This window comes from Synechococcus sp. KORDI-100 (genome assembly GCF_000737535.1).
Classification (GTDB): Bacteria; Cyanobacteriota; Cyanobacteriia; order PCC-6307; family Cyanobiaceae; genus Parasynechococcus.
In genome coordinates this window covers 1-224,479 of sequence record NZ_CP006269.1, presented here as the reverse complement: position 1 = coordinate 224,479, position 224,479 = coordinate 1, and the positions used below count along the sequence as shown (strand labels likewise).

The 224,479-nt window shown below is 58.3% G+C and carries 229 protein-coding genes, 2 tRNA genes and 2 pseudogenes (1 of these 233 cut by a window edge); 99 read left to right on the top strand and 134 right to left on the bottom strand.

Going from position 1 to position 224,479, the window contains the following annotated elements; genetic code table 11:
* A protein-coding gene (locus KR100_RS01175) for a class I SAM-dependent methyltransferase (RefSeq protein ID WP_156097835.1) crosses the window boundary here: on the bottom strand, positions 1-606 show its 5' portion. The gene continues 21 nt to the left of window position 1, outside the view; only the first 606 of its 627 coding nucleotides appear in the window; its start codon is at positions 604-606; the stop codon falls past the left edge of the window.
* A gap of 601 nt (positions 607-1,207) precedes the next feature.
* Entirely contained in the window at positions 1,208-1,492 is a 285-nt protein-coding gene (locus tag KR100_RS16275) for a hypothetical protein (RefSeq protein ID WP_162176448.1), read from the bottom strand.
* A 78-nt stretch (positions 1,493-1,570) separates the two neighbouring features.
* On the opposite strand from KR100_RS16275, the gene KR100_RS01165 reads away from it, so the two are divergent.
* From KR100_RS01165 to KR100_RS14315, 4 genes are all read left to right on the top strand, one after another.
* Positions 1,571-3,130, top strand: a complete 1,560-nt coding sequence (locus KR100_RS01165) for a S8 family serine peptidase (protein WP_162176447.1) — start codon at positions 1,571-1,573, stop codon at positions 3,128-3,130.
* A 64-nt stretch (positions 3,131-3,194) separates the two neighbouring features.
* Positions 3,195-4,169, top strand: a complete 975-nt coding sequence (gene holA, locus KR100_RS01160) for a DNA polymerase III subunit delta (protein ID WP_038542520.1) — start codon at positions 3,195-3,197, stop codon at positions 4,167-4,169.
* A 91-nt stretch (positions 4,170-4,260) separates the two neighbouring features.
* Complete coding sequence (locus tag KR100_RS01155; RefSeq protein WP_038547577.1) at positions 4,261-6,066, top strand: aspartate kinase; 1,806 nt, start codon at positions 4,261-4,263, stop codon at positions 6,064-6,066.
* 35 nt (positions 6,067-6,101) lie between these two features.
* Positions 6,102-7,157 (top strand): hypothetical protein, encoded by a 1,056-nt coding sequence (locus KR100_RS14315; protein ID WP_051847260.1) that lies wholly within the window; start codon positions 6,102-6,104, stop codon positions 7,155-7,157.
* Here KR100_RS14315 and KR100_RS01140 read toward each other — a convergent pair.
* Genes KR100_RS01140 through KR100_RS01130 form a run of 3 tightly spaced genes read right to left on the bottom strand, consistent with a single transcriptional unit; the run spans position 7,143 to position 11,120 of the window.
* Entirely contained in the window at positions 7,143-9,140 is a 1,998-nt protein-coding gene (locus KR100_RS01140) for a ribonuclease J (protein WP_038542518.1), read from the bottom strand. The two genes, KR100_RS14315 and KR100_RS01140, sit on opposite strands and share 15 nt — an antisense overlap.
* Positions 9,141-9,192: 52 nt before the next feature.
* Positions 9,193-10,101: a 4-hydroxy-tetrahydrodipicolinate synthase gene (dapA, locus tag KR100_RS01135; protein WP_038542516.1), complete on the bottom strand. Its 909-nt coding sequence runs from the start codon at positions 10,099-10,101 to the stop codon at positions 9,193-9,195.
* Entirely contained in the window at positions 10,098-11,120 is a 1,023-nt protein-coding gene (locus KR100_RS01130; RefSeq protein WP_038542514.1) for an aspartate-semialdehyde dehydrogenase, read from the bottom strand. Before KR100_RS01130 ends, dapA begins: the two co-directional genes overlap by 4 nt.
* Before the next feature lie 168 nt (positions 11,121-11,288).
* Here KR100_RS01130 and tig point away from each other — a divergent pair, with 168 nt between their 5' ends.
* From tig to KR100_RS01105, 5 genes are all read left to right on the top strand, one after another.
* On the top strand, positions 11,289-12,725 hold the full coding sequence (gene tig / locus KR100_RS01125; protein ID WP_038542511.1) for a trigger factor: 1,437 nt from the start codon (positions 11,289-11,291) through the stop codon (positions 12,723-12,725).
* Between the two features lie 43 nt (positions 12,726-12,768).
* Positions 12,769-13,443: an ATP-dependent Clp endopeptidase proteolytic subunit ClpP gene (clpP, locus tag KR100_RS01120; RefSeq protein WP_028953295.1), complete on the top strand. Its 675-nt coding sequence runs from the start codon at positions 12,769-12,771 to the stop codon at positions 13,441-13,443.
* A 90-nt stretch (positions 13,444-13,533) separates the two neighbouring features.
* The gene (clpX, locus tag KR100_RS01115; protein WP_038542509.1) at positions 13,534-14,883 is read left to right on the top strand and encodes an ATP-dependent protease ATP-binding subunit ClpX; all 1,350 of its coding nucleotides are present in this window, start codon (positions 13,534-13,536) and stop codon (positions 14,881-14,883) included.
* A 4-nt stretch (positions 14,884-14,887) separates the two neighbouring features.
* Positions 14,888-15,526, top strand: a complete 639-nt coding sequence (locus KR100_RS01110) for a lecithin retinol acyltransferase family protein (RefSeq protein WP_038542507.1) — start codon at positions 14,888-14,890, stop codon at positions 15,524-15,526.
* A gap of 23 nt (positions 15,527-15,549) precedes the next feature.
* Positions 15,550-17,376, top strand: coding sequence for a DNA polymerase III subunit gamma/tau (locus KR100_RS01105; RefSeq protein WP_038542505.1), 1,827 nt, complete (start codon positions 15,550-15,552; stop codon positions 17,374-17,376).
* 318 nt (positions 17,377-17,694) lie between these two features.
* Here the strand turns inward: KR100_RS01105 and KR100_RS01100 are convergent, their stop codons facing one another.
* Positions 17,695-19,014 (bottom strand): glycosyltransferase family 2 protein, encoded by a 1,320-nt coding sequence (locus KR100_RS01100; RefSeq protein ID WP_038542503.1) that lies wholly within the window; start codon positions 19,012-19,014, stop codon positions 17,695-17,697.
* A gap of 23 nt (positions 19,015-19,037) precedes the next feature.
* The gene (locus KR100_RS01095; protein ID WP_204207746.1) at positions 19,038-20,600 is read right to left on the bottom strand and encodes a SpoIID/LytB domain-containing protein; all 1,563 of its coding nucleotides are present in this window, start codon (positions 20,598-20,600) and stop codon (positions 19,038-19,040) included.
* Between the two features lie 56 nt (positions 20,601-20,656).
* Between KR100_RS01095 and rpmI the strand changes: the two genes are divergently transcribed.
* From rpmI to KR100_RS01080, 3 genes are read left to right on the top strand one after another with little or no spacing between them, the layout of a single operon-like run.
* Positions 20,657-20,854: a 50S ribosomal protein L35 gene (rpmI, locus tag KR100_RS01090; RefSeq protein ID WP_038547568.1), complete on the top strand. Its 198-nt coding sequence runs from the start codon at positions 20,657-20,659 to the stop codon at positions 20,852-20,854.
* A gap of 38 nt (positions 20,855-20,892) precedes the next feature.
* Positions 20,893-21,240, top strand: a complete 348-nt coding sequence (gene rplT / locus KR100_RS01085; protein WP_038542501.1) for a 50S ribosomal protein L20 — start codon at positions 20,893-20,895, stop codon at positions 21,238-21,240.
* A 9-nt stretch (positions 21,241-21,249) separates the two neighbouring features.
* A complete protein-coding gene (locus KR100_RS01080; RefSeq protein WP_038542499.1) occupies positions 21,250-21,768 on the top strand; it encodes a tetratricopeptide repeat protein in 519 nt (172 codons plus the stop codon).
* A gap of 17 nt (positions 21,769-21,785) precedes the next feature.
* On the opposite strand, the gene KR100_RS01075 is transcribed toward KR100_RS01080, so the two are convergent.
* Positions 21,786-22,328: a hypothetical protein gene (locus tag KR100_RS01075; protein WP_038542497.1), complete on the bottom strand. Its 543-nt coding sequence runs from the start codon at positions 22,326-22,328 to the stop codon at positions 21,786-21,788.
* 88 nt (positions 22,329-22,416) lie between these two features.
* On the opposite strand from KR100_RS01075, the gene KR100_RS01070 reads away from it, so the two are divergent.
* The 4 genes from KR100_RS01070 to KR100_RS01055 all read left to right on the top strand — a co-directional run bounded on the left by KR100_RS01070 (position 22,417) and on the right by KR100_RS01055 (position 25,918).
* Positions 22,417-23,226: a thiazole synthase gene (locus tag KR100_RS01070; RefSeq protein ID WP_038542495.1), complete on the top strand. Its 810-nt coding sequence runs from the start codon at positions 22,417-22,419 to the stop codon at positions 23,224-23,226.
* A 106-nt stretch (positions 23,227-23,332) separates the two neighbouring features.
* Positions 23,333-23,506 (top strand): photosystem II assembly protein Psb34, encoded by a 174-nt coding sequence (psb34, locus tag KR100_RS01065; RefSeq protein ID WP_038542493.1) that lies wholly within the window; start codon positions 23,333-23,335, stop codon positions 23,504-23,506.
* A gap of 59 nt (positions 23,507-23,565) precedes the next feature.
* Positions 23,566-24,762 (top strand): NAD-dependent epimerase/dehydratase family protein, encoded by a 1,197-nt coding sequence (locus KR100_RS01060; RefSeq protein ID WP_038542491.1) that lies wholly within the window; start codon positions 23,566-23,568, stop codon positions 24,760-24,762.
* Between the two features lie 10 nt (positions 24,763-24,772).
* Positions 24,773-25,918 carry a glycosyltransferase family 1 protein gene (locus KR100_RS01055; protein WP_038542489.1) on the top strand — a complete coding sequence of 382 codons (1,146 nt, stop codon included), beginning with the start codon at positions 24,773-24,775 and terminating at the stop codon, positions 25,916-25,918.
* Positions 25,919-25,949: 31 nt separating this feature from the next.
* Here KR100_RS01055 and mrdA read toward each other — a convergent pair whose 3' ends face one another.
* Genes mrdA through cbiD form a run of 5 tightly spaced genes read right to left on the bottom strand, consistent with a single transcriptional unit; the run spans position 25,950 to position 31,531 of the window.
* Positions 25,950-27,755, bottom strand: a complete 1,806-nt coding sequence (gene mrdA, locus KR100_RS01050) for a penicillin-binding protein 2 (protein WP_038542487.1) — start codon at positions 27,753-27,755, stop codon at positions 25,950-25,952.
* A gap of 1 nt (position 27,756) precedes the next feature.
* Entirely contained in the window at positions 27,757-28,131 is a 375-nt protein-coding gene (locus KR100_RS01045) for a hypothetical protein (protein ID WP_038542485.1), read from the bottom strand.
* Between the two features lie 10 nt (positions 28,132-28,141).
* Entirely contained in the window at positions 28,142-28,753 is a 612-nt protein-coding gene (locus KR100_RS01040) for a hypothetical protein (protein ID WP_038542483.1), read from the bottom strand.
* A gap of 52 nt (positions 28,754-28,805) precedes the next feature.
* A complete protein-coding gene (guaA, locus tag KR100_RS01035; protein WP_038542481.1) occupies positions 28,806-30,392 on the bottom strand; it encodes a glutamine-hydrolyzing GMP synthase in 1,587 nt (528 codons plus the stop codon).
* A 32-nt stretch (positions 30,393-30,424) separates the two neighbouring features.
* The gene (gene cbiD / locus KR100_RS01030; RefSeq protein WP_038542479.1) at positions 30,425-31,531 is read right to left on the bottom strand and encodes a cobalt-precorrin-5B (C(1))-methyltransferase CbiD; all 1,107 of its coding nucleotides are present in this window, start codon (positions 31,529-31,531) and stop codon (positions 30,425-30,427) included.
* Positions 31,532-31,581: 50 nt separating this feature from the next.
* On the opposite strand from cbiD, the gene KR100_RS01025 reads away from it, so the two are divergent.
* Both KR100_RS01025 and KR100_RS01020 read left to right on the top strand, forming a co-directional pair.
* Positions 31,582-32,730 carry an alanine--glyoxylate aminotransferase family protein gene (locus KR100_RS01025; protein ID WP_038542477.1) on the top strand — a complete coding sequence of 383 codons (1,149 nt, stop codon included), beginning with the start codon at positions 31,582-31,584 and terminating at the stop codon, positions 32,728-32,730.
* Positions 32,731-32,741: 11 nt separating this feature from the next.
* A tRNA-Gly gene (locus tag KR100_RS01020) sits at positions 32,742-32,813 on the top strand.
* 343 nt (positions 32,814-33,156) lie between these two features.
* Here KR100_RS01020 and KR100_RS01010 read toward each other — a convergent pair.
* Positions 33,157-33,423 (bottom strand): hypothetical protein, encoded by a 267-nt coding sequence (locus tag KR100_RS01010; protein ID WP_038542474.1) that lies wholly within the window; start codon positions 33,421-33,423, stop codon positions 33,157-33,159.
* Positions 33,424-33,425: 2 nt separating this feature from the next.
* Positions 33,426-33,737, bottom strand: coding sequence for a hypothetical protein (locus KR100_RS01005; protein WP_038542471.1), 312 nt, complete (start codon positions 33,735-33,737; stop codon positions 33,426-33,428).
* A gap of 86 nt (positions 33,738-33,823) precedes the next feature.
* Between KR100_RS01005 and KR100_RS01000 the strand changes: the two genes are divergently transcribed.
* The 3 genes from KR100_RS01000 to KR100_RS00990 all read left to right on the top strand — a co-directional run bounded on the left by KR100_RS01000 (position 33,824) and on the right by KR100_RS00990 (position 35,186).
* Positions 33,824-34,339, top strand: a complete 516-nt coding sequence (locus tag KR100_RS01000) for an AbrB family transcriptional regulator (RefSeq protein ID WP_038542470.1) — start codon at positions 33,824-33,826, stop codon at positions 34,337-34,339.
* A gap of 60 nt (positions 34,340-34,399) precedes the next feature.
* The gene (locus KR100_RS00995; RefSeq protein ID WP_038542468.1) at positions 34,400-34,813 is read left to right on the top strand and encodes a DUF6554 family protein; all 414 of its coding nucleotides are present in this window, start codon (positions 34,400-34,402) and stop codon (positions 34,811-34,813) included.
* A 100-nt stretch (positions 34,814-34,913) separates the two neighbouring features.
* Positions 34,914-35,186, top strand: coding sequence for a hypothetical protein (locus tag KR100_RS00990; RefSeq protein WP_051847259.1), 273 nt, complete (start codon positions 34,914-34,916; stop codon positions 35,184-35,186).
* On the opposite strand, the gene KR100_RS00985 is transcribed toward KR100_RS00990, so the two are convergent.
* Entirely contained in the window at positions 35,141-36,697 is a 1,557-nt protein-coding gene (locus tag KR100_RS00985) for a DEAD/DEAH box helicase (RefSeq protein ID WP_204207800.1), read from the bottom strand. The two genes, KR100_RS00990 and KR100_RS00985, sit on opposite strands and share 46 nt — an antisense overlap.
* Before the next feature lie 209 nt (positions 36,698-36,906).
* On the opposite strand from KR100_RS00985, the gene KR100_RS00980 reads away from it, so the two are divergent.
* The gene (locus KR100_RS00980) at positions 36,907-37,320 is read left to right on the top strand and encodes an HNH endonuclease (RefSeq protein ID WP_051847258.1); all 414 of its coding nucleotides are present in this window, start codon (positions 36,907-36,909) and stop codon (positions 37,318-37,320) included.
* A 13-nt stretch (positions 37,321-37,333) separates the two neighbouring features.
* Here the strand turns inward: KR100_RS00980 and KR100_RS15485 are convergent, their stop codons facing one another.
* The gene (locus KR100_RS15485) at positions 37,334-37,480 is read right to left on the bottom strand and encodes a hypothetical protein (RefSeq protein WP_239420361.1); all 147 of its coding nucleotides are present in this window, start codon (positions 37,478-37,480) and stop codon (positions 37,334-37,336) included.
* A 32-nt stretch (positions 37,481-37,512) separates the two neighbouring features.
* Here KR100_RS15485 and KR100_RS00970 point away from each other — a divergent pair, with 32 nt between their 5' ends.
* A complete protein-coding gene (locus KR100_RS00970) occupies positions 37,513-38,448 on the top strand; it encodes an SDR family oxidoreductase (protein WP_038542464.1) in 936 nt (311 codons plus the stop codon).
* A 143-nt stretch (positions 38,449-38,591) separates the two neighbouring features.
* The gene (pdxA, locus tag KR100_RS00965) at positions 38,592-39,635 is read left to right on the top strand and encodes a 4-hydroxythreonine-4-phosphate dehydrogenase PdxA (RefSeq protein WP_038542462.1); all 1,044 of its coding nucleotides are present in this window, start codon (positions 38,592-38,594) and stop codon (positions 39,633-39,635) included.
* Here the strand turns inward: pdxA and accB are convergent.
* Both accB and efp read right to left on the bottom strand, forming a co-directional pair.
* A complete protein-coding gene (accB, locus tag KR100_RS00960; RefSeq protein WP_204207799.1) occupies positions 39,605-40,087 on the bottom strand; it encodes an acetyl-CoA carboxylase biotin carboxyl carrier protein in 483 nt (160 codons plus the stop codon). The two genes, pdxA and accB, sit on opposite strands and share 31 nt — an antisense overlap.
* Positions 40,088-40,648: an elongation factor P gene (gene efp / locus KR100_RS00955; RefSeq protein ID WP_038542459.1), complete on the bottom strand. Its 561-nt coding sequence runs from the start codon at positions 40,646-40,648 to the stop codon at positions 40,088-40,090.
* Positions 40,649-40,712: 64 nt separating this feature from the next.
* Between efp and KR100_RS00950 the strand changes: the two genes are divergently transcribed.
* Positions 40,713-41,789: a peptidylprolyl isomerase gene (locus tag KR100_RS00950; protein ID WP_038547556.1), complete on the top strand. Its 1,077-nt coding sequence runs from the start codon at positions 40,713-40,715 to the stop codon at positions 41,787-41,789.
* Positions 41,786-42,772: a thiamine-phosphate kinase gene (gene thiL / locus KR100_RS00945; RefSeq protein ID WP_038542457.1), complete on the top strand. Its 987-nt coding sequence runs from the start codon at positions 41,786-41,788 to the stop codon at positions 42,770-42,772. The genes KR100_RS00950 and thiL overlap by 4 nt, the downstream gene beginning before the upstream one ends.
* 52 nt (positions 42,773-42,824) lie before the next feature.
* On the opposite strand, the gene gap is transcribed toward thiL, so the two are convergent.
* Positions 42,825-43,850, bottom strand: a complete 1,026-nt coding sequence (gap, locus tag KR100_RS00940; protein ID WP_038542455.1) for a type I glyceraldehyde-3-phosphate dehydrogenase — start codon at positions 43,848-43,850, stop codon at positions 42,825-42,827.
* A gap of 171 nt (positions 43,851-44,021) precedes the next feature.
* Between gap and murC the strand changes: the two genes are divergently transcribed.
* The 3 genes from murC to KR100_RS00925 are packed head-to-tail and all read left to right on the top strand — an operon-like array spanning position 44,022 to position 46,732.
* Positions 44,022-45,467 carry a UDP-N-acetylmuramate--L-alanine ligase gene (gene murC, locus KR100_RS00935; protein WP_038542453.1) on the top strand — a complete coding sequence of 482 codons (1,446 nt, stop codon included), beginning with the start codon at positions 44,022-44,024 and terminating at the stop codon, positions 45,465-45,467.
* Between the two features lie 5 nt (positions 45,468-45,472).
* Positions 45,473-46,357: a UDP-N-acetylmuramate dehydrogenase gene (murB, locus tag KR100_RS00930; RefSeq protein ID WP_038542452.1), complete on the top strand. Its 885-nt coding sequence runs from the start codon at positions 45,473-45,475 to the stop codon at positions 46,355-46,357.
* Between the two features lie 33 nt (positions 46,358-46,390).
* Positions 46,391-46,732 (top strand): YbaB/EbfC family nucleoid-associated protein, encoded by a 342-nt coding sequence (locus KR100_RS00925; protein WP_038542450.1) that lies wholly within the window; start codon positions 46,391-46,393, stop codon positions 46,730-46,732.
* On the opposite strand, the gene rsgA is transcribed toward KR100_RS00925, so the two are convergent.
* Genes rsgA through grpE form a run of 4 tightly spaced genes read right to left on the bottom strand, consistent with a single transcriptional unit; the run spans position 46,707 to position 49,647 of the window.
* Positions 46,707-47,588, bottom strand: a complete 882-nt coding sequence (rsgA, locus tag KR100_RS00920) for a ribosome small subunit-dependent GTPase A (protein WP_038547552.1) — start codon at positions 47,586-47,588, stop codon at positions 46,707-46,709. The two genes, KR100_RS00925 and rsgA, sit on opposite strands and share 26 nt — an antisense overlap.
* 24 nt (positions 47,589-47,612) lie before the next feature.
* Positions 47,613-47,840, bottom strand: coding sequence for a sulfurtransferase TusA family protein (locus KR100_RS00915; RefSeq protein WP_038542448.1), 228 nt, complete (start codon positions 47,838-47,840; stop codon positions 47,613-47,615).
* Entirely contained in the window at positions 47,840-48,967 is a 1,128-nt protein-coding gene (dnaJ, locus tag KR100_RS00910; RefSeq protein WP_038542447.1) for a molecular chaperone DnaJ, read from the bottom strand. Before dnaJ ends, KR100_RS00915 begins: the two co-directional genes overlap by 1 nt.
* Entirely contained in the window at positions 48,967-49,647 is a 681-nt protein-coding gene (gene grpE, locus KR100_RS00905; RefSeq protein ID WP_038542444.1) for a nucleotide exchange factor GrpE, read from the bottom strand. Before grpE ends, dnaJ begins: the two co-directional genes overlap by 1 nt.
* A gap of 237 nt (positions 49,648-49,884) precedes the next feature.
* On the opposite strand from grpE, the gene KR100_RS00900 reads away from it, so the two are divergent.
* From KR100_RS00900 to KR100_RS00890, 3 genes are read left to right on the top strand one after another with little or no spacing between them, the layout of a single operon-like run.
* Positions 49,885-51,606, top strand: a complete 1,722-nt coding sequence (locus tag KR100_RS00900) for a GspE/PulE family protein (protein ID WP_204207798.1) — start codon at positions 49,885-49,887, stop codon at positions 51,604-51,606.
* Between the two features lie 10 nt (positions 51,607-51,616).
* A complete protein-coding gene (locus KR100_RS00895; RefSeq protein WP_038542441.1) occupies positions 51,617-52,693 on the top strand; it encodes a type IV pilus twitching motility protein PilT in 1,077 nt (358 codons plus the stop codon).
* A gap of 19 nt (positions 52,694-52,712) precedes the next feature.
* Positions 52,713-53,972 carry a type II secretion system F family protein gene (locus tag KR100_RS00890; protein ID WP_038542439.1) on the top strand — a complete coding sequence of 420 codons (1,260 nt, stop codon included), beginning with the start codon at positions 52,713-52,715 and terminating at the stop codon, positions 53,970-53,972.
* On the opposite strand, the gene KR100_RS00885 is transcribed toward KR100_RS00890, so the two are convergent.
* Together KR100_RS00885 and msrB are read right to left on the bottom strand one after the other, a co-directional pair.
* Positions 53,966-55,213 (bottom strand): NAD(P)/FAD-dependent oxidoreductase, encoded by a 1,248-nt coding sequence (locus KR100_RS00885; RefSeq protein WP_038542437.1) that lies wholly within the window; start codon positions 55,211-55,213, stop codon positions 53,966-53,968. The two genes, KR100_RS00890 and KR100_RS00885, sit on opposite strands and share 7 nt — an antisense overlap.
* On the bottom strand, positions 55,185-55,679 hold the full coding sequence (gene msrB, locus KR100_RS00880; protein ID WP_038542435.1) for a peptide-methionine (R)-S-oxide reductase MsrB: 495 nt from the start codon (positions 55,677-55,679) through the stop codon (positions 55,185-55,187). The genes KR100_RS00885 and msrB overlap by 29 nt, the downstream gene beginning before the upstream one ends.
* A 69-nt stretch (positions 55,680-55,748) precedes the next feature.
* Between msrB and dusA the strand changes: the two genes are divergently transcribed.
* Positions 55,749-56,753 (top strand): tRNA dihydrouridine(20/20a) synthase DusA, encoded by a 1,005-nt coding sequence (gene dusA / locus KR100_RS00875; RefSeq protein ID WP_038542433.1) that lies wholly within the window; start codon positions 55,749-55,751, stop codon positions 56,751-56,753.
* Between the two features lie 7 nt (positions 56,754-56,760).
* Here the strand turns inward: dusA and KR100_RS00870 are convergent, their stop codons facing one another.
* The 7 genes from KR100_RS00870 to KR100_RS00840 form a co-directional block, all read right to left on the bottom strand.
* Complete coding sequence (locus KR100_RS00870) at positions 56,761-57,336, bottom strand: RNA-binding protein (RefSeq protein ID WP_038542431.1); 576 nt, start codon at positions 57,334-57,336, stop codon at positions 56,761-56,763.
* 138 nt (positions 57,337-57,474) lie between these two features.
* Complete coding sequence (gene argH, locus KR100_RS00865) at positions 57,475-58,887, bottom strand: argininosuccinate lyase (protein WP_038547549.1); 1,413 nt, start codon at positions 58,885-58,887, stop codon at positions 57,475-57,477.
* 27 nt (positions 58,888-58,914) lie between these two features.
* Positions 58,915-60,327 carry a PP2C family protein-serine/threonine phosphatase gene (locus KR100_RS00860; protein WP_038542429.1) on the bottom strand — a complete coding sequence of 471 codons (1,413 nt, stop codon included), beginning with the start codon at positions 60,325-60,327 and terminating at the stop codon, positions 58,915-58,917.
* A gap of 50 nt (positions 60,328-60,377) precedes the next feature.
* Complete coding sequence (gene ftsY, locus KR100_RS00855; RefSeq protein ID WP_038542427.1) at positions 60,378-62,018, bottom strand: signal recognition particle-docking protein FtsY; 1,641 nt, start codon at positions 62,016-62,018, stop codon at positions 60,378-60,380.
* On the bottom strand, positions 62,018-62,653 hold the full coding sequence (gene nusB, locus KR100_RS00850) for a transcription antitermination factor NusB (protein WP_038542425.1): 636 nt from the start codon (positions 62,651-62,653) through the stop codon (positions 62,018-62,020). The genes ftsY and nusB overlap by 1 nt, the downstream gene beginning before the upstream one ends.
* 4 nt (positions 62,654-62,657) lie before the next feature.
* Positions 62,658-63,392, bottom strand: a complete 735-nt coding sequence (locus KR100_RS00845; RefSeq protein ID WP_038542423.1) for a DUF502 domain-containing protein — start codon at positions 63,390-63,392, stop codon at positions 62,658-62,660.
* Between the two features lie 63 nt (positions 63,393-63,455).
* Positions 63,456-64,118 (bottom strand): HpsJ family protein, encoded by a 663-nt coding sequence (locus KR100_RS00840; protein ID WP_038542421.1) that lies wholly within the window; start codon positions 64,116-64,118, stop codon positions 63,456-63,458.
* A gap of 36 nt (positions 64,119-64,154) precedes the next feature.
* On the opposite strand from KR100_RS00840, the gene queG reads away from it, so the two are divergent.
* Genes queG through KR100_RS00825 form a run of 3 tightly spaced genes read left to right on the top strand, consistent with a single transcriptional unit; the run spans position 64,155 to position 68,553 of the window.
* A complete protein-coding gene (gene queG, locus KR100_RS00835) occupies positions 64,155-65,120 on the top strand; it encodes a tRNA epoxyqueuosine(34) reductase QueG (protein WP_038542419.1) in 966 nt (321 codons plus the stop codon).
* A gap of 16 nt (positions 65,121-65,136) precedes the next feature.
* Positions 65,137-66,030 carry a tetratricopeptide repeat protein gene (locus KR100_RS00830; RefSeq protein WP_038542417.1) on the top strand — a complete coding sequence of 298 codons (894 nt, stop codon included), beginning with the start codon at positions 65,137-65,139 and terminating at the stop codon, positions 66,028-66,030.
* 45 nt (positions 66,031-66,075) lie between these two features.
* Positions 66,076-68,553 carry a DNA topoisomerase (ATP-hydrolyzing) subunit A gene (locus tag KR100_RS00825; protein ID WP_038542415.1) on the top strand — a complete coding sequence of 826 codons (2,478 nt, stop codon included), beginning with the start codon at positions 66,076-66,078 and terminating at the stop codon, positions 68,551-68,553.
* 3 nt (positions 68,554-68,556) lie between these two features.
* Here KR100_RS00825 and purF read toward each other — a convergent pair whose 3' ends face one another.
* From purF to KR100_RS00790, 7 genes are all read right to left on the bottom strand, one after another.
* Positions 68,557-70,056, bottom strand: coding sequence for an amidophosphoribosyltransferase (gene purF, locus KR100_RS00820; protein WP_038542413.1), 1,500 nt, complete (start codon positions 70,054-70,056; stop codon positions 68,557-68,559).
* Positions 70,043-72,358, bottom strand: coding sequence for a phosphoribosylformylglycinamidine synthase subunit PurL (gene purL / locus KR100_RS00815; protein WP_038547546.1), 2,316 nt, complete (start codon positions 72,356-72,358; stop codon positions 70,043-70,045). Before purL ends, purF begins: the two co-directional genes overlap by 14 nt.
* 51 nt (positions 72,359-72,409) lie before the next feature.
* The gene (locus tag KR100_RS00810; RefSeq protein WP_038542411.1) at positions 72,410-73,150 is read right to left on the bottom strand and encodes a hypothetical protein; all 741 of its coding nucleotides are present in this window, start codon (positions 73,148-73,150) and stop codon (positions 72,410-72,412) included.
* A 1-nt stretch (position 73,151) separates the two neighbouring features.
* Positions 73,152-74,318, bottom strand: coding sequence for a DNA polymerase III subunit beta (dnaN, locus tag KR100_RS00805; protein ID WP_038547543.1), 1,167 nt, complete (start codon positions 74,316-74,318; stop codon positions 73,152-73,154).
* 392 nt (positions 74,319-74,710) lie between these two features.
* Positions 74,711-75,769 (bottom strand): threonine synthase, encoded by a 1,059-nt coding sequence (gene thrC, locus KR100_RS00800; RefSeq protein WP_038547541.1) that lies wholly within the window; start codon positions 75,767-75,769, stop codon positions 74,711-74,713.
* A gap of 81 nt (positions 75,770-75,850) precedes the next feature.
* Entirely contained in the window at positions 75,851-76,441 is a 591-nt protein-coding gene (locus tag KR100_RS00795; protein ID WP_051847255.1) for an alpha/beta hydrolase, read from the bottom strand.
* Between the two features lie 24 nt (positions 76,442-76,465).
* Positions 76,466-78,325 (bottom strand): AarF/ABC1/UbiB kinase family protein, encoded by a 1,860-nt coding sequence (locus tag KR100_RS00790; protein ID WP_038542406.1) that lies wholly within the window; start codon positions 78,323-78,325, stop codon positions 76,466-76,468.
* 80 nt (positions 78,326-78,405) lie between these two features.
* Between KR100_RS00790 and recN the strand changes: the two genes are divergently transcribed.
* The 4 genes and pseudogenes from recN to KR100_RS00770 form a co-directional block, all read left to right on the top strand.
* Entirely contained in the window at positions 78,406-80,088 is a 1,683-nt protein-coding gene (gene recN / locus KR100_RS00785; protein WP_038542404.1) for a DNA repair protein RecN, read from the top strand.
* 45 nt (positions 80,089-80,133) lie between these two features.
* On the top strand, positions 80,134-83,106 hold the full coding sequence (uvrA, locus tag KR100_RS00780; protein WP_038542402.1) for an excinuclease ABC subunit UvrA: 2,973 nt from the start codon (positions 80,134-80,136) through the stop codon (positions 83,104-83,106).
* On the top strand, positions 83,106-84,617 hold the full coding sequence (locus KR100_RS00775; protein WP_038542400.1) for an alpha/beta fold hydrolase: 1,512 nt from the start codon (positions 83,106-83,108) through the stop codon (positions 84,615-84,617). Before uvrA ends, KR100_RS00775 begins: the two co-directional genes overlap by 1 nt.
* A gap of 210 nt (positions 84,618-84,827) precedes the next feature.
* Positions 84,828-86,234, top strand: a pseudogene (locus KR100_RS00770) (glycosyltransferase); the annotation flags it as partial.
* On the opposite strand, the gene purT reads toward KR100_RS00770, so the two are convergent.
* From purT to KR100_RS00745, 4 genes are all read right to left on the bottom strand, one after another.
* Positions 86,233-87,399 (bottom strand): formate-dependent phosphoribosylglycinamide formyltransferase, encoded by a 1,167-nt coding sequence (purT, locus tag KR100_RS00765; protein WP_038542398.1) that lies wholly within the window; start codon positions 87,397-87,399, stop codon positions 86,233-86,235. The pseudogene KR100_RS00770 and the gene purT overlap by 2 nt on opposite strands.
* A gap of 872 nt (positions 87,400-88,271) precedes the next feature.
* On the bottom strand, positions 88,272-88,520 hold the full coding sequence (locus tag KR100_RS00755; protein ID WP_038547536.1) for a hypothetical protein: 249 nt from the start codon (positions 88,518-88,520) through the stop codon (positions 88,272-88,274).
* 4 nt (positions 88,521-88,524) lie between these two features.
* Positions 88,525-89,607, bottom strand: coding sequence for a phospho-N-acetylmuramoyl-pentapeptide-transferase (gene mraY, locus KR100_RS00750; RefSeq protein ID WP_038542395.1), 1,083 nt, complete (start codon positions 89,605-89,607; stop codon positions 88,525-88,527).
* Positions 89,608-89,718: 111 nt separating this feature from the next.
* Positions 89,719-89,970, bottom strand: coding sequence for a DUF3134 domain-containing protein (locus KR100_RS00745; RefSeq protein WP_204207739.1), 252 nt, complete (start codon positions 89,968-89,970; stop codon positions 89,719-89,721).
* A gap of 69 nt (positions 89,971-90,039) precedes the next feature.
* On the opposite strand from KR100_RS00745, the gene KR100_RS00740 reads away from it, so the two are divergent.
* Together KR100_RS00740 and KR100_RS00735 are read left to right on the top strand one after the other, a co-directional pair.
* A complete protein-coding gene (locus KR100_RS00740; RefSeq protein ID WP_051847584.1) occupies positions 90,040-90,234 on the top strand; it encodes a hypothetical protein in 195 nt (64 codons plus the stop codon).
* On the top strand, positions 90,234-91,445 hold the full coding sequence (locus KR100_RS00735) for an argininosuccinate synthase (protein ID WP_038542388.1): 1,212 nt from the start codon (positions 90,234-90,236) through the stop codon (positions 91,443-91,445). Before KR100_RS00740 ends, KR100_RS00735 begins: the two co-directional genes overlap by 1 nt.
* On the opposite strand, the gene KR100_RS00730 is transcribed toward KR100_RS00735, so the two are convergent.
* The 4 genes from KR100_RS00730 to KR100_RS00715 all read right to left on the bottom strand — a co-directional run bounded on the left by KR100_RS00730 (position 91,437) and on the right by KR100_RS00715 (position 93,657).
* Positions 91,437-91,775 carry a hypothetical protein gene (locus tag KR100_RS00730; RefSeq protein ID WP_038542387.1) on the bottom strand — a complete coding sequence of 113 codons (339 nt, stop codon included), beginning with the start codon at positions 91,773-91,775 and terminating at the stop codon, positions 91,437-91,439. The genes KR100_RS00735 and KR100_RS00730 overlap by 9 nt on opposite strands.
* A 58-nt stretch (positions 91,776-91,833) precedes the next feature.
* Positions 91,834-92,208 carry a 30S ribosomal protein S6 gene (gene rpsF, locus KR100_RS00725; protein ID WP_038542385.1) on the bottom strand — a complete coding sequence of 125 codons (375 nt, stop codon included), beginning with the start codon at positions 92,206-92,208 and terminating at the stop codon, positions 91,834-91,836.
* An 80-nt stretch (positions 92,209-92,288) separates the two neighbouring features.
* A complete protein-coding gene (locus tag KR100_RS00720; protein WP_038542383.1) occupies positions 92,289-92,762 on the bottom strand; it encodes a Tic20 family protein in 474 nt (157 codons plus the stop codon).
* Between the two features lie 25 nt (positions 92,763-92,787).
* A complete protein-coding gene (locus tag KR100_RS00715) occupies positions 92,788-93,657 on the bottom strand; it encodes a shikimate dehydrogenase (protein WP_038542380.1) in 870 nt (289 codons plus the stop codon).
* Between the two features lie 116 nt (positions 93,658-93,773).
* Here KR100_RS00715 and dnaK point away from each other — a divergent pair, with 116 nt between their 5' ends.
* Positions 93,774-95,693, top strand: a complete 1,920-nt coding sequence (gene dnaK, locus KR100_RS00710) for a molecular chaperone DnaK (protein WP_038542379.1) — start codon at positions 93,774-93,776, stop codon at positions 95,691-95,693.
* A gap of 132 nt (positions 95,694-95,825) precedes the next feature.
* On the opposite strand, the gene pstS is transcribed toward dnaK, so the two are convergent.
* From pstS to psbQ, 3 genes are read right to left on the bottom strand one after another with little or no spacing between them, the layout of a single operon-like run.
* Positions 95,826-96,821, bottom strand: coding sequence for a phosphate ABC transporter substrate-binding protein PstS (gene pstS / locus KR100_RS00705; RefSeq protein ID WP_038542377.1), 996 nt, complete (start codon positions 96,819-96,821; stop codon positions 95,826-95,828).
* A gap of 60 nt (positions 96,822-96,881) precedes the next feature.
* On the bottom strand, positions 96,882-97,964 hold the full coding sequence (locus KR100_RS00700) for an FAD-dependent oxidoreductase (protein WP_051847254.1): 1,083 nt from the start codon (positions 97,962-97,964) through the stop codon (positions 96,882-96,884).
* 8 nt (positions 97,965-97,972) lie between these two features.
* A complete protein-coding gene (gene psbQ, locus KR100_RS00695; protein WP_038542374.1) occupies positions 97,973-98,422 on the bottom strand; it encodes a photosystem II protein PsbQ in 450 nt (149 codons plus the stop codon).
* A 72-nt stretch (positions 98,423-98,494) separates the two neighbouring features.
* Here psbQ and purU point away from each other — a divergent pair, with 72 nt between their 5' ends.
* Both purU and KR100_RS00685 read left to right on the top strand, forming a co-directional pair.
* Complete coding sequence (purU, locus tag KR100_RS00690) at positions 98,495-99,349, top strand: formyltetrahydrofolate deformylase (protein ID WP_038542372.1); 855 nt, start codon at positions 98,495-98,497, stop codon at positions 99,347-99,349.
* 5 nt (positions 99,350-99,354) lie between these two features.
* Positions 99,355-100,626 (top strand): O-antigen ligase, encoded by a 1,272-nt coding sequence (locus KR100_RS00685; protein ID WP_239420360.1) that lies wholly within the window; start codon positions 99,355-99,357, stop codon positions 100,624-100,626.
* Here KR100_RS00685 and KR100_RS00680 read toward each other — a convergent pair.
* The 3 genes from KR100_RS00680 to acnB are packed head-to-tail and all read right to left on the bottom strand — an operon-like array spanning position 100,544 to position 106,236.
* Positions 100,544-102,157, bottom strand: a complete 1,614-nt coding sequence (locus KR100_RS00680; protein WP_239420359.1) for a radical SAM protein — start codon at positions 102,155-102,157, stop codon at positions 100,544-100,546. The genes KR100_RS00685 and KR100_RS00680 overlap by 83 nt on opposite strands.
* A gap of 29 nt (positions 102,158-102,186) precedes the next feature.
* Complete coding sequence (locus tag KR100_RS00675; RefSeq protein WP_038542369.1) at positions 102,187-103,635, bottom strand: ClC family H(+)/Cl(-) exchange transporter; 1,449 nt, start codon at positions 103,633-103,635, stop codon at positions 102,187-102,189.
* 18 nt (positions 103,636-103,653) lie between these two features.
* The gene (gene acnB, locus KR100_RS00670) at positions 103,654-106,236 is read right to left on the bottom strand and encodes a bifunctional aconitate hydratase 2/2-methylisocitrate dehydratase (protein ID WP_038542367.1); all 2,583 of its coding nucleotides are present in this window, start codon (positions 106,234-106,236) and stop codon (positions 103,654-103,656) included.
* Positions 106,237-106,351: 115 nt separating this feature from the next.
* On the opposite strand from acnB, the gene KR100_RS00665 reads away from it, so the two are divergent.
* Positions 106,352-107,413: a 3-deoxy-7-phosphoheptulonate synthase gene (locus tag KR100_RS00665; protein ID WP_038547527.1), complete on the top strand. Its 1,062-nt coding sequence runs from the start codon at positions 106,352-106,354 to the stop codon at positions 107,411-107,413.
* On the opposite strand, the gene KR100_RS14305 is transcribed toward KR100_RS00665, so the two are convergent.
* On the bottom strand, positions 107,384-108,124 hold the full coding sequence (locus KR100_RS14305) for a hypothetical protein (protein ID WP_156097832.1): 741 nt from the start codon (positions 108,122-108,124) through the stop codon (positions 107,384-107,386). The genes KR100_RS00665 and KR100_RS14305 overlap by 30 nt on opposite strands.
* Before the next feature lie 89 nt (positions 108,125-108,213).
* On the opposite strand from KR100_RS14305, the gene KR100_RS00655 reads away from it, so the two are divergent.
* Positions 108,214-109,218: a glycosyltransferase family 2 protein gene (locus tag KR100_RS00655; RefSeq protein ID WP_162176446.1), complete on the top strand. Its 1,005-nt coding sequence runs from the start codon at positions 108,214-108,216 to the stop codon at positions 109,216-109,218.
* Here KR100_RS00655 and KR100_RS00650 read toward each other — a convergent pair.
* From KR100_RS00650 to KR100_RS00635, 4 genes are all read right to left on the bottom strand, one after another.
* Complete coding sequence (locus KR100_RS00650) at positions 109,215-109,880, bottom strand: diacylglycerol/polyprenol kinase family protein (RefSeq protein WP_051847252.1); 666 nt, start codon at positions 109,878-109,880, stop codon at positions 109,215-109,217. The two genes, KR100_RS00655 and KR100_RS00650, sit on opposite strands and share 4 nt — an antisense overlap.
* 7 nt (positions 109,881-109,887) lie before the next feature.
* Entirely contained in the window at positions 109,888-110,874 is a 987-nt protein-coding gene (locus tag KR100_RS00645) for an RpoD/SigA family RNA polymerase sigma factor (RefSeq protein ID WP_038542363.1), read from the bottom strand.
* 203 nt (positions 110,875-111,077) lie between these two features.
* Positions 111,078-113,213 (bottom strand): polyphosphate kinase 1, encoded by a 2,136-nt coding sequence (gene ppk1, locus KR100_RS00640; RefSeq protein WP_038542361.1) that lies wholly within the window; start codon positions 113,211-113,213, stop codon positions 111,078-111,080.
* 43 nt (positions 113,214-113,256) lie between these two features.
* Positions 113,257-114,552, bottom strand: coding sequence for an MFS transporter (locus KR100_RS00635; RefSeq protein ID WP_369793812.1), 1,296 nt, complete (start codon positions 114,550-114,552; stop codon positions 113,257-113,259).
* Positions 114,553-114,572: 20 nt separating this feature from the next.
* On the opposite strand from KR100_RS00635, the gene KR100_RS00630 reads away from it, so the two are divergent.
* A complete protein-coding gene (locus tag KR100_RS00630) occupies positions 114,573-115,040 on the top strand; it encodes a GNAT family N-acetyltransferase (RefSeq protein ID WP_038547515.1) in 468 nt (155 codons plus the stop codon).
* On the opposite strand, the gene KR100_RS00625 is transcribed toward KR100_RS00630, so the two are convergent.
* Positions 115,001-116,071: an anthranilate phosphoribosyltransferase family protein gene (locus tag KR100_RS00625; protein ID WP_038547512.1), complete on the bottom strand. Its 1,071-nt coding sequence runs from the start codon at positions 116,069-116,071 to the stop codon at positions 115,001-115,003. The genes KR100_RS00630 and KR100_RS00625 overlap by 40 nt on opposite strands.
* A 301-nt stretch (positions 116,072-116,372) precedes the next feature.
* Here KR100_RS00625 and KR100_RS00620 point away from each other — a divergent pair, with 301 nt between their 5' ends.
* Positions 116,373-116,756: a hypothetical protein gene (locus KR100_RS00620; RefSeq protein ID WP_162176433.1), complete on the top strand. Its 384-nt coding sequence runs from the start codon at positions 116,373-116,375 to the stop codon at positions 116,754-116,756.
* 223 nt (positions 116,757-116,979) lie between these two features.
* On the opposite strand, the gene KR100_RS00615 is transcribed toward KR100_RS00620, so the two are convergent.
* Together KR100_RS00615 and KR100_RS00610 are read right to left on the bottom strand one after the other, a co-directional pair.
* Positions 116,980-117,741 (bottom strand): hypothetical protein, encoded by a 762-nt coding sequence (locus tag KR100_RS00615; RefSeq protein ID WP_051847251.1) that lies wholly within the window; start codon positions 117,739-117,741, stop codon positions 116,980-116,982.
* Between the two features lies 1 nt (position 117,742).
* Complete coding sequence (locus tag KR100_RS00610) at positions 117,743-119,287, bottom strand: ferredoxin--nitrite reductase (RefSeq protein WP_038542357.1); 1,545 nt, start codon at positions 119,285-119,287, stop codon at positions 117,743-117,745.
* A gap of 221 nt (positions 119,288-119,508) precedes the next feature.
* Here KR100_RS00610 and KR100_RS00605 point away from each other — a divergent pair, with 221 nt between their 5' ends.
* Positions 119,509-120,171 (top strand): hypothetical protein, encoded by a 663-nt coding sequence (locus KR100_RS00605; protein ID WP_038542355.1) that lies wholly within the window; start codon positions 119,509-119,511, stop codon positions 120,169-120,171.
* Positions 120,168-120,953, top strand: a complete 786-nt coding sequence (cobA, locus tag KR100_RS00600; RefSeq protein WP_038542353.1) for a uroporphyrinogen-III C-methyltransferase — start codon at positions 120,168-120,170, stop codon at positions 120,951-120,953. Before KR100_RS00605 ends, cobA begins: the two co-directional genes overlap by 4 nt.
* Here the strand turns inward: cobA and moaB are convergent, their stop codons facing one another.
* The gene (gene moaB / locus KR100_RS00595; protein WP_038542351.1) at positions 120,954-121,463 is read right to left on the bottom strand and encodes a molybdenum cofactor biosynthesis protein B; all 510 of its coding nucleotides are present in this window, start codon (positions 121,461-121,463) and stop codon (positions 120,954-120,956) included.
* Between moaB and KR100_RS00590 the strand changes: the two genes are divergently transcribed.
* Entirely contained in the window at positions 121,462-121,746 is a 285-nt protein-coding gene (locus KR100_RS00590; RefSeq protein ID WP_051847250.1) for a MoaD/ThiS family protein, read from the top strand. The genes moaB and KR100_RS00590 overlap by 2 nt on opposite strands.
* The gene (locus KR100_RS00585; RefSeq protein ID WP_239420358.1) at positions 121,709-122,182 is read left to right on the top strand and encodes a molybdenum cofactor biosynthesis protein MoaE; all 474 of its coding nucleotides are present in this window, start codon (positions 121,709-121,711) and stop codon (positions 122,180-122,182) included. The genes KR100_RS00590 and KR100_RS00585 overlap by 38 nt, the downstream gene beginning before the upstream one ends.
* Here the strand turns inward: KR100_RS00585 and KR100_RS00580 are convergent.
* The gene (locus tag KR100_RS00580) at positions 122,146-123,021 is read right to left on the bottom strand and encodes an NAD-dependent epimerase/dehydratase family protein (protein ID WP_038542349.1); all 876 of its coding nucleotides are present in this window, start codon (positions 123,019-123,021) and stop codon (positions 122,146-122,148) included. The two genes, KR100_RS00585 and KR100_RS00580, sit on opposite strands and share 37 nt — an antisense overlap.
* Positions 123,022-123,080: 59 nt before the next feature.
* Here KR100_RS00580 and KR100_RS00575 point away from each other — a divergent pair, with 59 nt between their 5' ends.
* Positions 123,081-123,878 (top strand): DUF3598 family protein, encoded by a 798-nt coding sequence (locus tag KR100_RS00575; RefSeq protein ID WP_038542347.1) that lies wholly within the window; start codon positions 123,081-123,083, stop codon positions 123,876-123,878.
* 9 nt (positions 123,879-123,887) lie between these two features.
* Here the strand turns inward: KR100_RS00575 and glp are convergent, their stop codons facing one another.
* The 4 genes from glp to KR100_RS16440 are packed head-to-tail and all read right to left on the bottom strand — an operon-like array spanning position 123,888 to position 126,162.
* Positions 123,888-125,153, bottom strand: coding sequence for a gephyrin-like molybdotransferase Glp (glp, locus tag KR100_RS00570; RefSeq protein ID WP_038542345.1), 1,266 nt, complete (start codon positions 125,151-125,153; stop codon positions 123,888-123,890).
* The gene (moaC, locus tag KR100_RS00565) at positions 125,134-125,610 is read right to left on the bottom strand and encodes a cyclic pyranopterin monophosphate synthase MoaC (protein WP_038542343.1); all 477 of its coding nucleotides are present in this window, start codon (positions 125,608-125,610) and stop codon (positions 125,134-125,136) included. Before moaC ends, glp begins: the two co-directional genes overlap by 20 nt.
* Positions 125,611-125,635: 25 nt before the next feature.
* The gene (locus KR100_RS00560) at positions 125,636-125,968 is read right to left on the bottom strand and encodes a hypothetical protein (RefSeq protein WP_038542341.1); all 333 of its coding nucleotides are present in this window, start codon (positions 125,966-125,968) and stop codon (positions 125,636-125,638) included.
* A gap of 23 nt (positions 125,969-125,991) precedes the next feature.
* Positions 125,992-126,162: a hypothetical protein gene (locus tag KR100_RS16440; RefSeq protein ID WP_204207738.1), complete on the bottom strand. Its 171-nt coding sequence runs from the start codon at positions 126,160-126,162 to the stop codon at positions 125,992-125,994.
* A gap of 83 nt (positions 126,163-126,245) precedes the next feature.
* Between KR100_RS16440 and KR100_RS00555 the strand changes: the two genes are divergently transcribed.
* Positions 126,246-126,710 carry a nitrate reductase associated protein gene (locus tag KR100_RS00555; RefSeq protein WP_038542339.1) on the top strand — a complete coding sequence of 155 codons (465 nt, stop codon included), beginning with the start codon at positions 126,246-126,248 and terminating at the stop codon, positions 126,708-126,710.
* Here KR100_RS00555 and KR100_RS00550 read toward each other — a convergent pair.
* Positions 126,703-128,919, bottom strand: coding sequence for a molybdopterin oxidoreductase family protein (locus tag KR100_RS00550; RefSeq protein ID WP_038542337.1), 2,217 nt, complete (start codon positions 128,917-128,919; stop codon positions 126,703-126,705). The two genes, KR100_RS00555 and KR100_RS00550, sit on opposite strands and share 8 nt — an antisense overlap.
* Before the next feature lie 69 nt (positions 128,920-128,988).
* Positions 128,989-130,551 carry an MFS transporter gene (locus tag KR100_RS00545; protein WP_038542336.1) on the bottom strand — a complete coding sequence of 521 codons (1,563 nt, stop codon included), beginning with the start codon at positions 130,549-130,551 and terminating at the stop codon, positions 128,989-128,991.
* A gap of 189 nt (positions 130,552-130,740) precedes the next feature.
* Here KR100_RS00545 and KR100_RS00540 point away from each other — a divergent pair, with 189 nt between their 5' ends.
* Together KR100_RS00540 and KR100_RS00535 are read left to right on the top strand one after the other, a co-directional pair.
* A complete protein-coding gene (locus tag KR100_RS00540) occupies positions 130,741-131,397 on the top strand; it encodes a molybdenum cofactor guanylyltransferase (protein WP_255347487.1) in 657 nt (218 codons plus the stop codon).
* On the top strand, positions 131,384-132,427 hold the full coding sequence (locus KR100_RS00535) for a GTP 3',8-cyclase MoaA (RefSeq protein ID WP_038542334.1): 1,044 nt from the start codon (positions 131,384-131,386) through the stop codon (positions 132,425-132,427). Before KR100_RS00540 ends, KR100_RS00535 begins: the two co-directional genes overlap by 14 nt.
* A gap of 4 nt (positions 132,428-132,431) precedes the next feature.
* Here the strand turns inward: KR100_RS00535 and KR100_RS00530 are convergent, their stop codons facing one another.
* Both KR100_RS00530 and KR100_RS00525 read right to left on the bottom strand, forming a co-directional pair.
* Positions 132,432-133,529 (bottom strand): hypothetical protein, encoded by a 1,098-nt coding sequence (locus KR100_RS00530; protein WP_038542332.1) that lies wholly within the window; start codon positions 133,527-133,529, stop codon positions 132,432-132,434.
* Positions 133,530-133,533: 4 nt separating this feature from the next.
* Complete coding sequence (locus tag KR100_RS00525) at positions 133,534-134,268, bottom strand: carbonic anhydrase (RefSeq protein ID WP_081858824.1); 735 nt, start codon at positions 134,266-134,268, stop codon at positions 133,534-133,536.
* A 110-nt stretch (positions 134,269-134,378) separates the two neighbouring features.
* On the opposite strand from KR100_RS00525, the gene KR100_RS00520 reads away from it, so the two are divergent.
* Positions 134,379-134,861 carry a hypothetical protein gene (locus KR100_RS00520; RefSeq protein ID WP_038542330.1) on the top strand — a complete coding sequence of 161 codons (483 nt, stop codon included), beginning with the start codon at positions 134,379-134,381 and terminating at the stop codon, positions 134,859-134,861.
* Here KR100_RS00520 and KR100_RS00515 read toward each other — a convergent pair.
* The 3 genes from KR100_RS00515 to KR100_RS00505 are packed head-to-tail and all read right to left on the bottom strand — an operon-like array spanning position 134,849 to position 138,164.
* Positions 134,849-135,748 (bottom strand): transglutaminase family protein, encoded by a 900-nt coding sequence (locus tag KR100_RS00515; RefSeq protein ID WP_038542328.1) that lies wholly within the window; start codon positions 135,746-135,748, stop codon positions 134,849-134,851. The genes KR100_RS00520 and KR100_RS00515 overlap by 13 nt on opposite strands.
* Complete coding sequence (locus tag KR100_RS00510; protein ID WP_038542326.1) at positions 135,733-136,716, bottom strand: alpha-E domain-containing protein; 984 nt, start codon at positions 136,714-136,716, stop codon at positions 135,733-135,735. The genes KR100_RS00515 and KR100_RS00510 overlap by 16 nt, the downstream gene beginning before the upstream one ends.
* Complete coding sequence (locus tag KR100_RS00505; RefSeq protein ID WP_038542324.1) at positions 136,710-138,164, bottom strand: circularly permuted type 2 ATP-grasp protein; 1,455 nt, start codon at positions 138,162-138,164, stop codon at positions 136,710-136,712. The genes KR100_RS00510 and KR100_RS00505 overlap by 7 nt, the downstream gene beginning before the upstream one ends.
* Positions 138,165-138,336: 172 nt before the next feature.
* Between KR100_RS00505 and KR100_RS00500 the strand changes: the two genes are divergently transcribed.
* The gene (locus tag KR100_RS00500) at positions 138,337-139,917 is read left to right on the top strand and encodes an alpha/beta hydrolase (RefSeq protein WP_081858823.1); all 1,581 of its coding nucleotides are present in this window, start codon (positions 138,337-138,339) and stop codon (positions 139,915-139,917) included.
* A 2-nt stretch (positions 139,918-139,919) separates the two neighbouring features.
* On the opposite strand, the gene ureC is transcribed toward KR100_RS00500, so the two are convergent.
* The 4 genes from ureC to KR100_RS00480 are packed head-to-tail and all read right to left on the bottom strand — an operon-like array spanning position 139,920 to position 143,221.
* On the bottom strand, positions 139,920-141,629 hold the full coding sequence (ureC, locus tag KR100_RS00495; RefSeq protein ID WP_038542320.1) for an urease subunit alpha: 1,710 nt from the start codon (positions 141,627-141,629) through the stop codon (positions 139,920-139,922).
* A 3-nt stretch (positions 141,630-141,632) separates the two neighbouring features.
* Positions 141,633-141,953: an urease subunit beta gene (locus KR100_RS00490; RefSeq protein WP_038542319.1), complete on the bottom strand. Its 321-nt coding sequence runs from the start codon at positions 141,951-141,953 to the stop codon at positions 141,633-141,635.
* An 11-nt stretch (positions 141,954-141,964) separates the two neighbouring features.
* Positions 141,965-142,267 carry an urease subunit gamma gene (locus tag KR100_RS00485; RefSeq protein ID WP_038542317.1) on the bottom strand — a complete coding sequence of 101 codons (303 nt, stop codon included), beginning with the start codon at positions 142,265-142,267 and terminating at the stop codon, positions 141,965-141,967.
* An 18-nt stretch (positions 142,268-142,285) separates the two neighbouring features.
* A complete protein-coding gene (locus KR100_RS00480) occupies positions 142,286-143,221 on the bottom strand; it encodes an urease accessory protein UreD (protein WP_038542315.1) in 936 nt (311 codons plus the stop codon).
* 68 nt (positions 143,222-143,289) lie between these two features.
* Here KR100_RS00480 and ureE point away from each other — a divergent pair, with 68 nt between their 5' ends.
* The 8 genes from ureE (at position 143,290) to urtE (ending at position 150,486) form a co-directional block, all read left to right on the top strand.
* Entirely contained in the window at positions 143,290-143,787 is a 498-nt protein-coding gene (gene ureE / locus KR100_RS00475; RefSeq protein ID WP_369793811.1) for an urease accessory protein UreE, read from the top strand.
* Positions 143,787-144,458, top strand: coding sequence for an urease accessory protein UreF (locus KR100_RS00470; RefSeq protein ID WP_038542312.1), 672 nt, complete (start codon positions 143,787-143,789; stop codon positions 144,456-144,458). The genes ureE and KR100_RS00470 overlap by 1 nt, the downstream gene beginning before the upstream one ends.
* On the top strand, positions 144,458-145,069 hold the full coding sequence (ureG, locus tag KR100_RS00465; protein ID WP_038542310.1) for an urease accessory protein UreG: 612 nt from the start codon (positions 144,458-144,460) through the stop codon (positions 145,067-145,069). Before KR100_RS00470 ends, ureG begins: the two co-directional genes overlap by 1 nt.
* A 107-nt stretch (positions 145,070-145,176) precedes the next feature.
* A complete protein-coding gene (gene urtA / locus KR100_RS00460) occupies positions 145,177-146,520 on the top strand; it encodes an urea ABC transporter substrate-binding protein (RefSeq protein ID WP_038542308.1) in 1,344 nt (447 codons plus the stop codon).
* Positions 146,521-146,624: 104 nt separating this feature from the next.
* The gene (gene urtB / locus KR100_RS00455) at positions 146,625-147,782 is read left to right on the top strand and encodes an urea ABC transporter permease subunit UrtB (RefSeq protein WP_038542306.1); all 1,158 of its coding nucleotides are present in this window, start codon (positions 146,625-146,627) and stop codon (positions 147,780-147,782) included.
* A 21-nt stretch (positions 147,783-147,803) separates the two neighbouring features.
* Positions 147,804-148,916: an urea ABC transporter permease subunit UrtC gene (urtC, locus tag KR100_RS00450; RefSeq protein WP_038542304.1), complete on the top strand. Its 1,113-nt coding sequence runs from the start codon at positions 147,804-147,806 to the stop codon at positions 148,914-148,916.
* Positions 148,917-148,965: 49 nt separating this feature from the next.
* Positions 148,966-149,709 (top strand): urea ABC transporter ATP-binding protein UrtD, encoded by a 744-nt coding sequence (urtD, locus tag KR100_RS00445; RefSeq protein ID WP_038542300.1) that lies wholly within the window; start codon positions 148,966-148,968, stop codon positions 149,707-149,709.
* 30 nt (positions 149,710-149,739) lie between these two features.
* On the top strand, positions 149,740-150,486 hold the full coding sequence (gene urtE / locus KR100_RS00440) for an urea ABC transporter ATP-binding subunit UrtE (protein WP_038542298.1): 747 nt from the start codon (positions 149,740-149,742) through the stop codon (positions 150,484-150,486).
* A gap of 54 nt (positions 150,487-150,540) precedes the next feature.
* On the opposite strand, the gene KR100_RS14600 is transcribed toward urtE, so the two are convergent.
* The 4 genes from KR100_RS14600 to KR100_RS00420 form a co-directional block, all read right to left on the bottom strand.
* Positions 150,541-150,819 (bottom strand): FmdB family zinc ribbon protein, encoded by a 279-nt coding sequence (locus KR100_RS14600; RefSeq protein WP_038542294.1) that lies wholly within the window; start codon positions 150,817-150,819, stop codon positions 150,541-150,543.
* A 75-nt stretch (positions 150,820-150,894) separates the two neighbouring features.
* Positions 150,895-152,100 (bottom strand): formamidase, encoded by a 1,206-nt coding sequence (fmdA, locus tag KR100_RS00430; RefSeq protein ID WP_038547495.1) that lies wholly within the window; start codon positions 152,098-152,100, stop codon positions 150,895-150,897.
* Positions 152,101-152,309: 209 nt separating this feature from the next.
* A complete protein-coding gene (locus KR100_RS00425) occupies positions 152,310-153,356 on the bottom strand; it encodes a formamidase (RefSeq protein WP_038542291.1) in 1,047 nt (348 codons plus the stop codon).
* Positions 153,357-153,473: 117 nt separating this feature from the next.
* Positions 153,474-153,965: a hypothetical protein gene (locus KR100_RS00420; protein WP_156097830.1), complete on the bottom strand. Its 492-nt coding sequence runs from the start codon at positions 153,963-153,965 to the stop codon at positions 153,474-153,476.
* A 227-nt stretch (positions 153,966-154,192) separates the two neighbouring features.
* Here KR100_RS00420 and KR100_RS00415 point away from each other — a divergent pair, with 227 nt between their 5' ends.
* Positions 154,193-154,480 (top strand): hypothetical protein, encoded by a 288-nt coding sequence (locus KR100_RS00415; RefSeq protein WP_156097829.1) that lies wholly within the window; start codon positions 154,193-154,195, stop codon positions 154,478-154,480.
* A gap of 461 nt (positions 154,481-154,941) precedes the next feature.
* On the opposite strand, the gene KR100_RS00410 is transcribed toward KR100_RS00415, so the two are convergent.
* Complete coding sequence (locus KR100_RS00410) at positions 154,942-155,142, bottom strand: DUF1830 domain-containing protein (protein ID WP_369793810.1); 201 nt, start codon at positions 155,140-155,142, stop codon at positions 154,942-154,944.
* 174 nt (positions 155,143-155,316) lie between these two features.
* Positions 155,317-155,487 (bottom strand): hypothetical protein, encoded by a 171-nt coding sequence (locus tag KR100_RS16435; protein ID WP_204207736.1) that lies wholly within the window; start codon positions 155,485-155,487, stop codon positions 155,317-155,319.
* A 239-nt stretch (positions 155,488-155,726) separates the two neighbouring features.
* On the opposite strand from KR100_RS16435, the gene KR100_RS16870 reads away from it, so the two are divergent.
* Complete coding sequence (locus KR100_RS16870) at positions 155,727-155,858, top strand: hypothetical protein (RefSeq protein ID WP_255347486.1); 132 nt, start codon at positions 155,727-155,729, stop codon at positions 155,856-155,858.
* Positions 155,859-155,868: 10 nt separating this feature from the next.
* On the opposite strand, the gene KR100_RS00395 is transcribed toward KR100_RS16870, so the two are convergent.
* The gene (locus KR100_RS00395; protein WP_038542276.1) at positions 155,869-157,146 is read right to left on the bottom strand and encodes a glycosyl transferase; all 1,278 of its coding nucleotides are present in this window, start codon (positions 157,144-157,146) and stop codon (positions 155,869-155,871) included.
* Between the two features lie 72 nt (positions 157,147-157,218).
* On the opposite strand from KR100_RS00395, the gene KR100_RS00390 reads away from it, so the two are divergent.
* Complete coding sequence (locus KR100_RS00390; RefSeq protein WP_038542274.1) at positions 157,219-158,952, top strand: alpha-amylase family glycosyl hydrolase; 1,734 nt, start codon at positions 157,219-157,221, stop codon at positions 158,950-158,952.
* Entirely contained in the window at positions 158,934-159,737 is an 804-nt protein-coding gene (locus KR100_RS00385; protein WP_051847248.1) for an HAD-IIB family hydrolase, read from the top strand. The genes KR100_RS00390 and KR100_RS00385 overlap by 19 nt, the downstream gene beginning before the upstream one ends.
* A 10-nt stretch (positions 159,738-159,747) precedes the next feature.
* Here KR100_RS00385 and KR100_RS00380 read toward each other — a convergent pair whose 3' ends face one another.
* The 10 genes from KR100_RS00380 to gcvT form a co-directional block, all read right to left on the bottom strand.
* Complete coding sequence (locus KR100_RS00380; protein WP_038542270.1) at positions 159,748-160,560, bottom strand: aminotransferase class IV; 813 nt, start codon at positions 160,558-160,560, stop codon at positions 159,748-159,750.
* On the bottom strand, positions 160,557-161,876 hold the full coding sequence (locus tag KR100_RS00375) for an anthranilate synthase component I family protein (RefSeq protein WP_369793809.1): 1,320 nt from the start codon (positions 161,874-161,876) through the stop codon (positions 160,557-160,559). Before KR100_RS00375 ends, KR100_RS00380 begins: the two co-directional genes overlap by 4 nt.
* On the bottom strand, positions 161,867-162,535 hold the full coding sequence (queC, locus tag KR100_RS00370; protein ID WP_038542267.1) for a 7-cyano-7-deazaguanine synthase QueC: 669 nt from the start codon (positions 162,533-162,535) through the stop codon (positions 161,867-161,869). Before queC ends, KR100_RS00375 begins: the two co-directional genes overlap by 10 nt.
* A 396-nt stretch (positions 162,536-162,931) precedes the next feature.
* On the bottom strand, positions 162,932-163,792 hold the full coding sequence (locus tag KR100_RS00365) for an NAD(P)-dependent oxidoreductase (protein ID WP_038542264.1): 861 nt from the start codon (positions 163,790-163,792) through the stop codon (positions 162,932-162,934).
* Positions 163,793-163,820: 28 nt separating this feature from the next.
* Complete coding sequence (locus KR100_RS00360) at positions 163,821-164,435, bottom strand: 7-carboxy-7-deazaguanine synthase QueE (RefSeq protein ID WP_038542261.1); 615 nt, start codon at positions 164,433-164,435, stop codon at positions 163,821-163,823.
* Positions 164,432-166,066, bottom strand: coding sequence for a CTP synthase (locus tag KR100_RS00355; RefSeq protein ID WP_038542258.1), 1,635 nt, complete (start codon positions 166,064-166,066; stop codon positions 164,432-164,434). The genes KR100_RS00360 and KR100_RS00355 overlap by 4 nt, the downstream gene beginning before the upstream one ends.
* A gap of 117 nt (positions 166,067-166,183) precedes the next feature.
* Complete coding sequence (locus KR100_RS00350) at positions 166,184-167,314, bottom strand: RpoD/SigA family RNA polymerase sigma factor (protein ID WP_038542254.1); 1,131 nt, start codon at positions 167,312-167,314, stop codon at positions 166,184-166,186.
* Between the two features lie 104 nt (positions 167,315-167,418).
* Positions 167,419-169,251 (bottom strand): aspartate--tRNA ligase, encoded by a 1,833-nt coding sequence (gene aspS, locus KR100_RS00345; RefSeq protein WP_038542251.1) that lies wholly within the window; start codon positions 169,249-169,251, stop codon positions 167,419-167,421.
* A 72-nt stretch (positions 169,252-169,323) separates the two neighbouring features.
* Positions 169,324-170,274 carry an AEC family transporter gene (locus tag KR100_RS00340; RefSeq protein WP_038542248.1) on the bottom strand — a complete coding sequence of 317 codons (951 nt, stop codon included), beginning with the start codon at positions 170,272-170,274 and terminating at the stop codon, positions 169,324-169,326.
* A 50-nt stretch (positions 170,275-170,324) separates the two neighbouring features.
* Positions 170,325-171,431, bottom strand: a complete 1,107-nt coding sequence (gene gcvT / locus KR100_RS00335) for a glycine cleavage system aminomethyltransferase GcvT (protein ID WP_038542245.1) — start codon at positions 171,429-171,431, stop codon at positions 170,325-170,327.
* A gap of 128 nt (positions 171,432-171,559) precedes the next feature.
* Here gcvT and KR100_RS00330 point away from each other — a divergent pair, with 128 nt between their 5' ends.
* Entirely contained in the window at positions 171,560-171,778 is a 219-nt protein-coding gene (locus KR100_RS00330; RefSeq protein ID WP_038542242.1) for a hypothetical protein, read from the top strand.
* 115 nt (positions 171,779-171,893) lie between these two features.
* Complete coding sequence (locus KR100_RS00325; protein ID WP_038542240.1) at positions 171,894-172,292, top strand: cyclic nucleotide-binding domain-containing protein; 399 nt, start codon at positions 171,894-171,896, stop codon at positions 172,290-172,292.
* Here the strand turns inward: KR100_RS00325 and speB are convergent.
* Together speB and speE are read right to left on the bottom strand one after the other, a co-directional pair.
* On the bottom strand, positions 172,289-173,161 hold the full coding sequence (speB, locus tag KR100_RS00320) for an agmatinase (RefSeq protein WP_038542237.1): 873 nt from the start codon (positions 173,159-173,161) through the stop codon (positions 172,289-172,291). The genes KR100_RS00325 and speB overlap by 4 nt on opposite strands.
* Positions 173,158-174,006 (bottom strand): polyamine aminopropyltransferase, encoded by an 849-nt coding sequence (gene speE / locus KR100_RS00315; RefSeq protein ID WP_038542234.1) that lies wholly within the window; start codon positions 174,004-174,006, stop codon positions 173,158-173,160. Before speE ends, speB begins: the two co-directional genes overlap by 4 nt.
* 200 nt (positions 174,007-174,206) lie before the next feature.
* Between speE and arfB the strand changes: the two genes are divergently transcribed.
* Together arfB and KR100_RS00305 are read left to right on the top strand one after the other, a co-directional pair.
* Positions 174,207-174,641, top strand: coding sequence for an alternative ribosome rescue aminoacyl-tRNA hydrolase ArfB (arfB, locus tag KR100_RS00310; protein ID WP_038547483.1), 435 nt, complete (start codon positions 174,207-174,209; stop codon positions 174,639-174,641).
* Between the two features lie 13 nt (positions 174,642-174,654).
* The gene (locus KR100_RS00305) at positions 174,655-175,392 is read left to right on the top strand and encodes a dienelactone hydrolase family protein (protein ID WP_038542231.1); all 738 of its coding nucleotides are present in this window, start codon (positions 174,655-174,657) and stop codon (positions 175,390-175,392) included.
* A 119-nt stretch (positions 175,393-175,511) separates the two neighbouring features.
* Here the strand turns inward: KR100_RS00305 and mazG are convergent, their stop codons facing one another.
* Together mazG and KR100_RS00295 are read right to left on the bottom strand one after the other, a co-directional pair.
* A complete protein-coding gene (mazG, locus tag KR100_RS00300; protein ID WP_038542228.1) occupies positions 175,512-176,315 on the bottom strand; it encodes a nucleoside triphosphate pyrophosphohydrolase in 804 nt (267 codons plus the stop codon).
* Between the two features lie 31 nt (positions 176,316-176,346).
* Positions 176,347-176,829, bottom strand: coding sequence for a metal-binding protein (locus tag KR100_RS00295; RefSeq protein WP_038542225.1), 483 nt, complete (start codon positions 176,827-176,829; stop codon positions 176,347-176,349).
* Between the two features lie 60 nt (positions 176,830-176,889).
* On the opposite strand from KR100_RS00295, the gene KR100_RS00290 reads away from it, so the two are divergent.
* Positions 176,890-176,961 (top strand) — tRNA-Val (locus tag KR100_RS00290).
* 132 nt (positions 176,962-177,093) lie between these two features.
* A complete protein-coding gene (locus KR100_RS14300; RefSeq protein ID WP_051847247.1) occupies positions 177,094-178,356 on the top strand; it encodes a hypothetical protein in 1,263 nt (420 codons plus the stop codon).
* Between the two features lie 93 nt (positions 178,357-178,449).
* On the opposite strand, the gene KR100_RS00280 is transcribed toward KR100_RS14300, so the two are convergent.
* From KR100_RS00280 to KR100_RS00235, 10 genes are all read right to left on the bottom strand, one after another.
* The gene (locus tag KR100_RS00280) at positions 178,450-179,280 is read right to left on the bottom strand and encodes a hypothetical protein (protein ID WP_038542222.1); all 831 of its coding nucleotides are present in this window, start codon (positions 179,278-179,280) and stop codon (positions 178,450-178,452) included.
* Positions 179,281-179,523: 243 nt separating this feature from the next.
* Entirely contained in the window at positions 179,524-179,823 is a 300-nt protein-coding gene (locus KR100_RS00275) for a DUF3303 domain-containing protein (RefSeq protein WP_038542219.1), read from the bottom strand.
* Positions 179,824-179,938: 115 nt separating this feature from the next.
* Positions 179,939-180,268 carry a hypothetical protein gene (locus tag KR100_RS00270; RefSeq protein WP_038542216.1) on the bottom strand — a complete coding sequence of 110 codons (330 nt, stop codon included), beginning with the start codon at positions 180,266-180,268 and terminating at the stop codon, positions 179,939-179,941.
* A gap of 34 nt (positions 180,269-180,302) precedes the next feature.
* Positions 180,303-181,730: a phage terminase large subunit gene (locus KR100_RS00265; RefSeq protein WP_038542213.1), complete on the bottom strand. Its 1,428-nt coding sequence runs from the start codon at positions 181,728-181,730 to the stop codon at positions 180,303-180,305.
* A complete protein-coding gene (locus tag KR100_RS00260) occupies positions 181,730-182,425 on the bottom strand; it encodes a hypothetical protein (protein ID WP_038542209.1) in 696 nt (231 codons plus the stop codon). Before KR100_RS00260 ends, KR100_RS00265 begins: the two co-directional genes overlap by 1 nt.
* A 286-nt stretch (positions 182,426-182,711) precedes the next feature.
* Positions 182,712-185,348 carry a hypothetical protein gene (locus tag KR100_RS00255; RefSeq protein WP_038542206.1) on the bottom strand — a complete coding sequence of 879 codons (2,637 nt, stop codon included), beginning with the start codon at positions 185,346-185,348 and terminating at the stop codon, positions 182,712-182,714.
* Positions 185,348-186,241, bottom strand: a complete 894-nt coding sequence (locus KR100_RS00250; RefSeq protein ID WP_162176445.1) for an ATP-binding domain-containing protein — start codon at positions 186,239-186,241, stop codon at positions 185,348-185,350. Before KR100_RS00250 ends, KR100_RS00255 begins: the two co-directional genes overlap by 1 nt.
* The gene (locus KR100_RS00245; RefSeq protein ID WP_071839785.1) at positions 186,241-186,927 is read right to left on the bottom strand and encodes an AAA family ATPase; all 687 of its coding nucleotides are present in this window, start codon (positions 186,925-186,927) and stop codon (positions 186,241-186,243) included. Before KR100_RS00245 ends, KR100_RS00250 begins: the two co-directional genes overlap by 1 nt.
* 110 nt (positions 186,928-187,037) lie before the next feature.
* A complete protein-coding gene (locus KR100_RS00240) occupies positions 187,038-187,238 on the bottom strand; it encodes a hypothetical protein (protein WP_038542197.1) in 201 nt (66 codons plus the stop codon).
* A gap of 151 nt (positions 187,239-187,389) precedes the next feature.
* A complete protein-coding gene (locus KR100_RS00235) occupies positions 187,390-187,695 on the bottom strand; it encodes a hypothetical protein (RefSeq protein WP_038542194.1) in 306 nt (101 codons plus the stop codon).
* Positions 187,696-187,960: 265 nt separating this feature from the next.
* Between KR100_RS00235 and KR100_RS00230 the strand changes: the two genes are divergently transcribed.
* The 3 genes from KR100_RS00230 (at position 187,961) to KR100_RS00220 (ending at position 190,275) form a co-directional block, all read left to right on the top strand.
* Positions 187,961-188,914 (top strand): DUF2116 family Zn-ribbon domain-containing protein, encoded by a 954-nt coding sequence (locus KR100_RS00230; RefSeq protein ID WP_038542191.1) that lies wholly within the window; start codon positions 187,961-187,963, stop codon positions 188,912-188,914.
* Between the two features lie 99 nt (positions 188,915-189,013).
* On the top strand, positions 189,014-189,349 hold the full coding sequence (locus KR100_RS00225) for a hypothetical protein (protein WP_156097828.1): 336 nt from the start codon (positions 189,014-189,016) through the stop codon (positions 189,347-189,349).
* A 236-nt stretch (positions 189,350-189,585) separates the two neighbouring features.
* Positions 189,586-190,275, top strand: coding sequence for a hypothetical protein (locus tag KR100_RS00220; RefSeq protein ID WP_038542185.1), 690 nt, complete (start codon positions 189,586-189,588; stop codon positions 190,273-190,275).
* A 675-nt stretch (positions 190,276-190,950) separates the two neighbouring features.
* On the opposite strand, the gene KR100_RS00210 is transcribed toward KR100_RS00220, so the two are convergent.
* On the bottom strand, positions 190,951-191,202 hold the full coding sequence (locus KR100_RS00210) for a hypothetical protein (protein ID WP_038542180.1): 252 nt from the start codon (positions 191,200-191,202) through the stop codon (positions 190,951-190,953).
* 118 nt (positions 191,203-191,320) lie between these two features.
* On the opposite strand from KR100_RS00210, the gene KR100_RS00205 reads away from it, so the two are divergent.
* Together KR100_RS00205 and KR100_RS00200 are read left to right on the top strand one after the other, a co-directional pair.
* A complete protein-coding gene (locus KR100_RS00205; RefSeq protein ID WP_038542177.1) occupies positions 191,321-191,854 on the top strand; it encodes a hypothetical protein in 534 nt (177 codons plus the stop codon).
* Between the two features lie 3 nt (positions 191,855-191,857).
* Positions 191,858-192,487 (top strand): hypothetical protein, encoded by a 630-nt coding sequence (locus tag KR100_RS00200; protein ID WP_038542175.1) that lies wholly within the window; start codon positions 191,858-191,860, stop codon positions 192,485-192,487.
* A 384-nt stretch (positions 192,488-192,871) separates the two neighbouring features.
* Here the strand turns inward: KR100_RS00200 and KR100_RS00195 are convergent.
* Positions 192,872-193,078 (bottom strand): annotated as a pseudogene (locus tag KR100_RS00195) (Nif11-like leader peptide family RiPP precursor); the annotation flags it as partial.
* A gap of 215 nt (positions 193,079-193,293) precedes the next feature.
* Between KR100_RS00195 and KR100_RS16270 the strand changes: the two are divergent.
* The gene (locus KR100_RS16270) at positions 193,294-193,494 is read left to right on the top strand and encodes a hypothetical protein (RefSeq protein WP_038542172.1); all 201 of its coding nucleotides are present in this window, start codon (positions 193,294-193,296) and stop codon (positions 193,492-193,494) included.
* 930 nt (positions 193,495-194,424) lie between these two features.
* Here KR100_RS16270 and KR100_RS00180 read toward each other — a convergent pair.
* Both KR100_RS00180 and KR100_RS00175 read right to left on the bottom strand, forming a co-directional pair.
* The gene (locus KR100_RS00180) at positions 194,425-194,601 is read right to left on the bottom strand and encodes a PCP reductase family protein (RefSeq protein WP_369793808.1); all 177 of its coding nucleotides are present in this window, start codon (positions 194,599-194,601) and stop codon (positions 194,425-194,427) included.
* Positions 194,594-194,863 carry a cupin domain-containing protein gene (locus KR100_RS00175; RefSeq protein ID WP_038542166.1) on the bottom strand — a complete coding sequence of 90 codons (270 nt, stop codon included), beginning with the start codon at positions 194,861-194,863 and terminating at the stop codon, positions 194,594-194,596. Before KR100_RS00175 ends, KR100_RS00180 begins: the two co-directional genes overlap by 8 nt.
* Before the next feature lie 339 nt (positions 194,864-195,202).
* Between KR100_RS00175 and KR100_RS15480 the strand changes: the two genes are divergently transcribed.
* The 3 genes from KR100_RS15480 (at position 195,203) to KR100_RS15475 (ending at position 196,159) form a co-directional block, all read left to right on the top strand.
* Entirely contained in the window at positions 195,203-195,388 is a 186-nt protein-coding gene (locus KR100_RS15480) for a hypothetical protein (RefSeq protein WP_156097827.1), read from the top strand.
* 52 nt (positions 195,389-195,440) lie between these two features.
* The gene (locus KR100_RS14595) at positions 195,441-195,599 is read left to right on the top strand and encodes a metallothionein (protein ID WP_071839783.1); all 159 of its coding nucleotides are present in this window, start codon (positions 195,441-195,443) and stop codon (positions 195,597-195,599) included.
* A gap of 215 nt (positions 195,600-195,814) precedes the next feature.
* Positions 195,815-196,159 carry a hypothetical protein gene (locus KR100_RS15475; RefSeq protein WP_156097826.1) on the top strand — a complete coding sequence of 115 codons (345 nt, stop codon included), beginning with the start codon at positions 195,815-195,817 and terminating at the stop codon, positions 196,157-196,159.
* Between the two features lie 214 nt (positions 196,160-196,373).
* On the opposite strand, the gene KR100_RS16865 is transcribed toward KR100_RS15475, so the two are convergent.
* Entirely contained in the window at positions 196,374-196,505 is a 132-nt protein-coding gene (locus KR100_RS16865) for a hypothetical protein (protein ID WP_255347485.1), read from the bottom strand.
* Between the two features lie 191 nt (positions 196,506-196,696).
* Between KR100_RS16865 and KR100_RS00160 the strand changes: the two genes are divergently transcribed.
* Positions 196,697-196,927, top strand: a complete 231-nt coding sequence (locus tag KR100_RS00160; protein ID WP_038542159.1) for a hypothetical protein — start codon at positions 196,697-196,699, stop codon at positions 196,925-196,927.
* A 26-nt stretch (positions 196,928-196,953) separates the two neighbouring features.
* Here the strand turns inward: KR100_RS00160 and KR100_RS00155 are convergent, their stop codons facing one another.
* The 8 genes from KR100_RS00155 to KR100_RS00115 all read right to left on the bottom strand — a co-directional run bounded on the left by KR100_RS00155 (position 196,954) and on the right by KR100_RS00115 (position 202,435).
* The gene (locus KR100_RS00155) at positions 196,954-197,154 is read right to left on the bottom strand and encodes a hypothetical protein (RefSeq protein ID WP_038542156.1); all 201 of its coding nucleotides are present in this window, start codon (positions 197,152-197,154) and stop codon (positions 196,954-196,956) included.
* 376 nt (positions 197,155-197,530) lie between these two features.
* Positions 197,531-197,767, bottom strand: coding sequence for a chlorophyll a/b-binding protein (locus KR100_RS00145; protein WP_038542150.1), 237 nt, complete (start codon positions 197,765-197,767; stop codon positions 197,531-197,533).
* Between the two features lie 47 nt (positions 197,768-197,814).
* Positions 197,815-198,012: a hypothetical protein gene (locus tag KR100_RS00140; protein WP_038542148.1), complete on the bottom strand. Its 198-nt coding sequence runs from the start codon at positions 198,010-198,012 to the stop codon at positions 197,815-197,817.
* A gap of 125 nt (positions 198,013-198,137) precedes the next feature.
* On the bottom strand, positions 198,138-198,878 hold the full coding sequence (locus tag KR100_RS00135; RefSeq protein ID WP_038542146.1) for an MBL fold metallo-hydrolase: 741 nt from the start codon (positions 198,876-198,878) through the stop codon (positions 198,138-198,140).
* Positions 198,875-199,282 carry a Fur family transcriptional regulator gene (locus KR100_RS00130; protein ID WP_038547468.1) on the bottom strand — a complete coding sequence of 136 codons (408 nt, stop codon included), beginning with the start codon at positions 199,280-199,282 and terminating at the stop codon, positions 198,875-198,877. Before KR100_RS00130 ends, KR100_RS00135 begins: the two co-directional genes overlap by 4 nt.
* Positions 199,283-199,287: 5 nt before the next feature.
* Positions 199,288-201,219, bottom strand: a complete 1,932-nt coding sequence (locus KR100_RS00125) for a 4Fe-4S binding protein (protein ID WP_051847583.1) — start codon at positions 201,217-201,219, stop codon at positions 199,288-199,290.
* Between the two features lie 37 nt (positions 201,220-201,256).
* Positions 201,257-202,171 carry an oxidoreductase gene (locus KR100_RS00120; RefSeq protein WP_038542141.1) on the bottom strand — a complete coding sequence of 305 codons (915 nt, stop codon included), beginning with the start codon at positions 202,169-202,171 and terminating at the stop codon, positions 201,257-201,259.
* Between the two features lie 6 nt (positions 202,172-202,177).
* Entirely contained in the window at positions 202,178-202,435 is a 258-nt protein-coding gene (locus KR100_RS00115) for a hypothetical protein (protein ID WP_028953122.1), read from the bottom strand.
* A gap of 54 nt (positions 202,436-202,489) precedes the next feature.
* Here KR100_RS00115 and KR100_RS00110 point away from each other — a divergent pair, with 54 nt between their 5' ends.
* A complete protein-coding gene (locus KR100_RS00110) occupies positions 202,490-202,942 on the top strand; it encodes a hypothetical protein (protein WP_038547465.1) in 453 nt (150 codons plus the stop codon).
* The gene (locus tag KR100_RS00105) at positions 202,939-203,562 is read left to right on the top strand and encodes a 2OG-Fe(II) oxygenase (protein WP_038542139.1); all 624 of its coding nucleotides are present in this window, start codon (positions 202,939-202,941) and stop codon (positions 203,560-203,562) included. The genes KR100_RS00110 and KR100_RS00105 overlap by 4 nt, the downstream gene beginning before the upstream one ends.
* Here the strand turns inward: KR100_RS00105 and KR100_RS00100 are convergent.
* On the bottom strand, positions 203,542-204,855 hold the full coding sequence (locus tag KR100_RS00100) for a mechanosensitive ion channel family protein (protein WP_038542135.1): 1,314 nt from the start codon (positions 204,853-204,855) through the stop codon (positions 203,542-203,544). The two genes, KR100_RS00105 and KR100_RS00100, sit on opposite strands and share 21 nt — an antisense overlap.
* Positions 204,852-206,108 (bottom strand): extracellular solute-binding protein, encoded by a 1,257-nt coding sequence (locus KR100_RS00095; RefSeq protein ID WP_038547462.1) that lies wholly within the window; start codon positions 206,106-206,108, stop codon positions 204,852-204,854. The genes KR100_RS00100 and KR100_RS00095 overlap by 4 nt, the downstream gene beginning before the upstream one ends.
* A gap of 87 nt (positions 206,109-206,195) precedes the next feature.
* Here KR100_RS00095 and KR100_RS00090 point away from each other — a divergent pair, with 87 nt between their 5' ends.
* Positions 206,196-208,940 carry a valine--tRNA ligase gene (locus KR100_RS00090; protein WP_038542132.1) on the top strand — a complete coding sequence of 915 codons (2,745 nt, stop codon included), beginning with the start codon at positions 206,196-206,198 and terminating at the stop codon, positions 208,938-208,940.
* A 93-nt stretch (positions 208,941-209,033) separates the two neighbouring features.
* Here the strand turns inward: KR100_RS00090 and KR100_RS00085 are convergent, their stop codons facing one another.
* From KR100_RS00085 to KR100_RS17000, 3 genes are all read right to left on the bottom strand, one after another.
* A complete protein-coding gene (locus KR100_RS00085; protein ID WP_162176442.1) occupies positions 209,034-211,532 on the bottom strand; it encodes a S8 family serine peptidase in 2,499 nt (832 codons plus the stop codon).
* A 146-nt stretch (positions 211,533-211,678) separates the two neighbouring features.
* On the bottom strand, positions 211,679-212,197 hold the full coding sequence (locus KR100_RS14295) for a mechanosensitive ion channel family protein (protein WP_051847245.1): 519 nt from the start codon (positions 212,195-212,197) through the stop codon (positions 211,679-211,681).
* Entirely contained in the window at positions 212,191-212,397 is a 207-nt protein-coding gene (locus KR100_RS17000) for a mechanosensitive ion channel domain-containing protein (RefSeq protein ID WP_162176441.1), read from the bottom strand. Before KR100_RS17000 ends, KR100_RS14295 begins: the two co-directional genes overlap by 7 nt.
* A gap of 541 nt (positions 212,398-212,938) precedes the next feature.
* Between KR100_RS17000 and KR100_RS00075 the strand changes: the two genes are divergently transcribed.
* Genes KR100_RS00075 through KR100_RS00060 form a run of 4 tightly spaced genes read left to right on the top strand, consistent with a single transcriptional unit; the run spans position 212,939 to position 216,156 of the window.
* Positions 212,939-213,913 (top strand): ATP-binding cassette domain-containing protein, encoded by a 975-nt coding sequence (locus KR100_RS00075; protein WP_038547459.1) that lies wholly within the window; start codon positions 212,939-212,941, stop codon positions 213,911-213,913.
* On the top strand, positions 213,913-214,710 hold the full coding sequence (locus KR100_RS00070) for an ABC-2 family transporter protein (RefSeq protein ID WP_038542127.1): 798 nt from the start codon (positions 213,913-213,915) through the stop codon (positions 214,708-214,710). The genes KR100_RS00075 and KR100_RS00070 overlap by 1 nt, the downstream gene beginning before the upstream one ends.
* Positions 214,710-215,498 (top strand): ABC transporter permease, encoded by a 789-nt coding sequence (locus KR100_RS00065; RefSeq protein ID WP_038542124.1) that lies wholly within the window; start codon positions 214,710-214,712, stop codon positions 215,496-215,498. The genes KR100_RS00070 and KR100_RS00065 overlap by 1 nt, the downstream gene beginning before the upstream one ends.
* A gap of 34 nt (positions 215,499-215,532) precedes the next feature.
* A complete protein-coding gene (locus KR100_RS00060; protein WP_038542122.1) occupies positions 215,533-216,156 on the top strand; it encodes a TVP38/TMEM64 family protein in 624 nt (207 codons plus the stop codon).
* Here the strand turns inward: KR100_RS00060 and KR100_RS00055 are convergent.
* Positions 216,132-216,314, bottom strand: coding sequence for a hypothetical protein (locus KR100_RS00055; protein ID WP_038542120.1), 183 nt, complete (start codon positions 216,312-216,314; stop codon positions 216,132-216,134). The genes KR100_RS00060 and KR100_RS00055 overlap by 25 nt on opposite strands.
* A 141-nt stretch (positions 216,315-216,455) precedes the next feature.
* Between KR100_RS00055 and KR100_RS00050 the strand changes: the two genes are divergently transcribed.
* Together KR100_RS00050 and KR100_RS00045 are read left to right on the top strand one after the other, a co-directional pair.
* Positions 216,456-217,175: a hypothetical protein gene (locus KR100_RS00050; protein WP_038542116.1), complete on the top strand. Its 720-nt coding sequence runs from the start codon at positions 216,456-216,458 to the stop codon at positions 217,173-217,175.
* 150 nt (positions 217,176-217,325) lie between these two features.
* Complete coding sequence (locus tag KR100_RS00045) at positions 217,326-218,264, top strand: hypothetical protein (protein ID WP_038542114.1); 939 nt, start codon at positions 217,326-217,328, stop codon at positions 218,262-218,264.
* Between the two features lie 83 nt (positions 218,265-218,347).
* Here KR100_RS00045 and ligA read toward each other — a convergent pair whose 3' ends face one another.
* Both ligA and KR100_RS00035 read right to left on the bottom strand, forming a co-directional pair.
* A complete protein-coding gene (gene ligA, locus KR100_RS00040; protein WP_038542112.1) occupies positions 218,348-220,396 on the bottom strand; it encodes an NAD-dependent DNA ligase LigA in 2,049 nt (682 codons plus the stop codon).
* Positions 220,389-220,808, bottom strand: coding sequence for a membrane protein (locus KR100_RS00035; protein ID WP_038547456.1), 420 nt, complete (start codon positions 220,806-220,808; stop codon positions 220,389-220,391). Before KR100_RS00035 ends, ligA begins: the two co-directional genes overlap by 8 nt.
* Positions 220,809-220,883: 75 nt before the next feature.
* Between KR100_RS00035 and KR100_RS00030 the strand changes: the two genes are divergently transcribed.
* The 3 genes from KR100_RS00030 (at position 220,884) to KR100_RS00020 (ending at position 222,574) form a co-directional block, all read left to right on the top strand.
* On the top strand, positions 220,884-221,432 hold the full coding sequence (locus KR100_RS00030) for a SprT family zinc-dependent metalloprotease (protein ID WP_038542109.1): 549 nt from the start codon (positions 220,884-220,886) through the stop codon (positions 221,430-221,432).
* 108 nt (positions 221,433-221,540) lie between these two features.
* Positions 221,541-222,002: a hypothetical protein gene (locus KR100_RS00025; RefSeq protein ID WP_038542106.1), complete on the top strand. Its 462-nt coding sequence runs from the start codon at positions 221,541-221,543 to the stop codon at positions 222,000-222,002.
* Positions 222,003-222,052: 50 nt separating this feature from the next.
* Positions 222,053-222,574 (top strand): DUF1269 domain-containing protein, encoded by a 522-nt coding sequence (locus tag KR100_RS00020; RefSeq protein ID WP_038542103.1) that lies wholly within the window; start codon positions 222,053-222,055, stop codon positions 222,572-222,574.
* Between the two features lie 43 nt (positions 222,575-222,617).
* On the opposite strand, the gene KR100_RS00015 is transcribed toward KR100_RS00020, so the two are convergent.
* The 3 genes from KR100_RS00015 to KR100_RS16430 form a co-directional block, all read right to left on the bottom strand.
* A complete protein-coding gene (locus KR100_RS00015; RefSeq protein ID WP_038542100.1) occupies positions 222,618-223,034 on the bottom strand; it encodes a hypothetical protein in 417 nt (138 codons plus the stop codon).
* Between the two features lie 90 nt (positions 223,035-223,124).
* On the bottom strand, positions 223,125-223,721 hold the full coding sequence (locus tag KR100_RS00010) for a chorismate lyase (RefSeq protein WP_204207796.1): 597 nt from the start codon (positions 223,719-223,721) through the stop codon (positions 223,125-223,127).
* Complete coding sequence (locus tag KR100_RS16430) at positions 223,721-224,479, bottom strand: hypothetical protein (RefSeq protein WP_038542094.1); 759 nt, start codon at positions 224,477-224,479, stop codon at positions 223,721-223,723. The genes KR100_RS00010 and KR100_RS16430 overlap by 1 nt, the downstream gene beginning before the upstream one ends.

The window sequence follows — 224,479 nt, the reverse complement described above, 5'->3', positions numbered from 1 at the left end:
AATAACGCGATCACTGGTTATACATGCTGCATGGACATCTCCAAGATATTGAAAGTTTTCCTTGATGGCATCAAGCTGATCATCGGTGTTTCTACAATCAACAATAAGGATTCCGCCTGGCTTTAAAAGCAATTGAGCTGCATCTCGATAGACGTCATAAGGGTAATGAAAACACCATGAAAATAATGACTGAATGACGTCGTATTGAGCGACTCTTTGCTTAACCCAAGTCTGAATATCAAGACCGCGAAAATCAATCAATTCATAGCGTTCTTTACGAATATGAGATTGCAAAAATAAAAAATCTAAAACGTTAAAGTCATTATATTTTTCGGCGACCTTCTGAAAACCTAGTTTGAATTCTTGATCTTCATCGCTTGCGTCAAGAATTGTGAGATTCAGATGTTTATATTTTTGAGCAAGCAAAATATCGTATCCCGCAAATCCTGCACCGATATCTAGGACCTTCAAAGTGGATTCGCTGGTTAATCCTCTCTGTAAAAATGACTTATAGATATCATCCAGTTGCTTCGCTTCATGGTCCGATTGTTCCCAATATTCTCTGGAAATAGATTCCCAGAGAACCGTTCTCTGTTTGGCTACCATCGTGAGTGATTCGATCGGGAGCCATGGACGTCCTGACGACAGTCTGTGAACAACCATAGTGGTTTCTAAAAAGGACCTGAAATATACAACATTGAAAGCCATGACTCTCAAATATTTTACAAAAAACTTTTTAGCTGATCAATTTTTATCGATATTTTTTTGAATATTAAACCTCAAAAATAAAAGTCTCTGATTAGACACTCAGATTGATCCCTCCGAGACTTCATCAGAACCCATCGATCTGTTCTGTCGTCATGACGAAGCAGAGGCGAGCGGGCCCTAAAGGGTCTGACCGAACAGGCGTCTCAGGCGTTGACGGCACTGGCAAACGCAGCTGGCCCAAGTCGCCGTTGGTCGGGAGGGTGATCCCGACAAAGGAATCGCTGTGAGCTCGATCACAGGCCATTGAGAGCAAGATCACAGTTGCAGCAGGATGAGATCACTGACGACATGAACGAAAACGGTGAGGGTTGATTCACGACCCAAGAGGTCACAACCTCCTCAGACAATCATGGCTTTTCAACTCTCGAAAAAGCTCCGCACGACGAACAAAATCAGCGCAAAACAAGACTCGTTTATCTCAAATAGCAGCGGCAAAAAATCATCCATGCTGGTGATGGACGGCAGCATCGGAACTGATCAAACAATCGATCTTGTTAGCAAGACGATCGGCCAACGCTTTAACTTTAATCAGTCTGCTGAAGCAATCCTCCAGCAGACAACTGATTTCGAAATCCAGAAGGTCCAACCGGATTGGTTTGACCTCGCCAAAAACAGCGCACTCACAGAATTCAAACCAGTCAAGATACGGAGAATACTTGACGCGTCCGGTGATGGCAGCCTTGCGGAAGTGTTTGAAAACGGCGCACTCAAAATCAATCTTCACTCATCAAGGCGCAATCCCTTTCAAACGATCCAGAGAGAACGTCATGACGACATCAACCTCCAGGGTGGCCCTGTGAAGGTGAGCATCACAGCGAAGGATCTCGAAACCGGTGACGTCATCGATCTGGGCACGCAAACGACCAATCGGAGTCAATCCTCCCTGCTAGTTGATCTCAAGGAAAAAATCAATGCTGTCTCCGGTGGCAGTCTGCGAGATCAATACGCCGTTTCTGTGACCCAATTCACCGGCAGCGGACAACAACGCAAGGTGATCGAATCATTCGAGGAAACCATCACCGTGATCAAGCCGATGCAGTTCGGCAGCAACCATCTGGGGGATGAAACCAGCAACGATTTCACCTATCAGGATTTTGGATCTGCATTTGGATCGGCACGCATCTTCCAGGGCCGTGGTGGCACCGACACGCTACACCTTGATGGTATCGACAGCAGCGATGTGTCCTTCTTCAATGGACGCCGCAGCATCGATACTCTATCCGCATCCGAGCTTGGCAGACAGAGCTTTTACGGCGGCACCGTGTTCGATTCGCTTGGTTTGAACAATGGCGATGAGCTGTATCTGCAGGGGGTGGAGCGGTTGCAGTTCGATGACGTCGCCATTGATCTCACACCCAATCAAGACGCCCGCAGCAACGATCAATGGAACACGCAGGTGATGGATGTCAATGGCGCCTGGCGTTTCAACACAGGCTCCGACGACGTGGTTCTGGTGTCCCTGGACGCTGGATTCGATGCCAACGGCACCGGGATCCCTGATATCCATGGCGATCTCGCTCATGTGACCTATCAAACCGCTGTCAACAGCCTGAACCGGCAGGAGGATCACGGCCATCAGGCGATGAGCGTCATGGCCGCCGCCCACGACGGCACTGAAGTGGCTGGTCTTGCTCCCGATGCCGGTCTCTGGGGATACAACGTGTATGCCGGTGGTGTCGAACTGCAGGACGCCATCTCGGGTGCATTCGCAAACCGCAGCCCAGGTCAGAAGCTGGTCTTCCAGGGAGGCGTGCAAGGGGAGTCCTGGTGGACCAACGGCGGCACAGAAAGCGAAATGAACGATTTGTTCAACAGCAGCGGCGACTTCAGCTTCTTCTCCATTGCCGCTGGAAATGGTGGCCCGGGGGGCAATCTCACCGATCCGAACTACCTCACCAGCGTCTCCGGTATTGCCAAAGCAAGCAGCAGCTTTGACCACATCGCCAGCGTCGGTGCCCTCCAAGCCACCAGCTGGGAGTTCGAAAGCGGCCATCGCAATGCAGGCGGCACCAGGCTGGCCCCTTACTCCAACCGCGGCTCAAACCTCACCCTTGTTGCTCCCACCAACAGCGATTCGATCCTGAACAGTGGAGGAAGCATCCGCACGTTTGGAGGCACGTCCTGCGCCAATCCCAACCTGGCGGGCGTCGCTGCACTGGTGTGGAGTGAAAACAGCGATCTCGATGGCGGTGAACTGCGCGAAATCATGATCGGCAGCGCCATGGACCTCGGAGCTGCCGGCTTCGATAACAACAACGGTTTCGGATTGGTGAACGCCGAGGGTGCCGTACGCCGCGCCCATGCTCTCGATCAAAACGCCGAACTCGCTTCCTTCTGGAGCAACCAGGACTTCCTGGCTTGATCCATCCCTTCCCTCAGCCCTGTCAGCCACGACGGGGCTTGTCCATGGCTGCCATCATCAAGCGATGCCCATCCATCTGTTCTGGGGAGATGACGCGGCAGCGCGCGATCGAGCCCTGCATGGTCTGACCGAACAGGTTGTCGATCCCAGCTGGAGCAGCATCAACCTCAGCCGACTTGATGGTGCAGAGAGCGGGCAGGCGTCTCAGGCACTGGAGGAAGCCCGCACACCTCCCTTCGGTGGCGGTGACCGCCTGGTGCTGCTGCAGCGCAGTCCCTTCTGCAATGGCTGCCCGGCAGAGCTGGCTGATCAGTTGGAGGCGGCCGTTGAGTTGATCCCCGACAACACCCATCTGGTGCTGGTCAACGCAGCCAAACCGGATGGCCGGTTACGTACCACCAAAACCCTGCAGAAACGAATCAAACAGGGGCTGGATCACGAGCAGAGTTTCGTGCTGCCTGCTGTCTGGGACGGCGCCGGTCAACGTCAACTGGTGGAACGCACGGCCATCGCCATTGGCCTGACGCTCGAGCCTGATGCCATCGATGCTCTTGTGGACGCCATCGGCAACGACAGTGCCCGCCTCGAATCGGAACTGCGCAAGCTGTCGCTGAGAGCTGACAACAACGGTCAGGTGTCCGTGAAGCTGGTGGAGGAGTTGGTGGGCGGCCTGGCCACCAACGCCTTGCAGGTGGGCGAGGCCCTGCTGGATGGCCAACCCGGTAACGCCATCGCCCGCTGGGATGCCCTGATCGAAGCGGGTGAGCCGGCCCTGCGCATCGTGGCCACTCTCACGGGGCAGATCCGCGGCTGGCTCTGGGTGAGCCTGCTCGAACAGCAAGGGGAGCGGGATGTGGCGGTGATCGCCAAAGCGGCCGGCATCGGCAACCCGAAGCGCATCTATGTGATGCGCAAGCAACTGCAGGGTCGGCCTCCAAAACGCTTCCTCTCCCTATTAGGGCGCTTGCTGGAGGTGGAGGCCCGCTTGAAGCGCGGAGCGCTGCCTGGCGATGCCTTCCGCGATGGGTTGTTGGGCTGAGCGCTCCAGGCGTGAGAACCGTTGAACCAGGAATCGTTGAACTGAGCTCAGCCAGCAGGTGAGAAAATCCAGCGTTGCTGAAGCCCGGCGCATGGCCCTGTTGGTGCAGAAATTCGGAGGCACCTCCGTTGGCAGTAGCGAGCGGATCAAGGCTGTGGCTCAGCGCATCGCCCGCAGTCGCGAAGACGGCCACGAGGTGGTGGTTGTGGTGTCTGCCATGGGGCACACCACCGATGAGCTCACGGGGCTGGCCGCCAGTCTCAACAGCGAACCGCCCCAGCGGGAAATGGACATGCTGCTGGCCTCCGGTGAACAGGTGTCGATCGCGCTGCTGGCGATGGCTCTCCATGCCGAGGGAATCAGCGCGACCTCGATGACCGGACCCCAGGTGGGAATCGTGACGGAATCCACCCATGGACGGGCCCGCATCCTCGAAATCCGAACGGACCGGGTGATGGCACGGTTGCGGGAAGGTCAGGTGGTGGTGGTCGCCGGTTTCCAGGGAACGAGCATCGGCAGCGGTGGCGTTGCCGAAATCACCACCCTGGGTCGCGGTGGCTCGGACACCTCCGCTGTTGCCCTGGCAGCAGCCCTCGGAGCTGATGCCTGCGAGATCTACACCGACGTTCCCGGCGTCCTCAGCACGGATCCCCGCAAGGTGGTGGATGCCCAGCTGATGCCCACCATCAGCTGTGACGAAATGCTCGAACTCGCCAGCCTCGGTGCATCGGTGCTGCACCCCCGGGCGGTTGAGATTGCGCGCAACTACGGCGTGCCGCTGGTGGTGCGCTCCAGCTGGAGCGATGAGCCGGGAACGCGCCTCACCAGCCGCAGCAGCCGCAGCATCGGGCGCGATGGCCTCGAACTCTGCAGCCCTGTGGATGGAATCGAGCAGATTGATGCTCAAGCTGTTCTGGCGCTGTCGCACATCCCGGACCAGCCAGGTGTGGCTGCCCGGCTGTTCGAGGCCCTCTCGGCAGCTGCCATCAACGTGGACCTGATCATCCAGTCACTCCACGAGGGCAGCAGCAACGACATCACCTTCACCGTCGCGGAAGGGGACCTTGATCAGGCACGCCAGGTGACCAGCGGCCTGCTGGATGATCTCGGCGGCGAACTGGCAGCGGAGGGGGGCATGACCAAACTCAGCATCCGCGGAGCCGGGATCATGGGGCGCCCAGGCATCGCAGCCAAGCTGTTTTCCTGCCTGTCACAGCAGGGCATCAACCTGCGGCTGATCGCCACCAGCGAAGTGAAGGTGAGCTGCGTGATCGACTCCACCGCCGGCCGCAATGCACTGCAAGCCGTGCAGGACGCCTTTGATGTGACCGACAACCAGGTGCAGCGGAATCCAGCCGTGGAGGGAGACGGTGAACCGGAGGTTCGTGGTGTGGCCCTCGATCGCGATCAGGCTCAACTCAGCGTGAGCCATGTTCCGGATCGACCGGGCACGGCCGCAGCCCTCTGCTCAGCCCTCGCTGATGCTGGCATCAGCCTCGATGCCATCGTGCAATCGGAGCGCCAGCACGGTGATGGTTCGCGAGACATCAGCTTCATCCTGCGGCGGGACGACCGCGCTCGAGCCGATGTGGTGCTGGCGCCACTGCTCGCCCAGTGGCCCGGAGCTGCTCTGGAAGAAAGCTCCGGCATCGCCCGCGTCAGCGCTGTGGGAGCAGGAATGCCTGCAACGGCAGGCACAGCCGGCCGGATGTTCCGGGCCCTAGCGGACGCCGGCATCAACATCGCCCTGATCGCCACCAGTGAAATCCGCACCAGTTGCGTTGTGTCCGAACAGGATGGTGTGGCTGCTCTCCAGGCCGTGCACGCCGGCTTTGCCCTTGGCGGCGGTCAGCGACACCAGGCAGAAGGGAGCCGATCGCCCCTCGACAAATCCTGAGGAGCGATACAACAGGTTCAAGGCACTCCAAGCTCGTGGACGGCGAATTCCAACAGCGCTATCAGGACGCCGAGCACGCCTTCTCCGAAGCGCGCTACGACGATGCCCGCGGGATCGCCACTGATCTGCTGACCGAGCTCGAGAACGCGCCTTCGGATGCAGAAACGCAAGCAGCTGTAATCGGCTGGAGGGCTTTTGTCGCCCTGCTGCTGGGCAACATCGAATTGCATGGACTTGGCCAGTCCGACACAGCAGCCCGCCACTTTCAACTGGTGCTCGACAGTCAGCCCCACGACACCCTGGCCGAACTGGCACAGCAGGGACTGGCCTGGGCAAGGCAACCAAGGGCGACAGCGATCACGCCAACACCATTACCACCAGAAACCAGGGCTGGATCGCCAGAACCGGCAACGCATCAACAGCCGTCCCCAGAGCCAGCAGCACTAACTCAAAACATCCCGACTCAAAGCCGGCCATTGCCTGATCTGCTCAGGGATCCCTTTCTGCAGGAAATCCCGACAAGCGCAGCCGATAGCACCCCCGCGGGTTCCAGCGCCATGCCCTGGCTGGAGGACTTGGCGACAACCGAAGACAGCGATCAAACGACAACGCCACAACAAGCAGCATCTGCTTCGCCAACAGAGTCGACAACTGATCTGCCGAAAGAGATCAAGAACGAGCCGGAGCCCTCACCGGAAATTGCGTCTGAAGCCTCAGATCAAGCTGAAGGCCCACCTCAGCACGATGAATCCGCTGAGCCGCAACTACCCCCATCACCTACGCCGACTCAGGCGCCATCTCCCGAACCAGAACCCACACCCACTCATTCACCGGAGCCAGAGCCAACACCAAAGCCAATGCCGGTTGCCGAACCAGAACCCACACCCACGCCTTCACCAGAGCCAGAGCCAGAGCCAGAGCCAGATCCGATGGAGGTTCTGGGGGACTACTTGATGCGCGTGAAGATCAGCGCAGTCTCCGGCAGTGACCAAAGCGAAACACCAGATCTCGAGGCGACCGAACAGGATCGCTCGGCCACCTCAATCTCCCAACAGTTGCTGAACCTATGGAAGCGCTTAAACCGCCGCTGAACGACGCCGGCGCGTCCGGCCTGCCGGCATCTCCGGCTCAGCGGAGACAGGTTTGGACTCCACCTTCTCTGCCACAGCTGTGCGGGCGGTATTAACACTGGCGGTGTTGGTTCTGGCGATGTTAGATCTGACGGGTGCCGGTGTTGGCTCCCGGCGACCCTGACCAGAGTATCCGCCACCACCATGGCGTCCGCCCCGATTTCTGGGGGCCGGTCGGTCGTCCTTCTCCTCCATGGCCTTCGATTTGTAGGCCGGCGTTCCAGCCGGAGCCGGCTGAACCAGGCAAAGAATCAAGGGCTCCACCTGCAGTTCACGCCGCATCCGGCGGCCGAGGCCCACCTCAACCTCACGCTGCACACCCATCCAGTCCACCTCCGGTGCCTTTCCACCGGTATTGCGGCAGAGCTGCTTCCAGCGGTTTTCCAAGACCCAACCGACCTCACGCTCGGTCCACATCGACATCTTGCGGGCATCAGCGGTCGTGACCACACCACGCAGGTTCACCCGCGGCGGAGCCACCATGGCCCCATCGGTGCTGATCGCAGCCAGGATCGTGACGACCCCATCCTCAGCCAACTGCTGGCGCTCCTTCAGCACCCGGGCATCAACGATGCCGTTGCGGGACTGATCGAGCAGCTCGATACCAGACTTCACCGGATTCCCCTTGCGAATGGAATCCGGGGTGAGCTCCACCACATCACCGTTGTCGATGATCAGGGTGTTGTTCTCCGGCACACCCATCGAATGACCGGTTCTGGCGTGCTGCACCAACATCCTGTGCTCACCGTGCACCGGCACGAAGAATTTGGGCTTGGTGAGCGCCAGCATCAGCTTCTGGTCCTCCTGGAAGCCATGTCCGGAGACGTGAATGCCTTCGCCTTTGCCGTAGACCACCTTCGCCCCCAGCATCATCAACTTGTCGATGGTGTTCACCACGGAGATGGTGTTACCGGGGATCGGACTGGCCGAGAAGATGATCGTGTCGGTGGTCTTCACCTTGACCTGGGGGTGCTCGCCGCGGGAAATCCGACTCAGGGCCGCCAACGGTTCCCCCTGACTACCGGTCATCAGCAGGAGCGTTTCACGATCAGGAACGTCGTTGATCTGCTTGATCGGAACAAAGAGTTCATCGGGGGCACGCATGTAGCCGAGCTCCCGGGCCTTGGCGATCACATTGAGCATCGAGCGACCGAGCAGACCCACCTTGCGGCCGTTCTTGATCGCCAGCTCCAGGATCATCGAGACGCGATGAATCGAACTGGCGAAGGTGGTGATGATCACCCGACCCTCGGCGCTTGAGATGTGGCGGTCGAGGTTGGGGAACACCGAGCGCTCAGGCGGGCAGAAGCCGGGAACCTCAGCGTTGGTGGAGTCGCTGAACAGACACAGCACACCCTGATCACCGTGATGGGCCAGGCGGGCCAGATCGAAGTTCTCGCCATCCACCGGGGTGTGGTCGAACTTGAAATCGCCGGTGAAGATGATCGTTCCCACAGGTGTGGTGATGGCCAGCGAGTAGCTGTCCGCCATCGAGTGGGTGTTTCTGATGAACTCCACCGAGAAGTGCTGGCCAACCTTCACCACATCACGGGGGCTGACGGTCTGCAGGGTGGTGCGGTCGCTGACGCCCGCCTCATCCATTTTCCCGGTGAGCATCGAAAGGGCCAGCCGCGGCCCGTAGATCACCGGAATGTTGAAGTGCTTGAGGTGGTGGGAAATCCCACCGATATGGTCCTCATGACCGTGGGTGACGATCATGCCGCGGATCCGCTTCTGGTTCTCGCGCAGGAAGCTGGTGTCCGGCAGCACCACATTCACCCCATGCATGCCGTCACTGGGGAAAGCGAGTCCGGCATCCACCAGCATCAGGTCGTCGCCGTACTCGAACACACAGGTGTTCTTACCGATTTCATGCAGACCGCCGAGGGGAATCACCCGCAGGCAGGGCTCCTGGCCTTTGGCGGATCTTGAACTGTTGGTCATGGAAGAAGCGATTAAAAGTTAGCTGTTTGCGTGAAGCCTTTGAACCGAACCGTCAGGTCTGGCGCAGGGCAGCAAGGGTGTTGGACAGGGCATCTCGCATGGCGTCAGACAGAGAGAGAAGAGGAGGACGGGGCGGACCGACTGGAAAGCCGCTGAGTTCGAGGGCAGCTTTGACCGGGATCGGATTGGTGGTGGCGAACATGGCCTTGAACAGAGGCTGCAACTGTTCGTGGTGGCCGAGTGCGACGGCACCCTGACCGTTGAAGTAAGCCTCAATCATGGCGCGGATCCGCATGCCGGCGATGTGACTGGCAACGCTCACAACACCGACGGCCCCGACGGACAGCATCGGCAGCGTCAATCCATCGTCTCCGCTGTAGATCGCCAGACGGGATCCACACAGCAACCGCAACTGGGTGACTTCCTCAGTCGTGCCACTCGCCGCTTTGAAGCTGGTGATGTTCGGGCAATCCATCAATCGAGCCACCGTGCCGGGCTGAAGACTGCACCCGGTACGTCCAGGGATGTTGTAAAGCATCACCGGAAGCTCAGGGGCGGCGGAGGCGACCGCACGGAAATGGGCTTCCAGGCCCTCCTGGGGAGGCTTGTTGTAGTAAGGCACCACCACAAGGGCACCATCAGCACCCGCTGCCGCAGCCTCCCGGGTGGCTTCAACAGCTTCAGCGGTGCTGTTGCTGCCGGATCCCGCCAGCACCTTGACGCCAGGACCGACAGCCTGTCGAACCGTCTCCAGCAGCTGCAGCTGCTCCTGCCAGCTCAACGTGGGCGATTCACCGGTGGTACCGCAGACCACCAGACCATCCGAGCCCGTCTCCACCAGGTGCTGCGCCAGACGAGCCGCAAGGGCGAGATCGACGGCACCCTCAGGATCAAATGGCGTCACCATCGCCGTGATCACGCGGCCGAAGGGTGCAGCAGAGAGCTCAGCGGGTGTGCTCATGAGGCCACAAGCAGCTCAGCGATCTGGATGGCATTCAGAGCCGCTCCCTTACGGATCTGATCACCGCACAGCCAGAGCTCCAGGGCATTGGGATCGCTGATGTCCTGACGAATGCGTCCCACAGCTACCGGATCACGGCCGGTGACATCCGTTGGCATCGGGAAGCGATTGGCGTCGAGGTCTTCAATCAGCTCGACGCCGGGTGCCTGCTGCAGCAGCTCGCGTGCTTCATCAACCGGGAAGGGCTCGTTGAATTCAATGTTGACGGCCTCAGAGTGAGCTCTCAACACCGGAACACGAACACAGGTGGCCGAAAAACGCAGATCGGGAAGCTCCATGATCTTGCGCGTTTCGTTGACCATCTTCATCTCTTCCTCGCAGTAGTGGTTGGCCTGAAGCGGTGAGTTGTGCAGAAAGAGATTGAAGGCAAGGGGATGGGGCAAGACCTCGCTCACCGGAGTGCCGCCATCGAGCACTACGCGGGACAGGGTTTTGAGCTCCTCCATCGCCCGCGCCCCTGCTCCGCTCGCGGATTGATAGGTACTCACCACCACGCGCCGCATGGGGCGACGTGCTGCCAGGGGTGCAAGAGCCAGGGTGAGCAGGATCGTGGTGCAGTTGGGGTTGGCGATCACTCCCCGATGCTCCAGCGCTGCCCTGGGATTGACTTCCGGAACCACCAGGGGAACACCAGCCTCCATCCGGAAGGCACTGGAGTTATCCACCATCACGGCACCGGCATCGGTGATCGCTTCTCGCCACTGACGGGAGACGGAACCACCGGCGGATGCCAGGACAAGATCGACGCCCTGAAAGGACTGGGCCGTGACCGCCTCAACCGTGATCGCCTGAGCGCCCCACTGCCGGGTGCTGCCAGCGGAACGGGCGGACGCCAGCAGTTTCAGCTCACCGACGGGGAACTGACGGTCCTGAAGCAGCAGCAGCAGCTCCTGACCGACAGCACCACTGGCACCGAGGACTGCAACGTTGAGGGAACGATTGGGAAGTGTCGGAAACAAGCAGGTTGTCGTTGGCTGGCTCTTAACGATTTTTGGGCTTTGCTCTTGTGTTGCCGCAACGCTGAGACGGTGACAACGAAAACTTTCCCTCGCTTCAGCTTAGACGGGAGCTAAACGCCAGGCGTTTCTTAAACTGCGCTGCTGCCCTGACATCCCCTGACGCCTGCCATGAGCGCTGCTTCCTTAAAGGTGACCACCGAAGCCCGCCCAAGCAGCCGGCTGGCCGTCACGGTGACGGTTCCAGGGGAGCGCAGCAAAGCGAGTTACGAGGACGCCATCAGAACCCTCAGCCGCACGATCAACCTGCCGGGCTTCCGCAAAGGCAAGGTGCCGCGCACGGTGGTGGTGCAGCAACTGGGGGTCGTCCGCATCAAGGCCAGTGCCCTGGAATCACTGGTGGATGGTGCCTGGCGGGAGGCCATTCAGCAGGAGTCGCTGGAACCGATCAGCCAGCCTGAGCTGAGCGGGGGATTTGATGGACTGCTCGACAGTTTTCAACCCGGCGAAGCGTTCACGGTGACCCTGGAGGCCGACGTCGCCCCGACGCCCAAGCTCAAAAGCACCAAGGGACTGAAGGCTGAATACGAACCCGTCCACTACGACGCCGCCAAGGTGGACGAGATGATCGAAGACTCCCGCAAGCAGCTGGCGACCGTTGTGCCCGTTGAGGGACGCGCCGCTGACAAAGGTGACATCGCTGTCCTGTGCTTCAAGGGCCGCTACAGCGATGACGGCACGGAGATCGAAGGCGGCAGTGCTGACTCCATGGATGTGGACCTCGAGCACGGCCGGATGATCCCCGGGTTCATCGAGGGGGTGATCGGGATGAGCATCGGTGACAAGGCAACCGTGGCCTGCCAGTTCCCGGACGACTACCCCAAAGAGGATGCCCGTGGCCGCAAGGCGGACTTCGACATTGAACTCAAGGACCTCAAAACCCGGGAACTTCCAGCGCTCGATGACGATTTCGCCAAACAGGCCGGCGAAAAGGACACGTTGAAGGAACTGCGCAGCGACCTCGAGCAACGGCTAAAGGACGACGCCGAACGACGCGAGACCAGCAACCGGCGGGATGCGCTGGTGGCAGCCCTCGTGAATCAGCTGGAGGTCGAACTCCCGGAAGCGCTGATCCAGCAGGAAAGTCGCAATCTGGTGGAGCAGACCGCCGCCCAGTTCGCCCAGCAGGGCATGGATGTGAAATCCCTGTTCACCCAGGATCTCGTCCGCAACCTGATGCAGAACGCCCGGCCGGAGGCCGAAGAACGGCTGCGCCGCAGCTTCGCCCTGACAGCACTGGCTGAACAGGAAAGCATCAACGTCGACGACAAGGCCGTGGAGGCGAAGCTCGAGGAGGTGAAAAAAGAGATCTCGGCCGACGCCAAGATCGACCCGGAGCGGCTTCGGCAGGCGGTGATGGACGACCTGATCCAGGATCAGCTGATGACCTGGCTCGAGGAGAACAGCACCGTCTCCGAAAAAACTGTCACCGAAAAAACCGTCAGCAAGAAAGCGGCTGAGAAAGACAGCAAGCCAGCGTCGAAGACAAAATCGGCAACGAAAAAAGCTCCAGCCAAGACGAAGTCCAAGCCGGACGCCGAGAGCTGAGCATCACCCATAGATTGATGCCATTCCGCAGGACACCGAGCGCGTGATCGACGCCCGCAGTCACCACCCCATCCAGAACCGCTGGCGCTCTGAGATGCCGATCTCCGCGCCAGGACCGTTGCCCACGGTGGTGGAACAATCCGGCCGCGGTGATCGCGCCTTCGACATCTACTCCCGGCTGCTGCGAGAGCGCATCATCTTTCTGGGAACCGGGGTCGACGATGCCGTCGCCGACGCCCTTGTGGCTCAGATGCTGTTTCTGGAGGCCGAAGACCCGGAAAAAGACATACAGATCTACATCAATTCACCTGGGGGCTCCGTCACAGCTGGGCTGGCCATCTACGACACGATGCAGCAGGTCGCTCCGGACGTGGTGACCATCTGCTACGGGCTGGCTGCGAGCATGGGCGCGTTCCTGCTCAGCGGAGGATGCAAGGGCAAACGCCTGGCCCTCCCGAACGCAAGGATCATGATCCACCAGCCCCTTGGCGGTGCCCAGGGACAGGCCGTGGACATTGAAATCCAAGCGAAAGAAATCCTGTTTCTGAAAGAAACCTTGAACGGCCTGATGGCGGAGCACACCGGTCAGCCTCTCGACAAAATCTCTGAAGACACTGATCGCGACTACTTCCTTTCGCCGCCAGAAGCGGTTCAATACGGCCTGATCGACCGAGTGGTGGACAGTTCCGGGGACGGAGGAATCGTTACGGAGGGCTGACAGCAGCGCTCCGGGTCACGATCCTTGGTGTTCAGGGAGGCCAGCATCGGTCGCACTCTGCAATGTCCCGTCTGAAGGTTCTGGCGTTCGATGGCCAAGTTCGATGCCCATCTGAAGTGCTCGTTCTGCGGCAAGTCCCAGGACCAGGTTCGCAAGCTGATCGCCGGTCCCGGCGTGTACATCTGCGACGAGTGCATTGATCTCTGCAACGAGATCCTCGATGAGGAACTCGTCGACAGCCAGGGCAACGCCCGACAAGGGCCTGATGCCGGCCGCAAGGCCGCTCCGGCCACACGCAAGAGCGGCAAGCCGGCGCCAACACTGGCCTCCATCCCCAAACCACAGGAGATCAAGGACTTTCTCGATCAGCAGGTGGTCGGTCAGGACGCCGCCAAGAAGGTGATGTCGGTCGCCGTCTACAACCACTACAAACGGCTGGCCTGGCAGGGAGACGGCAAGGGCGAAACCGAGCAGACCGCCACCCGTCTGCACAAGAGCAACATCCTTCTGATCGGTCCCACAGGATGCGGCAAGACCCTTCTCGCCCAAACCCTGGCCGAGATGCTGGACGTTCCCTTCGCTGTGGCGGACGCCACCACCCTCACGGAAGCTGGCTACGTCGGTGAGGACGTGGAGAACATCCTGCTGCGGCTGCTGCAGAAGGCCGACATGGATGTGGATCAGGCTCAGCGCGGCATCATCTACATCGACGAGATCGACAAGATCGCCCGCAAGAGCGAGAACCCCTCGATCACCCGAGATGTCTCGGGCGAAGGGGTGCAGCAGGCGCTGCTGAAGATGCTGGAGGGCACCGTCGCCAACGTTCCTCCTCAGGGCGGCCGCAAGCATCCCTACCAGGACTGCATCCAGATCGACACCAGCCAGATCCTGTTCATCTGCGGCGGTGCCTTCGTCGGCCTCGACGATGTGGTGCAGAAACGGATGGGACGCAACGCCATCGGCTTTGTGCCCAGCGACAGCCGCGGCCGCGGCCGCGCGAACCGCGACCTGCAGACGGCCCAGGTGCTGCGTCACCTTGAGCCAGACGACCTTGTGAAGTACGGACTGATCCCGGAATTCATCGGTCGGATGCCGGTGAGCGCAGTCTTGGAACCCCTCGATCAGCATGCTCTGGAATCCATCCTCACCGAGCCCCGCGATGCACTGGTGAAACAGTTCCGCACCCTGCTGAGCATGGACAACGTGCAGCTGGAGTTTGAGCCAACAGCGATCGAAGCCATCGCCCAGGAAGCCCACCGCCGCAAAACCGGCGCCCGCGCTCTGCGCGGAATTGTGGAAGAGCTGATGCTCGATCTGATGTACGACCTCCCCTCCCAGAAGAGTGTGAAAGCCTTCACGATCACCCAGGCCATGGTGGAGGAACACACCGGAGGAAAAGTGCTGCCGCTGCCTGGCACTGAGCAGCAAAAAACCGCCTGAAGCCTTGGCGGCGGCTGACCACCTGCAGGTGCCGCGTCAGCACGGCCTGTTCCACCATCACGGAATCGACCTGGGCGACGGCACCGTGGCCCATTACCTGGAAGGTCGCGAGATCCTGCGCAGCTCCATCGACGATTTCAGACAGGAGCAGCCGATCACGGTGATCGAGCACGACGCTGCCTCGGCCAAGGGAGTCACATTGCGGCGTGCGATGAGCCGCATCGGCGAGCAGAACTACAACTTGCTGTTCAACAACTGCGAACACTTCGCCACCTGGTGCAAAACCGGCCGCCACCGCAGTGGCCAGATCGAATCAGCCCTCGAACGGGCCCGCCACTGGAGCGGCCTGATGCCCTCAGCCCTGATGCGCGGCCTCGAACTGCTGGTGCAGCGCGGTTGGCTGGATGACCATGCCCGTGATGTCGCTCGCGAGGGCGTGGCCAAGCTGGAACGTCTGCGCCAGAAACTGCTGGGCAAGCTGGAAACCCTGCTTCAGCAAGCCCGGGACGGCTCCAACCGGAGCCTGTTGCTGACAGGGCAGAGTCTCGCCGATGAACTGGAAGCGATTGAAGACCTGAAGCAGCGGATCGATGCGCTGCTGGATCAGCCAGCGGCGCTGCCTGGATCCCGCGAAGCTGAGTAGCCTCCCAGCATCGCCTGCGGCGCATGAGTACGGCCTACCAGCCGCTGCATCACAAATACCGCCCCCAGCGCTTCGACCAGCTGGTGGGGCAAGAAGCGATTGCCGCCACCCTTGGCCATGCCCTGACCAGCAACCGGATCGCACCGGCCTATCTGTTCAGTGGTCCGCGGGGCACCGGCAAGACATCCAGCGCCAGGATCCTGGCCCGATCGCTCAACTGCCTGAACAGCGACGTGCCGACGCCGGAACCCTGTGGCCAATGCGAGTTGTGCACAACGATTGCGAGCGGAACAGCTCTGGATGTGATCGAGATCGACGCCGCCTCCAACACCGGTGTCGACAACATCCGGGAACTGATCGAACGCTCCCGCTTCGCGCCGGTGCAGGCGCGCTGGAAGGTGTACGTGGTGGACGAGTGCCACATGCTTTCAACGGCTGCCTTCAACGCCCTGTTGAAAACCCTGGAGGAGCCCCCACCACAGGTGGTGTTCGTGCTCGCCACCACGGATCCCCAGCGGGTGCTGCCCACCATCCTCAGCCGCTGTCAGCGCTTCGATTTCCGCCGCATTCCCCTCGAGGCTCTCGAACAACACCTGAGCTGGATCGCCGAACAGGAAGCCATTGAGATCCAACCTGAGGCCATTCATGTGGTGGCCCAGCGCTCCCAGGGGGGCTTGCGCGATGCCGAAAGCCTGCTGGACCAGCTCAGCCTGCTGCCGGCTCCGATCGAAGCGACCGCTGTCTGGGATCTCCTGGGGGCCGTGCCAGAGCAGGAACTGCTGGAACTGGTGAACGCGATGAGCAGTTCAGAGCCGGTGGAGCTGCTGGAGGCAGCCCGCAACCTGCTGGATCGCGGCCGCGATCCCGGCGCCGTGCTGCAGGGGCTGGCCGGCATCCTGAGAGATCTGGTGCTGATGGCGGCCGCACCGGACCGAACGGACCTCACCAGCGTCTCGCCCCAGTTCCGCGACCAGCTGCCAGATCTCGCCAGAGCCATCGGCCGCACGAAACTGCTGCACTGGCAGGCCCAACTGAGGGGAACCGAACAGCAACTGCGCCAGAGCGTTCAGCCGCGCCTCTGGCTGGAAGTGCTGCTTTTGGGCCTGCTCGCGGAACCCACCAGCACCGCAGCACCATCAACAACCGCAGCTCCCCGTCCAAGCCAAGCAATCGCCCCCCCAGCCGCCCGTCCAGCCACGACTCCGGCCGACCCCTCGCCTCCACCCCCAGTTCAGAAGGAAGCAGTTGCTCCTCCTCAAGTCGCAAAAGAGCCTGCGGCAGCCTCACCACAACTGCCCAATCTTTCAGCAAGCGAGGTCAATCTTCCCGAGCTCTGGCAGCAGATCCTGGGAAGCCTGGAATTGCCTTCAACGCGAATGCTGCTGTCCCAGCAGGGCCAGCTGGTTCGCCTGGATGCAAATCGCGCGGTGGTTCAAGTGGCCGGTAACTGGATGGGAATGGTGCAAAGCCGGACCGCCTTGCTGGAGCAGGCCATCGCCAAAGCACTGGGTGGCTCACGCCAGCTCATTCTCGAATCCCAGAGCAATGCCATGCCCCCTGCCCCTGTGGTGACGTCACCGGTTGTGACTCCGCAAGCACCACAAACCCAACAGCCCGATGCTCTGAAACCACCTTCTGCTCAGAAGGTCGTAAACCCCGCGCCAGTGCAGCCAGTTGAACAGCAATCGTCGGCGCCTGTGTCACAGCCTCAAGGTCCAGCAAAGCGTCAAGTGCCACAAGCACCACAGACGACACAGTCCGGAGCGCCAGCAACCGGGATCGAAAAGCAGGCCAAGAACCTGGCTGATTTCTTCAATGGTCAGGTTCTTGACGTGAACTTGGATGAGTAGATCAGCAAAATTCCCATCCAGATCGTCGATAACTCAGGTTGTTGATCGAGGTGATGATTGTTTTATAAAAGTTGATTAAAAATATCCATAATTAATTGAACTCTAACCAACTCTCAATAACACCTGAATCACCTGATTTTTTGAGTGCTCATGACTGTGGTGACAATTTTTACCGCACTTGAGTGAAGACACCATCAACACAAAAATCGTCGCCTTCGACTCAAACAAATTCAGTAATCTTTACACTACAGAAGAGGTTCTTGATCCATAAAAGTCTTTCAACTTGAATTAACCGATCGTCAAATCCGTGACCTTCATTCAGGCCCGGGCCGGAAGCTGTTCGCCACCGTGGCTTGTTTTGGCCCAGACCAACCGTTTGGGCAGCACGGCCATCTTCAACGTGACCCAGGGAATCACCACAAACCAGTGGCCTAGGTAGGCAATCGCCACCAGAAGATTCAAAAGGCCTGGTTGAGGGATAGCAGGGCCTTCTTGGCGACCGCGACAGCCACGCCAGTAAGCCATCCCGGAGACGCTGAAGGCGACGACCGAAAGAGGCCAGTAGGTCGGCATGCTGCGGCTCACCAGGCTGGTGCTCAGATCAGCAAAGGAGACGACAGGGAGCCCGTATTGCAGAAGAAAGAAGCAGGCCAGATCCCAGCGCTGACGCATCGTCAATTGCGCGGATGTGAGTGTGGGCCAGTAATCGAAGAAGCGCTGCAGTCCGCCCTCTGCCCAACGCTGACGTTGTCTCCAGAGAGCAGACAAGCTCGGAACAGCCTCCTCCTGCACCGGTGGATCCCAGAGGATCCCAATCAGAGCTCCCTGGCTGAGCAGGCGAAAGCTGAGATCAAGGTCATCGGTGACGGTGTCTTCATTGAAGCCGCCACTGGCCTGAAGCATCGAACGACGGATCAGCTGTCCGTTACCGCGCAATTCCGCAACGCCACCACCCTCCTGTCGTCCTTTCTGAATCACTGCATCCAGAGCCATCTCCATGGCCTGCGCGCGGGTGAGCCAGTTGCGATCCGCATCAATCACCGCTTTGCGCAGCTGAACAGCGGACCACCCTCCGTCGAGGGCGTAGGGAATCAGCCGCTCGAGCAGATCCTCCTGAAGCTGCGCATCGGCATCAAGCACAAGGAGCCATTCACCCTTGAGTTGACCCAACGCCGCATTCAGGGCACCGGACTTGCCGCCACCGGCGTCTCTTGGCCGATGGATCACCTGAAGTTGAGAGTGCTTCTGAGCCAGCGAATCGAGGAGCTGTGGGGTTCTGTCCTGGCTGCCGTCATCAATCACCCATGTGGACATCCGCCCGGTGGGGTAGCGCAAGGCGGACAGCCGCTCCACCAGTCGTGTCACGACACTCTCTTCATCACGGGCGGCCACCACGACATCCAGGGTCGGCAATGTCCGGGCGCTCGGCTCAAACGACTCGGCGTCAGCCTTGGGCAAGGTCGCCCGCATCACCGACCTCAGCCCGTAGCCGCCGAGCATCAGAGCGAGACTGATCGCAGGCCAGAGGGAACGAGCAGGATCAAACCAGTGGGGTGCTGCCCCAGCGCAACCACAGGCAAACAGAAACGCTGCCGATTTCACTCTGCGGTGATCACCAGTGGCAGCGACCGAAGCCATGCAGCAAACCAGGTCGAAGGACTCTAAGGGGCTTGAACGGGGGAGGGGAGTGGACCGTAGACAGTCCCTGGGTAGTAATGACGCAGGATCTTCTCGGTCGACCAGCCACGCCAGGCCAGGTCAATGGCTCCGGCCTGGGACAGACCGGAGCCGTGGCCGAAGCCGCCACCTCGCACCAACCAGCTTCCTCCACCCTGAGGAGAAATCACAAACAGGGTGCTGGGAAGCCGCCTCAGTGTCCGCCGAATCCGATCGAGCTTGAGGATCACGGGCGCTGCATCACCAGAGCCAGCGATCTTCAGAGCCAGAACACGACCACTCGTTCCTCGTTCCAGGACGGACACGGTGAGGGGCAAGGCCAGTCCGGCGCCCTCAGCACCGAGCGAGCGTTTGATCTCAGGCGCCGTCAAGGTGCGACTCCAGCGAAACAGGGGGTGATTGGTTCCATACGCCCCAGCTCCGCCTTGAAGCAACGCATCGACAGCTGCGCTCTGCATCAGAGGCAACGGATGGCGATTCCGCCAGGCCTCATCACCATCAGCCTCGGCCTTGAGGTAGGGGGCCGGATCCATGGCCCAGGCCTCGGGACCCGCTGCCATCACACCTCCATTACTGGCGTGATAAACGGCACTGATCGGTTCACCCTTCCAACTCAACAGTCGACCGCTTGTGGCCTTGATGGCTTGCCTGACTGCGCGGCCAGCCTGACGAGGGTCGCTGTACACCTGGCACTGGGTGTCGCTGCAGAGGTGGTATCCATCGATCCTGAAGCGATGGCTGTTGGCGAGGGCCCAGGTCCGAGCCAAAACGGTTTGGGCCTGCAGCGCTGCGGTCGGTGAACCAGCGCCGATTTCGTGGGGAACCACGCCTTCGAGATAACGCTCAATGGGCACCTGTTCCACCAGGGTCCAACTGCCGTAGGCATCAGGCTGCAGTCGAAACGGACCGCGATACAAGCCGCCTTTCCACAGCAGGCCGTTGGGAGCCTGGATCTGAATCGGTCCCGTGAGCGTGGTTCCCCCCTCGGAACTCTCCAGGACGGGTTTCACCACTGTTGTTGTGCTGCCACTCCAGTCGCGGACGCGCAGACCCTCCGGTAGCGGAGACGCCTGCGGCGCCCAGACCTCCCAGTCGCCAGGGTGTGCAACTTCAGCCGCGACACCGATCTGGCGCCAGCGCTTGGCGACCCGTTCAGCCGATTCAAAGCTGGCAAACGGCCCCGCCACACGGCGGGCCAACGGCAACGGAGTGTCTAGGGGCACGCTCCTCCAGCCGATCGAAATCGTGCCGGAGCTCCATTGCGTGCCGGCTGCGTCCTCAAGCGTCAGGGGGCCTGAGGCACTTCTGAGGGTCAACAGTGGTGATCGGCCGCCGCGACCGAGATGATCCGCAAGCGACACCCAGAGCACAGGAGATAGTCCGTTGGCTCCAGGTGGTGCTGGAACCGGCTGATGGGTTGCCGGAACTGCACGCACTGCCGCGGGTGCGGGATCGGGTGCAGCGTCGGGTTCGGCCTGCAGTTCCACGGCACGACAGCCTGTCGCCATCACAAGCAGGACGGCCAATGGCAACAGGCGGAAAATCATCGAAACAGTCGCGCTGCATCGTATTGTTGTCGTTTGTGCCCGACAGAGCAGTCGCAATGCCCAAGCTGAAGACCCGCAAAGCTGCCGCCAAGCGGTTCAAAGCAACCGGCACTGGCAAGTTCATGCGTCGGCGCGCCTTCCGCAATCACCTGCTGGATCACAAGACCCCAAAGCAGAAGCGTCACCTGGCAACCAAGGCAGTGGTGCATGAAACGGACGAACTGCGCGTCATCCGGATGCTCCCTTACGCCTGATTGTTCCGTTCATTTCCTGATCAAATCCTTCCAACGTCATGGCCCGCGTCAAGAGAGGCAACGTCGCCCGTAAGCGTCGTAACAAAATCCTGAAGCTGGCCCGTGGCTTCCGTGGAAGCAATGGAACGCTGTTCCGCACAGCCAACCAACGGGTCATGAAGGCGTTGTGCAACGCCTACCGCGACCGCCGCCGGCGCAAGCGGGATTTCCGCCGCTTGTGGATTGCCCGCATCAATGCCGCAGCACGGATCAACGGCGTCAGCTACAGCCGGCTGATGGGTGGCCTGAAAAAGGCCGATGTTCGGCTCAACCGCAAAATGCTGGCCCAACTCGCCGTCGTCGATCCAAGCAGCTTCACCAATGTGGTGAGTGCCGCCAAGGCCTGATCATTCCCCGTGAACCTGCTGCCCCAGACCTACCTTCTGGGCCTGGTTGGCCTGCTGGCCATCGTGGCCGTCGTGGTGGGTCGTCAGCTCCTCAGGGTTCGCCGTGACGAAATCAAGCTGATCGAGCTGGAGCAATCCGGTGCGTCAGCATCCCGTCAGGCCTCTGATTTGTACGAGCTGGCCTCTGTCCAGCTGCGCAAACGGCTTTATCCCCAGGCAACCACCACGTTGAAACAGGCCGCCAAGCGGCTTTCAGGCGAACCGGACGAGGCACGCGCCCTGATTGAAAATGCGTTGGGCTTTTCATTGGCTGCCCAGAAGAACTACGAAAGCGCCGTCAAGCATTACAAACTGGCGCTGAAGGCCAAAGCTGATTATCCCGTTGCTCTGAACAACCTCGGGTTTGCCCAGGAAAAGCTGCTGCAAACCGAAGAAGCGATGGCCGTCTATGAACGGACACTCGAAATTGAACCCGGCAACAACACAGCCAGCAAGCGTCTGAAAAAACTCCAGAAACGGATCGGCTGAGACCAGCCGACGTCAGCTCACCACAGTGGCTGGAGAGGCGGTTGAGCACATTCGCTGGACAATGCCAGACGTCCGCCGATGCCACCACCTGGATCATTGGTGTTGATCAAACGGGGGGATTCCCAGGCGGAGGGACTGAAAGCCTGGAGGCCAAGAAAGACCCCACCAGGCTCTGCTCCTGCGATCAAAGGACTCGCAAGGGGAATCAGATCCAGTTGATCGGACTTTGCATGGAGATTGCCCTGAACCGGGGTTGCGACATCGCCGAGATCCATGGAACCGCGAAGGTTCACCATCTGCCCCATCGGTGTGAGTGAGGTGAGCGTCAGCTTCACGTCGACTTCCGGGTTGCCGTCAAAGGGCCGGTAGGTTCCACACCAAAGACGCGGAAGGGTGTCAGCGAGAAGAACCGCACGTTTGACCGGATCGAAGCTTTCGACGTTCCCGTCATCAACTTCCGTCGGCACCGCCAGCTCAATCGGATCAAGTGGCAGTTGAGGATTGCTCATGAATGGCACCTGGCTGCCGATCGGTAGATCCATGGCAAGCAGGAAAGGCATTGAGCACACATGATGTGGCTGCACGGTAGGGCGTTTTGCTCATCCGTATCGGCACTGCCATGCCGTTCTCTCAACCTCAACACGCGTCATGGTTTCGACGTTGAACGCCCTCGATTCCCTAACCATCGCCGGACGACAGTTCAGCAGTCGTCTCTTCACAGGAACAGGCAAATATGCCGATCTGGCCACGATGCAAGCCAGCATCGAACGCTCCGGTTGCGAGATGGTGACGGTGGCCGTCCGCCGCGTTCAAGCCGTTGCCGCCGGCCATGCCGGCCTGATGGATGCTATCGACTGGTCGCGCATCTGGATGCTTCCCAACACCGCTGGATGCAGCGATGCCGACGAAGCCGTTCGCGTGGCCAGGCTGGGGCGGGAACTGGCAAAGCTGGCCGGGCAGGAGGACAACAACTTTGTGAAACTCGAGGTGATCCCTGACAGTCGGCACCTGCTGCCGGATCCGATCGGCACCCTTGAAGCAGCCGAACGACTGGTGGACGAGGGATTCGCCGTTCTGCCATACATCAATGCCGATCCGCTGCTGGCCAAGCGGTTGGAGGAGGCAGGCTGCGCCACCGTGATGCCTCTTGGTTCTCCGATCGGCTCCGGTCAGGGCTTGAACAATGCGGCCAACATCCGGCTGATCGTTGAAAACGCCAGCGTCCCTGTGGTGGTGGATGCCGGAATCGGCGTCCCCAGCGAAGCGGCAGAGGCCCTTGAGCTGGGGGCAGATGCCGTTCTGGTGAACAGTGCGATCGCCCTGGCCGGATCTCCCGCGGCGATGGCCGAAGCCATGGGACAGGCCGTCAAAGCTGGACGCCTGGCGTACTGCGCTGGACGACTGCCTCGACGCGAGGAAGCTTCGGCAAGTTCACCCAGCACCGGCTTGGTGACCTGAGGAAGGTTGCGACAGGTAAAGAGAGATGACGTCAGATGAATCTGGCGGCGTTTCATCAGTCAGTAGGCATTTGAACTCATAAGGTCCGGGCATTCGCAGTTCAAACATGCAGGTCACCACAGAAGACGGCGGACGGCTGAACGCTTTTGCCAAGGAACCCCGCATGGAAGTGATGGATGCTGAGACCTCACGTCAGCGGGGACAGAGCTCCCTGCTGATGATGGTTGGTGGTGCGGTGCTGGTGATGGCCCTTGTCGGGGTCAGTGTGGCAATCAGCTGAAAATCCCTGTAGTAGCTTGCCTCAACTGAGCGTTTTGCTCATTCCTGCAGGAGTCTGGGGTGAAAGTTCTCGTTCTCGGCGGTGACGGCTTCTGCGGCTGGCCCTGTGCGGTGAACCTGGCTGATCAGGGCCACGAGGTGTTGATCGTCGACAACCTCAGCCGTCGCAAGATCGACATTGATCTCGAGGTTGAATCCCTCACACCGATCACCAGCATCGGTGAACGCCTCAAGGCCTGGCGTGAGATCGGCGGCAAGCCGATGCGTTTCGTCCACATGGACATCGCGCACGAGTTCCAGCGGCTGCTGGATCTGCTGCTGGATGAACAACCCGACTCGGTGGTGCACTTCGCTGAACAGCGCGCCGCTCCCTATTCAATGAAGAGCAGCGCCACCAAGCGCTACACCGTCGATAACAACGTCAACGGCACCCACAATCTGCTGGCCGCCATCGTTGAAAGCGGCCTGGATATTCACGTGGTGCACCTGGGCACGATGGGGGTCTACGGCTACGGCTCCCACCGCGGCGCCACCATCCCCGAGGGCTATCTCAAGGTGGAAGTGCCCCAGCCCGATGGCAGTCGCTTTGAGGAGGAGATCCTTCACCCGGCAAGCCCTGGCAGCGTCTATCACATGACCAAGACGCTGGACCAGCTGCTCTTCCTCTACTACAACAAAAACGACAAGGTCCGCATCACCGACCTGCACCAGGGCATCGTCTGGGGCACCAACACGGAAGCCACCGATCGCGATGCCCGCCTGACCAATCGCTTTGATTACGACGGCGACTACGGCACGGTGCTGAATCGGTTCCTGATGCAGGCCGCCATCGGCTACCCCCTCACCGTGCATGGCACCGGCGGCCAGACGCGGGCATTCATTCACATCCGCGACTCGGTGCGTTGCGTGCAGCTGGCCCTGGATAACCCGCCTGAGCCCGGCGAAAGGGTCAAGATCTTCAACCAGATGACCGAAAGCCATCAGGTTGGTGAGCTGGCCAAGAAGGTGGCCGCCCTGACCGGTGCTCAGGTGAACAACCTGCCGAATCCACGCAATGAAGCCGTGGAAAACGATCTGATCGTGGACAATCGCTGCTTCATCGAACTGGGTCTCAACCCCACCACGCTGGATAACGGCCTGCTGAAGGAAGTGGTGGACATCGCCACCCGCTACGCCGACCGCTGCGATCGCAACCGCATCCTCTGCACCTCCGCCTGGACCAAAACCCAGGCCCAAGCCATCGGCAGCGCCGCCTGAGCCTGCGTCTGTGAAAATCGCCTTCTTCACTGAAACCTTCCTTCCCAAGGTGGATGGCATCGTCACGCGTCTGACGAAGACCGTGAAACACCTTGTGGATGCAGGGGATGAGGTGGTTGTGTTCTGTCCGGAAGGCGCTCCGAGCAGCTACATGGGCGCCCGGGTGATCGGCGTGCCAGCCATGCCGCTTCCGCTCTACCCCGAACTGAAGCTGGCCCTGCCCAGGCCTGCGGTTTCTGAGGCCATTGACGACTTCCAGCCAGATCTGATCCATGTGGTCAACCCCGCCGTGCTCGGCCTGGGTGGCATCTGGCTGGCCAAAACCAAGACCATTCCTCTGGTAGCGAGCTACCACACCCATCTGCCCAAATATCTGGAGCACTACGGGGTGGGCATGCTGGAACCCCTGCTCTGGGAGCTGCTCAAGGCAGCGCACAACCAGGCCGTCCTGAACCTCTGCACCTCAACGGCCATGGTTCAGGAGCTGAGCGAGAAAGGGATTCAGCACACCGCCCTGTGGCAGCGCGGCGTCGACACCGATCTGTTCAGGCCCGAACTGCGCGGCGACGAGATGAGGCGACGGCTCCTCGGTCAACACGACGATCGTGGTGCCCTTCTGCTGTATGTGGGCAGACTCTCTGCGGAAAAACAGATCGAGCGCATTCGCCCCGTGCTGGAGGCACTCCCGGATGCCCGTTTTGCCCTCGTGGGTGATGGCCCCCATCGCCAGCAACTGGAACGCCATTTCGGAGGCACGGCCACAACCTTCGTGGGTTACCTAGCTGGCGAAGAACTGGCGGGGGCCTACGCCAGCGGTGATGCGTTTCTGTTCCCCTCCAGCACAGAAACCCTCGGCCTGGTGCTGCTGGAAGCGATGGCGGCAGGATGCCCTGTCGTCGGGGCCAACCGCGGCGGGATTCCGGACATCATCACGGATGGGGTCAACGGCTGCCTGTATGAGCCTGACGGCGCTGATGGCGGAGCTGCCAGCCTGATTTCGGCAACGCGCAAACTGCTTGGCAATGACCTGGAGCGCCAGGGGTTGCGCAAGGCTGCCCGCACGGAAGCCGAACGCTGGGGCTGGGCCGGAGCGACCGAACAACTGCGTGGGTATTACCGCGAGGTTCTCGGACGACAGCTTCAGGCCACAGCCTGAACGCCACAGCCTGAACATCGCGGCCTGAAGCTCAGCGCCTGCGGCCCTTCTCCCACTCCGCCAGAACTTTTTTCGCCATCGGAAGCGCATGAACGGACCCTCCACCCGGAGTGTTCTGGGCGAAAGCGACCACCACGATCTCCCCGTTGGGATAGGGGGCATAACAACCGAACCAGGCATGATCCGGTCCACCCGTGCTGTCCTCAGCGGTGCCGGTCTTCCCGGCAGCAGGCGGAATTCCAGGGCCGTTGAGTCCTGCACCCGTCCCGCTGGAGACGACTTTGCGCAGACCCTCTCGAATGGTCTGCAAGGTGGATGGCTTGATGGAGACCTTGGTTTTGTAAGGCGGCAATCGCCAGTCCTTGTCTGACTTGGCGAAGTGCGGTGTCACCAGCCAGCCGCCGTTGGCAAACACCGCGTAGGAGCGTGCCAACTGCAATGGCGTGATCTGAACGACGGATTGTCCGATCGAGGCACTGGCCATGTCCTCGGGAATCCAGGGCATGGATCCGGGCTTTGCCCAGCCGCCGCGGCCTTCGGCCGCCCATTGCTCATCGCCGACCAGACCGATGCTCTCCTCCCAGCCGATCTCAATGCCGGTCTTCTGCATGAAGCCGAGCTGGGTCGCCGCCTTCTTCAGCTCCATGGATCCCACCCCAACGCCCACCTGATAGAAGAACGTGTTGCTGGAGAAGCGCAGGGCATCGGCATAGCCGATATGCCCGAAACCGGCACCGTTGTGATCCGGGAAACAATGGCCGCCGTAGGTGATGCAGGCCGTGGTGTGCAACTTCGTCTCCGGCGGGAATTTGCCGGACTCCATGCCCGCCATCGCCGTGACCGGCTTCCAGGTGCTGCCTGGGTCGTACGCGTTCATCGCCCTGCTGAATAGCGGCTTCTTGGGCGATTTGAAGAGAGCGTCGTATTCCTTCTGCGTGGTGATCAGCTTGGAGAAGAAGTTGGGATCGAACGTCGGTTTGCTGGCGAGCGCCAGGATGCCGCCGTCGCTGGGATCGAGAACCACGATCGCCCCGCCCGGTTTATCCGCCAGAACCTGCTCGGCCACCCGCTGCAGATCGAGATCGATCGTCAGTGTCAGGTCCTTGCCGGCCACCGATGGTCGATCACCGAGGTTTCGCTGCACCTCTCCCATGGCATTCACCTCGAGCATCTGGCCGCCCCACTGGCCCCGCAGTTGACTCTCGTAGGCCGCTTCGACCCCGATGCGTCCGATTCGATCGCGGATCTTGTAGCCCTTCTCAGCCAGGGTCTTGAACTCTTCATCGGTGACCGGCGAGGTGTAGCCAATGGCATGGGCCGCCAGGGTGCCGTTGGGGTAGTAGCGAAGAATGTCGACATCAACCTGGGCACCCTGCAGCGATGCAGACTGCTCCCGGAAACGCAGGACCTGCTCGGGCTTGAGATCGAGCGCCAGGGTGATGCGATAGCCGTCACGATCCAGGCCACGGCCGCGGCGGGCATCAAGTTGCTCAGGTTTGAGGTTGAGCAGGGATGCCAGACGATCACGCAAGGCTGGCCAGTCCTGATCGCTGACCAGACGCGGTTCGACATACAGGGTGTAGGACAGCTTGCTGGAAGCGAGAACCCGCCCCTTGCGGTCCAGCAAGCGACCACGGATCGGCGAACGGGGAACCAGGCGAATTCGGTTCTCGTCAGCGAGCTCGCGGAAGCGGTTGTGCTCCAGAAGCTGCATCCAGACCAGCCGCGCGGCCATGGCGCCGCAGAACAGAAGAATCACCAGCAGCAGCACGAGCGGTTGCTGCTGCAGGCCGGTCTGCCGCTGGATAGCACGGCCCTGAGAACCGGAGATGGACATCTCAGGAATCCGCCGGCAGCCTTCGACTCAACTCCTCGAGTCGACCCTCGATCCGCTGCAAGGCGATGATCAACTCGGATCGCTCGTCGGGAGAGGCAACGGGCTCTTCAACGGACACGGACACGGGCATCACTGGATTGCCAAGACCGGGACTGACCTGATCCAGTTGCTCTCGAACGGTGCGGGCCGCTGGCTCACCTTCCTCACGCAGATCGGCAATCGGATCAGCCGACGCACCACTGAACACTTCCGCCACCTTCGTTGGTCCCCCCTGACGAGCCCGTTCCAGCACGGCGAGGCCGACGGGGAGCACGTCCTGCATCAGGGACAGGCGCAGTTGATCGAGAGGATTGTCAGCGCTGGAGCTGTCGGCCATGGGGCCTGCGTCAACGGACCCCAGTCTGTCCTGAAGGAAGCGAGAGCGTTGGACAGGCTGACTGCCGCGCCGCCATGGACCAACCGAAGACGCCGGAGAGCACCATCAGCATCACGATCGGCACCACAGCTTTCTGGGTGGTGTCCATGCGAATCCATTCCCACCAGGCACGCCAGAAGCGACTCCGCTCGAACCGTCGGTGTTCGCGGCTTTCGTCGCGACTGCGACGCTTCAGCGCTTTGTCGACCCAACGCTCAAACGCCCGCTTCTTGGTGATCGTCATCTTGCGCTCCACCTCGAGCATCTGGCCGGAGCCCAGCTCGGGGTGGAAGGTGCTGATCAACTCAAGGCTTTTGAGAAACATCTCGATCGCCCCGTCCCTCACAGCGACCTGCCCAGCCTCAAGCTGGGTCCAGTCCAGCTCCGGGTAGAAGCGAGAACGGTTGGCCACGATCTGGTCCTCGCTCAGCTGGCCTGGCTCGCGCAGCCAGCGATCGGTGTTGCTGTCGAAGCGACGCCAGTACAGGAATGGATTGAGATAGATCGTGCGGCCGCTGAGCTGAATGCTGTCCTGCTGCAGGCGTCGCTGCAGTTGTTGATCCTGCTGTTGAGTCGCCGTCACGGAGTCCAGGCCTGTGGCCCAAGCTATCGACCACTGACAACAGGATCCAGCCCTATTCCCACTCAATCGTGCCGGGAGGCTTGCTGGTGATGTCGAGCACCACACGGTTCACCCCCTTCACCTCATTCACGATCCGGTTGGAGATGGTTTCCATCAGGTCGCAGGGGAGTCGCGACCAGTCCGCTGTCATGCCGTCTTCACTGGAGACGCAGCGCAGCACCACCGGCCAGGCATAGGTGCGCTTGTCCCCCATCACACCGACGGATCGAACCGGCAACAGCACCGCAAAGGCCTGCCAGATGTCGTGATACAGACCGGCCTCACGGATCTCCTCGCGAACAATCAGGTCGGCATCCCGCAGACAGTTGAGCTTCTCATCGGTGACCTCACCCAGGATCCGAATCGCAAGACCTGGCCCCGGGAAGGGATGGCGACGCACAATCTCCTCAGGCAACCCGAGGGCACGACCAACCCGCCGAACCTCATCCTTGAACAATCGGCGCAGCGGTTCCACCAGCTTGAACTGAAGGTCCTTGGGAAGACCCCCCACGTTGTGGTGGCTCTTGATCTTCACCGCCACCCGTTCACCGGTCTTGGGGTCAACATTGGTCCCGGCACTCTCGATCACGTCTGGATACAGCGTTCCCTGCGCCAGGTAATCGAACGGACCCAGTCGCTTGCTCTCCTCCTCGAAGACGCGGATGAATTCGGTTCCGATGATCTTGCGCTTCTGCTCAGGATCGGTGATGTCCTTCAACTTGCCAATGAAACGCTGCCGGGCATTGATGTATTCCACATGGATATTGAATTTCCGATCGAAGAAATCCATCAGAAATTCGGGCTCCCCTTTGCGCATGAAGCCCTGATCGATGAACATGCAGGTGAGCTGATCACCGATGGCCTTTTTCAGCAGAAAGGCCAGGGTGGATGAATCAACACCACCGGAGAGAGCCAGCAGAACTCTCTTGTCGCCAACCTGCTCACGGACCTGGTCGACCGCTTCATCAATGAAGGCCGAGGTCGTCCAATCCGGGTCACAGCGGCAGATGTGATAAACGAAATTCCGGATCAGAGCCATCCCGCAGATGGAATGCACCACCTCCGGGTGAAACTGCACCCCATACAACCGGCGCTTCAGATGCGCCACGGCGGCCTCCGGCGTGTTGGCCGTGTGAGCCAGCCGCACAAAGCCCTCGGGCAGAGCCTTCACCGAGTCGCCATGACTCATCCACATCGTGGAGCCGGAATCCACGTTGGTGAGCAGATCCGTGGGGTCATCCACCTCAAGCGGCGCCTTGCCGTATTCGGCCTTGCCTGTGGCCGCCTCCACCACCCCGCCCAGCTGCTGAACCATCAGCTGCATGCCGTAACAGACCCCGAGCACAGGAATGCCGAGCTCCCAGATCGCCGGATCACAGAGAGGTGCCCCTTCGGCATAAACCGAACTGGGACCCCCGCTGAGGATCAGCCCCCTGGGCGCCAGAGCCCGCAGCTCCTCAGCCGACGTGCTGTACCCCATCACAACGGAGAACACCTCGGTTTCCCGCACACGCCTGGCAATCAACTCGGAGTACTGGGATCCGAAATCCAGGATGACGATGGCCGGCTGCCGCGAACCGTCGAAAGAAGGCTGGGACATCAATGCAGAGCTGGGACGGGCTTTGAAAACCGTCAGTGCTTCAGCGTAAAGAAGCGCTTCGCCGCAACTGGGCCCCAACGCCGCAGCTGGCGACTGCGATCGAAGAGAGCGACCCCGATGCCCATGGACCAGCGCCCGTAGCGAGCGATGTAGGCCGCACTGCGCCTCTCGACAGCCTCGGCAAGCCGATCCCACAAGCGATCGGCCGCGGCCGGATCCTCAGCCTCCAGAGCGTTCAAGGCCCCATCAACGGAGGAGGCTGTCCGCAGTTGTTCCAGCTGCGGCCTCGAGAGACCAGCATCCAATCCCAGTGCCAGCAGCACCTCCTGGCGGCCATCGGCCAGATGGTGATGGGTGTGAAAAATGCCTCCGGCCAGCTTCACCAGCTTTCCGTGGTACCCCAACAGCAACAGGTCCTGCACCCCAGCCTCTGCAGCCGCAACCAGCACAGGACCCAGCCAGTTCCCCACCTTGATCAAAGGCTTGAACCCCGCCTGTCGCGCCAGATCAAGACCGTTCTCACCAATCACCAGCGTCAGTCGACCAGCGAAATCGTGATGTTCGGCCAGGTGTTTGACCTGATCCAGGACCTGTTCCAGCTGATCTGGTGCCGCACTGCGCTGAACCTCCGCCTGCAAACCGATCAAGGCCAGACCATCGACAACACCGAAGGCAGCATTGCTGGTGCGCTCGGCAAGCTCGCGCCCCCGCGGCAGCACCACCTCAAGTTCCACCCCGCGGCCTGATGGCAACAATGGCAGGAGATTGACCTTTAGCAGCTGGAGGGCAAAGGATGAGATGCAGAGCTCTCCCCCCTCCGCATAGCGCCCGATGCCCAGGCCCCCGAGCAGTTCAATCGGAGGCTCTGGCGTGTCCCGCCAACGCGCTGTCACCCAGATCTCAAGTCCTCGTGTGAGATCCAGGCCTTCCCCTGGATCGCAATGACTGATCGCCATCGCCAGCCGGCCGGCGTCCAGAAGCGCTGACGACACCACTGGCACAACCAGAGGTTCCCTCCGTTCAGGAATGGATAACGACTGATCCGGCTCAAAGTCCTGCTGCAGCAGAGCACGAACTGCAGCCTTGGCCGCAGCCGCCACCCAGACCGGCAGGGTCAGTCCTGGGACGGGGGATGGAATGGGCGAATGAAACGCTGTTTTCTAGAGTCGCCGATTGGCAGCCCAGCGTCATGCAGGACAAACTCACCCTGATGATTCCGGGGCCGACCCCGGTGCCGGAATCAGTGTTGAAAGCGATGGGTCGGCATCCCATCGGACACCGCAGCGGTGACTTTCAGGCAGTGGTTGAACGAACCACAGAGCAGCTGAAGTGGTTGCATCAAACCGACGGTGATGTGCTGGTGATCACCGGTAGCGGTACCGCCGCCATGGAAGCTGGAATCATCAACACCCTGAGCCGTGGAGACAAGGTTCTCTGCGGCGACAACGGCAAATTTGGGGAACGCTGGGTGAAGGTGGCCGAGGCGTTTGGCCTCGATGTGCAGGTGATCTCAGCGGAGTGGGGACAACCACTCAATCCGGAGGACTTCAGTGATGCCCTGAACGCGGACACCGACAAGGCGATCAAGGCCGTGATCCTGACGCACTCGGAAACATCCACCGGCGTGATCAATGATCTGCAATCGATCAGCGGCCACGTCAGAGCCCACGGCACAGCCATCACGATCGCTGACTGCGTCACCAGCCTCGGCGCCACGGATGTCCCGATGGATGCCTGGGGGGTGGATGTGGTGGCCTCGGGTTCTCAGAAGGGCTACATGCTTCCACCCGGCCTGAGTTTCGTCGCCATGGGCGAGCGAGCCTGGCAGGCCTATGAACGTTCGGATCTACCGAAGTTCTATCTCGATCTCGGGGCCTACCGAAAAACAGCTGCAAAGAACAGCAACCCATTCACACCGGCGGTGAATCTCTACTTTGCACTGGAGGTTGCCCTGGAGATGATGCAGAAGGAAGGGCTTGAGAGGATTTTCACGCGTCACTCACGCCATCGAGCTGCGACACAGGCCGGGATGAAAGCAATCGGTCTGCCGCTCTACGCAGCAGAGGGATTTGGCAGTCCTGCCATCACCGCAGTGGCCCCTGACGGCATCGATGCTGAGGTTCTGCGGCAGGAAGTGAAAAAGAGATTCGACATTCTTCTGGCTGGTGGCCAGGACCACCTCAAAGGGAAAGTGTTCCGAATCGGTCATCTTGGATTTGTCTGCGATCGGGATGTGATCACAGCTGTTTCAGCGATCGAGGCCACGCTTCAATCGCTTGGGTTACATCAAGGGACAATGGGTGCAGGTGTTGCTGCAGCAACCCAGGCTCTTGGCTAGAAGACAGGAACGCGGGTGTAATTCAGCGGTAGAATGTCAGCTTCCCAAGCTGGACGTCGCCGGTTCAAATCCGGTCACCCGCTTTGTTCTTTAGTTGAAGAATTGAAGCTCACAGTCGTGGCTTGATCAGTTGCATGACCTGGGGGCCGGACACTTGAGCACGGCGCTCCTGATCCAGGCCCTTAAGAATCAGGAGACCAGCTTCCGAAATCAGTCCATGATGAGCTTGATCCCGAGCCTGCTCGAAAAATTGATGGGCAGCCTGCTGATGTGCATCTCGTTGATCAGCAACTGCAGGGCGTTTGGCAAATGTGAGCGTCAATGAACGCGAGTTTTCTCTTTTGTATAAATTATACCGCGTTTAATTAAAAACTCCAGCTGCTCAAACTGAACGATGCACTTCTTCAAAAGAAGATTGCTGAAAATTCAGGTTCCGGGCTCCTCTGCGTTACCACCAAGCGCTGCAATCTGCGCTCTCAATTTGAGACATCGCTCAGTGTCTCCACGCATTTCAGCGAAGGCGAGAGCGAATTCAAGTTTCTCAAGTTCATGACCACGCTCCTCAAACCCAGTTGTTGAGAAGTCGTTTGCCTTGTGGATCGTGGACGAAGACTGGACGTTGCCGCAAGCAGATGAGGCAGAGATGGTGGATGCCATGGATGCCTTTCTTTTCATTTTGGCATCCAGCGCCACCCTTATGCGGCCATTTCCTCACCGTGAAAACCATGGTGCTGGTCGGAATCGTGCGTTTCAGGTCCTTCCCCATGACGAGGCGTCGCAGAAGCCTCGAGCAGATCTCTCGTCTCACGCAAAAGCTGATCGATACCGTCCAACGTGGCCAGCTCCTCATCCGGAACCCGTTGCGCATCCTGATGCTGGTGGCGCAGCTGCAACTCCAACGCTTCCTGGCGTTGCTCGAGCCTGACCAGTCGCTGGGACAAGGTCGTGATCGTCTGTGCAAGGTCTTCGGCCGTGCGTGTGATCCGGAACGAAACGGAACCAGTCATGGCCGAGCCCAAATGAGATTGGACCGATGACAGCACATGGTTAGGCCAGCCTCAAGATCAGACTGCATCAGCGAGACCTGTCATCCATGCCCCCACTGGCGACTCTGCTTCTTTATCTCCTGGCAGGAACAACGCTTGGACTGCTTGCACTTCTGAGTGGAATCCCCGCAGCTCCGCTGGCCGGAGCCCTGCTTGGAGCCGGATTGGTGAGCATGAGTGGAAAGATGGAACTCGCCCAATGGCCGAGCGGCACACGAACCGTTCTGGAAATCGGCATCGGAACCGTGATTGGAACGGGGCTGACACGGGCTTCTCTGGATCAACTCCAGGCCCTCTGGCGACCGGCACTGCTGATCACCCTCACCCTCGTGCTCACGGGCGTTGTCATCGGATTGTGGAGCAGCAGACTGCTTGGGATTGATCCTGTCGTGGCCTTGTTGGGTGCTGCCCCGGGTGGAATCAGTGGAATGAGCTTGGTGGGAGCGGAATTCGGCGTCGGCGCCGCCGTCGCCGCCCTCCACGCCGTTCGCCTGATCACGGTGCTGCTTGTGCTGCCGCTGGTTGTGAAACTGCTCACACCATTTGATCTCAATGGACCCTGATGCCCTAGACAGTCCGGATCTGACCGATACGTTGAGCCGAGTTGTGCTGTCTTCTCTGCCATGTTGCGCTCCGGTCAAACCCTGGCTGTCTGCACCCTGGGCCTGATCGGGGCCCTTGCCGGCGCTCTGCCTCAGGCTGTGGCCGCTGAAACGACAGAGATCAAGGGGGCCAAGATCTACTGCTTCATGCGTTCCAGCGGGAACGATCACAGCGTCAGCTGGAATGCGTCCTACGCCGTGATCAAACGCCAGGGGAACGGCATGTTCAAAACGTCTCCTGAGCACGCTTCTGTGATGATCACGGAAGCTGTGGTGCAGGATCCTGGGAATTTCCCCGATTGCGGTCAGTACCTCGGCGATCTCTTCGGAGCTGCAAGCCGTTCGGAGTCCACGCAGAACTACAGAAGCTTGTCTCCAAACGCCAAAGCCATCAACGGCTTCGACGATCAGGACGACGATCGTTACAGCTACTGAACTTGGACTGCTGATCGGTTGTCTGGCCTGCAGCTCCTCACCGGCACCACCGCAGAACACGCCCGACGCCACCTCCTCGGCAGCGTCAGTCAGCAGCTGCTTGGAACAGTTCAATCCTGAACGACTTGATCAGGCTCTTGAGCGCTGCAATGCAACGGTCCAAGCCCACCCCGATGCACCGGAACCGCTCAGTGAGCGGTCTCTTGTTCACAGCCTGCGGGGAGATTCCAGGAGGGCCTGCAGAGATGTGAAGGCTGCCATCGCTCTACTGAACGATCGCAAGCCGACCTCGACGGACCCCCTCCTTCAGAAAGAGCTGACGGTCCGTCAGGCCGCCTGCAAACAGGAGCGCACCATCGACGCCAGCGGCTGACGAGCCACCGCAAGGCGTCGCGGACCCAACAGGATTTCGATCTGCTCAGCCTTGCTGGCCACCAGACCATCAACCAGCTGATCGGCGGGACCAAGCTGCATCCAGTGGCAGATCAAATCCCCCGTCATGCCAAGGCGATGGCAACGATCCTCAGCCTGATCAACATCCCCCGGTGTCCAGGGACGTTCAAGCAGCACAACATGACGCGCTCGATGCAACGTGAAACCAAGTCCCCCGGTTCCATAGGTTGCAAGCAGCAGATCAGAGGCACCGCTCTGAAACCGGTCAACGGCTTGCTGTCGTTCCGCCGGGCGCTGGCGGCCAGTTAACAGCTCCCCGCCGATCTGCCGATGCAGCAACCTCAGGGGATCAACAAAACCGCTGAACAAAACAACGGCCTCACCACGCGAACGCAGCTCGTCCAGGAGCGCACGAACAGCCGGCAATTTGAACTCAGCCGAGATCCGACGCAACGACGTGAGCACGGCCAGGGATTCGGCATCGGAGCGAACCTCTCCCTTGCGAACCCTGTATCGGTAATCCTCGATCACAAGACCGACGCGATGGTCGAAACCGACTGATTCAGCCTGGGCCAGAACAATCGGAATATGCCGACGTTGTTTGGGAGGCAAACCAATCACCTGCCGCTTGCGGCGATGAAGAATCAAGGGCCGCGTCAGCTGGCGAAGCTCCTCCAGCTGACTGGCACCATCGGCCTGCCACTGGCGATGACGGCCCGGCCGCTCACGCCAGTGACCCTGACAGTACATCTCCTCAAAACGCTGCTGATCACGGGAAATGGGATGGTCGATGGCCGCCAGCAACGGAAACAGTTGCTTGGGACGGCCGTTCTTCATCGGTGTGCCGGTCAGCATCCAGATCGCGCGCAGGCGAGGGTGACGGGCCAGCCGGAGCAGTGCTTCCGTTCGTCTTGCCTGCAGGGTCTGGGCGAAGTGGGCTTCATCCACCAGCAACACCGTGCCGGCCTCAGGAAGCTCAGGAGGGAGGCGTGCCCAGCTGACGAGCTGCACAACCTGAGCCACCGCATCCGCCTCGCGTTGCCAGTGGGCATGCAACCCCACAGGGGCCACCACCAGGACCCGCAGGGACGCGCAGCGGGCCAGAGCCCTGGCTGCCAGCAGAGCCGTGAGAGTCTTGCCAAGCCCCATCTCATCAGCGAGGACGGCGCCGCGCCTTGCCAGCAGCCAGCGCGCACCGGATCGTTGGTGGGCCAGTGGCTGTCGGCCATCCTGCAGTGGATCCTCCAGATCGGCAGCGGCAATCAGCTCACGGTGCGGAGGCAGAGGCGGTAGCGGTTGATGGCTCCAGGCCATCCACTGCTTCAGGTCGTCTCGAATGTGAAAACGCTTGCCCAGGGCGGACTGCAGTGCCTGCATCGAGGCCAGTGGAAACTCCCAGCCCTTGCGTTGGCCGCGCCAGCACCCACGTGGCCTCACCCGACGCAGCTGCGCCTGCGTCACCGCATCAAAGGGACTCACCACTCGGACCATGCCTGAGGGTGAAAGCTCGAGGTAGCAACGGTGGGACGTCAATGACGAATCAAACGACCCCACAAACAAAAATCTTAAAGGCTCACAGACGTTCGACAAGTTCCTTGCAACAAAGCAATTTTTGAGAGCAAGCATGTCTGAAAATGCAGCGCTCGACACATTGACGCCATCAGCTTTCGCGGCAAACTTTGTTTAACCGAGATCCTCGGATGCATAACAGGGACGCAGTTTTTCTAGATGAACTCTGCCCCAAATTACGTGTTCGACGATGGAGACAATCATTGCATACATACACCGGAAAAAGTTGCATCTATTGCGGCAAACCTTCCGAATCTATTGATCATATTCTGCCGCGTTGTCGTGGTGGTTTAAGTGTCACCGAAAACTGCGTACCGGCCTGCCTCTCCTGCAACGGACATAAATCCGATGCAGACGTGTTCGAGTGGTATCGCAGACAGCGGTTCTACGACCCTCGCCGGGCGATGGCCATTCGAGCCTGGATGGACGGCGATCTGCGCCTCGCCCTGCGCCTGCTGCAATGGGCTGAGCCAGACCACAAGCCACGCCTGGCCAGTGACAGGGAGCGACCGGATGATTCAGGACTGAGCTTCCAGGCAGCCTGACCAGCGACCCCGCTCACCAGACACGACAGGCATCGACGGAGTGGAGTCGCTGGCAGATGGACGCCTGTTGAGCAGGCTCTTCAGGAGCCATGAAGAGGGCCGACACCAGCAGCGCACCGGCGACGATGATCGGATGGACGCGACAGAGGACTGACGACATGGCAGCCAACAGCAACTGATACATCTGTACTGATGCTTCGCGAACTTGTCAATCGCTGCCGACCCCTGCCATCGGGTTCTCGACTGCTCATCCTCGGACGGGGATACAGCGGCGGAACCCTCTCGCAGCTGTTTCAAGGCCTTGGAACTCCCGTGCTGGGAACACGGCGGCAGCCCAACCGAGGACCAGGAGATCTCTGTTTTGACAGTGACGCCGGATTGGCTCCAAACCTCGATGAGATCCCTGACATCACCCATGTGATCAGCTGCATCCCACCAACCAGGGACGGCCGCGATCCCGTGCTGGACCAGCTGCTGCCACTGCTGCGGCAACTGCCTCTGCGCTGGGCGGGCTACCTCTCCACCACTGGTGTCTACGGAGACACTGGCGGCCACTGGGTCGGCGAGTCGGACACGGCCAATCCCGGCCAGGAACGCAGCCGCCGGCGTCTGGAGTGCGAACGGGCCTGGCAGGATTCCGGACTACCCGTTCAGATCCTGAGGTTGCCGGGCATCTACGGGCCCGGACGGTCCGTCATCAACACATTGCTGCAGGGGCGCGCCCGTCTGATCAACAAGCCGGGACAGGTGTTCTGCCGTGTTCATGTCGAGGACATCGCCGGCGCGTCACTGCATCTCATGCACTGCGCCGAAGCTGGCCAGCGTCCGGACATCGTGAACATCTGCGATGACTGCCCCGCGCCGAGCAGCGACCTGCTGCGCTTCGCAGCAACGCTGCTGGAGTGCCCGCTCCCTGCCGAGGAATCCTTCAACGAGAGCCGTGAGGGAATGAGTGCGATGGCACGCTCGTTCTGGAGCGAAAATCGACGGGTGAGCAACGATTTACTGCGGCAGCAGCTTGGCTACGAGCTGCTGCACCCGGATTTCCGCAGCGGTCTTCAGGACTGCTGGCAACAGGATGTCAATCAGGTTGGGACTTCTTCGGAGTCCCGATTAGCCATTGATTGAACCCGGAGGAGCCCTCCTGATCGGTCGTTGGCAATCCGAGGTCCTGCTGCAATCGATCCAGATCAATCAGCAGCCACTGTCTGCTGACGCCCGTGGCCAATCCCACAAGCAGCAACCCTAACAGCAACAGTCTCAGCACATCGATGCCCGCCTCACCTGACGCTACCCAAAGACTGGTGATTGCCCTTGGTGATCCGGCGGGGATCGGCATGGAAGTCACTCTCAAAGCCCTGGGCTCTGATGCCCTCCCCGATCAACTCCAACCGCTGCTGGTTGGATGTCGCCGCAGCCTGATCAACATTCATCAACGGCTGCTGTCCCTCGGCTGCACGAACCTTGCTGATCCAGCTCAGCTGCAGATCGACGATCAACCCATCGAACGGCCGATCGAAGCGGGCGACGCGAGTGCGAGAAGCGGCGCTGCAGGGTTTCACTGGCTCACACGCGCTGTGGAGTGCCTCAGCGATCCCGGTGCACGGGCCCTGGTAACAGCACCGATCGCGAAACACCTTTGGCATGCGGCGGGGCATCACTACCCAGGCCAGACGGAACGGTTGACCGAACTGGCGGGACAATCCCACAGTTCGATGCTGTTCACTGCCGTTTCCCCCCACACGGGTTGGCGACTGAACACCCTGCTGGCCACCACGCATCTGCCGTTGCAGCAAGTGCCGACGTCGCTGACCCCTGAGCTCATCCGTCACAAACTGTCGGTGCTGCTGACCTTCTGCCGTCGGTTCAAGCACCGCCCCCATCTCGCCGTCGCCGGTCTCAATCCCCATGCTGGTGAATCAGGACAGCTGGGCCAGGAGGAATCCGGCTGGCTGGAGCCGCTGCTCAGGGCATGGCGTTCCGACCATCCGGAGATCCGTGTTGATGGCCCCCAACCACCGGACAGCTGCTGGCTTGGCGCTGCCCAGGCCTGGAAAAGCCCGGAAGCGTCAGCACCCGACGGAATTCTGGCCCTGTATCACGACCAGGGTCTGATCCCGGTGAAGCTGCTGGCCTTCGATGCCGCCGTGAACACAACCCTGGAGTTGCCCTTCCTGAGAACGTCTCCCGACCATGGAACGGGATTTGACATCGCTGGTCGGGGTGTCGCCCGGCCGGACAGCATGATCGCCGCCATCCAGGCAGCCTGGGATCTGACGAAGGATCAGGCAGGGCGTACCCGCATCAACACCTGACCGAATTCAACGGGTGTGCCGTTGTCCACGAGGATCTCGACCACTTCACCACTCACTTCAGCCTCCAGTTCATTCATCAGCTTCATCGCCTCAAGAATGCAAACCGTCTGACCGACGTTGATGCGATTGCCGACCTCCACAAAAGGATCCTCCCCCGGAGCAGGCGCGCGATAAAAGGTCCCGACCATGGGAGCGGTGATGTCCAGCAGATCACTGCGACTGGCGGTGGCGGCCGGGGGCGGGTTGCCCGCCGCAGCGGAATCGGCGGCCGGTGCCTGCACCGCTGCAGGCAACGGTGCAGACATCACAGGCGCCATCACGGCCTGAGCCGGCAGATTGCGCCTCACTTCCAGACGGAAGTCATCCCCTTCGAGGCGGAACTCCTGAATGTCGCTGTCAGCGAGCACCTCAAGCAGACGGTGCAATTGATCGTGATCGAGCTGCATGGGGATTCAGTTCTCTCGGCCGAGGTAAGCGTCATTCCGGGTGTCCACCTTGATCTTCTCGCCGATTGAAAGAAACAAGGGCACCATCACCTGGGCACCGGTTTCAAGAATGGCGGGTTTGGTTCCCCCTGTTGCGGTGTCGCCTTTCACACCTGGATCCGTTTCCTTGATCTCAAGAACAACGGAATTGGGCAGCTCCACCTCAAGGGGCTTGTCGTTCCAGGAGACGACATTCACCTCCATCCCTTCCTTGAGATATTTGCGGCTGTCGCCGATCTGTTCTGCACTGAGACGGGTCTCCTCGTAGGTCCCCATATCCATGAAGACGTAGTCCTCACCCTCCATATAGGTGTGCTGAAGCGAGGACTTCTCGAGCAGAGCCTGCGGAATCATCTCGCCGGCGCGGAATGTCTTCTCCACCACGTTGCCCGTCTTGACCGCCTTGAGCTTGGTGCGCACGAAGGCTGAACCCTTCCCTGGTTTGACGTGCAGAAACTCGACCACTCGCCAGACGGCACCATCGAGCTCGATCGTGGTGCCGGTGCGAAAGTCGTTGCTGGAGATCATCCCGGCGGAACGGCTCAGGGGATCATACGGCTGTGCCAAAGTCCCGTCAGCACTGGGGTTCCCCTTGACCCATCAGCATTTCAAACGTGGTCTGATCGCCTTGCTCGCCACCGTTCTGCTGGCCTTTCCACAGGCAGCGAGAGCCGGTTTGCCTCAGGGCAATGCGGTCAAGGACCCAGCGGCGATCCTGCGGGACGCCCTGCCCTTCGAGCAGGACGACATCCGCAACCTGCAACACCGCCTCGAGAGAACAAGCGACGACCTGCGCGCCAAACGCTGGAGTGCCCTCGGCAAGGCGGTGAGCCGCAGTGAAGCGTTGCTGAGCACACGTCAAAGCGCGATCCTGGCGGCCATCCCAGAGGAGCTGCGGTCGGAAGCAGAGGCCCTGTTCAGCAAGGTGGACGCTGGCCTGGAGGATCTGAAGGAACAGGTGAGCAGCTCCGACAAACCTGGCTTCATCCGGGCACGGCGAACCACACTCAGCCGAATCGGCGACATCGAAGCACTGCTGGTGCCGGCCGACTTTGAACGGTCGATCCCGAAGGAGTTCGATGCTCTGCCGCGGTTGATGGGCCGGGCCACCCTGCTGATCCGCACAACACAAGGGGATCTCACAGCCGTGGTTGACGGCTACAACGCCCCGCTCACCGCAGGAGCTTTTGTGGATTTATCCCTCAAGGGTTTCTATGACGGGCTGCCCTTCATCCGTGCCGAGGACTTCTACGTGTTGCAGAGCGGCGACCCCGAAGGACCTGCTCTGGGTTACGTCGATCCGAAGACACAACAGGAACGCAGGGTTCCCCTCGAAATTCGCGTTCCTGAGGAAGAGGACACCATCTACAACGAAACCTTCGAGGACGTCGGTCTGTTCAAGGCGACGCCGACCCTGCCTTTCGCGACGCTGGGAACACTGGGCTGGGCCCATTCCGCCAATGCCCTCGATGACGGCTCCTCCCAGTTCTTCATGTTCCTCTACGAAGCCGAGCTGACGCCGGCCGGACTGAACCTCGTGGATGGCCGCAATGCCGCCTACGGATACGTGGTGGACGGCTTCGATGTGCTCGAGGAGCTCACGACTGATGATCGAATCGAATCCATCAAGGTGATCGAGGGAGCGGACGGACTGAAAGCGCACGCATGAACGAGACCCTGGCGGATCTCGGCGAAACCGAGCTGCTGAGGCGGCTGTCTCACTTCGCCCCTGCCGGTCAACTCGACGACGACACGGCCTGCCTGGCCGAGGACCCGAGGCCGCTCCTGGTGAACACCGATGTGTTGGTGGACGGCATCCATTTCAGTGATGCCACAACCGATCCAAGCGATGTGGGCTGGCGTGCCGTGGCTGCCAATCTGTCCGACCTGGCCGCCAGCGGAGCCGAAGCCATCGAGGGCATCACAGTGGCACTGGTCGCCCCTGGGAGCACGCCATGGGACTGGGTGCAAGGGGTCTATCAAGGCATGAGCGACGCCCTTCACTGCCATGGCGGCGCGCTGTTGGGCGGGGACTGCTCCGATGGAGCACAACGACTGCTCTCGGTCAGCGCCCTGGGACGCCTGGGGTCTCTGCGACTGCATCGCGGCGATGCCAGGCCGGGCGACGCACTGCTCACCAGTGGACCGCATGGCCTCAGCCGACTGGGTCTTGCGCTGCTTCAGAACGATCCAGCTCTGAAATCACAATCGGTTCCAGAGAGCCTCAGACGTCAGGCCGTCCAGCAGCACCGGCGTCCCGTCCCTCGCTTCGATGCCTTGAAGGCGCTCCTGAGTAGCAAACCAAACGATCTGCCCTGGCGAGCCGGTGGAACGGACAGCAGCGACGGCCTGTTGGCCGCCATTGAAGGGCTGTGCAGAAGCAGTGGATGCGCAGCGGTGCTGGACCGCGATCAACTGCCCAGGCCGAAGGACTGGCCCCTGGGATCACCCTGGGATCAGTGGTGCCTGGTCGGTGGCGAGGATTTTGAACTGGTCCTGAGCCTGCCGCCGCCATGGGTGACCCCATGGCTCGAGCTCGTTCCCGGGGCTCAGCGCATCGGAACCATCTGTCGTGGTTCCTGTGGCGTGCGATGGAGTGATGACCAGTCCTTGATCGACAGCCAGGGTTTCAGGCACTACGGCATGTCCTGACACGAAAAAGCCCTCCACACAGGAGGGCTCGAGGAGGGGCAGGAGCAGAGGATCACTTCCAGTTGCGGGCAACCACTTCAGCCAGATCCACCACGCGCTGGCTGTAACCCCACTCGTTGTCGTACCAGGCAAGGATCTTCACCGCCTTGTCTCCCATGGAGTAGGTGAGGTCCGCATCAAAGATGGTGGATTCATTGGTGCCGGCGTAATCAGTGGACACCAGAGGGAGATCGCTGTACTTGATGATGCCCTTCATGCCGTTTTCGGATGCAGCCTTGATCACGGCCTTCACTTCATCGACGCTGGTGGCGCGTGAAGGACCGAAGGTGAGGTCGACAGCGGATACGTTGGGAGTCGGCACCCGCATGGCGAAGCCCGTGAGCTTGCCCTTCACCTCGGGATACACCAGGGCGACGGCCTTGGCTGCACCGGTGGTCGTCGGGACCATGTTGAGAGCAGCAGCACGGGCGCGACGGAGATCCCTGTGGCTGTTGTCCAGGATCCGCTGGTCACCCGTGTAGCTGTGAATGGTGGTCATCAGACCCCAGTCGATCCCGAAGTTCTGATCGAGAACCTTGACAATCGGCGCCAGACAGTTGGTGGTGCAGCTGGCGTTGGACAGGATGTTCCAATCCTCGTGCCGATACTGATCATCGTTGACGCCGACGACAAAGGTTCCGACACCAACGCCTTTGCCAGGGGCCGTCAGAATCACCTTGCTGGCACCAGCTTCAAGGTGCTTGCTGGCCTTCTCATCGGTGTTGAACACACCCGTGGACTCGATGACAAGATCCACGCCCCAGTCCTTCCAGGGGCAGTTCAGGGGGTTGCGATCGGCGAAGAATTTCACTTCCTTGCCATTGACCACCATCGTGTCGTCGGTGGTTTCGATCTGCACGCTGGGATCGAGTTTGCCCAGGATCGAGTCGTAGGTCAGCAGGTGAGCGCTGGTCTTCGGGTCGGATGTGGAGTTCATCCCCACGATCTCGAGACCGGTGTCGTTGCCACGGCTGATCCAACCCCGCATCACGTTGCGACCAATCCGGCCAAATCCATTGATCGCAACGCGCAGGGTCATGAGAGAAACGGGATTGCCGTCTAGGGGTTTTGGCCGCAGATCATACAGAAATAAGCAAAAATTCCTCGTCGGCGGCTTCGGGATCTTTTTGGCGGAAATGCCAAATCCGTCCCAGTGCCTCAGGACGGATCAGGACAGCTGCCTTATCTTTCGGGCGTCAGACGGGGATCCTTGTCACGTACTCTCGGTTCCCACCAACGCGTTCATTTCATTGGTGTTGGCGGCATAGGAATGTCGGCGTTGGCCGTGATCCTGGCCAAACGTAACCATTCGGTGAGCGGTTCCGACTCCCGGGAGAACACTACGGTCCAGCAACTAAGAGATCAAGGCATCAGGGTCTTTTCCGAGCAATCGACTGCAACCATCCGGACGCTCGCTGATGAAGACGGAAAGCCACCGATCGTTGTGGTCAGTACGGCCATTCCAGAGTCAAATCCTGAACTCAGAGAAGCCCGCAGAAGCGGACTGGAGATCTGGCACCGCTCCGATCTTCTGGCCGCTCTGATCGCGCTGCAACCGTCCATTGCTGTTGCCGGAAGTCACGGAAAAACGACAACCAGCACCCTGACCACGACACTGCTTCATGCAGCTGGAGAGGACCCGACCGCCATTATTGGAGGCATCGTCCCCTGTCTGGGCAGCAACGGACATTGCGGAGAAGGACGACTCCTGATTGCCGAAGCCGATGAATCCGATGGCTCGTTGGTGAAATTTCAACCGTCCCTTGGTGTGATCACCAACCTGGAGCTGGATCACACCGACCACTACAGCGGGCTCGACGATCTCATCGCAACCCTGCAACGCTTCGGCAAAGGATGCGATCGGCTCCTAGCGAATGCCGATGATCCGATCCTGCGAGAACACTTTCAAGCCGACGCCTGGTGGTCGGTCAAGCGCAGTGATGATGTCGATTACGCATCAATCCCCCATCAGCTTGATGGCGATCGCTGCCTGGCAACGTTCCATGAACATGGCGAGGCCGTTGGCGAGTTCACGTTGCCGATGCCAGGCCTTCACAACCTGAGTAATGCGACCGCCGCCTTGGCCGCCTGCCGACTGGAAGGGATTCCATTCGAGACCCTGCGACAGTGCCTTGCAGTGCTGCAGACACCCGGTCGTCGTTTTGACCATCGAGGCACCTGGAAGGGGCGCCACATCGTTGATGACTACGCCCATCACCCAAGTGAAGTGAAGGCCACCCTGGACATGGCAGGACTGATGGTGAAAAGCGGCCGTAGTCCTCTTCCATCAGCACCGCAACGTGTGGTCGCCGTCTTTCAGCCTCATCGCTACTCGCGAACCAGTGAATTTCTAGATGCGTTCGCGGAAGCGCTCCTCAACTGCGATGTCCTGCTTCTCGCCCCGATTTACTCCGCTGGAGAATCCCCCCTGGAGGGAGTCAGCAGCCATGCTCTTGCCCAGCAGGTTCGACAGCTGAAACCTGAGCTGCAACTGCAGGTTGCTGACACCTTGGATGAACTGATCGAACAGGTTCAGACCGTAAGTCTTGCTGACGATCTTGTCCTCGCCATGGGTGCAGGTGACGTCAACAGTCTCTGGCAAAGGTTGGAGCGCAGCGAACGATCCAACCCCGCCTCCACGGCGGTCACGGTCTGATCGCCATGCCGCCGCTTCAGCCCCGTTGCCAGGCTCCGCTCTCCGAATTCACAACCTGGAGAGTCGGCGGCCCGGCCGAGTGGTTGGCTGAACCCACCACCATCGATCAGGTCACGGGCTGGTTGAACTGGGCAAACGAGAAAGGGCTTCCCTGCCGTGTCATTGGAGCCGGTTCCAATCTGCTGATCCATGACAATGGACTGGCCGGCCTGACCATCTGTCTGCGTCGACTCCAGGGGGTCGAACTGGATCCGAACACCGGGGTTGTGAAGGCTCTGGCCGGAGAGCCGATCCCTTCCCTGGCACGCAAGGTTGCGCAATCCGGACTGCAGGGTTTGGCATGGGCTGTGGGAATTCCTGGAACAGTCGGCGGAGCAGCCGTGATGAATGCCGGAGCGCAGGGCGGCAGCACCGAGGAATGGCTGGATTCCGTGGAGGTCGTGTCTCTTCGAGGTGGTGAGCCGTTCGAACTCACGCGCGAACAACTTGAGTTCGACTACCGCCACAGTCGCCTGCAGCAGGAACCGCTGCTGGTGCTGTCCGCCCGATTCCAGCTGGAGCCAGGCCACGACCCTCAGCAATTGCGTCGGATCACAAGCGGAAATCTCAGCAAGAGGACCAGCACACAGCCCTACACGCAACCAAGCTGCGGCAGCGTGTTTCGCAATCCTGAACCGTTGAAGGCCGGTCGCCTGATCGAGGAACTCGGGCTGAAAGGCACGCGAATCGGTGGAGCGGAGGTGTCGACGCTGCACGCCAACTTCATTGTCAATAGCGGCGATGCAACGGCAGATGACATCGACCGACTGATCAAGCTGGTGCAGGAGCGCGTCAGGTCGCACCACCATCTGTCGCTGCATCCTGAAGTGAAACGCCTTGGCTTCACGTAAGCGGCTTAGTCTGCCGGCTCCGTCAGCAGCACCATGGCAGGGTTCGGACTCCCCAATTTCGGACAACTCACCGAAGCGTTCCGCAAAGCCCAGCAGATCCAGCAGGACGCTCAGAAACTGCAGGAGGAATTGGATGGGATGGAGATTGAAGGCAGCAGCGAGGATGGCCGTGCAAGCATCTGGCTTTCCGGCAACCAACAGCCACTGCGCGTTCGACTCGACCCTGCGCTGCTGAGCGAAGGCCAGGAGGTCTGCGAGACCGCGACACTTCAGGCCCTGCAAGCGGCCTATGAAGCCTCCACTTCAACGATGAAGGAGCGAATGGAGGAACTCACGGGTGGACTGAATCTCAACCTCCCCGGGATGGGCGGCTAATTCCAGCAAGGGCATTAAGCGTTCTGAGGTAAATGTCGTAGCGCTCCCAGCCGGTCTCAACACCACAGCCTGGCTCGCCGCGATGGAGGCAGTCGCGGAAGCGACATGGCCACTCCTGCAGCTGCTGACGCAGTTCGGGAAACATGAGGGCCAGCTCATGGGGATCATCCGGCAGGTCAGGACGATTGAAACCTGGTGTATCCGCCACCCGAACACCAGGCACAAGGTGGAACAGCTCGACATGCCGCGTGGTGTGACGCCCTCGCTGGAGCCGTCCCGACACTGCGGCGACCCGAAGACTCAGCTGCGGCATGAGGCTGTTGAGGGCACTGCTCTTGCCCACCCCGGATGGACCGCAGAACACCGAAAGAGAGGTGGTGAGCAATCGCTCTTTCAGGGAGCTGATGCCTTCACCGGTCTGACTGGAGATCAGCAGCGGTTCATAACCCCATCCCCGCAGGCGTTGCCTGTACTCCTCTCGCTGGTCGGGACCAATCAGATCGCACTTGGTGAGCAGGAGCTGGACGGACAGACCGGTGCGCTCCGCTGTGAGCAGAAAGCGACTGGCCTGATCAGGGTCAAAGCTGGGTTGGTCCACAGCCAGGGCCACCACCACCGCGGTGACATTGGCCACGGGCGGGCGGGACAACCAGCTGTTGCGGGGTTCAACGCCCGCAACGACTGCACGGGCCTGATGGGAATCAACAGCCTCAAGACGCACGCGATCACCAACGTGAACGGCAGCACCCCGGTGATTCAGTCGAGTGCGGCGTGTGCACAGCAAACGGCTGGGAATTCCCTGCGGGGCTGCATCAAGCTCAACCTCGAGATAGTTCGCCTGCAGCGCCACCACCATGCCAGCCAGGGCAGACAAGAACCCTCAGCCTCCGCAGATGACCGTAAGGCCAACCCAGGACGGTTGAACGTTGGTGGTCTCCACCTGATGGCCCTCGTCTCGCAGGCCCGGAATCACCATCTCCTCAGGTTCGCCTCGATCGAGCTGCACGTCCAGACACTCTCCGGACTGCATCGATTCAAGGGCCAGACGACAGCGGATGAAGTTCACCGGACAGGGTGTTCCGCGCAGGTCCAGGGAACGAACGGCCATCACTTCTGACCGAACAGGCGAGCAAACAGTCCGCTGTTGTGGTGATGGTGCTGTTTGCCTCGGGCGGAGTGGTGGCCGGCAAGTTGCTCGAGCAATCCCCTCTCTGCATCGGAAAGCCGCCCTGGAAGCTGAACCGTCACGGTGACTTTCTGATCGCCGCGAGCCACGGGATTCCCGAGCTTTGGAATGCCCTTGTTCGGCATGGTGAGCACCGCCCCAGGCTGCGTCCCGGATGGAAGTTCAAGTTCCGCGGATCCATCAACCGTATCGACTTCAATCGAATCACCGAGGATGGCCTGGAGGTAACTCACCTTGACTTCGGAGAGAACGTTGAGGCCATCGCGCTGCAGCCGCGGATGGGGTTTGACGGTGAGAAACACATAGAGATCACCGGAGGGACCACCCCTGGGACCGGCATTGCCTTCTCCGGAAACCCTGAGACGGGTCCCGGTGTCAACACCTGCAGGAATGTTGATGCGCAGTTTCTTGCGCACCTGGTGCACCCCCTGACCGCCACAGGCTCCACAGGGATCGGCAATCACCTGACCGGTGCCATTGCAGTTCGGACATTCCGCCACCTGGGTGAAGCTGCCAAATGGAGTGCGCGTGGCGCGGCGGACCTGACCGGCACCGCCACACGTCCCGCAGGTGGTTGGTCCGCTGCCGGGTTTCGCGCCACTGCCGCCGCAGGTTTCACAGGTCTCCAGATGGGGAATCTTGATCTCCTGCTCCTCGCCGAAGACCGCCTGCTCGAAACTGATGGTGAGGTCGTAGCGGAGATCGTCTCCCTGCTGCGGTCCACGCCGTCGTGGACGACCGCCGCCGGCAGCTCCACCGAAACCGCTGAAAAACGTTTCAAAGAGATCAGCGAATCCCCCCATGTCACCCATGTCGGGGGCACCGGCCGCACCTCCGAGGCCAGCCTCTCCGAACTGGTCGTAACGGGCCCGGGTCTGGGGATCGTTGAGCACCTCATAGGCACGACCGATTTCCTTGAAACGGTCCTCAGCGCCAGGTTCCTTGTTGATGTCCGGGTGGTACTGACGAGCCAGGCGCCGATAGGCCCGTTTCAGGGTGTCCGCATCAGCATCACGGGAAACGCCCAGGAGGTCGTAGTAATTAGCCATCAACCCTCCTGAGCCTGGGGCTGATCAGCATCCACAGAATCAGAACCCTCGGATGACGGTCCCGGTCCCATTGACACTTTCACCATGGCGTGACGCAGCACCCTGCCGTTGAGGTGATAACCCCGCTGCAGCTCCTCCATCACCACATCTTCGTGATGGTCGTGACTCTCCTCCCGCAACACGGCTTCATGGAGGGTTGGATCGAAATCCTGACCAACCACCTCCATCCGGGCGACCCCCTGTTGCTTCAGAACCTCCACCAGTTGTTTGTACAGACCCTGATAGCTGCGATGGAGGGCCAGAGCCTCTTCACCCACGGGATTCAGCTGCTGACGAGCCCGCTCAAAATTGTCGACAACCGGCAGGATCTCGCTGAGTGTGGAGCAGACCAGCTGCTGACGCAGGTCGTCCTGATCCCGACTTTGACGTTTGCGGAAGTTGTCGAAATCGGCCGCAATGCGCATGTACTGGGATTGCAGCGTCTCGTGTTCCTGGGTCAGTTTCCGCAGCTCCTGCTCAAGCTGTTCAAGGCGCTGACTGGGATCGGCAGCTGTGACATCACGAACGCCTGAGGCCTCACTGACGGAGTCGATGTTCGTCGCCTCAGCCTCAGGAGCTGCCGCAGCCTCGTTGTGTTCCACGCTCTGCTCCTGCTCAGGGGTGGGGGCTTCGCCACTCATGCTGACCGGTCAGGGTTTGGTGCCTAGACATGTTGAAGGGCAACGCTCTCCTCACACAAGCTGCGGAAGCCCGCACCTCTGCTTCAACCACCCACGGTGACCCTGTCAAGGCCTATTCCCGATGCCGTTGATGCAGCACAGCAGCGGCTTGAACTGGAGCTGCTGCTGCGTCGTCATGTTCTCTCCCCTGATGAGCTGAACAAGGGACTCTCCCTCGCGACAGGCCTGGACAACGGCATGGACCTGGATGGCTGGAAAGCGATCCCTGCCATTCCGGTGAGCCTGGATGAGCACCACCTGGCCGTCGCCGTTCCGAGTCACTGGGAGGGCCCGCAGGGGGAGGAGCTCGTTTCGCGCCTCTCCAAGCTCAATCGGGAGATTGTTCTGCAGCCGGCCTTGCAGAGCGATCTGGAAGCGGCGTGGACCAACTCCCAGTCCGCTTCAAACAGCGAAACGCAATCCGCTGCAGCCAGCGCAGCCGATGCGGCGGGCACCTCTGAAACCAATGAATCCTCCAGCCAGGACGTTGAAGAGACGGCCGCTTCCTATCTGGAGGAATTCAGCGCGGAAGGGGTTCTGGAGGAAGACCCGGAAGAGCAGGCACAGATCAACAGCAGCACCGTCGATCTCGAGGAAAGCCTGAGGGATGCCGAGGCATCACCGGTGGTGACCCTGGTGGACCGAATCCTGCTGCAGGCGATGTCGGTCAGCGCCAGCGACATTCATGTGGAACCTCAGCAGAAAGGTCTGCGACTGCGCTACCGACAGGACGGCGTGCTGCAGCAGTACATCGAGCCGCTGCCCAGTCGTCTGATTCCTGCCGTTACGTCGCGTTTCAAAATTCTGGCTGACCTCGACATCGCCGAACGACGTCAGGCCCAGGACGGTCGGATCCGCCGCAGATATCGCGAGCGCGTGATTGATTTCAGGGTCAACACCCTGCCAAGCCGCTTCGGTGAAAAAGTCTGTCTGCGACTGCTGGACAGCAGCGCGACGCAACTGGGGCTCGACAAGCTGATCAGCAACCCCGACACCTTGAGCATTGTTCGGGACCTGGGAGCCAAGCCGTTCGGAATGATCCTCGTAACAGGGCCGACCGGCTCAGGAAAATCAACGACGCTGTATTCCCTGCTGGCTGAGCGCAACGACCCCGGCATCAACATCTCCACGGTGGAGGATCCGATCGAGTACACCCTACCGGGCATCACCCAATGTCAGGTGAATCGCGAGAAGGGCTTCGACTTCGCGACGGCCCTGCGGGCCTTCATGCGGCAGGACCCCGACGTGTTGCTGGTGGGGGAAACCAGGGATCTGGAAACTGCGAAAACCGCGATCGAAGCCGCACTCACGGGGCACCTGGTCCTCAGCACCCTGCACGCCAATGACGCTCCCAGCACGATCGCCCGTCTCGATGAGATGGGTGTGGAGCCATTCATGGTGTCTGCCGCACTGATTGGCATCGTTTCCCAGCGTCTGATGAGAAGGGTCTGCACGGCCTGCCGGGTTCCCTACCACCCGGACGAACAGGAACTCGGACGTTTCGGACTGATGGCGAGCAGCGAATCCAAGGTGACCTTCTACAAAGCCCACCATCACGCCGGAAACGAAAAGGTCTGCCCGAAATGCCAGGGAAGCGGGTACAAGGGTCGCGTCGGGGTCTACGAAGTCCTCCGCATGAATGAAGAGATCGCCACCGTGGTCTCGAAGGGAGCAACCACCGACACGATTCGGCAGCTTGCCCTGGAGTCGGGCATGGTGACCCTGCTGGGCTACAGCCTTCAGTTGGTACGCGAGGGACACACCACCCTCGAGGAGGTTGGCCGGATGATCCTCACGGATTCAGGGCTGGAATCCGAGCGTAGAGCTCGCGCGCTCAGCACAATGACCTGTAGGGGGTGTGGTGCCGGTCTCCAGGAGTCCTGGTTGGAATGCCCTTACTGCCTGACTGAACGCCTGTAAGGAGACCGTCGTGGAGCTGATGATCGAAGATCTGATGGAGCAGCTTGTCGGAGGCGGCGGCAGCGATCTGCATCTCGCGGCGGGACAACCCCCTTACGGACGCTTCAGCGGAGAACTCCGACCGATGACGGAGGATCCACTCACGGAAGAGGCCTGCAACCGGCTGATCTTCTCGATGCTCAACAACGGTCAGCGCAAAACACTTGAGCAGACGTGGGAGCTGGATTGCGCCTACGGCCTGAAAGGGGTCGCCCGTTTCCGCGTGAACGTCTACCGGCAGAAGGGCAGCTATGCCGCCTGCCTGAGAGCTCTGGGCAGCAATATTCCAAGCGCCGAATTGCTGAATCTGCCCCCTGTGGTGATGGAGACCAGCAAACGACCCCGGGGACTCGTTCTGGTGACTGGACCGACCGGATCAGGCAAGACAACCACCCTGGCTGCACTGCTGGATCACATCAATCACACCCGTTCGGAACACATCCTCACCATCGAGGATCCAATCGAATTCGTCTACAAGAGCGACAAAAGCCTGGTGCACCAGCGACAGCTGAACGAAGACACCCGCAGCTTTGGAAACGCTCTGCGTGCCGCGTTGCGCGAAGACCCTGACGTGATTCTGGTGGGAGAAATGCGAGATCTCGAGACGATTCAACTGGCGATCAGCGCTGCCGAGACAGGCCACCTGGTCTTCGGCACGTTGCACACCAGTTCCGCTGCTCAGACGGTCGACCGCATGGTGGATGTGTTTCCACCCGCCCAGCAAACCCAGATTCGAGTCCAGCTCTCGGGAAGTCTTGTCGCCGTCTTCTCCCAGACACTTTGCCGACGTCACAACCCCAAACCGGGACAATTCGGCCGAGTGATGGCTCAGGAGATCCTGATCAACACCGCCGCAACGGCGAACCTGATCCGTGAAGGCAAAACAGCGCAGCTCTACTCACAGATTCAGACCGGTGGAGAACTGGGCATGCAGACCCTGGAAAAAGCCCTGGCCGATCTTGTGACGGCAGGGGACATCACTCGCTCGGAAGGGCTTGCCAAAGCCAGCAAACCCGGCGAACTGGAACGGCTGATCAGTGATGACTGAACACGCTGCGGATTAAACGATGGCCTCGTTCGTCGCCACCTACAACAGCTCCACGGGCCAGCCTCGCAACCTCACGCTGAAGGCTGCGGATCTGGTGGAAGCCAAACGCTTGCTGCGGCGGCGGGGCATCAAGGCCATTGAACTGAAAGCCGCAGATACCGGCAAAAAAGGCTCCGGCAACGACAGCAAGGAAGAACAACGGTCCCTGCTGTCGTTTGACCTTGGACGCGCCTTCGAGAAACCACCGGGGGTCAAGGAGAAGGCTGTTTTTGCGAGCAAGCTCGCAGCACTCGTCGATGCCGGGGTGCCGATCGTGCGCAGCCTGGATCTGATGGCAACACAACAGAAACTACCGATGTTCAAACGAGCGCTCACCAAAGTGAGCCTCGATGTGAACGAAGGCGTCTCAGTTGGCGCCGCCATACGCCAGTGGCCAAAGGTTTTTGATCAGCTGAGTGTGGCCATGGTGGAAGCGGGAGAAGCGGGTGGTGTACTTGACGAATCTCTCAAGCGACTGGCGAAGTTGTTGGAAGACAACGCAAAGTTGCAAAATCAAATCAAAGGCGCGCTTGGATATCCCGTCGCCGTTCTCGTGATTGCAATCCTGGTCTTTCTGGGAATGACAATCTTTTTGATTCCAACATTTGCTGGAATCTTTGAGGATCTTGGAGCAGAACTGCCAGCCTTTACACAGCTGCTTGTCGACCTAAGCAAGTTACTTCGTTCGACGACCGCTCTCTACATCGTCGGCGTGATCTTGGTCACCATATGGCTCTTCAGTCGCTACTACAGCACTTACAAGGGTCGCCGCAACGTTGATCGCCTCGTCCTCAAATTGCCCCTCTTCGGCAACCTGATCATGATGACAGCGACAGCGCAGTTCTGTCGCATCTTCAGCTCACTCACAAGAGCCGGTGTACCAATTCTGATGTCTCTGGAAATTTCCAGTCAGACAGCTGGAAACACGATCATCTCAGACGCCATCATTGCCTCTCGAACCATGGTGCAGGAGGGAGTGTTGCTGAGCACGGCACTGATTCGCCAGAAGGTTCTGCCGGACATGGCACTCAACATGCTGGCAATTGGAGAAGAAACTGGAGAAATGGACAAGATGTTGAGCAAGGTTGCCGACTTCTACGAAGATGAAGTGAGCGCCATGGTGAAAGCGCTGACCTCGATGCTGGAACCCGCCATGATTGTGGTTGTGGGAGGGATTGTCGGTTCAATTCTTCTCGCGATGTATCTGCCGATGTTCACAATCTTCGATCAGATTCAATAGTTCGCTGCAATTGCCTTACCCGCCAGCCAGCCGCCACTCCAGCAGGCCTGAAAGTTGAAACCTCCGGTCACCCCGTCCACGTCCAGCAATTCACCGGCCAGGTACAGACCCGGACAACGACGGCTTTCCATCGTGGCCAGGTTCACCTCTCCCAGATCGACACCACCGGCGGTGACAAACTCCTCCCCGAAGGGCCCACGCCCCTTGACTGACAAACGTTGCGCGCAAAGCAACTCCACCAACTGACGCTCCGCCTTCATCGGCAGATCAGCCCAACGGCGCTCTGTCTCCACCCCAGCCATGGCAAGAAAGGCTTGCCACAACCGCCTTGGCAGATGCTCGAAGGGCTTGGCTGCTGAAAGCGTTCGCCGGGCCTGCCCTTGCCGCCACTGCTGCAAGCGCTGGGTCACCCCCAACCGACCCAACCCCGCACTCCAGTCCAGCGTCAGTTCACCCTGGTAACGAGTTTGATGCAGGGCCCTGGCGGCAAAAGCTGAGAGGCGCAGCGTGGCCGGACCACTCAGACCGCGGTGGGTGATCAGTACCCGCCCGGTCTGACGAAAGCGCTGGTTGCCCAGCTTCAGATCTAGGCCCACATCATCGATGGCGATGCCGCTGCAGGCCGTCAGGGCAGGAGCCTGCAGGGTGAGACTAAACAGCGATGGCACTGGCGGCACCAGCTGGTGACCGAGGGCTTCCGCCAGTTTCCGGCCGCTGGGATGGCCCCCTGTGGCCAGCATCAGGCAACGCGAATGCAACGGATCGAGGCCGCGGCCCTCGATCAGAAAACCACCGTCGGGATGAAAACACACCTGCTGAACCATCGTCTTCGTGCGCAGCTGAACACCCGCCGCCCTTGCTGCGCCGTGCAAACACTGGATCACAGCCTCGGAGCGGTTCTGCTGTGGAAACATCCGTCCATCGGGTTCCTCCACCAACGTGAGCCCATGCTCATCAAACCAAGAGACGGCATCCCCGCAGGCGAAGCGACTGAAGGGACCACGCAGGGGTCGGCTGCCGCGGGGGTAATGGCCAGCCAGTTCACGGGGGTCCCAGCAGGCGTGGGTCACGTTGCAGCGACCGCCGCCGCTGATGCGCACTTTCTGCAATGGCTCAGGCGTTCCTTCCAACACCAGCACCTGCCGAACTCCCCGCTCAGCTGCGGTGATCGCTGCCATATATCCGGCAGGACCACCGCCAACAACGATCAGATCAAGCGGGCTGGAAGCGGAGGGCAACACCGTTGTTGCAGTAACGCTTGCCCGTCGGTCTGGGTCCGTCATTGAACACGTGGCCCTGATGGCCTCCACAGCGCCGGCAGTGATATTCCGTGCGGGGGATGATCAATTTGAAATCTACTTTCGTTGCGACGGCCTGAGACAAAGGCTGCCAGAAGCTAGGCCAACCCGTTCCGCTGTCGAACTTGGCCTGCGACGAGAACAGGGGAAGATCGCAACCAGCGCAGTGATAGATCCCATGGCGCTTCTCGTTGTTCAGCGGACTGGTGAACGGTCGCTCCGTAGCCTCCTCACGCAACACCCTGTAAGCATCCGGAGACAGTCGCTGACGCCAGGCCTCCTGACTCAGGTCCCAGTCAGGTTCAGCTGCTTTGGATGCTGCCAAAACAGGCTTGAGTCTCCAGAAAGGACCGGTCAAAGCAGCGATGAGCAGCGTTCGTCGAGAAAAAGCAGCAGCGATCTGATTCATCGATGCGAAACAACGTCATCCGTCCGGTTCTAAACGGACTGGAGAACAACCGACAGGCAGCATGGGTCGATGAACTCCGTCGAGCCCCATCAGCTGATGAGCGCCTACCGCTTCAGCGTGGCGCCGATGCTCGACTGCACGGATCGCCATTTCCGCGTGCTGATGCGCCAGATCAGTCGGCATGCGCTCCTGTACTCGGAAATGGTGGTGGCCCAGGCACTGCATCACAGCAACAGAAGGCATCGACTCCTGGATTTTGATCCCATCGAACATCCCATCGCCCTGCAGATCGGTGGCGACGATCCGGCCCTGCTCGCCGAAGCAGCGCGACTTGCAACGGACTGGGGTTATGACGAGATCAACTTGAATATTGGTTGCCCAAGCCAGAAGGTTCTGGCTGGCAACTTCGGGGCCTGTCTGATGGCGGAGCCCGATCTTGTGGCCCGCTGCGTGGAAGCGATGTGCGCAGCCACTGATCGTCCCGTCACCGTGAAGCACAGGATTGGCATCGATGATCTCGACAGTGATGCCCTGCTCACGGCCTTTGTGGATCGGGTGGCTTCAGCAGGAGCAAGCCGTTTTGCCATTCACGCCCGCAAAGCCTGGCTGGAGGGACTTGATCCCAAACAGAACAGAACCATCCCACCACTGCAGCACGAGCGCGTGACAGCGTTGAAGCACCGTCGCCCTCACCTGCTGATCGAGCTCAACGGAGGCCTCGAATCGCCAGAGGACTGTCTGAAGGCATTGCAGCACTGTGACGGCGCCATGGTGGGTCGCGCTGCTTACGCCCATCCCCTGAGATGGCAGAGCATCGACGCCGTTGTCTTCGGTGCCATGCCAAGAACGATCAAGGCGTCTGATGTGGTGAAAGGTCTTCAGTCCCACGCTGAAGTGCACCTGAGCCGCGGCGGACGTCTATGGGATCTATGCCGCCATCTCGTGCAACTGGTTGAAGGGGTTCCCGGCGCCCGGCACTGGCGGAGGGAGCTGGGTCTGAACGCCCAGCGTCGGAATGCTGGGCTTGAAGTTCTGGAAACAGCTGGCCAGCAACTCAGCGACGCCGGCCTTTAAGACCAGTTCAACCCTCAGCGCCGCCGTATCCGGAATAATCATCTCCTCCTGCGGTCGACGAGCCCCGACGCCGGCGGCTGCGTCCGTCGTCATAACCCCCATCGCCACTGCTGTCGCGGTTATCGCGAGCCCCGTAACTGCGATCCTCCCAGCCGCGGGCTCCTGAGCGTCGTTCGCCATCCTGACCGCCTCCACCGCCATATCCACCGCCACCGCCGCCGTAGCCGCCGCCACCACCTCGGTAGCCACCACCACCACCGCCATATCCACCGCCACCGCCGCCGCCATATCCACCACTGCCGCCGCCGCCGTAGCCGCCGCCTCCACGACGGGGGGCACTGCCCCGCGGCTCTGCCTTGTTGATCCGCAGAGGACGACCCATCAGCTCGGCACCCTGGAGAGCCTCAATCGCCGCCGACTCGACCGACTCATCGGACATTTCAATGAACGCAAAACCACGTTTGCGACCTGTGTCCCGCTCAAGGGGAAGGGCACAGTTCACAACTTCACCGAACTGGGCAAATAGCTCGATCACGTCCTCCTGCTCAGCGCGGAAGGGGAGATTGCCGACGAAAATGCTCACTTTTAAGTGGACTGGGTACGAAAAAAAGGACCGGAGGGACCTGGAACATCGCCATGGGTCCTGGACTTCGAAGGAGAAGCACGTACCTCTGGCAATTTCAGCGTAGACCCGTTTACGCAACCGGGTCATCCCGGTCGATCATTCGATGCCGAGACCGAGTCGAGCCGACCAGGCTGACAGCTGTTCATCCACACGCTCGAAAGCGGTGCCCCCTTCACTGAGACGAGCCGCCACAACGGCGCGAGGGACAAGGGCGTCATGCAGATCAGCCTCGAAGGCCGGGTGGAGCTGCTTCCACTCCTCAAGGCTGAGATCCCTCAACAGGCAAGAGCGCTCCAGGCAATGACGAACCACGGAACCAACCAGCTGGTAGGCCTCACGAAAGGGAACCCCCTTCGCCACGAGGTAATCAGCCACATCTGTGGCATTGGAGAAATCCTGTTCCACCGCCTGCTCCAGCCGCTTCGGCCGGAACGTCAGTCCCTCCTCAAACAGGATGGCCATCGCTTCAACACAGTCCCGCGTCGTGCGCATGGCATCGAACAACGCTTCCTTATCTTCCTGAAAATCCTTGTTGTAGGCGAGAGGAAGACCCTTGATCATCGTGAGCAGGCTCTGGAGATGACCGAACACCCGGCCGCACTTTCCTCGAACGAGTTCCGGCACATCGGGATTTTTCTTCTGGGGCATCAAGCTGCTCCCCGTGGCGCAACGATCGCTGAGCCCTACAAACCCGAACTCCTCTGACGCCCAGACAATCACCTCTTCAGCCAGCCGACTGAGATGGGCCATGACAAGGGACGCTGCAGCTGTGAACTCAACACAGAAATCGCGGTCGCTCACCGCATCGAGACTGTTCGCATAAGGAGCATCAAAACCAAGGTCCCTGGCTGTCCTGCGTCTGTCAATCGGGACGGGCGTGCCCGCCAGAGCTGCGGCACCGAGAGGGCAGATGTTCACCCGTTTGCGTACATCCCCAAGACGATCACGATCTCGCTGCAGCATCTCGATGTAGGCCAGCAGATGGTGAGCCAGGCAGAGCGGCTGGGCCCGCTGCAGGTGGGTGTAGCCGGGAATCAAGGTGCTGCGATGGCGATCCGCCTGCCGCCACAGGGCTGTCTGCAATCTGCTCAGATCAGGATCGAGTTCATCGAGACGTCGACGAAGCCAGAGACGGAGATCGGTCCCGACCTGATCATTGCGACTGCGACCGGTGTGCAGCTTTTTACCGATCGGACCCAGCAAGGCGATCAAACGGCGTTCAACAGCAAAATGGACATCCTCATCGGCCAGGCCCGGCTGAAAAACGCCACTGGCCGCTTCAGCGCGGATCATCTCCAGGCCGCCGACGATCTGCTCGGCCTCCACAGCTGTGATGACTCCACAGCCCGCCAGCATGCGGGCATGGGCGATTGATCCATCGAGATCGTCCTGCAGCAGCTCAATGTCAAAGCCGATCGATGCGTTGAAGCGCTCGATGAACGGATGAAGTCCCTGCTCGAACCGATCACTCCAGGTTCCATCTGAGCCTCCCGTAACGCCGCCAGCCATCACCCACAAGCCTGTGGCAACAGCTTGTCAGGGCGTGGATCGCAGACTCACACTCGGCAGCGTGACCGCCTCCGGCACCTTCAGCACCACCATCGAGGCATCGTCCTCCAGCTGACGATCAGAACCGACAAAGCGATCCAACCGCTCGAACAGGGTGTTGAGAATGCCCTGGGATCCTTCACCACTGCGGCAGGCACTCTCCAACGACCGGATCAAGCGGGCCTCATCGAATCGATCACCTGTGATTCCAGGAGCTTCGGTCACTCCGTCGGTGTAATAAAGCAGCACATCCCCGGGCTCCAAACGAACCTCGCCACTGCTGTAATCCGCTTCTGGCTGCAATCCGATCAGGAGTCCGGCGGCATCCAAACGACTGATGCTGCGCCGTTCAGAACGCCAGAGCAGCGGTGGGTTGTGAGCAGCATTGGCATAACGGAGCAACCGGGTGCGCGGATCGAAATCTGAATAGAACAACGTCACGAACCGATGGGACTGAGCCAGGTCCTCCTGCGCCAACTGGTTCAGGTCGTGGAGGATGCGATCCGGCGGGAGACCGCTCAGCACCTCAGCGCGCAGCATTCCGCGCAACATCGTCATCAGCAAACCGGCTGGCACCCCCTTGCCCATCACATCCCCCATCACCAGAGCCCAGCGGCCTCGCTCACGTCGTCGGCCCATCAATTCCGGACGGGTTGGAATGAAGTCGTAGTAATCGCCGCCAACCTGAAAAGCAGGCCTGCAACGGGCCGCCAGTTCAACCCCTTCAATCACCGGACAGCGGTCCGGCAGAAGCTGAGCCTGAATTTCCGCACCGATGCTCAGCTGTCGATCAACCCGTTCATGGCGACGGGCTTCCTGGAGCATCTGATCGTTTTCGATCGCGACCCCGGCCAGATCAGCCACAAGCTGGGCATGGCGGCGATGCACATCGGTCCAGACCAGTTCCCCTGCAAGATCAAAGACGTACAACCGCCCTCTAGGACGTCCTCGGGAGACAACGGAGGTGGCAAACATGCCAGCCCTCGGAAACAGACGCTGAACCAGCCGATCCATGTCGAGCAGCTGACTCTCCTCGGTGCCGAAACCAGCAGCGTGACCAGGCTCGAAACCGGCCAGTCGGCGCAGCAGCTCCTGACAGTCATCGGCGGGAACAGCCTGCAACTGATCCCGCCAGAGCCTGCCGTCGGCCTGAAACGGCACAAGCAGTGCTCCATCCACCGTGAGCAACCGAGACGCAACCACCGGAACCAATTCCAGGAAGCGATGCAGGTTGGTGAAGCTCCTCAAGGCGAAGCCGAGGGACACCAAGAGGTCTTGATTTCGCCGCTGTTCACGGCTGAGACTGTCGAACAGCTGGCGCAATGATGCCATCGCCTGCGGCGTTGGATTCGCGCTGCGCAGGGGTGTGGACGGATGTCGACGGGGTGGCTTGCTGCTCACGGCATGGCCACCGCGGGAGTCGCAAAGTAGCAACGCCTTGGCGCGAGCGCTCAGCGTCCGGCCAGAAGAGCCTCCACAAATTCAAAACTGTTGAACGGGCGCAAGTCGCGAATGCCCTCGCCAGCACCGATGAATCGAATCGGTAATCCAGCTTCCGACGACACAGCCAGCGCAACCCCACCGCGAGCCGTGCCGTCGAGTTTGGTGATCACAACGCCTGTGAGCCCTGCAGCCTTGGCGAAGGCCATGGCCTGCCTCAATCCGTTCTGTCCCTGACTGGCATCCAGGACAAGGAGGGATTCAACCTTTGACTCCGGAGCAAGCCGATCGATGATCTTGCGCACCTTCTGAAGCTCCTCCATCAGGTTGTGCTTCGTCTGCAGACGGCCAGCTGTGTCAACCAGGAGCAAGTCAGCCTGCCGAGATCGTGCAGCTCCGATGGCATCGAAGACAACAGCAGCCGGGTCGGCGTTGTCGCTGGGGTTGGACACCACCGTCACATCGCTGCGATCTCCCCAGACCTGCAATTGCTGAACCGCCGCGGCCCGAAAGGTGTCCGCGGCAGCGATGAGAGCTGAGTAGCCACTGCGGACAGCCAGATTGGCGATCTTCCCGAGGGTTGTGGTCTTACCAACGCCATTGACGCCCACCATCAGCCAGATGTTGAGACGACCGCGTTCAGGCGCCAGCAGATCAACTCCACTGCTGCGGATCGGCTCCTCGAGAAGACCACGGAGCTGTTCTTTGAGAAAACGAATGCCTTCGGCGGGATCCACCACCTCCTGATTCATCCGCTGACGCAGCGCATCCAGCACCTGGTCAGTGGCCTGGACACCGGCATCTGCACGCAGCAGCAAGGTCTCCAGGTCATCGAGAACCTCAGGGGTGAGCGGATCATCTCCAAGGTTCTCAAGCAAACCGGTGACGAAGCCCTGGCGGGTCTTTTCGAGACCACGGCGGAGCCTGCTCAGCCAGTCGATCTCCTCAAGCGAGACCTGATCCGCACGACGTCCCTGCGCTGCAAGAACCTCTGCCGACCAGGTGAACTCCTCATCAAAAGCACCGAGAGTCGGTTCGTTCGACTTGTCAACCGCTGAGGTGGAGGCTGGAGCCACCGTTGGCGTGGGCGGTGGTAACTCCGCAGCACGAGCCTCCTGTTCCTGCTGGCGCAGCTGACGCTGGGCCGCGGCCTGCTCCAGAAAGGAGAGGGCTGGCGCCGTGGGTTCCGGGGTCGGTTCCGGACCGGGCTCAGGGGTCGATTCAGGCTTCGAAGATGCTTCCGGACTCGGTTCAGGCTCTGAAGTCGGTTCTGAAGTCAGCGCAGCAGGTTCTGCAGACGCCTCAGGTGAAGCGACATCGGTCAGGGGAGGCGTGGGTTCGGGGGTCGGTTCAGGCTCCGAAGATGCTTCTGGAGCTGGTTGAGGAGAAGGCTCCTGAACAGGGGCGGACGCCGCGGCTTGCTGTTGTGCCTTGAGTCGGGCGTAGGCCTCTCGAGCCCAGACCAGGGCTTCATCCTCAGGCGAGGGACTTGGTGTGGGTGTCGGGACGGCGTCTGTTGATGTTTCGGGAGAAGGCTCAGATGCCGGTTCCGGAGATGGATCCGTTGGAGTCTCCGATTTGGGTTGTGGTGAAGGTGTGGGCTGCGGTTCCCCTGGCTGATCCGAACCGCGCTGAAACCAATCGAAAACCATCAGGCCGGAGAGATCGCTGCAGCGTCGTGGAAACGTCTGAGGACGCCATTGATCATGCGACGTCCCTGCTCATCGCTGTAGCGATTGGCAAGTTCCACCGCCTCATTGAACGCGACCGGTGCCGGTATGGACAGATCGATCAAATCGACCACAGCCAGTCGCAGGATGTCTCGGTCGATCCGCGGCAATCGGGAGAAACGCCATCCCTCCATCACCGAGTCGAGGCGCGTATCAATGCTGGATCGTTGTTCCAGAACCAGTTGCACCCGCTTCAGAGCGGAACGGCGGATCTGATCTTGATCACCCAGCAGAAGCAACCGGGGCAACTCCATGCTGGCGGAGAGACCATTGAGGACCTGTTCCGAAGCACTCAGGGATGCACGCAGATGGGACCGGGCCGTTTCGAGGGTTGATCCACCACCCTCCTCAAGTTCACTATCCAGAAGAGCCTGCTGCGCTTGCTCAAGTTCAGCGGCGCTGCCATCCAGTGATTCCCGCCAGTGCTGCATCAGGCTGTCGAGAGCTTTTTGAAGCAGGTTCTCCATCGTTGGATGCCGGTCAGCTGGTTTGCTCTGGTCAGTCACCTGGCCGAGGAGCAACAACGCCAGCTCACGGGACAACGATCTGGATTGCATCGGGTCAGGTTGTTGAGGAGACGGAGGAACGCAGCTGGGCGATCAGGCTGGAGAAGCTGCGATTCACCGGCGCCTCCCGTTCATCGGGATTGACGATGCCGGCGGAGATGATCGTGCGGAAGGCTTCCTCAACAGAAATATCGAGTTCCCTGACGGACTGCTCCGGAACCAAGGTGTACCAACCGGTCGTTGGGTTTGGTGCTGTCGGAATGAACACGCTGAGGAGGGGGTCGTTGAGATCGGATTGCAGGGAGGGACCCACCTGACCGGTGACAAAACCAACGCTGAACAGACCTTCCCGGGGATATTCCACAAGCACGACGCGTCTGAATCGACTGGTGTTGTCGCGCAGAACGGTCTCCAGCAACTGCTTGAGGGTTTTGTAAACCGACCCGGCAAGGGGAATCCGACTCAACGTGCCTTCGCCGAACTCCAGCAACCAGCGTCCGACGATGTTGCGAGCCATCAACCCGATCAGAAGGATCCCCATCAGCGGAACCGTCAGCCCCAAAGCCAGGTTGATCAGATCCTGAAGCAGAGGATTCAGGGTGATGAATGGATTGAACTGCTTGGGGATCGACGTCAGAAACGCCAGAACGAACCGACTGACGATGGTCGACAGCCAGATCGTGGTTGCCAGTGGAATCACCACCAGCAAGCCTGCGATCAGATCGTTCTTGAGATCCTGCTGAAGCCTCGCCGTCAGCGGCAGATCAGGTCTGGGAGTGGACTGGACCAAGGAGCTTCTGAGCCCTGAGTCGGAAGATTGGAACCAACCTAACCAGCACCCGGTGCCGAAAGGTCAGAGAACGGCGCAAAGGGCGAGCAGAACGAAGGCAATCGCCAGCACCACAGCACTTCCTGTCCCGCCGATCAGACGCTGGTTGTCAGCCCGACTCTGCTGGGTCTCCAGCGATTTGAGCTGCTCATCCATCTGAGTGATCTGCAGATCGATCATCTGCTCTGCAGCACGTTTTTTGTCTTCGGCTGTGGCATCCGCCGCGAGCTGACCGGCCTCAGCCAGTTGCTCCCCGATCGCCGCAACCTGTTTGTCGTCCTCACGGATGGTTCGAGCTTCTTCAAGGGCTTTGCGGCCCTGGTCGATCCGCTGTGCTGCAGGACCCTCCGATCCATCAGAGGAGAGAGACAGGGGGACAGCCGCCAACATGCCGATCGCAAGAACCGCAGACAGCACACAAACGATCCAACGCAGTGGCGTCGCCCGCTGCTCCGGGAGATCCAAGCGGGAACCGATCAGAGCGATCAGAAGCCCCATGAAGCCCATGGGCGCAATCGCCACCAGTGGTCCGATCACCTGCGGGCGTCGGGTTTCATCGCTCCAGTCAATCCCCGTGAGCACGGCGGCCATCTGAAGCAGAAGTACCACCACCATGGTGAGGCCGAGCCAGCGGAGCACCGGAGCCAAACGTCCGTTTGCCATGCGTCCCGTATCGGTTGCGGTCACGTGAAGATGCCAAAAAAGCGCCCAACTTTACGGTCGATGGCCGACGCTGAACCAAGCTCCTTGCAGAACCTGAGCGCCGCTCTGAAAGACCGTGCGCGGCGGGAGGGTTTTGAGCCGGTGGGAATCGCGAATCTGCCGGGGAGCGGTCGGCTGCAGATGCGCACCGAAGCCTTGCAACGCTGGTTGAACCAAGGCCACGCAGCGGACATGGCCTGGATGGCCGCCCCACGACGCCTGGATGCCGCGCAACTTCTCGATGGAGCCAGAAGCGTGCTGGCCGTTGGCCTCAATTACTACGTCGATCAGCAAACCCAGCCCGGACACCTCAAGATCGCCCGTTACGCCTGGGGTCGCGATTACCACCGTGTCGTTGATCAACGTCTGCGACGGATTGGACGCTGGCTGTCCGAACAATGCCCCGACGTCCGCTGGCGGGTCTGCGTCGACTCGGCGCCGCTGCTCGACAAAGCCTGGGCCGAGGAAGCAGGACTGGGATGGATTGGCAAACACAGCAATCTGATCAACAGCACCCGGGGCTCGTGGATGGTGCTGGGACATCTGCTGATCACGGAGCGGCTGCAGGCGGATGAACCGGCTCGCAGTCTCTGCGGGCGCTGCACGGCCTGCATGCAGGCCTGCCCCACCGAAGCGATCCGGGAACCGTTCGTGGTGGATGCCTCCCGCTGTCTGGCGTATCACACGATCGAAAACCGCAACCCTCAGCTGCCGCAGGAGATCGAGAATGCCCTTGGACCCTGGGTCGCAGGCTGTGACATCTGCCAGGACGTCTGTCCGTGGAATCACCGCAGCCTGCCGCAGACAACGGAGCCCGATCTGCAACCGAGACCCTGGCTGCTGCAGCTGACCCAACAGCAAGCCCTCAGCTGGGACGACGAAACTTGGGATCAACGACTGCGCAGTTCAGCGCTGAGACGGATCAAGCCCTGGATGTGGCGGAGAAATGCAAAAGCAGCACGGACGGATCAGCCCCCTACTCTTTGACAACTGTCTGGCACCCATGGCGCAACGGCGTAACAGTCAATCAGCGTTCGGACGACTGGCTGCAACGCTTCTCGGCCTCGGCCTGATGGGCTGGAGCCTGCCCGCTCAAGCCCTGGTTCCCTACGTCTACCTGCCATCCGAAGAGGAACTGAAGGGTTCATCGCTCGGCATCGGACGCACCGCAGCCCAACTGCTGCAGCTCGGGCAACCGCGGGAAGCAGCCCAACTCGCAGCCCTGGCCGTTCGGCTGCAACCCGACGATGAACGGCTCTGGTCGGTGCTGGCAGAAGCCCAGCTTCGCAGTGAACAGCTCGATGCTGCCAGCGTGTCATTGGCGAAGGCAAAAAGCCTTAATCCAGACAAAGCCGGACTGTGGTTTGCAGAAGCTGCCATCGCCCTGCGATCCGATCGTCCGGACGAAGCGATCAGCCTGCTGAATCGAGGCTTGCAACTCGACTCGAACAATTCCGGCGCCTACTTCGATCTGGGCAACGCGCGGATCATGCAGGCAGAACTGAAGATGGCCCTGCAGGCTTTTGAAAAAGCCACAGCACTCAAACCGGATTTCTGGGAAGCCCTGAACAACCAGGCCTTGGTGCTTTACCAGCTGGGCAATCGGGAGGAGGCGATCCGGCGCTGGCGCCAGGTTCTGAGCATTGAGAACAATCCTGAACCGATGCTGGCACTGGCTGCTGCGCTGTATCGAGAGGATCGCCATCGAAACGAAGCTCTCCGTCTGGCGAAGAACGCCCTGGCCAAGGAACCGAATTACGTGCTGGATCCCCACCAGGAGGAACAGTTGTGGGGAACCAGGATCCGCGCCGCCGCCGCCCAGCTCCTCGCCGATGAGGAGATGGAAGACACCGTCGAACGAGCCAGAGCGAATGCCACATGGAAAAAACGCTCCTGACCATCGGTAGGCTGAGCGCCTTCCGCAATGAATTCAGCGGACGGAATGGCTGAGGAGCGCGTCCAACCGATCGCCCTGCATCAGGAGATGCAGCGCTCCTACCTCGAGTACGCCATGAGCGTGATCGTGGGTCGGGCACTTCCGGATGCCCGCGATGGGTTGAAACCTGTTCAACGCAGGATCCTGTATGCAATGCAGGAGCTCGGACTCACACCCGATCGCCCCTACCGCAAGTGCGCCCGCGTCGTCGGTGATGTTCTGGGCAAGTACCACCCCCATGGCGATCAGGCTGTCTACGACGCACTGGTGCGGTTGGTTCAGACCTTCTCCAGCCGTCACCCTCTGCTGGATGGACACGGCAACTTCGGCTCGGTCGACGACGATCCGCCGGCCGCCATGCGATACACCGAAACGCGTCTGGCTCCAATCGCCCATCAGGCACTTCTCGAAGAAATCGGCGACGACACCGTTGATTTCGCACCGAACTTTGATGGTTCCCAACAGGAACCCACGGTGCTGCCGGCGCAGCTTCCCTTCCTGCTGCTCAACGGATGTTCAGGCATCGCCGTTGGCATGGCCACCAGCATCCCCCCTCACAATCTCGGTGAGGTGGTGGATGGGCTGATCGCCCTGATTCGCAAGCCCGCGCTCAGCGACGAGCGGCTGCTTGAGCTGATCCCGGGACCTGATTTTCCGACTGGAGGAGAGGTCCTGCTGAGCAGTGGCCTTCGGGATACCTACCTGCGCGGCCGCGGCAGCATCCCGATGCGGGGTGTGGCTCACATCGAGGAAGTGCAACCCGGCAAGGGACGCCATAAGCGCAACGCTGTGGTGATCACGGAACTCCCATACCAATTGAGCAAGGCCGGTTGGATTGAAAAACTGGCCGAACTCGTCAACGACGGAAAAATCGGCGGCATCGCAGACATCCGCGACGAAAGCGACCGCGAAGGGATGCGCGTGGTGGTGGAACTGCGCAGAGACGGAAACCCGGAAAAAGTGCTCGCAGACCTGCAACGACGCACGGCCCTGCAGAGCAACTTCGGAGCCATCCTCCTGGCTCTCGTCAATGGCCAACCCCAGCAGCTCTCCCTGCGCCAGCTGCTTCAGACGTTTCTCGATTACCGGGAACTGACCCTGATCCGACGCACCAGCTACGCGCTGCGCAAGACGGAAGACCGACTCGAAGTGGTATCTGGCCTGATCACCGCGCTGAACAACCTGCAGGACGTGATCAGCATGATCCAGGAGGCAGCCGATGCTGCGTCAGCTAGAGCCAGCCTGATGGTGCGTCTGGATCTGTCGGAACGTCAGGCTGATGCTGTGCTGGCGATGCCTTTGCGACGTCTCACCGGACTGGAGCAGGAGAGCCTTCGCAAGGAACTGGAGGATCTGCGTCAGGAACGGGAGCGCCTGAAACTGCTTCTGGAGAACAGGGATCAGCTTCTCGATGCGCTCGTGAATGAGCTGAAGGGACTGAAGAAACGCTTTGCGACAGCGAGACGCACACGGCTGGTGGAAGGGGGCGATGAATTGATGGCGGAACGGGCCGCCAGCCAGCGACCCAATACGGAACTGCTGAGGCAACAGGCCCTCGCAGCGCTGCCGGCGGATGCTCGTCTCCTGATTCAGGCCGATGGTCAGGTGAAGGTGATCTCTCCCCAGGTCCTTGGCCGTCTCCACCTCAACGAAGCGAGCCCTCTTGGTGATGAGCCTTCGCCGGCGAGACTGATCCTGCCGATCGAACCCCCTCCGCGGTTGCTGGCGATCAGCGCTGGCGGCCGCGTTGCAACCGTGCGCTGGGAATTTGCCGGTCAACAACCGGGCATGCTCGAACGTTTCCTGCCGACTGGTCTTGAGGGAGATCCTGTGATCGGAATCGAACCTCTGCCTCAGGGAGACTGCTCCGAACTCAGTCTCGGTCTGCTGAGCAGCGACGGACGATTCAAACGGCTTCCCCTCAGCGAAGTCCTGGATCTCTCCGGACGGGCCACCAGTGTGGTGAAGCTCAAGGACGGAATCAGTCTGCGCGCCGCCGTGATCTGCCGAAACGCTTCGGATCTAGCTCTTGTGAGCGACATCGGCCGGGTCATCAAACTTCCGGTTCAGGAGGACTGTTTACCGCTGATGGGACGCCTGGCTCAGGGACCCATGACGATGCGGCTGTTCCCCGGAGAGCAGTTGGCGGGTGCAGTCAGTCTGATGTCGACCCAGACAATCCTTGTGGCCACGGTTCAAGGTCGAATCAGTCGCATCGATGCTTCTCAGCTGCGACGCTGCCAGCGGGGAGACCTCGGCGAGGTTGCCGTGCAACTGGAGGGAAAGAACGACAAGGTTCAGGCCATCTGCAGCGGAGCTGGTCTGATCGGGCTGATCACCAGCCAGAAACGCCACGGGCGATTGGATGCGAACGACTATCCATGCTGCAAACCGGGTGAAACCAGTTCGACACAGCTGGTTCTTGGGTCCGGTGAAACCCTCACCCACCTGGTTCCCCTTGTGCAGGACAAGACAGTTAGCTGACCCCTATCCGGCAGCAATGCCTGCAGGTTCCAGCATCAACTTGCTGGAGAGAACCTCCTGATCCATCGGAATCGGGTAGTCGCCATCAAAACAAGCCGTGCAGAAGTGACCGGAGTCCGCTTTCGCTGCTGCCACCATTCCCTCCTTGCTGAGGTAAGCGAGTGAATCCACCTTGAGCTGTTCTTCGATCTCCTCAAGCGTCAGACGGGCGGCGATCAGCTGATCCTGCGTGTCGGTGTCGATTCCGTAGAAGCAGGGATGGGTGACCGGTGGTGAACTGATCCGCATGTGCACTTCCGTGGCTCCGGCTTCCCGCAGAGCCACCACGAGTTTGCGGCTCGTTGTTCCACGAACGATGGAGTCATCAATCACCACAATCCTCTGACCAGCGAGAACATCCGGAAGCGGGTTGAGCTTGACGCGAATTCCGGCTTCTCGCATCGCCTGTGTCGGCTGAATGAAGGTGCGACCCACGTAGCGGTTCTTGATCAACCCATCGGCATAGGGAATGCCACTGACCTGAGAAAAACCGATCGCAGCCGGTATGCCTGAATCGGGAACACCAATCACCAGATCGGCGTCGACGGCGGATTCCCTGGCGAGGGTCTGACCAATTCTCTGGCGATAGCTGTAGAGAGATTCTCCGAAAAAGCGACTGTCCGGACGCGAGAAATAAATCATCTCGAAAACGCACAGTCGATTGGGCTCCTCGCTCCAGCTCAGTCGGGTCGGCTCCTGACTGCCCTCTCGGAACAGGACCAGTTCACCGGGACGCACGTCATCGACGTAATGGGCGCCGATGATCTCCAGTCCACAGCTCTCGCTACTCACAACCCAGTGTCCTGCTTCGGGATCACCCAAGCGCCCGAACACCAACGGTCGGATGCCATGACCATCCCTGACTGCAAACAAACCCTCGGGGGTGCCGATCACCAGGCTGAAAGCACCCTTGCAGAGCTCAAGCGCAGCACGAATCGCATCTGACCAGTCCAGGCCCCGCTCAACGGCCTGTTGAACAGCGAACGCGATCAGTTCTGAATCCGTGGTGGACGTGAATTCCACCTGACCATCATCAACAGCTTTGCGAAGTTCGGCAGCGTTCACGAGGTTGCCGTTGTGAGCCAGGGCGAAGGCTCCGAGTCGGGTCATCAAAACCACGGGCTGGGCATTGCAGACGCGACTGCTGCCCGTCGTCGAATAACGGTTGTGGCCGATCGCAAGGTCGCCTGGCATGCGGGCCAGCACGTCCTGATCAAACACCTGACTCACCAGGCCCATGTCCTTGTGAAGGCGGACGTTGCCCTGGTTGAACACCGCAATGCCAGCAGATTCTTGGCCACGATGCTGCAGGGCATACAGGCCGAAATAGGCAAGGTTGGCGACGGGTTGCTCAGCGGCGAGAACGGCGAAAACGCCGCAGGCCTCCTCCATACGATCGGGACGCTCGGTCTCAAGCAGCTGCACGGGGCGCCTCGACTTCAGATCGGCATCAAGATTCTGCATCACGCTTGAGACGTCGTGGCAAAGCCTCTTCGTGAACCTGCTGCAGGTCCTGAACACGTCGCTCCAGAACCCGTTGTCCGGCAAGGTCGAATTGCAGGACGGGTTGCTCGACCACACGCCCAAGCGCAGTGACGGGAACATCCGGATGACGCTGGATCAGGCTCTGCCAAAGGTCCATTCGTTCCGACTTCACCGACACCACAACACGGGCACCCCCTTCACCAAACAGGGCTCGATCGAGGCGCATCGGCTGATCCTGGACGGACAGTTCCACACCCAGACCGGACGTGATGCAGCACTCGGCGAGCGCCACGGCCAGTCCGCCGTCGCTGCTGTCGTGAGACGACGCCAGCACTCCGGTATGGATCCCCTCGCGCAGCAGGCTCTGAACAGCTTGTTCGAGATCAAGATCCACCAGTGGGGGACGCCCGGCCAGACAGCCGGAGATCAGCTGCTGGTAGCTGCTGCCTGCCATCCCCAACCGTGGATCTCCCTGATCATCAAGAGGCACTCCGAGCAGGACAACGGCATCTCCGGACTGACGCCAGCGAAGCCCGACAATCCTGGTGATGTCCTCCACCAGACCCACCATGCCGATCACGGGCGTGGGGTGAATGGGTTGAACCGTTCCATCGTCCGCTCTGGTCTCGTTGTACAGCGAGACATTGCCGCCGGTCACAGGGGTTTCCAACACGCGACACGCCTCGGCGATACCGCGACAGGCCATCGCAAGCTGCCAGTAACCCCGCCCCGTCTCAGGAGACGGAAAATTCAGATTGTCCGTGATCGCCAATGGCTCGGCGCCCACGCAACTGAGATTGCGGGCGGCCTCGGCCACTGCAGCCATGGCGCCTCGCTCGGGATCGAGAGCAACCCAGCGGTTCGGGCAGTCGACTGTGGCCGCCACGCCACGGATCTCATCCTCCATGGAGTTCTGGGAACGCAGGCGGACAACAGCTGCGTCCCCAGCACCGGACGACATCACCGTGTTGGCCAGAACCTGCTGGTCGTACTGGCGATAGATCCAGCGTTTGCTGGCAATGGTGGGGTCGTCCAGCAAGCGCATCAGCAGATCTGAAGGATCGCGGACGTCGGGCTCCTCCTCCTCCCGCCAGCGCCAGAGTGCCTGAACATCCTCCGGAGGCTGATCCAGGAGGGCGTGTTGTTCGATCGGCGTGTCGTCCGCCAGAGCGGTGGCGGGCACCTCGGCGGCCACAACACCGTTGTGCAGCACCCTCACCAGTGGCTCCTCAAGGACCCGACCGACGACGGCGGCCTGAAGGCCCCATCGCCGGAAACGCTCCATCAATCGATCCTCACGACCAGCCTTCACCACGAACAACATGCGTTCCTGGGATTCAGACAGCAGAAACTCATACGGAGTCATTCCCTGCTCTCTGGCTGGTACCCGATCCAGATCCAACTCAATGCCGATCCCGCCCTTCGCTGCCATCTCTGAACAACTGCAGGTGAGACCTGCGGCACCCATGTCCTGAGCCGCCACCACGTCACCGGTGCCGAAAGCCTCCAGACAGGCCTCGATCAGACCTTTCTCGAGGAAAGGGTCACCAACCTGAACGGCAGGTCGATCATCCAGGGAATCAGCACTGAGTTCAGCGCTGGCAAAACTGGCTCCCCCCATGCCATCCCGTCCGGTGGTGCTGCCGACGTAGACGACGGGATTGGACAGGCCTGCAGCGCCGGAACGAACGATCTGCTCGGTCTCCATCAGCCCCAGAGCCATGGCATTGACCAAAGGATTGCCGGAATAGGACGGGTCAAAGACCACCTCGCCACCAACCGTTGGCACCCCAACGCAATTGCCGTAATGGGCGATGCCGGCCACCACCCCCTCCATCAAACTCACATTGAGCGAATCCTCTAGAGGACCGAAACGCAGGGCGTTGAGCAACGCAATCGGCCTTGCCCCCATGGTGAAGATGTCCCGCAGAATTCCTCCAACACCCGTGGCAGCGCCCTGAAACGGCTCAACCGCCGAGGGGTGGTTGTGGCTTTCAATCTTGAACGCCAGGCGGTGGCCACCACCGAGATCCACCACGCCGGCATTTTCCCCAGGCCCCACCAGAATGCGCCGTCCGGTTGTGGGAAAGCCCCGCAACAAAGGCCTGGAATTTCGATAGCAGCAGTGTTCAGACCACATCACGCCAAACATTCCCAGTTCGACGCGATTCGGAGCCCGTCCAAGACGCCGACAGATCTCATCCCAATCCCGCGGCTTCAGACCTTCCTGCCTGAGGGCTGCCACATGGTCATATCCAGGGGAATCGGAGAGGGAGACCAAGACTGAAACCACACCTTCATCCAGTGTTGCCGACAACCATGCCCCCTGGATTCAGACCCAGGGATCGTCGTCCCTATGTCGTGATGAACGAGATGCCGGCCAGGTGGTGTCATCCCAGTCGTCAAGAGGATCATGGTCCATACGGCTCTGCGTAGGTTGGCGCTTCTGCTGATCGGCCTCCTGCCATGGCGGCTCTTCCAACCAACCTTCGAGGCGATCACCAGCGCGATCACCCATCTGACGCAGTTGGTCTCTCCAGCGCTGGGTCCGCTGCAGCAAATCCTGTCTGACACTGGCTCGAGACAGGGGCAGATCCTCCAGACTGATCAGGCCGGTCAACACGACACCGGGCTGCTGATCAACGATGCGATCAGGTGTCAGACGCCACCGTGAACTGCCAGGCAGACGTGGATCACTACGGGACAGCAGGTAGTGCTGGATCACACCGGAGGAGGGCTCGAACACAAGATCCACCAGACCTCCCAGGCGTTCTCCATGTCGATCGAGCACATCGGCATCAATCAGGGTGGGCAGACGCTCTAGGGTCACCTGATTGGTCAGAGCTGGCTCTCCACGAACGAAGATCTGCTGATCCGTCAAGCCACAACACTGATCGAGACGCCACACCTCCCGAGACATGCGCAGAGCCGACGGGCGACTGACCCAGCCGAGCAGGCGATGAACCGGTGGATGCATCCAAGCTTGGACCCCGGGACCATGATCGAGGCCGAGATCACAACGCACGGTGTGATGCAGCAGATCACTGAGCAGCAGCTGATCCGGCAAATTCACATCAGGAACGGATCTGAACCGGCATCACCAGGTAGGTGAACCCATCGGCAGCCTCCTCTGGCTTCAGCACAGCAGGCGTCGTCGGCGCATTGCAATGGAGAACCACCCGGTCCACAGCCATGGCCTTCAGACCATCGAGCAGATATCTGACGTTGAAGGCAATCTGCAAGGCTTCACCGCTGAGATTGGCGGGCAGAGATTCCGAACCGCTGCCGACATCCTGAGCATCGGCACTGATTTGGACCATGCCCTTGTCCGGCTCGGTCATGAACTTGACGACATTGTTGTGCTGATCAGCCAACACAGCGATCCTTTCAAGCGCGGCGATCAGGGCCCGACGATCCAGGCCGAGGCTGCGGCTGAAACCATCAGGAATCAGCTGGCGGTAATTCGGATAGGTGCCTTCCAGGGTGCGACTGGTGACCATCTGATCAGAAGCCAGAAAAACCACCTGACCGCGATCACAGAACAGACTCACCGGCTCGCCGGAACGCCATCCCGCCATCATTCGCTCCACCTCGCGCAGGGAGCGGGCCGGCAAGGTGACGGCAAAGGCTTCCTCGTCGCTGTCAGGGTTGACGGAAGGCTCGCTCTGATCCTGAAGGACGTTGTCCACTTCCAGCACAGCCAGGCGATGGCCATCCGTGGCGGCTGCTTCGAGGGCCTGCTGACGGAATTGCAGGTGCACACCGGTGAGGAGCTGCTTTGCCTCATCACCACTGCTGGCAAACAACGTTCCCCTGAGAGCCTCCACAAGAACGGAGGCTTGAAGCTTCAACGTTCTGCCGCTTTCCACCATCGGCAATTCGGGGTAATCGTCTGCAGGCATGCCTCGCATCTGATAGCTGCCGCTGAGACTGTTGAGCTGAATCTGTTCCCCGGACTCCTCTGTGGCGAGGGTGATCGGTGAATCGCTCGACAAACGGTTGACAATCTCGCCGAGCAGACGGGCGGGAAGGGTGATGGCACCGCTGCTTTCCACCTCGGCAGCCAGTGAGGTCTGAATCCCCAGACTCAAATCAAAACCGGTCAGGCTCACGCGTCCGGTGCCAGCATCGGCGGTCAGAAGAACATTGGCCAGCACGGGATGGGTCGGGCGTGTCGCGACGGCACGGCTGACGAGCTGCAGCGCTGCATTGAGTTCCGCCTGGGAGCAGACCACTTTCATCGTGCTGGGGGCTGGAGCTGTTCGGGTGCTCCACCGTTTCACAGGGATGCGCTGAACGCAATGCCAATGCCTTCAATGGATCACGTTCGGCTGTTTTGTTCTTTGTCTTCAAAAAAGAATTAGAAGAACAACCGTTGTAGAAGGGACGGTGGAAAAGGGGAAAAGGGGCAGATCCGTCAGTCAGTGACTGAGGTCCTGGCGGCAGAGCAGCGTGGAGAATCTCAGCCTGGTTGTGCGGAAGTGTTCTGAATTCCCCTTTTCCACCAGCTGTGAAATCCTCTGTCGCTTCCAAGTGGATTGGTCCGGGTGGACTTTCCACAGCGCCGGGGCGTGGTTGTGCCCGGTTCTCCTCAGGCTGTTTGCCGACTGTCTCCGGGTTTTTTCGCTCTGATTCAAAAACCCATCACCTTGGCCACGGTCCCGAGATCCGGATCCAGATCCGTATGGAACGCTGCGTCGTTGTTTTTGATGGCGCAATCGGGGTCCTTGAGCCCGTTTCCGGTGAGAACGCACACCACAGTTGCCTCCTGGGGAACCTCGTCCTTCCGTTTCAACAGACCGGCAACGGATGCGGCGCTCGCCGGTTCGCAGAAGATGCCTTCCTGGCCTCCGAGAAGCTTGTAGGCATCAATGATCTCTCCATCGGTGACATCCAGGAATGCTCCGTTGCTGGCCTGTCGCGCGGCGAGTGCCTTCTCACGGTTCACCGGATTGCCAATGCGGATCGCTGTCGCAATCGTTTCCGGGTCGGTGATCGTCTGTCCCTTGACCAGAGGAGCTGAACCGCTGGCCTGGAATCCCATCATCCTGGGCAGTCTGCGGCTGTGACCAGCTTTTTGGTACTCCCCAAAGCCCATCCAGTAGGCCGTGATGTTGCCAGCATTCCCCATCGGAATGCAGAGCCAGTCAGGGGCTTCTCCCAGTGCGTCCACAATTTCGAAAGCTGCTGTCTTCTGGCCCTGCAGGCGGAACGGATTCACTGAATTCACCAGGGTCACCGGGTAGGTCTTCGCCGCCTCCTGAACGATGTCGAGCGCGCGGTCGAAGTTCCCTCGGATTGCCAGAACTTCAGCGCCGTAAACGAGGGCCTGTGCCAGCTTCCCCTGGGCGACGTAGCCATCAGGGATCAGCACAAAGGCCCGCATGCCGCCGCGGCGTGCATAGGCCGCGGCGGCTGCACTGGTGTTGCCCGTGCTGGCGCAGATCACCGCTTCACAGCCGGTTTCCTTGGCTTTGCTGATGGCCATCGTCATCCCCCGGTCCTTGAAGGATCCGGTGGGATTCAGACCGTCGTATTTCACAAAAACCGATACCCCTCTGCCGATCCGTTCAGCGATCGATGGCACAGGGATGAGCGGTGTCGCTCCCTCTCGCAAGGTGATGACCGGGGTGGTGCTCGTGACCGGAAGCCAGCTTCGGTAGGCCTCGATCAGGCCCGGCCAGTCCTGCATCACCGGGGTGGCTGCGAAACGGCGACGAAGGTTTTCAAACACGACTGCGACCTGTCAGGAGGGTCTGCCGGAATCTAGGCGTCAGGGTTTTGAGCCATCCTTGAGCCCGTCGAGCGGGGAGTCCGAGAAGAACTTCACCAGGCCAGCGATCGACTGAGCTTTCTCGATCACTGCGAACAGGGCCGGAAGATTCACTGCCATCACGTCATTCGGATAGGCCTTGAGGAAGGAGACGGCCGTCAGGCCACCCTCTTCAAGCTGCAGTCCATTGACCACCCCTGCGCGGATCGCCGGAACGCTGACGGAGGCCTGTGGTGTGTAGATCGGATAGATGATCTTGGCCACGCGTTTGATGATCGCGTCCCCGATGCGTGTGCTCACCAGACGGCTGGTCAGAACCAGGGGTAGATCGATCTTCTGATTGAGCAATTTGGCAACCTCCGCCGGATCCTGACCGGAGAGGCTCAGAAGATTTTTCAGAAGGCCGATCGGCTCGCCGGTCTCGGCGAGATGTTCGATCTCCTTCACCGGAATCGACCGTCGGAACGCTCCGCTGACAAGAGCGACATCCTTCGCGGCTTGAACCGGGGGGGTGCAACAGACCTGGCTGGCGATCCCAATGCCGGCCGCCAGGGCCATGGCAGTGGTCCGGTGACGTCGGCGTTGAAACATTGTTCAGAGAAAATTGGTCAAAATCTAGGGCTGAACACCTGCTGCAACCTTGACGAGACGGACAACACCGCGCTCGGCCAGACCTTGAGCAACTTTCACCCCCATGTGACGTGAGGCTGGATCATTCATCACGCGAGGCAACCGTCGCATCAGCAGATCTGGACTGAATCCCGGAAGCGACTGAAGCACCTCAATCAACTGACGAATCGGCTCGAACTGAAGCATGGGATCCGCTGATGCGATACCGGGATCCGCGATTGCAGCAGGCAGCAGGCGCTTCGGCAGTCGTCGACCGAGACGTTGCATCGTGGACCAGCCGATGGCATCCAGACGTTCCACAGTGGTTTCCACAAGCTGATCGCGAAGCAGGCCGCCATTGGCTGAGAACAGGAAATCCAGCAGCTGATCCAGGAGTGTGTTCAGGTCGAGTTGCGCTTCGCTGGCAGCCGATGACACCAGGTTTTCCAGACGGGTCCAGCGGAAGGCATCTCCGTCGAACAGCATTTCCTTGAGGCTCTGTCGCAACTGCGGGTCTGGGTCCTCCATCAGACGCCTGGCGAAATAGGGATAGGCCGCTCCCAGGATCTTGAAGTCGGGATCCACGCTGAGAGCAATTCCCTCCAGGGTCACCAGGGATCGAATGATCAGGGCGTAATAGGGAGGAACTCGGAAGGGGAATTTGTACATCACGCCGGACATGTCGTCGGTCACGGCCTTGAAATCCATTCGGTTCACACCGACGTCCAGCGCCTGGCTGAAGACCTGTTCGAAGGCCGGCACGATCGGTTCAAGGTTCACGTCCTCAGCCAGAAAACCAAGGGTGACGAAATCCTTTGAGAGTTTTCCGAAATTGCGGTTCACCAGATGAACCACCGCCTGGATCAGGCCTGTTCGCGACTCCCGCGTCACTTCGCTCATCATCCCGAAATCGAGATAGCAGAGACGACCGTCGGCGATGGCCAACAGGTTTCCAGGGTGGGGATCAGCGTGGAAGAAACCATGCTCCAGCAGTTGCTGCAGGCTGCAGTTCACGCCGACCTGAACCATGTCGTCAGGGTCGATCCCCAGCTCTCGGACGGCCTGAAGGTTGGTGAGCTTCACGCCATCGATCCACTCCATCGTCAGGACCCGTCGACTGGTGACCTCCCTGTGAATCGTTGGGACGGCAATCCTTGGGTTGTGGCGATGAAGTTGCCTGAAGCGTTCGGCATTGGCGGCTTCGTTGAGATAGTCCATCTCCTCGAACACCCGTTTGCCGAGCTCATCAATCAGGGCGACCAGATCGCTTCTGATCAGACCGATGTTGCTGTTGAGCCAGGCGGCGATGTTGCGGACGATGTACAGATCCAGCGTGATCTGCTCCCGTAGTCCGGGTCGCTGCACCTTCACAGCCACCCTCTGGCCGTTTTTGAGAACCCCCCGGTGAACCTGCCCAAGCGATGCCGCTGAAATCGGTTCGCGTTCCAGTTCCTCAAACAGGTCGTCCACCGGGGCGCCGAGGTCCTCCTCGATGCAGGCCATGGCCAGATCACTCTCGAAACCTGGTAGCTGGTCCTGGAGCTGCGCGAGCTCCTCAAGCAGGACGGGGGGCACGATGTCCGGGCGGGTTGACAGCGCCTGTCCAGCCTTGATGAAGGCCGGACCAAGGTCCACAAGCAGTTCAGCGCACTCTCTGGCTCTGGCTCGGGATCGGTCTGGGTTCTTCAGCAGTCCAAGAAGCCAGTCGAAGCCGACACCCAACAGGAAGAGGCCAATCGGCACCAGCGTTTGCCAGAGGCGTCGGATCAGGCGCTGGGGGTGCCCGGCATAGATCCGGGTGATGGCGGCGGGGTCATAGGTGAGCAACCCTGCGGCTTCGATGAAATCCCCGAGCTCCTCGTTCATCGGTGTGGGGTTCCGTGATTGCCACCCCTTCTAAACGAAGTGAACCGCCGCTACGGTCAAGTCGACCACTGCTTTGTCCTGTGCTCACCGGTCTGCAGCTGCAGAACATTGCTTTGATCGACAGCCTTGAACTGCAGTTTGAGGCTGGTTTCACGGTGCTCACCGGCGAGACAGGTGCCGGCAAATCGATTCTTCTCGATGCCCTCGATGCAGTTCTTGGTGGAGCTCAGGGCGCCGCTGGTGTCCGCCTGATTCAGAGTGGTTGTGATCGGGCCAGGATCGAAGCCTGTTTCGTCCTGACGCCAGCTGTTCAGAACTGGTTGGCGGTGGCTGGTTTCGACATCGATGACGAGGACCTTCTGCTCAGCCGCGAGTGGCGGAGCCAGGACAGCCGTTACTCAAGTCGTTGTCGTCTCAACGGCACGGCCGTGAACCGGCAGCAGCTGTTGGAGCTGCGTCCGCTGTTGATCGATCTCACGGTTCAGGGTCAGACGCAGCAGCTGTCCAGTCCTGGTCAGCAGCGTGGCTGGCTTGATCAACTCGGAGGTGCAGCGTTCGAACAGGAGTTGATTCAGGCTCGCGAAGCCTGGTCGATCTGGCATGATGCTGCGTCCGAACTTCGCCGTTTTCAGACCGAGGCCGATCAGCTGATTCAGCAGCGACAGGACCTTCAGGACCTGCTGGATCAACTTGAACAGGCTGATCTGGATGACCCTGGCGAGCAGCAGATGCTTGAGCAGGAGCAGGATCGCCTGGTTCATGGCGTGAGACTTCAGGACGGTCTGGCTGCGTTGTTTTCCCGCGTTCGGGATGGAGAGGATCAGGTCCCGTCCCTCACCGACCATCTGACCGCATCCATTCATGAGCTCCAGTCCATGGTGCAGATGGATGGATCACTGGCACCGCTTCGCGATCAGGTTCTCGATCTCGAGGTCGCTGTCGAGAGCCTGTTGCGCGCTCTTAATCAGTACGGGATGACCCTCGAGAGCGATCCGGAGCGTCTGGATCGGTTGCAGGATCGTCTCGCCACCCTCAAGCGGCTGCAGCGTCGTCATGGTCTCGATCTGCCCGGCTTGATCGAACGGCGTGATGCCTTGCGCGACCAGTTGTCCGGAACTGGCCCTGCAGCCGATCTCTCAGTCCTTCGTCAACGAGAGCTCGATGCCCGTTCGGGTCGTGATGCCATCCATCAACGACTGCACAAGGCCCGTCTTCGGACCGCTCGTCGGATGGAGTCATCGTTGATGGATCTGTTGCGTCCCATGGGCTTGCAGCATCTGCGCTTTGAGGTTCGGCTCTCCGCTGCAGAGCCTGCTGAGCATGGATCGGATCAGGTGACCTTTCTGTTTTCAGCCAATCCCGGCCAACCTCTGGCACCTCTGGCTGAGGTTGCATCCGGAGGTGAGATGTCCCGCTTTCTGCTGGCTCTCAAGACAACACTGGCGTCCGTTGATGGATCCGGAACGCTTCTGTTCGACGAAATCGACACCGGCGTCAGCGGTCGGATCAGCGACGCCATCGGTGATCTTCTGCATTCGATGGCCCGCCACCGACAGGTGTTCTGCGTGACCCATCAACCGCTCGTGGCTGCCAGGGCTGAGCACCATTTCCGCGTCAGCAAGCACGTCAGCGATGGCATGACCCGTTCGCGAGTGTCCCGACTGCGGGACACTCAGCAACGACGCCAGGAGCTGGCGGAGCTCGCAGGTGGCGACCAGGCAGATGCGTATGCAGCCAGTCTTTTGGAACGAAAAGCGGCCTGAGCTTGGAGGTTCTTCTTAAGATTCAGCGCTTTCGACCGAGGCGTCATGGGGCGAGTTGCTGCCAATTTCGCTGATCGTCCGGTTCCGATCCAGGTCAGCGGCAGTGATTCGGATGATGTGATCCGTGTACGAGGGGCGCGTCAGCACAACCTCAAGGACGTCGACGTCACCATCCCCCGCAACAGGATGGTGGTGTTCACAGGGGTCAGCGGCAGCGGCAAGAGTTCCCTGGCCTTCGACACGATCTTTGCCGAGGGACAACGCCGCTACGTCGAAAGTCTGTCGGCCTATGCCCGCCAGTTCCTCGGCCAGGTGGACAAGCCGGATGTCGATGCGATCGATGGCCTCTCCCCGGCGATTTCAATCGATCAGAAATCCACGAGTCACAACCCCCGCTCCACGGTCGGGACAGTCACCGAAATACAGGACTATCTCCGCCTTCTGTTCGGACGTGCAGGAGAGCCCCACTGCCCCAAGTGCGATCGCTCGATCAAGCCCCAGAGCATCGACGAGATGGTCGATCAGATCCTGTTGCTTCCCGAGGGAACGCGTTACCAGTTGCTCTCACCTGTGGTGCGAGGCAAGAAGGGAACCCACAGCAAATTGATCAGTGGACTGGCGGCGGAGGGTTTCGCTCGCGTGCGGATCAACGGGGATGTGCGTGAACTGTCGGACAACATCGAGCTCGATAAGAACCACATTCACAACATTGAAGTGGTTGTGGATCGTCTGGTGTCCCGTGAGGGAATCCAGGAACGACTGACCGACTCGCTGCGAACGGCCTTGAAACGCGGGGACGGTCTGGCGCTTGTGGAGGTGGTTCCCAAAACAGGCGAGGAGCTGCCGGAGGGCATTGATCGCGAGCGTCTGTATTCCGAGAACTTCGCCTGCCCGGAGCACGGCGCTGTGATGGAGGAGTTGTCTCCCCGTCTGTTTTCGTTCAACAGTCCCTACGGCGCCTGCCAGGCCTGTCATGGAATCGGACATCTGCGTCGATTTACCAAGGAACGGGTCATCCCCGATCCCTCCCAGCCTGTGTATGCCGCTGTGGCTCCCTGGAGCGACAAGGACAACAGCTATTACTTCTCCCTTCTTTATTCCGTGGGAGAGGCTTTCGGCTTTGAAATCAAAACCCCATGGAACGAGCTCACCGATGAGCAGCGGGATGTTCTTCTCCATGGCAGCCGCGAGCCGATCCTGATCCAGGCGGACAGTCGCTACAGAAAAGGCAAAGGCGGATACACCCGCCCGTTTGAGGGAATCCTGCCGATCCTCGAACGGCAGCTCAGGGATGCCAGTGGTGAGGCGATCCGCCAGAAGCTCGAGAAGTATCTCGAGCTGGTGCCCTGTGAAGCCTGCGACGGCCAGAGACTGCGACCGGAAGCACTGGCAGTGCGCGTCGGTCCCTACCGGATCACAGAACTGACGGCGGTCAGTGTGTCCGAAACCCTTGAACGGATTGAACGCCTCATGGGGGTTGGAGCGTTTGAGGGAGAGGAACCTCAGCTCAGTTCTCGACAGATGCAGATCGGAGATCTGGTTCTCAGGGAAATTCGCCTGCGCCTTCGCTTTCTCCTGGATGTCGGCCTCGACTATCTCAGTCTTGACCGTCCGGCGATGACGCTGTCAGGGGGTGAAGCTCAGAGGATCCGACTGGCGACTCAGATTGGTGCTGGTCTCACAGGGGTTCTCTACGTTCTTGATGAACCCAGCATCGGCCTGCACCAACGCGACAACGATCGCCTGCTGAGCACTCTGATGCGCCTGAGAGATCTGGGAAACACGCTTGTGGTCGTCGAGCATGACGAAGACACGATCCGGGCCGCCGATCACCTTGTCGACATCGGTCCAGGTGCTGGTGTTCATGGCGGTCACATCGTCGCGGAGGGGTCGGTGGACGATCTGCTGTCGAGTGAGGCCTCCCTCACGGGTGCCTACCTCAGTGGTCGCCGCTCGATTCCCACCCCGGCGGAACGGCGCAACACCACCACCCGCAAACTGCAGTTGATCGACTGCAATCGCAACAACCTTCGCAATCTGAGCGTCGAATTTCCGCTGGGTCGCCTCGTTGCGGTGACCGGCGTCAGCGGCAGCGGCAAGAGCACCCTCGTGAATGAGCTGCTGCATCCTGCTCTTGAAAACGGCCTGGGACTGAAAGTTCCGTTTCCGAACGGTCTTGGGGAGCTGCGCGGCCTCAAATCCGTCGACAAGGTAATCGTGATCGACCAGAGCCCGATCGGTCGTACGCCTCGATCAAACCCGGCCACCTACACCGGAGCCTTCGATCCGATCCGTCAGGTGTTTGCGGCCACTGTTGAAGCCAAGGCACGTGGGTATCAGGTTGGCCAGTTCAGCTTCAACGTCAAAGGCGGGCGCTGTGAGTCCTGTCGAGGGCAGGGCGTGAATGTGATCGAAATGAATTTTCTTCCCGATGTCTACGTCCAGTGCGACGTCTGCAAGGGCGCCCGGTTCAACCGCGAAACCCTGCAGGTGAAATACAAGGGTTACACCATTGCGGATGTGCTCCAGATGACGGTGGAGCAGGCCGCTGAGGTGTTCGATGCGATTCCTCAGGCAGCAGATCGTCTGCGCACGCTGGTGGATGTGGGCCTGGGTTACGTCAAGCTCGGTCAGCCGGCGCCGACCCTGTCAGGTGGTGAAGCCCAGAGGGTGAAGCTCGCGACGGAACTGTCGCGTCGCGCCACCGGAAAGACGCTGTATCTGATCGACGAACCCACCACCGGTCTGAGCTTCTACGACGTGCACAAGCTGATGGAGGTGATGCAGCGGTTGGTTGACAAGGGAAATTCCATCATCTGCATCGAGCACAATCTCGATGTGATTCGTTGTTCCGACTGGATCATTGATCTCGGTCCGGAAGGCGGTGATCGGGGCGGAGAGGTTCTGGCGACGGGCACACCGGAGGAGGTCGCCCAGCATCCGACCAGTCATACAGGCCGGTATCTCCGCCGCGTGTTGGAGCAGCATCCACCCGAGATTCCTTCAATCGCCGCCTGATGGTTCGTTCCCGTTCCTACTGGGCTGCCCTGTTCAGCAGCCTTTCTCTCACGTTGCTGGGTGCACCTGCTGTTGCGCTCGAGCGGTTGGTTCTGACGATGCCGTTTCTGGAAACAAGCATCACCATCAATCTCGGCGAGGTGGACAGTGCCGCGCAGCTGATCCGCTCCAGCCCTGATCTTGAGGATCTGCAGAGTGCCAGCGGAGGCCAGCTTCTCTCGCTGCTGGAAACGATTTTTTTGGCGCCTCTGCCAGCGGAAACCCGCCTCTTTCTTGAGGGCTCATCCGGTCAGCCGCTCCTGGAGCAGGCTCTGCTTGCGGCAGCCTCTTTCGTGAAGCTTGAGGGGGTCGATCTTCCTGCCGATGGCAGGACTCTCACGGACGCACTGATTCGTGCGGAGCGCAATGGACAAGCCAACGTGCTGGGATTTCTGCGGGAGATGCCGGGGCAGGAGGCCTCCGTTGATCTCTCCCAGTTGGCGACCATGGCGAATCGCCTGATGACCAACATGCAGGAGGGTGTGGCTCTGGCCAAGGCGGGTCCTGCCGCCCCAACAAGCAGGGCAGCTCAGAGCAAGCCTCGTCAGGGCTGGATCCGATCGGAGCTGACGCTGCCGGTTCCGCATCGCACCGAAGCGCTGAGGGTGCTGTCGCTCGTACCGAAAAGTACCGCTAACGGTCGTCTCGTCATCATTTCCCATGGACTCTGGGATGACCCGGAATCGTTCGAAGGCTGGGCTGAGTTACTCGCGGCCGCGGGATACACCGTCCTGATGCCGGACCATCCAGGCAGTGACTTCGCGCAGCAGCGGGCGATGCTGGCTGGCGATCGCCCACCACCGGGCCCGGAGGAACTTCGTCAGCGGCCTCGCGATGTCTCGGCACTTCTTGATGCTGTCGCGTCTGGAGAGCTGCTGTCAGACCGTTCACTGGAGACGCGATCGGTGGCCGTGATCGGCCACTCCTGGGGTGCCACCACCAGTCTGCAGCTGGCTGGTGGCGCTCCAGTGGAGAGCAAGTTGTCGTCCCGCTGCGGTGATCTTTCAGACACCGAGCGGAACATCAGCTGGGTGCTGCAATGCAGCTGGTTGTCTGGAATCTGGCAGGCGGCAATCACCGATTCCCGCGTCAAAGCTGTGGTGGCGGTCAGTCCACCGCTGCGGCTTCTGTTCGATCCCGGTAGTTCGTCCCGTCTCAGCGCCAAGGTGCTGCTCGTCAGCGGAACCAGAGACTGGGTGGTTCCTTCTGGTCCTGAGGCGATCGCTCCGATGCGAACGTCCGGTGCAGTCCGGGACGGCCATCGTCTTGTGCTGGTGGAGGGCGCGGATCACTTCGGTCTGCGCAGTTTCCGCGATGAGGAACAACCCGCCACGGTGGGGCCGTTGATTGTGGCCTGGGTTAATGAACAGTTGGATGTCAAGGGTTCTGGACAACTCGGTTCATTGCGGTACAGCACAGGCGGCTGGGGCACTCAAACGATGCCTTTAATTGACATCAGTGATCAGCTTTGATATTTCAAATCAGTTACAAATTCGGTCGCGCCAATGTTCGACTAGTCGCTTGAGGCTTTCCTTCAGATTCGTTGTCTGAACAAGGATTCTGGCGAAATTCATTCCTCGATTCCATAGATGTCTAATATTTTTTTTACATTTAAGGCCCGCTTTCGACCCTAAACAAAATTTTGAAGGCTTTTGCCTTCCGTTGTTTGGCAGGTCATGCGTATGGGCATCCGGCTGTTACACCTGAATCTGCATGGGCTTCTGCGGCCCAGGGATCTGGAACTAGGTCGAGATGCTGATACCGGGGGTCAGACGCTGTACGTGATGGATCTGGTGCGCAGCCTGGCCAAACGGCCCGAGGTTGATCAGATCGATGTTGCGACGCGTCTGGTTCAGGATCCCAACGTTGCGGAGGACTATGGCCGCTCCCAGGAGCTGATTGTCCCGGGGGCACGCATTCTGCGATTTGCCTGCGGCCCTGAGGGCTATCTCCGCAAGGAGTTGCTCTGGCCGCATCTTGAGGAGCTGGCCGATCGCCTGGTGCAGCATCTGCGCCGCCCGGGTCAAGCGGTCGATTGGTTGCATGCCCATTACGCCGATGCCGGCTTCGTCGGGGCGATGGTCAGTCGACGTCTTGGGATTCCGCTGGTTTTCACGGGTCATTCCCTTGGACGCGAGAAGCGACGACGACTGTTGGCAGCGGGGCTCGATCTGCAGCAGATCGAACAGACCTACGCGATGAGCTCGCGCATCAAGGCTGAGGAGCTGGCTCTGGCCCAGGCTGATCTGGTGATTACCAGCACGAGACAGGAAGCTGATCATCAATATGCCTGCTATGGCCATTACGACCGAGGTGCTGCCGAGATCGTTCCTCCTGGTGTGGATGCGACCCGTTTTCACGCCGGTGGATCAGCTGACGAGCGTGCAGGCGTCGAGACGTTGTTAGCTCCGTTCCTCAGAAATCCTGAAAAACCTCCACTGCTGGCGATTTCGAGAGCTGTCCGCCGCAAGAACATTCCCGCGCTTGTTGAAGCCTTTGGACGTTCAACGAAGCTTCGAGAGCATCACAATCTGGTGCTCATCCTCGGCTGTCGTGATGATCCTGAGCGGCAGGAAGCGCAGCAGCGCAAGGTGTTTCAACAGATTTTCAAGCTTGTCGACCGCTACGACCTGTATGGAACGGTGGCGTTCCCGAAACGCCATCGGCGTGATCAGGTTCCAGCGCTTTACCGCTGGGCAGCCCATCACCGCGGCATTTTTGTCAATCCGGCTCTGACGGAACCGTTCGGACTCACTCTGTTGGAGGCCGCGGCCTGCGGATTGCCAATGGTGGCCACGGATGATGGCGGGCCTCGCGATATTCACTCCCGTTGCAACAACGGCCGTCTTGTTGATGTGACCGATCCCGTCGATCTTCAGACAACCCTTGAGCAGGCTTTGTCTGATTCAGACCGCTGGACCCGATGGAGTGAGAACGGGTTGAACTCCGTCAGCCGTCACTTCAGCTGGGATGCCCATGTTGATCGCTATCTGGATCTTCTCCAGCAGCATCAACATCGTGACTCTTCTCACAACACTGCTGCTTTGCCGGCGTCCGTTGGTCGGCCCAGGCACCAGCGGTCTCTCGTCAGTTCCCGCACACCTTGATGCATGCCGCTGCACGGTCCGCTTTTGAGCGGGCGTCAGCCATCGATTCAGCGCGGGCAAGGGCCACACCCATGCGACGGCCGGGTCTGGCAGTCGGCTTGCCGAAGAGCAGAACCTGGGTGTCAGCTTCTGCAAGGGCATCACCCACGCCCTCGTAGTTCACGCATTCCAGAGTCTCTTCGGCAAGAATCACCCGACTGGCTGCAGCTTCTGCAGTCCGCAGCTGTGGGATTGGCAGATTTAAAACAGCCCGCAAATGCAGCTCGAATTCACTCAGGTTCTGGCTGATCAGCGTCACCAGGCCGGTGTCATGGGGACGCGGCGACAGTTCTGAAAAGATCACCTCCTCACCGCAGAGAAAAAATTCCACCCCAAACAGACCAACCCCACCGAGATGGTCCGTCACGGTGCGGGCCATGGTCTGAGCCTGCCGGAGTTGCTGGGCAGTCAGGTCGGCTGGTTGCCAACTGTTCTGGTAATCGCCCCGTTCCTGCTCGTGGCCGATGGGTGCGCAAAACAGGGTCTCACCACTGTGCTGACGCACGGTTAGTAGCGTGATTTCAAGATTGAACCGTAGAAATTCCTCCACGATCACGCGTGTGGAGATGCCGCGGGCACCATCCATGGCCTTTGACCAGGCTTGTGCCAGTCCCTCCGGGCCTTCGACGACGCTTTGACCTTTGCCTGACGAACTCATCACCGGTTTCACCACCACTGGCCAGCCCAGGGGTCCTGCTGCCTGGGCGAGCTGTTCAGCGCTGCTGGCGTAGGCGAAGCGAGCCGTCCGCAACCCAAGCTCTCCTGCCGCCAGATCACGGATTCGATCACGGTTCATCGTCACAGCCGTGGCGTTGGCGGTGGGAATGATCGTGATGCCCTCCTTTTCCAATTGCGTGAGGGCATTGACAGCGAGGGCCTCAATTTCAGGGATCACCACATCGGGACGGTGGCGCTGTACAACCTCCAGAAGAGCCTGGGCATCGGTCATGGGCAGGACCTCCGCCTGATCAGCGACTTGCATGGCTGGAGCACCGCCATAGCGATCACAGGCGATCACCCTGCATCCAAGTCGTTGGGCTGCGATCACAACCTCCTTACCCAGTTCTCCACTTCCCAGAAGCATCACGGTGCGAGGAAAGAGGCTCATGACCGGCTTCGGTTGCAGGTCACACCAATCAATCAGAGCACTGGTAGGACCGTTGGCAATCGATCACTGATCACCACAACGATTCATTTGAATGTTGCCGTGATCAATCCGATGAGTTATCACTGAAGAACGGCGTTCATTCCATCATGTCTGAGTAGACTGGTTCATCGGATCCCACCACAACAGAAACAACAACCTCATACATTCCAGACAGCACAACACAATATTCTTGGATATTTAGTTTCGATGCTTCAGGTGCTGCTGTGAAATTAAGAAGGGTAATACCAAGGCTTTTGTTTTCGACCCTGAAGACAGCACAGACATCATCACTTTTTCAGATCGATCCGATCGTTTTTCGGGTCCATGAACCTGGAGAAACTTGCTAAGAATTTCAATAAACACTACGACGTCAACGATCTGCCAGAGGAGTGATCTCCAGTTATCAGGAGAATGGTGAATGGCACAACCATGCGGTTACAATTAAAAATACCAAGAAAAAGAATCAAAAATATTATATAGAAGTGGTAACTTCTGCTGATTGGCCTGATTATCAGGACACCCTTCACTCAACGAACTTCTTTGTGGATTCCTGGGAGGCCGAGGCGACCCCTATGTCGTATTACGTGCCAGGAGTAACACTTTTAACAACGATCACAAGCACGAATCATGTTGCTGCTCACTTCCTCATGGATTATGGACAGATTTAACCTTTAGTTATTGTTGTTCTGGCTCCATATTTCACCAATCAGCCAGACCCCGATGAAACCTACTGAGGATATCCCGAAATAAATCAGTCCCCAGCGCAGAACTCGGTCTGGGTTGGAGGCAGCTGCCGATAGAAGATCGGCCGTGGTTGAGAGCAATTTCTCCATTTAATCGTCGAGGTCGGGCATCAATGTGAGTTGTCGCACTGGGGATTCTTCACTGACAAATCCCCATGCTTTGAAAACAGCAGCATCTGGATGCGTGATGCGTTGTTCGCTTCCTTTTCGGGACAGGACAAAACCTTCGTCGGCCATCCGCCGCATCAGGCTGGCGGATTCCTCGAAGCGTGCCGCCATGGCCTCAAGGCTGGCGCAGTCGCCGGTGAGACCCTGTTCTCTCCAGGTGAAGTACGTCATCAGGTCAGCCGATTGGTCGAAGCACAAGGCCAAGAATCACCATGCCGAGCGTGGCCAGCCAAAAGCATGGCACCACCGTGCGCTCGCTGGTGCCTCCCAATTCGAAGTGGTGATGCAACGGTGCCATTCGAAAGACACGCCGGCCTTGTCCGTCGACGTCTTTGGTGGCTTTGAACACCCAGACCTGGACAATCACTGAAAGAGATTCCGCCAGGAACACCCCTCCCATCAAAAGCAGGGGCCAGAGGCTGTCCGAGAGGAGTGCGACAGCACTGAGTGCTGCTCCCATGGCCAATGAACCGGTATCCCCCATGAAGGCACGGGCCGGATTGCGGTTGTGCATGAGGAAACCGAGCCAGGCCCCAGCCATGGCCATGCAGAAACCGGCGATGGCCGGATCGCCGGAGTGACCACGGAGCATCAGTTGGATCGCCATGCCTGCGAAGACGAGGGCACCACAGCCGCTGGCCAGACCATCGAGTCCGTCGGTGAGGTTGGTGGCGTTGCTTTCGGCCAGGAACACGAACAAGCCAAGGGGCCAGATCATTAATCCCAGCGACAGGCTGATTCCGAAGGGCAGCGAGACCTGATCACTGATCCATCCCTGCCAGGCAGCCACCGCCAGAAAGAGCACGGCTGCCAGGGCTTGCAACAGCAGCTTTCCGCGCGGAGTCAGGCCGGTGTTCGTCTGTTTCGTCAGACTTTGCCAGTCGTCGAATCCGCCGATCACCATGTAAGCCAGGGTCACGGTGGCAATCGCCAGCAGCTGCTGTCCGGCGCTGCCGCTCACACTCACGAGGCTGCCGATGATGGTTCCAACAGGGACGATGAGCAGTCCCCCCATCGTTGGGGTCCCGGCTTTGTTTCGATGGCCTTGTGGTCCCTCCTCCCGGATCACCTGACCCATTTTCAAGGCCCTCAACCGAGGGATCCCCACGGCTGCTGTGAGGAAGGCCAGCAAGGTCGCGATCAGCAGCGGCAGGCTCAGCTGCGCATTGGGGATCCACTTGTCAGACGCGAAGCTGCTGCCGATCACCAGCAGGATCAGCAGAGCTGCACTGAGCGATCCGTTCTCCCACCACGGCATGGGCCGGCTCGGTGAGGGGGAACGGGCTGAATCGTTCACAAACGACGGATCTGACGCTGGGACCTTACGTGAGCTGACCTGCCTCCACCAACCTGATGTTCAGGCAGCGAATCAGTCTTCCCACTGCTCCTCGTTCTGCTCGTCGGCGTTGTTGTAATCCTCTTTTTCGCCCATCAGAGCCGAGAGTTCCTCTTCTTCGACCGTGCTCACTTCAGGTGATCCGGATTCTTCATCAGCCACCAGTCGACCGCTGCTTTCCAGCCAGCTGAGGAGGTCAGGTTCCTCTCGCAGCGGAAGCACCGGCGCCGGATCCTTGCGCCCGTAACGGGTCAGGGAAGGGTTGATGCTGTCGAGTGCGCTCATGCCGCTGCAGGCCATCAATCCTTCAACATAGACGACGCTTGCCCTTCCCTCTTGAAGAAGGTTGTCACGATGGTCGGAACCTGGGGTTCGGCCCTGGTGGTCAGTTTCGGTCTCCGTCGCTGGGGCTCGTTGCATCCGGATCCTCTCAGCGCTCCGCTGCCGCTGGTGCTGCTGTTCGTCTCTGCTCCGGCCCTCATTCTGAGTCTCTGGCTGCTGGTCCCCGGGAAGGGAGAATCAGTCGACTGTGAACAGGAGTCCCTCTGATGGGCCGCGCCAAAAAAGTAGTGCTTGCCTATTCCGGCGGAGTGGATACCAGCGTCTGCATCCCTTATCTGATGCAGGAGTGGGGCGTGCAGGAGGTGATCACCTTTGCGGCGGATCTTGGTCAGGGCGATGAACTGGAGCCGATTCGTCAGAAGGCTCTGGATGCAGGAGCGAGTCAGTCTCTTGTGGGCGACTTGATTCAGCCGTTCATCGAGGAATTCGCCTTCCCCGCGATCCGTGCGAATGCTTTATACGAGGGTCGCTATCCCCTGTCCACGGCCCTGGCGCGTCCCTTGATTGCCCGGCGACTGGTTGAGGTGGCACAGGAGATGGGTGCGGATGCCGTTGCCCATGGCTGTACGGGCAAGGGCAACGACCAGGTCCGTTTTGACGTAGCGATCGCCGCGTTGGCACCGGACCTGAAGGTGTTAACTCCCGCCCGCGAGTGGGGCATGAGTCGGGAGGAGACGATTGCCTATGGCGAGCGTTGTGGGATTCCTGCTCCTGTGAGCAAGAAATCGCCTTATTCCATCGATCTCAACTTGCTCGGACGCAGTATCGAGGCCGGTCCGCTGGAAGATCCCATGGTGGCTCCTCCTGAAGAGGTGTTTGCCATGACCGCCTCCGTTGATCAGGCACCTGATCAACCGGAGGAGATTGACGTTCATTTTGAAGCGGGCAATCCCGTGGCCATCAATGGGCAGCCTCTGAATCCGGTTGCGATGATCCGCGAAGCCAATCGTCTCGCTGGAATCCATGGCATCGGGCGTCTCGACATGATCGAGAACCGGGTCGTTGGCATCAAATCCCGCGAGATCTACGAAACTCCAGGGCTGCTGCTCCTGATCCAGGCCCATCAGGAATTGGAGAGTCTGACGCTGGCAGCCGATGTGCTGCGCAGCAAACGCCAGCTTGAGATGCAATGGGCCGATCTCGTTTATCAGGGGCTTTGGTTTGGTCCTCTGAAGGATGCGCTGGATGGCTTCATGGATCGCACGCAGCAACACGTCAACGGCGTTGTGCGGCTTCGTCTGCAGAAGGGCAATGCGACCGTGATCGGCCGCGGCTCGTCCGAGAGCAGCCTCTACGTTCCGTCGATGGCGTCCTATGGCAGTGACGATCAGTTCGATCATCGTGCTGCAGAGGGTTTTATCTACGTCTGGGGTCTGCCGACACGTCTCTGGGCCGCCAACAAGCGCACGTCAAGCTGAGCGTTGTCGCCGGCGCAGCAGTGCTGGAATGTTCGGTATCGGTAAGCGCACCACATTGGTTGGGCCCCCGGTCACCATCGGCGGTTTGCAGGCCTGAGGATCAGCCGATTGTTCAGCAAGCAACCGGTATCGCTCGAGCAGTGGCTCAAGACGCTGCTGGAACTTCCGCTCGAACAGATCGGGCAGGTCTTCCAGCAGTGCCTCGTAGGACCTCACCTGGTCTTCAAGGTCCTCAATCCTGCTTTTCAAGCCTTCAACGTCGCAACCCTGATTGGACTCTTTCATCCAATCGGGTTGCGGTGCCTGATGGAAGGGGTCGAGGGAATCCATGAACGGACGCTATCGCCCGCCCATCCAGCACACAACCAGGTTCCGTTGAAGCGTTCGATCAGGAGGCTGAACCTGCAGCAGCTTCCTGTGGTTGCTGTGCAGGTTCGCTGCCCGGCACCACCCGTGGAGCAGGCAGAGGGCCTTCCTGTTTGACAGTGAGGTAGCGGATCACGTCCTCACTGAGCCGCATCGTTTTTTCGAGGACGCCGACGTGCTGTCCGTCGCCGTTGTGGCTCAGCTGGACGTAGATCCCTTCCTTGTGCTTGTTGATTGGGTAGGCCAGACGCCGTTTTCCGCGCATCTGGTTGTCCAGCACCTCAGCACCTGCCTCAACGAGGACATCGCGGTATTTGGTGAGGTGGCTTTCGACTTCCTCCTCCGGAATATCCGGACGAAGGATGTACATGGTCTCGTAGTAGGGATCGTGCGTCATGGACTGCTCCGACGGGGGCTTCAGGCTCACTGGGTGAGCGACGAATCCAACACCCTATCCCCTGGCTGGTCTGTCCCTTTTCAGTACAGCTGCATGCGTGTGGCCTGACTGATCCCCGGCAGGTCTGGTTCGTGTCCCTGCAGGCACTCCACCAGAGCGAACACGAGGATCGCCAGGGTGGCGATGACGACGGTGCTGGAGAGCGTTCGGATCAGCAGGCCGCTGCCCCCCAGAGGTTGCAGAAGGATCGTGAAGGCGAACCCCAGCACGACCAGGATGATGTCCGTCAGCAAGGCCTGGAGCGTGTTGAAGCGCAGGAAATAGGGCACGGAAGGGTTGCGCACCACCGCCAGAAAAAGCACGAAAAACAGCAGCAGCCCGCCAAATCCGAAGGGGACGCTGCTTTCGAGCAGAACGAGGGGAAGGGCCGGTAGCTCTAACCACGCCATCCAGGGATATTGCTGAAACAGGGGTCCGCTGAATTGGATGGCATCGCTCCAGGGCAGCAGATACATCAGTGGGGCGACCAGTCGCTGCCAGGTAGGAATCTCCACGACACCAAAAAGAGCTGTGCTGACGCTAGGCCTTCAGAACCTTCAGGGCTTCCAAACGCATCACATCGACCGGCACATCCTGGTGACCACTCCAAATCCTCAAGGAAGCGGCTCCCTGCTGCACGAGCATCTCGAGGCCGTCGATGCAGTGAAAACCCCGCTCCAGCCCCATCGCCAGCCAGGGCGTCGGTCGTGGTGTGTAGATGAGGTCATACAGCGTGATGCCCTCCGGCAGGTTGTTCCACGTCGCCAGACCAAGGGGGACGCCATCGGCGCCGTCGTGTTCAGCCATCCCGACAGGTGTGGTGTTGACCACCAGATCGCTGGCTCTGATCTCTTCCGGGAGCGATGGATCGTCAATCAGGCATCCACGAACGGGAGCTTGCTGCAAGGAGAGTTCCGAGATGAAGCTTGAGAGCGCTTCCCTGCGTCTGCCGACCACCGTCAACGATTGAAGAGCCAGGGTCTGCAACCCCGCCACGACCGCCCGTGCCGATCCTCCGTTGCCGATGACCAGTGCTCGTCGAGCCTGCCACTCCCCCCGTTCTTTTAGGGGAGCCAGGAATCCCTCGACATCCGTGTTGCTCCCACGCCACCGTCCCGAGTCGAGGGGACTCAGAGTGTTCACGGCGCCGAGACGTTTCGCCAATGGGCTGAGCTCGCTGCAGTGGCTGGCCGCATTTTGCTTGTGGGGAATGGTGACATTCAGGCCCCGACAGCCGACAGCGTGCAGTCCCTGCAGGACCGCCGCCAGATTCCCGCTCACACAGGGCAGGGGCACATAGGACCAGTTCAACCCCATCGTCTGCAGAGCAGCGTTCTGCATCACAGGCGAGAGGGAATGCCGCACCGGATCACCGAGCAGTCCCAGCAGAGCTGTTCCACCGTTGATCATTCTCGCGCCGGATCGCCCATCCAGCCTGCCTGTTCGGGAACCACACCTCGCCTGTCAAGGGCTCTGCTGATGAAGATGACGTGGTTCAGAACCGCATTTTCAGGAGGTGGGCACCGATGGGCAAGGTTGTCGGCATTGACCTTGGCACCACGAACAGCTGCGTATCCGTGATGGAGGGTGGCAAGCCCACCGTCATCGCCAACGCCGAGGGCTTCCGCACGACGCCCTCCGTGGTTGCTTACACCAAGAATCAGGACCAGTTGGTCGGACAGATCGCCAAACGTCAGGCGGTCATGAATCCCGACAACACCTTCTATTCCGTCAAGCGTTTCATCGGCCGTCGTGTTGATGAAGTCAATGAGGAATCCAAGGAAGTGAGCTACGGCGTCGAGAAGGCCGGCTCCAACGTCAAGGTGAAGTGCCCGGTTCTCGACAAGCAATTCGCCCCTGAAGAGGTGTCAGCCCAGGTGCTGCGCAAGCTGGCGGAAGATGCGGGCAAGTATCTCGGTGAGACCGTGACCCAGGCGGTGATCACCGTTCCCGCCTACTTCAACGATTCCCAGCGTCAGGCCACCAAGGACGCCGGCAAGATCGCCGGTCTTGAGGTGCTGCGCATCATCAACGAGCCCACCGCGGCGGCCCTCGCCTACGGCCTCGACAAGAAGAGCAACGAGCGCATCCTGGTCTTCGATCTGGGTGGCGGCACATTTGACGTTTCCGTTCTGGAAGTCGGTGACGGCGTGTTCGAGGTGCTCTCCACCGCAGGTGACACCCACCTCGGCGGTGACGACTTCGACAAGGTGATCGTTGACCACCTGGCCGAGACCTTCAAAGCCAATGAAGGGATTGACCTGCGTCAGGACAAGCAGGCTCTGCAGCGTCTGACCGAGGCGGCAGAGAAGGCCAAGGTTGAGCTCTCCAACGCCACCCAGAGCGAGATCAACCTGCCGTTCATCACGGCAACCCCTGAGGGTCCCAAGCACCTGGATCTCACCCTCACCCGCGCCAAGTTCGAGGAACTGGCCTCCAAGCTGATCGACCGTTGCGCCATGCCTGTGGAGCAGGCGCTCAAGGACGCCAAGCTCTCCTCCGGTGAGCTGGACGAAATCGTGATGGTGGGTGGCTCCACCCGCATCCCGGCCGTGCTGGAGCTGGTCAAGCGCATCACCGGCAAGGATCCCAATCAGACCGTCAACCCCGACGAAGTGGTTGCTGTTGGTGCCGCCATCCAGGGCGGTGTGCTGGCCGGTGAGGTCAAGGACATCCTGCTGCTGGACGTCACTCCGCTCTCCCTGGGTGTCGAAACCCTCGGCGGCGTGATGACCAAAATGATCAGCCGCAACACCACGGTGCCGACCAAGAAGTCGGAGACCTACTCAACCGCGGTGGATGGTCAGACCAACGTGGAAATTCACGTGCTCCAGGGCGAGCGCGAGATGGCCTCCGACAACAAATCGCTTGGAACCTTCCGTCTCGATGGCATTCCTCCGGCTCCCCGGGGCGTGCCTCAGATCGAGGTGACCTTCGACATCGATGCCAACGGCATCCTCAGCGTCACCGCCAAGGACAAGGGCAGCGGCAAGGAGCAGTCCATCTCGATCACCGGTGCGTCGACCCTCTCGGATTCCGAGGTCGACAAGATGGTGAAGGACGCCGAGGCCAATGCCAGCGCTGATAAGGAGAAGCGCGAGAAGATCGATCTAAAGAATCAGGCTGAAACCCTCGTCTATCAGGCTGAGAAGCAGATGGGCGAACTGGGCGACAAGGTTGATGCCGATGCGAAGGCCAAGCTTGAGGACAAGCGTCTCAAACTCAAGGAAGCCGTTGAAAAGGATGACTACGACGCGATGAAGACCCTGCTGGAGGACCTTCAGCAGGAGCTCTACACCGTCGGGGCGTCTGTGTATCAGCAAGCCGGCGCAGAAGCCGGAGGTGCTGCACCGGGTGGCGATTCCGGTAACGGTGCGGCCCCTGGCAATGGCTCGGGCCCCTCAAGCGATGACGTCATCGATGCGGAGTTCACCGAATCGAAGTGATCGCCTGGATCGGCATCTGTCGATGTCAGCTGATGAATCGGGGCCCCTTGGGCCCCTTTTTTGATGTCCCGACGGTCTGCACCCTGAAGTCAGGGTGTTGCATCAGACTAGGCAGTGACCTCAGACCAGTGATCAATCACTGATCGTTTGCATGGCAGCAAGGGATTTTTCAACGACTTCTGCCGGAAGACTCACATAACCAAGCTCGGGGGCCTGGCTTTGAGCCGTGTCGGAGAGCATGAACTCAAAGGTTTTCTTCAGGGCGGCCGTCTTGCCACCGTTGCCTGCTTTGTAGGCCAGCACCCAGGTGAAGGTGACGATCGGATAGCCCCCTTCCGGATTCGGATTGCCTCCGATCAGATCGGGGCCCAGGTCAATGGAACCCAGAGCTTCGCTGGCAGTGGCATTGGTGGGCTTCACCTGTTCATCGGATGCGTTCTGCAATGCAGCGGCCTGCAGATCACCCTTCACGTAGGCCAGTTCCAAATAGCCGATGCCTCCATCGATCTGATTCAGCTGGGCGGACACACCTTCGTTGCCTTTTGCTCCAACGCCGGTTGGCCACTTCACTGACTTGTCTGCACCAACATCCTTCTTCCACTCAGGGCTGATGGCTTCCAGATGTTTCGTGAAGTTGTAGGTGGTTCCGGAGCCATCGGAACGGTGAACCACGTTGATCGCCTTGTCGGTACAGCCGAGTTCGCTGTAGTTCTTAATCTGTCCGAGAAAAATGCCTGCCAGTTGTTTTTGGGTGAGTGATAGATCGCAGTCGAGATTGTTGTAAGCCACGGCGATCGCACCAGCGGTCATCGGGATTTGCACGACTCCGCGACTCACCTCGGCGATGGCTTCGGCCTTCATCGGCTTATCGGATGCGCCGAAATCAACGGTTCCGGCTGTGAACTGACGGACGCCGGCGCCGGAGCCCACCGACTGGTAATTGACGCTGACACCTTCGGGAGCCAACTCCTGAAACCAGCGCTGGTAGATCGCAGCTGGAAAGGATGCGCCGGCAGCGTTGAGTGCACCACTGTCCTGCTCACTGCCACCTCCACAGGAGACAAGGGTCACACTCGTCGAGACAGCAGCGATGGTCGTCAGGGCCTGATGGATCTTGAAACGACGCATACTTTTGGCTCGTGGTGAACATCAACCAAGAGACCTTATGTGAGCCATTTCTCGATGTGGTTAAGAAATGGATAACGACCCTGCTGGTTCATCAGTCAATGTTGTCTCCACCCATTCCGCGGTGGCTGGTGCCAACAACACACCATTGCGGTAGTGGCCAGACGCCAGAAGCAGACCGGGTTCAAGTTGCTCAAGCAGTGGTGCGGGCCGATCGACGGGCCGCGCCCGCAGGCCCGACCACTGTTCGATCGGGGTTGCCGTCCTGAGCCATGGCAGCGTTGAACCAAGCTGACTTCGCATCAACTCAAGGCACCTCGGTTGGGCTTGATCTCCTGGCTCCAACGTGGCTCCAAGCAGCAGACGTCCAGGTTGTTGTGGAACGAGGTTGAAGCCTTGAAGGCTGAGCACCGCCGGCCAGTCGGTCCAGTCCGCAGGCCCATCCTTGAGTTCAAGATCGATCACCTGACCAAGCACCGGTGTCATGGCTCGTTGGTGGCCCAACGGAGCGAGCAACGCCTCGCTGTTAAGAGCTGTGCAGATCACGACGGCTTCGTAGTCCCTGCAATCCTCCCGATCGGTTTCGACGCCCCAGCGCGGACAACGGTTCGTTCCGGTTCGTCTCAGGTTGAGGACCTTGCTGGGGTGTTTCCGGACCGAAACCCTGGCCATGGCGAGACGGAGGGCCCGTTGCAGGACCAATGGTTCGAGGCGCCCATCCCGTTCAGAGCACAGTCCACCGATGCAAGCCACGGGTTTATCCATTGCTGGAACCAGTTGCAGGCCAAGGCCCTGGCGACGCTCCGCCAGGGTCTGCATGCGCTTCAGGCCGTCGTCGTCATCGGCCAGCTGGATCAGGGGGCTGTCCAGCTGCAGTGCCGGTTCAAATCTCTGCATGGCCTTGATCCATTGCGGCCACAGGGCCATGCTTCGCTGGCGCAGCCGCCAGCCGCGGCCACTGTGGCGTCGGTAGACGTTCCCCATGAGCACCCCCAGAGAGGCGCTGCTCCCGTTTCGTTCCGTTGTGTTGGGGCCTGAATCGACTGCAACAGCGAGCCTGGGGTCATAGAGACACACGGAATGGCCGCAGTCGGCAAGATGCCAGGCCGTTCCGGCGCCAACGACGCCGGCACCGACGACGGCGATCGACCGTTTCAGCTCAGCGCCTCGGCGGGTATGACATCGGCGTAGGCATCGAAGCCCGCCGCCACAGCGCTGTAAGCCCGCTGCATCCGGGCTGGATCCTGAAGCCTGGATGCCTCATCCAGTTCAGCGAGCGCCGCCTTGAGGGATCGGGCCAGCTTGTCCGCCTGTTTTCGCTCTGATCGACTCAACCGCTGGTTGATGTAGAGCATCTCTCTCCCCACTTCCTGCATCGGGCCGTGGATGAGGTTGCGTGTGAATGTCCAGTTCTCGTCGCTCACCAACGTGGCCAGTTCAGGAAGACGTTCTTCGGCGCTCATGAAGGCTTCCGCCTGGCGACGGATCACGGCCATGTCTTCAGGTTTGACGGTGTCCGCATGGCTTGCTGCCGGTGCGAGGAGTCCCAGGGAAAGGGCGATGCAGAGGCAGAACGCAGCGAATCGGCGCAGGGCGTTCAGCATGGGAAATACAAGAATTCAAGGACTTTAACCAGCCCCTTCGCCACGGGAGAATCAGCTTTTCAAAGCGTTTCCGTGACGGCAGCGACCGTGATCCTGCAGCTGATCTGTGCGGATCGTCCTGGACTGGTGAGTGAGCTTGCCGGCTGGGTGGCAGCCAATGGTGGCAACATCCGCCATGCCGACCACCACACCGATGCCGGCGCCGGCGTGTTTCTCAGCCGGATCGAATGGGAGCTGGAGGGATTCGGGATCCCTCGCCAGGCTCTGCCTGCAGCGGCACAGGCACTCGCCGAGCGACTCTCTGGTCAGGCACAGCTGCATTTTTCGGATGCCTGGCCGAAGGTCGCCATTTTCGCGAGCAAGCAGAGCCATTGTCTGGTGGATCTGCTCTGGCGTGTGCAGAGCGGTGAGCTGCCGATGAAGGTGCCTCTGGTGATTGCCAATCACCCGGATCTTGAGTCTCTCTGTGCGGGGTTTGGCGTCCGTTTTGTTTGCATTCCCTCCAGCAAGGAGAACAAGCCTGAGGTGGAGAAGCGCATTCTCGGCTTGTTGGAGGACAACCAGATTGAGTTGGCGGTTTTGGCGAAATACATGCAGGTGTTGAGCGCTGATTTCCTGGCCCGATTTCCTGATGTGATCAATATCCACCATTCGTTTTTGCCTGCTTTCAAAGGGGCTCAGCCCTACCAGCGGGCCTGGGATCGCGGCGTCAAGCTCATCGGGGCCACGGCGCACTATGTGACGGAGGAGTTGGACGACGGCCCGATCATCGAGCAGACCACCGTTCCCGTCAGTCACCGCGATGAGGTGGCGGATCTGATTCGTAAGGGGCGCGATACCGAGCGCATGGCTCTGGCACGCGCGCTGCGGTTGCATCTTCAGCGGCAGGTGATCGTTTACCGCGGACGTACAGCGGTCTTCGCGTGAGAGGTGTGTTCAGCATCAAATCACCGGGTTGGCTGGCTTTTCAGTTCGGTCTGTTTCTGTTGCCGTCGAGCGCTTTGCTGGCAGGCGTTTGCCTGTTTGTCAGCTGTGTTGCCGGCAGTCGCAATCGGGCCGAGGTTCCCCTGAACGACCCCTGGATGCGTCCCTTGCTGCTGGCAGCCGTTCTGATGCTGATCGGCGCAATCCTGGCCGACGATGCGGGTCTGGCCTGGGCCGGACTCGCCAACTGGATTCCGTTTTTCTGGGGCTTCTGGGCGTTTCGTCCCTTCCTGCTTACAGCCTCGCGCCGTCAGCGGGCGGCCCGATGCCTGCTGGCGGGCACAGTGCCGGTGCTGATCACAGGCTTTGGCCAGATGCAGCTTGGCTGGACGGGGCCCTGGCAGTTGTTCGGGGGCGGAATCATCTGGTTTCTCGCTCCAGGTGGGCAGCCGGAAGGTCGCTTATCCGGTCTGTTTGATTACGCCAACATCGCCGGGGCCTGGTTGGCCGTGGTGTGGTCGTTTGCTCTGGCGGCGGTGTTGGCCCGACGCGATCCCCTTTGGTGTCGTGCTCTGGCATTCCTGCTGGCTGCGGCGATCGTCGCGGCAGTCGTGCTCACCCGTTCCAGGAACGCCATGGCGGCCCTGCCACTCGCCGTGCCTTGGGTGCTCGGACCCGCCCAGTGGTGGTGGCTGTTTCCCCTGTTTCTTCTGCTCTCGGCACCGCTGTTGCTGGCCGTGTTGCCCGGGGTGCCTGCAGCGATCCAGCAGTGGGCTGAAGCCCTCCTGCCGGCCAGCTTGCGACAGCGTCTCCTGGAGGGACAGTCCAATGACAGCCTTACCCGCCTGGCTCAATGGCGTTTCGGTCTGCAACTGATCAGCCAGCGTCCCTGGTTTGGGTGGGGAGCGGCGGCCTTCAGTGTTCTGTATCCGATCCATGCTCAGCGGAGGTGGCACGGCCACTCCCACAACCTTCCGATCGAGCTTGGTGTCAGCCATGGGTGGCCCGTCGCCGTTCTGGTGGTGGGGCTGGTGCTTGTCCTTTTGGTGATCGCCCTGCGACGGGGCATGCTCAAACGCGGCCCGATGGATCGGGCCTGGTGGGCCGCTTCTTTTGTGCTGGTTGGCATGCACGCCACTGATCTGCCGTTCTTTGACAGTCGCCTCAATCTTCTTGGTTGGATCCTTCTGGCCGGACTCAGCGGCTTTCTTCAGAGCCATGACGCTCCAGAGCCAGATCACGATGGTTCCGCAGTGTTTCCGCAGACAGCGGACCTCTGAGATGGGTCCAGGGAAGAATCCTTGATCCCTCCCAGGTGTCCTGAACCAGATCCTTCCAGGGGGATGGTTCTGGCAGTTCAGGCCCTGGCATGGGCTCCAACTCATGGTTGAGTGCAGCCCGGTAGGCCCTCTTCCAGCCACCGATGCTGTCCCGCGCCTCACCAACAGCAGCAATGACGGGGGCAAGACGACGATCTCCCCTGGACAGGAGGGACTGGATGACACTCCATCCGTAGCTTTCCGGTCGGAATTCAATTCCTTTCGGTTTGAGCTGTTTGGCCAGTCGTTTCAGTCGTTTCTCGGCTTCCGGCCGCACGCCCTGCCACTGAAACGGGGTCTGGGCTTTGGGAACGAATGTGCTCACGCCGAGGGTGAAGCGCAGTCCCTTGGTTGATCTCTTCAGGCCAAGCAACAGCTCAGCGGTCGCATCCACATCGTCGTCGGTTTCGCTGGGCAGGCCCACCATTCCGTAGAGCTTCAGACCCTTGAGTCCTCCCTGGCGGGCATGGCTTGCCGCCGCCTCGATCTCCTCGTGGCTGAGTTTCTTGTTCACCAGTTCACGCATTCGCTGGCTGCCGCTTTCGATCGCAATGGTGAGCGAACGACTGCCCCGTTTCGCCAGGATCCGACTAAGGTCCGGCGTCACCGTGGCGGCTCTCACCGAGCTCACACTGACGCGCGTGTCATCAAAGTGATCCTGATCCAGCCACTGGAGCAGTTCATTGAATTGCGGATGCTGAGTGACCGATGCCCCCAGCAGTCCCAGTCGGCGGGTGACCATCAGGCCTTGTTCCACGGCTGGAATGAGGCCGTCATCCAGGGAAGCTGTCCGGAAGGGAAGGGTCAGATAGCTGGCCAGGCAGAAACGACAGAGTTCCGGACAACTGCGCACCACTTCCACCATGTGGATGTCCGGCCAGGCAGCCTCAGGGGTGATCACCGTGGAGTGACTCAGGGTGTTCCCCCGCCAGGTTTGCTTTTCGGCGGTCGCTGGGACATCCGAGTCGATCGGATCGACGGCCACCAGCTGGCCGCTGCTGTCGTAGCGGGGGACATACAGCGCCGGGATATAGACACCAGGCACCTGGGACAACCTCCGCAGGCGTTCCTCTCGAGGTGCGGAACGGCAGCTCAGCAGCGCGGTGATGAAGGCCGGCAGCAGCTGTTCGCCGTCCCCTAGAAGGACGGCATCAAAAAACGGGGCGAGGGGTTCCGGGTTGGCCGTGAGCACCGGACCGCCTCCGAACACGATGGGATCCTCGTCATTGCGCTGGGCTGACCAGAGCGGAATCCGCTGACGGCTGAGCAAGTCCGGCAACACAGGCCCATCCAGTTCCCAGCTCAGGGAGAGCCCAAAAAGATCACAGCGGCGGTGCATGGGGTCGCCTTGATCCGTGAACAGGCGTCGAACATCCACGTCCTGACGTCGGGCCAGGGTGGCCCAGACGACCTGGTATCCCAGGCTGGTGATGCCGACCGAATAGGTGCTGGGGAAGGCCAGCACGGCGCGCAGGGCACCGGGTTCCGGCACTGCCGGATCGAACAGCAGTGTTTCCTGGTTCAGAGGTTGACTCCGTCTCGCCCGCTCTCCGGCAGTGGTGGAGGCGTGAACGGGCGCCGATGTCGCTCCAGCCTCACCTGCAGCGCCTGTTCAACCTCCAGTTCCATTCCCATCTGACGCTCGTAGATCGAGTGTGGATGAAACAGCCTGGCGACGACGAAGCTCATCAGGCAGGCCACCAGGATCGGTTTCAGGATGAGCAGATCCTTTGTGAGCGCGAAGGCCAGGAACATCGCTGAGATGGGTGTTCGTGAACAACCCGCGACGAACGCTCCCATGCCGGCGAAGACATAGGTGCTGGGAACATGACCTGTGAGCGCTTCCACCCAGCCACCACAGGCCAGACCGATGGCGCCACCAAGGGTGAGCATCGGCATGAACAATCCCCCAGGTGCCCCGGAAGCCGCGGCCAGCCCAGTGCTGAAGAACATCACCACAAATCCCCCCAGTGCCAGAGGGATCCCCGCATCCCCCTCAGCGATCAACACCTTTAATTCGGTGGTGTTGTGGAAGATCTCCGGCATGAGCGCGTAGCTGCCGCCCAGAATCAACCCGCACAGGGTCATGCGAAGAATCAGTCGGTTGCCGAACCAGCGATTGCCCTGGCGCTGCATCACAAGCACATATCGGCAGTAGAGCTCAGCCAGAAGGCCGATGACGGCCCCAAGTGCGATCAGATAGGCGAGATCGATCGGCAGAAAGTCGACCGTCGGTGTGAATTCGCGTTCCAGCTGAAAACCCAGGGTTCGATGCAGCCCACTGCTGCCGGGGTTGAGTCCCAGGAAGCCGATCACATCCGCCCAGGTATCGGCGGAGAAGGTGGTGATGATCACCAGCAGCAACACCACCGGTCTGGCCGAGTGGAGCAGCTCTTCGATGGCGTAGACAAAGCCACCGATCGGCGCACTGAAAACAGCAGCGATTCCGGCGCCACCGCCAGCGGCCACGATCACGCGCCGAAATGCCACAGGGGCCTTCAACCAGCGGGACATCTGCCAGGCCACAGAGCCTCCCATCTGGACGGCGGGGCCCTCAGGTCCCAGCGGAAAACCGCAGCCGATCGCGATGATTCCAGCGATCAGTTTGATGAGCCCCACCCGCAACCCCATGGGTACCGAGCGGTGGCGCAGAAATCCCATGATGTGGGTCACGCCAGCGCCACCTGCCGCTGGGGCGAAGTTCGTCACCAACCAGCCGGACAGCAGTCCTCCAAAGGCTCCGAGTGCCGGCAGGACCAGCCATGCGGGGAAATCATCCAGCAGGGCCAGGCGCCAATCGCGAAGGAGATTGATGCCGCCTTTGAACAGCATCCCGGTGATCGCGGCACCCAGACCCGTGAGTGCCAGCGCAAGAACGACCACCAGCCAGCGGCGCTCGAGAAGGTTTCGGATGCTTCTGCTCGAGCCGAGATGGTGGCGCCGTTGTTTGGGTTCGCTCAGTGTTGGCACAGATGAGGTGATCCGGGATCAGGCCTGAGCCAGAACGGTTGCTTCGTCATCGGCACTGACCACCCGCCCCTGGTCTTCAAAGCCGTTGATCTGATCGAAGTTCAGATAGCGGTAGAGCTCGTCGGAGAGTGGATCGATCTTCTCCGCCGCGATGCTGCGGTACTCCTCGGGGGTGGGGATGCGACCCAGCTGGGCGCAGACGGCGGCCAGTTCGGCGCTGCCCAGGTACACCTGAGCACCTTTGCCAAGGCGGTTGTTGAAGTTGCGGGTGCTCGTGGAGAACACCGTGGTGTTGTCCTCCACGCGGGCCTGATTGCCCATGCAGAGGGAGCAGCCGGGCATCTCCATGCGGGACCCGGCGGCCTCGAAGGTGGCGTAGTAGCCCTCGGCTTTCAATGTCTCCTCATCCATGCGGGTGGGGGGACAGACCCAGAGGCGCGCCGTGTTCTGACCGGCGCCCTCCAGCACCTTGGCCGCGGCACGGTAGTGGCCGATGTTGGTCATGCAGGAGCCGATGAACACCTCCTGCACCGGATCACCGGCCACCTCGCTGAGCAACTTCACGTTGTCGGGGTCATTGGGGCAGGCCACCACCGGTTCGGTGAGGTCGTCGAGGTTGATCTCCAGCATTTCCGCGTACTCAGCGTCAGCGTCGGCGCTCATCAGCTGCGGGTTCGCCAGCCAGGCCTCCATCTCCTTGATCCGGCGGGCCAGGGTGCGGGCATCGCTGTAGCCGCGGGCGATCATGTTCTTGAGCAGTGCCACGTTGCTGCGCAGGTATTCGCTCACCGTGTCTTCGGAGAGCTTGATCGTGCAGCCGGCGCAGGAGCGCTCGGCGCTGGCATCGGTGAGTTCGAAGGCCTGTTCCAGCTTCAGGTCGGGCAGACCTTCGATCTCCATGATCCGGCCGTTGAACAGGTTCTTCTTGTTGGCCTTTTCAACAGTGAGCAGTCCCCGCTGGATGGCCACCCAGGGGATGGCATTCACCACGTCCCGGAGCGTGACGCTGGGTTGCAGGGATCCGCTGAAGCGCACCAGCACCGATTCCGGCATGTCCAGCGGCATGGCGCCGATGGCGGCCGCAAAGGCCACCACACCGGACCCGCCGGGAAAGGAAATGCCGAGGGGGAAGCGGGTGTGGCTGTCGCCGCCGGTACCGACGGTGTCGGGCAGAAGCATGCGGTTCAGCCAGCTGTGGATGATGCCGTCACCGGGTCGCAGGGCCACGCCACCGCGCTGGGCGAAGAAGTCGGGCAGCTCCTTCTGGGTCTGCAGATCCACCGGCTTCGGATAGGCGGCCGTGTGGCAGAAGCTCTGCATCACCAGATCGGAGGAGAAGCCGAGGCAGGCCAGTTCCTTCATTTCATCACGCGTCATCGGGCCGGTGGTGTCCTGGGAGCCGACGGTGGTCATCAGCGGCTCGCAGCTGGTGCCGGGTTGCACTCCGGCGAGGCCGCAGGCCTTGCCCACCATCTTCTGAGCCAGGGTGAATCCCCTGCCGGTGTCCGCCGGTGCTGAGGGGCGGATGAACAGATCCGAAGGGGAGAGGCCAAGCTTGGCGCGCACCTTGTCTGTGAGAGCGCGACCGATCATCAGGGGGATGCGTCCGCCGGCCCGTACTTCATCGCCGATGGTGGTGGGCTTGAGCTCGAATCGACTCATCACAGTGCCGTCGCGTTCGATCGTGCCGGCATGGGGTCGGATGGTGATGACATCACCGGTGTTCAGTTCGGTGACATCGCATTCGAGCGGCAGAGCTCCGGAATCTTCTGCTGTGTTGAAGAAGATCGGGGCGATCTTGCCTCCAAGAATCACGCCGCCCGCCCGTTTGTTGGGCACATGGGGGATGTCATTGCCGGTATGCCAGAGCACCGAATTGATGGCGCTCTTGCGGGAGCTGCCGGTACCCACCACGTCGCCGACGTAGGCCACGGGATGGCCTTTTTCTCTCAGGGTTGCGATGGTCTTCAGGCCCTCTGGATCCCGGGTTTCAAGCATCGCCAGGGCATGGAGGGGGATGTCCGGCCTGGTGGTGGCGTGGGTGGCCGGCGAGAGATCGTCGGTGTTGGTTTCGCCCTCGACCTTGAACACCGTCACGGTGATGCTGTCGGCCAGTTCTGGCTTGCAGGTGAACCACTCGGCTGCGGCCCAGCTGTCCACGACCTGTTGGGCAAAGCGGTTGTCCGCCGTCAGATCCATCACTTCGTTGAACGCGTCGTAGACGAGCAGGGTTCGGCTGAGTCCCTCCGCAGCGCAGCCGGCCAGTGCAGCGTCGGAGTGCTTCAGCAGCTCGATCAGGGCAGCGACGTTGTATCCCCCTACCATCGTTCCCAGCAGACGCGTGGCCTCCAGCGCTGACACCAGGGGACTGTTGGCGTCTCCCTGGGCCACGGCGCTGAGCCAGGTGGCCTTCACGTAGGCGGCTTCATCCACACCCGGGGGGATCCGTTCGCTGAGGAGGTGCAGCAGGAACGCCTCTTCGCCAGCGGGAGGGTTCTGCAGCAGTTCCGTCAGTCCCTGGGTCTGCTCGGCGTTGAGCGGAAGTGCAGGTACACCCTGGGCTTCCCGGGCGGCGGCCAGCTTGCGGTAGGCGCTGAGCATGACGACGGGATATCAACGGAACAGAAAACCATTCTTCATCGGCACGGTCCTGAATGGCATGGTCTGGGTCCAGCGTGCGGGGGTGCGTAGCCTTGAGATGTCTTTCCTTTGCTCAATGGCCACCACCTCCGACCTCCATGTGGTGGAAACGCGACCGTTGGTCGCACCGGCCCTGCTTCACTGTGATCTGCCGATTGATGCCCTGGCCACGGAGACCGTTGCCGCGTCCAGACGGCGCATCCGGGCGATCCTGCGTGGCGAGGACCAGCGTCTGCTTGTGATTGTCGGCCCATGTTCCGTTCACGACGTTGATGCGGCGCGGGAGTACGCCAGGCATTTGGCACCGATTCGGGAACGGCATGCCGCTGAGTTGGAAATCGTGATGAGGGTGTATTTCGAGAAACCCCGCACAACCGTTGGCTGGAAGGGGCTGATCAATGACCCCCATCTGGATGGCTCCTACGACATCAACACCGGGCTGCGCCGCGCCCGAGGACTGCTGCTTGATCTGGCCAGGGAGGGAATGCCGGCGGCCACGGAATTGTTGGACCCAGTCGTGCCGCAGTACATCGCGGATTTGATCAGCTGGACAGCGATCGGAGCTCGCACCACGGAAAGCCAGACCCATCGAGAGATGGCGTCTGGGCTCTCCATGCCGATCGGTTACAAAAACAGTACGGATGGCAGTGCCACGATCGCGATCAATGCGATGCAGGCGGCATCCAAGCCGCACCACTTCCTGGGAATCAACCATGAAGGGCACGCATCGATCGTCAGCACCACTGGCAATCCGGATGGCCACCTGGTGTTGCGAGGCGGAAACAGGGGGACCAACTATCACCACGAAGCCGTTCAGGCGGCATCCGGTGAATTGGCGGCAGCCGGCTTACCGGATCGATTGATGGTGGATTGCAGCCACGGCAACTCCAACAAGGATTACCGGCGTCAGGCTGATGTGTTGAAAGCTGTTGCAGAGCAGGTCAGAGACGGGTCGAGGTCATTGATGGGGGTGATGCTTGAAAGTCATCTCGTGGAAGGCAATCAGACATTGACCTCTGATCTCTCACAGCTTTCTTACGGCCAGAGCATCACGGATGCGTGCATCAGCATTGAAACCACACGCCTGCTCTTGACAGAGCTGGCCGGTTCAGTCCGCGGACTTGCCGTGACGGCTTGAGATCTTTCTTTTCTTCGGGGTGGCTCCGACATAGGGCAGATCGTCACTCGTGAGTTCATAGCCGAAAGTTCTCAGGGAGCTGATGAGCTGCTTCTTGCTCTCAACACTTTCAATGTTGACTCTCAGCAGATTACTTTTGCCTGAAAAGTATCGGTTTACTTCATCCTCGTGTTGTTGCCAAGTGCGACGCCACATTTTGATCACATCACGGTTTTTGATTTTGCGACCGGGGTAAATGGTTTTCAGGCCCTTCCTGATTCGTCTCACGTACAAGCCAGATTTTTTTGATTTATGGGCCAGCTGGGACTTGATCCAGGAATCTAAATTTCGAGTATTGAATATGAAGATTGATCCAGGATATTGAAGGTCGAGAATCGGGAACAGTCGGTGCCCGTAAAAGAATTCTCCGTCGTCATGGAGATATTCCATGTCCGAGTAAACGCACGCGCTCTCGATGCCCTTCAACAAGGGCTGGGACATTCTCATGTTTTTGAGCATGGTCTCCGCGATGCGACCACCCTTCCAATGGATGGACTTGTAACCGTCGACCTTAAAAAGCTGGTGAATACTTCTTGTGGCAATTTTGTGATGTCCAATAACAAACACCTTCGGCAGGGTTGTTTTTTGCATCATTAAAAACTTTAGTGTTACAACTTTATCATGCGTTTGATTGCACCATCTTGATTGTTGATCGGCTTTGATCCCTGGCATCGATTGATGGCTTCCCTGATCATGGATCCGCTTACGCCATATGATAAGTTGTCAATAACAGTATTTTTTCAATGGCTTCAATTAAATTGGTGGCCATTGCCAAGGATGAAGCGGCCTATCTAGCGGAGTGGATTTATCATCATTTGAGCCTTGGAATCGATGAAATTGATATCTATTTGAACGGTATTACGGACAATAGTTATCGATTGATGCGTCTGATTGGTTCTAAATTCAAGAACGTCAATTTTTATAATGCAGATAGCTTGATGGCGACCAGTATTCGTGCTAAATCCTCATTTCAACAGATTATCTACCGCTTCGCTTGGTCTACAGAGCGTCGAAAAAAACACTTTTCCCATCTTGCATTTTTAGATATAGATGAATATCTTGTTTCGGCTGAGTTCGGTCAAACCATCAGCTCATTGTTGAGATCTGCTGGAGAATTTGATGTTTTATCGAATCTTTGGTATTCAGATCTTCCTTCAAAGGCCGAACCCTTTTCACGGTTTTTCTGTGAGTCTCAAATGTTGCAAAAAATGGCTATCTTAAAGTCTATTGGGCGACTAAGATCAAAAATTGGCATGCCAGTTGTTCATAATTTCAGTGGGATTAAGCGTTATCCTGCAAAGATTAAGGCCTGCATAAGTAGTGGCTTGCCAATTCAATACTCTGGTTTAGGGAAACGCGTCGGCCGAGATTATCGACTGCAATCGATCGGTCAGATGGAGCCATGGTTCATTTACCATAGGATTTTTCGCAGTCATGATGAATACTGCGCCAGTCTGATGCGTGGTCGCAAGCATCGTTCCAATGATGCTCCGATCAAGGATAATCGTTCTGGATTTATTGCATACAAAGAGTCAAATCGTACAATCGGAGATCCAATTGAGTTTAAGATTAAGAGTCGAAGAAGCAGTCGTTATCAGAGAGGTTTTGACGAGTTTGTTAATCAGTGCGATGTTGGTGATGAGATTGTTAAAGGTCAGGCTTTTGTCCGCGAACGATACAAAGAGCTTGAGAGGTTAGTCAATGCTCAGCCTGATATTTTGCAGCGTTACAGCAATGTTTTCAGGGGGACAGTTTTCGAATGTTAAGTTGCTTTCAGTGATTCGCTGACCAGGCTGATCAGGGATGCTGTTGCTAGCGGAACACTTAAATTATCAAGTCCGTAGCTACTCAGTTGTTCCAATCCCGTAACGAAAATACTAACGAACAGGATTTGCGCTACTGACAAACCTGAGCCCATTGACCATTGAACAACAGAGATAATTCCCAGCGTCGACAGCAACATGGCCGATGTTCCTGCCATGGATTTTGTTTGGCCATAGAGTTCCCACTTTGGCGATGGGATCAATCGTCCCAGCAAACTGGCTGAACCATCAGATATGGCCATGACCAAGGCACCTGAAAGCATGGCGCTCGGATAAGAATTCCAGAAAAAAATGATCAAACAACAGATGGAGAGGCAGTAAAGGATTGTTCCGTAGGTCTTGCGTTCCACATCCTCAATCAACGCCAACCAGCGTGTTCGATGGTTGATGCAAACGATGACTGTTGCAACGGCTGCTGCTGCGAGCGCCAGGTTTTTGGGAAGGCCCAGATACCAGGACAGAGGAAGAAGGAGTCCACAGCCGATGTGGATCACCTTTCGGGATAATTCCTTGGCTTCAGGCCATTGGGAACGGGTCCAAGTGGCGAAGAGCGCCAACAGCCCGACGATGAGACCGAGCGCCGCAAATTGTTCTGCGATTGTCAAGGCTGGCTCAGGCAGCCTGCTGTTGGTTGGTCATGTTTCTCAGTTTCAGGATGGCTTTGGCTTCGAGCTGTCGGACTCTTTCGCGGGAGACATTGATCTGGCGACCGATCTCGGCAAGGGTCAGTGGCTCTTCTCCATCCAATCCAAAGCGAAGTCGCAGGATTTTCTGTTCCCGTTCATTGAGTTGTGACAGCCATCCGCCCAAATGCTCCTTCTGGATGCTGCGATCCATCCCCTCCATCGGTTCATCACCGTTGGGGTCTGGAATGAGTTCGCCCAATGTGCTGCGGTCTTCTTCGCCACGGGCATGGGCGTCGAGGGAGGCGCAGGGAGCGCTCTGTGAAATCAGATCCTCTAGCTCACGGGGTTCAATGCCCATGGCACTGGCGAGTTCGAGCCGGTTGGGCTGGCGTCCGAAGCGATGGGAAAGTTCCCGGGAGATGCGACGCATCTTGGACAGTTTTTCACTGATATGAATCGGCAATCGGATGGTTCGAGCGCTGTTGTCAATCGCCCGGGTCATTCCCTGCCGGATCCACCAGTAGGCGTAAGTTGAGAACTTATATCCCATGGCTGGATCGAATTTGTCGACTGCGCGTTCAAGACCAATCGCCCCTTCCTGAACGAGATCGAGAAGCTCCAGGCCTTGATTTTGGTACTTTTTGGCAACGCTGACGACGAGTCGAAGGTTCGCGGCCATCATTCGATCCCGGGCGCGTTTACCCATGCGGATCTGATGTTTCTGACGGGCGGTCAACTCCTGTGAAGCCAACTCCTGAAGTTGTTTCATAGCCTGCACGTGATGGGCAAGCTCGATTTCTTCAGCTGCAGTCAGCAATGGGATGCGCCCAATGCTGCTGAGATAGAAGCCGATCGAATCGGTCGCGAGACGACCACCCGAACGTCCAGATGAACGCCGTACCGAAGCCGGCAGCGCAGGTTGTCTCCGGTTCGACTTCGCAGCCGAATCAGAGGACTCCAGAGGGATCCCCATCACCCTGGTCTCCTAAATGAATTTGGGCTGAATTTAGCACCGAAGAACCGTTGTAACCGTGATGAAACCGAAAACATTCAGGAGCTCATCACGCGAGCTTCGCAGTCAATTCAATGGGGCATTCGAAATCAGTCGTTGATCGAATCACCTTTGAATGATGTAGCAATCCTGACAATTCCTTTTAATTACTTCATGTCGAAAAATCAAGATATAGGACAACCTTTGGCCCACAAATCGATCAGTTGAATCTGAGAATTCCGCTCTTCGCAGTCTTCTGGATGTCTCTGTACAAAGCTGCCGTCACTCTTCATGTCCCAGGCGCCGCGGTTGTCCCGAAGGTAGAGCTCGAGAAGCTGCTCCAGTTTTTTGCGAAGCTCGGGTGATTCAACCGGTGTGACAGCTTCAATCCGACGATCCAGATTTCTCGGCATCCAGTCGGCACTGCCGATATAGGCCTCAGGGGACCCTCCATTGCCAAACCAGAAAATCCTGGAGTGCTCTAGAAATTGTCCGATGATGCTCACGACGTTGATATTTTCACTGAGGTTGTCGCGTCCTGGGTACAGGCTGCACATCCCTCGGATAATAAGATCGATTTTGACGCCGGCGTTTGAGGCTTCATACAACAAGCTGATGATCTCTGGATCGACAAGCGAATTCATCTTGGCTCGGATCTGACCTTGGCGTCCTTCACGGGCATGTTCGATCTCTCGTCTGATCAGAGATTCCATTCCCTTGCGGAGGGTCACTGGAGCGACAAGAAGTTTTCGGAAACTTTGCTGTTTGGAGAATCCTGTCAGATAGTTGAATAGTTCCACGAGGTCTTGCCCCAGCTCAGGTCGAGCCGAGAGCAGGCCAAGGTCCGTGTAGAGCTTCGAGGTTTTTGAGTTGTAATTGCCAGTGCCGATGTGTACATAGCTTTGCAATCTTTCACGTTCTTTGCGAACGACCAGCACGATTTTTGTGTGTGTTTTTAACCCTAGAACGCCATAGATTACATGGACACCAGATCGTTCAAGATGCCGAGCCCACTGGATATTGTTGTCCTCGTCAAACCGCGCTTTCAGCTCCACCAGTGCCATCACTTGTTTTCCGTTCTCTGATGCCCGGATCAAGGCATCGATGATTGGCGAATCCTTTGATGTCCGGTAAAGGGTCATTTTGATTCCCATCACCTGCGGATCATCGGCTGCCTGGTTGATGAACTCCTCAACGGATGTTGAGAAGAGTTCATAGGGATGATGCAACAGGATGTCCTGTTGTCTCATGATGGAAAAGATGCTCTCGAATTCCTCCGGTTTGATTGACCCTTCCTCAACCAGATGCTGTTGGGTTCTTGCAAGAATTGCTGGGGTTGATCCTTTATGGGCCTTTTCCTTGAGGTGAGACAAAGGCAAACCAATCAGCCCAAACAGGTCATCCAAGCCGAGGGGCCCGTCGATTCGATAAAGGTCCTCTTCTTCGACGGCCAGGCCTGTCATCAGCATGTCGACGACGTTGTCCGGCATCTCACTTGGCACCTCAAGCCGCACAACCTCTCCGCCAACCCGTCGTTTACGCAGTCCCTGTTCAAGGGCAAGCATCAGATCATCCGCCTCAAGATCCCTTAATTCCAGATCGGCGTCCCGTGTCACCCGGAAGAAATAGTGCCCCTCAATCGTCATCCCCGGGAACAACTCGCCAAGGTTGAACGCGATCAACTGCTCCAGTGGGGTTGCGGTGTGGATCGGGGTTGGCTCTGACGAACTGAGCTCTTTTGGTATCGCAACGAAACGAGGAAGGTTTTTCTGGGGCACCTTCACTCTTGCGAATTGTCGATGATCGGTTTCCGGATCCCTGATCACGGCTGCGACGTTGAGGCTCAGATTGCTGACGAATGGAAACGGGTGTGCCGGGTCAACCGCCAGCGGTGTCAAGACCGGAAACACTGACGTTCTGAAGTACTCGTCAATCCATTGGCGTTGTGCATCATTCAACTGCTCGTAATCAAGCAGTTGAACACCGTGGCTGTGCAGGTCTGACCTGAGGCTTTGGCTGTAATGCTTCTGTTGTCGCTGCAACAGGGGGATCAGCCGTTCCCTGATGGTGAGCAATTGCTCCAGAGGTGTTTTGCCGTCTTCGCTTGGGCTGGTGATGCCTGCTTCAACCTGTGATTTCAGTGAGGCCACCCTCACCATGAAAAATTCATCGAGATTGTTGCTGAAAATGGCGCTGAATTTCGCCTGATCCAGTAAAGGTGTGCGCTTGTCGAAGGCCTGAGACAACACCCGCTCGTTGAAGGAGATCCAGCTCAGCTCACGGTTGATGTAGCGATCGGGAGACAGAACCTCAGTGGGCATGATGGCTGCAAATGCGGTGGCATCGCCCTCAGAAAGGTAGCAATCACACGCGGGTGCAACTGTTTGCGACTATGGCAATCACGATGACGAGCAGGAAGGCAGCTCCTGCAAATGGGCTGGCTGGACCCAGGACGTCATAGCTCAGGCCTGCCAATGGAGGACCCAGGAAGCTTCCAAGGCTTTGAAGCGATTGCAGACTTCCTAGTGCGGCGCCTTGACCGCTGTCGCCCAGACGTCTCGAAACCAGGCTGCGCAGACTCGGGGTGACCAGTCCTGTTCCAAATGCCAGCATCCCGACGGCAACATAGACGCTGCTGATGCGGTTGGCGCTTCCGATCGCCGGGATCAAGAGACATCCCGCGATCACCAGTCCCAATCCAGCCAACGTGAGGCGCCACTCACCGAAGTGTTTCACGAGCGGTCCGATCAGAACGCCCTGAACCAGCGTGGCCACGAGTCCGACAATCAGAAATGCTGTTGTGGCGAGCTCCGGTCCCCACGCAAATGTCTGTTTGAAATAGAGAATCAAAATGGCCGTGAAGCCGTTGAAAGCCAGGAAGAACAGGAAGAAACCGGCAGAGAGGCGACCGATGCTGTCTGTGCTCATCAGGCTTCCAATCCTCGCGAAAGGGTTGAGCTCCCGCTGTTCCATGGCTGTTTCTTGCTGCATGGCTGTTTCTTGCTGGACAGCGGTTTCTTGCTGCATAGATGTCGGCCGTGCCTCCGGAGGATGGGTCTCCGGCAGCATCGTCAGCACGACGAGCAGGTTCAGCACAGCAAAGCCAGTGGCGACCCAGACCGGTAGAGCGATGTTGAAGGTCGCCAACCAGCCACCGAGGCCAGGTCCAAGAATGAAGCCAAGTCCGAACGCGACCCCGATCAGCCCGAAGGCCCGTGCCCGACGATCCGGAGGACTGATGTCGGCCAGCACTGCGCCAGCCGTGGCTGCGGTGCCGCCGCTGATGCCGTCGATGATGCGTGCAACGAAGAGAAGCAGCAGTGGAAACGGGGCCGCCTCCGGCCAGGGCAGGCTCACGGTGGTGGCGAAGATCCCAAGTCCGACAATCGATCCGCAGACGCAGATGGCAATCACCGGTCGTCGACCGTGACGATCGCTGAGTGTGCCGATCAGAGGGGTCACCAGGAACTGGGCCAGGGCATAGCTACCGGCCAGCAGTCCAAGGGTCCGACCGTCAGGAGCAAACTGCGCCAGGAGAAATGGAAGCAGCGGAAAAACGATGCTTTCGCTCAAGCGATCGTTCAGCAGGGTCAGGAAGGCGCTCAGAAGGATTGGTATCCGAAAGCGCTTCACGGCATCTGGCTGTTTGGGGACACTCACACTCCCACAAGCCCATGACCATGACCCTGCGTCCGATTCATGAGCGGGATCATGCTCTGTTGCGTGAGATCTACGCCGATGCCGTTGAGACTCAGGCACCCGGTTCCTACTCACCAGCTCAGGTGCGCGCCTGGGCTTCACTGGCCTGGCTTCCTGGTGTTCTGGATCGAACGTTTGCGGAGGGTTCCGGATGGATCAGCGGTAATGGAGATGCATTCGCGATCCGCTATCCGTCCAATCGTCTCGCCCTGTTGTATTGCCGCGGCCGGGCGTCCGGGCGTGGGCATGCCACGACCCTTCTGGATCGGCTGGAAGCTGAGGCAGCATCCGAGCCAATTGATTCTCTTACCACCGAGGCCAGTCAGCTCAGTCGACCGTTGCTTGAAAAACGGGGGTGGCGTCTGATCGCTCCTGAGCACATCACCATTGCAGGCGTTCCGTTTGAGCGTTACCAGATGGCGTTCTCACTGCGCCATGTGCACAGTTGATGCAGGATTGAGAGTGCGGCACCTCCTTCAAGCAGAGCCTCGGCTTGTTTCAGCCCTGCCTGAATGTCATCCGCCATGCCGCAGAACCAGAGATAGCTGCCGGCGTTCCAGCGCAGTGCAGTGCTGAGCGGACCTTGATTGCCCAGTGCCTGACGCGCCTGAACGGTCCAGGTGTCCAGGTCTTGCCATTCCACGTCTTTGGCATGACAACCGTGGTCTCGTGGATGAAGGATCAGACGTTCGACACGTCCTTCCTTCATCGTCGCCGTGATGCAAGCCCGTCCGATGGGAAGGTCGGTGCCACCTTCGAGGCCCTTAACGGTCACGAGATCCGTTTCGCCCGCCTGACGCAGGGCATCCCAGGCACGACTTTCGGTTGGTGGATGAACAAAACCGCTGACAAGAATGTGTGGACCCTGATGAGGAGTCCACAGCAATTCAAGGCTCGCCACCGGAGGACGTTTTCCGAGTTCTTCCCGATAACCGACCAGGCTTTCAGCGATCGGGAAGTGTTCAGGCTGGTGGATGAGTGCGAATCCGTGGCGCTTGAATCCTTCCTCTACGGATCTCAGATGCAATCCGGAGAGATCGAGGCCAAGAGCCTTGAACAATTCAATGGTTGTGACCCCGTATTTGATCGGCATCCTGTCTCCGCCCTGAAGCACCACGGGCTGAAGAGCAGCCAGGAGCACGAGCACAGTGAGTGGGTAAATCGGTGCGGTGCGTGTCCGTCCGTCGAAGGGCATCCCGAAGCAGATCGGGGCAATGGCGTTCTTCGGTGATTTCAGGACAGGGCCAAGCTCTCGATAGGTGTCGAGCATGCCTGCGAGTTCCTGGGGTTCTGGACGACGAATGCGATGAGCAATCAGGAATGCGCCGATCTGCGCAGGAGTTGCGTCCTGATGCAGCATCAGGGCCATGGCGTCAGCCGCTTCCTCACGGCTCATGCCCTGGCTCGTGTGTTCTCCACTGCCAACCTTCTGCAGGTAGGTCTTGAATCGTGTGGATTTAGCGGTTGAAGGTCTGGTCACTGGATCATCCGGAACCAACCGACAAGGCAGAATCACGATGGGACCTGCTCAAAAGAGAGTTGGTGGATTCAAGCACCATTGACACTAGATCACCCCATGAATGCGCCGTAGAGCGGTAGACAATCTTGAAATCAATAATGTTCTGCAATATAAAAATCTATTGATGAAGAGAGCAGCTTTGATTTGACGCTTCGAATTCTCAAAGAGTAGTGGTCAATGCTTTACGGTTGATTGGGTGTCGATGACGTTTTTAAAGAATTGTTGTTTGGCTGCTGGCTAGCAGGTGAAGCTCTTGTTTGAGATGTTTTTTGCTGCACTTTTAAGTTCGGCAATTTTGGCGCTTGTTCTGATGGCCAGTGAATTCATTGGTTCAGTCGTTTGTTGGTCTCTTCCAGAGGCGTGGTTTGCCGTGTCTTCAGGCGTGTCGTTATCGGCGGTGGGTTTTAGCGATCACGAGATCGGGCTTGGGAGCTCCAAGGCAAAATACGTATCAACTGATACACTATGGCTCTCCGTCCTGGCGCCCATGAACATCGTCACCCAGCGCGATGTTGCGATTCTTCAGTCACTCAGAAAGCGTTACCAGAAGGCTCTTGAGCTTGATGATCGCGATGCGACTCAGCAACTCTTTAAAGAAGCGACGTATCTTGGCATTGGTTTACAGCAATTAGTGGGTGGTTATTGATCGTGACCGCATCAGTTTTGTGATGGATGTTGCAATCAATGTGATGATTGCAAGAGTTGCTCAAGATGAATGTTGATCAAGTCCCTGACTGGTTCCTGCAGCTATTGCCGCCTTGTTTTTTTAATATCAAACTTTAATCGCTTGTCTGGCTGCGGTTAATTTGTCTGATCTAATGTTCACTGACGCAACCTGCCTGCAAGCTTGATCGAAATGGTTGTCTTGATCAGTCCTGGTGCATGGACACACACTGTTGCGATAACTGTTTCACGGCCAATTCTCTTTTGTGTCGTTCACTCAGCGTCTCGGTCAGCCGTTTGAGGCATTGTCGACTTGTTGTACTGTTCATGCAGCCCAATGCTTTGAGGGCGGACAATGACGTAGCATCGGAACCTTCAGTGCAAAGTTTGTATAATCGTTCTGAAATTTGATCTTCGTCTCTTCTTTGCAAGATGCGGATGACTTCCAGGTTGATTGAATCAATATTTCTTTGAAGAGCCATGTCGCAGTAATTCAACAGTTCTTTTGCTGATAGTCGATAGGATCGAAAGTTCAGCATCGCTAAACCTGAAAGTTGAACCTTTTGGCTGTGGTGCAAAATGCACCCAATTAATATTTGTTCTGGAATTTCGGCTCCCCAACACGCTAGTGCCTCCGCAAGATTCCCATAATCAATGTGTTCCTGTTGATCTGCCATCAGGGAGAGAAGCCACCGGAAAGCCTCTTTCTGGTGGCAAAGGCCCGCAGCATGAATGAATTCATGTTGCACACCGTGGCATTTGATTAATGTTTTTATTTGCTGCCATCCTTCACTCCCTTGATGGCCTAATTGTTCACAGATGATCAGTTTTAGTTCTCGACTGCTATCAACTGAGTAGTGCTCATAAAGCCACTCTGGAGCCATGGGCTTACGCCGTTTTGTATGAAGCTGATCCCAGATTTCTGCTTCTGACGATAGGACAGAATCATATTGATTGTTGACAGCCATTTTAGCGTTTGCTGGTTGCTCCAAATCTTTCAATTAACAGGTCTTTGATGACAGATTTCACCTCTTCGGCAGGAACTGTCTTCATGTAGATATCCCCAACACTTGGATCAGGCCCTTGAGAGCCGCCAACGGTGATCTGGAATCCCTCGCCTGTGACGCCCTCACTGTTTTTGGCTTTTTTACCTGTGAGACCAATGGCTCCCATGAAGGCCTGGCCGCATGTGTTGGGACATCCCGTCCAGTGAATCTTCACTTCTTCGGGAAGATGGAGTTCTTGGTCGAGTTCCTCGGCAATTGTTCTGGCTCGATCTTTTGTATTGACCATGGCGAAGCTGCAGTAAGCGCTGCCAGTGCATGACACTGTTCCAGAGGCCACAGTTCCGGGATCTCTTGGGAAGCGTTTCAACAGGGGATCCTTCTTCAGATTGTCAAGATGTTCCTGCTTGATATTGGCAAGAATCAAATTCTGGTCTTCGGTGAGGCGTAGTTCACCATCCCCATAGGTACTGGCTGCTGTAGCGAGATCGTGCAGGTCTTCAGCTGTTAACCGTCCAACAGGAACATGCAACCCGACGTAGTAAAGATCTTTCTGCTTTTGTTCGTGGATGCCATAATGGATTCTCGGCTGTTCATTAAAAATTGAGCCAGGGTCTGGTGTTAAAGGGCCATACATCTCTTCAATCTGTTGGCGAACGTTCTCCAGACCGATGGCTTCCATATAAAATCTGAATCGCCCTTTTGTGCGCACGTTTCGTTCGCCGTTGTCGCGCCAAACTCGGATCACACAATCAGTCATTCTGCAGATGTCTTCTTGAGGAATCCAGGCATTCAGCGGGACTGCATAGGAATTCATCTGCGGAGAAAGAATTCCTCCAATCCAAACGCCAAACCCAAGTGTTCCATTGTTTTCCACTGGATGAAAAACAATATCATTGTGGAGTAGAAAATTGTCTTTTGCTCCTGCGACGGCCGTGTTCCATTTGCGCGGCAAATTGGAAAATTCGTGATTCCCCTCCCCTTTGTTGGTTAAAAAGTCTTGAAGTTCTATTGTGAAGGGGCGTGTATCTATAATTTCTTTTGGGTCGATGCCAGCCAATGGATTTCCAGTGACGTTTCTTGGATTGTCGAATCCGGATTGAAGTGTGTGTAGACCAACGCTCTTGAGCTGTTGAATAATGTTTGGAAGGTCATTGATCAGGACTCCCCTGAGTTGTAGGTTCTGCCTGGTTGTGATATCGCAGCTTCCGCTATCTCCATAGCGCTCAACAATGGTCGCGATGACTCTTGTTTGTTGAGCGTTGAGGATCCCATTCGGTATCCGCAGCCTCATCATGAATTTGCCGGGAGTTTTGGGTCTCCAAAACATTCCGTACCATTTCAATCTGAGTTCCAAATCTGTCTTATCCATTTTTTCCCAGCCAATCTTGGCGAAATGGTCCAGTTCAGAACCAATGTCTAAACCATCTTTTTCGGCTTTTTGTTGTTCAATTTTATTCAGCTTTTTCCCTTCCAAATAAACTTTGGACGAAGGATTGTTCGATGGCATGTTGAGTGGTTCTAGCCCTGCGCTGGATTGACTGAATCTGTGCTCCGTCGCAGTGCTGAATCAGCGTTTCACGAAGGTTTGAACGCCCTTCCCATATTAGTACAACTTCTTGGCACCCTTTCATGAGGCGAGCGCCGATGAATGACAACCCGGCTCCGGAGTAGTGTTGGATGAGATCTCTGTGCTTTGGAATCGTTTCTCGATCAGTCAATTGATTGACGATGTCTCTCGCTGAGTCGCCACAGAATCCTTGGGAGCTTCTCCGTTGTGACGCGTGGTCCGGTCATGATGCGATCCGTCTCGTAGTGCATGGGCGCCCTCAGGGTCTGGTTCCGGCCTGTGTCACTGATTTTGTCGATCGTCTGCAACGTCGACGCAAGGCACCGGTTGATCTGGAAGTTCTGACGGCTGAGCACCATCCGGCTGCGTCTTCAAATTCGCTCTGGTTAATCCCTCTGCTCCTGTTCCCGGGAACCCATGTGCTGCTCGATCTTCCGGCGATTCGGCGTCGATTGATTCAGAGCTACTCCCGTGTGACCCTTCTCCCCTTCCTGGGTGCCTGGCCGGCCTGGTGGACATTGGTATCGCAGGATCTTGAGCAGGCTCGATTCGGGCCCAACACCACCCTGATTCACCATCAGCTTCGTTCTGGAGTTGCAGATCGCTTCCTCTGGTCGCTGTCACGCCGTCTTGGCTGCCCAATGACGTCGTTTGATGACTGGCCGGATTACAGGGCTCGCCATCCTGATGCCAGCCCGTTTCCATTGGTTCTGGCTCCGAACAGAATGTCTGCGGAGATGACTCCACCCTCTGTCACAGCGCCGTTGCTGGAACGCCCTTTGCTGCGTGATGGGCTGATCGATCTGTTAGCAGCACTGCCGTGAATCAGTCGTTGATCGGAACCGTTTATCTGGTGGGAGCCGGACCAGGGGATCCTGAGCTGCTGACGGTTAAGGCGCACCGCTTGCTTCAGAGCTGTGATGCCGTCGTTTACGACTCCCTGGTTCCCGAGGAGGTGCTTGATCTCGTCCCTGACCAGTGCGTCCGCCAGTTCGTCGGAAAACGTCGAGGCCACCATTCCGTGCCGCAACCGAGCACCAATGCCGTCCTCGTTGAGCTGGCCAAACGTCATCGTCATGTTGTCCGACTGAAAGGAGGAGATCCCTTCCTGTTCGGACGGGGAGGAGAAGAGGCCGCGCATCTGGCTTCCCAGGGCATTCCAGTGGAAGTGGTTCCCGGCGTTACGTCCGGAATTGCAGCTCCTGCCTACGCGGGGATTCCGGTGACCCATCGTCGGGCCGGTTCCTCGGTCACCTTCGTGACGGGTCATGAAGAGATCGATAAGCGACGTCCATCCGTCGATTGGCGAGCCCTGGCCAGTGCAAGCGACGGATTGGTGATTTACATGGGTCTCCATAACCTGCACAGAATCGCCGAAGAGCTGATGGCTGGTGGTCTCTCGTCGCAGACGCCAGCGGCGGTGATTCAACAGGGCACCGTGGAAGGTCAACGATGCTTGAAAGCACCGCTCTCGTACATTGCCTCGATGGCTGTTGATCAAGGGTTCCGTTCCCCTTCGATTGTGCTGGTCGGCGAGGTCATCAATCACGAGGTGCCGAGCTGTGCCCCACGACCCGCGGCCGTCACGATGCCGATCCCGTTCTGATCAGTTCTGTGCTGATTCCTTCAATCTGGACCGGAGTTGAGCCAGGTTGCAGGGTCGCGTCGTTTCATCCAGTTGCGCCTGAATCAGTCGATCCCAGGCTGTCGTGACGGCGTCTTCCGATCCAGGCAGGACGAACACGAAGGTGCCATTGGCCACGCCAGCCAGGCAGCGGCTCTGCAGAGTGCTGGTGCCGATCGATTCGAAGGACAGAACGCGGAACAGTTCGCCGAAACCGTCGATCGTTTTGTCGAGCAGCGGTTCAATGGCCTCTGGTGTTCCGTCGCGTCCGGTCACCCCTGTCCCTCCGCAGGTGATCACCACGTCCACCGTTGGTTCAGCGATCCAATGGCAGAGATCAGCGCGAATCCTGTAGCGGTCGTCAGGGCAGATCTTGCGTTGATGCAGCTGATGCCCAGCGTTGAGCAAGCGTTCCTGCAAACGATCTCCACTGACATCGTTGCTGAAGGTGCGACTGTCGGAGATGGTGAGAAGGGCGATGGCAAGGGCCATGGCGACTCCGCAGGTTCTTCAGACGCTAGAACCGGATCAGAGGGTTTCTTCGCGTGTGTTGAAGGTGCTGTTGTTCGCTGCCTTGCGCGATCGCGCCGGTTGGAGTGAGCGACAGGTCGACCTGTCGCCTGGATCGACAACAGCGCGCGATGTCTGGCATCAACTGCAACTCGGTTCGCTCGGATCTGTGAGCGTTGCCGTTAACCGTCAGTTGGTGGGACCAGACCATGCTCTGAAGCCTGGAGATGAGCTTGCCTTTCTCCCTCCCTTCACCGGTGGCTGAAGGAATGGCGTCCGCCGTGCACGTTGAGATCCGTCAACAGCGTTTCTCTCCTCCGGCGGAACTTGACCTGTGGCGCAGCGACGCTGCTGCTGATGCACTGTTCCTTGGACGGGTGAGAGGAACCACGATCGATGGGCGCGTCCTGCAGGCCCTTGAGGTTGAGCATTACGCCGGCCTCTGCGAGCAGTGCATCGAACAGGCAGCCAAGGCGTTGTTGTCCGTGCATCAGGCTGATCAGGCTCTCGTCCTGCATCGTGTCGGCAGGCTTTTGCCCGGCGAGGTGATCGTTCTGGTAGCCGTACGGGCTGATCGTCGCGGTGCAGCCTTAAGCTGCTGTTCCGCCTTGCTGGAGGCCCTCAAGCACGATGCTCCGTTTTGGAAACGGGAGTGGTGCGAAGGTCAGGGAACCTGGCTCACCTCCAACACGCCACGTTGACCCAGGATCGTCGGCTGTCTGAGCTCGTAACCCAGAGCCTTGAGTCTGTGATTGGAGATCCGTCGATTGCAGCCTCCTTGCTTGGTTGCACCACTCCATTGGATTGCGGCCAGTCCCTGTCTGCGTAGGACGCCATCGACGAGATCCGCCAGTCGGATCGGTTCGTCGTTCACGACATTCACAACCCCGGACCAGCCTTCTTCGATGGATCTGAGGAGCGCGCCTGCTGCGTCCGCAACGTGGATCCAGTTCGTGAAGCCTTGACCATCACCGGCACGCGTCTGACCGGCAAGCCCCTGGAAGCGCTGGTCCAGGTCGCGACCTGGACCGTGAAGTGCCGCGAGCCGCAGGATGCAGACGCGCTTCTTTGGGATTGCTGCCGCGTCCTGAAGCAACTGTTCGGCGTCGAGCAGCACGGCGCTGTGCTCATCGCGAGGCTGTGCCGGGGTCGTTTCATCGACCCAGCCGCCATCAGCGTTCCCATAGACCGAGCAACTGCTGGTGTACGAGATCTGTTTCAGCTTCGGCAGCTTTGGAAGAAGCTGCTGCAGGCAGTTCAGGCTGTCGAGGAAGGTCTGTCGGTATCCCTCCGCATCCACCTGGCGATCCCCTTTCGGTCCGAGGCAGACCACTGCCACGTCGGCGTCGATCAGCGCCTTGTAAAGCTCATCGGTCTTGCTCGCATTGCAGATCAGAACCCGCTCCGCCAGTGGCTCCAGCTCCCCCCGCCGTTCTTCACTGGTGGTCGTGAGGGTGAGCTGAGCCTGGCTGTGATGACGCCGCAGTTCGCGAGCCAGGGCCATGCCGACGTAACCGCAACCCACGATGGTCAGCCGCATCGCAATGTCTGACACAACAGAAACCCTAAAAAGGCTGGGTGAAGGCGGAGGTGACAGTCATGACTGATCAGTGGATTCTCAATCGTCGCAATTTCGAGGGGTGCTGGCAGGGCGTTGGACGATGGTTTGAACGACTGGGCGAGCAGCCGATTGATTGGACCGTTCCCACTCGCGTGATTGATCCAACCCGCTATCTGATCAGTTTCAGTGATCCGGACACAGGCTTATGGGATGGATCCGGACTGTTTTTTGCTCCCAGAGGAACAGCCCAGTATCCGATCAGTAGGTCGACCTACAACGGCGGTGGGAGTTGCTGGCAATTCGAGGGCGCCGGCGGACAGTCCAGTCGCCTTCTGGATCCGGATCAACCGCGTTTCGGCCACGAGATCAATCTTTTTCACGGGCGATCCCGCAGCATGCTGGTGCTGATCTGGACGCGGTCGGCCGATCAGTGGGTGTTGCAGGTGGCAGGGGCCGTGGGTTTCCGTTGTCAGACTGCAGCGGTCCAGGAGCCTGAGCGTCCCACAGGCGGGACAGCTGAGGCGATGTTGGAACCTTTGCGGGGTTGGCATGGCAGGGTTCAACGGCTGATGCCAGCGGTTGGTGTTGAGCTGCAACCCACCACACAGCAGGAGCTGAGGTTTGATCCGAAGCAACTCCTGATTCACCCTTGTTCAGTGGCCATGCCTGATGGCTTGGTGTTTTCAGTGCCAGAGCAGCTGCCAGAGACTGCGTTCCGTTTGGAGGTGGGCGGCTTGCTTGGTCCTCAGCTGTTCCAGCAGGTGAGCATCCTGTTTGATGCATCCGGTGAACTCTCCGCATGGGAGCGCCGAATGTTTCATCCGGATCCGACTTGACCTCAGCGCTCAGAAAACAGCTCTGCGGATGAGTTGAGCCCAAAGCTCATGGCCTGCTTCGAGTGATGACGCCTCTGCAGGGAGTTCCAGCAGCAGATCGGCGTTGTCCAGCGACCCGATTCGTGAGGATGCCTGGGAGCCCTTGATCTCAGCCAGCAGATCTCCATCGGCATTGCAGAGCAGCCTCCCTCGCGCCAGTTCAGGCCGACCCGCTCGGCGCTGCAAAGGATGTGCCAGACGCACTTTGACTCTTGGGAATCGCTCCGGTTCCGCCTGCCCTTCGAGTCGTTGCAGTGCGGGCCAGAGAAGCTGCAGTGCCGTGACGGCAGCGGCAACCGGATTCCCGGGGAGCCCGAAGAAGGGCACATTCCCCTTCAGTTGTCCGAAGGCAAAGGGCCGGCCTGGCTTCAGAAACAGCTTCCAGAAGCTGATGTCGCCGATGTCATCGACCACCGTTCGGATCCAGTCGCTGTCTCCCGCGGAGACGCCCCCTGTGCTCACCACCACGTCGCAGCGATCCGCCATGTCTTGCAAGGCGTCCTTGAGCCGAGATGGCTCATCGGCGATCACCCGACGGTCGTGAATGGTCTGGTCAAGTTTGCTGAGCACGGCTTCCAACAGGGTCCCGTTGCTTTCCCAGATGGCTCCCGGTGGTCGTTGCGCATGGCTCGGCACCAGTTCATCACCTGTGATCAGGAGTCCGATCCGAGGCGATCGATAGACAGCAAGATGGGCGACGCCGCATCCCGACAAGCGACCAAGAGCTGCGGAGGAGAGGCGCGTGCCGGCTGCAATCAGTTGGTCTCCAGGTCGACATTCCTCATCCTCGGCACGGATCCATGCCTGATCAGAGGCCGGCTTGATCAAGCGAAGCGTTTGAGTGTGATCGACTGTTTGCACCATCTCCTGGGGCAGGACCCAGCCGGCGCCTTCCGGTAACGGCGCTCCCGTGAGGATGCGGACGGCTTCACCGTGCTGGAGAGTGCCCTCAAAGGGTGCGCCAGGTGCTGAGCGCCCCTTGAGTGTCCATTGATCCTCGACGTGAGGCTGCGAGTTTTGACCGAGGGCGTAGCCATCCATGATCGAAGCCCGAAACCCCGGGACCGCCTCCGTGGCGTGGACATCCTTTCCACAGACTCGACCCAGCGCCTGGTCGAGTCGACATGGTTCCGTTGCCGGCGCTGTCATCCCATCAAGACTGAGAAGCACCTTCCGGCATGCCGTCTCCAGCGGCAGACCCTCTCGTCCGTAGGGTTCAGCGGATCCAGGTGCCATGGCGTCCGCCCTCCTTGCGCAACAAGCGAATCTCGCCAAGGGTCATGGCGGGATCGACCGACTTGAGCATGTCGTAGAGCGTCAGCAGTCCGATCGAAACCGAGGTCATTGCTTCCATCTCGACACCCGTTTTGCCGCTGGTGCGGCAGCGGCAGCTGATGACAAGTCCCGGCAGGGAGTCGCTGGGAGTAATCGTCACCTCCATGCCATCCAGTGGCAGTGGGTGACAGAGAGGGATCAGATCTGACGTTCGTTTTGCGCCCTGGATTGCAGCGACTCGCGCCACAGCCAGCACATCGCCTTTGGGCGTTTCCGCTCTGCGGATCAAGTCCAGTGTGGAGGCAGCCATGCGGATGGCACCTTCTGCAACAGCTTCTCGATGGGTGACCGGTCGGTCACCCACATCCACCATGTGGACCTCACCGCTTGGATTGAGATGACTAATGTCGTCGCCCATCAATCATCCTGAGGTGGAGACCGCTTCAGCGCTCGCCAAGGCTGGACCAGAGCGTGGCCTCGGATCCCACCACCAGTGCTGTTGCGGGAGCGGTTGCTGCTGAAGATCTTGTTCCGGTGTTCTGTGTTGGTGACAGTGTGATATCCCGTTCGCCGAGCGTGGACCACAGGGCTGCAGGGCCTGCGATCACCGGTTCGACCGTCTCCGATGCATTGCTGGACGCCGGAGCCGCTGGCAGCAATGCCGTTTGAGTGCGCACAAGCTGGACCGCCAGGGACCCAACGATGAAGGCTCCGATGAAGCCAGCAGCGATGGTGATGGGACTGCGGTCAACAACGCGGGAGAGGCTGTTTGTCATCGAAAACACACTGAAACTGAATTTCAGTATGGAAAGTAACCAAACGCTTGGGAACGTACCGGCAAGAAATCTGTATCAGATTTAACAGTGTTGGTCAGCTCCACTCCGTGCTGCGTCGCGATCGGTGTCTGTTCTGAACTGATCCAGCCATGCGCCATGCCCAACAGCATTCCGAGGGACATCGCGAAGCGCATGGACAGATCTCTTATGTGAATGAACTGTCGCGTCTCAACTGTTTCACTGTTGTCATAATTGACACCATTCGAAGCCCTGCGTCATGGCCATTTCGAAGCAGGCCAGTCATTGCTTTGAATTTGAAAAGGATTTCATCGGCAACTGGCGCTGTATTCCGCTCTGCGTTCGCCGGAAATTGGATCTGATCGGTCTCAAGTTGAAACTCAGTCATTGGCTGGAATGTTCCTCCCACGAACGTCAGGAGATTGTCGACTGGGCGGACGATCCGAGCTCTCTTGAGCGTTTGCGATCTCACCTGAAAGATCGCACCTGTGAGATGGCCGATGGCATGGCTCAGGATCTCCCTCCTGCGCAGGAAGAGCCCTGGCAGCAAACACTGTCTGTTCCGGATCGCTTGGTCCAGGCCTCGGAAGCCCGAGGGGTGGAGCTCAGCCTGCATGGCTGGTGCGCCCTTCAGGAATTGGAGCGTTTCGCCCTGTGCAAGCTGGCCCGGCCTGGTCACGACCACCACAACCTTGATGCGGCCTTCAGCGAGGTTCTTACTTGAACAGGCGTTTCAGCGCCTTCACCATGCCGTCGTTCTGTTCGATCGGTTTCACGACCGACACGGCCGGAGCCACGATCACGGCACAGGCTTTCAGTTCGGGTTGTTTCGAGATCGGACAGGCTTGTTCGTGCATCAAGGTGTTGGCCTCACAAGCCTGAATCTGGTTGAACCCCCAGTGCATCGGCAGGAACACCGACCCCCTGCGAATGGACTCCGTGACCTTGGCGCGGGCGGTGAGGTGACCCCGCCGTGAGCTGATCACTGCAAGACAGCCATCTTCAATGCTCAGTGCGGCCGCATCGTCGGGGTGGATTTCCAGGCGAGGCTCGGGGTGCATGGCATTGAGCCGCTCAACTTTCGCCGTGCGGGTCATCGTGTGCCACTGCCCCAGGTAGCGCCCCACTGTCAGAACCAACGGGTAGGTCTCGCAGGGTGGCTCTGCCAGCCCCAGCGGTCGATCGGCCCTGAATCGGGCGCGGCCGTTCGGGGTGGCGAAGTGGTGATCTTCGTACAGCCGTTTGGCAGCGGTTGTTGATGTGCTTCCCGCCGGATAGGGCCATTGCTGGGGACCGTCTTCGGCCAGGAGTTGATGGCTGAGGCCGGAGACATCACACAACCTTCCTTTGGTGAGTTGGGTGAATTCCTCATACACCTCGGCAGATGAGTCGTAGCTGAATTGGTGTTCAAATCCGAGACGTCGCCCGACTTCGGCGAACACATCCCAGTCCGGACGGCTTTCCCCATAGCGACGACGAAAGGCCGGGCAGTACGTCACACGTCGCTCTGAATTGGTCATGGCGCCTGATTTTTCGCTCCATTGCGCTGCCGGCAGCAGCAGATGGGCGTAATAAGCTGTTTCCGATGCCTGATAAGCCTCGCTGACCACAACCATGGGGCAGCGCTGAATCGCTGCCTTGACCCGGTCGAGATCCGGCAGGCTCACCAGCGGGTTGGTGGCCACGACCCACCAGAGATCGAGCTCTCCACGTTCCATCGCCTCCACCTGGTCCCAAACCGCCATCCCCGGGGCTGGAGCGATGCTCCCCGTTTGGAACCCCCAGGCCTTCTCAACATCGGCACGGTGGTCGTCATCGTTGACCACTCGATATCCAGGCAACAGGTGCGAGAGACCACCGGCCTCTCGCCCACCCATGGCATTGGGTTGGCCGGTCAGTGAGAAGGGCCCGCTCCCTTGGCGGCCGATCTGACCGGTGAGCAGATGAAGATTGATCAGGCCTCCGACGACGGCTGTCCCTTCACGACGCTGGTTGACACCCATGGACCAGAGACTCAACACGCTCTCCTGTCGGTGGAAGAGATCAGCCACCTCACGCAGATCGCGTTCCGGAATGCCGCAGAACTGTGCAGTCAGAGAGGGTGTCCAGCGGGAAACGACATTGGAGAAGTCGTCAAAGTTGTCGGTGTGATCCCAGATGAAGGCCTGATCTTGCCCGCCGTTCAGCAGCACCAGGTGGGCAAGACCATGGAGCAGGGCCAGGTCGCTTCCAGGAGCAATGGCTAAGTGGATGTCTGCCGCTTTGGCCGTATCGGTGCAGCGAGGATCCACCACCACAATCTTGACGCTGCCCGCGTTGCGTTTGCGGCGTTTCAGCAGTCTCTGGAACAGCACGGGGTGGCATTCGGCTGTGTTCGTGCCGATCAAGAACGCCACCGAGCAGTGGTCGAGGTCGTCGTAACTGCATGGGGGACCGTCCGAGCCGAGGCTGCGGCTGTACCCCGCAACAGCAGAACTCATGCAAAGGCGTGAATTCGCGTCGAAATTGTTTGTACCGATCGCCCCTTTCAGCAGTTTCTGGGCGACGTAGTAATCCTCCGTATGGAATTGTCCTGATCCATACATCGCAATTGAATTCGGTCCCTTTGTACGCAGAGAGGTCTGAATGCGTTGCGTGATCAGTTGGATCGCGGCGTCCCAACTGATCGGTGCAAAGTTCTGTGTTCGATCCTCTCGATAAAGAGGGCTCCTCAGGCGACCGAGGGCCAGGGTTTCCCCCACGGTGGCTCCCTTGATGCACACCTGCCCGAGGCTGGATGGATGCTGCCGGTCACCTCGAGCCGTCCACATGGGGTTGCCTTCTGCATCCCGCCGAACAGCTTGACCTGCCTGGGCAGGTGACAACATTTCAAGTCCGCAGCCCACGCCGCAGTAAGGGCATTGACTGCGAACACTGCGGCGTTCGTTCGTCATGGAAGGGAATCAGACGATGAACCCGGAGCTCAGGCCCCGGGTTCAACACGTTCAGAAAAGCCAGAAGCTTCAGTTGGTCGCGATGGCTGGAGTCGCAACTTCGCCTTCATGCAGTTCATCAAATGAGCCCTTCGGCTCCTTGAGGAAGAAGAAGCAGAAGAAGGCAACGATCAACCCAGCGATTCCGAGCACCTGGAAGAAGGCACTGTTGGAACTGGCTATGACCTCTGGTGAGGGATCTTTGCCACCGCCCATCCACATCGGCAACAGGCTGAAAATGGTCAGGTAGGTCACGGCACCGACGTTGCCATAGGCACCGACTAGACCGGCAACCTGACCGGTGACCCTGCGCTTCACGAGCGGGACCAGAGCGAAGGTGGCACCTTCACCGGACTGCACGAAGAAGGATGCCAGCATGGTGATCAGCACGGCAACAACGATGCCGCTCGTCCCTGAGAAGGTCCCCGGTTTGATCATGCTCATCACCAGGTAGCCGACGCCCAGGCCGGCGGTGAGAAAGCCCATGGTGTTTTTACGGCTTCCGAGTTGGTCTGAGATCAGACCGCCTGCAGGGCGTGCCACCAGATTCACGAATGCGAAGCACGACGCGAGAATTCCCGCCGTCGCCTTGGGGAGATCGAAGGTGGTTTCGAAGAAGGTCGGCAACATCGAGACCACTGCGAGTTCTGAACCGAAGTTCACGATGTAGGTGAGCTCAAGAATGGCTACCTGTCGAAATTCGTAGCGGTCTTCCTTTGGGTAAACCTTGGATCCGCTGAGCAATTCGCGGTTGGTGCGGATGATCCCCCAGGTTTGAAAAGCGAACCACACACCCACGGCTGCAAGTGCCAGGGGATACGTGGATTCGGTCAGAAAACCGACCTTTTTCAAACGCCAGCACAGCACACAGAGAATGGCCGCGAAAGGCACATTCATTCCAATCAGGCCCCAGAAATCACGAATTGAGGTGACTTCCAAGCCGGCCGTTCGTTGTGGACGCTGATAACTCTTGCCAGGGGGTGTGTCCGTGACACTGAAGAAGTAGAAGACTCCATAGGCGGCCGAAATAATTCCGGTGAGTGCGATGGCACCACGCCAGTTCAGAATTTCGCCCGATGGCAGCGTGAACCCTCCGGAAAACGACAGGAAGCCCGCTATAGCCACCATGGTCAAGGCTGAAAAGGCAGATCCGAAGTTTCCCCAGCCTCCGTAGATCCCTTCGGCCAATCCAATTTCCTTTGGAGGGAACCACTCAGCCACCATGCGGATGCCGATCACAAAGCCTGCGCCAACGATGGACAACAGCAATCGTGCGACGACGAGCTGGTTGAAATCCTGGGCTGATGCAAACAGCAGGCATGGAATCACTGAGAACACCAACAAGGTGGAGTATGTGATTCGCGGACCGAATTTGTCCAGCAGCATGCCGATCAACACGCGAGCTGGGATGGTCAGGGCCACATTGCAGATGGCCACAGTGCGGATCTGACCAATTTCCAGGTTGAGATCTGCTCGAACAGTCGTTGCCAGTGGGGCGAGATTGAACCAGACGACGAACGTCAGAAAAAAGGCGAACCAGGTGAGATGAAGAGTTCTATATCTCCCCTGGAATGACCAGAGGTCGCCAAGCATGAATAGAAGAGAGTTGAGCCCCGGGCTTCAAAAGTGCAGCACCCGTGGTTTGACAAGACGGTCCTGAAGAAATGTCCGCCCAACATGGGGTAGTTAACAACTGCGACGCCTTAAGAACCGTTGCCATTGTTACCAAACATCTCCGGCACTGTTCAGCGCAAACATTTGATTCGGTGATCCTTTTCATCAGTGCCCGTTACCAGCACCCTTTCTGTTGTGGTTGTTCGTCCCCAGCTGGCATCAAATGACATGGGTCATGGTCGTCTGTCGACCTGTCTTCTCTGCGGTGGCATGAGCCGACGCATGGGGACGGATAAGGCTCTGATTCCCCATCCACGCGGTGGGGTCTGGTTGACGGCTCTTCTGGATCAGCTGTGTGCCCTTGCTCTGCCCGTTGTCGTCGTCAGTGGTCATGAGATTCATGCCGCTCTGGTCCGTGGTCGTGACGGGGTGTCATTCCTGCAGGAACCTGTTCCCTGGAACGGCCCCTTGCAGGCCTTCGCTCAGGTTCTGTCCCCGACCTCGGATCAACCGTTGATGGTGTTGCCCGTTGACATGCCGCGTCTGACCACGACAGTTCTGCAAGGCCTGATCAAGGCTTGGTCAAGAGAGCCTGAGGTTGCGGCTGTGGCCCACGACGGAGAGCGGTTACAGCCGCTGCTCGGGATTTACCCATCGGGTCCCCCTTTCCAGTCAACGCTGACCAATCAGCTCAAGGGCGACCATTGGAGTTGGCACGCCTGGTTGGATTGCATTCCTCACCAACCCGTGGCGCTGCCTGCCGAGGCTCTTCTCAATGCCAACTGTCCCGAGGATTTGGCAGCCTTGTCTGATGAGCACTCGTAATTGGAGTCAGGACCGTCTTGGACGTCCCCTGGGCGTGTTGCGCCTCTCGCTGACAGCGCGATGCAATCTCGCCTGCACGTATTGCCGTCCTGCAGGGGATGAACCATCGAACCGGCTGAATCGTCCGGCGCAGATGGCGGTGATCCGAGCTGCCAGCAGGTTGGGGCTTCAGTCTCTGCGCTTAACGGGCGGTGAGCCCCTGCTCAGTCCCCAGCTGGAACCGTTGCTTCAAGCGATCACGCGCGGCCGTACCGATCCAAGCGATCCTCTGGCGGGTCTTCAGGAGGTCGCGCTCACCAGCAATGGTGTTCTGCTTTCCCGTGAAAGAGCCGCTGCTCTGCGTCAGGCTGGTCTTGATCGAATCACCCTGAGTCTCGACGCAGCCAATCGAGAAGGATTCGTTCGAATGGCAGGAATGCCGAGCGCCTCAGCCCATCTTTTCGAACGGGTGCTGTCTGGCCTGCATGCTGCCCTGGATGCTGGCTTTGATCCAAGCAAAGGTGAACTCAAGATCAACAGCGTGATCCAACGTCATCACAACGAGGATCAGTTGATTCCACTGGCCCGTCTGGCTCGCCGTCATGGCATCGAGTTGCGTCTGATCGAATTCATGGATGTTGGGCATCGCAACCACTGGCATCAGGATCAGGTGATCACGGCCTCGGAGATGCTCGAGGTGTTGCGTGAACATTGGCCGATGCAGCCGTTGGGTCGTGCCATCGGCAGCACAGCCAGCCGCTGGCGTTTCAGTGACGGACGAGGTCTTGTCGCCACGATTGCGTCGATCAGCGAACCCTTCTGCGGTGATTGCAACCGGCTGAGGGTCACTGCCGATGGCATCGCTTTTCCCTGTCTCTTCGCAACTCAGGGAGTGGACCTGCGTCCCTGGCTTCAGCCTGGCGTGGATGAGGATGGTTTGACCAATGCGATTCGTGAGCTGTGGATGGCTCGTGAGAATCGCTACAGCGAGGAACGAGGACGTTTCAATCAGGAACAACGGCGCCAGGAAATGGCTTATCTGGGTGGGTGAGCGGTCATGAGAGACGACGACATTCTTTTCGGAACGCTTTTCGCACGACCGACCGGTAATCGTTGGGAAGATTCATTTCTCTGAGCGCTTGCAACAGTACCGTCAGCATGAGCTGACGTTCTTGCTTGGAGCGCGGACCGTTGTAAGTGCTTTGCGCCGTTAAATCACGTTCCGGGAAGAGCGATTGCCAGTCGCAACCCCAATGATGTAATGCAAATGTTGCATTTGATTTGGCATAAAAGTTTCTTGTTTTCTGGTATTGCAACGGCGTGAACGCATAGTAGCGATCTTGTTGCCATTCATGCTCAATCGCGATATTTCGAATCGCTTGGGCTTTTCCCTTGAGATTTTTTAAGTCGATATTGTGATTGATCATGATGTTACGACAAATTTCCGATAGCCAGATTGCTTTGTTACCTGGTTGAATGTTTGATTCGCCGGCTTCAATCAAGGACCAGTGATCAGGTGGTATCTCAAGATTCAGTGCAGCCATCAGGGCTAAAAATGGATCTTTGATAGCGGCTCTTTTGCTTAATGGAATGAAGACTGTTTCGATCTCTGGGTGGTTTGTGATTGCCTCAAACTTTTCGTTGTAATTCACTCCGCGAAACCAGCTGCGGTTTTGAATGGCCTTTCTGTAGTGATTAAATGATCCTTTTTCTTGAAAGCAACGTATGCGATGGGCGAACATCGAATTAATCCAATCGGCTTGGTCGCGAAGAACAAAGATCAAGCCCAATCGAAAGCCGTGGCGTGAGGCAATATCGATTAACGGCTCAAAAAAGCTGGGTCTAACGATGCGCGTATGGAGTGTTTCGCGGCTCAGCAGGTAGTGATCAATATTCTTGGGTATGCTTTTAATTTTATGATCAAAGAAATCCCAGTTTTTGTGAATTAGATGATGGGAGTCTTCAATGTTATCTTTGGAAATAAGAACGCCTTTCTTCCTAAGTGCAGCCCTGTTTTTTCTAATATTTTTGATGATATAAGTGCTTGCTGTTTTGTGCGGGCCTGCATGGATCCAGAGTGTTTTATTGGATCGTTGTCTTGTCTTGAACCAATTCATTGAGCTCGCTTGTCCAAGGCTTGAGAATGAGGCCATTCTCTCAGATCAGGCTGACGACGCCATTGCTGATGTTGAAGTAACTGACAACAATCTGGAGTTTGTTTTCGGTGATTGCTTTGCCGATCAGGTCACTTTTTTCGGTCAATTGTTGTGCTGTATTCCAGGCATTGCTCTTCACCGAAGCTTCCAGGTCGTCCTCTGCGTTGAGACAGCTTCGGATTGGCCCCACGAGCCGTTCCAGCAGGGGGCTGAGTGGTTCGCTGCGCCGAGCAGCGTCCACCGCCCCGCAGGAACTGTGCCCCATCACCATGATCAACTGGGTTTTCAGAACTTCAACGCTGTATTCGATGGATGCAACCGCTTCATCAAACGCCGTGTTGCCGGCGCTGCGAATCACGAACAGATCGGAGGGCGCAGCATCGAAAACCCACTCCGGAGAGACGCGTGAATCAGCGCAGGTCAGGATCGTTGCCCAAGGGGCCTGACCTGTGTCCAGCACGCTTGATGGCAGGAAGCAGTGGTCAAGCCACATGCTGGCCATCACCTGGGCCCTGTCCTGTGGTGTGGAGGCTCTGTTTTTGTTTTGCCAGGCGGCCGCGAAGCGATCGTTGCCATTTTTCAGAGCCTCCAGGGGGTCATCAGGACGACACGACCGCAGTGTTTCCTCCGCTGCGACAGGCGATGCGCCCAGGTTGTCGCCAGTCAGGCCAAGGGCTGTGAGGCCGCTACCCAGCAAAAAGGAGCGTCGTCTGATGGACACGGATCGCTCGAGCATCTCTCAAACGCAGTCAGATCAGTTTCGTGTGAAAACCGTCGCAACGACGACGACTGTCCTGAGGATTGTTCCCTATGAGGGGCTCGGTTCTGGTTCTACGGGTTAAAGCGATGTTTGAACGTTTGCCCTGCAAGCGTTTCCGGGACACTCCAGCCGTCAGGTTTTTCGATGTGACGGTGGGTTCATCCAACGCCAGAGATCTCGTTGTGCACTCAGGGCCCGCCGTGAGCCCCCCCGACGATCCCAAATCCGGCGCCTGGCAGTTTTATCTTCATCCCCACCAGGAAGACAATCTGCTTGCTGCCAGCGGAGGTCGCACCTTCTATCTCGTGAATCTCGCCTGGTCCGTTCCGTTCCACATTGTTCGTCTCGATAGCGGTGGGGATATTCTTCGGATTCCTCCCGGAACTTTCCATCGCTCGATCTCTGATCCCGATGGCTCGGTGGTGCTCAACCAAGCTGTCCGAGAGCCCGGTGTTTCGTTGGTGGATGAATTCCGTGTCTACAACAGCGCTGAGATACCAGCATTGATGGCTGTCACATCCACATCAGCACCACGACCTCAGCTCTGGCCGGAGCTTCAAGCGGCGTGAACAACGTCTTTGAATGCTGAAGCTGAGTTGTCATGGTCGGTCGAGGCTTCGATCGTCCATGACAACTCACTCCTCGTTCCAGGTGGCCCACTGAAGGTGCCACTGACAGCTGCTGTCAGTGCAGGTTTTGATGATGTCGCCAACACGATGTAGCGATCGCTGATTTCACAACCTGCGCTGGGATCAAATCCCCGCCACCCAGCTCCGGGCAGATAAATTTCAGCCCAGGCATGCAGGTCGTAACTCTCGGGTGCTGGATCGGCCAGGTGATAACCGCTGACGAAACGAGCTGGCAATCCCACGGTTCTGCTGCATTCGACCATGAGCATGGCGAGATCACGGCAGGATCCCACTCTTTCCCTCAGCGTTCGACCTGCCGGCCACGCTGGGCCGATGTGCCGCTGGGTGTATTTGACACGATCCTGAATCATCTCCATCAGCTGCTGCAGGAAGGGGATGGCCTGTTGATTGCTTCCCATCAGGGCGTCCTGCGCCAATTCCACGGCCGATGGGTCGTGCTGGCCGTTCGGAAGCCAGCCTTCCAGTGCTCCTTGAAGATCGGAATTCAGGTGACCTCTTGGGTACGGAAGTGGAGGCTCCAATCCGTTGAAGCAATCCAGCAGGGGTGTCGTTAGGACGGTTTCCACCAGGCTGCTGGCATGGATCATGAGTTCATCGGTTGACCCCAAGAACCGCACCCGCTGAATGGCATCACCGCTCGCTGCCAACAGGTCGTGACTGTGGGATGGTTGCGGTGTGACGGCCAGATGATGCTCAATCAAACGCTGGTGTCCTTGACCTCTTGGACGTAGACACAGCCGGTGTTCACCAAGGCTCACCTGGGCGTTGTAGGTGTAAGTCAGGCGGTGATCTAACTGAGCGCGCATGAGGGATCCCTGGGAGCGGAGCCGAAATCCGTGACAACGAAATAGCTGTCGTGAATCAGTTGGTGGAGTTGATTGAGATCGGTTTGAAGCTGGTCAATCGCTTCATGGAGCCCATTGTTGATCAGCGAGTCGATGCGTACATAACTCCACTTCGCCAGCAGCTGACCACGTAAGCATTCCAGGTCGTCCGGAGGCCCTGATGGGGGTTGTTGTTGAATCTGCCGCAATGTGTCGTTGATCTCCTGCAAACAAAAGCGCACAGATCTTGGGAAGATCGGATCCAGCAGCAGGAAACGCGCGACGGATGCCGGTGTGATGGATTGCTGAACACGCTGCCTGTACATCTGATAAGCACCTGCAGTGCGCAGCAGTGAAATCCACTGCAGTTCGTCCAGTACACCGCCAACTTCCGTTGGCGCTGGCAGAAGCAAGAAGTATTTCACGTCGAGAATTCTGGATGTTTTGTCGGCACGCTCAATCAGGCGTCCAAGACGACTGAATAGCCAGGCCTGATCTCGACTCAGCGTGACATCTGTGATCCCAAAGAACAGTTGGCAGCCGCGTCGAATCGTCCGCAACTGTTCCTGATCAGGTTCCTGCCATAACGCTTCACCATCCTGAACACACCAGTAGAGATCATTCAATTGCTCCCACATCTCTGTGGTGATTACATCGCGGATCTGTCTTGCATTTTCTCTGGCATTATCGATACAGCTGACAATGCTATTTGAATTGTCCCGATCCAAGAGTAGGAATGTCATGACATCGCTTGGTGAACCATTGGGATAGCGTTGATCAAAAAAGCGCCGATCACCGCTGGCGTCGATCAACGGCAGCCATGGTTCGGCGCTTCCCGGTGGGCAATCCAGAGCCATTGATTCACTCACTTCAAGAAAGCGCGAAATATTTTCTGCTCTCTCGATGTAGCGATTAATCCAGTACAAAGAGTCTGCAACGCGACTCAGCACAGCGTGTTCTCCTGGCTGTCACTGACAACCCAGGTGTCTTTGCAGCCACCACCCTGGGAGGAATTCACAACCAAGGATCCGCGCTTGAGGGCAACGCGTGTTAAACCGCCGGGACTCACCCAATTGGTTTTTCCACGCAGAACATAGGGGCGTAGATCAACGTGGCAGGGATAGAGTTCACCGTCGCTCAGGGAGGGAACCGTGGATAGTTCTAACGTGGGTTGAGCGATGAAATTACGAGGATTCGCTTTGATCTTGGCGACGAAACTTTCGATTTCATCTGCTGACGCGTGTGGACCGATCAGCATGCCATAACCACCCGCTTCGGCAACTGATTTGACCACAAGATCCTTTAAATGCTCGAGCACGTAAGTCTGATCATCTGGTCTCGAACAGAGATACGTTGGGACGTTTTCAATGATTGGTTCCTGATCCAGGTAGTAGCGAATGATTGTCGGTAGATAGGCATAAATCAATTTGTCGTCGGCAACTCCTGTTCCTGGAGCATTGGCAATCGCAAGTCGTCCATGACGCATGACGTCCATCATTCCTGGCACGCCGAGCATCGAGTCACGTCGGAAGACGGTTGGATCAAGGAAGTCGTCATCGATCCTTCTGTAGATCACATCCACTGGCTCGAGTCCTCCTGTGCTGCGCATCCAGACACGACCGTTTTCACACATCAAATCTCTGCCTTCGACGAGGGTGATACCCATCTGTTGAGCGAGATAACTGTGTTCGAAATAGGCACTGTTGAAGACCCCTGGAGTGAGTAACACAACCCTGGGTGAATCACTCCATGGAGCCAGATCCTGCAACGTTCTCAGGAGATGTGAGGGGTAGTCGTCGATCGGTTGAACGGTTCGCGATCGAAACAGACTTGGAAACAGACGTTTCATCACCCGCCGGTTTTCAAGGAAGTACGCGACGCCTGACGGGCAGCGAAGATTGTCTTCCAGAACCCTCCATGTGCCTTCACCATCCCGGATCAGATCAAGCCCTGAGATGTGGCACCAGCGATTGAGTGGGAGTTGGATGCCTTTCATCTGGGGGCGCCACCCCTGAGAACTCTCGACGTCTTCGCGGGGGATGACGCCGTCGTTGAGGATGTGTTGGTCTCCGTAGACGTCGTTCAGAAACAGATCAATCGCCTCGAGGCGTTGAAACAGACCCTGTTCAAGAGTGGACCAGTCGTTTCGGTGGATCAGGCGTGGGAGGGGGTCAAACGGCAGGATTCGTTCCCCGCCCTGTCTCCCACTGCCATTCAGGCGAAAGGTGGCTCCGAGCCTGCGCAGAAGATGGCTGGCGGACGCATGGTTTCGATTCAGTTCCGAGAGTCCGAGCTGGCCAAGGGTGGAGAGCAGTGGTTCGAGATCTGCCCGAGGCTCCTGTCGCTCCCGGCAGAAGTATTCGTCATATCCCTTTGTCGGCCGGTATTGGGTGAACATCACCTGGCGGATCCTTGGTCACATCAAAAAGTGATGACCGGAAGGTTCAGGTTTCAATCGCTACTGAACAGCTGATCGGTTGATGGATCTCCAGGGGCAAGGATTCATTCCTTTGCCCCGTGACACGTCTGCTTGCCTTTTATAGGGTCTCCTCAGCAGTGCCGTTTTTGTGATGCGTTCCTTCCTTGCGGCGATTGGACTGTCCGCCCTCGCTGTTCCGGCCCTGTCCGCTGATCAGATCAGCTTTCAGTTCGGAGAGTTTGAACGTTCGATACCGATTGCTGAGCTTGCCGGTTTTGCGGCTGGTGACCCCCCTGGACCAAAGCTTCGTGAGGTTCTGCGCTTGTTGAAACCGTCGGAGCGAACCTCGCTGCGTGCCGCGTTGAACCAGTCGGCTCCTGTCAATGCCGTGATGGCGTCCAACTACCTCGGCACAGCCCTTGGTCGACGAACGGTCCAGCAACTTGCGAAGGTCATCAATCAGCCGGCGAATGTTGCGAAAAATGCACTGAGCTCCGCCTTGATTCTCGGGGCCTCATCGTCTGAGAGCCTTCGCATCGTTTCAGTGCTGGAGGCGTATCCCACAACGAACATCCCGATCAATGTCGGCGCGTTGGCATCTCTTCTGCGCACACTCAAACAGGATTACAACCTTCAGAACAAGCTCTTCGCCGGACTGTCGGGACTGGGTGGAGCCCCAACGAGCGGACCTGATCTCAAGCTGGCAGGCCTGAACGGCAGCGTCGCTTTTCAACAGTTGCCGTTCACGTTCGCAGGCCGTGTCGCCAAGAGCATCAAGTCCGCGCTGTATCTGCCGACCACTGCAACGGCTGAGAGCAAGGCGCCCCTGGTGGTTCTTGTTCCTGGTCTGAACACCGATATGAACGCTCTTCTGTACGTCGGGGACACGCTCGCCAGCCATGGCTATGCCGTGGCTGCTCTCAATCTGCCTTTCACCAGTGCGGACACGGAGACGGCGGCGATCGAGGGAACAGGGGCTATTCCTCCGGCGAATGCCTGGTATCGCCAACCCATCACGGTCAGTGAACTGATTGATCAAATTCAGGAGCGCTGGGGAAACCGGGTGGACACCAAGCGCGTCGGCGTTCTCGGTCAGTCTCTCGGTGGTTACACGGTGACGGCCCTGGCTGGGGCGACGCTCGATTGGCCCCATCTCGTGCAGGGATGCCGTCAGCTCGACGATCCGAACACGGTGGTGCTCAACCCAGCCATTGTCTGGCAGTGCACCGCCCCCAATCGGGTGGTGGAGCAGACAAGTTTTCGTGACCCACGGGTCAAAGCTGCTGTCGCAGTGAACCCGGTCACCAATCCCATCTTCAGCAGCGGTTCCATGTCACAGGTCGGAGTTCCGATGCTGATCATCGCTGGCATGAAGGATGTGTTTGCACCGCCGGTGTCTCAGCAGCTCAGCCCTTTCACAGCCATCCGTCAGCCAGGTTCGGTGCTGGCGGTCCAGAAAAACGGCACCCATCTCTCGTTTCTGGATGCCACATCCACGCTGCCGCCTGTTGTCACCGGACCTGATCAGCCACTGGCCCGGACTGAACTCAGGGGAATGGCCAAGTTGTTCTTTGATCGCCATCTGCTGGGCCGTAGTGATACATCACCTCTGGCGCCGCCTGGCAATGCCGGCTTCAGCGCCGGCAGCGACCCCTTACCGCTGCTGATGCGTTCCAGCCTGACCATGGAGCAGCTCGAGCAGCTGGAACCAGGCCTGAAAGAGGTGCCCTGAGGTCACAGCAGCAGATAGCGTTGCGCCATTGGGAGTTCTTCCGCTGGCTCACAGGTCAGCAGGGTCCCATCAGCAAACACTTCATAGGTCTGCGGGTCCACACTCACCGATGGCAGAGCTGAATTGAGCTTCAGCTCTTTCTTCCCGACGTTGCGGGTCTCCTGCACCGCTATGCAGGTGCGCTCCAGCCCCAGCTGGTGTTGGATGTCGGCATCCATCGCTGCTTTGCTCACAAAGGTGAGGCAACTTGAGGCCAGGGCCTTCCCGAAGGCGCCGAACATCGGCCTTCCGTGCACTGGACCTGGCGTTGGGATCGAGGCATTGGCATCGCCCATCTGAGCCCAGACAATGGATCCGCCCTTGAGCACCAGCTCCGGACGAATGCCGAAGAAGCCTGGTTTCCAGAGAACCAGATCCGCCAACTTGCCGGTTTCAACGGAACCCACCTGGCTGCTGATGCCATGGGCCAGGGCCGGATTGATCGTCACCTTGGCGATGTAGCGCTTGAGGCGGTGGTTGTCGTTGCGGGCGGAGTCCTCCGGCAGAGCACCGCGCTGCACCTTCATCTTGTGGGCGGTCTGGAAGGTGCGGGTGATCACCTCGCCCACGCGGCCCATGGCCTGGGAGTCGCTGGCGATGATCGAGAAGGCACCGAGGTCGTGAAGGATGTCTTCGGCGGCGATCGTTTCGCGCCGGATCCGTGATTCGGCGAAGGCCACGTCCTCGGGGATCTTCGGATCGAGGTGGTGGCACACCATCAGCATGTCGAGGTGCTCCTCGAGCGTGTTGCGGGTGTAGGGCCGGGTTGGGTTGGTGCTGCTTGGCAGCACGTTGGCCTCGCCGCAGATCTTGATGATGTCCGGTGCATGGCCGCCGCCGGCACCTTCGGTGTGGAAGGTGTGAATGGTGCGTCCCCTGATGGCGGCGATCGTGTCTTCCACGAAGCCGGCCTCATTCAAGGTGTCGGTGTGGATGCAGACCTGCACATCCATCCGATCGGCCACCGACAGGCAGGCATCGATGGTGGCGGGCGTGGTGCCCCAGTCTTCGTGCAGCTTCAGGCCGCAGGCGCCGGCGCGAACCTGTTCTTCCAGCGCTTCCGGGGTGCTGGCGTTGCCTTTGCCGAAAAAGCCCAGATTCACGGGCAGGCCTTCGGCGGCCTGAAGCATCCTCCCGATATGGAAGGCGCCTGGGGTGCAGGTGGTGGCATTGGTGCCGGTGGCCGGTCCGGTGCCGCCCCCCATCAGGGTGGTCACCCCGCTGGCCAGGGCCGTTTCGATCTGCTGCGGACAGATGAAGTGGATGTGGGTGTCGATGCCACCGGCCGTGAGGATGTGACCTTCCCCGGCGATGGCCTCAGTGCCTGGCCCCACCACGATCGTCACCCCTTCCTGGGTGTCGGGGTTGCCGGCTTTGCCGATGCCCACGATGCGGCCGTCCTTGAGGCCGACATCGGCTTTGACGATGCCCCACCAGTCGAGGATCAGGGCATTGGTGATCACCGTGTCGACGGCGCCTTCGGCCCGAGGGGTCTGGGACTGACCCATGCCGTCGCGGATCACCTTGCCGCCGCCGAACTTCACCTCATCGCCGTAGACGGTGTAGTCCCTCTCGACTTCGAGGATCAGGTCGGTGTCGGCCAGACGAACCCTGTCGCCGGTGGTGGGTCCATAGGTTTCGGCATAGGCCTGGCGGGAGATGCGGAAAGGCATGGGTCAGGCGTCGAGGGGTCCGTTGATCTGTCCGTTGAAGCCGATGGCACGCCGATCACCGGCGAAGGGGATCAGGTTCACGTCGCGGCTGTCGCCGGGTTCAAAGCGGATGGCGGTGCCGGCAGGGATGTCAAGCCGCTGTCCGCGCGCTGCAGTTCGATCGAACTGCAGCGCTGCGTTGGCTTCGAAGAAATGGAAGTGGGAACCCACCTGAACCGGACGATCGCCGCTGTTGGCGACATGGATGGTGGTGACTGGGCGACCGGCGTTGAGTTCGAGTTCGCCGGGTTCAGCGAGCAGTTCGCCGGGAATCAGGGGTGACATTCGGTACGTCCTCAGCGAATTGGGTCGTGCAGGGTGACGAGCTTGGTGCCGTCTGGAAAAACCGCCTCGATCTGAACCTCGTGCACCAGTTCGGGCACCCCCTCCATCACCTGATCCTTGTTGAGCCAGGTGCTGCCCTCCTGCATCAGCTCCGCAACGGTTCGGCCATCACGCGCACCTTCGAGGACGAGAAAGCTGAGCCAGGCCACAGCTTCAGGGTGGTTGAGCTTCAACCCCCTGCCAAGGCGGCGTTCAGCCAGCAGGGCAGCGGTCACGATCAGGAGCTTGTCCTTTTCCTGCGGACTGAGATACATGGAGAGCCTCGCTCGGTTTCAGTTTGTCCCTGCCGCAGCCGTTTGAGCGTTTGATGTGAACGTTTGTCGCCGCAATGGCTCTTCCTGCAAGGGCCAGACACGCGGAATCCTCGCTGGCTGAAGTCCCCGCAGGCTTCTGGTTCTGGACCAGATGCGGCTGAACCAGAATCGAGCATCACGGCTTGAGTGGCCGGCATAACGGGCGACCATTCCCTGTTGCAGCGCACTGCAGCGCATCACTCCCTCCAGGCCGCAGCGATCCTCACGAGTTCCCTCGAGCAGAGAGGTCATCGCCGCTGGCTCGAGATGCATCGGCGCTGCCCAAACCAGGGAGCCGAAGACCGGTGCACCGGCTAAGCCGTGCACGCTCTTGAGATTGCTGCCTCCCAGTTCCAGTCGATCCACCATCTCCCAGCGGTGGTCGACGCCGTCACTGCGCTGCAGGGCCAGGCTGGTTCTCCAGCAGCCGCGGTCGAGGGTTTCACCTGCTGCGGTGCGTCCGAGACGCACGATCTCGGCACTGAGAAATGAAGCATCCCAAGGCAGTGTCACCGTCAGCTGTTGTTCCAGCAGGGCGCCTGCGTAGAGCACGAGTTCCTGGGGCAACCACTCCAGGTCGCTGCCGGCTTTCAGTTGGCCCCTCATCCTCTGGTGAGACCAGGCTCCCTGCGGATGCAGGCGGCTGCGACCGACGGAGCCGTACACCTTCTGGGCAGCAACACTGGTGACCAGTGCTCGGCTGTTGGATTCAAGCGTCAGATCGATGTTGAGGCGATCGCCTCCCACCAGTCCGCCTGCGGTGTGGAGCAAAGGCAGTTCACAACGGCCATCTCCCCCCTGCTCAGCCCGGAGCAACTTGAACGGCGCGCTGCAGCCACCCTGGTGGACGGTTCCGTTCTCGGTGCTGAGGAACTGCAGTTTGCAGGAGCCATGCCACGGATCAGGTCCCTTCATTGCAGTGTCGCGTGGTACCCACGTTCGGCATGGGAGACCCCACGGATCAGTAGCGTTGCACACCAAAAATGGTGGTCGAGCTGGGCAGGCTCCTCGAAGCTGGATCGACTGGCATGGGCGAGACGGTGATTGTTCTGGAGCGGCGTCATGGTCAGCGCCCGGGGGCAGTGGATGGTCTGACACTGCCGCTGACGGCTGAGCAGCGCACGTCGATGCGAGGTCGTCGCACCACGCTGTGTGGCCGGGAGGTGTTGTTGCAGTTGCCCAGACAGGGCCCTCTGGTTCCGGGCGACCTTCTCTCCGATCGTCAGGATTCCAATCTTGTCCGGGTGATGGCTGCCGAGGAGCGGCTTCTGGAGGTGCGTGCGGAGTCACCTCTGAAACTGCTTCAGGCTGCCTACCACCTGGGCAATCGCCATGTGGCGCTGGACCTGCAGCCCGATCGACTGCTTCTGCTCGACGATCCTGTGCTTGCGGCGATGCTCGTGGGGCGGGGTTTGCACGTACGCCCATGCAAGCAGGCATTTCAGCCGGAGGGCGGGGCCTACGAAGGGCACCACCACTGATGACGTCCCTCGCACTGCTCCAGCTCGTCAGTCCGGCCCTGCCGGTTGGTGCCTTCAGTTATTCAGAGGGTTTGGAAGTGCTCATTCAGGCCGCCACCCTCAACGACGAGCGTCAGGTTCAGGACTGGCTCGAGGCTGAACTGCGGCAGGGAGCGCTTCGTCTCGAGGCAGCGGCGCTCAGGGGCCTGTCGGAGGCTCTGCGGCAATGGCAGGACCATGGCGACCAGCAGGCACGCCATTGGCTGATGGATCAGGACTCCTGGCTGCTGGCCAACCGAGAGTCGGCTGACGTGCGCGCGCAGCAGACCCAGATGGGTGCATCGCTGCTTCAACTGATGAGCGAGATGGGACACCCGCTGCCCCAGGCGATGCCGTTGAGCTGGCCATCAGCGTGGGCATGGGCGGCGGTTGCGCTGGATGTTTCCCTTCCCGACATGACGCAGGGTTATCTCTATGGATGGGTGGCCAATCAACTCAGCGCTGCAGTGCGGTTGCTGCCACTCGGTCCTTCGAGGGCTCAGATTGTTCAGCAACGGTTGCTGCCGCTGATCGCCGAGCAGGCTGCCTGGCTGCAGTCCCAGGACCCAAGACAGCTCTGGAGTCGTGGGGTCGGTGCATCGATGGCTCAGCTCGCCCATGCTGAGTTGTATTCGCGTCTGTTTCGAAGCTGATGAGCAGCAAGCTGAGGCTTGGAGTCGCGGGTCCTGTGGGATCTGGAAAAACGGCTCTTGTGGAAGCACTCTGCCGTCGTTTGCGGGACCAGCTTGAGCTCGCCGTTGTGACCAACGACATCTACACCCAGGAGGATGCCCTGTTTTTGACGCGATCCGGTGCTCTGGAGCCGGAGCGCATCCGCGGAGTGGAGACCGGCGGTTGCCCGCATACCGCGATCCGTGAGGACTGTTCGATCAACCGTGCCGCCGTGGCGGACCTTGAAGTCCAGTTCCCCAACTTGGATGTGGTGTTGGTGGAAAGCGGTGGAGACAATCTCGCTGCCAGCTTCAGTCCTGAGCTGGTGGATTTGTGCATCTACGTCATCGACGTGGCTGCCGGCGACAAGATTCCCCGCAAGGGAGGGCCTGGAATCACCAAATCCGATCTGCTGGTCATCAACAAGATCGATCTGGCTCCTTTTGTTGGGGCCGATCTTGGTGTGATGGAACGGGACGCCGACCGCATGAGGGGTAACAGGCCGTGGTGTTTTACCAATTTGGTGACTGGTGAGGGTTTCGAGAAAGTTTCCTCATTCTTGTTGCAACAGCTACCGAAATCGGCCGCTTGAGGGCGGCACTTCCCAAAAGGTTGCTGATGATACAAAGGCGGTCATATCTGGTTCATACCGTCACGTTTCGCCTCACGGCGGATTCACCACAGTGTGTGTTCCTTTTTATGACTTCTGCACTATCAAAGCGTTTGCTGGCAGCGTTTGCTGCGACAGCAGTTGGCGTAACCATGACCGCCTGTGGCGGAAGTGGTGGTGGCGGTGGCGGTGATACCGCCAGCGATGGCGACAGCGGTGGCGCAGCCACCGAATTTGATGGGGAGATCAAGGTTGGCATCCTCCATTCTCTGAGTGGAACGATGGCCATCTCCGAAACAACCTTGAAAGAGGTCGAAGAGCTCGCCATCAAGGAGATCAATGAGGCAGGCGGCGTCTCCGTCGACGGCAAGAGCTACAAGATCGTCTACACCTCAGAAGACGGTGCCTCCGATTGGCCCACCTTCGCTGAGAAATCTCAGAAGCTGATCGACGCTGATGAGGTCGCCGTTGTCTTTGGTGGATGGACGTCTGCCAGCCGCAAGGCCATGCTTCCTGTCTACGAAGCAAAAGACCACTTCCTCTTCTACCCGATTCAGTACGAAGGTCAGGAGTGCTCCAAGAACATCTTCTACACGGGTGCTGTCCCGAACCAGCAGGCTGAGCCCGCTGTTGATTGGCTCTTTGAGCAGTTCTCCGACAAATACGGCAAGAAGGTCTACCTCGTCGGCTCCGATTACGTCTATCCACGGACCGCGAACACTATCATCAAAGAGCAGGTGAAGAGCCTCGGTGGTGAAACCGTTGGTGAGGATTACATTCCTCTGGGCAACACGGAAGTTGCTCCGATCATCGCCAAGATCAAGAAGGAGTTCCCTGACGGTGGAATCATCATCAACACCCTGAATGGTGACTCCAACGTCGCACTGTTTAAACAGTTCAAGGCTGCGGGCATCACTCCTGATAAGTACCCGATCATGTCCTTCTCCATTGCGGAAGAGGAAATCCGTCAGATCGGACCTGAGTATGTGGGCGACACCTATGCCGCTTGGAACTACTTCATGTCCCTCGGAACTGAGGCTGCTAACACCTTCAACGCTGCTTTCCTTGCGGAATATGGCGACGACCGTGTGACCAACGACCCAATGGAGTCGGCCTACAACATGGTTTATCTGTGGAAGGCTGCAGTCGAGAAGGCTGGAACCTATGAGGATCTTGATGCCGTCAGAAATGCACTGATTGGCATCAAACTTGATGCTCCTCAGGGTCCGATTGAGATGTACCCCAATCACCACATCTCTCAGACTGTCCGCATTGGACAAGCCAAAGAGGATGGTCAGTTTGAAATCCTCTGGGACAGCAAGACCCCTGTCGCTCCGATCACGTGGAACCAGTACGTGCCTGAAACGAAGGGCTTCAAGTGCGACTGGACGCTTGATCGTCCTGATGCCGGAAAGTTCAAGATGGACTCCTGATCGTTCTGACACTGGAACGCTCAAGATGTAATTTTTACATCTGAAATATCCTCCCGAGTGGGTCACGATTATTTGTAGGCCCACTTTTTTTTCACTATGAACCGATGGAATTAATTTTCTCTCAACTCCTTGATGGCCTGAGCATCGGCTCGGTGCTCCTCCTGGCAGCAACAGGTCTTGCCATTGTTTTCGGTTTGATGGGTGTCATCAATCTGGCTCATGGCGAATTGATGATGGTTGGGGCATATGTGACATTCGTGACTCAGAACATGTTTCGTCCGTTGGGCGAAGGGGTTTTTCAGCTGTACTACCTGTTTGCATTGGTGTTTGCGTTTATCGTAACGGCGCTTGTAGGTGTTTTGCTGGAGCGTACATTGATACGCCAATTATATGGACGCCCACTGGAAACGCTTCTCGCTACCTGGGGTGTGAGTTTGGTTTTAATTCAATTTATTCGCAGCGTTTCCACCAGCATGACGATTGGAATCGTCGTGGCTGTTGTCCTTGGTTTTTTAGCATCACGCTTTTCTCCCAAATCGCTAAAGCGGGCGGCTTTTTACCCATACGTCTCCGGGATATTCTGGATTGTATCTGCAATTATTGGATTTATAACTATTTCTGCGATGTCTGGTTCAAAGGCATTGGCGAAACCATGGTTTGGACCACGGAATATTGATGTGACCGCCCCGAAATGGCTACAGGGAAGTTGGGGATCCATCGCAGGCATTGAATTGCCTGGGATCAGAATATTCATCATTATTCTTTCTGCGCTGTTACTCGCTTTTGTCGCCTGGTTTTTGACGAAGAGTGTGTGGGGACTACGTATACGATCAGTGACGCAGAACCGGCAGATGAGTAATTGCTTGGGCATTCCTACAGATAGCGTTGACAGTATTACATTTGGCATCGGTTCTGGCCTTGCAGGTGTTGCTGGAAGTGCCATCACACTGCTTGGTTCCGTCGGTCCAAATTTGGGTGCGGCTTACATCGTTTCCTGCTTTATGGTGATTGTTTTGGGAGGAGTTGGAAATTTGGTTGGAACAGTGATTGCTTCGATGATGCTGGGCATTATTCAATCAATTATTGGTTCAGGAGCCATCTTGATTGCATTCCCCAATATTCCTAATCCGGCATCTGCAGTGATTGAGTTTTTTGCGACGACCAGCATGTCTTATGTGCTGATCTTTATTTTCATCATTGCGTTCCTTCAATTCAAGCCTACAGGGATGTTCCCTCAAAAGGGACGTTCTGTTGAATCTTGATCCTTTTTCCCCTTATTCACCATGAAACTCTTCAAAAAGCTCATCCCCTGGCTACTTCTTGCTTTTGCATTTTTCGTTCTGCCAGCAATTCTTTCACAGTTTCGTTTGAATCTTTTCGGTAGATATTTTTCACTTGCAATTGTTGCGTTGGGGATTGATCTGATCTGGGGATATACAGGTCTTCTGAGTTTGGGTCAGGGAATCTTCTTTGCACTGGGCGGCTACGCGATAGGTATGCACTTGTTGCTGGTGACCCAGAACGATTTCACAACGGGTGCCAACGGTCTTCCTAAATTCTTTGAGAATTACGGAGTTGACAACCTGCCATTTTTCTGGCAACCGTTCTGGTCTTTCCCTTGGACGTTGATTGCCATCTGGCTCATACCAGCAATTGTCGCTGGTTTAGTTGGATACTTGATTTTCAGGAATCGAATCAAAGGAGTTTATTTTTCGATCATTACCCAAGCATCGTTGATGGTTTTTTACCATTTCTTTAATGGTCAGCAGAAGCTTGTTAACGGTACGAATGGATTGAAAACAAGCACTACTGAGATTTTTGGGTTGATTGTTGGTTCAGACGATGCGCAAATTATATTTTACAGAATTACCTTGGTTTTACTGCCACTTGCATATTTGCTTTGCAAGTTTCTAACCAGCGGTCGTTTCGGTGATGCTCTCATCGGTATTCGGGACGATGAAGCTCGTTTACGTTTCAGTGGCTTCAATCCTGTTCCTTTCAAGGTCATTGTTTTCTTGGTTGCTGGAGGTTTGGCAGGAATTTCCGGTGCCTTGTATACCGTGCAATCGGGAATTGTTTCTCCTCAGTATATGGCGATTTCGATGTCAATCGAAATGGTGATCTGGGTTGCTGTGGGAGGAAGAGGAACGTTGATCGGACCGATCATTGGAGCAGTCATTGTTAACTATCTTCGTAGTCTTGTCAGTGAAGCGTTGCCGGAAGCCTGGTTATTTGTTCAAGGCGCTCTGTTTATCTTTGTTGTTACCTTGATGCCTGATGGAATCTATGGCTGGTTCAAGAATGGAGGATTCCAAACCATGCTTGCAGCCTTCGGAATTGCTAAAAAATCTCCAACATATCCGAAAATCGACATGGATGAAGGCTATACCGGATGACATTACTCCTTAAACCAATTTTCTTGCCTCTTTCACTCACCTAGAAATTATGACGACTCCAATTCTCGAGCTTAGTGATGTAAGTGTCGATTTTGATGGTTTTTTTGCCCTCACTGATCTGTCCATCTCTTTACAACCCGGAGAATTACGCTCAATCATTGGTCCCAATGGAGCGGGTAAGACAACGTTTCTTGACGTGATTACTGGCAAGGTAAGACCTACCAAAGGCTCAGTGTCACTACGCGGCTCAAGCATCGTTGGATTATCCGAACAAAAAATATCCAATCTCGGTGTTGGGCGTAAATTTCAAACACCTCGTGTTTTTGAGAACTTATCTGTAGCAAGAAATCTTGAGCTGGCTGCTTCGCCGAACAAAGCCCCTTTTCAATTGATGTTTGAAAAGCTGAGCAGTACTGTCAAGGATGAGGTTCATCGCTTAATGGATTATGTGGGTTTAGCTCCATATGCAAAGTCTGATGCAGGTTCGCTTTCCCATGGCCAAAAGCAATGGTTGGCGATCTCCATGCTTGTTGCTCAATCTCCAGACATCATTTTGTTGGATGAACCAGTGGCTGGCTTGACAGATGAAGAGACGAATAAAACTGCTGAGCTCATCAAATCTCTAGCAGGAGAACATACTGTTGTTGTGATTGAGCATGATATGGAGTTTATTCGCGATCTTGGAGCACCAGTCACTGTGTTGCATCAAGGTCAGAAGCTTACAGAGGGAACGTTGGACGAAGTGAAAGCCGATCCAAAAGTGATTGAAGTGTATCTAGGCCAATCTGACTAGTTATTCCACATTCAACTTTTTCAAACGATCATGACTCAACTCCAAACCAAATCGCATCCTTCTTCAACAAAGACTATTCTCAAGTCTAGCGGGTTAAATGTATATTATGGCGAAAGTCATATCCTCAGGAATGTGGATCTGCACATACCTGAAGGAGAGATGATTTGCCTGATTGGTCGTAACGGCGTCGGTAAAACGACGTTTTTGAAAACAATTATTGGATTGCTTGAGCAACGTTCTGGATCGATTGAATATGATGGAGTGTTTTTAAGTGATCAAGCCCCTTATAAACGTGCTCGACGTGGAATTGGTTACGTTTCACAAGGACGCGACATTATTCCAAGAATCACTGTCAAAGAAAATTTGATGATCGGAATGGAATCGCTTCCAGGTGGCATGAGTAAAAATAAGCATATTGATCCAATTGTGTTTGAATTGTTTCCAATTCTTGAGCAGTTTTTGAACCGACGTGGAGGTGATCTCAGCGGCGGCCAACAGCAACAGCTTGCCATTGCCAGAGCTTTACTTGGTAAGCCAAAACTCCTTCTTCTCGATGAACCAACAGAGGGTATTCAACCTTCTATCATTCTAGATATCGAAAGAGCTGTTCAGAGAATCATCAAAGAAACAGGCATCAGCGTTTTGTTAGTGGAGCAGCATCTCCATTTTGTGAAGCAATCCAGTTTCTATTACGCAATGCAACGGGGTGGTATCGTTTCGAGTGGACCTACCTCACAGTTGTCAGATCAAGTTATTGAAGAGTTTTTGACTGTATAATTCGAATCATTTAAATCAGTTTGTTTTTAGTACCGGGGTTGTTGACTCGTTTGTTCAGCAACCCCGATTCAGCATCCATGGACGAGAGTCACCGGAACGTAACCTTGGCTTGTTGCCTGGTTCCTGAACCTTCCGGCGTACAACCTTTGGATTCTTATCCTCTGTCTTCAACCGAATAGTTGTCGATAGCATCATTGGTGGAGAGAACAGTCTTTTGCCATCACAACCACACTCAGGGCATTGCGTGTCTGAGGAGCGTTGGTCAATTGACCTCCAGACTTCATACACAGATGAACAAGTGTCAGACTTGCATTCAAATTCGTAGACAGGCATAGTGAGTGAATCAAGAAAGCTTCCACCGAAATTGATGGAAGCTTATTAGTTGATCGGGTTAATTAATTAGAAGAATTAGCAAGGGAGAATATCTTTGTCAAAGATTGAAGTGGGAAGCGCAAGTGTACAACACGCATTTGGAATATCAACGATCCCGCTAACGCGTCCTTCCACAGGCGCGCAACTGAGAAGTAAATAGGCCTGTTCTCCAGTGTATCCAAACTTCTTTAAATACTCAATCGCATTCAAGCACGCTCGACGGTATGCGATGTGCACATCCATGTAATACTGCTTGCCTTCAAACTCATCAACAGAGATACCTTCAAAAACAAGGTAATCTGTGAAGTGAGGTTCAACAGGGCTGGTTTTAAACATTGGGTTGACCATTCCGTACTTTGCCATTCCTCCTTTGATCACATCAACATGCAAATCAAGGTAGCCAGACATTTCAATAGCTCCGCAGAAGGAGATTTCGCCGTCACCTTGTGAAAAGTGAATGTCGCCCATTGAAAGTTTTCCACCCTCAACATACACAGGGAAGTAAATTCTTGTCCCCTTGGTCAGGTTTTTAATGTCACAGTTTCCACCATGTTCTCTCGGAGGAACTGTGCGTGCGGCTTCGTTTGCGATTCGATCAAAATCGCTGGCTTCAACGTTGCCAAGGATGGCACTGTTGGGATTTGGAAGTGCTGCGAGAACGGGTTCACTTCCAGAAAGTCCTGCGCCGTAGGTGCGGCGATCCGGAGCTGTGTTGACCAGTTCGGTTTCGCGTCGATTCCACTCATTGAGCAGCTCCATTGAGGGAGCGCAACCAATTAGTCCAGGGTGTGTAATGCCAGCAAATCGAACGCCTGGAATGTGTCGTGAGGATGTGTATACACCTTCTAAATCCCAGATCGCCTTTGCAGCTTTCGGGAAGTGATCAGTCAGAAAACCGCCACCATTTTCCTTGGCAAAGATTCCAGTGAATCCCCACTCGTCTCCTTGTAATGCGCCAACTTCAAGAATATCGACGACAAGAATATCTCCGGGTTGCGCACCATTCACCCAAATTGGCCCGCTGAGAACGTGAACAACCTCAAGATTCACATCAGCAATATCTTGCGGATTGTCGTCATTTTTGATCTGGCCGTCAGTCCAGTCCTTGCATTCAATCCGAAAGACGTCACCTGGATTGACAGAGGCAACGGCTGGAATATCGGGATGCCACCTGTTATGTCCTGGCATTTCCTGTTGATCCATCGGTTTCGTGAGATCAACTTTGAAAAGAGTTTCAGGCATTAATGCTGCATGCAACAATCCCATTGAATCCAGACATTCCAGATCCAATGGTTGCAGTTGATACGTGCTGACAAAAATGATTATTGTTATTTCATAACGTTGTTACTAATTTAACTGCGCAGAAAAGTTGGTAATGCTAATGCGAAATTTTATTTCTCAATGAACTAATCAGGCCCCAAGCAATCCTTGGGGCCTGACATGAGTTGAACTCAGACAGGTGCTGTTACTGGTTCAGCTGCAGGGGTTTCTGCTTTTGGCATCGGCCCAAGCTTGACCCCGTCTGGGTAGTACTTCCAGCCATCGCGAATGCGAACACTGCTATCCCATGGCAGTTTGTATTCACCATTGGCGAGATCCTCAACCCAGGTAAGGTAATTGGCTTTTTCTCCTCCAGGTTTGCCTACGTAGGCCCGGCAACCAAGATTAAAGATATTGTTCTCGAGTGCCCAGTTCTCGCGGGCTTTATCCACCAATCGGGGGAAGAGTTCTGCCGTCACAATTTCCCAGGGGTTGCGGTGCCCTTGCTGGATAACATTGCCGTCGTAATTGCAGACTGTTCCTTCGCCAAAGTAGTAGAAGACACCATCATATCCAGCCAGGTTGACTGAAATTGTGTACATCAGATTCTGCCAAGCGTTCGTTCTGTTCGTCCAGATCCATTGATCATTCACCTGTGTGGAATAACCAGAAATACGGATGTAAACGTTGGCTCCCTTGTATGCGGCTTCTCTGGCCAGCTCTGGGAACATGCCGTCGTGGCAGATGCAGACAGCCAGTTTTGAGCCTTTGGGTCCATCGCACACAGGCATTCCATAGTTGCCGGGTGACCAGGGCTCAATGGGAACCCATGGCTGCAGTTTCCTGTAGTGCAGAGCGATTTCACCGTCTGAGTTGATGATGATCGCGGAATTGAACGGCGGGAGGCTTGGATCGTCGTTCACTTCCATCAAAGAAAAGACGCCCCACACGTCGTTTTCCTTGCATGCCTGTCGGAAACGATCAATTTCGGGTGAGTCGATGCGGAGAAGCATCTCGTCGTAGGTCCAGATCGCTGTGTTGAGTCCCTGAGTGGAGTACTCAGGCATCACGATCAGATCAGCTTCTGGGTAGCCGGCCTTGGTTGTGGCAACAGCTTTGCAGATTTGATCGACCTGTGTCTGGATGTCTTCCGGTCCCTTGATCACAGGAACTGGGTACTGAATCATCGCAACAAGCAGTGATTCGTCCCAGGAACTGACGCTACCTGTACTGGCCATAGGGCAAGAATGAGAACCATTTTCATGGTGCATCACGGTTCGCCCGCCGTATGTTGCATCTGAAACTATTTCAGGCTTGTTTTTGGGAAGGGTTGCTGATTTAAGTATCAGGCGTTACTAAGTTTTCGTCGTCTCGTCTTGGAAGTCGCCCTTGCGACAGAGGTTCTCAGCAAGGCGTTTCGCCCATGGCGGCGATTCTTCTTTTCCTTGATTGACAAGGTTGCCATCGAAGTACATCAACAGTTGCCAATCGGTGTCTCCCCCAGCAACCCCTGGTTTCTCGTCGGTCTCCAGCCAGCGTCCGTAGATGTTGTCGTACTCAGGCCAGTTAGGCAGGTCGGGCATGCTGCAGACAACGTTGATTTCGATCTGTTTTCGGGTGTTGTCGGGTTCGATAACGATGACACCCCCGTCAAAGAGGCCGTTTGGTTCTCCTCCCTTGAAGGGATGGGACAGTTCGATCATCGTGTTGTCGCTTACGACAAGGACATCTCCCGGTTGTGCGTCTTGGTACTTCACTTCTTTCGGAACGGTCTTGCACCCTTGAAACGGCATCAACAGAGCGACCGCAGAGATCAGGATGCACTGTTTCAAGGGGAGGCGATTCATTGCTCTAAAGGGCAGAGACCCAGGTAGACGGAAAGATTGTTGAAGAAGGTTGTGAATCATTAAAAAATCTATCTTTTTAAGAGCTGAGTTTCAGGCCGAACCTCTTTTGCTGGTGATTCTTGGCACTATTAAATGGTAGCGAAGGCTACAGATGTTCATCACGATACAAGGTCCGGTTTCTCTGAAGAGTGGAAACGAATGGCCTTGGATTCACAGAGGCAACCACCATGTCAAACCTTCCCACCAAGGCTACGCGAACGGGACTGGCGCTGGACCCAAAGGCGGCGTCTCAGTCCTCGCAACTCATCTACCGCCGTTCTGCCTTCAAGCAACGGTCGAAAGGGGTTATCCGTTCTGCGAAGACAGCGGAGCTCCTGCAGCTCAATCATGAGGTGTTTGGTCCTGATCCGGCTCGTTCAAACCATTCGCAGCAGCCTGTGCAGCCGGGTGGCGTCATTCGTTCACGATTGACGGCTGAGTTGCTTGGCATCACTCCTGGAGGGGTGAACGTCTGAGGATTTGATTCAAGATCGACCTGTTCAGGCACACCTGTTGAATTCCAATCAAGACAGATGAGTTGCTGATGGCCTCTCGTCTCTCATTCTGAGAGTATTTGTATGCTATTGGTAAAGCTGCCATCCTGATTTTAGAAAATTCTTTGATCTGGATTTGATGTCCAAAGCAAAAAGTAGCTTTACGAGTTGATTCAAATGTAGTCTTCTTATTGACTGATCTGTTGTGAGAGGAGTTGTTGTGGCTTTTAAAGTTTCTGTGTAGCCGTAACTTTATAGAAAATGATTGGTCTGGTCAATCTGTTTTGATCTCAACCAAATGATCACAAATACCTTAAAAAGTATGTAAGCAATTTATAATTTTTATGAGATTGTTGGCTGCGATGCTGTAGGGATTGTGTAAATGAGGTCTTGATCATTATTCTCGATTGGCCGTTGTTGAAAGTCTGCTGATCGTTCCTTGTTTAAGCCACAAGGGTTTTGTCATAGGTGTCAACGGCATAATCTGCAGCGTCAGCCCGGAGATGCAGCATCTGACCCCCGAGGGACATCTGCCAGATTTCAAGCCTGGCCTCCGTTGGAGCCTCGAAGCAGAAGGTTTCCATCGGCATGACGACCTTTTCTCGGTAGAACCGGTCAGGCCCAATGCATTTCAAAATCACCATTTTGCTGGAATTGTTCTTGTACCAACATTCGAGCATTGAAAAGGGATAATCAGTGCTATGAGTATCGATTTACTTTTTTGATTATTTTGTTAGCGTCGCCACCAAAACCACTTTCCTTAATATTTCAATGTTATCGATGGATACTTTTTCAAAAGTAATGTGCCCTGCAGAACATTAAACGATGGCATCGCGATCGGCTGACTGATCCACCAGATCCCTTTCGAGATCTTTTGACAGCATGAGGAGTGCAACTCCCATCAAGGCGAGTCCCACACCGAAATCCCCTTTCGATGTGCATGCGATGGTCTGTGCCAGGCGCTGGTGTTGATCCCAGTTGTAATGCATGCCACGCACGAAGGATGACTTGTTTCTAAGCCAGGAGAATCGTCCACAACGCTTGTCTGCGTTGGTGCGAAAGATTTTGTCATCTTCAGTTTGATCTGAAACGGCTGACATGGGTCGCTTTTCGTCGCAACAGAGACGTTTCTTTTTGTAAGCAGCAGCGATAAAGGGCTCGCGTTGATGATTTTTCCGTGACCAAGGGAATCAGCATGAGCATCACTCAGCAATTTGAGCTTGAGAAGATGAACCGCGCGATTGACGCAACGGCAGATCCTCATCAACTTCAGATCATTGCCAAGCAGTTGCTGCAAGCCTGGCAATCACAGAGAGCTGCCACGGACTGGGTGATTCGTCAGCAGATGCAGGAGTTATGAGAGGTGGGGCTCAGGCTGCAGTCTCACTCGTCAGAGTTTGAGAGACGAATGCAGGGTATTGAGGTCGCTGCATCATCGTTGCTCGACTAGAGATTTTTCGATCGGACTGGCCCGCTTCAGCAAGATCTTTCTGAAGCATTGGATTACAGCTGTTCAATCGTGACCAGCTGGGTAGTTGATGGGCGATCGGGGTGTCCTGGAACCGCTTCAGTCCAGGTCTCAGCAGACTTGAAAAACTCTGGACGGCAAGTTCTTCGCGATGTCTGTCGTAAGGCAAACGGTTGATCGCCGAATCAAGGCCGAACTGCCGCACACGATCTTCGCCAACCCGTCGATACAGCACTTCAAGAGTGGGAAGTTGATCGGTTGAGACCACGCAACCTTCGTGTTCCATCAAGCTGCGGAGAACGGTACAGAAAATTTCACCGGCCATTCTCTGCAGGCCTTCCGAGGGTTTGTTGCCAAGAGTTTTGTGTTTGTGATCGAACAGTCCAAGATCAACCTGAGCGATCCGGCTGGACGCGACGTGGCGATAGACCTCGGATAACAGACCAACTTCCAGCCCCCAATCCGACGGGATGCGGAGGTTCATCGCCAAGTCGGTTGTGAAGGCGAATTCCCCGGCCAACGGGTAACGAAACGACTGCAGGTAGCGAAGGTAGGGGAGGGGGCCGAAGATCTGTTCCAAGCTGGCAAGCAATGGACCGACGAAGAGACGTGTCGCTCGTCCTTGCAATGCCTGTGTTTCGAGAGAGAGGCGGCTGTAGAACGCTTTCACATAGGCCACACCATGGGATGGATCGAGCAGAGGACGCAGCATTCGCTCGGGATAGGACGATCCGAACGTGCGGATGTCAGCGTCGAATAGTCCGACCACTTCGGCCTGACTGCAGGCCACACCGAGACCTTGCCAGACGGCCCAGCCCTTCCCTGGTGGTCCTGTCACTTCCAGTCCCAGGTCCTGAACAGACAGGAGCACGTCCCGGACGGCGGGACCGTTGGTCCAGTGAACCTGGACCGGAAAAGGCATTCCTTCGAAAAACGTCTCCGCTGCAGCAACGTCGTCCGCCGTCTCTGCGGAGAGTGCGATCACCAGGCAGCTGAGACCACTGAGTTCCTTCAGAGCGTCACGGATCAGTCCGAGAGCAGGTCGACTGAACTCGTCCATCAGGCATGGGATCAGCAGTGCCGTTCGTTTTTGAGCGAGTTCTTTCCTGAAAGCGACGGCGTCAAGATTTCCGAGGCCGTAGTCATGGACCGTGGTGATCAGACCTTGCTGAAAATCCATGCGGTGTTGAAGGCGACAACAAGACGAAGGGACCTGCTCCATACCTGTGGCATATCCAGCAGGTGAAGCTCCATGCATGACCCGCAGGCGGGAACGTTGCGGAAGCTTCTCGGAGATGTATACCCGGTTGATTCTTCCGGTGATCTCGAGGAACTGTCGTCACAATTGCTGCAATCTTTTTACCCGTCAGGGAACTGGGACACCCCAGAGGCTCGTCCATCGCTTTGGAGCGGTGGAGATGCTGTGTTGATCACCTATGCCGACACCGTGGTGGATGCGGGCCGTTCCGGTCTGCAAAGTCTTCGCAGCCTCGTGAACCGCCATCTGACGGATTTCGCTGCAGTCATCCACGTGTTGCCGTTTCTCAAATCCACCAGTGATGGCGGTTTTGCAGTGGCCAGCTACGAACAGCTGGAAGAGCGCCATGGCGATTGGAGCGATCTCTCCGCTCTGGCGGAGGGACGTCGGTTGATGGCAGATCTTGTTCTGAACCATGTCTCCGCTTCCCATCCCTGGGTTCGGCAATTTCTTCGACATGAGGATCCCGGCCAATCCTGTGTTCTTGAGGCCGGTCCGGATCCCTGTTGGAACGACGTTGTCCGGCCCCGCAGCACGGCCCTGTTCACCCAGCTCGGTCCACCGAACGGCAAACGTCAGGTGTGGACCACATTCGGTCCGGATCAGGTGGATCTGAACTGGCGAAGTCCCGATGTGCTGATTGGATTCGCCGATCTGCTGCGTCGGATGTCAAGCCACGGTGTGCGTTGGATTCGTCTTGATGCGGTCGGCTTCATCTGGAAGGAACCCAACACCACCTGTATCCACAGGCCGGAGGCCTATCGCCTTGTTCAGATTCTGCGTCTGCTGCTCCAGTCGCTTTGTCCGGATGGCGTTGTCGTCACCGAAACCAATGTTCCTGAGCAGGAGAACCTGTCCTATCTCCGTAACGGTCAGGAAGCCCATCTCGCTTACAACTTCCCTCTTCCTCCTCTCCTTCTGGAGGGTGCGATCAGCGGCCGTGCCGATCTCCTCAACGCCTGGCTCGCCCGCTGGCCGACGTTGCCGAAACAAACGGGGTTGCTCAACTTCACCGCCTGTCATGACGGCGTCGGCCTGCGGCCGTTGGAGGGGTTGATGCCCGACAAACGTCTGCTGCAGTTTCTGATCGCATGCGAGCAGCGTGGGGGATTGATCAGCCATCGCCGTCTCAGCTCCGGAGACGATGTTCCCTATGAGATCAACATCAGCTGGTGGAGTGCCATGGCCGATGGGGGGATTGATCCCTCCCATTTCCAGCTGGAGAGATTCCTTCTGACGCAGTTGCTCGTGATGGCGTTGCCTGGCGTGCCGGCTTTCTACCTTCCAGCTCTGCTGGCCAGTCCCAATGACGTGTCGAAATTCCGAAAAACAGGCCAGCGTCGTGATCTCAACCGACCCCAGTTCAAAACCGACTCGCTTGAACGTCGACTGGATGATCCTGAGAGCGACCCCACCCTGGTTCTGAAGGTTCTGCGCCATGCCATGCGCGTGCGTGCGTCGATACGAGCTCTGCATCCGGACACTCCCATGACCTTGATCAGCGGCGGTCGCTCCGATCTGGTTGTTCTGAAACGCGGCAACACGCAACAACCCCTCTATGCCGTGCACAACATGACCAGTGCACGTCTCAACCTTCCCCTCAGCACCCTGAGCGAAAAAGCCGCCCTATCGTCGTGGCACGACTCTCTCCGGGAGCGTGATCTGGAGATCGGTCAGCAGCAGCTTCAACTCGATCCCTACCAAGTGGCATGGCTCGTCAGTCAGTGATCCAGGAACGCTCGTCCTGGTGGGTCGTGACCGATCTCGACGGCACGCTGCTGGATCACCGTTACGACTGGACCCCCGCCGCTGAGGCGATTCGCTGGCTCCAACGGCAGGGGATTCCGGTGATTCCCTGCACCAGCAAGACGGCTGAGGAGGTTCGCCGGTTCCGTCAGGATGCAGACCTGTCTGATCCGTTCATCGTTGAGAACGGTGCCGCCATCCATGGGCAGCATCCCGACGGCGAGGAATGGGAGATCAGTCTCGGCCCTGGTTGGCAGGAGCTCAGACCCAAGCTCAAGCTGATGGAAGCAGAGCTTGGCGAGCCATTGCTTGCTCTCGATGAACTCAGTGATGCAGAAGGAGATCGATTGCTCGGTCTCAGCGGTGAAGCGTTGCGCATGGCTCAACGTCGCCGATGCAGCGTTCCCTTTGTGGCCCCACCCCCTTCAAGCCGTGATCGGTTGATCGCGATGGTTCAGGACTACCGACTCACGATCGTCGAAGGGAACCGCATGGCCCATCTCCTGGGTGAGGGCATCAGCAAAGGTCGTGCTCTCGAGGCCCTGAAGCAGCATCAGGGATGCAGCGATGTGCAGATTCTGGGACTCGGGGATTCGCCCAACGATCTACCACTGCTTGAGGTGGCAGACATCGCCGTTGTTGTTCCGGGGGTGAAGGGACCGCACCCGACGTTGATCGAAGGGATTGACGATGGCCGATTTCAGTTGGCTCGAGCTCCTCACGGCAGCGGTTGGGCCGAGTCGGTTCAGAGATTGCTGAGCGACTGATTGCGCTTCCTCAGAGGAGAAGATTGGTCCAGAGCTCCTGGCTCTGGATGTCCCAGTCCAGGGTGTTGCCGTTCACGGATTGAATCGCTCGGCAACCGAGACTGTTGACCAACAGGGCCTGATCCGTCGGCTTCAGGTTTGCCCCGATCCAGGCTTCCCGGCACAACCCTGTTGCCAGCGCTCTGGCGCGCATCACCCCTGGCAGGCAGCCGCTGCTGAGCGGTGGCGTCAACCAGGCACCATCTCGGCGGACCAGCAGATTGGCACTGGTGCTGCAGCAGAGTTCTCCGGTGCTGTTGAGCAGCAGAGCATCGTCTTTTCCGGCGGAACCCGCCTCGAGACGTGCCATCACGGCCTGACTGTAGGCAAAGGTCTTGCAACGGCTCATGCGGCTGTCGGCGTTGCGTCGTTCATGGCGACTGATCATTGTCGTGACAGGCCTGAAGTCTGTTTCACAGGGGTCGAGGGTGAGCCAGAAGCGTTCGGAGCCGCATCCGGGCATCGTCAGGCCGCGGCCGCCGGTTGATCCACGGCTCCAGTTCAATCGCAAAGCAGCCGGACTCTGGCCCAGGTTCGCCCTCGTGACGGCGTCGACCACCAGCGGGTCGAGGTCGCTTCGTGGCGGGGGTGGCTGCATGGCGAGGAGCTCGGCACCCGTTCGCCATCGCTCAAGGTGCAGCGAAAACAACTGTGGCCTGCTGCCGATCACCAGGATGGTTTCGAACAGTCCATCGGCCAGTCGCAGGCCGCGATCACTCACCGGAATGCCGAGTTCATCAGGGGTGCTCCACCGACCATCCATCCAGGCGACTGCTTGGCTCATCGCAGGGCGTCGAGAAGAGGTCGCAGTTTCCAGTTGAGCTCGTCGGCTTCATTGTCCGGGTCGGAGTCGGCGACGATCCCGCAGCCGGCGTGGGCCCTCAGTCGATCGCCCTTGCGCATCAGGGAACGGATCAGGATGTTGCTGTCGAATCGTCCGTCCCAGTCGACCCGGATCAAGGACCCGCAATAGGGTCCCCGGCTGACCGGCTCCAGTTCAGCGAGTCGCTGGCAGGCCCGGAGTTTCGGGGCACCCGTGATTGAGCCGCCGGGCCAGCAGGCCTGCAGCAGATCCACCCAGGACAGCCCCTCTCTCAGTTCGCCCTGCACCACGGATGTGAGGTGATGCACAGCTGAGTAGGTCTCCAGCCCCAGCAGCTGCGGGACGTGGATGGAACCGGGTCTGCAGACCCGGCCCAGATCGTTGCGCAACAGATCGACGATCATCACGTTTTCAGCCCGGTCCTTGTCACTGCAGATCAGATCCGCGGCCAGGTCGGCATCCCGCTGCAGATCCTGAGCGCGCGGTCGTGTGCCTTTGATCGGTCGTGTCTCGACGCTGCCACCGGCGTCGACCTGCAGAAACCGTTCCGGTGAGGTGGAGAGCACGGCTTCCCCCTGCGCCTCACCGTCGCCGATCAGCAGTCCTGCAAAGGGCGCAGGGCAACGCTGCCGAAGCCTCAGGAAGACATCGAGACAGGATCGTTCCGGCGGCCACAGCGTGCTGCAGCACGCTGTGAGGTTTGCTTGGAATAAGTCCCCCGCCGCGATCAGGTCTTTGATCCGCTGCACACCAGCGGTGAAGTTGGCACGATCGCTGTGCCACTGCCATTGCTCCGGAGCGATCCCGATCGCGTCCTCCTGCACCTCTGTTGCTGCATCGAACTCCGCAAGCCAGTTCGACATCCGCTCGAGACGACGGGGGTTCATCCCCTCGATCCAGAGGGCTTGCGTGCGCAGATCAAAGCGCAGAACGGGGTCGTGCCTTGCGATCCAGAGGCTTGCCATGGCATCTCCATGCCAGGGGTTGGCGGGTTCCGTCCAGGCCGCGGCTTCGTAGCTGAGCCAGCCGCACCAATGGCCGTGCCCCAGTTGCCGCAACAGTGCAAACGGATTTTGTGCGTCTGGCTGGTCGGGTCTGCCGCGGCTGCATCGTTGCTCGACAGGGTCGACCGCGAGGGTGACCCAACGACCTCTTTCGCTGCCGTCTCCATCCAGCCAAATCAGACCGGCTTCCCCCCATTCCTCTGCCAGCCGTCTGGCGACGGCAGCTGGTTGACGCCAGGCCAGCTCGCGTCGGATCGGTTCGGTCAGCTGCACAGATCCGGGCGACCGGCGTCGCGGAGGGCGGCATCGCGAATGCGACAGCTGTCGCAGACTCCGCAGGGACGGTCTCCACCGCTGTAGCAGCTCCAGGTGTCTGCGATGGGGACTCCCAGACGCAGAGCTTCTTCAACGATCCTGGTTTTGCTCCAGGTCACCAGGGGTGCCCAAAGTTCGGTTCCATGCCCCTCGCGGCCGGCTTTGCTGGCGAGACCCGCCAGGGTCTGAAAGGCCTGGAGATAGTCAGGGCGACAATCCGGGTACCCGGAGTAGTCCACCGCATTCACCCCCAGCACAAGGCGGTGAGCCGCTCTTGCCTCCGCCAGGCTTAGACCGATGGCGATGAAGACGGTGTTGCGGCCGGGGACGTACGTCACAGGGATTCCCTCGTCTTTGATGCCATCGATCGGGATGTGGACCTGGTGATCGGTCAAGGCAGATCCACCCCAGGCGGCAAGGTTCACGTGGATCCGATGGTGCTCGGCGAATCCGAGGCTGTGCGCGAGTCGGTCTGCTGCTTCCAGTTCACGGCGATGCCTCTGCCCGTAGTCGAAGGACAGGCCGATCACCCGATCGCCCGATTCGATCGCCAGCGCGGCTGCGGTGGCGGAATCGAGGCCGCCGGATAACAGGGCGATGGCGGTTCTGGGTTCCATTGCTTCATTCAAGACGTCAGAGGGGATGTGACGATTGATGATTTCTCCGGTCAGAGAAAAAGATTTGAGCCGTTTTACTCAGTTCTATGAAGCACTTTTCATGAACTTGAGTGAACTTGCCGTGCCAGGCTTTCAAAACCTTTACGGGCCTTAACAGTGCCACTTCAGATTTCCTTTAGATTTCTGATTGAGCTTTCCACCGGTGTTGCGGCGCTGCTGATGGCCAGAACGTTCAAGGAAGCCTCCCTCCTGGCTGGCACATTTTTAATCGGCCTCTCTGCTGTTGAGGTCATGCTTCATTTCATGGGCAGCTGATTCAGTCGGATTGTGGGGATTGTCGAGGAGTGTTTGATCAGTCCGGCTCATTGCCCCAGCTGATTGGCTCAAGTTGCGACGTCAGGGCCTGATTGACTGCGTCAGTTCGTGCAATGAGCAGTAATCCAGCTCATCCAGATCGTGGGCTGTGGCTTGCACCAACATTGTTGAAAGTCCGCTGAGGCCCTCAGGGTTCAATCCGGACTGCATGGCTTCCTGCAGGAACAGCATCAGATCTTTGCGAAGCAGGGCCGTGCTGAAGTTCGGGTCGCTGTAGTGCTGCTCCAGCATCCGTTTCAGTTTCTTGTCGTAGGTGGGGGCATAGAGGGCGGATGGTCGCAGGATCTCCATGAAGGTCTCGATGGGGACATCGGCCTGTTGCACGAGGCGCAGCGACAGTGAAAACGCGTGGGTCATGCTGGCGATCAGTTGATTGAGAGCCAACTTGGTGGCGGCTCCGCTCCCCACGGGTCCGACAAGCACCGGTTGAGCAGATACGTGGCTGAGCAGATGTTGTTGCTGCTTGAACACGTCAGGGTCGCTGCCGGCCATCACCAGCAATGATCCGTTCAAGGCCTCAGGTCGGCTGCCCAAGACCGGCGCCTCGAGATAGCTTCCGCCTCGGCTGTTCATAAATGTGGCGAGGTCACGGCTCTGGCTGATTCCCATCGTTCCCATCGGAATCAGACAGCGTCCCCTGAGATCATCCAGCGCATGCACGACATCGCTGGTCGCCGGGCCGTCCTTGAGGACGGTGATGACGGCATCGCATCCCTGGGCCGATTCGCTCAGTTGTTCAATTGGGATCGCCCCCGCACTGACCAGGGTGCTGATTCGCGTTGCCGTCCGGTTCCAGACCCTGAGCGTCAGTCCTTGCGCAAGCAAGCGCTGGCCGATGGCGTGTCCAAGCAGACCGGTGCCGAGGAGAGCAATTGTCGTCATCGTCCGTTGATGGGCCGTGATTTCAGTCTCAACGCACGCCCAGCCACTTGTGTGTTTGCAGACTGAGCCGCCAGCTCGGTTGATGCCTCACGTGTTCCACCGACAACTCTCTGCCCCGATCACTGTCCCAACCTGGCTGCAGAAGAAGTTTCGCCTGGTGATCGGCCTGGCTTGCCATCTCCTCAGCGAAAGCCAGATCGTCAGGACCGTGCACCACGACCTTCAGTTCATGGCAACAGCGCAGGAGGTCGATGCGAGGAGGTTGATGGCGCTTGGGTGAGAGGGTGATCCAGTCGAATTGACCACTGAGCGGATCCACCCCACTCGTTTCCAGATGCAGGGGCCTGTTGGTTCGCCTGAGGGCCGTCGTGAGAGGCCCCAGGTCGTGGTGCAGCGGTTCGCCCCCGGTGATCACGGTGAAACCGGCACCACATGTCGCTGCCGTCAGTGCAGCATCCGCCAGGTCGTCCACGCTCCTGTGTGGATGCACCCCTTCCGGCCAGGACTGCTTGGTGTCGCACCAGGGGCATCCCACGCTGCAGCCGCCGAGTCGAATGAAGAAGGCACTGCGACCACTGTGATGCCCCTCCCCTTGAAGGGAGTGGAAGGTTTCCACCACCGGCAGGGTGGTGACCGAGCTCATCGCTGGCGCTGGAGAGCCTCGCTTGGAGAGGCCGGCAGCCGTTGCTGGGCGGCTTCGATCAGGCCTCGGAAGAGGGGGTGAGGTCGTCCTGGCCGTGAGAGGAATTCAGGGTGGTACTGACAGGCTGTGAAGAAGGGATGTCCTTTCAACTCGATCAGCTCCACCAGTCGTCCGTCCGGTGAGCTGCCGCTCACGACGTAACCGGATTCGAGAAACAGATTTCGGTAGGCGTTATTGAATTCGTAGCGATGCCGGTGTCGCTCATAGACCACTTCCTCGCCGTACAACTGATGCGCCATGGTGCCGGAGGCGATGCGGCAGGGGTAGACGCCGAGTCGCATGGTTCCTCCAAGGTCCACAACATCCTGTTGCTCCGGCAGGAGGTGGATCACGGGGTGGGGTGTGCCCGCATCGAGCTCAGCGCTGGTCGCTTCCGTCAGTCCGGCCTGGTTCCGTGCCCATTCGATCACGGCCGTCTGCATGCCCAGGCAGAGGCCGAGGAATGGGACCCGCTGCTCCCGTGCCCAACGGATTGCTGCAATCTTTCCATCCACGCCACGGTTGCCGAAGCCACCCGGAACCACCACCGCATCCATCCCCTTCAGCAGTGCATCGGCTCCGTCTGTTTCGATCTGTTCAGCACAGACCCAGTGCAGATCAAGGGAGGCGTCCTGAGTCAGGCAGGCATGCCGAAGGGCCTCCACGACGGAGAGATAGGCGTCATTCAGCTGGATGTATTTGCCCACCAGCGCCACTTTCACTACCGGGCCCGGGTGGCGCAGCTTGTGCACCAGCTGAGCCCAGTCAGCCATGTCACTTTCGTGATCGGTGAGGTCGAGGACATCGAGCACTTCCCGGCAGAGGCCTTCCTGCTCCAGGGTGAGAGGGACGGCATAGATGCTGTCGGCATCGAGTGATGGGATCACGGCTCGCGTGAGAACTCCGCAGAAGCCCCCGATCTTGCGTTTCATCTCATCGCTGATCGAACGGTCACTGCGGCACACCAGAACATCGGGCTGGATGCCAATCGATCGCAGCTCCTTCACCGAGTGCTGGGTCGGTTTTGTCTTGAGTTCTCCTGACGTTCCGATGAACGGCAGGAGGGTCACGTGGACATAGGCAAGGTCGTGGCGACCGACATCACCGCGGAATTCGCGGATCGCTTCGAGAAACGGAAGTGATTCGATGTCGCCGACGGTGCCACCGATTTCCGTGATCACCACGTCGGCATTGCTGTTGGCCGCCACCCGGTGGATCCGCTCGCGAATTTCTCCCGTGATGTGCGGGATCACCTGAACAGTTCCGCCGTTGTAATCGCCCCGTCGCTCCTTGTTGATCACCGCCTGGTAGATCGAACCGGTGGTCACGCTGTTGAGGCGTGACATCGCCGTATCGGTGAAGCGTTCGTAGTGCCCGAGATCAAGATCGGTTTCAGCCCCGTCTTCGGTGACAAACACCTCGCCGTGCTGGATCGGGCTCATCGTGCCCGGATCCACGTTGAGGTACGGATCCAGCTTCAGGATCGAAACGTTGTAACCCCTCGACTTCAGCAGGCGTCCGAGGCTGGCGGCGACGATCCCCTTACCAATGCTGGACACTACCCCACCGGTAATGAAGACGAATTTGGCCATGTCGTGCCAGGCGTTTCTTCAAGCTACCTGGCGTGAGCCTGCTGCTCCATAGGTATCGGCCCCTGGTTTGGTCAGTTCGTCAGCAGGCAGGGGGCCTGATCACAGTCTGATCGCGGTTCAGGAATCCAGGCCCTGGATGTAATCGCGCACTTTGCTGCGGCGCTGGGGTTGTCGCAGTTTCAGCAGGGCTCGGGTTTCAATCTGTCGAACCCGTTCCCGCGACAGTTTCAATGCCTCTCCGATCTGAGCCAGCGTCTGGGGAGTGTCATCCTCCAGTCCGAAGCGGCGCCGCAGCACGGAGGCCTCCCGGCTGGTGAGTTCATCCAGCAGGTGTTCGAGGTCGTTGTGGAGCTCATCGTGGGTCAGGGTCTGCTCCGGCGTGGCCTTGCCGTCCTCGATCAGATCACCGAGCTGGGTGTCCTGATCCCGTCCCACCCGGGTGTCCAGTGACACGGAGCGTGGAACGCGGGCGAGGGTCTGGCGGACAGTTTCCTCACTGATGCCCAACTCACGGGCGAGATCAGCAATGGAAGCGATCCGGCCCTCATTGCTGGCGATTTCCTGTTGAACACGTTTGATCCGGTTGAGTTTTTCGGTGACATGAACCGGCAGCCGGATCGTGCGGCTCTGGGTGGCGATGGCCCGGGTGATGCCCTGGCGGATCCACCAGTACGCATAGGTGCTGAACCGGAACCCGCGGGTGGGGTCGAATTTCTCGACGGCGCGTTCGAGACCCAGCGTCCCCTCCTGAACGAGATCCAGCAGCTCCATACCGCGCTGCTGGTATTTCTTGGCAACCGCCACCACCAGGCGCAGATTGGCCTGGATCATGTGGTCCTTGGCCCGCCTCCCGTTGCGCAGAGCCGTCTTGAGCTCCTTCGGGGCCAGATCAGCCTGTCGTGCCCAGGCCTCGTAACCGGCTTCGATGCGGCTTTGCAGTTCCGGGAGGCTCAGACCCGCGGCACGGGCCCACTCCTGCTTTGTTGGCCAGTGACTGTGCTGATTCGCTTCGCGACGCTGGAGTTCCTCGAGGCGATGCAGTTCACCGATCGACTCATCTCCCGATGCCAGATCGCGCTGTTGCAGAAGAAGCGCTTCCCGCCGTTGCACCAGACGTGCCAGCGTCACCTCCTCTTCATTGGTCAGCAGGTCAACGCGACCGATGTCCTGCAGGTACATCCGCAGAAGATCGGTCGTGCCGGAGCGGCGTTCGCGGGTTTCCCCGGTCCGTCGGCCTTGACGGGGCAAGTGCGTTCCTGAGAGAAGGTGATGAACTCAGGGTTCCCTGGCTGATCGATCAGTGCCCGAAAAGCGCTGAATCCTTTCGGGATCTGTTGCACCTGCGTGATGTTTCAGACATCTGCGTCGGAAGGATCCATCCAGGTGCTGGCCACATGCAGCTCCTCCAGCTGCCTGTCGGCGACCCCCCCGGGGGCATTGGTCATAAGGCAGCGGGCCTGCTGCGTTTTCGGGAAGGCAATGGTGTCGCGGATTGATTCCTCGCCGGCCAGCAGCATCACCATGCGGTCGATACCGAAGGCCAGGCCGCCGTGGGGAGGCGCGCCCACATCGAGAGCATCCATCAGGAAGCCGAACTGCTCCTGGGCCTCCTCGAGGGGCAGGCCAACCGTCTGCAACACCTGGCGCTGCAGGGCGGAGTCGTGGATGCGCAGGGAGCCGCCACCGAGCTCGAGGCCATTGAGCACAAGGTCGTAGGCCTGGGCCCGGGCTCCCGGCAGGGTGTCGGCCCACTGCGAGGCATCGCTGCCCAGATCCTCGGTGTTGGGGGCGCAGAAGGGGTGGTGCAGGGCCTCGTAGCGGTTCTCGTCGCTGTTGAACTCGAACATCGGGAAGTCCACCACCCAGAGGAAGTTCCACTGGTCGTTGTCCCGGTCGGCCCTGACCATGCCCAGCTCTCTGGCCAGGTATTGGCGCACCCGGTCGAGGGCCTTGTTCACCGTGGCGGTGTCGCCGGCGCCGAACAGCAGCAGGGTGCCGGGTTCCGCGCCGGTGCGGCTGAGCAGCTCCTGCTTTCGCTCGTCGCTGAGGTTGTCCTTGATGGCGCCGATCGTGTCGATCTCCCCGCCGTCTCGCACCCGGATGAAGGCCAGACCACCGGCACCGGCTGCCTGGGCTTCACTGAACACATCGCCGCCGGGCTTGATCCGCACGTTGGAGAGGGCGTCATTGCCCCCTGGAACGGCGATGCACTTCACCGAGCCGCCGGATTTCACGGCGCCGCTGAACACCTTGAAGCCCATGTCCTGGACGATGTCGCTCACGTTGGTGAGCTCCATGCCGTAGCGGGTGTCGGGCCGGTCGGTGCCGTAGCGCTCCATGGCGTCGTGCCAGGTCATGCGGGGGAAGGGCCGCGGCAGCTCGATGCCTTTCACCGCCTTCCAGATGGCGCAGATCAGGGATTCGTTCAGCTCCAGGATCTCCTCCTGATCCATGAAGCTCATCTCGATGTCCAGCTGGGTGAATTCCGGCTGGCGGTCGGCCCGCAGGTCTTCGTCGCGGAAACAGCGGGCCACCTGGTAGTAGCGCTCGATGCCGCCCACCATCAGCAGCTGTTTGAACAACTGGGGGGACTGGGGCAGGGCGAACCATTCGCCGCCGCAGACCCGGCTGGGCAGCACGTAGTCGCGGGCTCCTTCCGGGGTGGAGCGGGTGAGCACCGGGGTCTCCACCTCAATGAAACCCTCGTCCTCCAGGAAGCGTCGGGCGGCCTGGATCGTCTGGGCCCGAAGCCGCAGGTTGTCGTTCATGCGCTTGCGGCGCAGATCGAGATAGCGGTGGCGCAGCCGCAGCTCTTCGCGGGTGTTCTCCTCGTCATGCACCGAGACGGGGAAGGGCAGGTTGCCCTTCACGCTGTTCAGCACCGTGATGCCGCTGGCCAGCACCTCCACGGCGCCGGTCGCGAGCTTGACGTTGAGGGATTCAGCGGGTCGTGCCCGCACCTTGCCGTTCACCTGGAGCACGGTCTCGCTGCGCAGGTGTTCCGCCACGGCGAAAGCGTCCGCCCCCAGATCCGGGTCCACGGTGATCTGAACCGTGCCGCTGCGGTCGCGCAAATCGATGAAGATAACCCCTCCATGGTCACGGCGTCGATCCACCCAGCCGCACAGCGTCACCTGTTCGTCGATGGTCTGCTCGCGCAGGTCGCCGCAACCGTTGCTGCGCATGGGATGGGGAGGGCCTAACCAGACCGGATGATCCCATGCAGCGTGTGTCCGGCGGAAGTGTTGCCTCGTCTCTCAGCTGAGCACCCAGATCCGCTGGCAGGCAGAGATGAAGACCGGGATGGAGATTACCGAAATCAGAATGGAGAGCAGGATGATCCCGTCAGACTCCTGTTCATAGGTGCTGTATTCGCTGGCCAGGATGTAGGAGTGCAGGGCTGGTGGACAGCTGAACAACACCACCAGAGCCGTGGCCGCGGCAGGGGGCAGTCGGAACAAAACCGCCGCACCAAGCGCGATGGCGGGCACGATCACCATTTTGGTTCCGCACATCAGCAGAACTTCCCGGTTGATGGAGTGCAGGCCGATGGAATTCACGGTGAGGCCGAGGGCCACCATTCCGACGGGAACGCTCGCCTCCTTGAGGAGACTGAGTGTGTGTTCAATGCTCGAGGGAATGGTGATGTGAAGGCTGAGAACAACCAGTCCGATCAATGTGCCAATCACCAGGGGATTGCCCAGCGAGCTGGCGATGTGACTGCCAACCCCTGACGAGGCATCCCCCTGCTCAGGGGTTGAAGGGTTCAGCAAGGCCACCGTGACAGGGACGAAAATCACCAGGGACAACAGGGCATTGATGGCCACCACCGCTCCCGCCTGATCTCCGGCAACGCTGAGGGAGATTGGCAATCCGATCATGATCAGGTTCATCGACGTGGTGCAGCAGGCAGCGATGGCGCCGTCCGCAACTGCGTGGCCCAGCCAGTAGCGATGAACCAGGACCGTCCCCAGATAGGTCACGGAAAAAACCAGGAGGCTGGTGACGCTGACGCCGGCATCCAGCAGTGCATCAGCGGAGCTGTTCTGGATCGCCAGGAAGAGGGCCGATGGACCTGCAAGCCAGAGAACGAAGTGGGTCAGAATTTTTTCGCTGCCCTGCTTGAAATCAAAGAAGCGACCGCCGGCGACGCCAGCCAAGGCGAGGGCGATCAGAGGAACGATCTCCTGCATCACCAGCTCAACCATGCTGCCGCTCTGGGATTGCCTGCAGTCTGGTCAGTTCCTGCTCGCTTGGATCATGCCTGCCGTTTGTAGAAGGGTCGCTTGACCACAACGGCCGATGATTCACGCCCCCGGATCGAAACCTTGAGTTCCGTCCCCAGCTTGGCCAGAGCGGCGGGAACGAAGGCCAGAGCGATCGGTTCAGCAAGGGTGGGAGACCAGCTGCCACTGGTGATCGACCCAACGGTTTCGTTGTTGTGCAGCACTGGATAGTCGTGCCGTGCGATGGCACGACCCGGCAGCTTCAGGCCGACCAGTCGCTTGTTGGGACCGCGCTCGGCAGCGCTTTCGAGGGCCTTCCGACCGATGAAATCCGCCGGCATTTCAAGGTGCACCAGCCAGCCGAGTCCGGCTTCGAAGGGAGTTGTGGTCTCGTCCATGTCCTGTCCGTAGAGATGCATCGCCGCCTCGAGCCGCAAGGTGTCGCGGGCGCCAAGTCCACAGGGAGTGACACCCTCTCTGAGCAATCGTTCCCACAGCAGACGACCATCCTGCGCACTGAGCAGCACTTCGACGCCGTCTTCGCCGGTGTAGCCGGTCCGGGCGGTGAACACGGGATGGCTGAGCCCATCCAGCGTCAGGTTTCGATGTCCGAACCGTGGCAACCCGCTGAGATCACTGCCGCTGAGCCGCTCCAACAGGGCGATGGCCTTGGGTCCTTGCAGGGCCAGCAGAACGCCGCCGTCCTTGACGTCAGTGACCGTGAGGCCGGCCGGTTCCATTCGTTCGCGGATCCAGGCTGTATCGCTGTCCGCACAGGCGGCATTGATCACCAGGACAAGAGCACCGTTCTGGCCATCAATGGCTCCCAGGTCGTAGACGATCAGATCGTCGCGGATGCCTCCGGATTCATTGAGCATGACGGTGTAACAGGCTTCGCCAGGGCCGATCCTGTGCAGATCACTGGGTACCAGCTGTTGCAGGGCGTCTTTGGGGGTCGGGCCTTCCAACCTCAGCACTCCCATATGGGAGATGTCGAAGACTCCGACGCTCTCCCGAACGGCGGAGTGCTCCTGAACCAGTCCGCTGAACTGCACAGGCATTTCCCAGCCGGCGAATGGCACCATCCGTCCGCCGCTCTCCAGACAGAGGTCATGCAGGGGAGTGCGGAGTAATGGCATCAACAACAGGGGAGGACGCGCAATCTTATGGAGGTCTTCAGCAAATGGAAGTGATTTGGCAGATCTTGGTTTAATGCGCGTCCATTTCCAAAACCGTCCTTACCCTGAGCGTCCTTCCGGGGCTTCCCTTGGCAAGCAGGCTCAGTTGTCGAACCTGTCAGCACTGTTCAGGAGAGGCTGGTCAAGCCGGATGGTGCCGGCTGAGGCAACTTGAGGTGCATGCCGAGGTGGCTGAGCTGGTGGTCTGCCACCACTGGACGCCCCGCTCTCCGCAACTTCCGTGTCTGAACGAGGCGACCGCTGTTGACTTCGATCGTCAGCTGGAGCTGGATCGTGCTCTTGCGTGAACGTCGTTGTTGGTCAATGGTCGCAATGGTTCATCAACGTTTCCCCTGTGTGTTGTGAACGACTTCACAACAGGGTTTCCCTGTTCACAATGCACCGGTAACTTCAACGTCTGCATTGCAGGCCTCAACGACCAAAGCCACTCCGCTGCAGCTGTTTCTGGATCATCCGGAAGGTGACCGGCTGACGTTTCCGACCGGTTCCCTTGTCTACAGACAAGGTGAACCGGTGCAGGCTGTCTACGTGATTCAGCGCGGATTGGTTGAACTCAGCATCGGGCCAAGGAACAGGATTCGCTACGGACTTGGCGAGTTGTTCTTCTATCGCGATTTGGTGGAGACCAGCGAGTTGCACAGCTGCGATGCAAGGGCTTTGACACCGCTTTCGTTGATTCGATTGAACCGCGCCAGTTTTCTGACCTTGATTCATAAACATCCAACCCTGGTCCTGGATTTATTGGGGCGCCAGCATGCCCGTCTGAGGGAACAGCGTATCGACGCCAGCCATTTCTATTAGATCGGAGTCGGGTCAGAGCCCAGAAGCAGGAGCAGGCTGCGGCACACCTTGGCCGCCAGCACGGAGCTGACACCACTGCTGTCGAGTTGAGGCGCGAGTTCCACCACGTCGGCTGCAACGAGACGATGGCGTTTCAGCACATCGATCACGTCGGCGAAATCCTGCCAGTGATATCCGCCGGGTTCAGGAGTGCCGGTTCCTGGCAGGACAGAGGGATCGAACCAGTCCAGGTCAACCGTCAGATAGAGCGGCCTGCCCCTCCATGGGACCAAGGCGGTTTCCAGGCTCTGCGCGTTCGCGATCAGGCGGCCAGTGCGCCGCAGTTCCTGAAATTCCTCGCGGGTGCCGCTGCGGATGGAGAGTTGCAGAAGATCACCACTGGGCAGGACGTCGAGACAGCGACGCATGGCGCAGGCATGGCTGTGACGTGCTCCCAACCAGGTCTCCCTGAGGTCGGCATGGGCATCGAGTTGCAGCAGAACAAGATCGGGATGCTTGGCAGCGACAGCCTCCACGGCACCGGAGCTGATCGAGTGCTCGCCTCCCAGTATCAGCGGTTTGAGCCCCTTGGAGAGCACGGCCTGCGTCGCCTTCAGAACCGCGTCAACCACCGGTTGTGGAGCGCCAAAGGGAATCTCCACCGCCCCGAGATCAGCGAAGGCGATGTCGTCCAGGTCTCGGTCGAGCTGCGGGCAGTAGCTCTCCAGCCCCTGGCTCACCTCGCGGATCGCTGCAGGACCGAAACGGGTGCCGGGCCTGAATGAGGTGGTGCCGTCATAGGGAACGCCAAACAACCCCACCTGGCAGTGGTCAGGATTGCGCTGGGCTCCCATGAAGATCGTTCCATCGGTATCGAAAAGGTCGTTCATCGCTGACGGTTCAGTTCTCTTTCGATGAAGGCCGGCATGGCGAGAAAGGCTCCCTCCTGCCAACGCGGACTCCACAGCTCACAGCCATCAGCAACGTGTTTCGCGCGACCGGCATGAGGCTGTCGGTAGCGGGGGCCATCGACAGCGGCGAAGGTCCAGCTCCACATGCCGCTGGGGTACATCGGAACCCAGCCGTAGAGAGGATCAGCGTGACCGAAGACCTCTCGGATCAACCGCACCATCGCCAGATGCACATCACGGAACGCCTCCGGTGATTCGCTTTGGGTGGCGAACACGCCCCCCGGCCTCAGGATGCGCCGGCAATGTTCAAAGAAGACCTGGTTGAAGAGCCCTTCGGCAGGACCTGCTGGATCGGATCCGTCGACAAGGATGACGTCGTAGCTGTCCGCTGGTGCATTGGCGACCCAGGCGATGCCGTCACCGATGGTGAGCTGCAGACGTGGATCATTCCAGGCGCCGCCCCCGATCGCGGCGAGGTGGAGCCGGCTGAGTTCCACCACACGGGCGTCAATCTCGACGAGGTCAAGTTGTTTCACATCCCCGTGGCGCAGGCATTCACGGGCCGTTCCCCCATCGCCGCCACCAATCACCAGCACGCGTTCAAGTGAGGCCGCAGAGCACAGGGCGGGATGAACCAGAGCTTCGTGGTACTGGCGTTCCTGCCCTTCCGCCGTCATCCAGCAGCCATCGAGCATCAGGCCCCTGCCATAGCGTTCACTGCTGACAACGGTGATTCGCTGAAACGGGCTGATCTCTTCAATCAGCACCTCGCCGGCCAATCCGTATCGCACGCCTCGATGTTCCTCGTCGATCCAGCCGCTCATCGCGATTCGAGCATGGATGCTTCCAGCTAACTCTCTGGTGGTTCAGGACTCTCCATGTAGTGTCTCTGCGACAACCGAACACAACAGGTAGTGGTTGCTTCCACGCTCTGGCCGCTTGCTGTCCTTCAGTTCGTTGCCAACGGGATGGACCTGAACCCGCCATTGTTAGGGGCGAGGTGATCGCGGCTCCATCGCTCGGCATGGTTCAGGATCTGATCGTTGATGAACGGATCACGATTCCCGCCAGGGACCTGCAGTGGCGCTTCAGCAGGGCCTCTGGCCCTGGGGGACAGGGTGTGAACACCACTGATTCCCGGGTTGAGCTCATGCTCGACCTCGACACGTGCTCAGGACTCGGACCCTTTCGCCTTGCTTGCCTCAAAGAGAGGCTGACCCCCCGCCTCGTTGATGGTTGTCTGCGGGTGGTGGTTGCTGAGGAACGCTCCCAGTGGCGGAACCGTCAGCTGGCCATGGATCGCCTGGCGACTCTTCTGCGTCAGGCTCTCAAACCGCTTCCGGCCCAGCGCAAAGCAACCAGACCTGGACGCGGGGCTGTCAAGCGACGTCTGGAGGCCAAGAAAAAACGCGGGGAGCTCAAGCGGCAGCGCCGTCAACGACCAAGACTCGACGAATGATGCGCCGCCTGCCATGCGGATTGAGCAGCAGACCATCGGGCTCACGGTTGACGAGAGTCTGATGCGGGTGCATGTGGCCAGGCCGACTGGGGATGGTCCTCATCCCGGGATTGTTTTTTATTCCGACATCTATCAGCTGGGTGATCCGATGCTGCGTTTGGCGAAACGCCTTGCCGGCTACGGCTTTTTGGTGGCTGCGCCAGAGATTTTTCATCGTCTTGAACCGCCAGGCACGGTGCTTCAACCGGATGCGATGGGCCGTCTCCGGGGGAACGATGACGCTCGACGTACCGCCATCACCGCTTACGACGCCGATACAGAAGCGCTGTTGCAGTGGTTGGCGACGGACCGGGATGTGGACGCCGATCAGCTTGGCGCCATGGGGTTCTGCATCCGCGGTCATCTTGCTTTTCGTGCTGCACTGCATGCGGAGGTGAAGGCGACGGCTTGCCTCTACCCAACAGGCCTTCAAAACGGACAACTGGGCCGCGGTGTTGCCGATTCACTGCAGCGGGTGGCTGAGATTCAAGGGGCTTTGTTCACGGTCTTTGGGACGGAGGACCCACATGTGCCCCCTGAAGCCCATGAACAGATCCTCCAGGCTCTATCCGGTCTGCGCCATGAAACCCATCTCTACGAAGCGAATCACACTTTCATGCGGGATGAAGGCTGGCGCTGGGATCCGGAGTTGGCCGATCGTGCCTGGGCTGCTGCTATCCGTTTTCTGAGGCATGAACTGGTTGAGGCCTGATGATCCAGATCTGGTGTCAAAAAATTGACAGGCACCACATGTGGTGTTTTTGTAATGGTGGACGCGGATTGACCACTCCTCACGGTCATTCCGCCGTCTTTTTCAACAACTCACGGTGATCAGCCTTCGGGGCCCATCGTTTTTGATCGAATGTCTGCTTTGGCTTGCTGCCAGAGCACTTCAAGTTCCTTGAGACTGCGGCCTTGAAGGTCCCCTCCGAGGGCTGATTCAACCCGGGAAAACCGGTCGAGAAAACGCCGATTTGTCCCAGCCAGGCCCTCTTCAGGATCAATGCCGCACCAACGCGCCACATTCACCAGGGTGAACAGGGCATCGCCGAGTTCCTCCTGAGCGTGCTGACTGTTTCCGCTGGCGATCGCCTCCTGAAGTTCAGCGAGCTCTTCGCTTACCTTGTCCCAGACACCACTGAGGTTCTCCCATTCAAATCCGGCTTTCGCGGCCTTCTTGGAGATGGTCATCGCACCGGCCAAAGCTGGTTGACCGCGTACTTTCTTAGCCAGGAGATCACTGAGCGGACTCGCTGAGTCAGTGCCGTTCTGAGCTTGTTCTTCGGCTTTGATCGCCTCCCAGCTGCGCGGTTCGCCGCCGAAGACATGGGGGTGGCGCCGTATCAACTTCGCGCTGATTGCATCGGCCACCTGAGCCAGGTCGAAACGCTGGTTTTCGCTGGCGATCTGAGCATGAAGCACCACCTGCAGCAGAAGATCTCCGAGTTCTTCGCAAAGGTGATCGTCATCGCCGTGGCGGATGGCGTCAGCCACTTCATGGGCTTCCTCCAGCACATAGGGCGCCAGCGAGCGGTGGGTCTGTTCCAGATCCCATGGACAACCGTCGCTTGGGTCCCTCAGGCGGGCAACCACATCAATCAGTTTCAGGAGTGCAGCGCTGCTGGACTCAGCCATGGATCAGCAGAGGACAAGCGCGCCCACCCTCTCATTGCCGGCGACTTTGGTGCCACTCAACCGGATACGGATCCCCATCGAGGATCAGGTGCAACCAAACGCTCGCCTCCAGCCCAATCAGCATGGCCAGGGTCTGTTGGGGCTGCGCCTGGAACCATCGGGTTATCCAACCCAAGCAGGTGCTCCAATCTGCACCGGGGATCACAGTCAGAAGACACCACAACCAAGCTGCCAGCAGCAACAGGCGCCCAGTCGTGCCAACCAGGGGGCCGTGGGACCAAACGGAACGATGGCGCAACGATCGGCGGTACGGCCACCACAGGAAGGCCAGGGGGCCCCAGCGATGCAAGGCATTGGAGCGCGTGTCAAGGTCGGGCGAAAGCCAAAGCCCCCCAACGAGGAAGGCGAACCCGCCGATCAGTCCGCACCAATGGCCCATCAGGAGGCCCAGCAGAAGTCCGAATGGCAGAAAGATCAGGGACGTGGCGCGATCGTGGTTGCGACCGGAGGCCATGGCAGCGCGGCGCAGAGGATTGGTTTCAGCGTGCCGTGTTCGGGCAGAATCTCCACGTCAGGGCGATTAGCTCAGCGGTAGAGCACCTGCCTTACAAGCAGGCTGTCCACAGTTCGATCCTGTGATCGCCCATCAGTCACACCAAGGCTTTTAGCCAATCCTCGCCCGCCACCAGGCGGGTTTTTTGTTGCATGTCTCCACTTTGTCTCCAGTTTTTGGCATATTGAGGTCACTGGAGATTGCAAGCAGCAACTCGCGGAAGCCATGGCAAAGGCAAAAACTTTCGATTTCGGCCCGGCCTTGAAGGCGTCGATCAAGGCCGCTGGCGTCCCTCGCGGCTGGTCGGTCAACAACCATCGGGGCTACGTTCACCTGAGGGTCCGAAAAGCCATCAATGGAAAGATGAGCTGCTGGTCGAAGAACCTCCCTGACCTCCAATGGGAGGTGGGCTGCATCGGGCCGGTGACCGAAATCGTCAGCGCTCTGCACAACGCTGTCAGCGGTGATCCACCGATCTCCCTTGATCAGGCTTGGGCTGACCTTTTTTCAATTGACGAGGAGGAACCTCAGCCAGGGGTGCCGACAGCAATCGGCGGAATCAACTGGAAGGCCATCGGCGCCGCTTACTACCGGGATCGCCAACAGAACGGCAAGCAGGTCAGCGACAAAACCATCCAGCTGGAGCGCACCTACTGCGATCAGGCCATCACGGTGCTGTTGGGCAAAAACGCACCCAGCAGTCCTTACAAGCTGATCGACACTGTCATCACCACCGGCGGTTGGACGGACAAACCCCGCGCCAGGCAGCAATGCGTTGGGGCCGTCAATCGCCTGCTCACTTATGGCGTTGCTCACGAAGGGCTGGACGCCGATTGGATCCTTCCCCAGCACCAGAAGGTCATGCTGGCGGGGAACGGCAAGGCCAAGGAACAACGCGAAATCGCGATCCTGAGCGACGTTCAGATCTTGGAACTGCTGGATTCAGTGCCTACTGACGAATGGCGCAACGCCTTGCTGGTGATGGCCGTCTACGGATTGAGGCCAGAAGAGCTGACGCACCTCATCTCCAAGGTGAACCCCACAACCCGAAAGCTCCAGCTCTGGTGCAGTTATCGGAAGGCAGCTGGGGGGCGCACCACCAAAACGGAAACCAAGCCGCGCTGGTTACAGGCGGTTCCCATAACCGGACCTGACGGGGACGTCCCTGCCAACGATCTCGCTGCAGCTCTGAACGCCAACCTGCTGCCGTTCCCGCCCTTGAAGGAACGAGGCCAAGCTGTTGCTCAGTATCTGGGTCGTCAGAAACTCTGGCGCAATTGGGCCGCGGCATTTGAAGAGCAGGGAAAGTGGCTGAGGCCATACAGCTTCAGGAACAGCTACAGCGTCAGGTCGCACCTGCGGGGTATCCCTGGAGCCTCAGTTGCGATGGCCATGGGCCACAGCGAGCTGACTCACAGCGCCTATTACGTCACGGCGACAACAGAGACAACGACTGAGGTTTACGAGCGGATTTTGGGAGCCAGCTGATATCCAGCACCCTCATGCGTTGAGGCGTGGTGGCTGGATTTGTCACGGTTGAACTGTGACGCGACAGCTGTTCCAGCCAGCGCATGAGCAGCTTCAGACCCGCCACTCAAGGGTGTTGTCCACCCAATGATCGTCGCGCCATTTCTGCAGTTGCTTGCTGTCGCTTTGCAGCCGATCAGCCTGCATCACAATCCGAGGCTTCAGCTCGTCCCGACGAGTGCGCGGTAGGGCGGCCACCATCTCCGCCAACAGCTCATCCCATCGAGTTCTGACGGCAGCTTGCATCGCCTCCCAGCGCTCAAGACGAAGGTAGGTGTCACGCTCATCAGCCTCGAAATCACGCTGGCTCAGATCACCTACACGGCGCTGGCGACGCAGCTCCAATTGCTCCTCCGCAATCTTTTCGATCTGGGTTTGGGCCTCTGACTCAAACCACTGCAGCCGTCCCAACTCCACAATCGGATCAGCCGTCAGGCAACGCCACAGTGAGGTTGCAAGCTCCTCGGCACTGGTGATGGCACTACGGGCACCGCGGCGGCGGAAGTCATAACTGCCGTCAACAGAACGGAAACGGATGCGAATGGAACCATCGCTCTGACGAGGCAGCTCGCACCACCAAGCCGAGCGCTGCTTCGCTCCAGCAGGGCGACCCGTGAATGCGGGCATGTCGTTCCAAGAGCGGAAATGCCAACGTGCCCAGCGCTCAACCAACAAAGGTGCAGACAGCTCGCCCAGCGCGATCAGGGTGCGAGTGCGTAGCCCAGTCAGGCGCTCGCCCAGCTCCACATCGACAGTGGCCCACCCAGTGTCCGTCTGCCGATGGGTGCGCCATTGCCAACGCTCATATTTTCGGCCGCGCGCCGTCTTGGAAACGCGGCGGAGGCTGCCTGGCTGACGGTGTCGGGTGGCGGTGGATCGGCCCATGACCCAATTCTAGGGCTGTTGTACCCCACGGAATTAGGTAAATCCATTCAAAAGCGCGCTGAGAGGGCTCCAGAAGACGCTCAGACAGGCGCTGATCCTGAAGCGTCCACCCATGCGCCTCAGGTTTGACGTTGCCAATCAGCCCTTCCAGGCACCATTCGGTCGTGATTCCGACTGATGAGCCTTTGGTGGAACGCCCAACGTGATCGACATCTGATCAACGGGATTTCCCGTTGAAACAGATCAGCTGCTCATGCTCTCTTCAAGCTCGACATACTCCTCATCGCTGAGACCAGGAGTGATCGTCGCGGTAACGCCGAGACCCTTTGTCCAGGGATAAGTATGTTTTTGCACTGCGGCCAGATTGTCGGCTTCCACAAGAAGCACGCCTCCACCAAGGTGAGGGTGGATCTGACGTGCCAACACCTTGAAGCCCGCGTACTCATCCATAGGCTTTCCGCCTTTGATGTAGTCGACGATCGCCTGCGTGTACTTCTCGTTGGTGGGATCTGGGGCGCACCAATGGATCATGAAGCGGGCCATCTGAAAGCGCTCAAGTTCCCTGCGACCTTCGCCTGAAACTCACTAAAGCGGTGTCGTGCTGATCACCCCAAGAGCGATGTCTCCTGTTACGGGATGAGACAGCTCTGGCCAACTCTCAGAGCGGCGCCCAGTAATCACACTCCTCACTCCCAGTCCGCCGCACTCGATCCAGCCCCGCTGCATTCCCCTGACTCCATACATGTGGCCCACCCTCAATCACCTCCACATCCCGGAGCCGTACGCCAATCAACAGCGTCAGTGACCCCCGCCGGATCGGACGCTGTGATCCCTCCAGCTCCACCGCAACACGACACCATTCGCCACGCACACTCCTCACCACACCGTCCAACCTGATCTGCAAACCCTCTAAATCCCGCACCTCAATAAGCGCAGCACTGTCCCGGCAGCTCAGCAACACACAGTCGCCTTCCCGCACAACACTCATTGGCAAATTGTCACGCCGGCGTGACTTTTCTGCATCAATAAATCCGGTGACCACGCCCTGCTCCAACTGGCCTCTGCACAAAGTTCACCGCATATCTCCACGTATCAATGCTGTGCGTGATCGCTGCTGGATCCAACAACTCTCGTTTCTTCGTATCCCGCGCCAACAGCGGCGTTAACTCCCAGAACGCCCTGCACCTCCGGCTCGCCTTCACCCACGGCTGGCTCTCATCACGATCACTCGCCCACAGCATCGTCCGCAACCTGGCCAGCCCCGCCTCCTCACTCATCCGCGCCTTGCCCGCTCGTCGAAACGGAATCCCGCCCTTCCGAAACTCATCGGCAATCGTCAGCGCATGACCCGTCCTGTTCCAACACGCATCGTCCGCAATCCACGTCAGATCCTGAGGCTCCAACCCCCACCTGCTGATCCACTCCTGCAAAATCTGCGCCTGCTGCAGGTTGCTGGCACCTAACCCCGCATTCCAATCCGGCTCTCCAGAACGGGTGCTCTTGCTCAAATAACACTCGTCAATTCCAAACAAGCTGCCCCGCGGCAACAACGGGTGATTGGTGATGAACAACGTCGCGCAGCTCGGTGCCGCAATCCCCCAGTCGAAGCTCACCAGCAGTCGGCTGCCTTGTGGAATTTGCGGCTGATCACCACCATTCAGCTCCAGCAGATTCCGCCGACGTGACATCGAATCGGCGAAGTAACTGCCGCTGATAACTCCTTCAAATGAGCCCTCCAGCCAGGCCCGCAGCAGCTCCGGGTCCCCACCCGCTGCAATCTCGATTTGACGCCGCGTCTGCTCAAAATCCAGATGTGGATTCGCCGCAATATTGCTCCCGATGTAAACCGTCGGGCTAGTCGTGTCCTCACAATGGAACCGCACCGCCACACCCGGCGCTGGAAAGCCCGCCGGCTGCACCCACCGCTGCTTGATCCAGGCATGACCCGCCTGGCCAGGGTTCGCCGTGAAAATGAATCTTGTCGGTGTTCCAGCAGGAGCCCGCAACGTGGCCCGCAGCTGATCGAGCATGTCGGGGTCGCTGTACTGCCCGCCTTCATCGGCCCAGATCGTCGTTCTCGAGCGGCCCTGTTGCCGCAGCATCGCCTGGGGGCGGGATGGATCCAGATAAGCCAGTTCAATCACACCACCGTTGGGCAGCCGCAGCGTCCAGTCCGATCTGTTGAAGCTCAGCGCCTGGCCATATGTCGCCGTCAACGTGCGGCCCAAGCTGGTGCTCAGCTCCTGCAGACCGGCATAGCTTCGCCGGACGATCAGGCAATTGAACCGCTCTTTAAGAACGGTGCTATCTCGAGCAACCACCAGCTCGCCGCCAAACGACTTGCCCGAACCACGGCCGCCGCAGGCCACTAAGTCGTGATCCAACGGCACCCGCTGCATGTCCGCTTGCATCGCGGTTGGCGTGATCGCCTGAGGAGCAGATGCGGTCATCAGGCCTGCCCTTCTGTCCCGCTTGTGGCTGGGCGCCCAGGATCGGATTCAGGCTCAGATTGCTTGTTAAGCAGCAACTCATCATTGGCATCACTGCCTTCTGAAGCAGGAATGACCGCATTGTCTCCAGTTGAGTCTCCACTTGGGGTCACATCGACCGTTTTCGTCTCCCATGCAGAAAGATCGGCCTGCGGGCTGAGGAACACCACGCTGGTGCTGATGTCTCCACCGGTGTTGCTCTTGTCGGGATCCATCAGCCCGAAGAACGAGGCCATCCTCACCAGCCCGCGAGAAGCCTCGGCCACCATCCGCGGATCGGCGTGCTTCGTTCGGCGATAACTGCGGTTGCCTTCGCCATCCAGCGATTCAACCAGAGTGCCGTTCAGAACTTGATCACGAACGGTCTGCATTGTCAGGTCGGTTAGCTCTTCAAACCAAGCTGCAACTTTCAACCTGACGCGATCTGAATCGAGCCCAAGTTTTTTTGAGATCTCTTCTCCGCGCTTGATGGAATGTTGAGCGCTTGAAAGAGTTCCAACGCCCAATTCTTCTTGAACAGCGCGATCGCTCAAACCCTGCAGGTGCAGGGCGAAAGCATTTAGATGCTGCTGAACTTTAAGAGCGTTACGTTGCCGACCTGGCAGCTCTTTAAGTTTCTCGTCGCTGATTTGACCGAGTAGTGACTGAATGCCCATGGCTCAATTATGGCGGTCAATTTGATGTCGCGAGTCAGACGCGACAGCGAGACAGGGTGGGTTGTCTCGCATTAGTTCTATGCAGGAGAGAAATAAATTTCTTGATTTCTGGCTTCTCAGATTCTTTTTTGTATATAGAAGTTTTAGAACACTCCAGATAACCCTGTCTCGCCTGGTCGTTTTGGCCTGCAGTGGATCTGGCCCTGTCTGAAAAAGCGCGGAGACATGACAATGCCCCTGCCTCGGGTGAAACAAGGGCATTGGGGGGGGGCAGGGGCAGCAGCCATCAACCAGTCTTCAGCCCCCATGTCTCAATCAGTTGATTGGCGTCGATGTCGAGTTTTGCCCTGACTCGGAACTTGCGAGAGGCAGTCTCGGCAGCAGTTTTCACCAGTGCATCGGTGGGGATGTTGACCTCTGCCGTAATGGCAGCAATGCCACCGTCTGACCTCATGGCAGACACCATTTCAAAGTCTTTGGGCCTCCCAAAGGAATGGTGGGGTTTGAGCAATCCAGGTCGGATGCTGTATCCCCAATCAACAGCGGAGAGCTTGGGGCGCTTGTTGTAGTCGAGGCCCAGGTCTGCACATTCTTGTTTGGTGGGCGACCGCCGTTGGCGATGGGTGGCGGGCATGACCTTTCTGATTTGATTGATCAGGTTGTGTTCTGTGTAGGAACGTGCCGCGAGGGAATGGCCAGTGGAGTCACACCATGCGTAAAACGCTTTGAGCAGCATGGGGCGATATTCAGTGGGGACCAACTGATCGGCAGGCACCAAGCATTCATCAATGAACAGGGAGACCGGATCGGTGCATGCCTGAAGCTCAAGGCGCTGATGCTGGAATTCCTGGTCATTGAGTGCCGCGACTGCAGCATCACGATCCATAGTGAGCGCCCAGCCGATGACTTGACCGCGGATGGTGTCGTGTTCGGCGGTAGTGCCGATTAGGTCATTTTTGAGTGATGGGTCAGGTTCACCTCTGCGGGGCAGCGTTCGCATGTAGCGAGCACGCTGGGACAGGCCCTGGGCGGAGTCCTTGCCAAGGTCGGGGACATCCACGCCAGCCATGACAAGGCGAATGTCATGAACGGGGTTGGTAGATGTCGACGACCGCATCCTTCGCGAGGTCAGACGGGTATGTGAGGCCAGTTGCAATGCCATGGACCAATCGCGATCACGGCCTGCATTGGGTTTGACCTCGGGGAAGGTGATGAGGCGTTTGCCTTGGACGAATTGCTGGATTTGGTCAGCACCGGCCAACTGGGAGGGATCTTTCATTGCCGAAGTGAATTCAGACGGCAGCAGCGATTCCGCCAGTTCCAACAGGATGCCCTTGCCGGAACGAGAGCCACCCAGGAAAAAGAACAACGACTCCCAAGGCATGGAGAGATCAAGAACCCAGCGAAGGAAAGCCCGCACCCTGTCGGTGGCATCGTTGCCGTAACAGGTGTCGATGACTCGCACGAGGGCGGCAGGGCAGGCCTGAGTCAGCTGTAGGTCAACGGCGAGGTGGTGTGTGGTGCCGTGATCTGGACTGAACGCCAGCAACTCCATGGTGCGGAGATCCAGGGTGCCGTTGGCGAAGGTGAGGAACCATTTGGATTCCTCGGGATTGCCTTGATGGCATTTTTCCGCCAGGGCGTGACAAGTGCTGGTGACATCAGAGTCATTGCCGAAGCGATATTCCTTGTGGGTGTCGCCTTCTTCGGTGAGCGTGGCTTTGTAGCAGCTTTCAACGATGGGACGCACCATGCGGCGGACATGGAAATCATCAAGGTGCCGCCAGTACCCAACGCCGGGGTCGTATTGATAAAGCACCGCATCGCCGTGGACCCGCCGGAGCAAGGGTTCTGATTGTTCGCGGACGATGTTGGAAACATGTACCGCGATGGGCTTTGCATCCCAAATGGCGTAAGGGTCTTCCGGTAGTGCTTCACCGGTGGCAACTGCCCGTTTGCGTTCCTCTTCGGCCTCTTCCCGTTGCCGCTTGACCTTATTGGCTGACCGTTGGTTGATCAGTTCATTGAGGGGTGTGGCCGGTGCTTTGACCGCAGCCCGCAGTTGATCCCGCAAGGCCAAGCGACAAGCCTTGTCGCCGGTGGCATCAGCGATGGCTTTGGCAAGGGTGGTGATCTGGGGGGTGTGATCAGGCCAACGGATGCCAAGTTCACCGGCCTCAGCAATGCAGCGTTCGAGGAACTGGATGGGATGCAATGCCCCAACGATCACCTTTTGAATTTCAACCTTGGGGTCTTGGTTGTTCTGTTGCCAGTAACGGATCCATTCCTCCATCCCCCACTTGCAGTCTTCAGGGATCTTCCCGTTTGTGTATAGATAATTCCCAAGGGGTGAACGGGGCAGGCAGGCGAGCTTGACGCCAACTGCGAGAGCACCGTCAAGCATTCCACCCAGCAGGCCGGTGAAGTGATGGAAAGGGCAATCGGCATCACCGATGTAGACATCACAGCCTGGGGGCAGCTTTGATCGCTTGAGGTGAGTTGGTGCTGTTGCAGCAGCACAATTCACGCCACCCAAATAGGTACAAGCCAGGGCATCGAACATGCCTTCGGTGATGATCCTTGTTTGGCCGTTGGGTGGAATCCAAGGCTGTGTGTTGTAGCCCTTGGGATGAACCTCAACGTCGCGAACGGCGTAAAGGTATTTCTTTGGCCGACCATCCTGCTTTGGGTCTGGCGGTGGGTTATCGAGCTTGAGGGAACGGCTGGTTTCGTTGAATTCCAGCAGCAGCCCATCACCTTCAACACCTCTGGCCGAAGGGAAAGGTTGAAGCAAGCTGTTGTGAATCTGAGTGTTGTCCACTGACCGCACCCAGCGGTTATCCCCGAACAACTGAAGGTGTTCTGTGTTGAATCCTCGCGCCCGAATTTTCTGATCGTGATGGGGGAGGAAGAACTGAGGCATCAGTCCACCTCCTGATCAGCGACGACGTGGAGGGTTTCGGCGGCACGGGTGATGCCGACATAGGCCAAGCGGTTGTGAATCGGTGCCGGATTGACGCTGAACCCGTCCACATCGGGATGGAGATAGACGTGCCGGTAGGTGCTGCCCTGGCTCTTGTGAACGGTCAGCGCCGCGGCGGGTTCCACCTGGCCGAAGGCATCCTTCCGTTGGAAGAACATGCGCCAGTACCGCTTGCGATCCCCGCGGTCCGTTGTGCTCTTCGCCAGTTGAGCAAGAGCATTGCGGCACTTCCGCCAGCGTGCTTGATCCTGTGAATCCAGCACGTTGAACTCCACGGTGCCGATGGCAGGGGCATGGGCTGCGATGGTCCAGAACGTCCACGGTGCAGCGACCTTTTCTCCTGCTTTGAACCTGCGGATGCCATGGCTGGCGATCGCCACCGGTTCCAGTTCATCGCCAGGCAGGTTGCCGCCATCGGAAACGACACTGCGGATCACCATTTCGGTGGTGCTGTGAACCAAAGGCGACCCACCGGCGGGGTCTGGAATTGCATCGTGAGAAATGATGCGTTCGCCCGGCATGAAGGGCTGGGCATGGATGCCATAGACCCGTTCCCGAACGATCCGGTTCAGGTTTTTGACGTTCGCATTCGTCCAGCAGAGGATGCGCGTGTGATCGGCATCGGCCTGAGCTTCAGGGCTGCACGCCGCTGTGATTGCCGCAGCCTTCCATCTGGCGAGGGTTGGATAGGTGACGACCTTTGAGCCACCACCTTCGGCGGGCTGGAATGGAGCCCGTCCACGGGTTAGCTGGCGGGTCGCGGTGGCCAGGCTGAGGATGGCGCCGTCATGCCGAAGGACTTCGGTAAGGCGATAGGTGCGATCTGTTGGCATCAGCGGCATTCCTCGGGGAATGCCCCGCAAAGCCGGCCATCCGACACCGGTGGGATTTGCTCGCTGTCACCCACGAAGATGACGGTCTGCCGGGGGCAGAGGGCGTCCATCAGCAGCTCGTAAAGCCGCTGTTCCAACATTGATGTCTCATCGCAAATGACGACCTGCACGCCTGCATCCAGCGCTGGCGGGTTGTTCTTGTCGGGGGCGAAGTATTCCTCGCCGCTGTCCTCATCCCGGACCTGACGGACACCAAGCAACCGGTGGACGGTTGCGACCTCTGTGACGACGCCATGAGATGCCATGGCCCGCTCAACTTGTCGTGAAGCCTTGTGAGTGGTGCCGCACATGCGGACGGCATCAGGGCCGTAGGTCTCCTGCAGCAGCTGGGTGATCTTGGCGGTGAGGAAGGTTTTGCCGACCCCAGCGAATCCCCAGATCCCAACGGTGTGAACGTCGGTGGATGCCACATCCACCATCACTTGATCGAGGATCGATTGCTGCGCTTCGGTCAGGGTGACCGGCGGTTGGGTGGCCTCTCTGGTGAAGGCATCGGCGGCCTCCTGCAGGGTCTGCTGCTGGATGTGTTCCAGCAGGGTGGCGTCATGTTGGTGCTGCCGAAGTTCGGCTGTTGACGACGATCTGGCGCCGCCAAGGGCAGAGCCCTTAGATTTAAATCGCTTCATGCTTTGTCCTTCGGGACGAATCACTTGTTCGGCGGTCGGGCATGTGAGAGGCGAGGGATCCAGCCGGTGCTTTTCCGGGCGTGGCTGGATCCCCCTGTGCCTTCAAAACATCACCAGTTCATGCATTTCTCGTAATCGAGAGCCTTCTCGTCAATCAAAGTGCGCATCACTTCTGAAATGGATCGGGCGCCGATATCAGCCCGATATTGATTGAGAAATTCTTTCGTGCCTGGGCGCGCTGAGAATGCGATTGTTTCAACCACTAGCTTCCCAGGCTTCTCTTGAGATGTCTGCAGGGTTGATGATGTCATCGGAAAACTTTTAGAGCGATTCTTTTCACGTTAACGAGGTGAAATAGATCCGGAAAAATGTGATTCCTCATCAGGGCGCCCTAGGGTGGCCTCGAACCGAAATTTACCGGAAATTTTTATCAATCAGATGCCGACCGATTAGCCCCTTCAATCATTGATCGTCCTCCATCTCGCGGCGGGCAGTTTCAGCAGCACGATCCTGCAACGATTCAAATGCCAGGCACATCGTTGCGGCCTTCCATGCGCGGAGTGTCTTCGCCAGATCCCAGCGAATCGGCGCGTACGGCGACGGCGACACGCGCACAAAATGGACTCCTGCCTGAAAAATTTTTTGAGAATCACAAACAGGATTGGAGCCGTCGCGGTAGTCCTCACGCCGGCGATGGAGTGTTTTCGGATCTGAAAATCCGAGCGCGGCAAGCACCTGACGCGTTGTTGCCGTGAAGCCGTAATCCATATTGGTTCGGATTGTGATTGACCCCGAAGCTGATTATATTGAATCTAAACAGAGAGGGCGCCCAATGCAATCTAAGCCGTGTAAATTGCCCGTATTAGCTATACCGGAACTAGCTAGTCTGGTCGCAAAATTGATATCGAAGGGGATTCCGAGCCGAGCGGGAGCCGCGGTTCCGGGCAGGCAAAATCCCTCTAGACGTGTCACAGTATGAGTGTGACAAGAGGGCGGCAACCTCCTGCCACGGAACCACAGAGATCTGACCTCGATGGCTCAAATTCAATTATCGGCAGAAGAAGCTCGTCAGCTCTGCATGGCGCTCTACAGCTGGGGCGGCATGCTCGACGAGCTGAAAGGCAAAGACCTCAAAGCTGAAGCCAGGCTCACTTGCAACGCCCAGCAGGCCTTTGCCCTGGCTCAAAAAATTGAGGCGCTGTCGTTCGACACCCGCGCTTGTGTGGTGTGCGGCACCAGCTTCGAGCTGGCCAACCCTCGAAAGCAGACCTGCAGCGATCGTTGTCGGCAGCAGCTGTCACGGAAGAAACGTGACGAGCGGGCATGGGAGGCATCAGCTCGTCGTCAGGAGCTCGAGAACAGCCGCAAGCTTGTTTTCAAAAACACGGGGGGAACACCGACAGAGGCTCAGCGTCGGAAGCAGCAGAGGGAACTAGCTGCAGAACACGCCCGTCATATGCGTGAACGTGCGGCAGTAGGTCCGAGACGGATCGGAGAGCTCCATCAAGTGTCACAGACCGACCGTGACATCCCACCATCGGAGCCAAAGCCTCCGACCCCTAGTGCGGCTCCCAAGCCTTCAGTCCAGAAGGAAACAGAAGCCCCAACACCCAGCAACGATGTCGCTGAGAATCGCAAAAAGTTAGCTAAGAGAGCCACCCCAGCCATACTTAAAAAGTTAGAAAAATCGTTCAATAGCGAAGCTTTTTCGTGGCGGGGAGCCAAGAATCAGCCTCCTTTCTATGATCCGCAAATCTATTTAATGGACACTGTAGAAGACTTTGGGATCAAGCGTCGAAAAAAATTGACAAAAGCTTTCTGGAAAGAGCTACACAAACTTGTCCCTGAAGCAGTGGACTTTGAGCCACCTGAGTGGAGTGAAAGCAGGCGTTGTCTCTACTGGGGCTTTGTACTCAGACTTGGAAACGATGAAGAAATACAAAACAACAAAGATTACAGAAATAGCCTTAAGGATTTTCCAAGTTGAATCAGCTCACCCTTGCAGGGGAGTGATCAGCAAGCAAGATCCCCCAAACGGGTGATGTGATCTGAAGGCAGCTCGGCGATGGTGAATGTGTCCGAGGGGATGACCCTCACACTCACCAACTTTCAAATGAAACTCTTCACTTCAATCGCTGCAGCAGCTGCTGTGATCGGTACATCATTTATTGCTGCTAATCCTGCTGAGGCAAGGAATGGATGGATGCATTATGGAACTCATTACGACAACTCATCAAGCTATGTGAAAGTTTTAAGCAGAAATGGGGCCTATGCAAATGTCCTTGCTAGGAATAGCAAAGGTGGTGATTTTTATATGACCTTAGATTGTTCCGGATGGAGGTGGGCATTTAAAGGGGAGAAATTCCAGGATGTTATGCCTGGATCATATGGCGAAAATTTACAAGAGTTGGTATGCCAATAATTTATTATCGGGAAGCCTGATGCCTATTGGCTGAAAGTTATACAAAACCCTCAAGGGAAAGACATGGCGGTTTGATTGTGGCCGATCGATCTCCCGACAAAACCTCACACACATACTTCCCCGCTCGCAAGGCGGGGTTTTTGATGCGCTGATCAACCGTCAACAGCGAAAGCGTCACTGTCTTCAGGATTGATCACTGGAACTCAGCTAGAAAGGCTCACTCCGCATTGATCGTCATGGCATACCACGACCATCACGGTCATGACCACGATCATGATCACGGTGAGGAGGTGCTGGAGTTCTCAGCCAAGAAACCCAGCAAGCTCAAAAGCTTTGATGCTGATGCCCTGATCCATGTCGATGGCGTCGAGGACGGATCCTTCGCGGTTGCTTCCAGCAAGAAGGAACTCAAGGCATTGATGAAGTCTGATGCGGATGTGGTCTACGACGCCAAGAAAGGCAAGCTGTATCTGAATGCCAACGGTGAGGAGAAGGGCTGGGGCAAGAAGAAGGTGGGTGGATTGATCGCCCGGTTTAAAGGCAAGCCTGAACTAAGTGCTGAGCAGTTTGAGGGGATGGAGGCATTTGATGCTGTTACGGGCGACCATGATCACGAGCACGGTCATGATCACGAGCACGGTGGTGACACCAAAGAGCAGATTGCTGCCTATCGAGAAACACTGACGGATTCAGAGCAAGCTGATCTGTTGGTTGACTTCACACTGGAGCCCAAGAAAGCACTCAAGCGTGTGATCAAGGATGGCAAGAAAGAAGGTTATGTTTTTGATCGCGACGAACTCGCAGAAGAGTTGGACGAGATGAATAAAGGCGGAGCATTTGATGATATTGAATTAGATTCTGTAGCGATGCAATCGTTGTTCTCCCAAGGTGGGCAGACAGAAGGGGGACAGATCTACCATAGCTGATGTCCTTGTGAAGACAGCTGATGTCCTTTAAGATAAACCCCTAACAACCTAACCACCCAAGGCCCTTGCAGCAGGGGGGTTTTATTTCTTTAATCTGGCCAATAATCCCCCAAATCAGCTTTCAATACTGTCTTAATTCACACTTAGCCCCGTCAGCAATGGCGGGGCTTTTGTCTTGCCAGAATGGAATAGCGAGTTCAAATCAATGCCTTCAGCCGACAGACGCCCGAGATTCAATGTTGGTAATGATTGGGATTCGAGTGTTGGTCCAATCCGTTCCAATCAGCTGAAAGATCATCACAGCCCAAGCTTCAACGCTGATCCATCGACGATTGAGTCGGATGGGCCGGGATATGTCAGCCCACTTGACGGCGCAGTTGTGATTGACGTTCCAGAGCGACCTGCAATCAAAGAGCCGTCATTTGCACCGCAGCCAGAACGCACTGAGCCGTGGACACAATCGTGGGGCACATTCGCAACCCGCAATCAGCAGCTGGCTAAGGAAGCTTGACAGCATCAATTTTGCAAAGCTTCCCGTCAACACTTTTGAAATACAGCGCTGGACTGTCACCGGTCACGATCAATAATTCTCCTAGCTGGAGTTGATCGGGATCAGGCGGTGAGGTCTGATTTCTTAGTTTGAGAATGGTCGTCATAACGGCTTAGAGCCTCAACTCAGTTGTATTTGAAGGAACGACGGCAAAGAAGGTTTTCCGGTTGCTCAAGATGGAATGTCACCCACTGATTGCGTGCGGCACTGAAGATCAAAATTCCATATCCATTCAGGAGCAGCAGATCACCTTCATCAGATGGATAGGCCTGATCACAGCGCTGCCGCAAAATGCTGCCATCAATGAGGGTGATCACACAGGTCAGCAGTCCTGTTGATAGGGCCAGATCAGCCTCAGCTGCAACTTCAGGTGTCAAGGATTGCCGCTGCTGAAGCCACTCATTGCGGCCTTGAATTGTCGTGGCAAATGATTTTGTATTTTGCAACGGAAGGCATCCGTCAGACTTGTTTAAAGGTAGCTCTCACCTGAAATTCATGGACAAAAATGTCGCCTTTGCCAAGGCTCGCGCGTTCCTTTTAGAGAAAGGTTTTGCAAATGACGTTGTGCCGCGCAGTGCAACAAAACTGGTCACGTTCTTGCAGCAATCGGTCAGTGCAAATCAACATCTTGCAGCCGTTCATCCTGAGCTTCTGGAGGCGCTTGGACTCGAAGCGATGGATCGTGATCTGCCCGATCCGTTGATCGCGCTGCAGGCCGGAGAACGTCCAACTGAGGCGATTGGCCGGCAGCTGATGGATCTCCAGATCGGCGATGACGCTCTGGTTGAGCTGGCGCCTCACCTTGAACGACAGATTCGCCTTGCCGTGGAGCGTGAACGACTCCGGATGAGGCATTCCTTTGAGGATGAGCTCAATGCCTTGAGGGGCCGGAATCAGGAAGCCAACGCTCAGCTGCGCGCTCAGATCAAGTCAGCTGGCAATCCTGTTCTGATGGCGACGGTTGAGGCTCGTAAGGCCAGAGAGCGCCGGTTGATTCGTGAGGACCGGGCTGCAAGGCAACGCGGCTGATCGATGACCGATTCCATTGCTGATGACGTGGCTGTAGGGAGAGCCATCACGGGTCCAGGTCCAAACCGGGATGCCTGCAGCCACACCCAAACCATTTCTCCCAGACGCCAGGCGTTGATGCAGCAGGTGCCGCGGTTTGTAGAGATGCTGACCACAAGAGTCCGAGGCCCGTCCGCGAGAGCCGCCAATCGCAACCAGCTCAGAGCCATCGTGTTGGACATTGCAGAGCAACGTGGTCTCGACGACGTTGAGGAATGGTTGTTCCAGCTTGAGCTGGGCAACGTCTCTGATCACCGGCTGCCTGACAGTTCCAAGGGTGAAATTGCCAAAGACCTCAGCGTTCTGATCAATGCCCTGCATAGCGAGAGGTGGGGTCAACCAATCACGGAGATATCAGCGGCAGAACTCAGATACGAGCAAGAGCAGCGACGGAAGGCCTGGAAATCTCGGCTTTCAGCGCTTGGTGAGCGAGAACGACAACAGCGCGCTGAGCTCAGGATGCGTGATGCGCTGATTGCAGAGCAACGTCGTCGATCAGCCCGCAGGACCGTTCCTGCTCCTGTTTTGACCCCACTGGAACAACGGATGGAGAAAGCGTTTGAACGTCTGCTGGATCAGGGGTTGGAGAGCTGATCAAACTGCCTTAAGCCAGGTCTTCAAAACTGGAGACACTCAGCCTCGATGTCTCCAGAAACGTCCCTTTCCGGGATACCCCAGGGCGCCCTCTGGATTCAAAAGCCCTGTCATAGCCTCAAAAACCTTTGCAATAACTGGCGTTTCGCTTGCCTTACAAGCAGGCTGTCCACAGTTCGATCCTGTGATCGCCCACTTCACTCCACGACTGATGTCTTCAGTTGTCTTACGCAGTTTCAAGGATCACTGAGGTGTCATCCCGTGAACCTTGACGTCGCTTGATTGGTCTGCTCTCTGCCCCCCTGACTCCACCGGCAGCCAAGAGAAGACCAGTCCGAGACCCCGCACCAAATCCCGGCGCTTGACAAAATCCACAATCGCAAATCACCAGGACAAACTTGAACATGCGCAGCCAGCCACGCCATCCAACTGTTCATCATTGATTTCAGTCTGAACTTTCTGCAGCTCATTAGCAGAAATGATGAATTCTGCTTCCTTTGCAATGTCCACAATGGCACCAGGGTCGCTGACCCCTTGCAGTTTTTGTTGACATGCAGGGTCTGACTGTATGGCTTCCCAGAACGCTTTGAGTTGTTCCTCTGACCTGAATGGAGGATGTCTGCAATGTTGAGAGCGATATCAGTTTTCAGGTGATGTGTTCAGTTGATGTTCCGTGAGGCACAGAGAACCTGCAACGCATGAACCTTTTCGCCCAATCGTGTATCACCGATATCAATTTCAGAAGGATATAACTTGATACGGAACCGTACACTGCCGATATCTATATTTATTAAAGTTGTTCATCAATGATGCAGGTTTCTGTTTCTCAAGGTCATGACGGTCAGGACCACGATCAGTCATGGAACGATCGAGACGATTTCCATTTTGAGGAGGCTGTTTTTGATTTGCGAAGCACAAAATGGCTTCACAATAGGCTTGAGCTGTTAGAGGATGTTGGCAGGCAGAACGATGCGATTGCGTTGGAAAATGAATTTGTCCTGGAGTAAAGCTTCTCCTATTGATGTCGCAAACATTTCTTTTCTTGTCTGCGCTGCTGATTTTTATTCTGTATTTCGCAGCATTTTGAAGTCAGGAGATCAGTCCCTCAAGGTCTGTTCTGTCCCTTGCTGATGAGGCTTGACCATCAAAACCCCTGTTTTGTATTTTTATGGTTCGAAAGCCGATATTTTGGCAATTCAATGCTCGTCTTTGTGCTTTTGATCTGACAACAGATTCGTCATTTGGATCTACTTAAGACTAGGTTTTCGAGCCAGGCTCTTACGCTCAGCACAAGTTTTCTGCCTGGCTTTGTTGATGGCTAATACCTTCGTTTGTTCTATCTTTGCTCCCTGTTTGTATGGGAAATATTCTTTTTGTTGTATGAAATTGTCGATAATTGGGCTGCTCGGAGCCATTGTCTCGGTATCAGTGTACCCCGAAACAGGTCCGCCTTTGAAGGAGTGGAAAGTCGTCATGGAGATGGCTGAACGGCAGCACCGGGCTGGAAATCATGTTTATGCCTGTCGTCATGCAACAAATCTGGCCCATTTTATAAATCAGGAAAAATTTTAATTGCAACAACGTCAGGCGCCTTCTCAGATGATGAATGATCTGACACGACTTGAAATGGACTGGAAGACGTATGTGGGGAAGTATTGTTCATATCAGTCACCAACAAATCGTTCAAATCTTCGGCCCATGATTAATCGGCTTTGAACAGACTGTTGTGGAAGAGGGTCTTACGGTTGTAACCAACTTTCGCTCTCATGGCGGATGACTTATTTAAGCCTGCTTTGGTGATCTTTGGTTCCTCAAAAGTGCTGGAAAGAGATATCTCTGTTCTTTCGGCGAGTTGACTTGGGTGTCCGGTTGTATCCATTCGGCTCAAGGTCTGATTTCGATTTCTTCAAGATCATTGGTTGTGATTGGTTTTGCTGTTATTGAGGCGCCATACGTTTTTTGGCTGCGTGATAAAAGGAGAGATCGATGTTCGTCAAGCCTTCCTCGGCAGCCATCGCCTCGATTCTTTTTTTAACAGCACCTCGTACGAAAAACGGTACATCTTTTTTGAGGGCTGTTTGTGCTTCTACCTGCCAATCCATCGGTTTAACCAAATTGATAATGCTTACGCACAGCTTGCTTCACGTGCCAGATGCAAGACATGCCTTTGGGGAATTCAACAAGGTCTCCAGCCGAAAAGTCCACGGGTTCCCCTCCTTCGGGAGTGACCGTCACGCTCCCTTCGAGAATCAGGCAAGTTTCCTTGTCCTCATAGGTCCAGGGGAATGTACTTGCTTCGCAACTCCAGATCGGCCATTGCTGGATTCCCAGCTCCTCAATCACGTTTGACGGGCAATCTTTTGTGATTTTGACCATTCCTGGATTGTCAATATGTGTTTCTAAATAAATTCTATCAGCGATTGAAATGGATGGACCGTCCTGCTGCTGTATCTGACTGCTGTCTGATGGTTTAGGAAAAAATTCTGTACATTTCATTCATGAATTTTGGTTAGTGGAAGGTTTTGTACATGTATACGGCGTCTTAAAGAGTGTTGTTCAGGAGTCTCCGATCCCAGGACAATGTATCGACTGGGATTGAAACGTGCAGTGCAGCCTTATTAACGAGACATACGTTGTGAGCACGGGTCGAGAGCATCGTTGCCGACGAGGACTGTCATCAATTGATTCGCTTAGGCGCATCATTCATGTCCTGCGTTGTCTGCCGTCGAGCCATGGTGTGTTGTGAAGGGTCACATCGACGGATGTCCCTTCATTCCGATGGCTGATCCAGGTCGTCGGGCGCTTGGGATGCATCTGACTCCCTCACTGCTGGGGAGTCAGTCCAGCGTTGGTCGTTGCATTGCCCTTGATGGTCCATCTGAATCTCCCTCGAATGGGTGAGTGCATCTGGCTGGATTCAGTTTTAGAAAGGGGTTAGATCAATGTTTTGACCATGCTGACGACGCCATTGGATTGTGCTTGTGAGCCCTGTGGCTGCCAGATTTCTTCGCAGACATCCGTGGAGAAAGATGGAAAAACCTATTGTTCTCAGGCCTGTGCTGATGGACACGCACAGCAGGATCCGTGCTGTAGCAGCTGCGAATGCTGCTGATCAGGCAACGCAACTGGCTTGGTTCAGGATTCAAACCAGATTGCGTTGACAGCACTCGGGTCAACCCAGAGGAGGAGCCTGAGTGTCTTCAGAGGTCTTCAACCATTGTCATCGACGATCCATCGACCGTCTCTGGACACGTTGTTGTCGCCCAATCTCAGGATGCGCTGAACCTGTTGTTCAACGACTGCCTTTGAGTTCATCAAGTGGACTGGATGACCTTGTCTCCGTTCATTGCCCTGTGTGGATTTCTTGAGTTCAAAGCCATTGTCCCCAGATCTTTAGGCAAGTTGGGTTCTCATACTGGGGAAAATTGGATGTTGTCACTGCGTATTAAAGGCGTCCTTGCTATTGTTTCTATTGGCTGGCTTGTGATTCCGGCGTCTGCTCAAACGAACGAGATGCTTTTCAAGGAGCGTTTGATCAGCCTGCCTGTTTATGAGCTCTTGAACAGTCGTGGTGTCACGACCCCAGAGCAACGGGCTCAAGTGATCGCAGAAGCCTGTCGAGCCGGCTTGCTCGGCCCTGAAGATTGTGTGCAGCACAGGCGATCTGAATGAACGGCAGCGTTACGGTGTCATCCATTCAAGCCACAGCAATGCCACCAGGGACACTCCGGCAATCGACATGGCCAGCCATTGATCCTTCAGAACACGGGTCATCTGCTTGCAGCCGTTGCACCAATGAACCGCAGCTTCGTTGTAAGAGCCAGTCTGGTTGATGTCTCCTGAAGGTTCTGTTGTGATCGATCAGGTGGTCATCTCTTATCAGCGATCAATGGGCATTGATCATCTCGAAGTCAAATCCCATGACTTGCGTCAGATACAGATAGCCGCCCCAGGCAAGGATGTTCAATCCAATGGCCCAGGCATAGATCGTTCCGCGAGTGCTTTTGTTTGGATCCATCAGCTGTCAGTGGTGTGTTGTTCTGAGTCTCTTTGAGATCGCTGGGGCTGTTCAGTCTGTCGTTTCAACTGCTGCAGCAAGTGTTTAAAGTATTTTGTTCATAGCGTGTTGTGATTTTGAAAAAATATCTACTTTTCAGTTTGTTTGTCTTGCCAATCATGGCTGTTGATTGTCCGGCAGAGGCGAGGACGATGAGCCGTTGGGTCGATATCAGTTGTGATCAGGGTGTCTGTGAGTCGGTCAAGCTTGTCTCTCCTGTTTTTTTTCTGCATCGATCGTCCGAAGGCGATCTCTGGACGGTTGAGGCGGATTGTGAACGGGGACGAACCAGGGCGATTTACGACGATGGCACCAAAGCTCGATGGTTGGTTGTGCCTCCCGGATCAGTCGGTGAAGCCATGCTTGAGCAGGTTTGTCGCTGAATTGTCAGGCTGAAAGGTCGCAGGAATCAGATTTGCTCAGGGGTCCAGGGATAGCGATCGAGGGCGTGATTGTTGATTTCAACGGTGTAATTGAACATCGACATCTCCTGGGCTCCGCCCAACACGCGATATTCGATCGCGGCTGAGGCCCCGGTTGTTCTCAGGGTCCTTCTCAGATAGCAGGCGTCGTCGAGGCCGATGACGTCGAGTTCGTAATGCCGTTCCATTGGCTCAACGTACGCCGCTTGTCAAAACCGTGCCGCGCTGAGGTCTGTTCTGATGCTGATCGTTCCTGATTTGAAAGGGAATGAACACATCGCCCTTGGGACTTGAATGTCCGGCTTGCGGGCGATGAAGCCAACGTTCGCCCGAGTGAGGATGAACGCATCGATGAAGGGCCGAAGGGAGCGCTGGATCGTCCTGTTCGACCCATGGTCGATTGCAGGGTCTCGACTCGAGTGTTGGAGGCGCCCTGTCACAGGCTGGCTGATGTGAATCCCCAGGTTGTCTGAACATTGGATCGGTGTTGACCCAATTTATGGGGCTTCACTGCCGTTGAATCGAGGGAAGTCTGCCTCCGTTCAACGGCTTTTATGCAGTCATTCAGAAGCAGAACGGCAAGAACTGGGTCCGACAGGCTGCATAGCCATCCACAAGTGCGCCGAGACCGATCTGATGGGCAATGCCGGCGCCTGTGAGCCCCTCGGTGATGATGCCGATGACGATTCCGAGCATGGCGGCACGTCCGTTGAATCGCTCAGCCCGTTTGAGCTGTTCGAGATGGATATCACGGGCTGCGGCGGATTGGAACCACTGATCGCTGGCTTGGTTGGACTGCATCGTAATGGCTCAATTGAAACGAAATGTAACGCAGTCTTGACGTTTCGTCACGGAGCAATTTTCAGGTACCGGCTCGTGGCGAAGCGAAGGCCGGAGGTTGGCTCGATGCAGCTCTCGTGGTTTAAGGCTGCTTCGGTGCCGCAGGCGGGGATTTTTTGCTCTTGAGCGATTTGGAGCCCGAGCAAGCCGGTGGGAAGGGCTGTCGAGCAGAACACGGCGAAGACAGCCAGGCGTTGGATCGGCATCAGAACCTTGATTGGGTTGAATCAAGCGTTGCTCCAGTGCTTCGTCGCCGTACTGATGCTGATCAACCGCACCTGTGATCTCTCTCACACCGCCGTTTGAGGGCAGCGGAATGGTTGTCACCCTGTCACCCCGGCCTGAGCTCGTATCGCTCCCCTGGCTGAGAGTCGATGCAGCGGGTCTGGGCCGGTAGCTGTTCGGCGGTCGCCGCGAAGGACCCCTGCATCTGCAACATCCGACTCAGGGCTCCTTCAAAGCGCACATCTCCTCCGGATGTGCTGGCCAGAACGGTTGTCGGCTGGAAGCGATCCACCAGCTGCGGCACCACTGTGCACCCTTTCACAAAAGCTCCAGCCATCGGCAGGCCGAGATCGACCATCGGTGTGATCACAGCGTCCAGTCGCTGCTTGGGCAGAGAAGGGTCCAGGAAACCATGGGGTTCGAGGTACAGGCTGCCGGCGCTGTGCTCCAGCAGGTAGCCGTTCTCCGTGGCCGGCACAGGGGCACCGGCGGTGGCTCGAATCGACAGTCCCCCGTGCGTGAGCGATTCTCCTGGCTGCAGGCATGAAACTGTCTGAAAGCCGAGCCGTTGCACCACCCGAGCTGCTGATGCGGACCCCACAACCGGCAGGTCTCTGGGAAGCATCGCGAGTGTCTTGGGGTGGCTGTGATCGGCAAGCCCCTGGGTGAGGAGCAGCAGATCCAGATCGTCGGGCGCTTCCCGTTCCTCGCCGAGCTCGCCGCGCAGCAGCCATGCGCCAGGTGGGAAGCTGAGATCTCCTTTCAGCCACGGGTCAACCAAGACTCGCAGTCCGTCGAAATCGAGCAACCAGCCGTTGGCTCCGAGATACGTGGCGGCCAGAGTCATGAAGGGGTTTGTTGCCGCTCTCGGCAACTGCTGCACAGACCAAAGAATTCAAGCGTGTGAAACAGCAAATCGAAGTCGCCGCGAGCATGTTGCGGCACGTCAAGGTCATGGATCGGGCACTGATCCAGAGACTGGGTCTTGCCGCAGTCGACGCAGGTGAGGTGGTGGCGATCCCGTTCCACAGGTGCGTACAACGCTTCGCCATTGGGAAGGTGGCGGCAGCGCACCAGCCCCCGTTGCTGGAGTTGGCGCAGGTTGCGGTAGACCGTTGCCAGGCCCATGGCTCCTGGTCCATCAGCCAGGTTGCGATGCAGCTGTTGACCGCTCATCTCATCATCGCTGGCCTGCAGGGCATCCAGCAGTTGTTTCTGGCGCGTATTCACCCGGAGTGAGGAATCGTTCATCACGATCAGAGGGACACCAGCCAACGACCGGCAAGACTCATCAGCAGCAGCACCATCGTGCCAGTCAACCAACGCAATCGGTTCAGATCCACAAGCCGTCGCAGCAGCACGGCCGCTCCGATCCAGCCGATTCCCATCACGACCGTCTGACAGAAAGCGATCACATGCTGGTCCGCCTGCCATTTGGGCCAACCTGCCGGAAGCACAGTGCCTGCCTCCAGCATCCCCAGCGGCAGATGTCGTGCCAGCAGCACGGCCCATAGGAGGGGCAAGCAGGCATACAACCAACGTCGAGGAAGCCAGAGTCCTATGCCAGCTGGGATGGCCAGGGCAAAGGCGGCGATGCTCAGCCTGGGCAGCAGTGGTCCTTCATGCAGCGATGTCGGGGCCAGTGGCAGCCAGCCCAGCAACCGTTGCCACTGATGCAGGCAGAACCCCCCCCCCGCCAGAACCAGAATCAGGCCTCGCTCTCCATCGGGGGCATCCATCCTGCGTTGGAGATCTGCAGCCGGTGGTCGCAGCCTCAGCTGCACCGATCGGTTCGGACAGGCCTGGGTGCAGGTCATGCAGAGCACGCAGTTGCGGTTATCGCTCATGTGGGCGGGATGGGTGCCCAGGGGACAGCCTTCGGTGGCCAGCCCCTCGCCGTCGGCAGGGCCGCCCTTGAAGCAGGCATAGCTGCTGCAGCTGCCGCTGCAGGTGCCGACTTCGGCGCGCAGTTCAAGGATTGAGAGTTTGGCGAACAGTCCTTTCATCCCTCCGACGGGACAGAGGTAACGGCACCAGAACCGTTTTTCAAAAACCGTTGAGCCGATCACCGCCCCTGCTGTGATCAGCAACAGCAGACAGCTGCTCAGCCAGGCGGTGTTCTCGAGGTTCCAGACCTCTTCCCACAGGAGAATCGCGGCGAACCCGGCGGCCAGAGCAGGAGCCCCCCAGCGATCCACATCCCCATGGGGCCAGCTCTTCTTGCGCCATGGGGTCAGCCGTTGAGCGATCTGCCCCCAGACCATGAAAGGGCAAATGGCGCACCAGAGTCGACCCACCAGCGGGTAGCTCAGCAGGATCAAAGGCCACCACCAGGCCCAGAACAGGGTCAGCACCGGATTCGCTGCGCGGTCCTGGGGGCCAAGCCAGAGCACCAGGTTCACAGCCACGAACAGCCAGCTCACCAGGCTGAACAGAAGCGCGTTCCAAAGCGTCGGTGCGCGCATCCAGTCCCGCAACCTCGGTTTCCAGCGCCACACGTCAAAACGAGCTCGCCGTGTTTTCTCCGCGGTCCAGAAGACCTCCTCAGGGAGCAGCGGAGGGAGTTCGCCCTGGCTTTGCTGACGCGCCTGACGCAGGGCGCGATCCACCATCGCTTCGAGTTCGCGCAGGTTGTTGGCGAACTCATGGTTCTGAAGCCGTCGCACCGCGCTGTCCGGCAGGTTCGGTGGCTGATTCCAGCCCAGTTCGCTGCACTTCAGACGAAGGTAATAGCGAAGCCAGTCCCCAAGATCAGAGCGGCGCACGCGCAGGGGTGGAACCCGGATCAGCGAGGTGATGCCATCAAGATCGGGTTGGCTGGCTTCGCTGGTGAACAGCATCCGGCCCTGGAACGACTGGACGTCACCCCGCGCCATCGCGATCAGTTTCTGGCGCAGGGGTGGATCGATCTGGTCGAATCCATTGATCAGGACAGTGCTGTCCCCCAAGTCAGACAGCAGCGACATGCCCTGGCCCTGAAGATCCTGGTGGCTGAAGCGCAACAACAGTTGTCGGCGCCGATCCGAGCCGTAGTGGATCAGAGCAGCCAGGTTGTCTTTGCCCAGCCCTGGTTCTCCGCTGATCAGCACCGGCCGATGCGCCGCATCGTCAGCGGTCTCGCGAATGGCGCTGCGAAGGCGCCGGGCATAGCGGCTGTTTCCGACGACACCGCGCCGGACTCGCCCCATCACATAGGGCCCAAGCTTCAGGAGCTGCTGGTTCGCTTCAGTCAATGCCGCTTCCGGCCTGGATGAGTTCTTCGCTCACGCTCCAGAGGCGCTGGCGCTGCTGGGGATCGCGCGCAGCTGGTGCCACACGGCAGCGGGTGGGATAGCCCCGCAGACCACCCAGCTGATCCGGTCCGAAGTGTTCACCACCTGCGACGGAACTCGCTGTTGCGGCATGCAATTGCGGCAGCGCCCCCATGGAGGCGCTTTGCAGCAGTGGATCAAACAGTTTCACAGCCAGATGCTCGAGCTGGTTGCTCTCGGCGGTGAGATTGCTGCGTTGCAGATTGGTCCGAGCCATTCCGGGGTGGGCGGCCAATGAACTGATTCCACTGCCGGATCGCTTCAGGCGGGCATCCAGCTCGAGGGCAAACATCACGTTGGCCAGTTTGCTCTGGCTGTAGGCGCCGAAACGGTCGTACCGTTCCTGCCAGGCCAGGTCATGCCAGCGGATGCGTCCGAAGTACTGAGCACCGGATGTCACCGTCACCACTCTGGCGTCCCGCTTCAGCAGGGGTAGAAGCGCTTGCGTGAGTGCCATGTGGCCGAGGTGATTCACCGCGAACTGGAGCTCATGACCCTGTCGACTGCGTTGGTACGGGGGCGCCATCACGCCAGCGTTGTTGATCAGGAGATCGAGCTGGCCGTAACGCTGCTGAACCGTTTCAGCTGCCGACACCACGGCATCGAGATCAGCGAGGTCGAGATCGATCAGGTCGAGTCCCGTCAGACCTTCCTCCAGAAGCTCACTGCGTGCTTTTTCGGCCTTGCTTCGCGAGCGACACGCCATCAAGACGGTCGCTCCCCTGGCGGCTAAGGCACGGACGGTCTCAAACCCCAGGCCGATGTTGGCCCCAGTGACCAAGGCGATGCGGCCTTCCTGGGAGGGGATGTCAGCAGAGGTCCAGCCCATGAAGGATCACTCTTCCGGGAAAAGCAGTTCGGCCAGTTCGTCCGCGTCGACGTCGTAGACCCGCGCAAGACTGGTTTCAATGGCGCTGGTCACTTCTCCGGGCAGGAAGCGCATCGAGTTCAGCGCATCCTCAGCAATGTCATCGTTGAGCAGCTTTTCTTCGCTGCCGAGTTTTTCGTCGTTGATCACCGCCATCACCCAGCTTTGGTAGGCGTAGACCAGATCGGAAAACTCCAGTTCCGGGTCGTTGAGGTCTAGGGCCATGGTGGATATAGCCAGTCGATCCAGTCTGACCTGTTGCAGGAGAGGATGACAGCCATGGATTCCGCTGACGCCACTGGCCTTCAGGCCACCTTGTTCAATTTCGCGATTGCTGAATTGGTGCGTCAGCACCGGGAGAGTTTCCAGCCGATCTGGACGGTCGACAGCTGGGTGAAGCTGCTGATCTGGTTGTCTCTGAATTGCGGTTGTCCCGGTGACGAGGCAGGCATGACCTCCTTCGCCGATGCACTCGGCCCGACGTTGACGGGCCGGATGCGGCGTCTGTTTTTCGAGCGTGAGCTGGAGGACTTGGATTTGAAAGTGATGGCCGATCCCGCTGAGCAGCAGGTGTTGATCCTGCCCATGGGACCCGGTGTCCCTCTGAACCGATCACTGGCCGGCAGCGTGATCAAGCGGATCGGTCTAGAGGATGACGTTGTGATGGATCAGGACCGCTGGCAGGAGCTGGATGCGGCCCTGGCGATTCCCCGGCGCGCGGGGGAGCGATGAAACTGATCGGTCGCTACCGCAATTCAGGCTTCGAGGCCGTGGCCGATGGCGTCATGGCGTTCTTTGATCGTCGTACGGATCTGCATCGGCCGGGAATCGCGTTCGGTCCCGGTGGCGGCGATCAGCCAGCGAAGCTCTCCACCGATATCAGTCTGGTTGCCATCGACCGCAGCGACCCGGATGCCTATGCCCTTGCTGAGGTGATCATTCGAGGGGTGTCTGCCGGGCTCGAGCGTTACCTCCAGGAACGCCCTCTATTTCGCTCGGTCTGTCCGGATCAGCACCTGTTCGTCATGCCGATCTTCAACCTGCAGCGTTATGCCCCCGGGGAGGGATTCCGGCAGTGGCACTGCGACTGGACGATCGGTGAGGAAGCCACCGAGCCCGTTCATCGCGTCCTGGCCTGGATTCTTTACTGCGACAGCGTTGACGAGGCCGGGACAGAATTCCACTGGCAGGATCACCACGAACCGGCAGAGCGAGGGAAGCTGCTGATTTTTCCGGCTGGTCCCTCGCACACCCATCGTGGACGGGTGAATGCCAACCTCAGCAAGACGATCGCAACCGGTTGGATCAATGGCGGCAGTCAGGAGAGTTACCTACAGCGTCTCTCCGGTTGATTCGTCATCAGCGACGTCCGCCTGAAGGCTGCGTCCGGCAGAGCCGATGCGCAGCGTCTGATTCTTTGAGGGTGGCCATTCCATTGGGTACACCTGTTGCTGTGGGAATGGAATGCCGATTCCATGCTCTTCAAAGGCCACCCAGATCATCTGGCGGAGATCACTTTCAACTGCAAATGCATCGAGGGGATTGCGGACCCAGAACAACACTTTGTAGTTGATGGAGGAGTCGGCGAATTGCGTCGTGAAAGCAGCTGGAGGCGGATATTCCAGGACGCGCTCATGGCTCTTGGCGACGTCCACCAGAACATCAATGACCTGCTGTGGCTCATGGTGGTAAGCCGCCCCCACATCCACACCGCCGCGTCTGGAGGTTTCCTCTGCGGTGAAGGATTCCGCCTCTTGTGTGAAGAAATTCTGGTTGGGTACCAGGAGTTCAGCGCCGTCGCGTCCACGGCGAAGCTGGGTGGCGCGCATGCCGAGTTTCCGAACCGTGCAGGGGTCACCATTCACCATCAGCACCTCGCCGGGGCGCACGGTTCCTTCAAAGAGAAGCCAGATGCTGCTGATGAAATTGGAAATAATTTCCTTCAGGCCAAAGCCAATACCAACGGACAACCCACCAGCAACTGCGACCAAAGCCGTTCCATTGATTCCGATGTAGTAGCTCACCCCAAAGACTCCGAGGCCAATCATTGAATATCGAAGAATGAGCTCAAGGGCTTTGCGACCTTGGATGGATATGCCGAAAAATTTTCCGCTGATCCACGCAAGCAAGGCCGCTGGACGACTCGCCAGGGTGAAGACTGCGTAGATCACCACAATGGCAGTGAACAGTTTTCCGATGGTGAGAACGACGCCAAAGATTGTGCCGATCTGAATCACTGAAAGAGCTTCCCGGCTTCCGATCATTTGAAAGAACGAGAGCAGTAAAAGCACCAGGAAAATTGGTCTGAAAATGGATTTATCCAGTTCGTCTGCGGGAAACTTCGGGACGCGTTTATTCAGAATATTTTTGATTGGTATCACGAGCCTCCAGGCAAGCCATGAGGCTGAGAGATAGCGGAGGAAGCCGCCAGGAAATCCGAAAGCCATGCTGATGACGCTGACAATCAGCAGAACGACTGGTGCCGCAAGGAGCTTGAGCTCGGGAGCGAGCTGGGTGTAACGGCGATGGATATATCGTTTTTCGAGCAGAATGACAGCCGCAAAGAGAGCGACTTGCATCAGAACAGATCCACGTTGCAGGTAGCCAAGCCAACTAATGATTTCGCGCAGAAACTCTCTGATCATTGCTTTTCCTCCTGCAATGCTGTGAGAATATTCTGGCTTGCTTCTTCAGGTGTTTCGATATCGTAAATTGTGTCGAGCAGATGATCAGAGATTGTGTCGTAGCGCTCTGGATCTCTGAACACCATCGCTTTGGTTCGGCTGGCTGCAGCTGAAACTTTGATGGCTTGCTCTTCGTATTGTGATAATGCTGATAGGCCTCCTGGTATTTTCGAAGCTACAATTCTTGCGGCATTTTTATCAACTGGAAATGATGTTTTGTTGCGCAGAGCATAGGTTTTCTGCGCCCATGGTTTGGTTATGAAGTCGATGAAGGTGAGAGCTTTTTCACGTTGTCCTGAGCTTGAGTTGCGTCCCAGTGACCAAACGGACAGTCTGGTCATGGCGCGAAGCTTTTTAGATGGCCCTTTTGGAATGCCGACAACCCCAAGTTTGTCCTTCATTGTTTCGCGCAGTTCCGGTAGATTTGTGCTCCAACATGTAATCCAGTCCAGTTCTCCGGCAATCAGGGCTCGGCGAAGTCTGTTTTGATCATTCAAAAATCGAATGTTTTGTTGATAGCTTGCCGTTTTGAGCCAGGTCAACCAAGTGCTGACTTTCTGTGCCTGTTCCTTTGTGGGTTGTTGGCCCTGCATGGCGATTTCAATCGCTTGCTCTGCTTGAAACGCTTCCGCCGTCCAGTACAGGTCTTTGAGTTGCAGAGCCAGGCCGAACGTCAGGTCATCATTGTCCTTGGGTAGGTCGATTAATGAATCTGGCGGTGTTTTAACCTTCTCTTTGTTGTAACAAGCCAACTGCACATATTGGCTGACAGGCTGACCAACAAGTTGCCCATCTTTCGCCCTTGCGAGATTAAAAATGTATGCTGGAATATTATCTCGACCTTTGGCGTCTGACCCGATCGGGTGAATCAAATTGCGGGAATATAATTCCAATGTTGTTTCACTATCGGTAATAATCAGATCCGGCCCAAATCCGCTATTGGTTTGCCTCTGGATTTCGTCGACGAAATTTCTTCGTCCATACAGCGCCGTTTGAATTCGAATCGAGCTGTCAACGCTTTGCAGCTGTTTGACAAGGCCGTCCACGAGGGCCCCCATGCGCTCGTAGTCGTCATATTCAGCGCCGGAGTCGCTGGGAATGGTCCGGGCCACTCTCAGCACCGTGGGGAAGCTGATCTCTTCGTTGTTGGAGCAAGCAGCCAGTAACCCCGAACAACAAAGCAAGGCTGCGAGGGACTGGATGAATCGCCGCATTCTTTCCCTGTGATGCATGGATTTTATGGGCGTTTTACTGGTTCACCCCTTTGCGAGCATGGCCGCGCCGATCCTGCGCCTTTATTCGTGCCTGAGCTTCCAAAGACCTACGACCCGGTTGGCACGGAAGCCCGCTGGCAGCAGGCCTGGGAGGACCAGCGAGCCTTCCATCCCGACCCGAAGGCCCCTGGTGAATCGTTTTCGGTGGTGATCCCGCCGCCGAACGTGACCGGAAGCCTGCACATGGGTCATGCCTTCAACACGGCCCTGATCGACACGATCGTGCGTTATCAGCGGCTGGCCGGAAAGAACGTGCTCTGCCTGCCAGGAACCGACCATGCCTCGATCGCGGTGCAGACGATTCTTGAGAAGCAGCTCAAGGACGAGGGCAAGACCCGCCATGACCTCGGCCGCGATGCCTTCCTGGAGCGGGCCTGGCAGTGGAAGGCCGACAGTGGTGGTCGGATCGTGGGCCAGCTGCGGCGGCTGGGTTATTCCGTTGATTGGCAGCGCCAGCGTTTCACCCTCGATGAGGGGCTCAGCGAAGCGGTGAAGGAGGCCTTCGTGCGCTTGCACGAGCAGGGACTGATCTATCGCGGTGAATATCTGGTGAACTGGTGTCCTGCCTCGGGTTCGGCGGTGAGCGATCTTGAGGTGGAGATGAAGGAGGTGGACGGTCACCTCTGGCATTTCCGCTACCCGCTCAGCAACGGCGACGGCCATCTGGAGGTAGCCACCACCCGCCCCGAAACGATGTTGGGCGACACGGCGGTGGCGGTGAATCCCACCGACGAGCGCTATGCCCATCTGGTGGGCCAGACCCTCACCCTCCCCTTCGTGGGGCGGGAGATTCCGATTGTGGCTGACGACCACGTGGAGAAGGATTTCGGCACCGGCTGCGTCAAGGTGACGCCGGCCCACGACCCCAACGATTTCGCCATCGGCCAGCGCCACGGTCTGCCCCAGATCACCGTGATGCGTAAGAACGGCACGATGAACAAGGAGGCCGGCCAGTTCGAGGGTCTGGATCGCTTCGAGGCCCGCAAGGCCGTGGTGGCTGGGCTCGAAGAGCTGGACCTGCTGGTGAAGGTGGAGGATTACCGCCACAGCGTTCCCTATTCCGACCGCGGCAAGGTGCCGGTGGAGCCATTGCTCTCGACCCAGTGGTTTGTCAAAACCGAGCCTTTGGCGGCTCGCTGCCGGGAGGCCCTCGAGAAGCAGGACCCCCGTTTGATCCCCGAGCGCTGGGAGAAGGTCTACCGCGACTGGCTCACCGACATCCGCGACTGGTGCATCAGCCGCCAGCTCTGGTGGGGCCATCGCATTCCCGCCTGGTTCGTGATCAGCGAGACCGGTGGCAAATACACCGACACCACGCCCTACGTGGTGGCCCGCAACGAAGCCGAAGCCCTGGAGAAGGCCAAAGCCGAGTACGGCCTAACGGTGGAGATCGAGCAGGACGAAGACGTGCTCGACACCTGGTTCTCCAGCGGCCTCTGGCCCTTCTCCACCCTTGGCTGGCCTGATACAGGCAGCGCGGACCTGCAGCGCTGGTACCCCACCAGCACCCTGGTGACGGGCTTCGACATCATCTTTTTCTGGGTGGCCCGGATGACGATGATGGCCGGCGCCTTCACCGGTGAGATGCCCTTCCAGGATGTCTACATCCACGGCCTGGTGAGGGATGAGCAGAACCGCAAGATGAGCAAGAGCGCCGGCAACGGCATCGATCCGCTGCTGCTGATCGAGCGTTACGGCACCGATGCCCTGCGCTTCGCCCTGGTGCGGGAAGTGGCTGGTGCCGGTCAGGACATTCGCCTTGACTACGACCGCAAGAAGGACACCTCCGCCACGGTGGAGGCATCGCGCAACTTCGCCAACAAGCTCTGGAACGCCACCCGTTTCGCCCTGATGAACCTGGGCGGCGAAACCCCGGCCCAACTCGGTGCCCCCGACCCTGCCGCCCTGCAGCTGGCGGACCGCTGGATCCTGTCCCGTCTGGCCCGGGTGAACCGGGAGACCGCCGAGCGCTACAGCAGCTATGGCCTGGGTGAGGCGGCCAAGGGCCTCTATGAGTTCGCCTGGAATGACGTTTGCGACTGGTATCTGGAGCTGAGCAAACGCCGGCTCAACCCCGGTGAGAATCCCTCAGCCGAGGCCCTCGTCGATCAGCGGGTCGCCAAGCAGGTGCTGGCCAAGGTGATCAGCCAGATGCATTTGATGCTGCATCCGCTGATGCCCCACCTCACCGAGGAGCTCTGGCACAGCGTCACCGGCGAGCCGGAGACCAGCTTTCTGGCGTTGCAGCCCTGGCCAGCGCTGGATGAAAGCGCTTTGGATGAGGCGTTGGAAGCCTCTTTCGATGAGCTGATCGGTGCCATCCGTGTGGTGCGCAACCTGCGAGCGGTGGCGGGCCTCAAGCCCTCCCAGCCGGTGCCGGTGCGCTTCGTCACCGGCCGCGGCGCGCTGGCGGCTGTGCTCACTCAGGGCACGGCCGACATCACAGCCTTGACGCGGGCGGAGTCGGTGGCGGTGATGGCGCCGGTTGAGGCCGATGCGGCTCCGGTCGCCAAGGCCCTCGCTGGAGTGAGCGGTGAGCTGCAGGTGTTGTTGCCGATCGAAGGCCTCGTCGATCTCGATGCGCTCAAGGGCCGCCTCGAGAAGGACATCGCCAAGGCGGAGAAGGAGATCAAGGGCCTGGCGGGCCGGCTTGGCAATCCCAACTTCGCTGACAAGGCCCCGCCGGAGGTGGTGGCGGAATGCCAGGCCAACCTGGCGGAGAAGCAGGCCCAGGCCGATCTGGCCCGCAAGCGCCTGGCCGACCTGAGCTGATTCGGCGATTCAGGCTGAACGCTGAACCATCACAAGAGAAAACATCAGCGCTGCAACAGCGCTGATGTTGATGATGGATGGGTGTTGATCGATTTAGAAGAGCGTTGCTTCTTCGATCATGGTTGGCGAGAGGTTGTTTGTTAGCTCGCCTTTGATTGGCATTGCGAGCTCATCTGAGGATTGCAACTGAGAGATTGGATGCAGAAGGTCCTGGAGGTTCGGGATGGGTTTCAAATAATCTTTGGGGAGTTCAAACAACTTCTTTTCTGGATCCAGGTAGGGAATGAAATTTATGATGCTTTTTGCCTTTGTGCCGAAGATGTCGAGTGATGCTTCCGAAAGGCGTGCTGTATCACCATCAGCGTTGGTGTCGAGGACTTCGACACTCCATTCTCCGCGTGAATCTTCGCCCCAGAATTGATTGGTGATGAAGGTGCGCTCGCCAAAGCTGTTTCGGCTGGTCCTGGCTGGGAATGGCCTGGCGTCACTGCCGCCGGGTGCCATCAGTACCGATCGTGTCCCGGATGGTGATTGGACGGCCAGCATGATCTCATCCTGTTCCTCCAGATCCAGTTTGATGTTGAGCTCGACCCATTCAACAGAGAGGTGGTCGTCAACCTCCCAGTTGCCTGCCTCGTTCAATGAATCAAGCCCACCCAGATTCCCTTCTTGAATGGTGAATGGGTTGGCCAAGATGCTGTTCGTGCTGATCTTGCGTTCTGGTGCGACGCGTCTCCAGCTACTGGCGAGTTCAACGGCGGCGCCGGCATTGACGATGCCGAAGCCAAAGGAATCGCTGACCCAGTGGCCGGCACCATTCTGGAACCAGCCGGTGTTATGGCCATCGTTGATATCGAACGTTGTGTTGACTCCCGGCGTGAACGTGTTACGCATCTCAATCGTGCCGGCAGCTGCAGGATTGGCTGCGTTGCCTCCTGCATTGGGGTCAATCGCATCCAGTTGTCCATCACCGTTGCTGTCAATCAGTCCGTTTTTGGTTGAAGTCTGGGCCAGGATGTGTTGAACATTGCGCCAGTCCAGGCTGGGGTTAGCCTCCAGCATCAGGGCAATGGTGCCGGTCACCATTGGTGCAGCTGCTGATGTGCCATTGAACCGGGTGTGTGTTGGGCCGTTGACGTAGCCAGCGTTGTCATTATTGAGGCCGCCATCAATTGCTGGATCGTCCGTCACATCGGCTGTCACCGTGCGTTGCTGATTGGCGTTTGCACCAGATGAATCGTCAAAACGGAAATTGGATCCATTGACTGGCGCACTGGCGAAAATGCTTGCCCCGGGGGTGCTGTATTGCTCAACTTCGCCGTTTCTCATTGTCGCTGCGACGACAATATTTTCACGCCTTGCCTTTGCACTGTTGTTGCTGTTGTCCCATCCTCGGGTAAAAGTCAGTCCAGGGTCTCGATCATTTCCCGCTGCCACAACTTGGATGGATCGTTCGGTTGCCATCTGCCAATTTGCAGCTTGTTGTGGCGTGTTGGTGCGAAATGTGCCATTGATTCCCGAAAAGCCCCAGCTGTTATTGACGACATCGGCGTAGTTGTAATAATCCTCTGAGGGCCAATCGGGTTGACGGTCTATAAATCCGAATGGCAGCCATTCGCTTTCTGGGGCAATACCAACTCCTGATTCACCATTGATCCGTCCCACGGCGATGCCGCTGACGGATGTTCCGTGCGATTGACCTCTGTTCCTCCGATCATTGACGGGCCAAAGATTGGATCCCAGGGCGTATGTGAATCCTTCTGGTTCAAACACATCGGCGATGCCGTTGTTGTTGGCATCGACTGCGTCATCGACGCCGTCGCCATCCCAGTCGACGCTGGTTGGTAGTGCGGATTGCAGGTCGCTGTGGTTGAGGTCGAAAAAGCTGTCCAGAACGCCAACACGCACGCCTTGGCCGCTGACTTGGTCCCAGGCTCCAACAGCATTGACGCCATAGCTGCCGTTGGCTGGATCGCTGGCCAGAAGCTGGAACAGTGGATCAGCGATTCCATCGCCATTGATGTCATCCGCTTGATCTCCGTCTGTCAGGTCTGGATCGAAGGCGCCTTCCGTGATCTCGTTCTGGTTGATACTCCCGTAGGTCACATGGATTTGCTCCACCTCCTGCCAGAGGTCGAGGTCGAGCGCTTTGGCGATCTTGCTGAGCCTTGCGAAGTCTGCTCTTGATCCCGCTTTGTAGCCCTTGAGTTGCAGCTCATCGAGTCCATAGCCTTGATTGTTTAAGACCGTCTTTTCTGCTTTGAGCCCAATTTTTTGAGCGTAGTGATTGAACTGGAGCAGGTTTTTCTCGTCGACGCCTGCGACCACCCATCCCTTGACATCGCTTTGTTGCTCTTTGGTTAGATTGCTCTGATCAGAGTAGAAGTCGATTGATTGGCGTACCGATTCGTTGAGTTCCTGGCGCCAGTCACTGGTTTTTGATCTGCTTGTTTTCTTGACCTGTTTTGTGGTGCTCATGGTGAGAGTCCTCGATTTGGTACTTGGTGTTTGATTTGAGTTTTTGAAGGTTTGGGGCTTATTTCCCCGCTTCCTTGTTCTCGCACCGAGTGACCGTTTCTTCCTCGATCTCAATCACGCTTTGCTGTGATCCTGCTCACGCGCTCTCGTGATTGAGATCTGCCCTTGCGTTCGATTGTCTGCCGTGCCGCAGAAAGTGTTTGTGAACAATGTGTTGTCTGATTGTTCTGGATCAGAAATCCTAATCGCTCTGGATGCCCTCAAGGTTCGCTTTTGTTTCGTGGCAGATCTTGCGCTGATTGCCTGAGGAATGCTTTTATGCCACTCAATGCATGGCTATTGCTTTTCGCGTCCAGGCGTTCGGTCCCCGTTGTGTCTATTTGTCTTTCTTGGCGAAGCGTTTTCTTGTCCGCCGGAGGCCATTCCATCGGATACACCTGCCGCTGGGGAAAGGGAATGGTGATGTCGTTCGCCTCGAATGCAGTCCAGATTTGTTGACGGAGTTCGCTGCCGACTTGGAGAGCTTCAAGAGGATTGCGTACAAAGAAATTAAGCTGGTACGTTATCGAAAAGTCGGCAAAATCGATCGTCAATGCTTCAGGCAGCGGCTTGCTCAGGACGCGTTTGTGTGATTGCGCAATCTCTTCCACTATGGGAATGATGTGCTGGGGATCGTGGTGATAAGCGGCACCAATCACGATGGATGGTCTCCTGCCGTTTTCACCTGCTGTGAACGATTCTGCTTTGGTCGAAAATAACACTTGATTTGGAATCAACATTCGGCGTCATCTCGTTGTCTGCTCAAAATGGTGGCTCTCAAGCTCAGTTGTTTGACCTTGTAAGGTTCATTCTCAATCATCAGAATTTCGCCAGGCTTGATGGATCCTTCCAGAATGAGCCAGATTCCAGTTGCAAGGTTGGCTATCGGTTCTTTCAGGCTAAGGCCAAGTCCGATTCCGATTGATACTGAGATGACCAAAAAAGTAATGCCCTGGTTCCTATAAAAGCGCAAGTGCTACCAATCCAATTGTCATGATCAAATATTGAAAAAAGGACTGAAGCGCCTTGCGACTTCGATCGTTAAACCTGAGAACAAATTGTATTAAATATGCCGTGATGGTTGCGAGTATTCGGTTCGTAGCAAGAATGAAATATAAGCCAACCATGATAAAAATGTATTGCCAATTATAAATTCAGTATTGGAAAAACTTGCTAACTTGACCAAGCTAATCGTTGAAAGACTGCTGAGTCGTCCGATAAAATAGATCAACGCTCCGATTAAGATTGCTGGCCATATCATCATGCTTGGTCAGACAGCAAGCTGTTTTTTTGACACAACTCATCAATCTGCCCCCACCCCCCCCTGTTCTTCGATGCTTTCGGTCTCGTTTTGCTTTTCAGATGCGATCACTTAACTGCTTCGATTGTTTAGGTTCCTTCCTCATGAACGACCTCATCTCCGGTCAGCAATAGGGTCAATCGCTTTTGCGCACAACAACACGTCAACCTGGCCAATGGCGCTGATACGCGTTGAAGGGCTGAGCAAGACCTATCGGGTTGCCGAGAAGCAGCCCGGTTTGGCAGGAACCCTGCGTCATTTCGTTCGGCGCCGCACGCGAGATGTGGTGGCGGTGCAGAACGTCTCCTTCCGGATCGAGCCTGGCGAGATGGTGGGTTTTCTCGGTGCCAACGGCGCTGGAAAGACCACAACATTGAAGATGCTCTGCGGCCTGATCCACCCCAGCGCTGGGGAGGTGCAGGTGGCGGGGCACCGGCCTCAGCGCCGCCAGGCGGAGTTCCTGCGTCGGATCACTCTTGTGATGGGCCAGAAGCAGCAGCTGCTCTGGGACCTGCCGCCAATGGATTCGCTGCGAGTGAATGCCGCGGTCTACGGCATCCCTGATGGCGTAGCCCGGCGGCGGATCAGCGAGCTGGCTGATCTCCTGGAGCTGGGAGAGGAGCTCACCCGGCCGGTGCGCAAGCTTTCCCTGGGCCAGCGGATGAAGGCCGAATTGCTGGCGGCTCTTTTGCATGAGCCGGAGGTGCTGTTCCTCGATGAACCGACTTTGGGGCTGGATGTGAATGCCCAGGCTCGGGTGCGTCAGTTCCTGGCGGAGTACAACCGCCGCACGGGGGCGACTGTGCTTCTCACCAGCCATTACATGGCTGACATCACGGCCCTGTGCCCCCGGGTGCTGCTGATTCATCAGGGGCGCTTGTTCCACGACGGTCCCCTTGACGCGCTCGCCGATCAATTGGCGCCGGAGCGGGAGGTGCGGCTGGAGTTGGAGTCGCCCGTTGATGCGGATGCCCTGTCCGGGCTGGGGCGTCTCGAACAGTTGGAGGGCTGCGACGTGCGGCTGCTGGTGCCCCGTGACCAGCTCACCGCCGTGGTGGCGCAGCTGCTGGATCGCTTTCCCGTGCGTGATCTGGATGTGACCGATCCGCCAATCGAGGAACTGATTGGTGGGTTGTTTCGGCAGGGGCGGGTCTGATGCGGATCCTCGGTCTGAACCGTCGGATCATTCGGGTGCTGCTGGGCACCCAGTACGCCCACATGCTCGAGTACCGCGCCGAGATTGCCCTCTGGGCCCTGTCCGGGGTGCTGCCATTCATCATGCTCAGTGTCTGGAGCGGCAGCGAGGCCCGCACTGGCCTGGGGCTCGATGGTGTTGCCCTGGATCGCTATTTCCTCAGCGCCTTCCTGGTGCGCCAGTTCTCGGTGGTGTGGGTGGTCTACGCCTTCGAGGAAGACGCCCTGCTGGGCCGGCTCTCGCCCTACCTGCTGCAACCGCTGCACCCTCTCTGGCGATACGTGGCGGCCCACCTTGGTGAACAGCTCACCCGCCTGCCCTTCGCGGCCGTGATCGCGGCGGTGTTCTTTGTGATTCAGCCCCAGGCTTTCTGGCTGCCCTCCTTCGGTGGTTTTCTGCTGGCCTGGCTGGCCACCTGGCTGGCCTTTGCCATCGCCTTCCTGTTCCAGAGCCTGATTGCGGCCCTCTGCTTCTGGAGTGAGAAGGCCAGTGCCCTGGAGCGGCTTCAGTTCATTCCGTTTGTGTTCCTCTCCGGCCTGCTGGCGCCGCTCACGGCCTTCCCGCCGGCGGTGCGGGCTGTGGCCCAGTGGACGCCGTTTCCGTATCTGATCGACTTTCCGGCTCGGGTGCTGGCCGGCCAATCGGTGGACCTGGCAGCGGGCTTCGGGGCCCAGCTGGCCTGGGTTGCTCTGTTGCTGCCGCTGGTCCTGCTGCTCTGGCGGGCCGGCGTGCGCCGCTACAGCGCCATGGGGGCCTGATGGAGCGCTATGGGCGAACCCTGCGCCGCTTCTGGAGCACCGCCGTGGCGGTGCAGCTGGAGTATCAGGCCAATGTGTTGATCGAGTTGCTGGCGGTGGCGATGAGCCTCAGCGGCAGCCTGTTTCTGCTCTCGCTGTTCTATGGCCCCGATCAGACCCTGGGGGGCTGGAGCTGGGCCCAGGCCCTGATGGTGCAGGGGCTCTACACCGTGTTTGACGGCATGGCCAGCACCTGGCTGCGCCCGAACCTTGGGGCGATCGTCACCCACGTGCGTGAGGGCACCCTGGATTTCGTGCTGCTCAAGCCGATCGACAGCCAGTTCTGGTTGTCGCTGCGCACGCTGTCGCCGGCGGGGCTGCCGGAGATCGGCCTGGGGCTGGGGCTTCTTGCCTGGGGGTGCCATCAGGCCGGCGTGGTGCTCAGCCTCTCTGGGCTGTTCACCGTGCTGGTGATGCTGCTGGCCGGTGGCCTGATCCTCTACTCGCTCTGGTTTCTGATTGCCGCCACCAGCATCTGGTTCGTCAAAACCTGGAATGCCACTGAGGTGTTGCGGGCTTTGCTGGCCTCCGGCCGCTATCCCCTCAGTGCCTACCCACCGGCCCTGCGTCTGCTGTTCACCGTTGTGCTGCCGGTGGCGTTTCTCACCACGGTTCCCGCCCAGGTGCTTCTTGGAGAGGCTGCAGCACCGATGCTGCTGGCGGGCTTGGTTCTGGCGGTGCTGTTCTTTGCGGCGGCGCGAGCCTTCTGGCTCTTCGCCCTGCGCTTCTACACCTCAGCGTCCAGTTAGTGCAATGCTCCGCTGCATGCGTGGGTGAGTTCGCTTGATCTCCTTGGTTCAGCACTGGCTCCCTGAGGTGTTGGAGTTTCTGCGTTCCCCGGTCGGAGCACTGCTGTTTGTCCCGCTCTATGCCCTCTGGGTGACCTTGCTGCTGCCGGGGGTTTGGGCGTCGATGCTGGCCGGGGTGCTCTACGGCACCTGGCTCGGCAGCGGACTGGTGTTCGTTGGGGCCTGCCTGGGGGCTGTGGTGGTCTTCCTGCTGGGGCGTTCGGTGCTGCGCGATTGGGCGCGGTTCCGCATGGAGCAGCTTCCCAAGCTTCAGGCGGTGGAGCGGGCCGTCAGCAAGGAGGGGCTGAAGCTGGTGCTGCTGACGCGCCTCTCGCCCGCCTTCCCTTTCTCCCTTCTCAACCTGGCCTATGGCCTCAGTGAGGTGAGCCTGCGGGACTACTGCATTGGCTTGATCGGGATCCTGCCCGGCACGGTGCTGTTCTGCGGGTTGGGTGCTCTGGCCGGAGATGTGGCTCGTTTCGGCGACGTTCTTGGTGGTGAGGCGGATGCCGGCACCTGGGCGCTGCGGGTGGTTGGGGTGCTTGCCACGGTGGCCGTGGTCTGGCTGGTAAGCCGGGCAGCCCGGAGGGCCCTTCAGGATGTGGAGACGTCGCTCTGATCGGGATTGGGCAGTCGCCAGTCCCGCAGAGCAGCGATCAGGATGAACCAGGCCAGACGTATGCGCGCGATTGGGCCGCGGCGCTGCTGCAGGTCAGCCAGCTTGGCCCGTCCGCAGTCGGTCTTGATCCAGCGAAAAATGGTTGAGCGATCACTCATGTCCCTAGGTATAAAAATCTGTGATGTGATGTGATGTTGTACACAATACTTGCGTGATAAACAATACTAAGCTGATTTTTAACCCAGGCTTACTTTTTGAAGTGCAAAATCTCAATGTGCCTCTAATAAAAGAGTTTCGTCATGGCAAACAAAATCGTTGATTCCAACGGTGACGCCAAGATTTCGAGCAAAGTTATAAAGGCTAAAACTCATATTCAACCTGGTGGCGCAGAAAAGATCAGCTATGATCCAGTTAACAAGCATGCCTGTTTAATCACTGGTGAGTATAACGAAAAAGGGGGGACAAGTTATTGTATAGATTATTCTAAGGGATTCAATAAAAAGCCGAAGGTGATCGGTGAAGTCTTTCTGAAATGTGATGCTACGGATATCGCGATCAGTTCCCAGGGTCTTGCGGCTGCAACTGTTGTCGAGCCGAAGACAGCTGAGTCAAAGGTGACTTTCTTTCAGCTTGTCGGCGGCAAAAATCCAGTCAAGGAAGTCGCTACTACTAAGGTTGTTGGCAACCTGGCTGACCAGTTGGTGTTTACCCCCGATGGCAACACCTTGATTGTGGCAAATGAAGGACAGCCTCTTGATTTCTACGGGATTGAAAAGAAACAATATGGTATCGGAACCAATCCGAAAGGTTCGATTGCCATCATTGATGTCGATAATAAAAATCCGTCAAAATCTGACGTCACAACACTTGAGTTCAAGTTATTTAACAAAAAGCTCGCAAAAGCTGGTGTTCGTCTCTCTGGTCCGGATAAGGGTGATTACAAGAAATTTGGCATCGTAGACCTTGAGCCTGAGTACGTTGCGACTTCAAGTGAGAAAGAAGCGATTGTTGCTCTTTAGGAAAATAATGGTATCGCGGTCGTTGATCTTGCTAAGAAGAAAATCAAGCGAGTTTTTGGCCTCGAGCCGAAAAGCTTTGATGGTATCCCCATCGATACCAACAATGAGGATGAGATTTTTGCACCGACTGAGAAACAGAATCTCTTTGGGTTGTCGCAACCTGATGGCATCAGCTCCTACGTCAATGCTGCGGGCAAGCTTCTCTATGTCTCACCCGGTGAGGGAGATGGCAGAATCCGTCCTGATGATGTGAACCTCGAAATCGAAGCCCTGATTGAAGACGGACTCACCGATGCTTTTGAAGGAGAGAAAACCTTCTCCTATGGTTCGAATGATGCCGGTGGCGCCGTTTTCTCAGATGCTGATCCTTGGCAAGAAGATGCCACTCTCTATATTTATGATCAAGCAGGATTCGGCAACAAGGGTGACTTTGATGTAGAGAATGACGACGAACTATTTGCCACCCTTAAGCATGGTGCCAACAAAGATGATGGCTTCTATTACGACGAAGTTCGCTCTAAGGATTTAGAGGAAGAGTATGGCAATGTATCCAAATTTGATTCCGCCATCTTGGCTGAGGGTCGTTTGAAGACTCTGAAGGATATGAATGATCCCAAAACTGGTGATCTCTACATGATGGGAACCAGGGATTTCTCGTTCTTCGACGCGAAAGGGGAGACCCTTTATCACACCGGCAACATGCTTGAGGAGATTGCTGCAAGTCTCAACCATTACGACGATGGACGCAGCGACGACAAAGGTACTGAGCCGGAGCACACGGTCTCCTTCAGCATGACTGACAAAAAGGGTAATAACGAACGTGACCTTGTCGCTGTTGGACTTGAGCGTGCCTTAGACCAGAGCAGCACCGCCTATGGCAGCTTGCCAGCTGGCTCCATCATTCCTGTGTTTGATGTCACTGATCTCAAAGATGTGAAGCATTTGGCGACATTCTGGTCGCCAAATTCGTGGTCGCCTGAGGGTATCTATTACGTGCAAGAAGCAGACCATAAGGGCGCGCCTCTCGTGGCGAGCGAAATGTCTGGCTCCGTTTCAACTTTCCCTGTCAGCTATAGCGATCTGTTTTGATTCGTTCATGCCAATTAGCGTGAGTCGTTTTTCTTAGTGACATCGCCCCCAGTCACGGTTTTTGCCTATGAGGCTGGGGTTTCTTACTGGCTTTGCTCAAGAAGTTGCTGGAATGCAGATTCATCGAGAATCGTGATCTTCAGGCTCTCGGCTTTGCTCAATTTGCTTCCAGCGGCCTCGCCCGCCACCAGGTAGTCGGTTTTCTTGCTGACGCTGCCGCTCACCTTGCCGCCCGCCGCTTCGATCAGCGCTTTGGCCTCGCTGCGGCTCAGGCTGGGGAGCGTGCCCGTGAGTACCAGGGTTTTGCCCCGCAGCACCCCGTCGGTGTCAGCTCCGGCCTGGCTTGCGGCCTCCTGCTCTGAGGCACTGGCTTCCAGGGAGAGGCCGACGCTGCGCAAGTCTTTGAGCAGCTGTTGGTTGGCAGGCGTGCCCAGCCATTGGCCGAGGCTGGCGCTGATTTCCGGGCCGATGCCATGCAGTTCGGAGATCTGCTCCGGGGCCTCCAGGGCCGCTGTCGCCAGGCTGTCGCTGCTGAAGAACTCAGCAGCGAGCGCTTTGGCGTTGACCTCGCCGATGTGGCGGATGCCGAGGCCGTAGAGCTGGCGATGCCAGGGCTGCTGTTTGGAGGCTTCGAGGGCCGCCACCAGGTTGGTGGCCGACTTGGCGCCCATGCGATCCAGGCTGGCGAGCAGGGCCGCATCCAGGCGGTAGAGATCGGCCAGCGAGCGCACCAGGCCGCGGTCCACCAGCTGTTCGATCAACTTGCTGCCAAGGCCATCCACATCCAGGGCGCCCTTGCTCACCCAGTGCCGCAGGCCACCCCGCAGGATCGCCGGGCAGCTGCTGTTCACACAGCGGGTGGCGGCTTCGTCGCCCTCCCTCACCAGGCTGGAGCCACATTCGGGGCAGTGCTGCGGCAGTTGCACAGGGGTGGCGTCGCTTGGCCTGAGCTCCGGCAGCACCCGCACCACTTCGGGGATGATCTCCCCGGCCTTGCGCACCACGATGGTGTCGCCCAGATGCAGATCCAGTTCAGCGATCCGATCGGCGTTGTGCAGGGTGGCGCGGCTGACGCTGGTGCCGGCTAGCGCCACCGCTTCGAATTCAGCGACGGGGGTGACAGCACCGGTTCGCCCCACCTGAGCACCAACACGCAGCAGACGGGTGGGGGCTTCTTCGGCAGGGTATTTGAGGGCGATCGCCCAGCGCGGTGCTTTCTGGGTGAAGCCGGCTTCGTCCTGCAGCAGCAGGTCGTTCAGCTTCACCACCACGCCGTCGGTGGCATAGGGGAGCTCATGGCGACCCTGCTCCCAGTGGTCGCAGAAGCGATTGATGGCGGCCAGGTCTGCACAGAGCTCCCGGTTCGGGTTCACGCGAAAGCCGGCTGTGTTGAGCCACTCCAGAGCATCCCATTGGCTGGAAGGTTGGGCGTCATCCGGCAGATGCAGGGTGTAAGCGAAGAAGTCGAGCCGGCGGGCGGCCACCACCTTCGGATCCAGTTGACGCAGGGTTCCGGCGCAGGCGTTGCGGGGATTGGCGAACAGGGCTTCGCCCCGTTGCTCCCGCTCGGCATTGATCGCCGCGAAGGTGGCATCGGGGATGAAGGCTTCGCCACGCACCTCCACCCACTCCGGTGGGTTGTTGACCTGCAGGCGAAGCGGGATGGAGCTGATCGTGCGCACGTTGGCGGTGATCTCCTCACCGCGCGCGCCGTCGCCACGGGTGGCGGCCCTTTCCAACACCCCATGGCGGTAGCTCAGGGCAAGGGCGTTGCCGTCAATTTTCAGTTCCCCCACCAGGGGCAGCCGCGTGTCGTCGGGGCGGTCAAGCACCCTGAGCAGCCGTTCGTGCCAGGCCTGCAGGTCGTCGCGGTTGAAGGCGTTGTCGAGGCTGAGCAGGCCCACACGGTGCTCAACGTTGGTGAATCCTTCCGCTGGAACCCCACCCACCCGCTGGGTGGGGCTGTCGGGTCTCTGCAGGGCTGGATCGCTGGCTTCCAGCTCCGAAAGCTCGCGGTAGAGGCGGTCGTAGACCGCGTCCTCCATCACCGGAGCATCGAGGACGTAGTAAGCGTGGGCTGCACGGTTGAGCAAATGCCGCAGTTCCGCGGCCCGCTCGTGCGGATCAGGCATTGACAGGGTTGATGCGGGCGATGCGCCAGTTGTCATCAACCTTGGTGAAGGTGAAGTCGAGGGGAAGCTCGTCGTCGTTCTCAGCCTTCAGTTTCACGGTGAGGATCACGTCGCTTTCCTGAATGCGAGGACGGCCGGATTTGAGATTGCGGTATTTGTTCAGCTTCAGTCCGGCGAGAAAGCGGATGAACTGCTGCCGATTCACGTGTTGTCGGTAGGACTTGGTGGTGAGCAGGTAAGCGGCATCGATCCGACCAGCCGCCACCTGGGTGAAGAACTGCTTGATCAGTGGATTGATGCCCCTGGCGCTCAGCACCAGCTTCACGGCTGTGATTGTCCAGTAGAGAAGCAGGGCGCCACCTCCGGCCAGCAGCGCCTTGCTGCCGATCTCGCGTACCAGACCCAGTTCCATTGCCTGCCTTGGAAGCAGCGCTGAGTCTGACTGACCGCGGCAGGATGACGGGGCAACCAACCCACTGACCGACCGCTGCCGCTTCTGCCCCTGCTGCCGCTTTTTCACCGTCTCAACCGTGAACACTTCGATGGGGTGCTTGTGCGTGCTGGACAGCCGCGTGTCGCGGTTCGATGGAGCGACGGTCGCATGAGCCGAACGGCTGGCTTTTATCGCCGTGGTCCTAGGGTCGCCGGAGCACGTGGCTGCGAGATCGTGCTGTCACGTCCGCTGCTTGAGCCTCTGCCTCGGGAGGCGACGGAAAGCACCCTCTGTCACGAGATGATTCACGCCTGGGTGGATCTCGTCCTTAGGAGCCGCGAGGGTCATGGGCCCAGGTTTCGGCAACGGATGGCCCAGATCAATGCGGATCAGAAGCGTTTTGAAGTCCGTGTTCGCCACAGCTACCCCGTCCCGTCGAAACCACCGCGCTGGTGGGCGGTTTGTCCGATCTGCCGCCATCGCACCCCTTACCTCCGACGTGTGAGGAACGCTGCCTGCCGACGTTGCTGTGATCGGTTACATGGTGGACAGTGGCATGCAAGCTGTCTGCTCGACTACGTGCCGGCTGAGCCCACGCCCTGATCCATGGATGCCTTTCTTCTGACCCTGGAGTGTGCCGGCGTTGTGATTGTTGTGATCGGGCTGCGACGGGAACACTGGTTGCGCCACCGCCGCCGGTAACGTCAGACCATGGATGACAGACGTCTTCGCGGTTCTCGCCATCGGGATGGTTTGGACCGTCGAATGGATCAATGGCTCGAGACTGGTCGTCAGCTCGTGGATGGAGTGTCGGGGCGGCGTCCTGGACAACGCAGGGCCTCATTGGATCTTGATTCCGTGGGTCGCTGGGTTGGTGAAAAGGTGGAATGGCTTCTGGAAGACGATGAGGATTGGCGTGAGCCATGGCAGGAGCAGGAGAACGGTGCCTCCGCGGTCCGCCCTGCTGCTGAAGCCCCTCCTGTCAGACGTCCATTGGATGCGATTTCCAGGCGCAGTTCGCCTCCTGACACGACAACTGAGGCTGCAGCATCTGACGCGAGCCGCGATGAAGGCTGGCCAGACGATGACAACTTTCGCGTCGAGCGCTGGAGTCGCGGCACAGATCAGACGTCACGACGGTCATTGCCCCGTTCGAGTCGTCGCCGTACCTGACGCTGATGGACCTCCGTTCCTAACTTTCGTGTGATCGCCACTTCAACTCGATGAGCAATTTGATCGTGATCGGTTTCCCCAAGGTTGAGGAAGCGGAGACCGTTCGCCAGGAACTGGTCGGAATTCAACAGGAGCATCTGATCTCCCTGGAGGATGCCGTCGTCCTGGAGCATGGCGAGGACGGTCATGTTCACCTACGCCAGGCGATCAATCTGGCGGCGGCTGGCGCCGTGAGTGGCAGTTTCTGGGGCATGCTCGTCGGCTTGATTTTTCTGAATCCCCTTGTCGGACTTGCCGTTGGAGCCGGAGCCGGCGCCGCATCAGGGGCGCTCAGTGACATCGGGATCAACGATCAGTTCCTGAAGGATCTCAGTGAGACATTGCCGAAAGGCAGCGCAGCCCTTGCTTTGCTGGTTCGGGACAGCACGCCCGACAAGGTGGTGGAGCGTCTCCGCAGCCATGCCCCCAACGCCCGGCTTGTGAAGACCAGTCTCAGCAATACCGATGAAGAGCAACTGAGGGATTTGCTGCAGAAGGCAGCTCAGCAGGCGGAAGCCCTTCGCCTCAGCTGAGCAACCCGGTCAACAGAGCAAGCGCGGTCTGCAGCGAACGGGCTCAGTGAGGGACGCGGAAGCGACAGCCGCGAGCAGCGAGTTGGTGGTTCACATCATCTGCCAACTCGCCGGGAATGTCCTCAGCCATCTGCTCAACGGTGGCATTGATCGAAGGAGATCCTTCCTCCATCGCTTCGAGAAACTGGGTCCACTGCTGCACCTGAAGGCTGCGGCTCATGGGTGAGTAGCCGCGGGCCTGCAGCTCGCGGCCGCAGATGTCTCGATTCCAGAGGGTGGCGCGCCCCTGGCTGTGCGGCCCTGATGACATGGCGGCACCCATGTCGAGAGCGATTGGCGTCGGGCGCCCACGACGGTCTCGCCAGCCGAGATGTTCCATCGTGCGGCCGCAATGAATGGCCGAGATGCCATAGATCCGACCGAGGTCGGTGAGGCTGAGCCAGGAGGCTGAGGCTGCCATGACACGGTGAATCACTGTGTTCACATCTTCCTCACTGCATACCTGATGGCAAGTTGTCAAGAGCAAATCCCAACAATCTCGTTGATTAGTTCATGAACTTCTCTGAAGCTCCTGCCTGAGGGTCGGTCCCAGCCAGGTTTCCAGCTGGGGGCTGAACACCTCCCGGATCACTGTGAGCGCTTTTCCACCCCGGAAGAACCGGTAGTGGCGACTCCAGAACGGTCCCTGCAAACCAAAGGCCTTCCGCAACCAGTCCGCATCAACCAGGGCCAGACCATCAACCTCCCGAAACAGTTCCGAGCGCCCCTGCGTGAGACTGCGCCAGATCGGCAGGTTGCGATCCTGCAGGTGCAGGTCGGCTTCGGCCTGGTTCCACCAGCTTTCCGCCCAGGCCAGGGTGATGCCTCCGCAGGTCAGCCAGACCTGGCGACGCAACAGAGGGGTCTGCAGTTCGTTGACTTCGCTTGGGGCATCCGCAGGACTGTTCTGTTCGGGTTCCATCGCGATCAGGTCCACGGCGACCGGCTCTCCGGTGAGCAGGCGCAGGTGGCGTGTCGGGCTGCCATCCCCCAGCAGCATCAGTCGCCAGGGACCTGGAAGTTGCCGCGGACCTTCTCCGGAGAGCACCGCTTTCGTCGGGGCTTGCCAGAGCTGTGGCGGTGAGGTGAAAAGGGAGGAGTCGTCGATCAGAACACGCCTCCAACGGACAGGTTGCGCCGTTCGCCATTGCGTCGGATCACGGCGCCGGTGTCGGTGATCGCTTCAAGCGTCCAGCCGCTGTTGCCGATGGGTTCACCGATGCCAGCTGAGAGGGACCCCTGGCCAACCTGAAAGATCGCCGAACTGCTGTCTCCGGGACCCTGGACGACACCGGTGAGCTGAGGTTCATTGTCGATTCGCCCAGGGTCGGGAGTCGTGAGCGATGGAGCGAAGTCGGGTTGTTGGCTGGGCAGGGGTGACTGGCGGATCGGCAGCGTCAGTGGCGCCAGGCTGATGGCGTCTGGCTGTTGGGCAGACGGCTGGTCCCTCGTTGGTGGCGGCAGGTCGCTGAGTGTCGCCTGTCGTGGTTGCTCCGCCGCCGCCATGGGTTCCTTCGCTTGCGTGATGTTCTGGCGCAGGCGCTCGACAAGCAGCAGATTTCGTTCCTGCTCAAGCTGAGACTGGGAGATCTGCCAGTTGCCAATCAGCCAGCCGCAACTCACCACACTGGCGACTGCGATCCCCGTAAGCATCGGCAGTAACCACAGGTTTGAGTCCTGGTGCTTTGCCGGCTCAGCTGGATTCGGTTTTGTTTCCTGGATCGGCGTTGGTTCCTCGACGGCGACGTCAACCGCCATCAGGTGTCGCTCTGCCGCATCGAAGGCATCCTGTTCAAACACCTTGTCCATCACCTGCTCCGCACGCAGGTTCCAGTAGGCACGTGATGTCGGGACTCTGGAAGGCAA

What these genes read in the sequence shown, in the direction of transcription:
- holA (WP_038542520.1), top strand. Translation starts at nt 3,195, where the DNA reads ATGCCCATCCATCTGTTCTGGGGAGATGACGCGGCAGCGCGCGATCGA.
- KR100_RS01155 (WP_038547577.1), top strand. Translation starts at nt 4,261, where the DNA reads ATGGCCCTGTTGGTGCAGAAATTCGGAGGCACCTCCGTTGGCAGTAGC.
- KR100_RS01140 (WP_038542518.1), bottom strand. Translation starts at nt 9,140, where the DNA reads ATGACCAACAGTTCAAGATCCGCCAAAGGCCAGGAGCCCTGCCTGCGG.
- dapA (WP_038542516.1), bottom strand. Translation starts at nt 10,101, where the DNA reads ATGAGCACACCCGCTGAGCTCTCTGCTGCACCCTTCGGCCGCGTGATC.
- tig (WP_038542511.1), top strand. Translation starts at nt 11,289, where the DNA reads ATGAGCGCTGCTTCCTTAAAGGTGACCACCGAAGCCCGCCCAAGCAGC.
- clpX (WP_038542509.1), top strand. Translation starts at nt 13,534, where the DNA reads ATGGCCAAGTTCGATGCCCATCTGAAGTGCTCGTTCTGCGGCAAGTCC.
- KR100_RS01105 (WP_038542505.1), top strand. Translation starts at nt 15,550, where the DNA reads ATGAGTACGGCCTACCAGCCGCTGCATCACAAATACCGCCCCCAGCGC.
- KR100_RS01100 (WP_038542503.1), bottom strand. Translation starts at nt 19,014, where the DNA reads ATGGCTTCGGTCGCTGCCACTGGTGATCACCGCAGAGTGAAATCGGCA.
- KR100_RS01095 (WP_204207746.1), bottom strand. Translation starts at nt 20,600, where the DNA reads ATGATTTTCCGCCTGTTGCCATTGGCCGTCCTGCTTGTGATGGCGACA.
- rpmI (WP_038547568.1), top strand. Translation starts at nt 20,657, where the DNA reads ATGCCCAAGCTGAAGACCCGCAAAGCTGCCGCCAAGCGGTTCAAAGCA.
- rplT (WP_038542501.1), top strand. Translation starts at nt 20,893, where the DNA reads ATGGCCCGCGTCAAGAGAGGCAACGTCGCCCGTAAGCGTCGTAACAAA.
- KR100_RS01075 (WP_038542497.1), bottom strand. Translation starts at nt 22,328, where the DNA reads ATGCCTTTCCTGCTTGCCATGGATCTACCGATCGGCAGCCAGGTGCCA.
- KR100_RS01070 (WP_038542495.1), top strand. Translation starts at nt 22,417, where the DNA reads ATGGTTTCGACGTTGAACGCCCTCGATTCCCTAACCATCGCCGGACGA.
- psb34 (WP_038542493.1), top strand. Translation starts at nt 23,333, where the DNA reads ATGCAGGTCACCACAGAAGACGGCGGACGGCTGAACGCTTTTGCCAAG.
- mrdA (WP_038542487.1), bottom strand. Translation starts at nt 27,755, where the DNA reads ATGTCCATCTCCGGTTCTCAGGGCCGTGCTATCCAGCGGCAGACCGGC.
- KR100_RS01045 (WP_038542485.1), bottom strand. Translation starts at nt 28,131, where the DNA reads ATGGCCGACAGCTCCAGCGCTGACAATCCTCTCGATCAACTGCGCCTG.
- guaA (WP_038542481.1), bottom strand. Translation starts at nt 30,392, where the DNA reads ATGTCCCAGCCTTCTTTCGACGGTTCGCGGCAGCCGGCCATCGTCATC.
- KR100_RS01025 (WP_038542477.1), top strand. Translation starts at nt 31,582, where the DNA reads ATGCAGGACAAACTCACCCTGATGATTCCGGGGCCGACCCCGGTGCCG.
- KR100_RS01005 (WP_038542471.1), bottom strand. Translation starts at nt 33,737, where the DNA reads ATGACTGGTTCCGTTTCGTTCCGGATCACACGCACGGCCGAAGACCTT.
- KR100_RS01000 (WP_038542470.1), top strand. Translation starts at nt 33,824, where the DNA reads ATGCCCCCACTGGCGACTCTGCTTCTTTATCTCCTGGCAGGAACAACG.
- KR100_RS00995 (WP_038542468.1), top strand. Translation starts at nt 34,400, where the DNA reads ATGTTGCGCTCCGGTCAAACCCTGGCTGTCTGCACCCTGGGCCTGATC.
- KR100_RS00985 (WP_204207800.1), bottom strand. Translation starts at nt 36,697, where the DNA reads ATGGTCCGAGTGGTGAGTCCCTTTGATGCGGTGACGCAGGCGCAGCTG.
- KR100_RS00980 (WP_051847258.1), top strand. Translation starts at nt 36,907, where the DNA reads ATGCATAACAGGGACGCAGTTTTTCTAGATGAACTCTGCCCCAAATTA.
- KR100_RS15485 (WP_239420361.1), bottom strand. Translation starts at nt 37,480, where the DNA reads ATGTCGTCAGTCCTCTGTCGCGTCCATCCGATCATCGTCGCCGGTGCG.
- KR100_RS00970 (WP_038542464.1), top strand. Translation starts at nt 37,513, where the DNA reads ATGCTTCGCGAACTTGTCAATCGCTGCCGACCCCTGCCATCGGGTTCT.
- pdxA (WP_038542462.1), top strand. Translation starts at nt 38,592, where the DNA reads ATGCCCGCCTCACCTGACGCTACCCAAAGACTGGTGATTGCCCTTGGT.
- efp (WP_038542459.1), bottom strand. Translation starts at nt 40,648, where the DNA reads ATGATCTCCAGCAACGACTTTCGCACCGGCACCACGATCGAGCTCGAT.
- thiL (WP_038542457.1), top strand. Translation starts at nt 41,786, where the DNA reads ATGAACGAGACCCTGGCGGATCTCGGCGAAACCGAGCTGCTGAGGCGG.
- gap (WP_038542455.1), bottom strand. Translation starts at nt 43,850, where the DNA reads ATGACCCTGCGCGTTGCGATCAATGGATTTGGCCGGATTGGTCGCAAC.
- murB (WP_038542452.1), top strand. Translation starts at nt 45,473, where the DNA reads ATGCCGCCGCTTCAGCCCCGTTGCCAGGCTCCGCTCTCCGAATTCACA.
- KR100_RS00925 (WP_038542450.1), top strand. Translation starts at nt 46,391, where the DNA reads ATGGCAGGGTTCGGACTCCCCAATTTCGGACAACTCACCGAAGCGTTC.
- rsgA (WP_038547552.1), bottom strand. Translation starts at nt 47,588, where the DNA reads ATGGTGGTGGCGCTGCAGGCGAACTATCTCGAGGTTGAGCTTGATGCA.
- KR100_RS00915 (WP_038542448.1), bottom strand. Translation starts at nt 47,840, where the DNA reads ATGGCCGTTCGTTCCCTGGACCTGCGCGGAACACCCTGTCCGGTGAAC.
- dnaJ (WP_038542447.1), bottom strand. Translation starts at nt 48,967, where the DNA reads ATGGCTAATTACTACGACCTCCTGGGCGTTTCCCGTGATGCTGATGCG.
- grpE (WP_038542444.1), bottom strand. Translation starts at nt 49,647, where the DNA reads ATGAGTGGCGAAGCCCCCACCCCTGAGCAGGAGCAGAGCGTGGAACAC.
- KR100_RS00900 (WP_204207798.1), top strand. Translation starts at nt 49,885, where the DNA reads ATGGACCTGGATGGCTGGAAAGCGATCCCTGCCATTCCGGTGAGCCTG.
- KR100_RS00890 (WP_038542439.1), top strand. Translation starts at nt 52,713, where the DNA reads ATGGCCTCGTTCGTCGCCACCTACAACAGCTCCACGGGCCAGCCTCGC.
- msrB (WP_038542435.1), bottom strand. Translation starts at nt 55,679, where the DNA reads ATGAATCAGATCGCTGCTGCTTTTTCTCGACGAACGCTGCTCATCGCT.
- dusA (WP_038542433.1), top strand. Translation starts at nt 55,749, where the DNA reads ATGAACTCCGTCGAGCCCCATCAGCTGATGAGCGCCTACCGCTTCAGC.
- argH (WP_038547549.1), bottom strand. Translation starts at nt 58,887, where the DNA reads ATGGCTGGCGGCGTTACGGGAGGCTCAGATGGAACCTGGAGTGATCGG.
- ftsY (WP_038542427.1), bottom strand. Translation starts at nt 62,018, where the DNA reads ATGGTTTTCGATTGGTTTCAGCGCGGTTCGGATCAGCCAGGGGAACCG.
- nusB (WP_038542425.1), bottom strand. Translation starts at nt 62,653, where the DNA reads ATGCAATCCAGATCGTTGTCCCGTGAGCTGGCGTTGTTGCTCCTCGGC.
- queG (WP_038542419.1), top strand. Translation starts at nt 64,155, where the DNA reads ATGGCCGACGCTGAACCAAGCTCCTTGCAGAACCTGAGCGCCGCTCTG.
- KR100_RS00830 (WP_038542417.1), top strand. Translation starts at nt 65,137, where the DNA reads ATGGCGCAACGGCGTAACAGTCAATCAGCGTTCGGACGACTGGCTGCA.
- KR100_RS00825 (WP_038542415.1), top strand. Translation starts at nt 66,076, where the DNA reads ATGGCTGAGGAGCGCGTCCAACCGATCGCCCTGCATCAGGAGATGCAG.
- purF (WP_038542413.1), bottom strand. Translation starts at nt 70,056, where the DNA reads ATGCAGAATCTTGATGCCGATCTGAAGTCGAGGCGCCCCGTGCAGCTG.
- dnaN (WP_038547543.1), bottom strand. Translation starts at nt 74,318, where the DNA reads ATGAAAGTGGTCTGCTCCCAGGCGGAACTCAATGCAGCGCTGCAGCTC.
- thrC (WP_038547541.1), bottom strand. Translation starts at nt 75,769, where the DNA reads ATGCAGGACTGGCCGGGCCTGATCGAGGCCTACCGAAGCTGGCTTCCG.
- KR100_RS00795 (WP_051847255.1), bottom strand. Translation starts at nt 76,441, where the DNA reads ATGTTTCAACGCCGACGTCACCGGACCACTGCCATGGCCCTGGCGGCC.
- KR100_RS00790 (WP_038542406.1), bottom strand. Translation starts at nt 78,325, where the DNA reads ATGAACGAGGAGCTCGGGGATTTCATCGAAGCCGCAGGGTTGCTCACC.
- uvrA (WP_038542402.1), top strand. Translation starts at nt 80,134, where the DNA reads ATGGGGCGAGTTGCTGCCAATTTCGCTGATCGTCCGGTTCCGATCCAG.
- KR100_RS00775 (WP_038542400.1), top strand. Translation starts at nt 83,106, where the DNA reads ATGGTTCGTTCCCGTTCCTACTGGGCTGCCCTGTTCAGCAGCCTTTCT.
- purT (WP_038542398.1), bottom strand. Translation starts at nt 87,399, where the DNA reads ATGAGCCTCTTTCCTCGCACCGTGATGCTTCTGGGAAGTGGAGAACTG.
- KR100_RS00755 (WP_038547536.1), bottom strand. Translation starts at nt 88,520, where the DNA reads ATGACGTACTTCACCTGGAGAGAACAGGGTCTCACCGGCGACTGCGCC.
- mraY (WP_038542395.1), bottom strand. Translation starts at nt 89,607, where the DNA reads ATGCCGTGGTGGGAGAACGGATCGCTCAGTGCAGCTCTGCTGATCCTG.
- KR100_RS00745 (WP_204207739.1), bottom strand. Translation starts at nt 89,970, where the DNA reads ATGAGCGCACTCGACAGCATCAACCCTTCCCTGACCCGTTACGGGCGC.
- KR100_RS00740 (WP_051847584.1), top strand. Translation starts at nt 90,040, where the DNA reads ATGGTCGGAACCTGGGGTTCGGCCCTGGTGGTCAGTTTCGGTCTCCGT.
- KR100_RS00735 (WP_038542388.1), top strand. Translation starts at nt 90,234, where the DNA reads ATGGGCCGCGCCAAAAAAGTAGTGCTTGCCTATTCCGGCGGAGTGGAT.
- KR100_RS00730 (WP_038542387.1), bottom strand. Translation starts at nt 91,775, where the DNA reads ATGGATTCCCTCGACCCCTTCCATCAGGCACCGCAACCCGATTGGATG.
- rpsF (WP_038542385.1), bottom strand. Translation starts at nt 92,208, where the DNA reads ATGACGCACGATCCCTACTACGAGACCATGTACATCCTTCGTCCGGAT.
- KR100_RS00715 (WP_038542380.1), bottom strand. Translation starts at nt 93,657, where the DNA reads ATGATCAACGGTGGAACAGCTCTGCTGGGACTGCTCGGTGATCCGGTG.
- dnaK (WP_038542379.1), top strand. Translation starts at nt 93,774, where the DNA reads ATGGGCAAGGTTGTCGGCATTGACCTTGGCACCACGAACAGCTGCGTA.
- pstS (WP_038542377.1), bottom strand. Translation starts at nt 96,821, where the DNA reads ATGCGTCGTTTCAAGATCCATCAGGCCCTGACGACCATCGCTGCTGTC.
- psbQ (WP_038542374.1), bottom strand. Translation starts at nt 98,422, where the DNA reads ATGCTGAACGCCCTGCGCCGATTCGCTGCGTTCTGCCTCTGCATCGCC.
- acnB (WP_038542367.1), bottom strand. Translation starts at nt 106,236, where the DNA reads ATGCTCAGCGCCTACCGCAAGCTGGCCGCCGCCCGGGAAGCCCAGGGT.
- KR100_RS00665 (WP_038547527.1), top strand. Translation starts at nt 106,352, where the DNA reads ATGGCCACCACCTCCGACCTCCATGTGGTGGAAACGCGACCGTTGGTC.
- KR100_RS14305 (WP_156097832.1), bottom strand. Translation starts at nt 108,124, where the DNA reads ATGCCAGGGATCAAAGCCGATCAACAATCAAGATGGTGCAATCAAACG.
- KR100_RS00645 (WP_038542363.1), bottom strand. Translation starts at nt 110,874, where the DNA reads ATGGGGATCCCTCTGGAGTCCTCTGATTCGGCTGCGAAGTCGAACCGG.
- ppk1 (WP_038542361.1), bottom strand. Translation starts at nt 113,213, where the DNA reads ATGCCCACTGAGGTTCTGTCTCCCGATCGCTACATCAACCGTGAGCTG.
- KR100_RS00630 (WP_038547515.1), top strand. Translation starts at nt 114,573, where the DNA reads ATGACCCTGCGTCCGATTCATGAGCGGGATCATGCTCTGTTGCGTGAG.
- KR100_RS00620 (WP_162176433.1), top strand. Translation starts at nt 116,373, where the DNA reads ATGTTTTTTGCTGCACTTTTAAGTTCGGCAATTTTGGCGCTTGTTCTG.
- KR100_RS00615 (WP_051847251.1), bottom strand. Translation starts at nt 117,741, where the DNA reads ATGGCTGTCAACAATCAATATGATTCTGTCCTATCGTCAGAAGCAGAA.
- KR100_RS00610 (WP_038542357.1), bottom strand. Translation starts at nt 119,287, where the DNA reads ATGCCATCGAACAATCCTTCGTCCAAAGTTTATTTGGAAGGGAAAAAG.
- KR100_RS00605 (WP_038542355.1), top strand. Translation starts at nt 119,509, where the DNA reads ATGTCTCTCGCTGAGTCGCCACAGAATCCTTGGGAGCTTCTCCGTTGT.
- KR100_RS00590 (WP_051847250.1), top strand. Translation starts at nt 121,462, where the DNA reads ATGGCGACTCCGCAGGTTCTTCAGACGCTAGAACCGGATCAGAGGGTT.
- moaB (WP_038542351.1), bottom strand. Translation starts at nt 121,463, where the DNA reads ATGGCCCTTGCCATCGCCCTTCTCACCATCTCCGACAGTCGCACCTTC.
- KR100_RS00585 (WP_239420358.1), top strand. Translation starts at nt 121,709, where the DNA reads ATGAGCTTGCCTTTCTCCCTCCCTTCACCGGTGGCTGAAGGAATGGCG.
- KR100_RS00580 (WP_038542349.1), bottom strand. Translation starts at nt 123,021, where the DNA reads ATGCGGCTGACCATCGTGGGTTGCGGTTACGTCGGCATGGCCCTGGCT.
- KR100_RS00575 (WP_038542347.1), top strand. Translation starts at nt 123,081, where the DNA reads ATGACTGATCAGTGGATTCTCAATCGTCGCAATTTCGAGGGGTGCTGG.
- glp (WP_038542345.1), bottom strand. Translation starts at nt 125,153, where the DNA reads ATGGCACCTGGATCCGCTGAACCCTACGGACGAGAGGGTCTGCCGCTG.
- moaC (WP_038542343.1), bottom strand. Translation starts at nt 125,610, where the DNA reads ATGGGCGACGACATTAGTCATCTCAATCCAAGCGGTGAGGTCCACATG.
- KR100_RS00560 (WP_038542341.1), bottom strand. Translation starts at nt 125,968, where the DNA reads ATGACAAACAGCCTCTCCCGCGTTGTTGACCGCAGTCCCATCACCATC.
- KR100_RS16440 (WP_204207738.1), bottom strand. Translation starts at nt 126,162, where the DNA reads ATGCGCTTCGCGATGTCCCTCGGAATGCTGTTGGGCATGGCGCATGGC.
- KR100_RS00555 (WP_038542339.1), top strand. Translation starts at nt 126,246, where the DNA reads ATGGCCATTTCGAAGCAGGCCAGTCATTGCTTTGAATTTGAAAAGGAT.
- KR100_RS00550 (WP_038542337.1), bottom strand. Translation starts at nt 128,919, where the DNA reads ATGACGAACGAACGCCGCAGTGTTCGCAGTCAATGCCCTTACTGCGGC.
- KR100_RS00545 (WP_038542336.1), bottom strand. Translation starts at nt 130,551, where the DNA reads ATGCTTGGCGACCTCTGGTCATTCCAGGGGAGATATAGAACTCTTCAT.
- KR100_RS00535 (WP_038542334.1), top strand. Translation starts at nt 131,384, where the DNA reads ATGAGCACTCGTAATTGGAGTCAGGACCGTCTTGGACGTCCCCTGGGC.
- KR100_RS00530 (WP_038542332.1), bottom strand. Translation starts at nt 133,529, where the DNA reads ATGGCCTCATTCTCAAGCCTTGGACAAGCGAGCTCAATGAATTGGTTC.
- KR100_RS00525 (WP_081858824.1), bottom strand. Translation starts at nt 134,268, where the DNA reads ATGCTCGAGCGATCCGTGTCCATCAGACGACGCTCCTTTTTGCTGGGT.
- KR100_RS00520 (WP_038542330.1), top strand. Translation starts at nt 134,379, where the DNA reads ATGTTTGAACGTTTGCCCTGCAAGCGTTTCCGGGACACTCCAGCCGTC.
- KR100_RS00515 (WP_038542328.1), bottom strand. Translation starts at nt 135,748, where the DNA reads ATGCGCGCTCAGTTAGATCACCGCCTGACTTACACCTACAACGCCCAG.
- KR100_RS00505 (WP_038542324.1), bottom strand. Translation starts at nt 138,164, where the DNA reads ATGTTCACCCAATACCGGCCGACAAAGGGATATGACGAATACTTCTGC.
- KR100_RS00500 (WP_081858823.1), top strand. Translation starts at nt 138,337, where the DNA reads ATGCGTTCCTTCCTTGCGGCGATTGGACTGTCCGCCCTCGCTGTTCCG.
- ureC (WP_038542320.1), bottom strand. Translation starts at nt 141,629, where the DNA reads ATGCCTTTCCGCATCTCCCGCCAGGCCTATGCCGAAACCTATGGACCC.
- KR100_RS00490 (WP_038542319.1), bottom strand. Translation starts at nt 141,953, where the DNA reads ATGTCACCCCTGATTCCCGGCGAACTGCTCGCTGAACCCGGCGAACTC.
- KR100_RS00485 (WP_038542317.1), bottom strand. Translation starts at nt 142,267, where the DNA reads ATGTATCTCAGTCCGCAGGAAAAGGACAAGCTCCTGATCGTGACCGCT.
- KR100_RS00480 (WP_038542315.1), bottom strand. Translation starts at nt 143,221, where the DNA reads ATGAAGGGACCTGATCCGTGGCATGGCTCCTGCAAACTGCAGTTCCTC.
- ureE (WP_369793811.1), top strand. Translation starts at nt 143,290, where the DNA reads ATGGTGGTCGAGCTGGGCAGGCTCCTCGAAGCTGGATCGACTGGCATG.
- KR100_RS00470 (WP_038542312.1), top strand. Translation starts at nt 143,787, where the DNA reads ATGACGTCCCTCGCACTGCTCCAGCTCGTCAGTCCGGCCCTGCCGGTT.
- ureG (WP_038542310.1), top strand. Translation starts at nt 144,458, where the DNA reads ATGAGCAGCAAGCTGAGGCTTGGAGTCGCGGGTCCTGTGGGATCTGGA.
- urtA (WP_038542308.1), top strand. Translation starts at nt 145,177, where the DNA reads ATGACTTCTGCACTATCAAAGCGTTTGCTGGCAGCGTTTGCTGCGACA.
- urtB (WP_038542306.1), top strand. Translation starts at nt 146,625, where the DNA reads ATGGAATTAATTTTCTCTCAACTCCTTGATGGCCTGAGCATCGGCTCG.
- urtC (WP_038542304.1), top strand. Translation starts at nt 147,804, where the DNA reads ATGAAACTCTTCAAAAAGCTCATCCCCTGGCTACTTCTTGCTTTTGCA.
- urtD (WP_038542300.1), top strand. Translation starts at nt 148,966, where the DNA reads ATGACGACTCCAATTCTCGAGCTTAGTGATGTAAGTGTCGATTTTGAT.
- urtE (WP_038542298.1), top strand. Translation starts at nt 149,740, where the DNA reads ATGACTCAACTCCAAACCAAATCGCATCCTTCTTCAACAAAGACTATT.
- KR100_RS14600 (WP_038542294.1), bottom strand. Translation starts at nt 150,819, where the DNA reads ATGCCTGTCTACGAATTTGAATGCAAGTCTGACACTTGTTCATCTGTG.
- fmdA (WP_038547495.1), bottom strand. Translation starts at nt 152,100, where the DNA reads ATGCCTGAAACTCTTTTCAAAGTTGATCTCACGAAACCGATGGATCAA.
- KR100_RS00425 (WP_038542291.1), bottom strand. Translation starts at nt 153,356, where the DNA reads ATGGCCAGTACAGGTAGCGTCAGTTCCTGGGACGAATCACTGCTTGTT.
- KR100_RS00420 (WP_156097830.1), bottom strand. Translation starts at nt 153,965, where the DNA reads ATGAATCGCCTCCCCTTGAAACAGTGCATCCTGATCTCTGCGGTCGCT.
- KR100_RS00415 (WP_156097829.1), top strand. Translation starts at nt 154,193, where the DNA reads ATGTCAAACCTTCCCACCAAGGCTACGCGAACGGGACTGGCGCTGGAC.
- KR100_RS00410 (WP_369793810.1), bottom strand. Translation starts at nt 155,142, where the DNA reads ATGGTGATTTTGAAATGCATTGGGCCTGACCGGTTCTACCGAGAAAAG.
- KR100_RS16435 (WP_204207736.1), bottom strand. Translation starts at nt 155,487, where the DNA reads ATGCATTACAACTGGGATCAACACCAGCGCCTGGCACAGACCATCGCA.
- KR100_RS16870 (WP_255347486.1), top strand. Translation starts at nt 155,727, where the DNA reads ATGAACCGCGCGATTGACGCAACGGCAGATCCTCATCAACTTCAGATC.
- KR100_RS00395 (WP_038542276.1), bottom strand. Translation starts at nt 157,146, where the DNA reads ATGGATTTTCAGCAAGGTCTGATCACCACGGTCCATGACTACGGCCTC.
- KR100_RS00390 (WP_038542274.1), top strand. Translation starts at nt 157,219, where the DNA reads ATGCATGACCCGCAGGCGGGAACGTTGCGGAAGCTTCTCGGAGATGTA.
- KR100_RS00385 (WP_051847248.1), top strand. Translation starts at nt 158,934, where the DNA reads ATGGCTCGTCAGTCAGTGATCCAGGAACGCTCGTCCTGGTGGGTCGTG.
- KR100_RS00380 (WP_038542270.1), bottom strand. Translation starts at nt 160,560, where the DNA reads ATGAGCCAAGCAGTCGCCTGGATGGATGGTCGGTGGAGCACCCCTGAT.
- queC (WP_038542267.1), bottom strand. Translation starts at nt 162,535, where the DNA reads ATGGAACCCAGAACCGCCATCGCCCTGTTATCCGGCGGCCTCGATTCC.
- KR100_RS00365 (WP_038542264.1), bottom strand. Translation starts at nt 163,792, where the DNA reads ATGACGACAATTGCTCTCCTCGGCACCGGTCTGCTTGGACACGCCATC.
- KR100_RS00360 (WP_038542261.1), bottom strand. Translation starts at nt 164,435, where the DNA reads ATGAGCTCGGTCACCACCCTGCCGGTGGTGGAAACCTTCCACTCCCTT.
- KR100_RS00355 (WP_038542258.1), bottom strand. Translation starts at nt 166,066, where the DNA reads ATGGCCAAATTCGTCTTCATTACCGGTGGGGTAGTGTCCAGCATTGGT.
- aspS (WP_038542251.1), bottom strand. Translation starts at nt 169,251, where the DNA reads ATGCGCAGCAACGGTTGCGGCGACCTGCGCGAGCAGACCATCGACGAA.
- KR100_RS00340 (WP_038542248.1), bottom strand. Translation starts at nt 170,274, where the DNA reads ATGGTTGAGCTGGTGATGCAGGAGATCGTTCCTCTGATCGCCCTCGCC.
- gcvT (WP_038542245.1), bottom strand. Translation starts at nt 171,431, where the DNA reads ATGCCATTACTCCGCACTCCCCTGCATGACCTCTGTCTGGAGAGCGGC.
- speB (WP_038542237.1), bottom strand. Translation starts at nt 173,161, where the DNA reads ATGAACGACCTTTTCGATACCGATGGAACGATCTTCATGGGAGCCCAG.
- speE (WP_038542234.1), bottom strand. Translation starts at nt 174,006, where the DNA reads ATGAGCGGCTGGATCGACGAGGAACATCGAGGCGTGCGATACGGATTG.
- arfB (WP_038547483.1), top strand. Translation starts at nt 174,207, where the DNA reads ATGGTTCAGGATCTGATCGTTGATGAACGGATCACGATTCCCGCCAGG.
- KR100_RS00305 (WP_038542231.1), top strand. Translation starts at nt 174,655, where the DNA reads ATGCGGATTGAGCAGCAGACCATCGGGCTCACGGTTGACGAGAGTCTG.
- mazG (WP_038542228.1), bottom strand. Translation starts at nt 176,315, where the DNA reads ATGGCTGAGTCCAGCAGCGCTGCACTCCTGAAACTGATTGATGTGGTT.
- KR100_RS00295 (WP_038542225.1), bottom strand. Translation starts at nt 176,829, where the DNA reads ATGGCCTCCGGTCGCAACCACGATCGCGCCACGTCCCTGATCTTTCTG.
- KR100_RS14300 (WP_051847247.1), top strand. Translation starts at nt 177,094, where the DNA reads ATGGCAAAGGCAAAAACTTTCGATTTCGGCCCGGCCTTGAAGGCGTCG.
- KR100_RS00280 (WP_038542222.1), bottom strand. Translation starts at nt 179,280, where the DNA reads ATGGGCCGATCCACCGCCACCCGACACCGTCAGCCAGGCAGCCTCCGC.
- KR100_RS00275 (WP_038542219.1), bottom strand. Translation starts at nt 179,823, where the DNA reads ATGGCCCGCTTCATGATCCATTGGTGCGCCCCAGATCCCACCAACGAG.
- KR100_RS00270 (WP_038542216.1), bottom strand. Translation starts at nt 180,268, where the DNA reads ATGAGTGTTGTGCGGGAAGGCGACTGTGTGTTGCTGAGCTGCCGGGAC.
- KR100_RS00265 (WP_038542213.1), bottom strand. Translation starts at nt 181,730, where the DNA reads ATGACCGCATCTGCTCCTCAGGCGATCACGCCAACCGCGATGCAAGCG.
- KR100_RS00260 (WP_038542209.1), bottom strand. Translation starts at nt 182,425, where the DNA reads ATGGGCATTCAGTCACTACTCGGTCAAATCAGCGACGAGAAACTTAAA.
- KR100_RS00255 (WP_038542206.1), bottom strand. Translation starts at nt 185,348, where the DNA reads ATGCCTCAGTTCTTCCTCCCCCATCACGATCAGAAAATTCGGGCGCGA.
- KR100_RS00250 (WP_162176445.1), bottom strand. Translation starts at nt 186,241, where the DNA reads ATGCCAACAGATCGCACCTATCGCCTTACCGAAGTCCTTCGGCATGAC.
- KR100_RS00245 (WP_071839785.1), bottom strand. Translation starts at nt 186,927, where the DNA reads ATGAAGCGATTTAAATCTAAGGGCTCTGCCCTTGGCGGCGCCAGATCG.
- KR100_RS00240 (WP_038542197.1), bottom strand. Translation starts at nt 187,238, where the DNA reads ATGACATCATCAACCCTGCAGACATCTCAAGAGAAGCCTGGGAAGCTA.
- KR100_RS00235 (WP_038542194.1), bottom strand. Translation starts at nt 187,695, where the DNA reads ATGGATTACGGCTTCACGGCAACAACGCGTCAGGTGCTTGCCGCGCTC.
- KR100_RS00230 (WP_038542191.1), top strand. Translation starts at nt 187,961, where the DNA reads ATGGCTCAAATTCAATTATCGGCAGAAGAAGCTCGTCAGCTCTGCATG.
- KR100_RS00225 (WP_156097828.1), top strand. Translation starts at nt 189,014, where the DNA reads ATGACCCTCACACTCACCAACTTTCAAATGAAACTCTTCACTTCAATC.
- KR100_RS00220 (WP_038542185.1), top strand. Translation starts at nt 189,586, where the DNA reads ATGGCATACCACGACCATCACGGTCATGACCACGATCATGATCACGGT.
- KR100_RS00205 (WP_038542177.1), top strand. Translation starts at nt 191,321, where the DNA reads ATGGACAAAAATGTCGCCTTTGCCAAGGCTCGCGCGTTCCTTTTAGAG.
- KR100_RS00200 (WP_038542175.1), top strand. Translation starts at nt 191,858, where the DNA reads ATGACCGATTCCATTGCTGATGACGTGGCTGTAGGGAGAGCCATCACG.
- KR100_RS16270 (WP_038542172.1), top strand. Translation starts at nt 193,294, where the DNA reads ATGATGCAGGTTTCTGTTTCTCAAGGTCATGACGGTCAGGACCACGAT.
- KR100_RS00175 (WP_038542166.1), bottom strand. Translation starts at nt 194,863, where the DNA reads ATGGTCAAAATCACAAAAGATTGCCCGTCAAACGTGATTGAGGAGCTG.
- KR100_RS14595 (WP_071839783.1), top strand. Translation starts at nt 195,441, where the DNA reads ATGCTGACGACGCCATTGGATTGTGCTTGTGAGCCCTGTGGCTGCCAG.
- KR100_RS15475 (WP_156097826.1), top strand. Translation starts at nt 195,815, where the DNA reads ATGACCTTGTCTCCGTTCATTGCCCTGTGTGGATTTCTTGAGTTCAAA.
- KR100_RS16865 (WP_255347485.1), bottom strand. Translation starts at nt 196,505, where the DNA reads ATGGATCCAAACAAAAGCACTCGCGGAACGATCTATGCCTGGGCCATT.
- KR100_RS00160 (WP_038542159.1), top strand. Translation starts at nt 196,697, where the DNA reads ATGAGCCGTTGGGTCGATATCAGTTGTGATCAGGGTGTCTGTGAGTCG.
- KR100_RS00155 (WP_038542156.1), bottom strand. Translation starts at nt 197,154, where the DNA reads ATGGAACGGCATTACGAACTCGACGTCATCGGCCTCGACGACGCCTGC.
- KR100_RS00145 (WP_038542150.1), bottom strand. Translation starts at nt 197,767, where the DNA reads ATGCAGTCCAACCAAGCCAGCGATCAGTGGTTCCAATCCGCCGCAGCC.
- KR100_RS00140 (WP_038542148.1), bottom strand. Translation starts at nt 198,012, where the DNA reads ATGCCGATCCAACGCCTGGCTGTCTTCGCCGTGTTCTGCTCGACAGCC.
- KR100_RS00135 (WP_038542146.1), bottom strand. Translation starts at nt 198,878, where the DNA reads ATGACTCTGGCCGCCACGTATCTCGGAGCCAACGGCTGGTTGCTCGAT.
- KR100_RS00130 (WP_038547468.1), bottom strand. Translation starts at nt 199,282, where the DNA reads ATGAACGATTCCTCACTCCGGGTGAATACGCGCCAGAAACAACTGCTG.
- KR100_RS00125 (WP_051847583.1), bottom strand. Translation starts at nt 201,219, where the DNA reads ATGGGGCGAGTCCGGCGCGGTGTCGTCGGAAACAGCCGCTATGCCCGG.
- KR100_RS00120 (WP_038542141.1), bottom strand. Translation starts at nt 202,171, where the DNA reads ATGGGCTGGACCTCTGCTGACATCCCCTCCCAGGAAGGCCGCATCGCC.
- KR100_RS00115 (WP_028953122.1), bottom strand. Translation starts at nt 202,435, where the DNA reads ATGGCCCTAGACCTCAACGACCCGGAACTGGAGTTTTCCGATCTGGTC.
- KR100_RS00110 (WP_038547465.1), top strand. Translation starts at nt 202,490, where the DNA reads ATGGATTCCGCTGACGCCACTGGCCTTCAGGCCACCTTGTTCAATTTC.
- KR100_RS00105 (WP_038542139.1), top strand. Translation starts at nt 202,939, where the DNA reads ATGAAACTGATCGGTCGCTACCGCAATTCAGGCTTCGAGGCCGTGGCC.
- KR100_RS00100 (WP_038542135.1), bottom strand. Translation starts at nt 204,855, where the DNA reads ATGATCAGAGAGTTTCTGCGCGAAATCATTAGTTGGCTTGGCTACCTG.
- KR100_RS00095 (WP_038547462.1), bottom strand. Translation starts at nt 206,108, where the DNA reads ATGCGGCGATTCATCCAGTCCCTCGCAGCCTTGCTTTGTTGTTCGGGG.
- KR100_RS14295 (WP_051847245.1), bottom strand. Translation starts at nt 212,197, where the DNA reads ATGTTGATTCCAAATCAAGTGTTATTTTCGACCAAAGCAGAATCGTTC.
- KR100_RS00070 (WP_038542127.1), top strand. Translation starts at nt 213,913, where the DNA reads ATGCGGATCCTCGGTCTGAACCGTCGGATCATTCGGGTGCTGCTGGGC.
- KR100_RS00065 (WP_038542124.1), top strand. Translation starts at nt 214,710, where the DNA reads ATGGAGCGCTATGGGCGAACCCTGCGCCGCTTCTGGAGCACCGCCGTG.
- KR100_RS00055 (WP_038542120.1), bottom strand. Translation starts at nt 216,314, where the DNA reads ATGAGTGATCGCTCAACCATTTTTCGCTGGATCAAGACCGACTGCGGA.
- KR100_RS00050 (WP_038542116.1), top strand. Translation starts at nt 216,456, where the DNA reads ATGGCAAACAAAATCGTTGATTCCAACGGTGACGCCAAGATTTCGAGC.
- ligA (WP_038542112.1), bottom strand. Translation starts at nt 220,396, where the DNA reads ATGCCTGATCCGCACGAGCGGGCCGCGGAACTGCGGCATTTGCTCAAC.
- KR100_RS00035 (WP_038547456.1), bottom strand. Translation starts at nt 220,808, where the DNA reads ATGGAACTGGGTCTGGTACGCGAGATCGGCAGCAAGGCGCTGCTGGCC.
- KR100_RS00025 (WP_038542106.1), top strand. Translation starts at nt 221,541, where the DNA reads ATGGATGACAGACGTCTTCGCGGTTCTCGCCATCGGGATGGTTTGGAC.
- KR100_RS00020 (WP_038542103.1), top strand. Translation starts at nt 222,053, where the DNA reads ATGAGCAATTTGATCGTGATCGGTTTCCCCAAGGTTGAGGAAGCGGAG.
- KR100_RS00015 (WP_038542100.1), bottom strand. Translation starts at nt 223,034, where the DNA reads ATGGCAGCCTCAGCCTCCTGGCTCAGCCTCACCGACCTCGGTCGGATC.